The following is a 228189-nucleotide window of genomic DNA, read 5'->3' on the forward strand; positions in this document are numbered from 1 at the left end:
CACCGCAACCCGGTTCCGCCCAGCCTCCGGCATGGGCACCGCCCGGCAACCAACACCGCACCCAGCTCACACCGCAACCCGGTTCCGCCCAGCCTCCGGCATGGGCACCGCCCGGCAACCAACACCGCACCCAGCTCACACCGCAACCCGGTTCCGCCCAGCCTCCTTCGCCCGATACAGGGCCGCATCCGCGGAGCGCAGAACATCATCAAGCGTCGGACCAGCCTCAGGATGCCGCGCGACCCCGATCGACACCGACAGGCCGCTCACCCGGACCGTCCCGCCGCCGGTCGAGATCACGACGTTCAGCTCTCCCACCGCGACCCGCACCCGCTCCGCGATGCCGAGCACGTCAGCACGGCCGATGGCGGGCAGCAGCACCACGAACTCCTCACCGCCGAACCGGCCGACCGTGTCGCCCTGGCGTACCGAGCCGGAGATCGCCACCGCCACCGCGGCCAGCACGTCGTCGCCGGTCAGGTGGCCGTACGTGTCGTTGATGCGCTTGAAGTGGTCGAGGTCGATCATCAGCACCGCGAAGCCGATCGTGCCGCGCCGCTGGGCGCGGGAATGCTCGCGTACCGCGGACTCGTGCCAGCCGGCCGTGTTCAGGAGCCCGGTCTTCTCGTCGGTGACCGCGGCGACCTGCAGTTGCTGCTTCAGCAGCAGGTAGCGGTGCAGCAGCAGCAACGGCGCAATGACGAACACCACCAGCACCGGCTGCTCGACCAGCGCCAGCGCGGCGAGCCCGCCCAGGCACAGCGTCGCCAGCTCGAAGGCGTTGTCCTCCCAGGTGCCCATCAGGTCGGCCGCCGAGCGCTGGCTCGTGTAGAGGTAGATGCCGGCCGCCACGAGGCCGACGTTCACCAGCTCGAACACCGCGGCGGCCAGGCACAGCGCAAAAAGGCCGCGTGACGTCTGCAGCGGCGTCCCGTTGAGCCCGGACACCGCAAGAACGGACGAAGCGGCGAAGCAGGAGAGCATCGCCCACGCCGTGCTGGCGACGAAGCGGTGCGCGGGCCGCGTCCGGACCTGGCGCCACACCCGCACCCACAGGTGCGTGTAGAGCGCAACGGCCAGCAGGGCCACCCACGCCGGCGGGAGCAGGACAACACCGGCGAGGTACCAGACCGACGTGACGTTGATGTGCGTCTGCCCGCTCATCCACCGCCGCAGCCGTTCGATGCGCCGGGACATCTCGGCCTGCGCAACACCGAGCGCGACCAGCACGCCGAACCAGACCGGCCGCACCGGCCCGCCGAACCCGGTGACCAGCGCGGCCACGGTCGCCCCGACGGCGACCAGCTCACAACAAAGCGCGTAGGTGATCCAGCGGGCTTTCGCCCCGGCCCACATTTCCCATCGCGCGGGCCAGCCCGGCCAGGCGGAAAGCGCTTCCCGGCGCACGGCGGCCTGGGCTCTCAAGAGCCGAAGCCATCGAAGTGACGGACCGGCATCGTGACGTACCCCTTGCGCGAAGTTCGGCCGACCAGGTTGCCCAGCGTAGCCGTTCCGACGACGCGCGTCGCCGGTCCGGGGGAATTGCAGGCAACACGCGTGCGCGAAGACCCGCACAGGGTAGATCCGCCCAGCTCAGCAGGCTTTGGTGACGCTCGGGAAAGGAGTGTCGCCTTGAGAGAATCACCCCGGGAACGCCGATTCGAGACCGCAGGAACGGGAATCCCACCGCCGACGACGGCAGCACCAATTCGCCTGCAGCGAGCAGGCCGCCACAAGCTGACGAACCACCAACGCGTGCCACATCACGGCACCGCGTAGCGATCACCGGCGCGAACTCAGCGCACGAACCGTCAGCGCCGTCCCAACCGCCCGTGCAACCGCGCTACTTGCGCAACGCCCGAATGATCGCCACCAAGCCGACCACCGCCGCGATTCCCAGCAACACCGGCGCCAGCCGCTTCAAAACCGACTGCCCCGCGTAGTCGAGCAGGTCGATCGCTTCCGTCTCCGGCGCCGCCGGCACGCTCCGCAGCGGCGGCCGGTCCGTGGACGTCGTCGCGCGAGGCTCCGTGTTGATCTCCGGCGTCGTCGGGGCCGGCTTGACCGGCGGCTCCTGCTTCGCCACCGGCTCGGGCGCGGCAGTAGGCGAAGCCGGTGCCGGAGCAGCAGCAACCGGCGCCGGGGCCGGCTCCGCGGCCGGGGCCAGTTTGCCCGACAGACAGCCCGCGAACGTGTCGAGGATCTTGCCGCCCACCTCGCTGATCAGGCCGCGGCCGAACTGGGCCGGCTTGCCCGTGATCGCCAGGTCGGTCGCGACCGTGCCGTGGGTGCCGCCCTCGGCCTCCGTCAGGGTCAACGTCACCGTTGCCGCCGCCGTGCCCGCTCCGCGGGAGTCCTTGCCCGAGGCCTTGATCGTCACCTTGTGGGCCGCGTCGTCCTTCTCCAGGAACTCGCCGTTTCCCTTGTACAGCAGGGAAATCGGGCCGAGCTTGACCTTCACCGTGCCGCTGAACTTGTCCCCTTCGACCTTGGTCAGGGTGGCGCCGGGCATGCACGGGGCAACCCGCTCGGGGTCGACGACCGCCTGCCAGACCTCGCCGATCGGAGCCGGGACGGTGAATTCGTGGTCGAGCCGCACGGGCCGACCTCCTTCCTGAAGACGAGGGTGCCGCCGCCCACCCTAGCCGCACCCGGCGCCCGTGCCCCGGCGACGAGACGCCGGGGCACGGGCGGCCGCGTCAGGCTCCGGCCGCCGCCGCGATGGCCCGGCCCGTCAGGACCTGGGCCAGGTGACGGCGGTATTCGACGTCGGCGTTGCTGTCGACCGGCGGATTTGTCCCTTCCGCCGCGTGCGACGCCGCCGCGCGGATCGAGTCGGCCGAGGCCTGGACCCCGACCAGCGCCGACTCGACACCCGAAGCGCGGATCGGGGTTGAACCCATGTTCGTCAGCGCGACCCGGGCTTCCTCGATCACCCCGGCTTCGGTGCGGACGGTGACCGCGACCGCGACCATCGACCACGCCTGGGCGACCCGGTTGAACTTCTCGTAGTGCGCCCGCCACCCGGTGTGCTTGGGCACGCGGACCTCGACCAGCAGCTCGTCCGCCGCCAGCGCGGTGGTGAACAGGTCCTGGAAGAACTCCGCGGCCGGCACCGTCCGGCGCCCCGAAGGCCCGGCCAGCACCAGCGACGCCTCCAGCGCCAGCACCGGCGCAAGGAGGTCCCCGGCCGGGTCGGCGTGCGAAATGGCGCCGCCGAGCGTGCCGCGGTGGCGGATCTGCGGGTCGGCGACCGTGTCGGTCGCCTCCTTGAGCAGCGCCGCGTGCTCGGCGACCAGCGCGTCACGCTGGACGTCGTAGTGCGTGGTCATCGCGCCGATCACCAGCGTGTCACCGTCCTCGCGCACCCCACGCAGCTCCGCGACGCGCCCGAGGTCGATCAACGTCGTCGGCGTGGCGAGCCGCATCCGCAGCACCGGCAGCAGGCTCTGCCCGCCGGCCAGCACCTTGGCGTCCTCGCCCGCCGACGCCAGCGCCTGCACCGCTTCGTCCACTGTGGACGGGCGGACGTAGTCGAAGGAAGCCGGGATCACTGCGCACCTCCGGTGGCGTCGATCGAACCGAGCCCGCCGCCGGCCTCGTCGCGGCCGGGGCCGCCGGCGTCGGTGGTGCCGTGCTGCATGGCGTGCCACACCCGCATCGGGGTCAACGGCATCTCGATGTCGTTGACGCCGAAGTGCCGCACCGCGTCGATCACCGCGTTGACCACCGCCGGGGTGGACGCGATGGTCCCCGCTTCACCGACACCCTTGGCGCCGAGCGGGTTCGTCGTCGACGGCGTCTCCGTGCGGTCGGTGGTGAACGACGGCAGGTCGGCCGCCGACGGCAGCAGGTAGTCGGCGAACGTGCCGGTGGTGAGCGTGCCGCTCTCGTCGTGCTCGGTGCCTTCGAACAGCGCCTGCGCGATGCCCTGGGCGAGCCCGCCGTGCACCTGGCCTTCGACGATCAGCGGGTTGACGACCACGCCGACGTCGTCGACGCAGACGTACGACCGCAGCTTGATCCGGCCCGTCTCGGTGTCCACCTCGGCGGCGCAGAGGTGCGTGCCGTGCGGGTAGGAGAAGTTCTCCGGGTCGAACGTCGCGTCCGAGTCGAGCGACGGCTCGACCCCGTCGGGCAGGTTGTGCGCCGCGAACACCGCGAGCGCGACGTCACCCATGCTGGTGGACGTCTCGGTGCCCTTGACGGTGAACTTGCCGTTGGCGAACTCGAGGTCGTCCTCGGCGCATTCGAGCAGGTGCGCCGCGATCGGCTTGGCCTTCGCGACGACCTTCTCCGCGGCCTTGACCACCGCGATCCCGCCGACGACCAGCGACCGCGAGCCGTAGGTGTCCATGCCCTTGTGCGACGACTGGGTGTCGCCGTGGATGACCTCGACGTCCTCGAACGCGACGCCCAGCTGGTCGGCGACGATCTGGCTCCACGCCGTCTCGTGCCCCTGGCCGTGCGCGGACGCGCCGGTGATGACCTCGACCTTGCCGGTGGGCAGCATCCGGATCGCCGCGTGCTCCCAGCCGCCGGCGCCGTAGTCCAGCGAGCCGAGCACCCGCGACGGCGCGAGCCCGCACATCTCGGTGAACGTCGAGATGCCGATGCCGAGCTGCACCTTGTCGCCCGACGCGCGGCGCTTCTCCTGCTCGGCGCGCAGGCCGTCGTAGTCGAAGAGCTCCTTGGCCTTGGCCGTGGCCGCCTCGTAGTTGCCGGAGTCGTAGGTCAGCCCGGCCACCGTGGTGAACGGGAACTCCTCGTGCTTGATCCAGTTCTTCTCGCGCAGCTCCATCGGGTCCATGCCGAGCTCGACGGCGAGCTCGTCCATGATCCGCTCGATCGCGAACGTCGCCTCCGGCCGGCCGGCGCCGCGGTAGGCGTCGGTCAGCGTGGTCGTCGTGTACACGTTGGTGCACGCGAAGTGGTACGCCGGGATCTTGTAGATCGCGTTGAACATGAACGCGCCGAGGATCGGCACGCCGGTGCCGACCAGGCCGTTGTACGCGCCGAGGTTGGCCAGCAGCTCGACCTTGAGACCGGTGACCTGGCCGTCTCGCGTCGACGAGATGGTGATGTCCTGGATCTGGTCACGGCCGTGGTGGGCGGCGAGCATCGTCTCCGAGCGCGACTCGTTCCACTTGACCGGCTTGCCGAGCTTCTGCGCGACGAGCAGCGACATCATCTCTTCCGGCAGGACGCCGATCTTGCCGCCGAAACCGCCGCCGACGTCCGGGGCGATCACGCGCAGCTTGTGCTCGGGGATGCCGAGCGTCAGCGCCGACATCACGCGCAGGATGTGCGGGACCTGCGTGGCCGCCCACATGGTGATCTGCGTGCTGGTCGGGTCGACAACACAGGCCCGCGGCTCCATGAAGCCCGGGATCAGCCGCTGCTGGCGGAAGCGGCGCTTGACGACGACCTCCGCCGAGCCGATCGCGTCCTCGACGTTGCCGCCGGTGCCGGCCTCGCCGGAGTCGAACTTCCAGACCGCGCTCGTGTTGCTGCCCTGGTCTTCGTGGACCAGCGGGGCGCCCTCGGCGATCGCGGCTTCCATGTCGAGGATGACCGGCAGCTCGTCGTACTCGACGTCGATGTCTTCGAGCGCATCGTGCGCTTCGGCCGAAGACCGCGCGACGACGACCGCGACCCCCTCACCGGCGAAGTTGACCTGGTCGGAGGCGAGCACCGGGCGGCGCGGCGCCTTCATGTCCGGGGTGATCGGCCACGCGCAGGGCATGCCGATCGAGCTGTCCGGGTCGAGGTCCTTGCCGGTGAACACGGCGACGACGCCGGCCGCGCCCTTCGCCGCCGACGTGTCGATCGAGACGATCTTGGCGTGCGCGAACGGGCTGCGCAGGATCGCCATGTGCAGCATGCCGGGCAGCGTGATGTTGTCGGTCCAGCGGGTGCGGCCGGTGATGAGCCGCTCGTCTTCCTTGCGGCGCCGTGACTTTCCGACTTCCGGTTCGATCGTGGCGGTCATCAGTCACCACCCACGCCGACGTGCTTGGTCTCGGTGATCCGCTCCGCGTCGGGGCCGGCGCCGGGGCTCATGTGCTGGGCGGCGTCGCGGACCGCGCGGACGATGTTCTGGTAGCCGGTGCAGCGGCAGAGGTTGCCTTCGAGGCCCTCGCGGACGGCCTGCTCGTCGGGATCGGGGTTGTCGGCCAGCAGGTCGATCGACTGCATGATCATCCCCGGCGTGCAGAACCCGCACTGGAGCGCGTGGTTGTCGTGGAAGGCCTGCTGCACCGGGTGCAGCTTGCCGTCGCGGGCGAGGCCTTCGACGGTGGTGACTTCGCAGCCGTCGGCCTGCACGGCCAGCACGGAGCAGGACTTCACGCTGTGCCCGTCCAGGTGGACGGTGCAGGCGCCGCAGTTGCTGGTGTCGCAGCCGACGACGGTGCCGACCTTGCCGATCTGCTCTCGCAAGTAGTGCACGAGCAGCGTGCGGGGCTCGACTTCGTCGGTGTACTTCGTCCCGTCGACAGTGACGGAGATGCGCATCAGGCCTCCAAAAAAGCGGATGCCCGCCGGGGGATGCTGCAGCGGCGAGGCGGTTCGGGAACGGCCAGGCCCGACCGTGATCGGGCTCACAGACCCGAGCGTGCTACGCCACCTTCGCGCGGACAAGTCCTGATGTCACACGTTCAACTACCCGTTCCGCAGATACGCGCGAACCCACCGTGGGACGCCGCATCTGCGGAAGTCCGGATGGGTGAACTTTTGTGGGCCACCCGGAGCAGCAGGATCCAGGACGCGCTCAGCCGTGGATGCGGCCGGTTAGCTCCGCGAGACGTTTGCCGCCGCCGCCCCAGCGCAGCGCGATGATCTCCGCCGCGATGGACACCGCCGTCTCCTCCGGTGTGCGCGCACCGAGGTCGAGGCCGATCGGCGAGGACAGCCGTTCCAGCTCGCCCTCGGTGATCCCGGCCTCGCGCAACCGGGAGAACCGGTCGTCGTGCGTCTTGCGGGAGCCCATCGCGCCGACGTAACCGACGTTCAGGCGCAGCGCGACCTCCAGCAGCGGGACGTCGAACTTGGGGTCGTGGGTCAGCACCGCGATCGCCGTGCGCTGGTCGATCCGGCCCGCCGCGGCCTCCGCCTCCAGGTACCGGTGCGGCCAGTCGACGACGACGTCGTGCGCGTCCGGGAAGCGGCTGCTGGTGGCGAACACGGGCCGCGCGTCGCACACCGTGACCTGGTAGCCGAGGTAGGCGCCCATACGCGCCATCGCGGCGGCGAAGTCGATCGCGCCGAACACCAGGAGCCGCGGCGGCGGCTCGAAGGAGTTGACGAACACCGCCATCCCCTCACCGCGGCGCTGCCCGTCCGGGCCGTAGTGCAGGGTGCCGGTGCGGCCGCTGGCCAGCAGGCCGCGCGCGTCGTCGGCCACCGCGTCGTCCATCCGCGACGACCCGAGCGAGCCCGCGATCCGGTCCGGCCAGACGACCATGTGCTCGCCGACCAGGCCTTCGCGCTCGTGCTCGATGATCGTGACGACCGCGACCGGCTCACCGCCGCGCACGGACGCGACGACGTCACCGAGCTCCGGCATCGACTCGCGGTCGACGTGCTCGACGTAGATGTCGATGATCCCGCCGCAGGTCAGGCCGACCGCGAACGCGTCGTCGTCGGTGACGCCGTAGCGCTGCAGCACCGGCTTGCGCTCGGTGACGACCTCCTGCGCGAGCTCGTAGACCGCGCCTTCGACACAGCCGCCGGACACGCTGCCCGCGACGGTGCCGTCCGGGGCGACGACCATCGCCGCACCGGGGGCTCGCGGGGCGGACGAGAAGGTGGCGACCACGGTGCCCAGCCCCACGGTCTCCCCCGCCGACCAGCGGCGGAACACGTCGTCCAGTACGTCACGCATCGGAAATCTCCCCGAGCAGTCGTTCCAAGGTGGCCAGGGTGTGCCCGGCCAGGAGCCGGTCGATGTGGGGCAGCGCGGCGACGATGCCCGACTGGACCGGAGCGTACCCCGCACGGCCGGCGTGCGGATTCACCCAGAATACGGCGTGCGCGAGCCGGCGCAGGCGGGCGAGCTGCTCGCCGAGCAGGCCGGTGTCGCCGCGCTCCCAGCCGTCGGAGAACACCGTGACCACCGCGCGGCGCGCCACGCCGCGCTGACCCCAGCGGTCGAGGAACGCCCGCAGCGTCTCGCCGAGGCGGGTGCCGCCGGCGAAGTCCGGCACCGCCGAGCCCGCCGCGAGCATCGCGCGCTCCGGGTCGCGCTGGCGCAGCTGGCGCGACACCCGCGTCAGCCGCGTGCCGAGCGTGAAGACCTCGACGGACTGGGGCGCGGACCGCGTCAGGACGTGCGCGAACCGCAGCAGGGCGTCGGCGTACGGGCTCATCGAACCCGAGACGTCGATGAGCAGCACCACCTTGCGCGGGCGCGAACCGCGGCGGACGTGGGCGAGCCGGACCGGCTCACCGCCGCTGGCCAGCATCGCGCGCAGCGTGCGCGACGGGTCGAGCCGGCCACGCCGCGACGGCGTCTGCCGGGCCGCGGGCCGTCGTGGCGGCTTCGGGCGGAGGGTGGCGAGCAGCTCGCGGAGGTGTTCACGCTCGGCGGTGGTCAGCGCGGCGAGGTCCCGGTGGCGCAGCACCTCCTGCGCGCTCGCGGCGACTTTCAGCTGGTCCTGACCTTCGCCGCCCTCGGCGTCCCCACCTTCGGCGTCGACGAGCGGCGCGATCCTGGCCTGCTTCGGGACAACGGACTTCGTGCGCTGCGGAGTGGACGTCTCGATCGAAAACCACTGGCTGAAGGCCTCTTCGTAACACGGGAGGTCGTCGGGGCTCGAGCACAGCGTCAGCCGCCCGGCCCAGTACAGCTGCGTCGGCTCGGCGACGTCGATCTCGGCGACGGCCGCCAGGTACGCCTGCACGCGGTGCGCGTCGCAGGCGACACCGGCGTCACGCAGCGCGGCGGCGAACCCGGCGTAGCCGGCCACCGGGTCGGAGACCGTGGTCATGTTCTCCATTGTGCGCTTCTCGGCGTCCCGGCGAGGAGTCGAACCTCGGACCTCGGCGTTCGTAGCGCCGCGCTCTGTCCTGCTGAGCTACCGGGACGGGGCGGTCTGCGCGCAGGCCCCTCCCCGGGCAGGCGCAGACCGCGCTCTTCGCGGCGACCGACCCGAGGTAGCGAGGGGTGGGCGCGAAGAGCCTTCAGGAAGATTTCAGCGAACGGCGTGGGAGATCGCGCCGCAGCGGTTCTCTTGTCGGGTCACGATCTCCTCCTCTCGGGGTCCGGTGCCTTGCTGTGCTGAAAAGAGAATGCCGCACCGTTCCCGGCGCGGCAACGCATTAAAAAACGCCCGCCCCGGCAGTCCATTGTGGACCACCGGGGCGGGCGTTTCGCTTCGTCAGGCGGCCTTGATGCCCGGCGTGATGGGCGCGCAGCCACGCAGCCCCGCGGTCTTGTTGAGTTCCAGGACCGGCGGCAGCGTCTTGTTCGCGTAGGCCTGCAGTTCCGCGAGTTTCGCGGTGTCGACGAGATCGCGGCGGACGTGGAAACTGACCCAGTTGCGCGAGTCGACGGTCAGGTTGCCGATCGGCCCGTTCACGAAGATCGTCGCGTAGTCGCGGTCGAACCGCGGGTCCTTGTCGAACTGCAAGGTGGTGATCCACGAGCCGATGAACGTGACCAGCTCGGGCTTGGCCTGCGTGAACACGTAGTCGCGCAGGCCGGCCATGTCGGCTTTGTGCAGGTAGTCGGCGATCGGCTTGTCCCCGAGCCCGGCCAGGTCGAGCACCCGGATGCGGCTGCCCAGCGACGTCCCGCCGAGGTCGATGAGCCCGACCTGCGCGGTGGCGGGCAGCTTCAGGATGTCCGAGAACCCGTTGATGGCCCGGGCGTCGCGCTCGGCGACGATGCACATCGCGGTCTTGACGTTGGCGCGGTACTGCGTGCCCTGCTCGTACAGCCCGTTGAGCGAGCTGACGAGCCCGACCACGAGCAGGCAGGCCAGCACGATCCGGCCGCGGAGCCGGGCGGCGGCGAGCGCTTCGACGACGACCACCGCGCCGCCGAACGCGCCGAGCGTCCACACCGGGGTGGCGAACCGCAGCTGCCCCATCCAGTCGTACTCGAGCACGACGAACGCGACCACGGTGAGCCCGAAGGGCACCAGCAGCGCGATCAAGCCGGTGCGCAGCCGCGACGGGCGGACCAGCAGCATCACCAGGCACGCGACGGCGACCGCGACGACCAGCCAGCCCACGTAGGCGACGATCTGGCCGGGCGCGGCGAGGTCCTCGAGGGTGGGCGGCTCCTGCCCCTTCGCGACCGCGGTGTTGGGCACCAGCCGGCCGAACTCGAACCAGCGGAAGACCACGTAAGCGCCGTACGGCACGGCGAACCCGGCGACCGAGACGACCACGGCGCGGACGCTGCGGCCGAGCAGGTCCCGCTTGAGGAACAGCAGGACGGTGATCGGGTACGCGCCGGCGTAGATGATCCCGTCGGGCCGGGTCAGCGCGGCGAGCATGGCGATCAGACCGGTGCCGGCGGCGACCTGGAAGTCCAGGAGCTTGCCGGCTTGGACCGCACGCAGGATCACGACGGCGAGCGCGGCGACGGTCAGCGCGTAGAACGAGTTTTCCAGGCCCGAGAAGCACCAGATCACGAACGACGGGATCGCGGCGAGCACGGCGCCGGCGAGGAAGGTGATCAGGGCCGGGCGGCGGCTGAGCGTCTTCGCGCCGAAGTAGAACAGGACGAGGACACCGAGGCAGCAGGCCAGGGCCAGCGCCTTCGGGAAGAGGATCTGGTCGGAGATGCCGAACAGCGTGCCGTGGTCGAACAGGCCGACCAGCTTGCCGAGGGCGAGCAGGATCATCCAGGTCGGGTTGGAGTACCCCTCGACCGGCGAGGCGCCGGGCTGCAGCACCGGGCCGAAGCCGTCGGCGACGTTGCGCGAGTAGGCGAACGTGATGGCCGCGTCGTCGATCAGCCAGTAACCGTAAAACGAGGCGTGCACGGCGATCAGCGCGGTGCCGCCGAGGATCGCGGCCACGGCGGCGAGCTTGCCGCGCCACCCCCGCCGGGTGGCCGTCGGATCGGCCGGGTGGGCCTCGTCCGGCTCCGGCTCGGCCAGCGGCCTCGCCTCGGTCGTTTCCGCCACACTCATTCCGCCGGTCCTCCCGCGCCTTCGGTCGTCCCCGGAACCGGCCGGTCAGGCGAACAAGGCGTCGAGCTTTGCCCGGACCCGGTCGAGGTCTTCGCTGTATTTCAATACGGCACCGAGCGTCCGCGCCGCCGATGCCGCGTCCAGCTCGTCACGCTGAAGAGTCAACAGGGCTCTCGCCCAATCGAGTGACTCCGCAACTCCTGGTGGCTTCAGCAGGTCCATTTCGCGGAGACGATGCACCGCTTCAGCGACCTGCCGAGCAAGGAGTTCACCTATTTGCGGGATCCTACGGCGCAGGATCGTGACCTCCCGAACCAGGTCCGGGTGTTCCAGCCAGTGGTAGAGACAGCGGCGCTTGAGGGCGTCGTGCACTTCGCGGGTCCGGTTGGAGGTCAGCACCACCAGCGGCGGCACTTCGGCGCGGACCTCGCCGTACTCGGGGATGGTCACGGCGTGCTCGTCGAGCAGCTGCAGGAGGAAGGCTTCGAACTCGTCGTCGGCGCGGTCGATCTCGTCGACGAGCAGCACGCACGGCGCGCTGATCAGGGCCTGCAGCAGCGGCCTGGCCAGCAGGAAGCGTTCGGTGTAGAGCGAGCGCTCGGCGGTCTCGACGTCGACCACACCGTCGTTCGTCGCTTCGAGGGCGCGCAGGTGCAGCAGCTGGCGCGGGAAGTCCCACTCGTAGAGCGCCTGGCCGGCGTCGATGCCCTCGTGGCACTGGAGACGGATCAGCGGGAGGTCCAGCGCGGTGGCGAGCGCCAGGGCGAGCGACGTCTTGCCGGTGCCGGGCTCGCCTTCGCAGAACAGCGGACGGCCCATCCGCAGGGCGAGGAACCCGGCGGTCGCAAGCCCGTCGTCGGCGAGGTAACCGGTCGCGTCGAGCGCGGCGGCGAGTTCTTCAGGCGAGTCCGTCACGAAGTCGATCGTAGGCGGCCGCGGGGCTGTGCGCGGCCTTGATCCGGGGGCGCTCGCCTACGGGGCCGAGCCCGGCAGGTCGGCCCGGCGGTCGACGTCCCGGCCGCTGCCGAGATCACCGCACTCGACCAGCCGGAGGTCGCCCCGGCCGGCCAGCCAGTCCCGGGCGCCACGATCACCCTGGGCGGTTTCGGCGATCTCGGGCCACCAGCGGCGGCCCAGCAGGACGGGGTGGCCGGGCACGCCGTTGTAGGCCGCGCGGGCGACGCTGTCCGCAGTGGCGCCGTCGGCGACTCTTGCGACGATTTCGGGCCCGACCCAGGGCAGGTCGACGAGGTGGACGAGCGCGGCTTCCGGGCCGTCGGTGCCGGCGAGGGCGGCCAGGCCGGCTTTGAGGGAGGCGCCCATGCCGCTTGCCCAGTCCTCGGCTTCGACGGCCTGGGCGGGGTCGGGCAGGAGTGCGCGGACTTCCTCGGCGGCGGCGCCGACCACGATCCGGATGGGGTCGCACCCTGCGGCGGCGAGGGTTCGGAGGGCCCGGAGGACGAGGGGGTGCCCGTCGAGTTCGGCGAGGGCTTTGGGACCACCGAACCGACGGCCGGCACCGGCGGCGAGGAGAAGCCCGGCGACGGGTCGGGTCATGAGCGCACCGCCGCTGACGGAGAAACGAGCCGGGCGGCCCACGGGAATTTCGCCGCGCGCGTCCGGGGCTGCTCAGCCATGGGCGCGGCCCGGGGCGCCGACCGCCAAGTCCGCCTCGATGGCGCGGGCCGTCTCCAACAGCGGGGGCACCAGGTCCTGCCGGACCGAGTCCGCCGTGGTCCGGCTGGCGTGGGTGGACAGGTTCACCGCCGCCACCACCTGGCCCGTGCGGTCGTGGATCGGGGCGGCCACCGAGCGGAGGCCTTCCTCCAGCTCCTGGTCGACCATCGCCCAGCCCTGCTCGCTCACCTTGGCCAGTTCCGTTCGCAGGCGGTCCGGGGAGGTGACCGTGCGGTCGGTCAGGCGGTCCAGCCTGGCCACCACGAAGTACGCCTCCAGCTCCGCCTCGCTCAGCCCGGACAGCAGGACGTGCCCCATCGACGTCGCGTACGCCGGGAAGCGGGTGCCCACGTTGATGCTGACCGTCATGATGCGGGAAACCGCCACCCGCGCCACGTAGACGATGTCGGTGCCCTCCAGGACCGAGACCGAGCTCGACTCGTGGACGCCGGTGGACAGGTGCTCCAGGTGCGGCTGCGCGACCTCGGGCAGCGTCATGCTCGACAGGTACGAGTACCCCAGCTCCAGCACCCGCGCCGTCAGCGAGAAGTACTTGCCGTCCGTGCGGACGTAACCGAGGTCGGTCAGGGTCAGCAGGAACCGCCGGGCCGCCGCGCGGGTGAGGCCGGTCGCGCGGGCGACGTCGCTCAACGTCAGCTCCGCCGCTCCCGCGTGAAAGGCCTTGATCACGGCCAGCCCGCGCTCCAGCGACTGCACGTGGTGGGCGCCCCGGTGGGCCGGCTCGCTGTCCAGCTCGGCTTCGATGGGCCTCCCCGTGTCCATGCGCGGCACCCTATCCGGCGTCGGCCGGCAGGGCGCTCGGCTCGCCGAGCTCGGCCAGGGTGCGCTGGGCGATGGCGAACGCCGCGTTGGCCGCGGGCGCACCCGCGTAGACCGCCGTGTGCAGCAGCACTTCGCCGATCTCCGCCGCCGTGAGGCCGTTGCGGACCGCGGCGCGGACGTGCATCGCCAGCTCGTTGTGCGCCTGCAACGCGGTCAGCGCCGCCAGTGTGACGCAGCTGCGGGTCCGCCGGTCCAGGCCGTCGCGGGACCACACCGAACCCCAGGCGCCTTCGGTGATGTAGTCCTGGAACGGCCGGCTGAAGTCGGTGGTGCCGGCGACCGCGCGGTCCACGTGCTCGTCACCGAGCACTTCGCGCCGCACCTTCATGCCCTGCTCGTGGCGTTCGTCCGTCACATCGCCTCCAGGTGCCCGAGGATGAGCCTGGTGAACTCCTCGGGCTGTTCGTAGTTGCCCAGGTGCGCGGCGTCCGCCACGACCTCCAGCCGGGCGCCCGGGATGCCCGCCGCGATCAGGTCGGCGTGCCCTTCCGGGGGTGTCGCCGGGTCGTCGGCGCCCGCGATCACCAGGGTGGGCGCGGTGATCTTCGGCAGCACGTCGAGCAGGTCCATCCGCTCGATCGCGCCGCAGCAGGCCGCGTACCCCTCGGCCGGGACCCCGGCGATCATCGCGCGCAGGAACGCGGCGCGGTCCGGGTGCCGCTCGATGTACCCCGGGGTCAGCCACCGGCTGACCCCGGGCTTCGCCACCGCCCCGGTGCCCTCCGCGCGGACCGTCGCCGCCCGGTCCGCCCACATCTGCGGCGGGCCGAGCTTCGCGGACGTGCAGCAGAGCACCAGGCTCGCGATCCGGTCCGGCGCGTGCACGCCGAGCCACATCCCGGTCATCCCGCCGAGGGACAGGCCGACGAGGTGCGCCCGCTCGATCTCGAGGTCGTCGAGCATGGTGAGGAAGTCGGCGCCCAGGTCGTCCAGGTCGTAGGGCCCGGGTGGCACCGGCGACGCGCCGTGCCCGCGCGTGTCGTACCGGACGACGCGGAAGCCGCGCTCCAGCAGCGGCACCACCTGGGGCTCCCACATCCGGACGTCGCTGCCGAGCGACCCGCCGAACACCACCACCGGCGCGTCCTCGGGCCCTTCGACGACCCGGTGCAGCCGCACGGCACCCACGCCCTCGCCTCCGTTCGCGCTCGTCATACCCGGAAGAAGACGGTCTCGCCGGCACCTTGGAGCCGCACGTCGAAGCGGTAGCCGTCCTCGGTCGTCGCCGCGATCAGCGTGGCCCGCCGCTCCTCCGGGACGGTCGCCAGCACCGCGTCTTCGGAGTTGTCCTGGTCCTCGAAGTAGATCCGTGTGACGACCCGGTTGAGCAGGCCGCGCGCGAACACCGACACGTCGATGTGCCGGGCCTGCGTGGTGCCGCCCTCGCCGGGCACCGCGCCCGGCAGCAGGGTGAGGATCCCGTAGGTGCCGTCGGTGGTGGTCGGGCACCGGCCGAAGCCGCGGAACTCGCCGGCCGCCTCGCCGCGCGGGTCGTCCGGGTGGCGGAACCCGCCGTCCGGGTCGGCCTGCCAGGTCTCGATCATGGCGTCCGGGACCGGGTCGCCGTTGCCGTCGCGCACGATGCCGCGGATCCAGAACGCGCCGGGTGTGCCCTCGGGCACGACGTACGGGCCGTCGGGCCAGGGCAGCCCGATCGACAGGTACGGGCCGACGGTCTGCGAAGGGGTGGGAAGCAGCTTGGTCATTCGTCTTCGTCCTCTTCGTCTTCGAACACCGACGCCTCGCGCCCGCGCAGGACGATGTCGAACTGGAACCCGAGCGCCCACTCGGACTGCGTGATCTCGTGGTCGTAGCGCGAGACCATGCGCTGCCGGGCCTTCTCGTCCGGGATCGAGTTGAAGATCGGGTCCTGGGAGAAGAGCGGGTCGTCCGGGAAGTACATCTGGGTGACCAGGCGCTGGGTGAACGCCGAGCCGAACACCGAGAAGTGGATGTGCGCGGGACGCCAGGCGTTGTCGTGGTTCTTCCACGGGTACGCGCCGGGCTTGATGGTGGTGAAGGTGTAGCGGCCGTCGCTGTCGGTCAGGGCGCGCCCGAGGCCGTCGAAGTTCGGGTCGAGCGGCGAGGGCCAGCGGTCGCCGGTGTGCCGGTAGCGGCCGCCCGCGTTCGCCTGCCAGATCTCGACGAGCGAGTCGCGCACCGGGCGGCCGTCGCCGTCGAGCAGCCGCCCGGTGACGATGATCCGCTGGCCCTGCGGCTCGCCGGCGTGCCCGCGGGTGAGGTCGTTGTCGTGTTCACCGAGGCGGCCGGGCCCGAGCAGCGGGCCGGTGACCTCGGTGAGCATCTGCGGCAACAGCACCAGCGGCTGTGTGGGGTGCCGCAGCGCCGTGGAGCGGTAGCCGGTGTAGTCCAGCGGCGGGTGGGTGCCTTCGGGCTCCTCGCCGTAGCGGGGCAGCCTCAGTTCGGTCGGAGTAGCCACGTCGCCTCCTCAGCGGCCTTCGAGGACGACGGCCAGGCCCTGGCCGACGCCGATGCAGATGGCGGCGAGTCCCCAGCCCCCGCCGCGGCGGTGCAGGTCGTGCGCCAGGGTGCCGAGGATCCGCCCGCCGGACGCGCCCAGCGGGTGGCCGATGGCGATCGCGCCGCCGTGGGTGTTGACGATCTCCGGGTCGAGGTCCTTCCAGTCGCGCAGGCAAGCCAGCGACTGCGCGGCGAAGGCTTCGTTGAGCTCCACCGCCGCCAGGTCGTCCCAGCCGATGCCGGCGCGCTCCAGCGCGATCTCCGCCGCACGGACCGGGCCGATGCCGAACACGTCCGGGTCGACGCCGGCCGCGCCGCGGCCGGCGATCCGGGCGATCGGGGTCGCGTTGAGCCGGCCCGCGGCCGCCTCGTCACCGAGGAGCAGCGCCGAGGCGCCGTCGTTCAGCGGGGAGGCGTTGCCCGCGGTGACGGTGCCGTTCTCCTTGCGGAAGGCGGGCTTCAGCTTCGCCAGCTTCTCGGGGCTGGAGTCCGGCCGGATGCCCTCGTCGCGGGCCAGGTCGACACCGTCGACCGGGACGACCATGTCGTCGTAGAAGCCTTCGTCCCACGCCTTGGCGGCGTTGACGTGGCTGCGCGCGGCGAAGGCGTCCTGCTCGTCACGGCCGATGCCGTAACGCTCGGCGAGCTGTTCGGTGGACTCGCCGAGGGAGACGGTCCACTGCGACGGCATCGCCGGGTTGACCATGCGCCAGCCGAGCGCGGTGTTGTAGAGGGTCTGGTTGCCGGCGGGGAACGCCTTCTCCGGCTTCGGCATGACCAGCGGCGAGCGGGTCATCGACTCGACACCACCGGCGACGACGAGGGAGGCGTCACCGACCTGGATCGCCCGGCTGGCCTGCATCACCGCGTCGAGACCGGAGCCGCAGAGGCGGTTGACGGTGCTGCCCGGGACGCTGGTCGGCCAGCCGGCGAGCAGGGCCGCCATCCGCGCGACGTTGCGGTTGTCCTCACCGGCGCCGTTCGCGTCGCCGAGGGTGACTTCGTCCACTGTGGACGGGTCGAGGTCGTTGCGGGCCTGGAGGGCTTTGAGCACACTCGCGGCGAGGTCGTCCGGGCGGACGGCGGACAGGGCGCCGCCGTAGCGGCCGAACGGGGTGCGGATCGCGTCGAGGACGTAGACGTCGGTCATGCGTTCACCTTCCGGATCGGCGGTGCGGGGTCGCCGGGGTGGTCGGGTGGGGACGGTTCGGTGCGGTGGGGAGAGCCGCCCGCGGGGCGACGGTCACCGATTCACCTTGCCACGGCAGGCGTGGTGGGCGCGCGGGACGACGAGGAGACCGGAGTGGAGGAACACCGTCACGCCTTCTCCAGTTCTCGCAGGAGGGTCAGCTCCTGCTCGGTCGGGGCGGGCGTGACCTTCAGGTCGTCCGCGACCTTCAGTTTCCACCCCGTCGCCGCGATCGCCTGGTCGAGGTCCACGCCCGGGTGAAGCTCGGTGAGGGTGAGCTCGGCCGTCTCCGGGTCGGGGCGCATCAGGCCCAGGTCCGTCACCACCAGCGTCGGGCCCTGGCCCGGGAGGCCCAGGCGCTCACGGTCGCCCTTGCCCGTTCCGTGGCCGAACGACGTCACGAAGTCGACCTTCTCCACGAAGGCCCGGGGGCTCTGGCGCAGCACGATGAAGACCTCACCGCAGGAGGCCGCGATCTCGGGGGCGCCGCCCGCGCCGGGGAGGCGGACCTTCGGATCGTGGTAGTCCGAGCCGATCACCGTGGTGTTGATGTTGCCGAACTTGTCCAGCTGGGCGGCGCCGAGGAAACCGACGTCGATGCGGCCGGGCTGGAGCCAGTAGTTGAACACCTCCGGGACGCTGATCACGGCGTCGGCGGTGTCGGCCAGCTCGCCGTCGCCGATGGAGAGCGGGAGACGGGACGGCTTCGCGCCGAGGCAGCCGGATTCGTAGATCAGCGTGAGGTCCGGGGCGTGCGCGCGGCGGGCGAGGTTCGCCGCCTTGCTCGGGAGGCCGATGCCGACAAAACACGACATGCCGTCGCCGAGGGCGCGGGCCGCCGCGATGCTCATCATCTCGTCGGAGGTGTAGTCGGTGGTCATGCCGTAACCTCCGCGGACTCGGGGCGGGTAACCGGGGCGGGGCTCCGGCCGAGGGCCGCTGCCTCGGGGAAGGGGACAGCGGCCCCCGGCCTCTGGGGGGAGCCGGGTTCGTGGTGGAAGCGGGTCATGCCGTCACCCCGGTCAGCTCGTTCAGCCACTTCGTGAACCCTTCGCGGTCGCGGCCGATCTCGTCCCACGCCTGGTAGGACGCGTTGTCACGCTCGTAGTAGCCCGCCGCGTACGACGGTTTTGCGCCGCCCGGGACCTCGGCCACCGCGGTGACCACCCAGGCCGGGAGCACGATCGCGCCGGGGCGGGGTTCCAGCTCGTCGACGATCTCCTCCACCGTCACCAGGGAGCGCTTCGCCGCCAGCACCGCTTCCTTCTGGACGCCGGTGATGCCCCAGATCTGAACGTTGCCTTTGCGGTCGGCGCGCTGCGCGTGGACGATCGTGACGTCCGGGTTCAGCGCCGGGACCGCGGTCAGCCGCTCGCCGGTGAAGGGGCACGTGATCGGCTTGATGGTCTCGGTCTGCGCCGGGAGGTCGGTGCCGGTGTAACCGCGCAGCACCGCGAACGGCAGGCCGGACGCGCCGGCGACGTACCGGTTCGCCATGCCGGCGTGGCTGTGTTCCTCGATCTCCAGCGGCACCGGCCAGTCGTGCTGGACCGCGTCGCGGAAGCGGTGCAGCGAGCCGACACCGGGGTTGCCGCCCCACGAGAAGATCAGCTTGCGTGCGCAGCCCGCGCCGATCAGCTGGTCGTACACGATGTCCGGGGTCATCCGCACCAGCGTGAGGTCCTTGCGCCGCTGCCGGATGATCTCCTGCCCGGCCGCGACGGGGATGAGGTGCGTGAAGCCCTCGAGCGCGACGGTGTCCCCGTCGTGCACCAGCCGGGCCACGGCCTCTTCCAGCGACAGCAGCTCCGCCATCACGTGCTCCAAACTGTTCGCATCACGCACACTCGTTCTGAAACCGAACATAGCACGGTGACCGGGGCGCCGACCAGATGTCTTCCACCCAATGGATGACGCAGGCACGACGAAGGGGACTTTCCTCGCGTGCGCGGGCGAGGAAAGTCCCCTTCGGAACGAAGATCAGCCGATCCGCACCAGCCGGGAGCCGTGGGCGGGCACGGCGGAAGCGGTCCAGGAGCCCCGCGACCGCCCGAGGTCCGTCCGCGCGACGAGGTCACGCAACGGCTGCGAACCGCGAACGCCCAGGGCAGCGAAGTCCACCGTGATGTCCGCGGGAGACGAACCCAGGTTGTAGACGGCCGCGTACGTCCGGCCGTCCGGCGCGCGCTTCTTCCACACCTGGAGGTTCCCGCCGGTCACCTGCGATGCGTACGACCCGGCCTGGTCCACCCGGATCACCTCGGGGTTCGTCAGGATCGACACCGCGGTCGCGTCCAGGAAGTAGATGTCTCCCCCGACGTACAGCGGTGAGGACGCCATCGACCAGAACGTCATCACGCTCTGGCGCTCGACGTCGTCGATCCCGTCCTGGATGCCGCTGCCGGTGTTGTTGCTGATCGGCATCGAGTCCAGGTCGGGCCGGTACTGCGGGCCGAAAACACCCTGCCAGCCGGGCAGGTCCGCCCACCGCGCCTTGACCGAGCTGTCCCACGTGGACACCGTGTCGCAGTAGCACTCGACGTCCGTGTCGATCCGCACGCCGTTGGCGTAAGGAGCGAGGGACGGCCCGATGGACCGCGGCACCGGCCACGCGCTCGCCGTCAGCCACATCGGCCGCCGCGAGTGGTCGATGGCCGCAGACCACGCTTTGATGTCGGCGACGTTGTCCGCCGTCGTGCCGTCCACCTTGACGAAGTCGACACCCCAGGAAGCGAACCGCGCCACGATCGAGTCGTAGTACTTCTGCGCGCACGGGTTCCTGAAGTCGACCTTCCAGTTGCCGCCCCAGCCGTTGGACGGCGTCAGCGGCCGGTACGCGATGTCCTGGGCGTGGCACGACGTCCCGAGGATGGGCGCGTTCTTGTTGTAGACCTCCTTTTCGAGGCCCGTCACGGCGTACAGGCCGAGCTTGAGCCCGAGACCGTGCACATAGGAGGCCAACGCGGGGATCCCGGACGGGAACCGCCCCGGATCGGGCGCCGGGATCCCGTTGGTGTCGGTGTGGAACACCCACGAGAGGTCCGCGTTCCAGCCGGAATCGATGTTGACGTTGGTGTAGCCGGCCGGCTTGAGCTTCGAAGCCAGCGCCACGGCCGCGTCACGGACGTGCGATTCGTTCAGCCACGATGTGCCGTAACCCGCGCGGGTCGACGACTCGAGGCTCCAGCTGCTCCAGCCCATGAACGGCTTGACGAACGGCGTCCGGGCGTCGGCGACAGGTACCAAGAAGGCGAGAAAACCGAGCACAGCAAGGAAAACGGAAAGGAGGCGCTTCAAGAGACACTCCTCGGATGAAGGGGAAGGGGACCTACTCCTTGAGCCCGCTCGCCGCGATGCCGCTGACGATGAACCGCTGGGCGACCAGGAACATCGCGACCAGCGGCGCGATGGTGACGAGCGCGCCGGCGAACAGCGCCGGCAGGTTGACCGACTGCGCGGTCAGGAACGTCGAGAGGGCGATCTGCGCGGTCCACGACGACGGGTCCTGCCCGATCACCAGCGGCCACAGGAACGCGTTCCAGCTTTCGATGAACATCAGCGCCCCGAGCGACGCGATCATGCTCCCCGAGTTGGGCAGCACGAGCCGCCGGTAGACACCCAGGTAACCGAGGCCGTCGAGCCGCCCGGCCTCCTCGATCTCGGCGGGGAACCGCAGGTAGAAGTTGCGGAAGAGGATCACGGTGAACGCGCTGAACAGGTTCGGCGCGATGATCCCCCACTCGGTGTTGACCCCGCCCAGCGAACCCACGACGACGAACGTCGGCACGAACGTCACCGACTGCGGGATCATCAGCGTGACCAGCACGTACGTGAACACCGCGCGCCGACCGGGCACGTTGATCCGGGCCAGCGCGTACCCGGCCATCGAGCCGAACAGCGTGCCGACCGGCGCGGTCACGATCGCGACCAGGAACGAGTTCCAGAGCGAGTGCGCCATCGGCACCGACGCGTCGGCGAACAGGTCACCGAAGTTGACCCACGACAGCGGGTCCGGCAGCCACGACCAGTCCGGCGAGCTGACCTGCTGCCGCGTCATCAGCGCGTTGCGCACCATGATGTAGAACGGCAGCAGGAAGATCACCGCGAGGACCGATGCGAGGACGTACTTCGGCGCCTTCCGGGGAACCGTGAGGACGGCCATCAGTCCTTCTTCCCGAAGCCGACGAACCGGCCCTGCAGCAGGGTGATCACGACGATGAGCACGGTCAGCAGGAACGCGCCCGCCGAGCCGACGCCGTAGTTCTGGTCGCCGAGCGCGGAGTCGTAGAGGTAGACCAGCGGTGGTTTCACCGGCGCGGTCGCGGTGCCCGAAAGCCCGGTGCCGAACAGGTTGTAGAACTCGTCGAACGCTTGGAAGGCCGCGATCAGGATCAGCAGCAGCACCGCGACGGAGGTGTTCCGCAGCTGCGGCAGCGTGATGTAGCGGAAGGCCTGCCACTTGGTCGTGCCGTCCAGCTCGCCGGCCTCGTACAGCGACGGCGAGATCGCCTTCAGCCCGGCCAGGAACAGGATCATGTACAGCCCGACCTGCAGCCACAGCCGCAGCGTCACCACCGCGACCCAGTACACCGGCGGGCTCGTCTCCGACAGCCACGGCACCGGGTCGGCGCCGAACAGCCCGCCCAGGACGTTCGCAACACCGGACGGCAGGCCGTTGAACAGCGCCATCTTCCACACCAGCGCCGCGACGACGTAGGACACCGCGGCCGGGATCAGGAACACCGTCCGGAAGAACGCCTTGCCGCGGCGAATGCTGTTGATCAGCACCGCGAGGCCCAGCGAAGCGACGAAGGTGATCGGCACGATGAACACCGTGAACAGCGCGATCGTCGTCAGCGACGTCCGGAAGGCGTCGTCACCGAGCAGGAACGCGTAGTTGTCGAAGCCGATCCAGTGCCCGATGTTGATGGTGCCACGGGCGTCGTTGAAGCTGAGCAGGAAGCTCCACGCGATCGCGACGTACTTGAACAGCCCCAGCCCGAGCACCACCGGGCCGGTGAGCACGGTGAACGCGCCGATCGCGCGCCAGTCCCGGCGGCGGCGCCGCTTCGCCACCACCCGGACCGCCGGAGCCTTCTCCATCACGGCCGTCATCAGGCCAGCTGCTTGTCGACTTCGGCCTGGGCCTTCTTCGCCGCGTCGGCGAGCTCGGCGGCCGGGTCGGCCTGCCCGTTCGCGATCTTGGTCGCGGCCTGCAGGAACAGCGTCGCCGACGCCTTGTTCCAGAGCCCCGAGTACGACTTGCCGTTCTGCTGCGAGATCGTCACGGCGTCCTTCGCCGGGCCGCTGGAGAACTCGGTCGTCTGCGCGGCGACCGGTTTGCGAGCCGGGATGTGGAAGCCGTACTGGACACACCAGTCCTTCTGCAGGTCGGCGTTCTTGATCCAGAGCCAATTGATGAACTGCTTCACCGCATCCAGATGAGCAGACTTCGCGTTGGCCAGCTGGTACCAGCCGCCGACCCGCGCGACCTGCTTGCCGGTGTCGCCGAACTTCGGCCACGCGATCACGCCGAAGTCGTCACCCAGGGCCTTCTTGATGTCCGGCAGCGACCACAGGCCGCCCCACTGCATCGCGGTGGCGCCGTTGGCGAACGCGCCGGGGTCGGACCAGTCGGTCGGGTAACCCTGGAGCAGGCCGCCGGTGTCGTGCAGCTGCTTGAGCCCGCCGATCGCGGCGATCGCTTCGGGCGAGGCGAAGGCGACCTTCTTGCCGCTGCTGTCGAAGAAGTCGCCGCCGGACGACCAGAGCAGGAGCGTCGCGGCCTCGCCGACACCGTCGGTGCCGACGTAGAGGCCCTTCTGCTTGCCGCTGTTCAGCTTCCGGGTCGCGTCGAGCAGCTCGGCGAACGTCTGCGGCGGCTGCACACCCGCGGCCTGCAGCGCGGACTTGCGGTAGTACAGCATCATGACGTCGTCGATCATCTTGACGCCGTAGATCTTGCCGTCGACGGTCACGGTGTCCAGCGCGGCCGGGCTGAAGTCGGCCTTGACCGGGTCCACGACGTCGTCGAGCGGCGCGAGCAGGCCGTTCTTGACGTTCTGATACCGGAAGTCGCCCAGCTCGAACAGGTCGGGCGCCTGCGCGGTGAGCATCGCCGAGTTGAGCTTGGTCTCGTAGTCGCCGGCGATCCAGCTGACGTTGATCGCGATGTCCGGGTTGGCCTTGGTGAACTCCTGCGCGTAGCGCTGGACCGCTTGCTGTGTCCCGGATTCCCCGTACGCGTGGTACCACTGCTGCAACGTGACCTTGGCGCCCGAAGCAGCGCCCGCGTTCTTGTTCAACGGGTCCGAGGTGCAGCCCGCGAGGGCCGCTCCCCCGGCGAACAGGACGGAACCGACCAGGAAGCTTCTGCGATTCATGGGGCTCACAAGGGACTCCTTAGACGCTCTCGGCGACAAAAAGACTTTGGATGGCGACGGCGGCCGCGCCCCGCGCCCACTCTTCGAACGGCAGCGGCCGGATCACCAGGCCGCAGCGGGCGGCGCTGCCGAACGCCTGGACTGCGAAGGTCCGGCGGATCTGCTCCTCGAACAGGTCGTAGGTGGCGACGCCTTCCCCGGAGACGACGACCCGCTCCGGGCCGAACAGGTTGACCAGCGCGGCCAGGCCGAGCCCGATCGCGTGGCCGGCCGCGGCGAACACCTCGCGCAGCGGCTCGTCCCCGCCGCGAGCGCGCGTCACCGCGTCGTCCATGGTCAGCGCGGGTTCTCCCGCGATGAACCGGGCCCGGGTGAGGATCGCTTCGGTGGACGCGATCGCTTCGACGCACCCCCGGCCGCCGCAGTGGCAGGGTGGACCGCCGTCGGCGACCGGGACGTGCCCGATCTCGCCGGCGACGCCGTGCGCGCCGCGGACCAGGTCGCCGTTCACCACGAGCGCGCTGCCGATGCCCGTACCCACCGTGACCAGCGCGAACGACGATGCGCCGACACCCTCGCCGAACCACTGCTCGGCCACGGTCAGCGCTTTGACGTCGTTCTCCAGCGTCGTCGTCAGGCCGGTCGCCTCGTCGAGCAGCTCGGCGAGGGGCACGTCCCGCCAGCCGAGGAACGGCGAGTAGCGGACGACGCCGGACGCGCGGTCGACGTCGCCGGACACCGCGACGCCGAGGCAGTAGGCCCGCTCGCGGAGGTTGCTGGTGCCGTCCGGAGTAGGCCCGGCCAGGAGTTCGCCGACGAGGTCGGCGAGCGCCTGCACGACGTGGTCGACGTCGTGGCCGGTCAGCGCGTGGTGGGCGCTGGCGCGGACGTCGGCGCGCAGGTCGGTGACCACGCCGATCAGGTCGTCGCCGGTGATCTTGACCCCGACGAAGTACTCGCGGTCGGGCCGGATGGCCAGGGGGTTCGCGGGACGGCCGGCACCGGGCGCGGTCCGGCCTTCGGAGGCGAGCTCTTCGAGGTAGCCGGCTTCGATGAACGGCCGGGCGGCCTTGGTGACGGCGGCCGACGACAAGCCGGTGCGCCGGGCGACGTCGACGCGGGAGACCGGCCCTTCGGTCAGGACCGTGGTGAACACGGTCGCTGCCGCGGGACTGGTGATCGGCGCCCTTGCCGGTGCACTGCGAGGCATGGCCGGAAGGGTAGGCAGGATTAATTAACTTCGTCAAGAATTTATTTTTCTGCTGGTCATGCCTACGCTCGGGATCATGTCGCTCGTGGAACACGACCCCGCGCACCGGCTCTGGCTGCTGCGCACCCCCGAGAGCTCGTATGCCTTCCGGCTCGACTCGGACGACCGGCCGCGGCACGTCCACTGGGGCCCGCCGCTGACGCTGGCCCAGGCCACGCAGGTCGCCGCGCGCCGCAACCCGGCCGACAGCAGCTTCGACGAGCCGGGTGACGAGCGACTGGAACTGCCGGCCGAGGGCGGCGCGTTCTTCGGCGTCTCGGCGCTGGCCGTGCGCTACGAGGACGGGACGTCGGCCTTGGAGTGGCGCTACGACGGCTTCGCGATCGAGGACGACGCGCTTGTCCTTCGCCTCGCCGACCGGCACTACCCACTGGAAGTCTCACTGCACTACCGCCTCCGCGGCGACGTTGTCGAGCGGTGGACCACCCTGCGCAACATCGGGGACGCCCCGATTTCCTTGCTGCGAACCGATTCCGCGTCGTGGACGCTCCCCCGGCGCGACGGCGCGCGACTCACCCGAACTTCGGGCGCGTGGAGTGCCGAGTACGGCGTGGTGCGCGAACCGCTGCCGGTCGGCGAAACCACGCTCACCAGCCGTCGCGGCGTGTCCAGCCACCAGGTCGACCCGTGGGTGATGCTCGACGCGGGCGACGCCACGGAGACGTCCGGCGAAGTGTGGAGCACCGCGCTGGCGTGGAGCGGGAGCTGGCGGATCACCGTCGAGCGCACGCACACCGGGCGGGTCACGTGGACCGGCGGGTTCGGGCACGAGCACGTCTCGTGGCGGCTCCGGCCGGGCGAAACCTGGGAGACGCCGGTGTTCGCCGGCCTCTACACGGCCGACGGCTTCGGCGGGACCAGCCGGCGGTGGCACGCCTACGTCCGCGAGTTCGTCCAGCCGCACCCCGGCGAGCTGCGGCCGATCGTCTACAACTCCTGGGAAGCGACCGGCTGGGACGTCGACGAGCAAACCGAGACGTCCCTCGCGACAGCCGCGGCGGAGCTCGGCGCCGAGCTGTTCGTCATGGACGACGGCTGGTTCGGCGCCCGCACCGGTGACACCGCCGGGCTCGGCGACTGGACCGCCAACGAGCAGCGTTTCCCCGCCGGGCTCGGGCCGCTCGTCGACGCGGTCCACGCGCACGGCATGAAGTTCGGGCTGTGGGTCGAGCCGGAGATGGTCAACCCGGACAGCGATCTCTACCGCGCGCACCCGGACTGGGTGCTGCACATGACCAACCGGGAACGGACGACCTTGCGCAACCAGCTCGTGCTGAACTTCGCGCGGCCGGACGTCGCGGACTGGGCGCACAAGTGGCTCGACGGGCTGGTGGGCGCGCACGGCATCGACTACCTCAAGTGGGACATGAACCGCGCGTTCACCGAGGCGGGCTGGCCGTCGAACGACGATCCGGGACGCCTGTGGGTCGAGCACGTCCGCGCGGTCCACACGATCTTCGACCGGCTGCGCGCCGACCACCCGGACCTGCGGATCCAGGGTTGCGCGGGCGGTGGCGGGCGCACCGACCTGGGGATCCTCGCGCGCACCGACGAGATCTGGGCGTCGGACAACACCGACGCCGCCGACCGGATCACCATCCAGCACGGGTACGGCCAGCTCTACCCCGCCGGCACGATGTCGGCCTGGGTCACCGACAGCCCGAACCCGACCACCGGCCGGGAGGCGCCGCTGAGCTTCCGCTTCCACGTCGCGATGGCCGGCGTGCTCGGCCTGGGCGGCGACCTGCCGCGGTGGAGTGCCGCCGAGCTCGACGAGGCGAAGGCGCTCGTGGCGCTGTACAAGGAGATCCGGCCGGTGGTGCAGCACGGCGCGCTGTACCGGCTGGCGGATCCGGCCACGGCGGCGCTGACCGCGGTCCAGTACGTGCTGGACAACGAAGTGGTGGTCTTCTTCTGGCGGCGGCCCACGGAGTTCGCCCGCCCGTTCACACCGCCGCGGCTCGCCGGGCTGGAGCCGGCCGGGCGGTACCGCGACCAGGACGGCGTGGTGCACGACGGCGCGGTGCTGCTGAGCCACGGGCTCGACGTCGAGCTGCCCGGGAGCGGATACGCGAGCGCGGTGGTGCGGCTGACCAGGGTCTGAATACCTGAATACCCACGCCGACCGGCGTCACCGGGACGGGTGAGCCGCATTGACTTTTCACCGGGCAGGCGTCGAATGTGAAAGTCCTTCACTTCATCGCTCGCCAACGGAGGCAGCATGCGCAGGCGCCTGACCACTCTCCTGGCCGTGCCCGTGATCGCCGCGCTCGCTGTCGCCGCTCCGGCGTCGGCGAGCACGCGCTACCACGAATACGTCGCACTGGGCGATTCCTGGACCGCCGACGTCTTCGTCACCTTCCCGCCCACCACCGAGTTCACCCCGCTCGACTGCGCACAGTCCACTTCGGACTATCCGCACACGGTCGCCGGCGCGCTCGGCGTCGAAACCTTTCGCGACGCCAGCTGCGGCGGCGCGACGACCACCGACTTCACGCAGCCGCAGAAGCTGCCGCTGGGCGGGACGAACCCACCGCAGTTCGACCGGCTCACACCGTCGACCGACCTGGTCACCGTCGGCATCGGCGGCAACGACGTCGGGATCGCCGGCGCGGTGACCCAGTGCCTCAACCTCCTGCCGGTGAGCACGTGCAAGGCGAAGTTCACTGCGGGCGGTGTCGACCAGCTGGAAAACGCTGTCATCGCGACCGGGCCGAAGGTCGCGAACGCGCTGCAGCAGATTCACGAGCGCTCGCCGCAGGCGCGGATCCTGCTGGTGAACTACCTCGCCGGGCTGCCCGTGAGCGGGAAGGGGTGCTGGCCGGTGATCCCGGTCGCCGACGGTGACATCGCCTACCTGCAGGCGAAGTTCCTCCAGATGAACGCCATGCTCGCCCGCGTCGCCGCGGACAACGGCGCCGAACTGGTCGACACCTACTCACCCACCGTCGGGCACGACGCGTGCCAGGCGCCCACGGTGCGCTACATCGAAGGGCTCATCCCGATTTCGGTCAGCAACCCGCTGCTGCTCGCGTTCCCCTTCCACCCCAACGGTGCCGGGGCCGCCGCGCAGTCGGAGATCGTCCTCGACGCGGTCCAGCAGGGCTGAATCGCCGGTGCCGTGAACTAGGCTGTCGGGGTGCCCAAGATCGCGGTGACCCGATGGATTCCCGACGACGCGGTGAAGGTCCTGGCCGAAGCGGGCGAGGTGGCCGTGTCCGACCTCGACCGGCCGCTCACCCCGGCCGAGCTGCACGAGTTCGTGGCCGGCGCGGACGCCGTGGTCGGCATGCTGCACGACCGGCTCGACAGTGCGCTGGCCGACGCCGCCGGGCCCGGGCTGAAGGTGGTCGCGAACGTCGCCGTCGGCTACGACAACGTCGACGTCCCAGCGCTCGCCGAACGCGGCGTCGTCGTCACGAACACGCCGGGTGTGCTCACCGACGCGACCGCGGACCTCGCCTTCGGGCTGCTGCTCGCGGTCACCCGGCGGATCGGCGAGGGTGAACGGCTGCTGCGCTCGCGCACACCGTGGTCGTTCCACCTCGGTTTCCTGCTCGGCTCGGGCCTGCAGGGCAAGACGCTCGGCATCGTCGGCCCCGGCCAGATCGGCCGTGCGATGGCGAAGCGGGCCGAGGCGTTCGGGATGACGGTCGTCTACTCGGGACGGTCGAACCACGGGGACGGGTTCGTTTCGTTCGAAGAACTCCTGGAGCGCGCGGACGTCGTCTCCCTGCATTGCCCGCTGACACCCGAGACACGGCACCTCATCAACGCGGCCGCGTTGCGCGCCATGAAGCCCACGGCCTATCTGGTGAACACCACCCGCGGGCCGGTCGTCGACGAGGCCGCGCTGGCGGACGCCCTGGAAGCCGGGGAGATCGCGGGCGCCGCGCTGGACGTGTTCGAGAAGGAACCCGAGGTCGAACCGCGGCTGCTCGGCCGCGACGACGTTGTGCTCAGCCCGCACCTCGGGTCCGCCACGGTCGAGACCCGCACCGCGATGGCCGTGCTGGCGGCCCGCAACGTCGCGGCGGTGCTCGCCGGGCGTCCCCCGCTGACGGAGGTGAAGCCGTGACCCGTGTGGTCATCGCGCCCGACAAGTTCAAGGGCAGTCTCACCGCGGTCGAGGCCGCGGAAGCGATCGCTCTCGGCGTGCGTGACGCGTTGCCTGACGCCGAAATCGTCACGTGCCCCGTCGCGGACGGCGGTGAAGGAACACTCGACGTCCTCGAAGCGGCAGGCGCCCGGATCGTCCGGCTCACCGTCCGCGGCCCGCTCGAGGAGGCGGTCAAGGCGCGGTACGCGGTGCTCGACGGCACGGCCTACATCGAGTCGGCGCGCGCGTGCGGGATCGAATTTGTCGAGCCCAGCCCGGAAACCGCGCTCGGCGCGCACACCTGGGGGGTCGGGGAACTGCTCGCGGACGCCCTCATGCACGGTGCCACCCGGCTCGTGCTGACCGTCGGCGGCACGGCCAGCACCGACGGCGGCGCCGGGATGCTGAGCGCGCTCGGCGGCGGTGTGCTCGACGCGTTCGGCGCGCCGGTCGGGCTGGGCGGGGGAACGCTGTCGCGTGTCGCGTCGACCGAGCTGACGCCGGTGCGGGAGCGGCTGACCGGGGTGAGCGTCGCGGTCGCGACCGACGTCACGAACCCGCTGCTCGGCCCGGACGGCGCGGCCGCGGTGTTCGGGCCGCAGAAGGGTGCGGGACCCGCGGAGGTGACTTTGCTCGACGAGGCGCTCGGGCGCTGGGCGCACGCACTACAGGTGGGTGGCGCGCCCGACGTCTCGCAGGTGCCGGGCGCGGGTGCCGGCGGCGGGGTCGCGGCGGGCGCGATCGCCGGGCTGGGCGCCACCGTCGAATCCGGGTTCGACCTCATCGCCGGCTTGACCGGGGTCGACCAGGCGCTGGACGGCGCCGACCTCGTCATCACCGGCGAGGGTTCCCTGGACGAGCAGAGCCTCAACGGCAAGGCGCCGGCCGGGATCGCGGCACGCGCCCGGCCGCGCGGGGTGCCGCTCATGGCGCTGGCGGGCCGGATCCAGCTCGACGAAGCCGGGCTGGCGAGCCTGGGCGTGATCGCGAGCAGCGCGCTCGTCAACCACGCCGAATCACTCGACCACGCCCGCGCGAACGCGGCGGAACTGCTGCGGGTGCGCGCCGCGGTGCTGGTCAGCACCTGGCGGCCGCGCTAGCGGACGGACCTTCCGCGCCGCTGCGAAAGGCCCGTCCGCCGCGGTCAGCTCGTGTGCTGCGGCAGCACGGCGAACGCCACGCCGCCGGCGTCGTCCTCTTGGACGTCGAGCACCTTGTCGTCGAGCAACGCCGCAGCCTGCGGTTCGAGGAACACCTTGGGGCCTTCCTCGGCGCCGAGCACGCTGTCCCCCTCGGCGGGTTCGGGCGCCACCGAAAGCGCCAGCTGCGCGCTTTCGCCCTCGGCGTTCTGAACGGCCAGGCGGAGCCCGGCGTCCCCTTCGCCCTGGCTGGTCAATGCGGTGATCGCCTCGGCGGCGGCTTCGGTCACGGTCAGCATCTTCGGCCTTCCCTTCGTCGCGGTCCGATGCACTGGTGCCCCACGCTAGGGGCCGCCGTTCGGACGCGCAGTCTGAGCGGTTCAGCCCTGCCGGGCCTGGCGGATCGCGTCCGCCACGGAGCCGCCGGCGTAGTCCGCCTGCTCCCCCGGATCGGGGTCGGCGTGCCGGTGCGGCACCTCGTCAACGGGGGCCACCTCCTCGAAATCCGCGGGCGCGTCCTCGACGGTCTCGTCGAGCTCGTCCGCGGGGGTCGCGGCGAGCGGGCGCTCCGGGACCGGCTCGGGCTCGGCGTCGGGCTCCTCTTCGGCGAGGCGTTGCGCCATCGGCTCGCCCTCGCGGATCTCGCTGGGCGTGGTGCCGTGGCGGTTGGCGGCGCTCCAGTGTTCGGGCGGCTCGACACCTGCTTCGAGCGGGTCCACGCGCAGCTCGTCCTCGTCCAGCGCTTCGCTGGGAGACAGGCTTTCCGGTTCGGCCGTGTCACGGTCACTCACAGGGTTCTCCCGGCGCGTAGGAAGTGGTCATCGCCGGTGACCTACCCGAGGTGCCGGGGGCCGAAACCCCGGCGGTGTCACCGGGATCACATTTCTTCAACCGGTTTAACATATTCACAAGTTTGTGAATGCGGGGTAGCTTCGGATCATGGCCACCACCAGGTGCGCACCGGAACACCGGCTGCTCGCCACCGACCCGGACCGTCACCACGAGCTCGGCACCCACGCGGCGTGGTACGTCGTGGCCGGCGTGGTGACAACCAGCGTCCAGGCGGTTCTGTTCCTGCTGCTGCGCGACGAGCTCGGCTCCCAGGTGGCGAACCTGGTCGCGATCGCGCTGACGACGATCGGCAACACCGAGTTCCACCGCCGCGTCACCTTCGCGGGGCGGCAGAGCAACGCCGGGAAGCGGCACCTGCAGGACCTCCTCACGTTCGCCTTCTACGCCGGGTACGGCTCGGCGGTGCTCGCGATCCTCGACGCGATCGTCGAGCGGCCGACGTCGTGGGAGGAGACGGGCACGCTGCTGCTGGCCAGTCTGGTCGGCGGGTTCGTGCGGTTCGCGGTGCTGCGCTGGTGGGTGTTCGCGCACCGCGCCGAAGGGGCCACGGCCGCCCACACCGGCTAGCGTCTGCGGGCGTGGCCTCGGAAGACATCAAGCCCCACGCGGGCGGCAGTGAACCGGACTATCGCTTCACGCTGGCCAACGAGCGCACGTTCCTCGCCTGGCTCCGGACGGCACTCGGCCTGGTCGCGGGCGGCGTGGCGGTGCACCAGCTGATCCCGGCCCCGGCGACGGCGAGCGCGGTGCTGGCGGGGTTGTGCGTGGCCCTGGCGGCGGTGCTCGCGGCGACGGCTTATCCGCGGTGGCGGCGGGTGCAGATCGCGATGCGGGCCGGGGAGCCGCTGCCGCGGAGCTGGATGATCGTGGCACTGACCGGCGGGCTGCTGGCGCTGATCGTGGCGGCGGCAGTGCTGCTGGTGGTCTCGTGACGGCAGCCGCCGCCGGCTCGTGGTGCAGCGGCACCGGGCTCGCCAGCCGCACTACGACTTCCGACTGGAGCTCGACGGTGCACTGGTCAGCCGGGCGGCCCACCGTCGAACCCCTGCCCAGGCGCTCCGGCTGCACCACGACCTCCGACCGGAGCTCGACGGTGCGCTGGTCAGCCGGGCGGCCCACCGTCGAACCCCTGCCCGGGCGCTCCGGCCGCGACGGGAGCCGGGCGAGCAAACGGCGAACTCGCCGGGCTCATCACCGCAACCCCTCCGCCGGTGATTTCGTGACCGAAGGCGTCGCCACCGGGTTGGCCGATCGCGGGTCTGCTGGTGCCCTCATGACTACGCCGGGTCACAATTGGCAGCCTGCCAACCCCCGCCGCTACCACTGCCCAACGGACCGTGAGCGTCGAAACTCCCGGGGCGACCGGCTCGCACACCTCCCCCGACTGCGGGCCGTTCGCGATTATTTCGCCGCCGGGACACCCTCGTGACCGCCCCCGCCGGGGCGCAGGCCGAACGGACCGGGCTCGCCTGGTGGCGCACCGCTCTGGGGTCCGCCGCCTGCACCGCCCTCCTCCTCCACTCCGCCGCCCAGCACCACTGGGGCCTCGCACTCATCCCCGTCCTCTTCGCCGCTGCGACGTCCGTAGTCCTCGCCGGCATCGGTGTTCAGCGCGAACGGGCGCTGCGTGCACCCGAACCGAGGCCGCTCCACCCCGCCATGCCCGCCCTGGCGTCGCTCGCCGTCACCCTGACTGCCACTTCCGTGGTCGTTCTCCACTGACGGGTGAAGTCGGCACATCCTGAAACCGATTAATCGCAATGTGCCGCGGCTGGTCGCGGGAACATCACGGTCGCTCCTGCGAACGGGGTATTGGTGGTTGAAATCTGGACTGATGCGGCATGACGTGCTTACGATTACCCAGCGTCGCACGGAACGCGGATGAACCCGGGCCTCCCGGAGTATCTGCAACCGAACGGTCACGGAGAGTGGAACCCCCGGCAGCGACGGTCGAGGGTCGGCCGGGGAGACGACTCATGACAGCACCGCCGAGGACCACTGAGGAATCCGTCAGTGAGGTCCGCGATTATCGCACTCCGGAGTCATTGCCCCGGCCCAGCGGACGCCTCACCAAGGAGGATCTCGACCCCCTGGTGAAGGACGCGGGCGAGGGCAACCCGGCCGCGATCCACAACCTGCTCCAGATGATCGAGCCGGTGGTGGTCCGCTACTGCCGGGCCCGCATGGGCGGCCGCGACCTCTCCTACCTGTCGGCCGACGACGTCGCGCAGGAAGTCTGCCTCGCCGTGCTGAAGGCGCTGCCGGACTACCAGGACCGGGGCGGCTCCTTCCTCTACCTCGTCCACGCGATCGCGGCCAACAAGGTCGCCGACGCCTACCGCGCCGTCGCCCGTGACCGCTCCGAGCCCGTCCCCGAGCTTCCCGAGCGCCCGCTCGTCGGCAACGAGCCGGAGACCCGCGCGCTGAGCCTCGACCTGGGCGCCCGCCTGGGCCGGCTGCTCGCGTCGCTGCCGCGGGTGCAGCAGGAGATCCTGACCCTGCGCATCGCCGTCGGCTTCTCGGCCCAGGAGACCGCCGAAGCGCTCGGCATCTCCGCGGGCAACGTGCGCGTGACGCAGCACCGCGCGCTGACCCGCCTGCGCGGCATGATCCGCGACGACGAGTTCTAGGCCATCTCAGCCGCGGGCGGCGACACCTCTTTTACCCCCTGGAAGAGGTGTCGCCGTCCGCATCCATGGCATAGGTCCGGCGGGCGTTGTGCTCGAAGAAGGCCAGCCGCTCGGCGTCCGACAGCGAGCCCGTCAGCGCGATCGCCGCGTCCAGGACCAGCTCGTACGACGCCGCCAGCTCGCAGACCGGCCAGTCCGAGCCGAACAGCACGCGGGACGGGCCGAACACCTCCAGCACGTGGTCGACGTACCGGCGCAGGTGGCCCACCTCCCAGCCGGTCCAGTCCGCTTCCGTGACCAGCCCGGACACCTTGCACACGACGTTCTCGCGCGACGCCAGCGCGGCCAGCCCGGACGCCCACGGCTCCCACTCCCCCGACGCGATCGGGGGTTTCGCCGCGTGGTCGAGGACCAGCCGCAGCTCCGGCAGCCGCATCGCCAGCTCGGACGCGGCGGCCAGCTGGGCCGGGCGCACCAGCAGGTCGAAGGCGAGACCGGCCGACGAGACCGTGCTCAGCCCGGCCACCACGGCGGGCCGCAGCAGCCAGTCGTCGTCCGGCTCGGTCTCGACCTGGTGCCGGAGCCCGACCAACGGTCCCTGCGCCTGCAACGCGGCCAGGCGGTCGGCGAGGTCGGCCGCCTTCAGGTCCACCCAGCCGACCACCCCCGCGATCACCGGCTCCGCGGCGGCGGTCGTGAGGAACTCGGCAGTCTCCTCCTCCGACGACACCGTCTGGACCAGCACCGTCGCGTGCACGCCCGCCGCCTTCGTCACCGCACGCAGGTCGTCGACCGTGTACGGCCGCCGGATCGGGTCCATCGCCGCCCCCGCCATCCACGGGTACTCGCGCCGCGACGGGTCCCACAGGTGGTGGTGGGCGTCGATCATGAGACTCCTTCGGCGATCACGACGTCGGCACGCAGCAAGCCCTCGCCGACGAGTTCGGTCCACAGCTGCGGTGGCACGACGGCCCGTGCTCGCCGGGCGTTCACGCTCACCTGCTCCGGATCATGCGCGCCGACGACCACCGACGCCACCGCCGGATGTGCCATCGGCAGCGCCAGCGCGGCTTCCGGCAGCTCGACGCCGTGCCGTGCGCAGACCGCCGCGATCCGGGCGGCCCGCTCGACGAGCTCCGGCGGCGCCTCGGCGTAGTCGTAGACGCGGCCCGGCTCGGCCGTCGCCAGGATGCCGCCGTTGAACGCGCCGCCGACCACCACCGCGACGTCCCGCGACGCGCACAGCGGCAGCAGCTCGTCCAGCGCCGGCTGGTCGAGCAGCGTGTAGCGGCCGGCCACCAGCACCACGTCGAGGTCGGTGCGGCGGACGAACTCGCCGAGCATCGCCGCCTGGTTCATCCCGGCGCCGAACGCGCCGATCACGCCCTGCTCCCGCAGTTCGCGCAACGCCGGGAAGGCGCCGCGCAGGGCTTCCTCGAAGTGGTCGTCGGGGTCGTGGACGTAGACGATGTCGACGCGGTCGAGCCCGAGCCGCGTCAGGCTGTCCTCGAGGGACCGCAGGACGCCGTCGCGGCTGAAGTCCCAGCGCCGCTTGTACGCGGCCGGGACGGCGAACCCCTGGTCGTCCTGCTCCCCCGCGCCACCGGGGTTCGGCTCCAGCACACGCCCGACCTTCGTCGAAAGCACGTACTGGTCACGCGGGTACGAGCGCAGCGCCGCGCCGAGCCGGGTTTCGGACAGGCCGAGGCCGTAGTGGGGCGCGGTGTCGAAGTAGCGGACACCTTCGTCCCACGCGCGCCGCACGGTCGCGGCCGCCGTTTCGTCACTGATCGCGTGGTAGAGGTTGCCCAGCTGCGCGCAGCCGAGCCCGAGCGGGGACAGGGAGAGTTCCAACGCCGTCACTCCTCAACCGGCAGTTCCCAGACCAGCCCGATGCCGGTGTCGTCGCCGGAGTAGTCGTCTTCGACGGCCAGCAGCTCGGCCATCCTGGCTTGCCACGGGATGTTCGCGGGGTGGTCCCGCAACGCCGCCCGCATCACCGCGTAGTCGTCCACTTCGACGACGTGAAAGAGGTCGAGACCGTTACGCCAGATCCGCCAGGTGCGGACGCCGGCTTCGCGCAGGGCGACGTCCAGCTCGGGCGGGATGACGGCGTGGACGGACTCGTACTCGGCCTCCTTGCCGGGTTTCAGCCGGGTGTGCAGAGCCACTCTTTGAGGTGTGGGCTGGTGGGTCATGACCCCTCCTTCGCCGGGACATGGCACGCTGGGGAGCAACACCGAAACATCCGAGGTCTGTTGCAGGGAGGGCGGTCACGATGCCCGTCACCGATGTCGCGATCGACAAGATCAAGGACATGATCATCTCCGGCGAGCTGGCGCCGGGCGACCGGCTGCCGAAGGAGGCCGAGCTGGCCCAGCGGCTCGGGCTCTCGCGCAGCTCCCTGCGGGAGGCCGTGAAGGCGCTGTGCCTGATCAGGGTGCTCGACGTCCGCCAGGGTGACGGCACGTACGTCACCAGCCTCGAGCCGAACCTGCTGCTCGACGCGATGACGTTCGTGGTCGACTTCCACCGCGACGACACCGTGCTCGACTTCCTCGCCGTGCGCCGGATCCTCGAGCCCGCCGCGACCGCGCTGGCCGCGCTGCACATGAGCGACGCGGACATCGCCGAGCTGGGCGAGCTGCTCGGCGAGCTGGCCGACTCGCCGACCGTCGAAGCGCTGGTCGCGAACGACCTGCAGTTCCACCGCAAGATCGCGGACGGCTCCGGCAACCCGGTGCTCTGCTCGCTGCTCGACAGCCTCTCCGGGCCGACCGCCCGCGCCCGGATCTGGCGCGGCCTCACCCAGGAGGGCGCGGTCGCGAAGACCCGGGAACAGCACTCGGCGATCTACGAGGCGATCGCGGCCCGCGAGCCGGAGTTGGCGCGCTCCTGGGCGACCGTGCACGTCGCGGGTGTCGAGCAGTGGCTGCGCAACGCGCTCGGCACCGCGGACGACCCGACGTCCGACGCCGAGCCGGCCGCGGAAGCCTCCTGACACGCTCTTTCTCCTCGCAGTGGTCCGACGATCACAGCGTGTGTGTCAGGTTTGGGGCTTTCCACCCGCGTACCGGGCGATGATCAGCGCGACCAGGATGATGGCGCCGTAGATCGCCCCCTGCCACTCCGCCGTCACGTGCGCGTAGTTGAGCAGGCTGGACACCGACGACAGCAGCAGGACGCCGGTCAGCGCACCGACGAGCGTGCCCTTGCCGCCGTCGAGCGAGACACCGCCGATCACCGCGGCCGCGAAGACCTGCAGGATGAGGCCGGACCCCTGGTTCGCACCGAGGGCGCCGACGTAGCCCGTGTAGGCGAGGCCGCCGATCGCGGCGAGGATCCCGGCGACGACGAACACCGCCCACGCGATCCGGTCGACGCGCACCCCGGCGGCACGCGCGGCTTCGCGGTTGCCGCCGATCGCGTACAGCGCACGGCCGACGCGGTGGTAGCGCAGCACCCAGCCGGCGATCGCGAACAGCGCCGCGGCCAGCCACACCGACATCGGCAGCCCGAGGAACGTCGTGGTAGCCAGGTTCGTGAACGAGTCCGGCAGGTTGAACAGCGTTTTGCCCTTGGTCGACCCGACCTGCACCCCGCGCAGGACGGTCAGCATCGCCAACGTCACGATGAAGGCGTTCAGCTTCAGCTTCACGATCAGGAAGCCGTTGACGAACCCGACCACCGCCCCGCACAGCGGGATCACCAGCAGGCCGATCGCGGCGGGCAGTTCAACACCGAAGCCGGCCGACGCCGCCGGGATGACGACCATCGCGCCGAGCGCGGGCGCCAGGCCCATCGTCGACTCCAGCGAGAGGTCGAACTTCCCGGTGATCAGCACCAGCGACTCACCGAGCACGACCAGCGACAGCGCGGCCGACGCGGTCAGGATGCTGACGATGTTGCTCCAGCCGACAAACGTGTCGTCGACCAGGCCGCCGATGACGAACACCACGACGAGTGCGGGCAGCAGCGCGAGTTCCCGCAGCCAGACGGCCTTGCGGCGCCGGGGTGGCGCGGGCAGCTCCGTCTGCGGATCGGTCATCACGTCGGTCACGAAAGCTCGACTCCTTCGATGTCGGCCACGAGGTCACCGTCGGACCACCCGGCCTGGTGCTCGGCGACCACGGCCCCGGCGCGCAGCACCAGGACCCGGTCGCTCAGGCGCAGGTCGTCGAGCTCGTCGCTGACGATCAGCACCGCCTTGCCCTCGGCGCGCACCCGGTCGACAACCGCGAGCAGCGCCTCCTTCGACTTCACGTCCACCCCCGCGGTCGGGTTGATCAGCACCACGACCCGCGGGTCGCTGGCCAAGGCCCGCGCGAGGACGACTTTCTGCTGGTTGCCGCCGGACAGGTCGGACACCGGCTGCTCGGCGCTCGCGGCGACGATGCCGTAGTCCGCCAGGGCCTGCGACGCCTTGGTGAAGCGCGTCTTCGGCGACGCGATCCCGCCGCGGCCCATCTTGTCCAAAATGGACAGTGTGGTGTTGTCCATGATCGGGTGTTCCAGCACCAGGCCTTCGTGGTGCCGGTCGCGCGGCACGCAGCCGATCCCGGCCTTCAGCGCCGCCGGGATGTCACCCGCCCGCAGCGGCCGGCCGTCGACGCGGACCGTGCCCGCGGACGGCGTCCGCAGGCCGTAGACCGTCTCGGCGACCTGGTGCTTCCCGCTGGCGTTGCTGCCCGCGAGCCCGACGACCTCACCTTGGTGGAGCCGGAACGAGACGTCGTGGAAGCCCTCGCCAGACAGGCCGTCGACCGCGAGGATCTCCGGCGCGTCCGCGTCCAGGGCTTCCCGTGTGGCGGCGTCGCGGATGGACAGGCCGCCGGGCTCACCGGTCATCGCGTCGACCAGCTCGGCGCGGCCGACGTCGGCCACCGGCGCGGTCAGCACGTGCTTCGCGTCGCGCAGCACGGTGACCGCCTGGCAGACCTCGTAGACCTCGTGCAAGTGGTGCGAGATGAACAGGAACGTCACGCCGTTGGCCTGCATCTGGCGCATCCGCTCGAAGAGCCGCTCGATGGCCTGGCTGTCCAGCTGCGCGGTCGGCTCGTCGAGAACGATGAACCGGGCGCCGTAGGACAGCGCGCGGGCGATCTCGACGAACTGGCGGTCCTCCACCGACAGCTCCCCGGCGGGGGTGTCGACGTCGACGTGCACGTCCCACGATTCCAGCAGCTCTTCGGACTGGCGCCGCAGCTTCTTCCAGCCGATGGCGAACCCGCCGCCGGCCTGCCGGTTGAGGAACAGGTTCTCCGCCACCGTGAGCTGCGGGATCACCATCGCGTGCTGGTACACGCAGGCGACTCGCGCCTTCCAGTCGTCCTGTTTGGACAGCGGCGGGGCCGGCTCGCCGCCGAACTCGACGTGCCCGGTGTCCGTCGCGGACAGCCCGGTGAGGATGGTGACGAGCGTCGACTTGCCGGCCCCGTTGCGCCCGACGAGCGCGTGCGACTCACCCGGGTGCACGGTGAGGCTGACGTCGTGGAGCGCCACGGTGGGGCCGTAGCGCTTCCCGACTCCTACGGCGCTGACCACCGGGACGGCGGATTCGCCGGCGGGCAGCGCGGTCACAGGTTGTTCCCCCACAGGGCCTTGTCGTCCACGTTGTCCTTGGTGATGACGGGCGCGGGCAGCTGGTCCTCGAGGATGCCGGGGCTGATCTCGACGATGGTGCTGTTGTGGTCGGTCGGCCCGGCCTTGAACGTCTCGCCGGCCATGGCCTTCTTCAGCCAGTACAGGCCGTACTTCGCGTAGGCGTCGGCCGGCTGGGACACGGTGGCGTCCAGCTCACCGGCACGGATCGCGGCCAGCTCCTGCGGGATGCCGTCGTTGGACACGAGCACGATGTGCTTCGGGTCGCCGACCGGGAAGGAGAGGTTCTTGCGCTTGAGCGCCTGCTGGGTCGGGGCGAGGTAAACACCGCCCGCCTGCATGTAGACACCCTTGATGTCCGGGTTCGCGGTCAGCATGCTGTCCAGGCCGGAGGACGCCTTGTCGGCCTTCCACTCGGCCGGGATGTCCAGCACCTGGATGCCCGGGTACTTCTGCGTCATGCAGGCCTTGAAGGCCTCCGAGCGGTCGCGGCCGTTGACCGAGGCGAGGTCACCCTGGATCTGCACGACCTTGCCGGACTTGACCTTCTCGCCGATCGCGTCGCAGGCCTTGGTGCCGTAGGCCTTGTTGTCGGCCCGCACCACCATCGCGACCTTGCCGCTCTCGGGAGCGACGTCGACCGCGACTACCGGCACCCCCTTGTTCTCCGCCTGCTTGAGCCCGGCGACGATCGCCGCGGAGTCCAGCGGCGTCACGACCAGGCCCTTGACGCCCTGGTTGAGGAAGGTGCCGATGTCGGTGATCAGCTTCGCCGGGTCGCTGTCCGCGTTGACGGTCGGGAGGACGTCGACACCCTCGGACTTGGCCATCTGCGGTACGTAGTTGTTGTAGGCCTGCCAGAACGGCGAGGTCAGCAGCGGCAGCGTGGCCCCGACCTTGCCGCCGGGGCTGCCGCCGGCCGCGGGCGCCGACGCGTTGTCCTTGGTGGACCCACAGGCGGCCAGAACCAGGCCGCAGACGGCGGCCGTGGCGGCCACCTGGATCACCCTGCTCGGGAATGACACTGCGCGCACCGCATCCTCCTTGATGACAGCGGAAATCAAGTCTGTTTACTGCTGCACGGGGCCGCGCGGGCGCAGGCCGTACATACCGCCGTCCACCGCGAGCGCGGTGCCGGTGGTCGAAGCCGAAAGCGGACTGGCGAGGTAGACGATGGCGTTCGCGACCTCGTCGGCGGTGACCAAGCGGCCCATCGGCTGGCGCGCGGCGAGGGCCGCGCGTTCGGCCGCCGGGTCGTCGGCGGCGTCGAGCAGCCGGCCCACCCACGGGGTGTCCGCCGTTCCGGGGCACACGCAGTTGACGCGGATCCGGTCGGGCAGGTGGTCGGTCGCCATGGCCAGGGTCAGTGAGAGCACCGCACCCTTGGTGGCCGAGTAGAGCGCGCGGTTGGGCAGGCCGGCCCAGGCCGCGATCGAGCTGGTGTTGACGATCGCCGCGGACGGCGAGTTCTTGAGGTGCGGCAAGGCTGCCCGGGCGAGCCGGACCATGCCGACGACGTTGACGTCGAACACGCGGTGCCACTCGTCACCGTCGTTGGCCGTGACGTCGCCCTGCGCGCCGATGCCGGCGTTGTTGACGAGGATGTCGAGGCGTCCGAAGCGTTCCACGACGGTGTCGATCGCCGAGCGCACTTCGTCGTCCGAACCGACGTCACACCGGATGCCGTTGTCGCCCGGGTTCAGGTCGAGGACCGCCACCTGCGCACCGCGTTCGGCCAGCAGGGTCGCCACCGCCGCGCCGATGCCCGAGGCGCCTCCGGTGACGGCGGCCACCAGGCCCTCGAATTCACTCACTTGCGGTCTCCGTCCACTCGGGACCGTCCGGGAAGCGGAACCGGCGCAGCGTGGCGTCGTGCATGCGCGCGGAGAACCCGGGGGCGGTCGGGGCGAGGTACCGGCCGCGCTCGACGACGGCCGGGTCGGTGAAGTGCTCGTGCAGGTGGTCGACCCACTCGATGCTGCGGTCCGCGTCGGTGCCGGACACCGCGACGAAGTCGAACATCGACAGGTGCCGGACGAGCTCGCAGAGCCCGACCCCGCCGGCGTGGGGGCACACCGGCACACCGAACTTCGCCGCCAGCAACAGGATCGCCAGGTTCTCGTTGAACCCGCCGACGCGGGCGGCGTCCAGCTGCAGCACCGAAATCGCGTTCGCCTGCAGCAGCTGCTTGAACACCACGCGGTTCTGGACGTGCTCACCGGTGGCGACGCGGATGGGCGCAAGCGCTTTCGCGATGGCGGCGTGCCCGAGAACGTCGTCCGGCGAGGTCGGCTCCTCGATCCAGTACGGGTCGTACGGCGCGAGCTCGGTCATCCAGTCGACCGCGGCCTGGACGTCCCAGCGCTGGTTGGCGTCGACGGCGATCCGGATGCCGTCCCCGACGGTTTCGCGAGCGAGCTTCATGCGCCGGACGTCGTCCTCGAGGTTGCCGCCGACCTTCAGCTTGATCATGTCGAAGCCGTCCGCGACGGCCTGTTCGGCCAGCCGCACCAGCTTCGCGTCGGCGTACCCGAGCCAGCCGGGTGACGTGCTGTACGCGCGGTAGCCGTCGTTCTCCAGCTGTTTCGTGCGCTCGGCGCGGCCGGGTTCCGCGCGCCTCAGGATGTCGAGGGCTTCGGCTTCGGTGAGCGCGTCACTCAAGTAGCGGAAGTCGACCAGGCTGACGAGTTCCTCAGGCGTCATGCGCGCCGCGAACTTCCAGACCGGCAGGCTTGCGCGGCGCGCGGCGAGGTCCCAGGCAGCGTTGACCACGGCGCCGACGGCCATGTGCGCAACGCCCTTTTCCGGACCCAGCCAGCGGAACTGCGAGTCGCCGACAAGCGTGCGGGACAGGTCGCCGAGCGCGGCCGCGTCCTCCGGGACGTCCCGGCCGACGACGTGCGGCGCGAGGGCGCGGATCGCGGCGGCCTGGACGTCGTTGCCGCGGCCGATGGTGAACGCGAGGCCGTAACCGTCCGGGCCGCCGTCGGTGTGCAGCACGACGTAGGCGGCGGAGTAGTCCGGATCGGGGTTCATCGCGTCCGAGCCGTCCAGCTCGCGGGAGGTCGGGAACCGGACGTCGAGGACCTCCATGCCGATGATCTTCGCCATGGTCAGGCCTGCCTCGCGGTCTGGCGCTGCCGGCCGAGCCCGTCGATCTCCAGCTCGATGACGTCGCCGTCACGCAGGTAGGGCTTGGGGTCGGGCTGCCCGAGCGCGACGCCTTCGGGGGTGCCGGTGTTGATCAGGTCGCCGGGGCGCAGCACCATGACCTGGCTCAGGTGGTGGATGATCTCGGCCACGCTGAAGATCATGTCCTTGGTCGACGAGTCCTGCTTCTTCTCGCCGTTGATCCACAGCCGCAGGCCGAGGTCCTGCGGGTCGGGCACCTCGCCCGCCGGGACCAGCGCCGGGCCGAGCGGGTTGAAGTTCTCGCAGGACTTGCCCTTGTCCCACTGACCGGCGCTGAACTGGAACTGGCGCTCGGAGACGTCGTTCGAGACGACGTACCCCGCGACGTACTCGAGGGCTTCGTCAACGTTGTCGAGGTAGCGGGCGGTCTTGCCGATGACCACGCCGAGCTCGACCTCCCAGTCGGTGCTGACCGACTTGCGCGGGATCAGGACGTCGTCGCCCGGGCCGACCACGACGTCCGGCGCCTTCATGAAGACGACCGGCTCGGTGGGGGGCGTCGCGCCGGTCTCCTCGGCGTGGCGGCGGTAGTTCATGCCGATGCAGACGACCTTGCCGGGCTGGGCGATGGGCGAGCCGACCCGCAGGGCCGTCACGTCTTCCACCGGCAGCTCCCCGGCGGCGAGCGCGGCGGCCACGCGGGCGACGCCGTCCGCGGCGAGGAACCCGCCGTCGATGTCGGCGGTCAGGCCGCTCAGCCCGTAGGTGGTGCCGTTGTCGGCACGCACGAACGGACGCTCACTTCCCGGCTCCCCGAGGCGCACAAGCTGCACGGATATTCCCTTCACCCACACGACCAGACATCCGATGTATATCGCAGTCTCGACCCTCGATCCAGAGCTGATGCGGAATCGGTGGGAAATTGGTCGGATCAGTATCGTTCACCGCTCGTTTGAGCACGCGGTGGGCCGGGTCACAGCCGGAATAGCCCCGGTCACGGCGTCGCTGGTCGGAAGCAGGGACTGGAGGAGGCGCATGACCACCACGGCGGAAGGTACCGCGACCGGCCGGCGCGCGCAGCTGAAGTTCGTCCTCGTGCTGGGCGGTCTGTCGGCGTTCGGGCCGCTGTCGATCGACATGTACCTGCCGGCGCTGCCCCGGATGGCGGAGGACCTGCACGCGGCGGACACCACCGTCCAGCTGACGCTCAGCGCGTTCATCGCCGGCCTCGCCCTGGGCCAGCTGGTGCTCGGCCCGCTGTCGGACGCGCTCGGCCGCCGTCGCCCGCTGCTCGTCGGGCTCGTGCTGTATGTCGTGGGATCGGTGCTGTGCGCGGTGAGCCCGGATGCGTGGCTGCTGGTCGCGGCCCGCGGCGTCCAGTCCCTCGGCGCGGCGGCGGGCATCGTGATCGCGCGGGCGATGGTCCGCGACCTGTACTCCGGCACGGCGATGACGAAGTTCTTCTCAACGCTGATGCTGGTCAGCGGCCTGGCCCCGATCCTCGCGCCGCTGATCGGCGGCCAGCTGCTGAACTGGACGTCCTGGCGCGGGGTGTTCGTTGTGCTGACGGTGTTCGGCGCGCTGCTGCTGGCCGTGGTGGCTGTTGCGCTCCCCGAGCCGCTGCCCGTTTCCCGACGCTCCCCCGCACGGCTCGGCCAGGTGATGCGGACGTACGGGCGGCTGGTGGCGGATCGGAGCTTCGCGGGTTACGCGCTGGCGTCGGGGCTGTTGTTCGCGTCGATGTTCGCCTACATCTCGGGTTCGTCGTTCACGCTGCAGGGTGTTTACGGGCTGAGCCCGCAGGCGTACAGCGTGGTGTTCGGCGTGAACGGCGTCGGCATCGTCCTGGCGGGTCAGCTCAACGGCCGCTTGGTGGGCCGCATCCGCGAGCGCGCCCTGCTGGCGTCCGGCTTGCTGCTGGGCGCTTTCGGCGGAGTGCTGGTGCTGCTGGCGGCGCTGCTCCGGGCGCCGCTGCCGTTCCTGCTGGTGTCGTTGTTCCTGCTGGTGTCGAGCATCGGCCTGGTGATGCCGAACGCGAGTTCGCTGGCGCTGGCCTCGCATGCGCGGTCCGCGGGCGCGGCGTCGGCGTTGCTGGGGGTGCTGCAGTTCGTGGTGGGCGCGGTGGCGACGCCGTTGGTCGGCTTGGGTGGGCCCGGGACGGCGGTGCCGATGGCGGCGACCATGGCGGGGTTCGCTCTGCTGGCGCTGGTGGCTTTTGTGGTTCTGACGCGGGAAGTCAGGTCAGGGACGCCAGATCAGCCGTCTTGAGCTGATCGGCTGTCGCGACCGCGCCCGGCTTCACGGCTTGGCGTCGTTGTTGCGCCACCAGCGCCACACCGTGCGGATCCCGCGCCGCGTGACGCGTAACCCTTGCCCGGCGAGTCGTGCCCCGGCGATCACACCACGAAGCCAGGTGGGTCCCTCGGAAGAACCGATCTCACGAACACTCACTACGCGGCTGCCGAACCCGCGTCGAGCTTCGCGCTCCGAGTTCGCCTCGACGATCCTCGGATGCGATTCGGTCGAGAGGGTCACGTGGTAGAGCTTCCGGCCCCGCGTCGGCTGCGATCTGCCGCGCTCGTCTCGCCTCATGGACCGAATTCTATGAGCGCGGCAGCCCGAAAGGGTCAGGTCAGCGATGTCAGATCCGCCGTCTTGAGCTGCTCCGCCGTCACAGTCACCCGGCCGTCGACCAAAGCCGACAGAGCGTCGCCGTCGTCCCACATGTTCACGTTCATCGCCGCCGCCACTCGCCCTTCGCGCAGCCAGAACGCCGTGAACTCCTTCGACGCCAAGTCGCCCCGGATCACCAGCTCGTCCACCGCCGGGTCCGCCAATCCCCGATACTCGCAGCCCAAGTCGTACTGGTCGGTGAAGAAGTACGGCGAAGCGAGGAACGGCTCGTTCTCCCCCAGCAGGTTCTGCGCGACGTGCGTGCCCTGCTCCTTCGCGTTCGACCAGTGCTCAACACGGATGCGGCGGCCGTAGCGCGGGTGGAAGTGGGCCGCGATGTCGCCGACCGCGTAGACGTCCGGGGCCGCCGTGCGCAGGCCCGCGTCCACGCAGACGCCGCCGTCGTCGGACAGCTCCAGGCCTGCCGTGTGCGCCAGCTCTACCCGGGGGGCCGCGCCTACCGCGACCAGGACCACGTCCGCCGTCAGCTCGTCGCCGCCGGCCAGGCGGACGCCGCGGACGCCGCCGGGGCCGCCGGTGATCTCCGTGACCTGCTCGCCCAGCCGCCAGTGCACGCCCTTTTCCGTGTGCAGGTCGCGGAAGACCCCGCCGACGGTCTCGCCGACGACGGTCGCCAGGGGCACCGCCACCGGGTCGACCACCGTCACGTCCGCGTTGTGCGTCCGTGCGGCCGCGGCGGCTTCCGAGCCGATCCAGCCGGCGCCGACGATCACCACGCGCTCCGCCTCGGCGAACGCGGACCGCAGCTTGAGCGAGTCGTCGAGGCTGCGCAGGGTGTACAGACCGGGCAAGTCGCCGCCAGGCACCGGCAATGTCCGCGGACGCGCTCCCGTCGCGAGCACGAGCCGGTCGTAGCGGTGCTCGCCGCCCGCGTCGTCCAGCACCAGCCGGGCGCCCAGCTCGACCCGCGTCGCGGTGACGCCCGGCGTGAACCGGATGTCCTTCTCCGCGTAGAACTTCTCCTCGTGCACCCAGTCCGGCTCGTCGGCGGTGCCCAGCAGCACACCCTTGGACAACGGCGGCAGCTCGTACGGCCGGTGCGGATCCGAACCCATCAGCAGGACTTCGCCGGTGAAGCCGCGCTCGCGCAACGCGGCCGCGGCGGACGCCCCGCCCAGGCCCGCTCCGACGATGACGATCTTCCGCGGCTCCGACATCCTGACCTCCACGGTGACGACAGCTGGTGCCGCGGACGCTACTCCCGAACCCGCCGGGCCACATCCCGTCCCGTGCCTCCTACGCCGGAAATCCGCGAATCGCAAGGGAAAACCCGTGAGTAGGCAGATCGGGTGAACCGGCGTCATAGCCCTCCGCCGCCCCGCTCCCACCCTCGCACGGAGCACAACACGACGAAGGAATCGGAGGGCGGCGACCATGAGTCGGGGCGAATGGTCGGTCGGCTGCCGGGATCTGGCCGGCCGGCGCAGGGACGTGACGGTGTTCGTCAGCAACGACAAGGTGGTGCTGGTCGCGCCGCCCGGCGAGGCCGCGGTACTCGGCCCGCTGGACGTCGGACGGCTGCGCGCCGCCTTGCGTGACGCCATCGTGGCGACGGCGGACGACAACACCCAAACCTGACAACTACCGTTCCTACTTTCCAGTAGGTTAGAGTCGGCCCCGACGGAAGGGACCGGCCATGACGACCTACTTCGTGACGGGCGCGACGGGCTTCATCGGAAAACGCCTGGTCGCCCGGCTGCTGCGGCGGCCGGAGACGTCCGCCGTGTACGCGCTGGTGCGGGAGACCTCCCGTGGCCGCCTGGCCACGCTCGCGCGGGACTGGGCGGGCGCGGACAAGCTGCACCCGGTGGTCGGCGACCTGGCCGAGCCGCGGCTCGGCGTCGACCCCGCCGAGCTGGCCTCCCTAGACCACGTCGTCCACCTCGGCGCGATCTACGACCTCACCGCCGGTGAGGAGGCCAACCGGCGTGCCAACGTCGAGGGCACCCGGCACCTGCTCGCCTTCGCCTTGGCCGCGGAGGCGGGACTGGTGCACCACGTGTCCTCTATCGCCGTCGCGGGTGACCACGCCGGGCGGTTCACCGAGGCCGACTTCGACCTCGGCCAGCACTTCGGCTCGCCGTACCACGCGACGAAGTTCCAGGCCGAGAAGCTCGTGCGCGAGCAGTCCCTGCCCTTCCGCGTCTACCGCCCGTCCGCGGTCGTCGGCGACTCGCGCACCGGCGAGATGGACAAGATCGACGGCCCGTACTACTTCCTCCCCGCGATCTCACGGCTCGCGGCGCTGCCCCGGCGGATCCCGCTGGCCGCGCCCGACCTCGGCGCGACGAACCTGGTGCCGGTCGACTACGTCGTCGAGGCGATGGAGCACCTGATGCATCGGGACGCGCCGTCCGGGGCGACCTACCACCTCGCCGCCGCGCACCCGCAGTCGCTCAACTCCGTCTACAACGCCTTCGCCCGCGCCGCCGGCGGGCCGACGATCCGGGCCGTGCTGCCCGCACGGCCGTCCGGTGTGGTCCGACGGGTCGGCAGCCGGGTCGCAAAAGCGGCCGCCGCGGGCGCCGACCGGGTGCCCGGCGGCCGGGCCGCGCGGGCCGCCGTCCTCGACGAGCTCGGCATCCCGCTCGAAGTGCTGCCGCACCTGACCATGGACGTCGTCTTCGACACCGCGCGCACGACGACGGCGTTGTTCGGCAGCGGCATCAACCTCCCCGACCTGCGGGACTACGCGGCGCCGCTCTACCGGTACTGGCAGGCCCACCTCGACCCCGACCGCGCCCGCCGCACCCACGGGCTGGCCGGGCGCACGGTGCTGATCACCGGCTCGTCGTCCGGGATCGGCCGGGCCTCGGCGCTCGCCGTCGCCGGCAAGGGCGCGAAGGTGATCCTCGTGGCCCGCCGCGCCGACGAGCTCGAGGAGGTGCGCGCCGAGATCACCGCGGCCGGCGGGCTCGCCGCGGCGTACCCGTGCGACCTCACCGACGGCGACGCCGTCGACGCGCTGGTCAAGGACGTCCTCGGGGAACACGGCGCGGTCGACATGCTGGTGAACAACGCGGGCCGGTCGATCCGGCGCTCGGTTTCGCTGTCCACGGAACGGTTCCACGACTACGAGCGCACGATGGCGATCAACTACTTCGGCCCGGTGCGGCTGATCCTCGGGCTGCTGCCCTCGATGGCGGAGCGGCGGTTCGGCCACGTCGTCAACGTCACCACGATGGGCCTGCAGACCGACACCCCGCGTTTCTCGGCGTACCTGGCCTCGAAGGCCGCGCTGGAGGAGTTCGGGCTGACGGCCGGGCGCGAAACGCTGTCGGACGGGATCACCTTCACGTCGGTGCGGATGCCGCTGGTGCGGACGCCGATGATCGCGCCGACCGGCTACCGCGGCCTCCCGGCGAGCAGCCCGGAACGCGCGGCGGCGCTCGTGGTGAAGGCCCTCGAAGAGCGTCCGGAGATCCTCAGCCTGCCCGAAGGCCGCGCCGCCGAACTGGCGACGCTCGTGACGCCGCGGCTCGCCCGCTTCGCCGCGCACCTCGCGTACCGGGCCGCGCCGGAGTCCGCCCCGGAGGCGCGCGGCCTGCCCCGCCGGCCCGCGCCGGCGTCCGTCGCGGCGGCGGTTACCCGCCTGATGTGGCGTCGTCGTGCTTGATCGCCGCGAATTCCGGCAAAACCCTGGCCCGGCGGGCGACGGTACTTCTACCCTCGCGCGAGTCCCGTTCATCGGAGCGGGCGAGTGAACTGGGGAGTTCGAATGTCGGAAATCAGCACTGGGGACCGGTTCGCGGTCGCGGACCAGACCGCCGCCATCGGCACGGCTCGGGCCACGACCGGGTGAACCTCAGGCGCCCCAAGGCGGCCTTAATTGCGTTGAAATAGGTGCTGCGGCGCGAAGCGCCTCCGTTGAGGGTGGCGGCGGGGGCATGGATGGAGCACCGAAGGCCGCCTTGGGGCGCTGTGGACCGCGGGGCGCAGTGGTGCTGTTCATACCGGTGGTGACCCCGGCCGCTACCATCGCTTCCCGGGTGTGATCGGGAGCGGAAGGCGGGCGGCGTGGACGTGGCGAGTCCTGCGCGCGCCGCCGCCTCCGAAGAGCCCGTGCCCGCCAAAGCGGCCCGGCCCCTGCTGCGCTGGAGCCTGCACGCCACTTGGGTCGTGCTCCTCGCGCTGGCCACCGAACTGCGCGTCGGCCGCTTCGGGTTCCACCCGTCCGACCAGGGTTTCATCCTCGCCCAGGCGTGGCGGGTGCTGCACGGCGAAGTCCCGCACGCCGAAATCATCTCCGCGCGCCCGCTCGGGTCCGCGGTGCTGCACGTCGCCGACTACGCGCTGCCGATGCCGCTGTTCTTCGGCTCCAGCTTCCTGTCCATGGTCGAGATCATCGTGGCGACGATCGCGTTCGCCACGCTCGTCACCCGTCGCCGGGTGCTGGACTGGGGCCCGGGCATGACGGCGATGGTCGCGGCGGCGTCGCTGATCAACCTCAACGCGTTCCCGCTGATGGCCTGGCACACCGTCGACGGCATCGCGCTCACGGCGTGCGGCGCCTGGGCGCTGGACTCGGGCCTGCGCGGCGACCGTGCGCTCGCCCGCCGCGGCGGGCTGGTGCTGCTCGGCTGCGCGGTGTTCGTCAAGCAGAGCTTCGCTCTGGCCGCGGTGATCGGCGTGCTGTGGCTGCTGCTGCACCCGGCGACCCGCGAGGGCGCGCTGCGGACGGCGCGCTGGTGGCGGCGGCTCGTCCTCGACCTGCTCGCGCTCGGCGCGCCCGGGCTGGCCTACGTCGCGTGGGTCAGCCTCGGCGGCGGGTTCGCGGAGATGGTCGAGCAGCTGACCGGCGGCGTGCCCGCGTACGGCGAGCGGCTGCTCGGGCTGTGGCTCGAAGACCCGGAAGTGCTGACGCAGGCGCCGTTCCGGGAGCTGACCTTCTTCGCCGTCATCGCGGTGGTGCTCCTGGCCGTCCGGCTGCCGGGCGACCGGCTCGGCGCGGCCGGGCGGGCCGCGTCCTGGGTGCTGGTGCTCGCCGGCGCGGCCGCGGTGGTCTGGACGGTGGTCGACGGCCGGTTCACCGGCTCGTCACGCTGGGCGGACGTGCTGTGGTGGATCGTCGCGGTCAGCGTGCCGGTGTACGCGGCGGTGCGGCGGAAGGTGCCGTGGGCCGGGCTGCTGGTGCTCGCCACCGGCTTCATGACCAGCCTGTCGTGGGGCAACGACACCCCGACGCTGCTCACCGGCACCCTCGCGCTGACGGCGTTGCTGCTGCTGAGCCACGTCGTCCCGCCGCGGCCGCGGCTGGCGCGGCGCTGGGTGACCGCGACGGCGGGGCTGACGGCGGTGGTGGTCTGCGCCTGGGTCGTCGTCGTGCGGCACGACCAGGCCGCGTACCTCGACCTCGGGCACGACCAGCTGACCGGTGACCTCGGCGAGGTCAGCCCGGCGATGGCCGGCATCCGCACGAACCCGTCGACGTTCCGGTACGTCCAGCAGATCCGCGACTGCCTGAACCGCTTCCCGGCCGGGCGGACGGCGGTCCTGCCGGACAACCCGTTCGCCTACCCCGCGTTCGGCCTGCGCAACCCGTTCCCGCTGGAGTGGCCGCTGCCGCTGGAGATCGTCGGCGATGCGCCCGCCCGGATGCTCGAGACGGCGGACGCGCTGGACCGCGAAGGCGACTACCTGGTGCTGTTCCAGACGGTGCCGACCCGGCTGCTAGCGACGGGCGGCCCGGTGCCGGCGACGGTCCCGGCCGACACCCCGGTGTTCGACTACCTGGGGCTGGAGATGGCGCTCCAGGCCCGGCTCACCGGCCGCGTGGTCACCTGCGGCAGCTTCGTGGGCAAGTACATGCCCTAGTCGACACCCACGTCGTCCGGGCTGCCGGCGGCCAGCGTCGCCAAGACTTCGAGAGCCGCGCCCAGGGTTTCCGGCGGCGGGGCCGACACCGCGATCCGCACGGCGTTCGGCGCGTGTCCCGGCAGCACCGCGAACGCCGCCGCCGGCGACAGTGCGATCCCCCGGCGCGCCGCCGCCGCGACGAACATCTCCGCCCGCCACTGCTCCGGCAGCTCCCACCAGCGGTGGTACGACGCCGCGTCACCGCGCAGTCCCGGCAGCTTCTCCGCCACGACCAATGCTCGCGCGGCGGCGTCACGGCGTTTTGCGGCTTCGACTTCGGCCAGGGTGCCCGTCACGATCCACTGCGTCGCCGCTTCGACGGCGAAGCGCGACACAGTCCACGCGCCTGAGCGCACCGACGACGCCAGCCGCGCGGTCCAGTGCGGCGGCGGCACCAGGAAACCCGCCGTCAGCCCGGGCGCGACCCGCTTGGAAAGGCTGTCGACGAAGACTGTCCGCTCCGGCGCGTACGCGGCGAGCGGCCGGACGTCGTCACGCAGGAACGTGTAGATGCCGTCCTCGATCACCGGCAGGTCCAGCCGCGCGACGACGTCGGCGAGCTCTTGACGGCGCCGCGCGGGCATCGTCGTGCCGAGCGGGTTGTGCAGTGTCGGCTGGACGTACAGCGCGCGCACCGGCCCGGCCGCGGCCAAGGCCTCCGGCACCAGGCCGTCCTCGTCGGTCTCGATCGGCACCAGCTCAACGCCGAGCCGCGACGCCACCGCCTTCACCACCGGGTAGGTCAGCGACTCCACCGCGAGCCGCTCCCCGACCGGCACGAACGCGGCGATCGCGGCCGCGATGGCCTGCCGGCCGTTGCCGGTGAAGAGGATCGCCGCCGGGTCCGGCCGCCAGTCGCCGCGGGTGAGCAGCGCGGCTGCCGCGTCCCGGGCCGCCGGGGTGCCCGCCGCGCCGATCGGGTGCAGGGCCGCGGTGAGGACGTCGGCGCGCAGCAACGGTTCCAGCGCGCGGGCCAGCCGCGCGGACTCCCCGGGGAGGACGGCGAAGTTGAGTTCGAGGTCGACGCGCGCGTCACCGGGCTCGGCGAGCGCCGGCTCGGGCGGCGGTTTTGCGGCCCGCACGAACGTGCCGCGGCCGACCTCGCCGACGGCCAGGCCGCGCCGCACCAGCTCGCCGTAGACGCGGGCGGCGGTCGAGTTCGCGATGCCGCGCTGCCGGGCGAACCGGCGCTGCGGCGGAAGCCGGTCACCGGGCCGGAGGCGGCCGGCGTCGATGTCGGCGGCGAGGGCGTCCGCGACGACGCGGTAGTCGTCCATGTCCACCTTCGCTTCCCACCTGCACCGACGCCGGTGAGCCTAACTGCAGGCCTCGCCGGTGATCGGGAAAGCCCGCTAGATTGGCCGCGGAGGTGCCATGACCGACAAGACGTGGGCCGAAGTCGACGACTACCTCACCGGCGCGCTGCTCGCCCCGGATCCGGCGCTCGACGCGGCGCTGGCCGATTCGGCCGCCGCCGGGCTGCCGTCGATCGCCGTCGCGCCCAACCAGGGCAAGCTGCTGAACCTGCTGGCCCGGCTCGCCGGGGCGCGCACGATCCTGGAGATCGGCACGCTCGGCGGGTACAGCACGATCTGGCTGGCCCGCGCGCTCCCGGCCGGCGGCAAGCTGGTGACCTGCGAATACGACCCCAAGCACGCGGAGGTCGCCCGGGCGAACCTGACCCGCGCGGGCTTCGGCGAGGACGTGGTGGACATCCGGGTCGGCGCGGCGCTGGACACGCTGCCGGCGCTGACCGGGCCGTTCGACTTCGTGTTCATCGACGCGGACAAGAACAACCTCGCGAACTACGTGCGCGCAACCCTGAAGCTGTCCCGCCCGGGCACGACGATCGTCGTCGACAACGTCGTCCGCCAGGGCGGGGTCGCCGACCCGGCGAGCACCGACCCGAACGTCCTGGGGGCGCGGGAGATGTTCGAGGTGCTCGCGGGTGAGGACCGGATCGACGCGACGGCCGTCCAGACGGTGGGCACCAAGGGGCATGACGGGTTCGTGCTGGGCTTGGTGCGCTGAGGCGTCACCGCCACAGGCGGATCGCCGCCGGCGGCGCTCGGCGGCAAACCTCCGCTGCGGGCCGCCGAGCGAGCGGAACGGCTGGCTCTCGTGCGACAAACGCAGGACCGAACTCGACCCGCCCGACCCGACCCGCCCGCCGGCCGTCACCGCCGGGGGCGGACCTCCACCGGCGGCGCGAGCGGCACACCCCGCTGCTCCGCACCACCGAGCGGCCGGTACGGCTGACCCTCGTGCGCCGCGGTCATGAACGTGCGCCAGATGTCGGCCGGGACCACGTCGCCGGTGAGCTTGGCGCCCGTCGCGTCCGTCAGGCGGCGGTCGTCGTCGGAGCCGATCCAGACCGCTGTCGCCAGCTGGGGGGTGTAGCCGACCGCCCAGGCGTCCTGGTTGTCCGGGGAGTTGCCGTGCTCGGCCGCGCCGAAGCGCAGTGCTGCCGGGCGGCCGTCCGGCAGTGACGTGCCCAGCGTGCCGGTGACGTCCTCGGCGATGCGGCGGCTCGTGTCCGCGTCGTCGTCGAACGCCGGCCGCGCGGTGTCGGTGTGCTCCCAGACGACCGCGCCGCTCTCGTCGCGCACCTTCGCCACCAGGTGCGGGGTGGTGCGCGTGCCCTCGGCGGCGAACGTCGCGTACGCGCCGGCCATGTCCAGTGGCCGGAACGGGTAGCGGCCGATCGCGATGCCGGCCCCGATGAGGAAGCCGTCCTTCTCGCGCATCGTCGGGGTGCCGTCGACGGTCTCCGGGATGCCCGCCTGCCGCGCGGCCTCGCTCAGCGCGTCCGGGCCGAGCTTCTTCGCCAGCGCGACGAACGGGCCGTCGGCCTGGGCCTGCATCGCCGTGCGCAGGGTGCACTTCGGGCCGCAGACGTCCGGGTACTGGAAGTTCTCCCCGAGGAACTCCTGCTTTTCCGGCGACGGCACCGGCTGGTCGAGGCCGTACCCTCGGCGCACCGCCGCGGCGAGCGTGAACGGGTAGAACGCCGAGCCGGCCGCGTGCGGGGTGCCGGCGTAGTCGCGGACACTCTGGTCACCGCCCTGGTAGGCGCGGACGGCGCCGGTCTTCGGATCGACCGCGACGATCGCGCCGCGGAACACCTTGGGCTCGCTCTTCAGCCTGTCCTGCAACGCTTTCCTCGCGATGTCCTGCATGCCGCGGTCGAGCGTCGTCACGACCGTCATGTTGCCCTGCTGGAGCCGGCCGAGCGGGAAGCCGTCCTGTTCGAGCTCGGCCAGCACCTGCTGCTTGACGTGGAACTCGTCGTAGGTGACGCGGCCCGCGCGGGTCTCCGACGGCGCCTGGACCTCGGCGGCCGGGTAGGCCATGTTTTCGTCGCCCTTCACGTATCCGCGGCTGACGAGCTTGTCGCGCACGTACTGCCAGCGCCGCGTCGCGTGGGCGTCCCCGGAGGCGGCCGGGTCGTGCACCGACGGCGACTGGATCATCCCGGCGAGGAACGCGGCTTCGCTCCAGGTCATCGAGTCGTCGAGCTTCTTGCCGAAGTAGGCGTTCATCGCCGCGGCGGGCCCGAACGTGCCGCGGCCGAAGGAGATGATGTTGACGTAGCTCTCGAAGATCTGTTCCTTGCTCTGCTCCTGGGTGATCTTCGTGGACAGCACGAGCTCGGCGAACTTGCGCCCGATCGTGGCGTCTTCGTCGCCGGTGGACTTCTTGATGTACTGCTGGGTGATCCCGGACCCGCCGCCGACGCCGGTGAGGAACGCGCGGCCGATGCCGGTCGGGTCGAAACCCTGGTTGTCCCAGAAGGTCGGGTCCTCGGTGGCGACGATCGCGTCCCGCAGCTTTTCGGGCACCTGCGTGTAGGGCACGAACGTGCGGTCGCCGTCGGCCGGGATGACCTTGAGCAGCTCGGACCCGTCCGAGTACTGCAGGACGACGGTCTTGTCGAGCTCGGCGAGGACCTCTTGCGGGCTCCGGACGTCGAGCACGAGGTAGGCGACCCAGAACGCGATCAGCGGGACGCCGACGAGCGTGCCGGCGGTCCAGTAGCCGATCCGCCGGATCCGCCGCCACCGGCGGCGGCGCGGGGTGTCCGGTTCGGCGGGAGCCTCGTCTTTTTCCTCGGTCGCCAAGGTCACGAATGGATGACGGCCGAACGGGTGAGGAGGTTCTGTGGAGAACTAACGAGGTTGTTCGAATCCTGTCAAGACGGCCTTCAGGCCAGGAAGGCGCGCAGCAGCGACGCCGTCCCCTCGATGTGCTCCGCCATGGCCTGCCGCGCCGCGGCCGCGTCGCCGGCGAGGATCGCGTCCACGATCGCTTCGTGCTGGGCGTTGGAGTGCTCGAGGTTCGGCGGCAGCAGCGGGATCCGGTCGAGCAGCTGGTTGACGCGGGTGCGGGCGTCGGCCATCGCCGTGGTCAGGGAGCCGGACGCCGTCACCTCCGCGATCGCCAGGTGCAGGCGGGAGTCCTTGCGGCGGTAGTCGTCGAGGTCCGCGCTCGCGGCCTCGGCGAGCGTGCCGGTGAGGTGCTGCCGGTCGGCCGGGCTCAGCGAACGCGCGGCGGCCATCTCCGCGACGCCCGTCTCGAGGACGTAGCGGAGGCTCAGCGTGTCCTCGAGCGCGAAGGGTTCAACCTTGCCTTCGGGTGACCGTTCGGGCGGGCCGGGGAGGGTGTCGTTCACGAACGTGCCGCCGTAGCGGCCCCGCCGTGACTCGACGTAACCGGCGTCCGAAAGGGCACGAATGGCCTCGCGGAGCGTGACGCGGCTGACCCCGAGCCGCTCGGCGAGCTCGCGTTCCGACGGGAGCCGCTCCCCCGCGCCCACCACCCCGAGCCGGATCGCCTGCAGCAGCCGCTCGACGGTCTCCTCGAAGGCATTGCCCGCGCGGACCGGCCGGAACAGCGCTTCACCGGCATTCACCACCGAGGTCGACTCCATCCCGCGAGTTTAGGCCGCGCCGAGTGGATCACCGTCGCCGCAGCGCACCTTCGGAGTGGCCGCGGCCGGTCGCTCTCGGTGACAATGGTGTTCGCGGGTGGAAAAACCGGTGGAACCGGACGGGCACACTCGGCAACGATGGTGACACCGACACCGCACATCGACGCAGGGGGCGATCCGGTGCACTTCTTGATGGCCGAGGATCTGGTTCACGAGCGGGAGAACGAACTGCGCCACGGCGTGCGCAACCGCCCGCCGGGTCAGGCCACACCGAGCCGCAGGCCGGGCACGAGGAGACAGCAGCTCGGCTGGCGCCTGGTCGAGGTCGGCCTGCGGATGGCAGCCGACCCGGAGCAGAACTAGCACCGCTAGAAAACGCATCTTTCCTAGGGAAAGCTCGGCCCCGGCACCTCCGAGACGCATCTTTCCCAGGGAAAGTGGCGTCGTCAGCACTCGATGACGTTCACCGCCAGGCCGCCGCGTGCGGTTTCCTTGTATTTCACGCTCATGTCCGCGCCCGTCTCGCGCATCGTCTTGATCGCCTTGTCCAGCGTCACCACGTGACTGCCGTCGCCGCGCATCGCCATCCGGGCCGCGTGGATCGCCTTCGACGCGCCGACCGCGTTGCGCTCGATGCACGGGATCTGCACCAGGCCGCCGACCGGGTCGCACGTCAGGCCCAGGTGGTGCTCAACGCCGATCTCGGCCGCGTTCTCCACCTGCGCCGGTGAGCCGCCGAGGACCTCCGTCAACCCCGCCGCGGCCATCGCCGAAGCCGAGCCGACCTCACCCTGGCAGCCGACCTCGGCGCCGGAGATCGAGCCCGTCTGCTTGAGGATCGAGCCGATCGCGGCGGCGGTGAGCATGAACGTGACGATGCCGTCGTCCGTCGAGTGCCGGATGAACCGCTGGTAGTAGTGCAGCACCGCCGGGATGATGCCGGCGGCGCCGTTGGTCGGCGCGGTGACCACCCGGCCGCCCGCGGCGTTCTCCTCGTTCACCGCCAGCGCGTACAGACTGACCCAGTCCATCGCGTACAACGGGTCGTCCGCGCCGTCCTCGGCCAGGAGCTTCTCGTGCAACGCCTTCGCGCGCCGCGGCACCTTCAGGCCGCCCGGCAGGACACCTTCGTGGGTGCAGCCGTTGCGGACACACTCGGCCATGACCGCCCAGATGTCCAGGAGCCCGGCCCGGACCTCTTCGCGCGAACGCCAGGACAGCTCGTTCGCCATCATGATTTCGCTGATCGGCAGCCCGGTCGACGCGCAGTGCCCGAGCAGGTCCGCGCCGGTGCGGAACGGGTACGGCACGGGCGTCGAATCCTCGACGAACACCGCGTCGGTCTCGTACGACTCGTCGCGGACGAAGCCGCCGCCGACCGAGTAGTACGTGCGCTCGCGCAGCAGTGAACCGGAAGCGTCGAAAGCACGGAACACCATGCCGTTCGGGTGCGCCGGCAACGACTTGCGCCGGTGCATCGTGAGGTCGTTGTCCTCGTCGAACGCGATCTCGTGCGTACCGGCCAAGCGCAGCCGCCCGGACTCACGGATTTCCGCGATGCGACCGGGCACGACATCCGTGTCGATCGCTTCGGGGCGTTCGCCCGAAAGCCCGAGCAGGACGGCTTTGTCACTGCCGTGGCCGAAGCCGGTCGCGCCGAGCGAGCCGAACAGCTCGGCCTGCACTCGTGCGGTCTTGGCGAGGTCGTCGCCGAGACCGTCCACAAAGGTCCGTGCCGCCCGCATCGGCCCGACGGTGTGGGAGCTCGACGGGCCGATGCCGATGGAAAACAGGTCGAAGACGCTGATCGCCATTGATCCGCCCCCTTCCTATCGCGCCAGCAGAGAGCTGGCTTCTTGCGCGGCCGGGCCCTGGTCGGCGAGGTGCTGCAGGTTCTCGGGCAGCTCCTCTCCACGGTAACCCTTGGTCTGGGCGTACAGCCGTCCCGCGCGGTACGACGACCGCACGAGCGGTCCGGCCATGACCCCGGCGAAGCCCATCGCCTCGGCGGCCTGGGAGTGCTCGACGAACTCCTCCGGCTTCACCCAGCGGTCCACCGGGTGGTGCCGCGGCGACGGCCGCAGGTACTGCGTGATCGTCAGGATCTCGCACCCGGCGTCGACCAGATCCTGCATCGCCGGAGCGACCTCGTCCGGGGTCTCCCCCATGCCGAGGATCAGGTTGGACTTCGTGACCAGGCCGAACTCACGCGCCTTGGTGATGACCTCGAGCGAACGCGCGTACCGGAACCCGGGACGGATCCGCTTGAAGATCCGCGGCACCGTCTCCACGTTGTGCGCCAACACTTCCGGCCGCGAACCGAAGACTTCGGCCAGCTGGGCCGGATCGGCGTTGAAGTCCGGGATCAACAGCTCAACACCGGTACCCGGGTTCAGGTCGTGAATCTGACGCACGGTCTCGGCATAAAGCCAGGCGCCGCCATCCTCGAGGTCATCCCGGGCCACACCGGTCACCGTGGAGTAGCGCAGACCCATCGCCTGAACGGACTCCGCGACCTTCCGCGGCTCGGTCCGGTCCAAAGCAGCCGGTTTACCCGTGTCGATCTGGCAGAAGTCGCACCGACGCGTGCACTGGTCACCACCGATGAGGAACGTGGCTTCGCGGTCTTCCCAGCACTCGTAAATGTTGGGACAACCAGCCTCTTCACAGACCGTGTGCAAGCCTTCGCGGCGCACCAGGCCCTTGAGTTCGGTGAACTCCGGGCCCATCCGCACCCGCGTCTTGATCCACGGCGGCTTCTTCTCGATCGGCGTCTCGCTGTTGCGGACCTCGAGCCGCAGCAGCTTCCGGCCCTCGGGCAGCGCGCTCACCGGGACAGGTCCGCGTACAACGGGTGCTTCGCGGCCAGCGCCTCGACGCGGTCACGCAGCTTCGCGCGCAGGGCGTCGTCGAAGTCCGGCTTCAGCGCCTCCGCGATGACGTCGGCGACCTCGGTGAAGTCGTCCGCCTGGAACCCGCGGGTGGCCAGCGCCGGGGTGCCGATCCGCAGGCCGGAGGTGATCATCGGCGGGCGCGGGTCGAACGGGACGGCGTTGCGGTTGACCGTGATGCCGACCTCGTGCAGCCGGTCCTCGGCCTGCTGACCGTCCAGAGTGGACTGGACGAGGTCGACCAGCACCAGGTGGACGTCGGTGCCGCCGGTCAGCACGCGCACACCGGCGTCAGCACAATCCGACTGGGACAGCCGCGATGCCAGGATCCGCGAACCTTCGAGCGTGCGCTGCTGACGCTCGCGGAACTCCTCGCTAGCGGCGATCTTCAGCGCGACGGCCTTGGCCGCGATGACGTGCTCGAGCGGCCCGCCCTGCTGGCCGGGGAACACCGCCGAGTTGATCTTCTTCGCCAGCTCCTGGCGGCACAGGATCAACCCGCCGCGCGGGCCGCCGAGGGTCTTGTGCGTGGTCGTGGTGACGATGTCGGCGTGCGGCACCGGCGACGGGTGCAGCCCGGTCGCGACCAGCCCGGCGAAGTGCGCCATGTCCACCATCAGCTTCGCCTCGACCAGGTCGGCGATGCGGCGGAACTCGGCGAAGTCGAGCTGACGCGGGTACGCGGACCAGCCGGCGATGATCAGCTTCGGCTGGTGCTCGACGGCGAGGCGCTCGATCTCCTCGAGGTCGACGATCCCGGTCTCTTTGTCGACGTGGTAGGCGACGACGTTGTAGAGCTTGCCCGAGAAATTGATCTTCATCCCGTGCGTCAGGTGGCCGCCGTGCGCCAGGTCGAGGCCGAGGATGGTGTCGCCGGGCTTGAGCACGGCGAACATCGCGGCGGCGTTGGCCTGGGCGCCCGAGTGCGGCTGGACGTTGGCGTGCTCGGCCCCGAACAGCGCCTTCGCGCGGTCGATCGCGAGCTGCTCGACAACGTCGACGTGCTCGCAGCCGCCGTAGTAACGGCGACCCGGGTAACCCTCGGCGTACTTGTTGGTCAGCACCGAGCCCTGCGCCTCGAGCACCCCCACCGGGGCGAAGTTCTCGGAGGCGATCATCTCCAGGGTGGACTGCTGGCGGTTCAGTTCGTCGGCGACGGCCGCGGCGACCTCGGGGTCGACTTCGGACAGGTGCTGGTCGAACGTCGTCATCAGTTCTCCTGGGTGAGCGCGGCGTACGCGGCGGCGTCGAGCAGTTCGGGCACGTCGCCGGTCAGACGCACCTTCAGCAGCCAGCCTTCCGTGTACGGGTCCTCGTTGATGACCTCGGGGCGGTCCGATGTGGCCTCGTTCACCTCGACGACCTCGCCGGACACGGGCGCGTACAGCTCGCTGACCGACTTGGTCGACTCGACCTCGCCGAACACCTCGCCCGCGGTCACGGTCGCGCCGGCGTCGGGCAGCTGGACGAACACGATGTCACCGAGCGACTCGGCGGCGAAGGCGGTGATGCCGACGGTGGCGACGCCGTCCTCGACGTTCAGCCACTCGTGTTCCTTGGTGTACTTCAGGTTCTCGGGGATGCTCACGGTGAAAGTCCTTTACGCGCGGGAGTAGAAGGGCAGGGCGACGACCTCGACGGGCTCGATCCTGCCCCGGATGTCGACGGAGAGCTCGGTGCCGGGCTCGGCGTACGCCCGATCGACGTACGCCATGGCGATCGGGTAACCCAGCGTGGGCGACAGCGCCCCACTGGTGACCTCGCCGATCTCGACGCCGTCCGACAGAAGCTTGTAGCCGTGCCGCGGAGCACGACGACCCGCGCCCTTGAGTCCGACCCGCACGCGCGGGACGTCCTGCTTGGACCGCTCTTCCAGTGCCGCGCGGCCGACGAAGTCGCCCGGCTTCTCGAACTTGACAACCCGCCCGAGCCCGGCTTCGAACGGGCTCTGGTCGAGGGTGAGTTCGTTGCCGTACAACGGCATTCCGGCTTCCAGCCGCAGAGTGTCGCGGCAGGCGAGCCCGGCCGGGACCAGCCCGTGACCCTCGCCCGCCTCGGTGAGGATGCGCCAGACCGCCGGGGCCTCGTCGGCGTTCACGAACAGCTCGAAGCCGTCTTCGCCGGTGTAGCCGGTGCGGGCGAGCAGGACGTCGTGGCCCTTCACGACTGCCGGGACGCTGGCGTAGTACTTGAGCGCGCCCAGGTCCGCGTCGGTGACGGCGCCGAGGATCGCGGCGGCGTTCGGGCCCTGGACGGCGATCAGCGCGGTCGTCTCCGACCGGTCGTCGACCACCGCGTCGAAGCCCGCGACCCGCTCGGCCAGTGCGTCCGCGACGACCTTCGCGTTGCCCGCGTTCGCGACGACCAGGTAGTGCTCGTCGGCCAGCCGGTAGACGACGAGGTCGTCCAGCACACCGCCGGAAGCGTCGCAGATCATCGTGTAGCGCGCGCGGCCCGGCTTGACCCCGGCGAGGTTGCCGACCAGCGCGAAGTCCAGCACGTCCGCGGCCTGCTTGCCGGTGACGTGGATCTCGGCCATGTGCGAGAGGTCGAACAGCCCGGCCGCCTCGCGGACCGCCTTGTGCTCGGCCAGCTCGCTGGCGTAGCGGACCGGCATCGACCAGCCGGCGAAGTCGGTGAACAGCGCACCGAGTCCCTTGTGGACTCCGTGGAGGGAGGTCTCTTTCGACACGTCGGGATCAGCCTTCGTAAGCGTTGAGGGGCGGGCAGGAGCACACGAGGTTACGGTCACCGCGGGCGCCGTCGATGCGCCGCACCGGCGGCCAGTACTTGTTCTTCCGCGAAACACCCGCCGGGTACACCGCCAGCTCGCGGTCGTAGGGCTTGTCCCACTCCCCGACCAGCGTCTCGGCGGTGTGCGGCGCCCCGCGCAGCGGCGACTCCTCGGCGCTCCAGCGGCCGGCCGCGACCTCGTCGATCTCGGCACGGATGGCGATCATCGCGGCGATGAACCGGTCGATCTCACCCAGGTCCTCGGACTCGGTCGGCTCGACCATCAGCGTGCCGGCGACCGGGAACGACATGGTCGGCGCGTGGAAGCCGTAGTCGATGAGCCGCTTCGCGACGTCGTCGACCGTCACGCCGGTCTCCTTGGTGAGCTGCCGCAGGTCGAGGATGCACTCGTGCGCGACCAGGCCGTCCTGGCCGGTGTAGAGCACCGGGTAGTGCGGCGCCAGGCGCGAAGCGACGTAGTTCGCGGCCAGGACAGCGACCTTCGTGGCCGCGGTCAGGCCGGGCGCGCCCATCATGCGGACGTAGGCCCACGAGATCGGCAGGATCGACGCCGAGCCGTACGGCGCGCCGCTGATCGGGCCGACGCCGGTCGCCGGGCCGGCCTGGTCCAGCAGCGGGTGGTTGGGCAGGTACGGCGCCAGGTGCGCGCGCACCGCGACCGGGCCGACGCCGGGGCCGCCACCGCCGTGCGGGATGCAGAAGGTCTTGTGCAGGTTCAGGTGCGAGACGTCGCCGCCGAACTCGCCCGGCTTGGCCAGGCCGAGCAGGGCGTTGAGGTTCGCGCCGTCGACGTACACCTGGCCGCCGCCGTCGTGGACGATCTTCGCGAGCTCATCGATGGAGTGCTCGTAGACGCCGTGCGTGGACGGGTAGGTGACCATGATCGCGGCGAGCGTGTCGCGGTGGGTGTCCACCTTGGACCGCAGGTCGGCCAGGTCGACGTTGCCCTCGTCGGTGCACTTCACAACGACCACGCGCATCCCGGCGAGCACCGCGGACGCGGCGTTGGTGCCGTGCGCGGACGACGGGATCAGGCAGACGTCGCGAGCCTCGTCGCCGTTCGCGCGGTGGTACGCGCGAATCGCGAGGAGCCCGGCCAGCTCACCCTGGCTGCCCGCGTTCGGCTGCAGCGACACCTTGTCGTAGCCGGTGACCTCGGCCAGCCAGTCCGCGAGCTGCCCCACGAGCGTGTGGTAACCCTCGGCGTCTTCGGCCGGCGCGAACGGGTGGATGCCGGCGAACTCGCGCCAGCTGATCGGCTCCATCTCGGTGGTGGCGTTGAGCTTCATCGTGCAGGAGCCGAGCGGGATCATGCCGCGGTCGAGCGCGTAGTCCTGGTCGGACAGGCGGCGCAGGTAGCGCAGCATCGCCGTCTCGGAGCGGTGGCTGCCGAAGACCTCGTGGCCCATGAAGCCGCTCTCGCGGGCCAGGCCGTTGGGCAGCGCGACGCCGTCCTGGACGTCTTCTTCGATCCCGAACGCCTTCAGGACCTTCGCGGCGATCGCCGGCGTGCTGACCTCGTCGAAGGCGACCCGCACGTGGTCGGCGTCGACGTGACCGAGGTTGATCCCGGCTTCGCGGGCGGCGGCGTGGACCTCGGCGGCCTGGCCGGGGACGCGCGCGACAACCGTGTCGAAGAAGGACTCGTGCACAACCTCGACGCCGGTCTTACGGAGAGTGTCGGCGAGGCCCGCGGCCAGGCCGTGGACACGCTGGGCGATCCGCTTGAGGCCGTCCGGGCCGTGGTAGACCGCGTACATCGCGGCCAGCACGGCGGGCAGGACCTGCGCGGTGCAGATGTTGGACGTCGCCTTCTCGCGACGGATGTGCTGTTCACGGGTCTGCAGCGCCAGCCGATAGGCCGGGTTGCCGTCGGCGTCGACCGAGACGCCGACCAGCCGCCCGGGCAGCGACCGCTCGAGGCCGGAACGGACCGACATGTACCCGGCGTGCGGGCCGCCGTAACCGAGCGGGACGCCGAAGCGCTGCGTCGAACCGGCGGCGACGTCGGCGCCGAACTCGCCGGGCGCGGTGATCAGCGTCAGCGAAAGCAGGTCGGCGGCGACGGTGAACAGCGCGCCCGAGGCCTTCGCCGACTCGGAAATCGCGTGGTAGAAGCCGCGGCCGCGCAGCACGCCGGAAGCGCCCGGGTACTGGACGACCACACCGAAGAAGTCGTCCGGCAGGCCGGTGAGCAGGTCGCGGACCTCAACCTCGATGCCCAGCGCCTCGACGCGGGTCCGCACGACGGCGATCGTCTGCGGCAGGCATTCGGCGTCCAGCACAACCTTGTTCGACTTGGACTTCGACGCGCGGCGCATCAGCGTGACGGCCTCGGCGACGGCGGTCGACTCGTCCAGCAGGGACGCGTTCGCGGTGGCCAGGCCGGTCAGGTCGGCGACCATGGTCTGGAAGTTGAGGAGCGCTTCGAGGCGGCCCTGGGAGATTTCCGGCTGGTAGGGCGTGTACGCGGTGTACCAGGCCGGGTTCTCGAGGACGTTGCGGCGGATCACGCCGGGGGTGACGGTGTCGGAGTAGCCGAGCCCGATCATCTGCGTCATCGGCCGGTTGCGCGCGGCGAGGGCGCGCAGCTCCGCGGTGGCGTCCTCTTCGGACGCGGCGGGCGGAAGCCGCAGGTCACGGGTGGCGCGGATGGCGGTCGGCACGGCCGCGCCGACGAGGGCGTCCAGGCTGCCGTAACCGCACTCGGCCAGCATCTTCGCGCGTTCGGCCTCGGACGGGCCGATGTGGCGGGCGTCGAACTGCGTAGAAGTGATCGGGAGCTCCTCAGGCCGGGCGCACAAGGGTGCGCTGGGAACTCCCCCTCTGTCATGGCACCTGAGAGTTTCACCGTGTGCGACACGGCTTTCACCTTGGGTGAGGCGCGGGTGCGCCTGCTTTCCAGAGTGGCCTCGCGCGAAGCGGTAGCAGGTACCTGAGAGATTCCGGGGAGTTTGCTCCTTCGGTGCCCCACCACGTTCGTGAGGGCTCTCCCGCCTCGGCTCGACGGCCCGATCTGCAGTTGTGGCGGTTACGGTACCTGCCGCCTTCGAGGTCCGTCTACTTCACACGAGTTACGCCACATCACGCCTCGACCGGAGCCCGAACCCGGCGCACGACCTGGCCGGCCAGCGCGGGCGGCCGCCGCACCCGGCCGGACGGGAGGACCAGCCGGGTGAGCGGGCCGCCGAGCGGCACCGGCGGGTGCCCCGCGCCGAGCAGGACGTGCTCGACCACCTGCTCGGCGAACCACGCCACGGCGTCGTTCAGGCGGTCGAGGGACGGGCGGTCGCCGTCGAACACGTCGGCGTCGTCGAGCGTCACTTCGAAGTACGCGCAGCCCGGCGGGATCCCGGCCTCGACCGCCGCCTCGATGGCGCGCGCCCCCTCCTCGGGGTCGGCGAACCCGGCTTCGAGCAGCGGCTCGCGGTAGATCCGGGCCGCGCGGGCGCGCATGCGGGGGCCGTAGCGGACGACGACCGGGAGCCGTCCGGTCAGGTCGGGCACGGCCAGGCCGTGCAGCAGCATGATCGGCGGCACCGCGTGCACCAGCCGCGGCGCGGGCTCGGCCAGCTCCCGTGCGGTGATCCGGACGCGGTCGGCCATCGTGTCGGGCAGGCCGAAGTAGCGGAAGTCGACGTTGCCGAACCCGAGGCCGTCCGCGACCAGCGACGCCAGCAGCTCGCCGTAACCCCAGATCGGCGACAGCACGACGACCGGCGGCGCGGCGACGATCGGTGACGGCGCGGGCGGCCGGGTCGCCTCCTGCTCGGGCACCTGGATCACCAGCCGCGGCGGCTGGTGCCAGTCGTGCACCTCGGCGACCCGCCAGTAGAGCCCGAGCGGCCGCCAGAGGTCCCCGAGGACCTCGTGCTCGAGGATCCGGCGCACCTCGGCGTCGTCGTGGGGGAAGTCCCGCGGCGGCACGACCCCGACGTAGTGGTGGTAGGTGACGCGGACCTCGTCACCGCGGGTGGCGGAGCGGATCCGCATCTCCCAGTCGATCGGTGACGCCGCGATGGTGTTGGCCACCTGCGTGCCGGGTGAGGAGTAGACGAGCGCCGTGGCCTGCCGCAGGAACTGCCCGGCCTCGGTGATGCCGTCCCGCAGCGCCCTCGCGGCCTGCGCGACGTGCACCGGGCTGGCGAGGCTGCCGGGCAGCACCCCGGCGACCCGCAGCAGCTCGGCTTCCCCGAGCCCGGTGACCTCGGCGAGCTGCGCCCAGTGGTCGAAGACGGTCACCTTCGGCGCGTGCCGGTGCTCGATCCAGCTGCGCAGCGTCGAGGTCGGCACCCCGATGCGTCTCGCGGCCTCGTCGAGCGAGAGCCCCTTCGCCCGGATGCCGGCCCGGACCGCTTCCGCCCACTCGTCGGCGCGCCAGTGCGTCACCTCACAAAGCTAACGCAGCAGAGACCCGATCTTCGCCGGGTAACTACGCCCGGCGGAAGCTTCTGGTTCGCAGCCTCGTGGTCCCTGGGGGCTGCCGCCGCGATCGCGGCCGCGGTCATCGTCGCCCTCGCCGTGGACCGGCAGACAGGGCCCAGCAGATCCGCGCCCGACTACGAGGCCGTGGTCCGAGACACCGCGTCGATCGTTTTCCCCGGGAGCGTGGCATCGCCGGAGCAGGTGCAGGAACTCCTTCCCAGTTCCAAGCGATCCACCGATGTCGCTTGTGACAACCTCGCCGCCATGCCACGAAGCGAAGTCGTCCAGTACACCGCCGTGTCGCTCGGCGACCGGGCGAAGGCCGACATGCTGGTCGCTTCGATGGAACGGAACGTCTGCACCCGCAGGTAAGCGCGCCAGTGCGTCACCTCACAAAGCTAACGAAACCCGCTAGTTTTGCGCAGGGACAAATCGCCCACACCACGTCGACGCTGGTGACCATGACCACCACCGTGATCGCCCTCGTCCTGATCGTCGGCACGCTGACCTTCGCCGCCGGCGCCTTCCTCGCCGCCGAGATCGCCACTCGCATCCTGCGGCGGCGCGAACGGCAGATCTCCGAAGAGCGCAAGACGCTCAACGCGGCCTGGAAGTACCTGCGGGAGGTGTACGGCGTGCGGAAACCCGGGGAGAAGACGCGCCGTTAGAGCGGCGTCACGTAGGCGCCGGAGATGCCGCCGTCGACCAGGAACTGGGACGCCGTGATGAAGCTGGCGTCGTCGCTGGCCAGGAACGCCACCGCGGCCGCGATCTCCTCGGGCTCGGCGAAGCGGCCGACCGGCACGTGCACCAGCCGCCGCGCCGCGCGTTCCGGGTCCTTCGCGAACAGCTCCTTGAGCAGCGGGGTGTTCACCGGGCCCGGGCACAGCGCGTTGACGCGGATGTTCTCCCGCGCGAACTGGATGCCCAGCTCGCGGCTCATCGCGAGCACCCCGCCCTTCGACGCGGTGTAGGAGATCTGCGACGTCGCCGCGCCCATCACCGCGACGAACGACGCCGTGTTGATGATCGAACCCTTGCCCTGGCGCTGCATGTGCGGCAGGACGGCCTTGCAGCAGTGGTACACCGACGTCAGGTTGACCCGCTGGACCCGCTCCCACGCGTCGATGCCGGTGGTGAGGATCGAGTCGTCCTCCGGGGGTGAGATGCCGGCGTTGTTGAACGCGACGTCGACCGAGCCGAACTGCTCGACGGTGGTGTGGAACAGGCTCTCCACCTGCTCGGCGTCGGTGACGTCGGTCTGGACGAACGCGCCACCGATCTCGTCGGCGGCGGCCTTGCCCTCGACCGGCGTCAGGTCCGCGATGACGACCTTCGCGCCTTCGCTCGCCAGGCGGCGCGCCGAAGCGAGCCCGATGCCGCTCGCGCCGCCGGTGATCACCGCGACGCGGCCTTCGAAACGCTGGACCATTACTCCTCCGTGCTCAGAAAGACGTTCTTGGTTTCGGTGAACGCCGCCGCGGCGTCGGGGCCCAGCTCGCGGCCGAGGCCGGACTGCTTGAAGCCGCCGAACGGCGTCCAGTAGCGCACCGAAGAGTGCGAGTTGACCGACAGGTTGCCGGCTTCGACACCCCGCGCCACCCGCCACGCGCGGCCGGCGTCGCGGGTCCAGATCGAGCCGGACAGGCCGTACTCGGTCGCATTGGCCATCCGGAGCGCGTCGGCCTCCTCGGCGAACGGCACCACGGCGACAACCGGGCCGAAGACCTCGTCCGCCACGGCCGGGTGCCGCAGGTCGGGCGGGGTGAGGACGGTCGGCGGGAACCAGAAGCCGGACCCGGTGGGCGCGGTGCCGCGGAACGCGACGGGCGCGTCGTCCGGCACGTACGACGCGACCTTTTCGCGGTGCGCGGCGGAGATCAGCGGGCCCATCTCGGTCTTCTCGTCGCCGGGGTCGCCGACAACAACGCCGTGCACCGCGGGTTCGAGCAGCTCCATGAAGCGGTCGTACGCGCTCGCCTGCACCAGGATCAGCGAGCGCGCGCAGCAGTCCTGGCCCGCGTTGTCGAAGACGCCGTAGGGCGCGGTCGCCGCGGCCTTCTCCAGGTCGGCGTCGGCGAAGACGATGTTCGCGTTCTTGCCGCCCAGCTCCAGCGTCACGCGCTTCACCTGGGCCGCGCAGCCGGCCATGATCTGCTTGCCGACCTCGGTGGAGCCGGTGAAGACGACCTTGCGCACCCCCGGGTGGTCCACGAACCGTTGCCCGACAACGGATCCCTTGCCGGGCAGCACCTGGAAGACGTCTTCGGGGATGCCGGCCTCGCGGGCCAGCTCGCCGAGCCGGATCGCGGTCAGCGGCGTCAGCTCGGCGGGCTTGAGGACGACGGTGTTGCCGGCGGCGAGCGCGGGCGCGAAGCCCCAGCCCGCGATCGGCATCGGGAAGTTCCACGGCACGATCACGCCCACCACGCCCAGCGGTTCGTGGAAAGTGACGTTGACCCCGCCGGGCACCGGGATCTGCTGGCCGATCAGGCGTTCCGGCGCGGCGGAGTAGTAGTTGAGGACGTCGCGGACGTTGCCCGCCTCCCAGCGGGCGTTGCCGATGGTGTGCCCGGAGTTCTCGACCTCGAGCCGCGCGAGGTGCTCGATGTCGGCCTCGACGGCGTCGGCGAAGCGGCGCAGCAGCCGCGCGCGGTCGCCGGGGGTGACGTCGCGCCACGCCGGGAACGCCGCCTGGGCGCGGGCGATCGCCGCGTCGGTCTCCTCGGCGCTGGTCAGCGGGACGGTCCGCACGACCTCCTCGGTGGCGGGGTTCAGGACGTCGAACGTCGTCATCGCCTCTCCTTGCTCGCTTCGACGAGGGCCTGGAACAGCCGGACGTCGTCGGTGTCCTGCTCGGGGTGCCACTGGACGCCGAGCAGGAAGCCCTCACCCGGCGCTTCGGCGGCCTCGATCGAGCCGTCGGCCGACCAGCCGACCGGGTCCAGGCCGTCGCCGAGCCGGTCGATCGCCTGGTGGTGGTAACAAAGCGTCTTGGTTTCCGAGCCGAGGATCCCGGCGGCGCGGCTGCCGTCGGCCAGGGTGACGATGCCCTGGCCGAACGTCGCGGGCGCGGGCTGGTGCTCGGTGGACTCCCGGGCCTCGGGCAGGTGCTGGACCAGGGTGCCGCCGAGGGCGACGCTGATCACCTGCAGGCCGCGGCACACGCCGAGGACGGGCTTGCCCGCCTTCCGCGCCGCTTCGAACAGGCCGAACTCGAAGGCGTCGCGGTTCGGCCTGGTGTAGGTCGTGGGGTGCTGCTCCTGGCCGTAGCGCTCGGGTTCGACATCGGCGCCGCCCGTGAGCACCAGCCCGTCCACAGTGGACATGAGCCGGTCGTACGCGTCGCTGACCGGCGGAAGCAGCACCGGGATGCCGCCCGCGGCGACAACGCAGTCGACGTAGACCCGGTGCAGCAGTGCGGCTTCCGTCTCCCAGACGAGGAACTTGGCGGGCTCGAGGTAGGTGGTCAGCCCGATGACGGGCCTAGAGTCGTTCGAAGCCACGAACTCGCTCCCAGTCGGTGACGGCGGCGTTGTAGGCGTCCACCTCGATCTTCGCCGCGTTCAGGTAGTGCTCGACAACGTCCTCGCCGAACGCTTCGCGCGCCAGCTCACTGCCGGCGAGCGCCGCGGCGGCTTCGGGCAGCGTGGTCGGCACCGTGTCCCGGCCGGAGTGGTAGGCGTTGCCGGTGAAGGGTTCTTCCAGCTCCAGCTCGTTCTCGATTCCGTGCAGGCCGGCGGCGATCAGCGCGGCGACGGCGAGGTACGGGTTGACGTCCCCACCTGGCACGCGGTTCTCGACGCGGAGCGACTCGCCGTGGCCGACAACGCGCAACGCGCAGGTGCGGTTGTCGGTGCCCCACGCGATCGCGGTCGGCGCGAAGCTACCGGGGACGAACCGCTTGTAGGAGTTGATGTTGGGCGCGAGGAAGTACGTCAGCTCGTGCAGGGCGGCCAGCTGGCCCGCGAGGAAGTGCTCCATCAGCTTCGAGAAGCCGTGCTCGCTGTCCCCCGCCAGGACCGCGCGGCCTTCGGTGGAGCGCAGGCTGATGTGGATGTGGCAGGAGTTGCCCTCGCGCTCGTTGTACTTCGCCATGAAGGTGAGGCTCTTGCCCTCCTGCGCGGCGATCTCCTTGGCGCCGTTCTTGTAGACGCTGTGGTTGTCGCAGGTGCTCAGCGCGTCCGTGTAGCGGAAGGCGATCTCCTGCTGGCCGGGGTTGCACTCCCCCTTGGCGGACTCCGGGTAGAGGCCGGCGCCGGCCATGTCGTTGCGGATGCGGCGCAGCAGCGGCTCGAGCCGCGCGGTGCCGAGCATGGAGTAGTCGACGTTGTACTGGTTGGCGGGCTTGAGACCGTGGTAGCGCTTGTCCCAGGCGGCTTCGTAGGTGTCGTCGAAGACGATGAACTCGAGCTCGGTCCCGACGTAGGCGGCGAGCCCGCGCTCGGCGAGGCGCTCGAGCTGCCGGCGCAGGATCTGGCGCGGCGACACCGACACCGGCCCGCCCTGCACGCGCTCGACGTCGGCCAGCACCAGCGCGGTGCCCTCCTGCCAGGGGATCTCCCGCAGCGTCTCGAAGTCGGGACGCAGCACGAAGTCGCCGTAGCCGCTGTCCCAGGAGGAGAGCGCGTAGCCGTCGACGGTGTTCATGTCGACGTCCACGGCCAGGAGATAGTTGCACGCCTCGGTGGCGTGCCCGACGACCTCGTCCAGGAAGTACTCCGCCGAGCAGCGCTTGCCCTGGAGCCTGCCCTGCATGTCCGTGATCGCGACGAGCACGGTGTCGATCGAGCCCGCGTCCACGCGCGCCCGGAGCTCGTCGAGCGTGAGCAAACCTCGCCTGCGTGCCATCTGCCGCCCCAAAGGTTTGATGCGAATCCTTTGCCGGTCCTTCCTACCCGGTGACCCCGCGCGGGTCAACCGGAACAAAGGTATTTTCTTGAACCATTGGATCGGCGGCCGGTATGGGCCGTTTGCCCGGCTGAGAAGAGTCTGTGAATTCGGCGCGAAGGGAGGAATCCGGGGTACTCCCACGTTGTACGGGGCAGGAGAGGTGAGATCGATGACCACAGCATTCACGCAGACCACGATCGGACAGCAGCAGGCCCGGCCCCAGCTGCCGACCCTGCCCACCGGCTGGCCGATCGGCACGTACGAGTCCTACGAGCAGGCACAGCGCGCGGTCGACCACCTCGCGGGCACGGACTTCCCGGTCACCGACGTCACCATCGTGGGCGTGGAGCCGATGCTCGTCGAGCGGATCGCGGGCAAGATGTCGTGGGGCAAGGTCCTCGGCAGCGCGGCGACGTCCGGCGCGCTGTTCGGCCTGTTCCTCGGCCTGGTGCTCAGCCTGCTGAACCCCGGCGCGGGACTGGTGCCGATCGCGATCGGCCTCGTCGCCGGCCTCGGGTTCAACCTGCTGTTCGGCGCACTGGGCTACGCGGCGAACCGCAACAAGCGCGGGTTCATCTCGCAGAGCCAGCTGGTGGCGCGCCGCTACGACGTGCTGTCCCAGCCCCGCAACGCCGAGAAGGGCCGCGCCCTGCTCGCCGACCTCGCGGCGAGGAGCGCCTTCGGCCACTGACGCTGACTGACCACGAAGGCCGCCTCCGGGTTTCCGGAGGCGGCCTTCGTCATGTCCGGCGCCGGTTTGCGAGCGCCCCAATGTGGCCTTCGGTGCGTCTTGCGCACCCAAGGCGGCCTTCGGTGCGTCAGACGCAACCAAGGCCGCCTTGGGGCGCTTGCCCGGGCTGTGGACAACCCGCGCGAAGGACGCCGGAAGACGCTGGAACTGTCGGTGGTCGCCGGTAGCGTGGAAAACGGGGGCTGCTCAGGTCCGGTGAGCTCCCGGCGAGCCAGCGGTTGCTCAGGTGCCTGAGGACACCGTCGGTGCGTCCGGGATCTCCGCCGGATCCGCCAGGCTCACCGGCCGGCCCTCGCGCAGCAGCTCACCCCAGCGTCCCCGGTCGTACCGCGCCGGTGGTGTCTCCGTCAGGAACTCCCGCAGGATCTCCAGGAACCGGCGCGGGTCCGACCGGTGCGGGAAGTGGCCCGCCCCCTCGAACAGCACCAGCCGGCTGCCCGGCATCGCCCGGTGCGCGCGCAGCGCGTGGCCGCTCGGCACCACCCGGTCGTCCGTTCCCCACACCAGCAGCGTCGGGATTCCCTCGGTCAGGTAACACCGGTCCAGCATGTTGACAACCTGGCCGCGCCAGTCGACCACCGAGCGCAGGGTGCGCAGGAACGCCGAGCGGGTGCTCGGCTCGAGCAGCCGGACGTACCGGGCCAGCACGTAGTCGAGGTCCTCGGACAGCCGCAGCAGCTCCGCGAACCCGCGCAGCGCCGACAGCGCCGGCCGCGAGCCGAGCAGCGGCAGCACCAGGCCCGCGCCCGGGGCGGCGGCCAGCCGGAGCAACGGGTGCACACTCGCCCCGACCCCGCCCGAGCCGACCAGGACGAGCCGCTCGCAGCGTTCCGGGAACTGGTAGGCGAACTGCATCGCGACACCGCCGCCGAGCGAATGCCCGACCACGGTGACCCGGTCGACGTCGAGCGTCGTGAGCAGGTCGCGCATGCCGCACGCGTACGCGGCGACCGAATAGTCCGCGCGGGGTTTGGCCGAAGCGCCGTGGCCGAGGAGGTCGGGCGCGATCACCGTGTACTCGCCCGCCAGCGAGGCGAGCAGGTCGAGCCACGTCGACGAGTCGTCGCCGATGCCGTGCAGGAACAGCAGGGCCGGCCCGCGCCCGCCCATCCGGTAGGCGCGCTCGTACCCGTGGACCACCCGGGTCCGCGGAGCGAAGGTGTCCGGCACCCGCCCAGCTCACCACGCCCACGTTTCGCGGACGTTCGGATCGGGTGAACGCCAGGAGCGGCCCCGACCTCCGCTCCTGGCGTTCGTTCCCCCGTTACTTCGTCGGTGTCGGCGAGGCCGGCGTCGACGAAGGAGTCGGCGTGCTGGACGAAGGGGAAGGCGGCGGAGCCGTCACCTTCGGGATCGCGGCGCTGAACGGCACCCCCGCGTTCTCGCGACAGGAGGAGCGATAACCGTTGTAGCCGTTGTAGTTGCCCTCGTCGTCGGTGACGCCCTGCTGGATCTGCGGCCGCGGGAAGCGGTTGTCCTCGCCGATCTTCTCCTTGGTGCCCGACGACCGTTCGCAGCCGTAGCGGGTCAGGGTGATCGGCCTGCCTTCCTCGTCATAGAGGTAGACCTCGGTCAGCGGCTTGCCCTCGGCGTCGAACGCGTAGACGTTCTCGATCTCGTGGTTGCCGTAGTTCAGCTGGTCGTTGCCGTAGCGGTCGGACGTCGGGTAGTACGACGTCGAGCCCTGGTAGGAGTTCCGGTTCGAGACGAGGTCGACGGCGGCGCCGAACCCGCCCAGCGCGCCGCCGATGACGAACGCCGAGACCGGCACGGCCACCCACAGCAGCCGCCGGTCGCCGCGCACCCGCGGGCCGGCCCACACGATCGCCGCGCCCGCGACGAGCAGGAACGGCAGCAGCAGCACCGCGTCCTTCTCCCGGAGCATGAGCAGCACCCCGAACCCGATCAGCGTGATCGCGCACAGGATCCACCACGCCGGCTTCAGCGAACCGAGGTACCGCAGCACCTTTCCGGTGTCCTCCTGCTCGCGCCCCTTGGCCAGCGCGCCCCGCAGCCACACCAGCTCGGGCAGCGACAGCACCGGCTCGACACCGCCGCGCAGCAGCAGCGCCAGGCTGATCAGGAACACCGGCAGGAACACCAGCAGCCCCAGGAGCACGTCGGCGTGGATGGTCACGGCGGCGCTGAACGCCAGCAGCGCCAGCCCCAGCGCGCAGACCACCAGGCCCCACAACGCGATCCGCGGTTTCACCAGACCGGGTGACGCGGGCTTCGTCATCACCTGCGTCGCGCCCTCCGCGGCCGGCGGGTAACCACCGGACGCGCGCAGCTCGGCGGCGTAGCTCTCCGGCGAGCCGAGCCGTTCGATCAGCGCCTCGACGCGGGCGCCCTCCCCCAGCTCGGCTTCCAGCTCCGCCAGGTGCGGCCGGACGTCCTCGAGGATCTCTTCGACTTCGCTCGCGGGCAGGTCGGCGAGCGCGGTGCGGACCCGCGCCAGATACACCCGCACGGCGGTCGGCTTCTCGCTCATGCTGCCTCTCCCAAAAGCACGTTCATCGTCGATGCGAAGCTCTGCCAGGTCTTTCCCGACTCCGCCAGGCGGAGCCGGCCCGGCTCGTTCAGGCTGTAGTACTTGCGGTGCGGCCCTTCCTCGCTCGGCACCACGTACGAGGTGAGCAGGCCGGCCTTGTAGAGCCTGCGCAACGTCCCGTACACCGACGCGTCCCCCACCTCGTCCAGGCCGGCGGCCCTGAGTCTTCGCAGTACGTCGTACCCGTAACCGTCTTCCCCGCGGAGCACCGCGAGCACGGCCAGATCGAGCACCCCTTTGAGCAGCTGACTGATCTCCACTGCACCCTCCAGTCTTACGCTTGGGAAGGTACCACGCATTGCACAGTAGTGCGCACGGCGAGGGCCCGAACGGGCGTGTCGGGCTTCCTTCAGGCGGTCGGGTCCACCGGGCGCTCGAAGAAGGATTCGAGGACGACGATCGTCTGCGTGCCGGTGACACCGTCGATCGCGAACAGCCGGCGCAGCGACGCCTGGAGCTCTTCGGTCGTCGGCGTCCGCACCTTGACCAGCAACGACGCCGGCCCCGCGATGACGTGGGCTTCGACCACCTCGGGCAGCGCTTCGAGGGCGGCGCGGACCGGCTCGTCACCCATCCAGGCGTTCGCCTCGATCATGACGAACGCCGCGACACCCCGGCCGACCGCCACCGGGTCGACGTCCACGGTGGTCCGCCGGATCACGTCCTGCTCGCGCAGCTTGCGCACCCGCTCGTGGGCCGCGCCGGCCGAGAGGCCGACGGCCTTGCCGAGCGCGGCGTACGCCTGCGTCGCGTCACGCTGCAGTTCCGAGAGCAGCATGCGGTCCACGTCATCCACGGCTTGACCATATCAGGTTCGGCAATCCATGCTATTTGCAGAATCTCATTAGGGGTGATGGCATGGATCGGCTCAAGACGGACTTCCAGGTGCTCGACGAGCGCTTCGCGCGTGTCAACGGCGACGAGTGGATGCAGCGCCTGCACACCGGCTGCCGCTGGACCGAAGGGCCGGCGTACTTCCCGGCCGGGCGCTACCTGGTGTTCAGCGATATCCCGAACGACCGCACGCTGCGCTGGGACGAGACCACCGGCCAGGTGGGGGTGTTCCGTCAGCCGTCCGGGTATTCGAACGGGCACACGGTCGACCGCGCCGGCCGGCTGGTCAGCTGCGAGCAGGGCCGCCGCCGGGTGACGCGCACCGAGCACGACGGCTCGATCACCGTGCTGGCGTCGGAGTTCCAGGGGAAGCGGCTCAACAGCCCCAACGACGTTGTCGAACACTCGGACGGGTCAATCTGGTTCACCGATCCGAGTTACGGCATCGACAGCGACTACGAGGGGTATCGCGCGGAGAGCGAGATCGGCGGATGTCACGTCTACCGCGTCTCGCCTTCCGACGGCTCGGTCACGATCGTGGCGGACGACTTCTCGCGGCCGAACGGGCTCGCGTTCTCGGCCGACGAGTCACTGCTCTACATCGCCGACACGCGCCAGGAACCCAGCCACATCCGCGTGTTCGGGGTCAGCTCGACGGGAACGCTGACTGGCGGCGAGATCTTCGCGACGTCCGACAGCGGCGGTTTTGACGGAGTCCGCGTCGACAACAACGGCCACGTCTGGGCGGCGGCGCACGACGGCCTGCACTGCTTCGCCCCGGACGGCACGCGGATCGGCAAGCTCCGGGTGCCGGAGATCTGCTCGAACTTCACCTTCGGCGGCGCCCGCGGGAACGAGCTGTTCATCACGGCTTCGAGCTCGCTGTACACGCTGAGGGTGACGGTGAACGGCGCCCGCTACCCACGCTGACCAGCGGCGCCGCAAGGTACCGGTCAGCTGACTGCCGCCGTGCGGACCCGGTCCAGCACCGCTCCGCGCTGCCACGCCCGGCTGACCCGGACCAGCCAAGCCGCCTCCGCGGTGACGTCGGCGTCGGCGTCCGCCTCGGCTTCGGGAAGGTGGCCGGGCGTGCCCTCCCCCGGCTCGAAGCGCCGCCCCTCGCGGCCGGCCTCGATGGCCGCGGCCAGGGTCACCGCCTCCACCGTGGGCGCTACGTCCGGTTCGCGGACTCCCGCGCGGCGTGCTTCGGCCTCCGCGCGCGCCGGGAGGTCCGGGTCGAAGTGGGCTCGCAGCGCGAGGTGGCCGTCGCGGATTTCGATGACCCGGCGGTACAGCGCGAACTCCGCACCGGCCGCCAGTTCGCGGCCCGGGTCGAGGGCGATGCCCGGCACGGCCGCGCGCAACGCCTTCCACAGCGGCTCGATGCGGCGGTAGGCACGATAAGCGCGGACCCGCCCGATCACCGACGACACCGACGGTGACCACGCGCTGAGCGTCGCGCCGGCCGCCACAAAACAGACGGTCGTCGCCGCGAGCACCGAAGACAGCAGATCTTCGCGGGCGCCGATCCGCGCCGACTGCGCGAGCCGGCGGACGTCGTCGATGTCCCAGAACGTCCACGCGAACGCCGCGCCCACGCCGACCACCAGCAGCCACAGCCCGGCGCGCAGCGGCCCCGGCTCGGCGTGCCACGCGCTGCGGGCGAACACCGCGATCAGCAGGCCGAGGCTGATCAGGCTGTAGAGCAGGAACACGGCCTTGTCGCCCAGGGCGAACGGCAGCGTGCCGGACGAAAACACCGTCTCGTCGCCGACGCGCTCCGGTTCGGACAGCGCGAAGCACACCGCGAGCAGCACCATCGCCGCCCCGGTGAACAGCGCGTGCGGCGCGAGCCGCGCGCCTTCGCCCCGCCACACCGACTGCGTGAAGGCGACGGCGAAGCCGATCGCGCCCAGCTTCAGCTCGTCGCCGGCCAAGGTCAGGACCCACTCGGCGACCGGCCCCGGGCCGACAAAGGCCTCCATCGCCGGTGTCAGCACCACGATGCCGCCGGCGATGCAGATCCCGAACCCGGCGAGGAACCACATCGTGCGCACCGGCTGGCTGTGGCGGGCCTCGATCAGCTTGTACCCGAACCCGGCGAACCCCACCACGCACAGGAAGTACGCCAGGGTCTCGATCACGGCGCGCGGCGGCGGGACCGGCCGCCGAACAGCGAGTCGAAGCGCTGCACGCCTTCCGGGACGTCGAGCGCCGGCTCGCGCGGCTCTTCCGGCCGCACGACGCGCTGGGCGAGCAGACTCGCGACGAGCTCGGCCTCCCGCTCCTGGACCTCCGTGTAGGTGGTGCGGCCGAGCACGCGCCGGACCAGCTCCGGCGAGAGGTTCGGCATGAGCTGCCGCCCGGCCGCGGCGTCGATCGCGACACCGTCGGCGCCGATGTCGGCCCCGGTGTGGCCGCAGACCAGGTGCCCGACCTCGTGCAGCAGGATGTGCCGCCGGTGCAGGGCGGTGGTGTTGGTCGGGTAGAGGATGTAGTCGGCGCGCTCGGTGCTCATGAGCAGCCCGCACGGCGCGCCTTCGGGTGCGCTGACCGGCATGAGCTCGATCGGGCGGCCGCGTCCGGCGGCCAGGCTCGCGACGAACTCCTCGGCGTCGAACGGCTCCGGCAGGCTGACCCCTTCGGCGACTTCGCGGGCACGCCGCCACAACGCATGGCCCGGACGGCGCGCGGAAAGCCGCTGCCAGAGTTCTGCCACCTCAGCCCTCCCTCGCCGCACCACCGCAGGACGGCCCCGGCCCGGCGCCCACCTCGGTCACCGTCGGCTCGCCGGGACGCCGCCACCCCGGCACGTCCCGGACCGGCGGATCACGTCCGCCGTTCGTGCCAGCCTAGAACGCCTCCGGCCGGCCGATCACGCCCACCAAGCCGATCTTCACCGCTCTGAAACGCTCCGGCCGGACTTCGCCACTTCTCGCCACCTGGAACGGCCCCGCCGCCCGTTCACGTCCGCCACGTCGAGCCGCCTCGGGAAGTCCCGCGGTCGCTTCAGGCCAGCCTAGAGCGAACCCGGCCTGGCCGCGTCCGCCACCTCGGCCTTCCTCAGCCGTCCTTCTTGGGCCCTCCGCGACCGGCTTCCCGCCGGGCGATCGCGTCGACCATGTCGCTGATCGTGTCGAGCCCGTCGGCCGACAGGGTCACCGCGCGCAGGGCCAGGTCACGGACCCCGGCGTCGCGCAGCGCACCGAGCAGGGCCAGCTCCTCGGCGATCTTCCTGCTCTGCTCGTCGTCGAAGAAGTACGCCGGCGGCACGCCGAAGAACTGCGCGAGCGCTTCCAGGTGCCGCTTGGTCGGGTTGTCCCGGCGTCCGGTGCGCAGCTGCCACAGGTAGGTCGTCGAGAAGCTCTCGCCCGTTGCCTCACGACAGGCCTTCGCGACCTCTTCGTTGCTGAACGGCTCCCGATCGGACCTCCGGACCACGTGGAACAGCCGGTCGATCTTGTCGGACAGCGTCGACTTTCCGGGCTCCTTGATCACGATGCACTCCCTCAGCTACCAGGCACATTCATCCTAGCTGAAGCGCGAACACCATTAATCAACGCGAGTTCGCTCTCGGCCGCGGCTGGCAGCGCGGACAGGAGAACGACGACCGGTTCATGAACGGCTCCCGCCGGATCGCCGTGCCGCACCGGCCGCACGGCAGGCCTTCCTGGCCGTACGCGTCCAGGGACCGGTCGAAGTAGCCGGACTGCCCGTTGACGTTGACGTACAGCGCGTCGAACGACGTGCCGCCCGCGCCCAGCGCCGCATTCATCACGTCCGACGCCGCCGACAGCAGCTCTCGGCCCTTCGCGAGGGTGAGCTTCTCGGTCGGCCGGGACCAGTGCAGCTTCGCGCGCCACAGTGCTTCGTCCGCGTAGATGTTTCCGATGCCCGAGACGAGCGTCTGGTCGAGCAGGGCCCGCTTGACCTCGGTGCGCCGCGACCGCAGCGCCCGCACGGCCGCGTCGAGGTCGAACGCCGGGTCCATCGGGTCACGCGCGATGTGCGCGATCGTGTCGGGCAGCAGCACGTCGCCGCCGATGTCGTGGAGGTCGTCGAGCGCCAGGCCGCCGAACGTCCGCTGGTCGACGAAGCGCAGCTCCGGGCCGTCGTCTTCGAAGCGCAGCCGCACCCGCAGGTGCTTCTCGTCCGGCGCGCCCTCGGGCTGGACGAGCATCTGCCCGCTCATCCCGAGGTGGGCCAGCAGCGCCTCCTTGTCGGACAGCTCGAGCCACAGGTACTTGCCGCGGCGCCGCGCCGCCTCGACGCGGGTGCCGTTCAGCCGCTGCGTGAAGTCCTCCGCGCCCAGCGCGTGCCGGCGGATGGCGCGCGGGTGCAGGACCTCGGCCGCGCGGATGGTCCGGCCCGCGACGTGCGCCTGGAGGCCCACGCGGACGACTTCGACCTCGGGGAGTTCGGGCATACGGCCATTGTGCCTCGCGGGTACGACAGTTTATGTCGAGGCCGGTCCGACGTCAGCCTTCACCAGTGGGACGCGGGTCGCGCCGGAGGCGAAGTACTCGTCGGCGCCGACGTCGTACACGCCGGTGCGCGCCTGCAGGTCGAAGTCCGTCCCGGCGAAGGGGTACGACCCGGCGCCGGTGTTGATCGCCGGGCTGCCCGAAGCCAGCCGGAACAGCCCGTTCGCGTCCTTGACCAGCTTCGGGTCGACGTTGCGCGACGGGATGCCCGCGGCGCCTCCGAAGGTGATGTTGCCTTCGTACTTCACCGTCGACCCGCTCGGCAGTGTCACGAGGGTGCCGGACGTCCCCTTCACGACGTTGTCCGCGACCACGCAGTCCTTCGGCTTGAAGTCGCCGCCGTCCCCGTCGATCACTTCCTTGCTGCCGAGCACGGTGTTGTAGGCGACCGTGACGCGGTCCGGGCGGTCGTGCAGCTTGCTCGTCGGGCCGCTGTCGGCCTCGTCGCCGGAGCCGAACACGATGGCGCGTCCGCCGGTGTTGGCGACGTAGTTGCCGACGACCTTGTGGTCGTTGCCGTGGAACCGGATGCCCGAGCCGAACAGCAGGTTGCCTTCGACGACGCTGCGGTTGCCGTGGCGCAGCACGATGTAGCCCACGCTGTCGCGGATCGTGTTGTACCGCACCACGTTGTCGGACGACTTGACCGAGATCGCCTCGCTGTCGCCGTCGGCCTTCTCGAAGAGGTTGTACTCGAGCAGCGCGTGCGCCGGGTACGACTGGTGGTCGCTGAGACCGAGCCGGATCGACTCGCCGCCGTTCGAGCCGGCGAACTGGTGGTTGAAGAAGTAGTTGTGGTGCACGTGGACGCGCTGCGCCATGGCTTTGCTCGGCCCCAGGATCTGCAGGAAGACACCCTGGCTGGTGCGGTTCTGGAAGACGTTGCGGTCGACCTCGGTGTCGTCCCCGCTGACGGTGACCCAGTTGCCGTCACTCGTGAGCTGGAAGTCGTTGCGGGACAACCGGTTGTGCGACGCGCCGGCAGGGATGCTCAGGGACGCGCCGTTGCGGAACTTGAAGCCCCGCAGCACCACGTTCGAGACGCCGCTCGCGAAGGAGAACGTCTTCGAGCCGGTGATCGTGGCCTTGCCGACGTGCTCGGCGGTGACCGTGACCTTGCCGACGTGCTCGGCGGTGACCGTGACCGGCGCGGACGCGGTGCCGGACCGCTTGATCGAGAGTGTCGAACTCGCCGCGTAGGAGCCGTCGGCCAGGGCGATCGTGTCGCCTGCGTTCGCCTTGTCCAGCGCGGACTGCAACGCGGACAGCGAGGTCACCCGGACGGTCTGCGCGGCCGTCGCCGCCGGTCCGGGCACGACGACCAGCGCCGCGGTGATCAGGGGAACGAAGAACAGACGCATCCGCCAGCCTCTCAGTGAGATCAAATGCGGCGGATGCCACAAAACTACTGAGCGGCGAGCGGAGCCGTCAACGCGGGTTCCCGATGATCAGGACGCGACTTTCAGGCGTCCGGCTTCTCTTCGGCCTGCTTCTGGGCCTCGATCTCGGCGGACAGCGAGCGCCAAGCCGTCTCGGCGGCCTTCTGCTCGGCTTCCTTCTTCGTCGACCCGGTGCCGTTGCCCAGCGGGCGGCCGGCCACGAGGACCGTGGCCGTGAACTCCTTGCGGTGGTCCGGCCCGGTGTCCTCGACCTTGTACTCGGGCACGCCGAAACCGGCCGACGCGGTCAGCTCCTGCAGGCTCGTCTTCCAGTCGAGACCGGCGCCGCGAAGCGGAGCTTCGGCGAGCAGGCCGTCGAAGAGGTGGTGCACGAGCTTGCGCGCGATCTCGATGCCGTGCGCGAGGTAGACGGCGCCGATCACCGCTTCCAGGCCGTCGGCGAGGATGCTCGCCTTGTCCCGGCCGCCGGTGAGCTCTTCGCCCTTGCCGAGCAGCAGGTGTGCCCCGAGCCCGCCCTCGCCGAGCCCGCGGGCGACCCGGGCCAGCGCGTGCATGTTGACCACGCTGGCACGGAGCTTCGCGAGCTGACCTTCGGGCAGGTCGGGGTGGGTGGTGTAGAGGTGATCGGTGACGACCATGCCGAGCACGGCGTCACCCAGGAACTCCAGCCGCTCGTTCGGCGGCAGACCCCCGTTTTCGTACGCGTACGAACGGTGGGTCAGCGACAGCCGGAGCAGCTCGGGGTCGAGTACGACCCCGAGCGCTTCGAGCAACGGCGCCGGATCGGCCGGAGGTCCCCCGGGCGTCTTGCCCCCCATGTCGGCTACCCGATCAGGCGGGCTCGACGACCTGGCGGCCGTTGTGCTGGCCGCACGACGGGCACGCGATGTGCTGGAGCTTCGGCTGCTTGCAGGCGCGGTTGGAGCAGGGCACCAGCTGAACCGGAGCCGCCTTCCACTGGCTGCGGCGCGCGCGCGTGTTGGATCGCGACATCTTCCGCTTCGGGACGGCCACGAGTAGATCTCCTTAAGACGGTCTGCTCGCGGTGCGAGCGAACTTCCTCCGCAACGAGCTGGGTCGCTCGTCAGGCTTGCTCAGCGGGACCCGGCGCAGGCTTCTCGCCCGCATTCTCGTCGAAGCGCTCGACCAGTGCGGCCCACCGAGGGTCTATCTTCTCATGCCCGTGTCCGGGCTCGAGATCGGCCCACTTGACGCCGCAGTCGATGCAGAGCCCGGCGCAGTCCTCGGTGCACAGCGGCGCCAGCGGCAGGGCCAGGACGACGGCGTCGCGGACGATCGGCTCGAGGTCGATCTTGTCGTCGACCAGCCGGGGGATCTCGTCCTCGTCGGTGGTCTCCTCGGTGGCCGACCCCGGATAGGCGAACAGCTCCTGGACCTCGACCTCGACCTCCTCGGTCAGCGGGTCGAGACAGCGCGCGCAGGCGCCCTTCGCGGTCGCCGTGGCGGTGCCGCTGACCAGGACGCCCTCGACGACGGACTCGAGCAGCAGGTCGAGCTTGAGTTCGGAGCCGGCTTCGATGGTGATCACGTCGGGGACGCCGAGCGGCGTCTCCACCGGCACGCTGCGCCGGACGGCGCGGCTGAGGCCGGCGTGACGGCCGAGCTCACGGGTGTCGAGCACCCAGGGGCTGCGGTCGTCGAGCTGGGGGGTCTTGTTCTCGGACATCCAGACCAGGGTACGCACAGGTCGCCACCCCTTTTGAGCTGGTCCCTCGCGGAGCGGAGCGGCCCCCGCCCTCCCTTGGGGGGCGTCCCCTGTCCAGCGTATCGGGGGCGACCGACGAAAGCCGCGAAAGCCCGCCGCAGAGCCAGAGTTGTCCCCAAGACTGCCGGGCTGTGGACAACTCGGCTCTGCGGTCAGCTGGACGGAGTCGAGATCCTCGTCACACCTGGTAGTCGTACAGCGTCGGGCGGCCGCCGCTGTTCGGGAGGTTCGACGGGGAGCGCAGGTGGTTGCGGCCCGAGTCGACCGTCCGCAGCGTGGTCGCCAGCAGCTCCGAGAACTCCGCCAGCTTCCCGTCCACATACGCGTCGCAGTCCGCGCGCTGGCGGTCGGCCTCGGCGTGGGCCTCGTCGACGATGCGGGCCGACTCGGCGTGTGCGGCCTGGACGACCTCGGTCTGCGCGACCAGGCGGGCCTGCTCGGCGCGGCCGTCCTCGATGGCGCGGTCGTAGGCGTCGCGGCCGGCCTGGATCATGCGCTCGGACTCGCCGCGGGAGCGGTCGGTGAGGTTCTGGTACTCGGCCTGGCCCGCCGCGACCGTGCGGTCGGCCTGGTCGTGCGCGTCGGCGAGCATCTGCTCCGCGCGGGCGCGGGCGTCGGCCACGATGCGCTCGGCCTCGTCGGTGGCCTCGGCGATCGCCCGCTCGGCGTCGGCGTTCGCGCCGGCGACCGTCTCGCTCGCCTCCTTGCGGGCGGCGTGGATGAGGTCGTCGCGCTTGTCCAGCACGTCCTGAGCGTCGTCGACCTCGCCCGGAAACGCGTCGCGGACGTCGTCGAGGAGCTCGAGCACGTCGCCGCGGGGCACCACGCAGCTGGACGTCATCGGGACGCCGCGCGCCTCCTCGACGATGGTGACGAGCTCGTCGAGCGCCTCGAAAACCCGGTACACGGCAACTCCAATCCCCTGTCGCTGAGATCAGTCTGCCCGTTTTCCCCGCGGAACCGGTGAACGCCACCGGCACCGGGCGTGTCCCGTGGGCCACGCCCGCGCCGGCGACGTCCCCTACCGGGCGGTGCTGCCCGGATCGGTGACGAGCGTCAGGAATTCAGGTCGATCCGCTTGAAGGTGACGTAGTGGTCCGGCGTGTAGGCGAGCTCGCCCGCCTTGCCGGAGATCACGCGGTCGTTCGTGCCGACGTTGAACAGCTTGTAGTAGCCCGACGCGCAGGCCGGGAGCACGCCTTCGCGGTTCTCGTAGGTCGTGCTGCTGGTCGCGCCGCCGCGGACGTTGTCGACCACCGTGCGAGCCGCCGCCGAGAGCTGGGAGTAGCCGATCTTCGTGAGGCCGGACAGGTCGCCGCAGGCGTGCGTCGTGCCGCCGCCGATGTCGATGACCTTGAAGGTGGCGTAGTGGTCACCGGTGTAGAAGTACTCGCCGCCGCTGCCGGTCACGATGCGGCGCGTGCCGCGGTTGCTCGAGCCGGGCGTCGGCACCGTGTACTCGTGGTAGTAGCCCGACGCGCAGGCCGGGAGGATGCCTTCCCGGTTGTCGAAGACGACGCCGTCGTTCTGCGGGTACGGGAAGGGACCCCCCTTCTGGATCAGGTTGTACGTCGTCGTCGCTTCGGCCGGCAGGGCTGAGAGCGTCGTGTGGGAGAACCCGGAGAGGTTCCCGCACGCGTTCTGCGCGGCGACGGCCGGTGAAGCCGGTGATGCTGTCACCGCTTCGGCGGCGGTGACCCCCATGGACAGTGTGGCCAGGAGCGCGAACAAGACCGCGACCAGGCGTGATCGGTAGTTGGTCATTTTCGGACCGTAACCCGGTCGAATGATCGTCAGAAGGCGGGAACGTGAACTCCGGCCGTGCGCGGCGGAAGTCCCGACGAACGTAGGGGGCCGAACGACGGGAACCGGGCGTCCCGGTCTCTTGTGGATGATCAGGCGCCGAGCTTCGGGAACTTCTCCGAGAGGCGCTCGTAGACCACCGCCGGCACCAGGTGCTGGATGTCGCCGCCGAGGGCCGCGACCTCCTTCACCAGCGAGCTGGACACGAACCCGTACGCCGGGTTGTTCGCCATCAGCAGCGTCTCGACGCCGGTGAGCTCGCGGTTCATCTGCGCCATCTGCAGCTCGTAGTCGAAGTCGCTGACCGAGCGCAGGCCCTTGGCGATCGCCGCGATGCCGTTGTCGCGGCAGTAGTCGACCAGCAGGCCTTCCCACGAGTCGATCCGGACGTTCGGCAGCTTCGCGGTGATCTCGCGGAGCATCTCCAGGCGCTCCTCGATCTCGAAGAGGCCCTTCTTGCTCTTGTTCACCCCCACCGCGACGACGACCTCGTCGAACAGCAGGGCCGCCCGCTCGATGATGTCGAGGTGCCCGTTGGTGGCCGGATCGTAGGAGCCGGGACAGACCGCACGCCGCATGGCGCGGACGCTACCGTGCCCGGCCGCGCCTCGCGCGTCCCGCGCCGGGTGGTTCACACCACAGCCGCGAACTCCGCCCAGTACACCGCGGTGTCGCCGTACTTCTTCTCCCGCGACGGCTCGAAGCCGCCCGGCCAGTCCGGCGCCCCGTCGCGGGCCGCACGCTCGACCACGACCAGCGCGGACGACCCCAGCCAGCCCCCCGCCGCCAGCGAAGCGAGCACAACGCCGAGCGCGGCCGCGTCCACGGCGTACGGCGGGTCGGCCAGCACCAGGTCGAACGGCCGGGGCGCGGGCGCCGCGACGACCGCCTCGACCTGTCCGGCCCGGACCGTGCCGCCCAGGCCCAGCGCCGAGACGTTGCCGCGCAGGACGTCCACCGCGCGCCGGTCGGCTTCGACGAACAGGGCGTCCGCGGCGCCGCGGGAAAGGGCTTCGAGACCGAGCGCGCCGGAGCCGGCGTAGAGGTCGAGGACGTGGGCGCCGTCGAGCTCGCCGGCCGTCTCCAGGGCGTTGAACAGGGCTTCCCGCACACGTTCCGACGTCGGCCGGGTGCCCTTCGGCGGCACCTTCAGCCGCCGCCCGCCCGCCGTCCCGGCCACGATCCTGGTCACCCCCCGATTGTGGAGGCAGGACACGGAGCACGGATGGCCGGGACATTGGTGAACCCGCCGCGCCCAACGCGTAGAGTCGTTCTTCGCCCTCGGAGGCGATCCAGAAGCTGTCAAGGAGCCATGCGTGTCGGAACCTCGGGTCAGACGGGCCGAGATCGCCATCGAACAAGCCCACGTCGATCGCGTGTACACCCGTCTGGACGAACTGCGCGCCCAGGCCGAGGCGATGCGCACCAAGGGCTACGAGATCGGCCAGGGCGCGCAGCGCGAGGCGATCTTCGAGCAGGCGTCGATGCTGTTCGAGCGCGACATGATGGTCTACCACGCCAACCAGACGCTGCAGACGCTCGACGCCGAGTACGAGGGCCTCGTCTTCGGCCGGCTCGACCACCTCGCGGACGCCGAGCGCGTCTACGTCGGCCGGCTCGGCATCCGCGACGCGGAGTTCGACAACCTCGTGACGGACTGGCGTGCGCCGGCCGCGGCCGCGTTCTACCAGGCCACCGCCGAAGAGCCGATGGACGTCGTGCGGCGGCGGGTGATCCGCTGCTCCGGCCAGAACGTGCTGGACGTCGACGACGACGTGCTGATGGCCGAGGCCGTGCCCGAGGACATGCAGATCGTCGGCGAAGGCGCGCTCATGGCCGCGCTGGGGCGCGCGCGCGGGGAACGCATGCGCGACATCGTCGCGACCATCCAGAAGGAGCAGGACGAGGTGATCCGGGCGCCGTGGCGCGGGGTCACCGAGATCACCGGCGGGCCGGGCACCGGCAAGACCGCCGTCGCGCTGCACCGCGCCGCCTACCTCCTCTACCGCTACCGGCGTCAGCTCGGCGGCGCCGGCGTGCTGGTGATCGGGCCGTCCGGGGTGTTCACCAGCTACATCTCGCGCGTGCTCCCGTCGATGGGTGAGACGAACGTCGAACTGCGCGCGCTCGGCGAGGTCCTCGACGGCCTCGAGGCGACGCGGCAGGACGCGGCGCCGCTGGCCGCCGTGAAGGGTTCGCTGCGGATGCGGAAGGTGCTGCTGCGCGCGCTGCGCGACACCCCGCCGGGCGCGCCGGAGGAGATGCGGATCGTCTACCGCGGCGAGGTCCTCAAGCTGAACGCGCGCGACCTGGAGAAGATCCGCCGCAAGGCGCACACGCAGGGCGCGCCGCCGAACCGGTCGCGGATCCGGGCGGCCGAGATGCTGCTGGACGCGCTCGCGGCGAAGGCCGAGGAGTACGCGAAGGCCGACGGCAAGCAGCTCGACCGGGCGGAGCTGATCACCGACCTGGGCGAGCGGATCGAGTTCCACCGGTTCCTGGTGGTGTGGTGGCCGGTGCTGTACCCGGCGCAGATCCTGAAGTGGCTGGGCGAGGAGAAGCGGCTGGCCGCCTCGGCGAAGGGTGTGCTGAGCCGACAGGAGATCTCGTTGCTGGCCGCGGACTTCGCGGACCGGTCGCGGGGCTGGTCGATCGCGGACGTGGCGCTGCTCGACGAGCTGCGGGTGCTGATCGGCCCGCCGCCGAAGCGCAAGCGGCGCCAGGTGATCGAGGTGGAGCCGGAGCGCTCCGGCGGCGCCCCGACCCGGCCGGAGCACTACGACGAGTACTCGCACGTCGTCGTCGACGAGTCGCAGGACCTGTCGCCGATGCAGTGGCGGATGGTCGGGCGGCGCGGCAAGTACGCGAGCTGGACGGTTGTCGGCGACCCGGTGCAGAGCTCGTGGCCGGACCCGGCGGAGGCGGCGCAGGCGCGCGACCAGGCGTTCGGCGTGAAGACGGCCCGACGCCGTTTCACGCTGCGGACGAACTACCGGAACTCGGCGGAGATCTTCGACCTCGCGGCGAAGGTGGTGGCCGGGCACGCGGAGTCCGGCGAGCTGCCGGTGGCGGTCCGCAAGACCGGCGTGGAGCCGGACGTGCGGCCGGTCGACCCGGCAGGCCTCGCGTCGGCGACGCAGGCGGCGGTGAAGGAGCTGCTGGGCGCGGTCGAGGGCACGGTCGGCGTCATCACGGCGATGGACCGGGTGCCGGAGGTCGCGGGCTGGCTGTCCGGCCAGGGCGACGAGCGGCTGAAGGTCGTCGGCAGCCTGGATTCGAAGGGCCTGGAGTACGACGCGGTGGTGCTCGTGGAGCCGGTCGACCTCATCACGGAGTCGACGACCGGCCGGCGGGTGCTGTACGTGGCGCTGACCCGGGCGACGCAGCAGCTGACGGTGCTGGCGTCGAACCCCGACTGGATCCCGGCGGCCTGACCACCGGCGAGCGCCCCGGCCATCCGCAGGCGCCGGACACGCTGAAGGGCCCCTTCGAGGGACGGGGGCGGGGTTCCCGTGCCCTTGAAGGAGCCCTTCAGACCCCCGGTGAGTGAACGTCGTGGGACGCAGCACGTCCGAGGGCATGTCTAGTCGATCCGGGTTGTTCGGTGTCCGCACCGGGGCACCGAACAACAACGCCGAACAACTGCTCAGGGGCAGGGTGGGGTGTAGCCGAGGCCGGGGAGGCTCGCCGTCCACTCGGCTTCGGTGATGCGGGGCGCGGCCACCGCGCAGATTCTTTCGGCCGCCCGGTCAGGATCGGCTTCCCACAACCGTACTGTGCCGTCCGCGACGGTGCCGGCCAGCGTGTGGCCGTCGGGGGCGTACCGGACCGTGTAGACACGGTCGCGTTCTTCGGGCAGCACCGCGTACGGCGACGCGCTCGCGACGTCCCACAGCCGGATCGTGCGGTCGTAGCTGCCGGACGCCAGTGTGCGGCTGTCGCCGCTGAAGGACACCGACATGACGTTGTCGGCGTGGCCGGTCAGCACCGCCGAAAGCCGCGCGTGGGCCGGGTCGGCGACGTCCCACAGCCGCACCGTGCGGTCGGCGCTCGCGGTGGCGACGTGCTTGCCGTCGGGGCTGTAGGCGACCGAGAAGATCGTGTCGGTGTGCCCTTCGAGCTTCGCGAGCGGGCGCGGGGACCGGGGCGCCGAGACGTCCCACAGCCGCGCGGTGTGGTCCCAGCCGGCGGTGGCCAGTGTCCGGCCGTCGGGGCTGAAGGCGAGCGTGTGGACGTCGTCGGCGTGGCCGTCCAGGCGGGCGATCTCCACCGGGTGCAGGCGGTCGGCGAGGTCCCAGAGCCGCGCGGTGTGGCCGTCGCCCGCGGTGGCGAGCAGCCGGCCGTCCGGGCTGAACACCACCGCGTCGACGTCGTCGTGCAGCCGGTTGAACACCACCGGCGGCCCGGGGTGGGCCGGGTCGGCGATGTCCCGCAGCGTCATCGTGTGGTCCCAGCTGCCGGTGGCCAGGGTCTGCCCGTCCGGGCTGATCGCGACGCCGCAGACCGCGTTGCCGAAGCCGCCGATCGTGGCGACGCGGCGGGGTGCGGCCGGGTCGGTGAGGTCGTGCAGCCGCACGACGTCGTCGTACCCGCCGGTGGCGAGCAGCTTCCCGGCGCGGCCGAAGTCGGCGTGGCACGTCTGCGCGGTGTGCGCGGGGATGCCGGGGCCGGGCAGGTCCCAGAGCCGGGCGGTCTGGTCGTCGCTGGCCGTGGCGAGGGTGCGGCCGTCGCGGCTGAACACCGCGGAGACGACGGCGCCGGTGTGCCCGGGCAGGGCCGGCAGCTCACGCGGCTGCCGCCCGTCGGCGACGTCCCACATCCGCGCGGTGCGGTCGAAGCCGGTGGTGGCGAGGGTGCGCCCGTCCGGGGTGAACTCGACCGAGCGGACGATCGCCTTGTGCGCGCCGAGCGACGACAGCTGCGCCGGCCGAGCCGGGTCCGTGACGTCCCACAGCCGGGCGGTCTGGTCCTGGCTCGCCGTGGCGAGGGTGTGCCCGTCGGGGCTGAACGCCACGTCGTGGACCACGTCGGTGTGCCCGGTCGCGACCCCGAGCGGACGCCGCGCGGCGACGTCCCACAGCCGCGCGGTGTGGTCGGCCGACGCGGAGGCGAGCAGCTTGCCGTCGGCGCTGAAGGCGAGGTTGTTGACGTACGACGTGTGCCCGGTCAGCTCCCCCGCCGGCTGCGGGCGGGCCGCGTCGGCGGTGTTGTAGAACCGGAGCGTGCCCTCGACGTCGCCGGTCGCCAGCAGCGGGCCCACCGGGCTGAACGCGACCGCGTACGCCTTGCCTTCATGCTGCTCGACAACCACGCCGGGGCCCGGGCGGGCCGGGTCGGTGACGTCCCAGACGCGGACGGTGCCGTCGAACCCGGCGGTCGCGACGCTCCGGCCGTCGGCGGCGAAGGCGACGGAGTTGACGTTGCCGGTGTGCCCGGTGAGGACGCCCAGCGGCGCCGGGTGGTGCGGGTCGTGGACGTCCCACAGCCGGGCCGTGCCGTCCCAGCTGGCGGTGGCGAGCACCTGGCCGTCCGGGCGGAGGGAGACGGTGTTGACCCGGCCGGTGTGCCCGGTGAGCCGGGTCGAGTACGGCGCCCCGAAAACGCCGAGCACGCTGCTGCGCGCTTCGGTGCTCGGGTCGAGGCGGTACGCGGCGAGCGCGAGCTGCGCGGCCAGCGCGGGGTTGGTGGCGCGCATGGCCCGCGCCTGGCCGGCGACCTTCTGGGCGAGCGCACTGTTGCGCTGGTCGGTGGCCGTGGTCTCGGCGCGCACGGCGTAGACGGACGCGGCCACGGCGACGACCAGCAGCACCGCGAGCAGCGCGACGAGCTGCCGCAGCCGTCGTGTCCGGCGGCGGTCGCGCTCCTGTTCGGCGTGTTCGACGGCGAGGCTGGCGTCGAGGAAACGCCGTTCGCGCTGGGACAGCGCGGTGTCCTGGCGCGCGGCCCACTCCCGCGCGATGGCGAGCCGGGTGCCGCGGTAGAGCCAGCCCGGGTCCTCTTCGACGGACTCCCAGGCGTCGGTCGCTTCGGTGAGCTGCCGGTGCACACGCAGGCCTTCGCGGTCCTGGGTGAGCCACTCCCGCAGGCGCGGCCAGCCGCGGATGAGCGCCTCGTGCGCGATCTCGATGCCGGTGTCGTCGAGGGTGACCAGCCGCGCCGCGGCCAGCTCGCCGAGCACCACGGCGGTGTCCTCGTCGTCGGTGTCGAGCTCGGCACGGCTGATCCGGCGCTTCGTGTCTTCGGTGCCTTCGCCGAGCGCGGTCATCCGCAGGAAGATCTGCCGCGCCAGCCGCTGCTGACGCGCTGAGAACGTCGCGAACGTGCCTTCCGAAGTCTGCGCGACGGCTCGCTCGATACCGCCGGTGGATTCGTAACCGGCCAGGGTGAGCGTGGTGCCGCGGCGCCGCCGCCACGTCTCCAGCAGCGCGTGCGACAGCAGCGGCAGCACACCGGGCTGGCCGGTGGCGTCCGCGACCAGCCGTGAGACGAGCGCGTTCTCGACGCGGTACCCGGCGTCGACGGCGGGCCGCGAGATCGCCAGCCGGAGCTCTTCGGTGGTCATCGGGCCGACCAGGACCTGCGCGTCCTGCATGGCTTCGGCGAGTTCCGCGTGGCGCGCGCAGTGGGTGTAGAAGTCGGTGCGGATGCCGAGCACCACCTGCGTGCGGCTGCCGGGTTCGGTGGTCGCCGTGACGAGCGCGGCCAAGAACTGCGCGCGTTCCCGGTCGTCCTGGCAGAGCGTGAACACCTCTTCGAACTGGTCCACGATCAGCACGACGTCGGTGTCGTCGGCTTCGGCCAGCTGCCGGGCGGCGAGCCCGAGGTTGCGCGGGTGCGCGCCGAAGTCGTCGAGCAGCGCGCCGGGGGCGACACCGAGCGCGGCGGCGAACTTGACCGCGCACTCCTGCAGCGGCCGGGCGCCCGGGGTGAGCAGCACCACCGGGCCCTTGACCGCGGGCAGCAGGCCGGCCCGCAGCAGCGACGACTTGCCCGAGCCGGACGCGCCGAGCACGGCGAGAAAACGTTTTCCCGATAGGCGCGCGACGAGCTTTTCGATCAGCCGTTCCCGGCCGAAGAATCGGCCGGCGTCGGCCGGGGTGAATGCGCCCAGCCCGACGTACGGGGGAATTTCCCCGGATTCCGGCGGGGGTGGTGAACCGGCACCCTCCCCGCGTGACTCTTCGGCGACGGCGTGCCAGCGTTCTTCCCATTCACCGGGAACACCGCCGCAGGCCCGGACGTAGGCCAAAGTGACCGCCAGGCTGGGGAGTTTGCGCCCGCCGGCGGCCTCCGAAAGCGTGCCGGCCGAGTAGTGCGCGCGCCGGCCGAGCTCGCGGTACGTCGGATTCCCGGCACTCTCCCGCAACCGCCGGAGATCGGCGGCGAATTCGATCAGCGGATCGTCGCCGGGATCCAAGGGTCGCTCCGGACGCGGCACCCGTCCTCCTGTTTCCGCCGGTTTTCCGATCACGGTATCGGGTCCGGCGCCGGCTCACGCGCGGTCGGGGAAATCCAGCCCGCGACGGACGGATTCGCGGTCCACACGCAGTTCCACGAGCAGATCGGCCGCCGGATCCGGGGACGTCAGCTTCAGCAGCTCGCGCACCAGCTCCGCCGGGTCCCTCGGCCGCGGTGTCCCGCGGATCGCGCTGGTGACCACCGCGCGTGCGCCGGACGTCAGCGCCCCCGGGGTCAGCTTTCCGCCCCGCACCGGAACCTGCGCCGGACGCAGCCCTTCGACCTCGATGCCGAGCGCCGCGAGGGCGGCCCGGTCGAGCCGGTCGAGGGCGGCGCGGGCGTTCTCCAGGCCGACGCCGAAAGCACGGGCGCAGTCCGGGTCGTGGAGCAGGCCGAGCAGCAGGTGTTCGGTGCCGAGGCGCCGGTCGCCGCGGCGGCGGGACTCCGCCAGCGCCGCCGTCACCACCGCCGCGAACGGGCTCTTGGTGATCAGCCGGTCGAGCACCACGGCCTCACTTCCCGGACTTCCCGTATTTCGTGTGCACGGACTGCCGGGCGACGCCGAGCGCGTCCCCGATCTGCTCCCACGACCAGCCGCGTTCCCGGGCGTGCGCGACGGCGGCCGCCTCGACCTGCTCGGCGAGCCGGTGCAGGGCGCCGACCGCCCGCAGCGCGACCGCGGGGTCGGCGGCTTCGACCCGCCCGGAAAGCTCTTCCGCCTCCATGGCTTGTCAGTCTAGTCTGACAGTGAGACGTCAGTTCAAACTGACACAGGGAGGGCGTTATGGATGTCGTGGTGGTCGGGGCGGGTCCGGTGGGCCTGATGCTGGCGGCGGAGCTGCGGCTCGGCGGGGCCGGGGTGGTGGTCCTGGACCGGCGGGCCACGCCGGACGAGCGGCCGCGGGCGAACGGGCTCGCCGGCCGGATCGTCGAGCAGCTGGACCACCGGGGATTGCTGGACCCCTTCCGGGCCGAGGCCGCGTTCACCGGCCCGGTCCCCGGGTTCCCGTTCGGGCCCGTGCCCCTGAACTTCGCCGGCCTGGACACACCCGTGCGCGGCCTGATGCTGCAGCAGCCGCGGATGGAGGCCCTGCTGGCCGCCCGCGCGACCGAGGTCGGCGCCGAGATCCGGCGGGGCCACGAGCTGGTGGACCTCGGCACGGTCCGAGGCCCGGACGGCTCATATCCGCTGGCGGCGCAGTACGTCGTCGGCTGCGACGGTGCGCACAGCCGCGTCCGCGAGCTGGCCGGGATCGGGTTCCCCGGCACCACCGACAACGAGCTGATGCGGCTCGGGCACTTCCGGGCCGACCTCTCCCTCTTCACGACGACGGCGGGCGTCGAGCGCGGCTGGAACCGCCGGCCCGGCGGCCGGGTGCTGGTGACGTCGCTGACACCCGGCGTCGTGATCGCCGGCGTCCGGGAAGTGGCGCCGGAGCCGCCCGGCGAGCCGACGCTCGAGGAGTTCCGGGACGCCGTCCGGCGAGTGCTCGGCGCGGACCTGCCGCTGGGCGAACCGCTCTGGCTGTCGCGGACGGTCAGCTCGGCACGGCTCGCCGAGCGGTACCGCGCCGGGCGCGTGCTGCTGGCCGGCGACGCCGCGCACCTCTTCCCGGCCGGCGGCTCGTCACTCAACGTCGGGCTGCTCGACGCGGTCAACCTCGGCTGGAAGCTCGCCGCCGTCGTGCGGGGGGACGCTCCTTCCGCACTGCTGGACAGCTACCACGCGGAACGGCACCCGGTGGCGGCGCGGACGTTGACGCAGACCCGCGTCCAAGCCCTCCTCGACCGCCTGACCGGCGAAGACGGCGACGCGCTGCGAACGCTCTTCGGCGAACTGGCCGCCCTTCCGCCGGCGACGCGGCACCTGGCCGGGCTGCTGCGGGACGCCGACGACCTGCCGTACGTCCCGGACCTGCCGCTGACCGTCGGCGGCCGGGCCACCCGCGTGGCCGAGATCATGCGCGCGGCGCGTCCGGTGCTGTTCGACTTCGCCGACCGCGCCGACCTGCGGGAAGCCGCGGGACCGGACGTGAAGATCGTCACGGCGGCCTGCCCGGACGCCCCGGCCGACGCGCTTTTCGTGCGTCCGGACGGCGTCGTCTCGTGGCGCGGCGACGATCCCGCGGCGTTGCGGGAAGTTCTGGCGGCACCGGGGCGTTGACCCCGGTTGTGAGCTCACTGCCTGACGTGCCGCTGTCCGTGCTCGACCTGTCCCCCGTGTCCGAGGGGAACACCGTCGGCGAGACCCTGCGCCACACCCTCGACCTCGCCCGTGCCGCGGAGCGGCTGGGCTACCACCGCTACTGGCTGGCCGAGCACCACAACATGCCCGGCATCGCCAGCTCGGCGACGGCCGTGCTGATCGGCCACGTCGCCGACGCCACCGAGCGGATCCGCGTCGGCTCGGGCGGCGTCATGCTGCCCAACCACGCGCCGCTGGTGGTCGCCGAGCAGTTCGGAACCCTGGAGGCGTTCCACCCGGGGCGCATCGACCTCGGCATCGGCCGCGCCCCCGGCACCGACCAGCGGACGGCGCTCGCCCTGCGCGGGCCCGGCGGGCTGTCCGCGGAGAACTTCCCGGAGCACCTGCAGGAGCTGATCGGCTACTTCACCCATTCGGAGGCCCGCGGGGTCAACGCGGTGGTGGCCGAGGGCAACCAGCCGCCGGTGTGGCTGCTCGGCTCGAGCGGCTTCAGCGCCCAGCTCGCCGGGCGGCTCGGGCTGCCGTTCTCCTTCGCGCACCACTTCGCGGCGGAGAACACGATCCCGGCCGTGCAGCTCTACCGGGAGAACTTCCAGCCGTCCTCGGTGCTCGACGAGCCGTACGTGATGCTCGGGGCGTCCGTGGTCGCCGCCGAGACCGACGACCGCGCGCAGTTCCTCGCCGGGCCGTCCGGCCTGACGTTCCTCAGCCTCCGCCGCGGCCGCCCGATCGCGCTGCCGACACCGGAGGAAGCCGCGGAGTACCCGTACACCGAGATGGACCGCGCGTTCCTCGCCGACCGCTTCGGCTCGAGCATCATCGGCTCGCCCGAGACCGTCCACAAGGGACTCCAGCAGCTGCTCGACGACACCGGCGCGAACGAGCTGATGATCACGACGATGGTCCACGGCCACGAGGACCGGGTCCGTTCGTACGAGCTGATCGCCGGCCTCAAGTCCTGACCCGTCCCAGACGGTCGGCTCGCGTACCCAGAGGGTCGGCTCGCGTACTCAGAGGGTCGGCTCACCAGCCGACCCTCCAGGTACGCGAGCCGACCCTTCGGGTACGCGTGCCGTCCGTTCCCGCACGTCACAAATCGGACGACACGCGTACGGGGATGGACGACTCGCGTATCCCGACGGACGACTCGAGTACCTGGACGGACGACACAGCGGGGCCTACCCTGCCCGCCGTGTCGTCCACCTGGGTACGCGTGTCGTCTTTCCGGGTGCGCGCGTCGGCCGGGCGAGTGCGCGTGCCGGTGAGCGGGAATGGTCATCTCCGCGCACACCGCAAACAGCTCCCGCACCCGGGACGGGAATTTCTTTTCCTCCGTTGACAACAAGATCGGGCCCGGTTGTCAGCACCGGACAAGAAATGCGCGGTTACCAGCCCGTGACCGCGTGATCGTGCTCAAGTTCTTGTCTCCCAGCATGGCCGTGGTTAGCGTACCGACCAGTAGGAAACGGCACGGTGACCCCCGAGACCGTGAATGGCCGACAATTGTTACCCCGTTCGGACCATTTCCCCTTGCTCGACTCGGGTGTATTCGACGTGCCGTCGAAACCGCTGGGGAGGCACACGAATGGCCGAACGGACGACGACGGCGTCGTTCCCCGGGGCCGCCGCGCTGCGGCAGACCGGGCGGCTCTACGGGCTCGGGCTGGACGTCGTCCGGCTGACGTTCCGCCGCCCGTTCCAGCTGCGTGAGCTGATCCAGCAGTTCTGGTTCATCGCGAGCGTGTCGATCCTGCCGACGGCCCTGGTGTCGATCCCGTTCGGCGCGGTGATCGCGCTGCACATCGGGTCGCTGACCACGCAGATCGGCGCGCAGTCCTTCACCGGCGCGGCGAGCGTGCTGGCGATCATCCAGCAGGCCAGCCCGATCGTCACCGCGCTGCTCATCGCCGGCGCCGGCGGCAGCGCGATGTGCGCCGACCTCGGCGCGCGCACCATCCGGGAAGAGATCGACGCCATGGAGGTCCTCGGCGTCTCGCCGGTCCAGCGGCTGATCGTGCCGCGGGTGCTCGCCGCGATGGGGGTCGCGGTCTTCCTCAACGGCATGGTGAGCGTCGTCGGTGTGCTCGGCGGTTACTTCTTCAACGTCATCATGCAGAACGGCACCCCCGGCGCCTACCTGGCCAGCTTCTCCGCCCTCGCCCAGCTCCCCGACCTGTGGATCAGCGAGATCAAGGCGCTCATCTTCGGTTTTGTCGCCGGGGTCGTCGCCGCCTACCGCGGGCTCAACCCGAAGGGCGGACCGAAAGGTGTCGGTGACGCCGTGAACCAGTCCGTGGTCATCACGTTCCTGCTGCTGTTCGTGCTGAACCTGGTGCTCACCACGGTGTACCTGCAGCTCGTGCCGCCCAAGGGGAGCTGATCGTGACCACCACGGACATTCCGAGAACGGCCCGGGTACGCGAAGCCGTCGACCGCCGCTTCGGCTTCCTCGACACCCTCGGCGACCAGATCCTGTTCTTCCTCCGCGCCATCGCGTGGACGCCGCGAGCACTGCGCCGCTACATGCGCGAGGTCGTCCGCCTGCTGGCCGAGGTCAGCTTCGGCAGCGGTGCGCTGGCCGTCATCGGCGGCACGATCGGCGTGATGATCGGGATGACCGTCGCCACCGGCACGGTCGTCGGCCTGCAGGGTTACTCCGCGCTCAACCAGGTCGGGACGTCGGCGTTCGCCGGGTTCGTCTCCGCCTACTTCAACACCCGCGAGATCGCGCCGCTGGTGAGCGGCCTCGCGCTGAGCGCCACCGTCGGCTGCGGGTTCACCGCGCAGCTCGGCGCGATGCGGATCTCCGAAGAGATCGACGCACTCGAGGTCATGGGCATCCCGAGCGTCCCCTACCTGGTGACCACCCGGGTGATCGCCGGCTTCCTCGCCGTCATCCCGCTCTACGCGATCGGCCTGCTGTCGAGCTACCTCGCCTCACGCCAGATCACCGTGTGGTTCTTCGGCCAGTCCGCGGGCACCTACGACCACTACTTCCTGCTGTTCCTGCCACCCGGCGACGTCCTGTGGTCGTTCGGGAAGGTCCTCGTGTTCAGCGTCGTCGTCGTGCTCGCACACTGCTACTACGGCTTCCGCGCGAGCGGCGGCCCGGCCGGCGTCGGTGTTGCGGTGGGCCGCGCGGTGCGCACCGCGATCGTCGCGATCAGCATCATCGACTTCTTCCTGAGCCTGGCGATCTGGGGCGCGACGACCACCGTGCAGGTGGCCGGATGAGAAGGGAAACCCGCCGCAAGGCCGGGGTCCGCACCGCCGGGGTGCTGTTCCTGGTCGTGCTGGGCGTGCTCGTGACGCTCTCGATCAAGATCTACGACAAGGACTTCGTCAGCACGGTCCCGGTGACGCTCAAGGCGAGCCGGATCGGAAACCAGCTCTCGGCGGGCGGCCAGGTCAAGGCCCGCGGGGTGCTCGTCGGCGAGATCCGCGACGTCCGGGCGACCCCGCAGGGTGCCGAGATAGCGCTTGCCCTGGAGCCGGACAAGGTGGACATGCTGCCGCGCAACGTCTCCGCGCTGCTCGTGCCGAAGACGCTGTTCGGCGAGCGCTACGTCCAGCTGTCCATTCCGGACGGTGCGAAGGACTCCCACCTGGTTGCGGGCGACACGATCGAACAGGACCGGTCGGCCAACGCGATCGAACTGGAACGCGTCTTCGACAACCTGCTGCCGCTGCTCAAGGCCGTCCAGCCTCAGAAGCTCGCGACAACGCTGACCGCGGTTTCGACGGCGTTGGAGGGCCGCGGCGAGCAGATCGGCCAGACCCTCTCCACCGCGGCCGACTACCTGAAGGACTTCAACCCGCAGCTGCCGACCTTCACCAAGGACGTCCAGGACCTCGCTTCGGTTTCTCGGCTGTACGGTGACATCGCGCCCGATCTGCTGGACGCGCTCACCGACTCGGCGGTCACGCTGAACACGGTGCACGACAAGAGCAGCGACCTCGCGACGGTGTACCAGCAGGTGACGGACTCCGCGGGTGAGGTCGAGAAGTTCTTGAGCCGCAACAAGAACAACATCATCGCCCTGTCGGCCGACAGCCGCACCGCCCTCGAGGTCGCGGCCGAGTACTCCCCCAGCTTCCCGTGCACCCTCAAGGCGATGGACGCCCTGCGCGAGCCGGTCGACAAGGCGCTCGGCAAGGGCACGAACCAGCCCGGCATGCACGCCGCCATCACCGTCACCCAGGCCCGCGGCAAGTACGTGCCCGGCAAGGACGACCCGATCGCCCCGGCGAGCGGCGGCGGCCCGCGGTGTTACCCCAGCGGCGTCGCGCCGACGACCGGCACCGCCGCCGTGGCGCCGGGCGCGCCCCAGCACCCGCTGCTGGTCGGCCCGCGTGACGACCTCGGCGTCGCGAACTCGCCGCAGGAACGCGAGCTGCTCGCCACCGTGCTCGCGCCGCAGCTGGGCGTGCCCACGAAGGACGTCGCGGACTGGAGCAGCGTGCTGGTCGGCGCGCTCTACCGCGGCACGGAGGTGACGCTCAAGTGAGGAAGTTCGCCGCCCCGCTGATCAAGAGCCTGATCTTCATCCTGGTCACCACCGCCGCGACCGTGCTGCTGGCGATCTCCATCGCCAACACCGGGGTCGGCCGGACCGACCTCTACGGCGCCACGTTCACCGACGCGACCTCGCTGAACGTCGGGGACGACGTCCGGATCTCCGGAGTCCGCGTCGGGCAGGTCGAGGAGCTCGAGATCGCCGACCACAGCCTCGCCCACATCCGGTTCTCCCTCGACGAAGGCCGGCAGCTGCCCGCCGACGTCGGCGCGGTCATCAAGTACCGCAACATGGTCGGCCAGCGCTACATCGCGCTCGAACGCGGCGCCGGCGGCCGGGGCACGCTCCCGATCGGCGGCGAGATCCCGCTGAACCGCACCACGCCGGCGCTCGACCTGACCGACCTGTTCAACGGCTTCAAGCCGCTGTTCCAGGCGCTCTCCCCCACCGACGTCAACCAGCTCTCCGGCGAGATCGTGCAGGTGCTGCAGGGTGAGGGCGGCACGGTCGAGGAGCTGCTCGCGCACACCGGCTCGCTGACCTCGACGCTCGCGAGCCGCGACCAGCTCATCGGCGACGTGATCACCAACCTCAACCACGTGCTCGGCACGGTGAACAGCAAGGGAACCGCGCTGACGACGTTGATTTCGACGCTGCGGGAGCTCGTTTCCGGCCTGGCCTCGGACCGGGCCGTCATCGGTGACGCGATCGGCGGCCTCGGTGACCTGTCCACGGCCACCGCGGGCCTGCTCGGCGACGTCCGGACTCCCTTGAAGGACAGCATCACCGGACTCGACCGCGTCACGAAGAACCTGGCGGACAAGGACACCCTGCCCGGCCTCGAGCAGACGCTGAGCACGCTGCCGGAGAAGCTCAACGGGCTCGGCCGGATCAGCTCCTACGGCTCGTGGATGAACTTCTACCTGTGCAGCTCGACCCTGCAGACCACGCCCCCGCGCGGGACGCCGGTCACGGCGGAGAGGTGCGGCGCGTGAAGTCCTTCAAGGAACGCAATCCGCTCGCCCTCGGTGTCGCCGGGAGCGTTGTCCTGGCCGCGCTGCTGACCGTGACGTTCAACTACGACAACCTGCCGATCGTCGGCGGCGGCACCACCTACCACGCCGAGTTCTCCGAGGCGGCCGGGCTGCAGGCCGACGACGAGGTCCGCGTCGCCGGCATCAAGGTCGGCGAGGTCCGCGACGTCGAGCTGGCCGACGACCACGTGCTCGTCACCTTCCGCGTGAAGGACGCCTGGGTCGGCGACCGGACGTCGGTGGAGATCCGGATCAAGACGTTGCTGGGCCGCAAGTTCCTCGCGCTCAAGCCGACCGGTGACGGCGTGCAGGACCCCGACCAGGCGATCCCGCGCAACCGGACGGTCACGCCGTACGACGTCACCGAGGCGTTCAACGGCCTCGCGAACACCGCCGGCCAGATCGACACCACGCAGCTGGCCGACAGCTTCACCGCGATCAGCGACACGTTCCGGAACGCCCCGGCGCACGTCCGCACCGCGCTGGACGGGCTGTCCGCCCTGTCGAAGACGGTGTCCTCGCGCGACGACCAGCTCGCCGGCCTGCTGGCCAACGCCAAGAAGATCACCACCACACTGGCGAACTCGAACGAGGACTTCGAGCAGCTGCTCTCCGACGGCAACCTGCTGCTGGGCGAGCTCGACCGGCGCCGCCAGGCCATCCACGACCTGCTGACCGGCGCGCAGGCGCTGGCCACCCAGCTCTCCGGCCTGGTCAAGGACAACACCGACGCGCTCAAACCGGCGTTGAGCCAGCTCAACACCGTGACCGACCTGCTGACGCGGCAGAACGACAACCTGGCCAAGAGCCTGGCCGCCGCCGGCCCGTACTTCCGGCTGGCGAACAACGCCCTCGGCAACGGCCGGTGGCTCGACGTCTACCTCTGCGGCCTGCTGCCCGAAAACCGCGACCCGTGTGTGCCGCCGAAGCAGTCGGGAGCCCCGAAGTGAACTCGACCCGCAACCAGGTCCGGCTCAGCCGGTTCGTCGCCGCGGCGGTCGTGACGGCGCTCGTCGTCGTGGCCGCGCTGTGGTGGGTCTTCTCCGGCACCGGGCTCGACCGGGCGACCGTGCTCTTCTCCCGCGCGGTCGGCGTTTACAGCGGCTCCGACGTCCGGCTGCTCGGCGTCCGGATCGGCCAGGTCGAGTCGGTGACCCCGCGCGGCGAGCAGGTCGAGGTGACGCTGACCTACGACGGCTCGGCGCCGGTCGCGGCCGACACCGACGTCGTCGTCATCGCGCCCAGCGTGGTCGCCGACCGGTACGTCCAGTTCTCCAAGCCCGCGCGGGGCGGGCCGCGGCTGGCCGACAACGCCACCATCGGCGTCAACCGCAGCGCGACCCCGGTCGAGCTGGACGAGCTGTACGCCAGCCTCGACTCGCTCACCAAGGCGCTCGGGCCGGACGGCGCGAACAAGAACGGCGCGCTGTCGGACCTGCTGAAGACCGGCGCGCGCAACCTGCAGGGCAACGGGACCGCGTTCAACGACTCCGTCAAGCAGCTCTCGGAGCTGGCGCGGACGCTGGCGGGCAACTCCGGCGACCTGTTCACCACCGTGCGGGAGCTGCAGCAGTTCACCAGCATGCTGGCCGCCAACGACAACCAGGTCAGCCAGGTCAACCAGCAGCTCGCCGCGGTGTCGGGCACGCTGTCGGCCAACCGGGACGAGCTGGCCACGGCACTGCGCTCGCTCGGCGGCGCGCTCGCCGACATCCAGGGGTTCATCAAGGACAACCGCGCGCTGATCAAGTCCAATGTGGACAAACTGGCGGTGACCACGCAGACGCTCGCCGACCAGCGCGCGTCGCTGGCCGAGTACCTCGACACCGCGCCGCTGGCCGCGACCAACCTGATCCAGACGGTCGACCCCGCCACCGGCGCCCTGCAGAGCCGCACCGACCTGCTCGACTACCTGCCGCTGCCGGTGACCGGATCCGTCTACACGAACGAGGCGGGCGGGAAATGAAACCACTGAGACGCGTCACGGCGCTCGCCGCGGGCTGCTGCCTCGTGCTGACAGCCTGCTCCGGCGAGTTCAAGGGTGTCTACGACCTGCCGCTGCCCGGCGGCGCGGACGTCGGTGACCACCCGTACCACGTCACCGTCCAGTTCGCCGACGTCCTCGACCTGGTGCCGCAGGCCGCGGTGAAGGTCGGTGACGTCCCGGTCGGGCGGGTCCAGACCATCCGCCTCGGCGCGGACGGCTGGACCGCCGAGGCCGTCGTCGAGGTCAACGGCGACGTCGTGCTGCCCGCCGACGCCGTCGCGCGGCTGCGGCAGTCCAGCCTGCTCGGTGAGAAGTTCGTCGAACTCGCCGCCCCCGACGGCAATGCACCGCAGCAGACCGCGCGGCTGGCCGACAAAGCCGTGATCCCGGTGTCACGCACCAACCGCAACCCCGAGTTCGAAGAGGTCTTCGGCGCGCTTTCGCTGCTGCTCAACGGCGGCGGCATCGGGCAGCTGCAGACGATCAACCGCGAGCTGAGCAAGGTGATGACCGGGAACGAGACGCAGATCCGCTCGTTCCTGTCCGGGGTCAACACCCTCGCCACCGACCTGGACGCGCACCGCCAGGACATCACCGCGGCCCTGGAAGGGGTCAACCAGCTGGCGACCACGCTCGCCGACCGCGACGCGCAGGTGTCCGGCGCGCTCACCGACCTCACCCCCGGCCTGCGCACGCTGACCGACCAGCGCACCCAGCTCGTGGCCATGCTGCAGTCGCTCGACGACCTCTCCGGCGTCGCCACCGACGTCATCCACAAGAGCAAGGACGACCTGGTGGCCGACCTGACCGCGCTCGCGCCGATCCTGCACCGGCTCGCCGAAGCCGGGGCGTCGCTGCCGAAGGCGCTCGAGATCCTGCCGTCCTTTCCCTACACCGACGCGGTGATCCCGGCGATCAAGGGCGACTACCTCAACCTCTACCTGTCGGTCCTCCCGGCGCCCGGCATGCCGCTGCCGCCGCCCGGCGAAGGTGTCCCGTCCGGTCTGCCGACCCTGCCGCTGCCCAGCGGCGAGGTCACGACGCCGGGAGGACGCTGATGCTGACCACCAGGATCCGGGTCCAGGTCATCGCGTTCGTGGTGATCTCGCTCGTCACGGTCGCGTTCGTCGGCGCCAACTACGCCGGGATCGGCCGGCTGTTCGGCGGCGGCGGCTACACGGTGAAGCTGGAGCTCGCCGAGGGCGGCGGCATCTTCACCAACGGCGAAGTGACCTACCGCGGGGTCGCCGTCGGGCGGATCGGAGAGCTGCGGCTGACGCCGTCCGGGATGGAGGCGGACCTCGTCATCAACGACTCGGCCCCGCCGATCCCGTCGAACGCCCAGGCCGTGGTGGCGAACCGGTCCGCGGTCGGCGAGCAGTACGTCGACCTGCAGCCGCGGTCGAGCGACGGCCCCTACCTGGCCGGCGGCTCGGTCATCCCGCGCGAGAAGACGACACTGCCGATGCCGGTGCAGAACCTGCTCGGCGACCTCGACTCGCTGACGGCGTCGGTGCCGACGGGTGACCTGCGCACGGTCGTCGACGAGCTCGACGACGCGCTGCGCGGCACCGGACCGGACCTGCAGGTGCTGCTGGACACCGCGACTTCGTTCACGAAGGACGCGGCGGCCAACCTGCCGCAGACGACGAAGCTGATCGACGACGGCTCGACCGTGCTGCGGACCCAGCTCGACTCCGCCGCCGAATGGCGCTCGTTCGCCGGCAACGCCAAGCTGTTCGCCGCGCAGCTGTCGAGTTCGGACGGTGACCTGCGGCGGCTGATCGCCACCGCACCGCCGGCCGCGTCCGAGCTGGGCACCCTGCTGAAGGAGACCGACCCGGGGCTGCCGATCCTGCTGGCCAACCTGCTCACCACGGCGCAGGTGATCCAGACCCGCACCGGTTCGCTGGAGCAGCTGCTGGTCGCGACGCCGAAGACGGTCGCGGCGACGTCGACGGCCTTCAACGGCGGCGACGGAAATCTCGGCATGGCGCTGACGTTCTACGACCCGCTGCCCTGCCGCGCCGGGTACGAAAGCACGCAGTACCGGCCGAGCACGGACACCACACCGCTGCCGTTCAACACCGGCGCGTCCTGCACGCTCGAGAAGGGCGACGCGACGTCGGTGCGCGGCTCGCAGAACGCGGCGCACCCGCCGGTGCCGCCCGCCGCGGTGCCCGGCTCCGGGACCCCGCTGACCGTGTCCGCCGGCCAGCCGGATTCTCCGACCCTCGAGGAGATGCTGTGGCTGGGAAAGTGAAGTGGCCGCTGCGGGCCGCGGTCGCCGCCGTGGTCGTCACCGCGGCGTTCGCGGCTTGGGCGGGGATCGGCTGGTACCGCACCGCGCACAGCGAAACGCTGACCTACGGGACCGCCCGCGACGAAGCCTTGTCCAGCGGCCGCGAGCTGGTCGCGCTGCTGTGCACCCTCGACTACCACCAGCTCGACCAGGGGCTCGCGCAGTGGCTCGACGCGTCGACCGGGCCGCTGCACGACCGGCTGGCCCACACCGACGAGGCCACGAAGAAGACCCTCACCCAGGACGCAACGGTGTCCACGGGGAAGGTGCTGGACGCGGCGCTGAGCGAACTCGACGAGCACGCGGGCACCGCCAAGCTGCTGGCCTCGGTGGAGATCACCGCGCTGAAGACGGGCGTCGCGCCGGCGACCAAGCGCAACCGGTTCGCGGCGGGACTGACCCGGACCGAGGGCGGCTGGAAGCTCAGCGCCCTCGACGAGCTGCCGGTGGGGGCGAGATGAGCACCGACGCGCTGCCCGCGACCGAAGAAGAAGCCGAAGTGACGGCCTCCTCCGACGACGTCCCGGCCTCCTCCGACGAGGTGGCTGCCGAGGCCGAGCCGTCGAGGCGCCGGCCGCTCCTGCTGCCGTTGCTGGTCGTCATCTCGGTGCTGCTGGCGGCCGCCGGTGTGGTGTTCACGCTGGCAGCGCGCTCGGCGGCGGACAACCCGGCCGCGGCCAACCACGCGCTCACCGACGTCGGCGCGACCGCCGACGTCACCTCGGCGGTGACGCTGGCGCTCAACCGGATCTTCTCCTACTCGTACGACAAGACTGAGGTCACGGAACAGGCCGCGCGGGACGTCCTGCGTGGCGAAGCACTCACCACCTACGACCGGCTGTTCGCCCAGGTTAAGGAAAAGGCACCGGCCCAGAAACTGGTGCTCACGACGCGGGTGACGTCATCCGCGGTGCAGGAACTCCGCGAAGGGCACGCCCGGCTCCTCGTGTTCCTGGACCAAGCCGCCACCCGCGCCGACAACAATTCCAGCAGTTCCGCGGCCGCCCAGCTTTCGGTGACCGCGGAACGTGAGGGTAATGCCTGGAAGATTACCGGGCTGACCCCCCGCTGACCCGTTTTACAACGCTGCACAATTCGAAGGAGAGTTGGCATGCCTGTTTTGTCGCGCACTCGGAAGAACGGCCGTAAATGGGCACGCGCAGCCGCGGTCACGGCGGTCGCCGGCGTCGCGCTGAGCGTCGTCACCGCCGTGCCCGCGTCGGCCGACGTGATCGAGATCCCGGTGGGGTACACCGTCACCGGCAGCACCGTGATCAAGAAGACCGGCAGCGCGATGGCCCTCGGCCCCGGCAACCTCGACGGCGCCCTGATCATCGACGACCAGACCGGTTCGGTGGGCTTGCGCGCGGACCTGACGCTGCCGACGTCGCAGGCGAACATCTCGCTGGTGTCGGGGCTGTTCAGGATCAAGGCGAAGGTCAAGATCACCCCGACCGGCCCGGCCACCGGCACCATCGCCGACGGCACGCTGACCACGCACGCCCAGGCGAACATGGAGATCTACGACATCTGGGCCGGCCTGATCGTCCCGGTGATCCCGCTGCCGACCGTGCCGGGCAGCTGCAAGGCGAGCAAGCCGCTCGACCTCGACCTGAGCGCCAAGGACGTCGACATCTTCGGCCCGAAGATCACGGTGACCGGCACCTACACCATCCCGGACTTCAAGAACTGCTTCATCGCCGATCTGGCGCTGGGCGCTCTGGTGTCCGGGCCGGGCAACACGATTTCGCTGGACCTGGCGAGCAAGAACGCCGGCTGAGCCGGGGTACGAAAAGAGGGGCGCACCGGCCGGTGCGCCCCTCTTCCCCTACCTGGTCAGCAGGGTGCGGAGGGATCCGCTTTGAGCGCGACGGTGTAGCGATCGCCGGACGAGATGGCCTCGAACGGCCCGCAGAGCGCCGAGCCCGTCGGATCGCCTTCGGAGAAGTCGTTGGATCCCCAGGAGACGTACTCGCCGGTGCTCTTGAGCGCGAAGTTGAACGTCCAGCCCGCGTCGATCGCGACGACGTCCGAGAGCGCCGCTTCGGGGACTTCGGCCTGGTGGTTGTCGTCGCGGCCCCAGGCGATGACCCTGCCGTCCTTGAGCGCGAGACTGTGCTGGTGACCGGCGGAGATCGCGGTGACACCCGACTTCGCGTCCGCGGGGACATCAGCCTGACCGAAGTTGTCGCTGCCCCAGGCGATGACCGCACCGTTCTTCAGCGCCAGGCTGTGGTCACCACCGGCGGAAACGGCGGTGACGCCGGACGTCGCCGCCTGCGGCACGTCCGTGCGCAGGCCCCAGCCGAGCACGCGCCCGCCCGCCTTGAGCGCGAGGTTGTGCATGGCGCTGGTGGAGATGGCGACGACGCCGGACTTCGCGTCGGCGGGCACGTTCGCCTGGCCGTACCAGTTGTTTCCCCAGGCCAGGACGCCGCCGTCCTTGAGCGCGAGCTCGTGCCCCCAGCCGGCGGCGATCGCGCTCACGCCCGACATCGCCGCCTCGGGAACCTCCGTTTGACCGAAGTTGTTGTCCCCCCACACCAGGACCTGGCCGGCCTTGAGGCCCATCGCGTCCATGCCGCCCATGGACACGGCGCTGACCCCGTCGAAGGCCTCCGGGGGCGGACCCAGGATGTAGTTCGAGAACCCCCATTCCACGACGCCGCCGGTGACCGGTGCCTGCGCGGAAGCGGACGCGGCCGACACCACCGGCACCGCGGCCAGGGTGGCGGCGAGCAGCACGGAAGCCCGGCGGGGGGCGGTACGGAAACGGGAGGCCACGGCATCCTCTTTCGCTGAATCGATTCCCGCGGTCGCGGTGCGCGTGGTACCGATACTAACCCGGACAACCGCCGATCGGGACCCCACCGCGGATTTGTCAAAATCGCACCAAGGTCATCGCCCCGCTGCTCCGGCGTTGACAAGAACTCAACCGGCCCGAGATCGTCGGAAACCGACCACGTGACATCCTTGTTGCGCAACCGACTGGCGAGTAACCTCATTTATCACAGCCACCTCGCGAGGATTAGGGCTGCACGAGAAACACCCCGGGGGAATTCGCGAGACCACTTTGGTCCGCGGGGCGCGTGGGCAGCGCCCGCCGAGCCGTCAACTGGATGATCGAAGGAGATTGACAGTCATGACCCGACTCAGGAACTTGTCCCTCAAAGCAGTCACCACCGCCGCGGCCGTGAGCGCGCTCGGCATGGTCTTCACCGGCGTCGCGTCGGCCGACACGGCCTACAACGCGGGCGCCACCTACCGGTGCACGTTCCCCGGCATCCCGCAGCAGGACGTGGGGATCACCGCGTCGCTGACCGGGCCGGACTCGGTCCCCGCCGGCACCACCGTCACGCCGACCAACGTCGGTGGCACCGCGACGATCTCCGCCGCGGTCCACTCGCTGCTGACCGCCGTCGGCTACAACGGTCTCCGCGGCACGGCGACGGTCCCGGTGACCGCCGCGCGCGGCACGGTTTCCGGCCCGGCGAGCGGCCTGAACATCCCGGAAACGATCTACCCGACCGGCGGCCCGATCACGGTGATCATCAGCCAGGTGGCGACCTCGTCGATCCCCACCTACACGGCCCCGGCGACCGCGGGCAGCGACACGCTGTCGCTCGGCACGCCGATCACCGCGGCCCTGCAGTTCCACAAGGCGTCCAACAACACCTGGGCGAACTGGAACATGACCTGCACCCCGAAGGTGACGAGCCCGGCGCAAAACCTCGCGTTCTCGCCGAACTTCGTCATCACGTGATCGCGCTGAACTAGCAGTACCGTAGGGATGGCCGGGGCCCCGGCCATCCCTACGGCTCGTTTCCCGGCGGTACGGACAGGAGCACGGCATGGCCCCACGGCTGACCCGGCGGACGGCGACCCGCGGCGCGATCGCGCTGGTGTGCGCGGTGTCGGTCACCACCGGCGCGTTCACCGGGACCGGTTCCGCCGCGCCCGGAGCCGCCGCCGCGGACGCCGGAGCGGGCGGCCGCGCGGTCACGAAGACGGTCACGACGTCGTGCCCCTTCGCCGACCCCGCCGGGCCGCAGAAGCTCGACGTGAAGACCGCGGCCACGCTCCCAGCCTCGATGACCGTGGGCCGGCCCGCGACGATCGACGGCCTGGCCGTGTCGTTCTCGCTGCCGCGCGCCGCCGCCGAGCAGCTGCTGGGCACGGGTACCACCCTCGAAGGCGGCTTGACCTTCCAGCTGCTGCTGGAGCAGGGGAAGGTCAAGGACACCCTCGCCGTCCCGCTGACCATCCCCGCGACCCCGCTCCCGGCCGAAGGCGACCTGCCGCTGACGGCCAAGGGGAAGCTGCCGGCGTTCTCCCCCTCCGCCGCCGGTGTGCTGCGGATCCGCCTGAGCGCACCGAAACTCGCGCTCGGCCCGACGGGCGCGCCGCCGGACCGGCCCGCCGAACAGGTGGCCTGCACCGCCGACGGCCAGGACCTCGCCTTCGGCTCGATCGCGGTCCTCGCGGCCGCCAAGGCGCCGCCGGGCGGCCCGGCGCCGGAGAAGAAGACCGCACCGGGTCCGCAGTCGCCCGGCCCGCGGAAGCACTCTCTGCTGGACGAAGAGCCGCCCCCGGACGAAAACGTCACCCAGGTGCTGCCGTTGCAGCCCAACCAGGTCGACAACACGAGCAAGATCGCCAAGACCGGCGCCGCCATCCGCAGCAACCCCGCCGCGCTGGTGAACGGCGTCTGGCTGAACATCACGGATCCGAACGGCTTCCCCGTCCGGAGTGAGATCACCGGCGAGCTGTCCTTCACGCCCGTGACGGTGTCGTACCTCGGCTACGGGTTCCTGCCGATCAGCGCGACCGTCGAGTTCCTGCCCGTCGACTACAAGCGCAGCACCATGCTCCACTCGTTCGGGACGCTCGGCGACGGGTTGCTGCGCAACCACCTCGACGTGGTCTCCCGCCTGAGTGACGTCAAGGTGAACGGCGTCCCGCTCGACGCCGGCCCGGACTGCGTGTCGGCGACGCCGATGCCGATCGACATGATCGGCGAGTACGACCCGTTCGGCGGCGGCTTCATCAGCACCGACCCGGAGAACCCCGACCCGAAGTTCCGGGGCTTCACGCTGCCGCCGTTCAAGAACTGCGGCGCCGCGGAGAAGCTGAGCTCGCTGTTCACCGGCCAGAACTCCGGTCCGGGCAACCAGGCTGCCGCCCGGCTGACGATCATCCAGCTGTGCCAGGAGGCGGACCACCGCAACTGCCCGCCCGTGGTGCCGATTCCCGCGGAGGTGTTCCGCCAGAGCCGCTGAGGCGGGTCACCAGGCGTCTGCTTCCGGTCTGGCCGCCACCGGAGCGGCCACCCAAGCGCCGACGGCACCCAGCAGGCTGCGGGCGTCCGGGTTCGGCAGCAGGGCGCACGCTCGCTCGTACTCCGCGCAAGCTCCCTGCGCTGCCTTTACGGCGGTCCGAAGGGCGTGGGGCGGAAGTGCCCCGGCCCTCAGGCCCGGCACGGCGAGCAGCTCGGGCAGAGCCGAGATCCGGCCGTCGAGCAGATCGGTGAGCGTGGCGTCGAGCCGTGTCCGGTCGCCTAGCAGGGCCAAGACGTCTTCCACGCGGAGGAACAGCCTGCCCAGCGCTTCACCGCAGGTTCGGAACACCTCCGCGTCGGCTCCGCCGAGGGCCGCGCCGATCCGCAGCGGGAACTCGAACAGCGACGCGAAGACGGCTTCGGCACCCGCGCCGGTCGTGACGACGGCGGCGCGCAGCGAAGCCAGCTCGCCCAGCCAGTCCGAAAAGGACCAGGAGAGTTCCGGCGCCGCCTGGGCGATCAACCGCGACGCTTGGCCCAGCAGATAGTCGCCGGCGAGCACGGTCGTCGCCGATGCCCAGTCCACGCCCCGCATTTCGCGCGGCGTGACGGTGGGCCCGAGGAAGGCCAGCGCGCCCACGGTGGCGAGCTCGATCGCGGCGGCGACCGTCGCTTCGCCGCCGGCGGGCGGATCGCCACCGGCCGTGAGCGCCGCGAAGAACCCGATCGCCGGCCGCAGCAGCAGCTTCTCCTCCCGATCGGCGGTGAACATCCGGGCCAGGAACGGCCAGTCGCCCCGGACGATCGACAGGCAGACTTCGTCACAGGCGGCGAGGAAGGGCAGCAGCCGGACCCGGGTCGCGCGCGGCAGGTCCAGCGGTTCGGCTCCGGCGAGCGCCGAGATCCCCTCGGGCAGCACCACCGCCCGCCGCCCCTTCGCGTAGAAGGGGTGCTCGCTGCCCGCGCCGGCCGCGAGGACGCGCCAGGCGAGGTGGTAGCGGCGAGCTGCGTGCCGCGCCGTCTCGAAGTAGCCGACGAACGCCGATGCCAGCAGCCGCTCGTACTCCCGGCGCGCGACAGCCGGGTCGTCCCCGGCCGACAGGATGGCGCGGGCGGCGAGCCGTCCGGACTGGACCGCGCCACTCAAGCCCTCGCCGGTGAACGGGTTGACCAGGCCGGCCGCGTCGCCGACCCGCAGCCCATCGGGCCCGGCCGCCGAACCGGGGCTGAACCCGCAGGACAGCGGACCGGAGACCACCGGTCCGGCCGGGACGCAGTCCCGCACGCGGGGGTCGAGCTCGGCCAGCGCCTCGAACGCCTCGTCCATCAGGTCACCGGCCGGAACGGCACCGAGAGCCGACGCGCCGATCGTGCAGCCGCCCGGCACCGGGGCGAGCCAGGCGCAGCGGGGCCGCCCGCGCGGGTCGTCCGCGGGCGGGGCGAGCATCCTGAGCACGACCCGGTCGCCCAGGTCCGGGCCGCTGAACCGCCGAGCACAGCTCATCCCGCTGCCGTCGGACGACGGGGACCGTCCCGCACCGTCCGCCAGCACCACGTGCGGGGCCGTCTCCACCGCAGTCCCGTACCCGGCACCGCACCGCACGGCGTGCGCTCGCAAGGTCTCCCGGAAGACACCGTTGTCGACCACGGCGTACCCGGCGTCGGGGACGGCGTGAGAAGTGGCGGCGTCGAAGGCGATCGTCACGCCGAACACCGGCCAGTCGTCGACGGCCACCCCGACCGAGCGCAGGATCTCCCGCGCCGGGCCGCTGACCAGGACGTCGTACCGCGGCTGCGGCTCGTCGCGCCCGGTCAGCACGACGGGCATCCCGCCGCGGGCCAGGACGGCGGCGGCCACCGCACCGGCGGGCCCGGCGCCGATGACGACGGCGTGGCTCAAGAGCGGCTCGTCTCGAGCATCCCGGCCAGCGCGCGCCGCGCGGGCCCGTCCGGCGTGCGGGACAGCGCGGTCAGCGCGTGTCCGAAGTGGACGCCGGCGAGCGTGCGGGCGGCCCGCAGCCCGCCGTGCGCGGTGACCAGCTCGCGCACCCGCGTGAGGTGGCCGTCCGAGAACGCCGGCGCGAGCAGGATCCGGTGCAGTTCCCCCGAGGTGTCCGCACGCAGCGCGGCCAGGGTCGGCGCGCCGAACAGGCCGAGCAGGTGGTCGGTGCCCGCCGGTTTGTCTTCGCCCGCGGCTTCGAGGTCGAGGCAGTCGTCGAGGACCTGGAAGGCGATCCCCCACTCCACGCCGAACTCGGCGAGCGCCGCGGCGACGGCGCTGTCCACTCCGGACTCCACCGCGCCGAGCAGGCAGCACAGCCGGAACAGCACGCCGGTCTTGCGCCGCACCAGGTCCACGTAGTCCGGCAAGGACAGTCCGGTGTCGAAGCCGCGTTCGACGTCGAGAAGCTCGCCGTGCGCGAGGGCGGCGACCGTCCGGCTCACCGCCGTGGCCACCCCCTCGCCGAGGTCCGCCGCCTCGGTTCCGGCCGCCGAGAGGCAGGCCAGGCCGGCGAGCACGGCGAGTTCCGGCCCGGCGGCCCGGTGCGCGGCGGGGCCGCCCCGGCGGATCGCCGCCCGGTCGATCACGTCGTCGTGCACCAGCGAAGCGAGGTGCACCAACTCGACGACCGCGCCGAGCCGCGCCACCCGCTCGTGGTCGGCCCGGCCGAATCCGGCGCAAGCCGTGAGCAGACGCGAGCGCAACAGCTTGCCGGGCCGGTCGACGAGCCCACCGACGGTGTTGCGCAGCGGCGCGGAAAGCCCGCCGACGAGCCGGGCCAGGTGGTACCGGACCGGGTCCGCGGTCGTGGTCACCGGGACGAGAACCCGTACGTTCCGTCGACCTCGAGACCGGGGATCTCCCGCAGCGCGGCCACCACCCGCTGGTACACCGCCAGGTCGTTCATGTACTCGAGCAGCTGGGCGCGGGTGCGGCCCACCGAGAGCGCGATGACGTCGTCGAAGATCACCCACAACGCCTGTTTCTCCGGCAAGGTGACCAATTCGGGGGACAGCCCCGCGAAGACGGCGCGTACGTCGTCGACGTTCTCCTGGCTCAGCTGCACGGTGGATCCGGGATCACCGAGCAGGCCGATGACGAGTGCGCGGTACTTGTCGTAGTACCGCCGGGCTTCGGCCTTCTCCTCCGGGCCGACGGTCGCCACCTCGAGCCGGTTCACCGCGACGTCGAGGTTCTGGTAGACGAGCTGGACCACCAGATTGCCGACGACGCTCTGGCCGAAGAACTCGTCCCGAGCCTGGTCGAGGTAGCGGTTGTCATCCGCCAGCGGGAGGTCGTACAACGCCGAGGCCGCACCGAGCATCCGGCAGGCGATGGCCGGCATCGGTGTGTACGTCTTGCCGTTGCCGCCTTCACACACGACCGCGCCGGAGTCGCCGACGAGCGAAAACCGCTGCGCGTAGATCAAGTCGGTGAAGAGGTAGCCGTCGACGACCACGCGCGCGGTCGTGTCCAGCACGACGCTCGACGTGTAGCCCGAACTACGGCCGACCTTCTCGATCCGGCCGCCCTCCACCGCGGCCACGCTCGAGTCCGGTGTGAGCAGTTCGACGTCCAGTTGCGCCAGCACGGTGTCGATCTTGGCCATGAAGGTGCCACCGTGGACGCTCGCGAGGAACGCCAGGCCGATCGCCCGGTGGGTCGGGGAGATCGGCGCCATCAGGTTGCGGGCCACCGTCGAGCTGACGTCGATGCCGGGCTCCAGCTGCGCGATGGCGGCGTCGGCGGTGTTCGCGACGCCCCTGACGAGCGGGATGGCCCGCTTGAACCGGGCGACGGTGTTCGCTTCGGCGGCACCACCGTCGAGCGGCGCGGGCTGCACGATCGCGGCGCCCGGCGCGGTGGCGCCGAAGTTCGCCAGGACGTGGTTGGCCGAGAGCACGCAGATCGAGCCGTCCGTACGGTCGCGGACCAGGCAGCCGAGGGTGCCCAGGGTGCCGTCGGCGAGCGAGCCGAGGCCGCTGCCCTGCAGCGGGGGCCGGAACCGTTCCGCGATCGGCGTCGCCGCAGCCGCCGTGGTGGCACCGGAGAACCGGAACTCGCCCGTCTCGACGACGTCCACGCCGTGCCCGCCCACCGCGGCCGGCAGCAACCGGCTGCGGGAAACCAGGGCGGCGCGGCGTTTCTTGCGGACGAGGGCGATGACAACCGGCTCGCCGGTGAGCTCGCCACCCCGGGTCCGGAAGCCCTTCGCGACACCCACGACGTTCGGGTCGGTGAGGTACTGGTCGGCCAGCCGGGCCTTCGCTTCGTCGAGCGCGGCCGCCGTTCTCGCGTCCATGTGCACGGTCAGCGCACCTCGATCGTCGCGACCAGGGGATTCTGGGTCGGCGGGTAGAGCGTGAGGGTGCTGCTGAAAGAATTGCTGGCACCGTTGTCCTTGAACACCGTGACGGCGCCCTTGGCGCCGGGCTCGACCTTGATCGTCATCCTCCCGGGGTTGCGGACCGCGGGCAGCTGCGGTGACCCGGTCAGGGTGGCGGTTCCGGTCAGGACCGTCGCGGTCGCGACGGTCGGCATCGTGACGCGCGGGAAGTCGATCGTCACCGGCACGCGCCCGGAGAGGCCCCGGGCGTCGGTCACCACCACCGCGCCGGTGACGGTGGCGGTCAGCGAGCTGTACCCGGTGTCCCGAAGCAGCAGCGGGAAGGCCGGGTGGCTGATCGCCTGCAGGATGACCGGGCCCAGCGTGACGACCGTCCCGTAGCCGGCGACGGCGGGAATCCCGGAGATGAGCCGCATCCGGAACGGTGGCGGGCTCGCACCGGGCGCGGTGGCTCGCCAGGTGAGCTCCGGGAACTCGTCGGCGGCCGCGGCGCCCACCGGCACGGCCGCGCCCGCCGCGAGCACCGCCGCGCCACGCAGCGCGGCCCGTCTTCTGAACACGGGTTCCATCGTGACTCCCCCTCGGAATGGTCCTTTTCGGAGGCTAACCACAGATTCGAAGAACGGACAAGGAAATTCTTCTCTTTCATCGGATCACGACAAAAAATGAGTGGGTCCGAACGGACGATTGATCACCACTTCACCGCGATGTTACGTTGGGCCGGATCGAGCGTTTTGCCCGCCCGGTCGCCATGGGGGGAGGCCATGATGGCGCGGCTTCGCGTCCTGTTGTGCGGTGCGCTGGCCGCCGCGGCGATCGCCGGGGCAGGCGAGGTGCCGGCCGCTTCGGCATCCACATTGGACTCATCGGTGGCCGCCGTGGCCGATCCCGCTGCCACCGCACGGAAACTCGTCCGGCGGCTGGCCGGCAAGGACCCGCGAGCCGCGGTGCGGGCCGACGCCTGGGTCGCCTGGGCCGACGAGAACGACGCCGTCGTCTACGAATTCCTCGACTTCGGGCTCGCCGCCGCGGAACAACGCGCCGCGGAGACCGCTTCGACCAACGCCGACTTCTGCAGCCGGGTGCTCCTGACCTACACCGCCGCCTACGCGCCCGAGGTCAACGCCGCCGCGCAACGGGCGTTGCTCGGCACCGACTCGGACCGGGAACTGTTCGTGCGCAGCGGTTTCGCAGCCGCAGAGCAGCGTGACCGGCTCGCCAGGGAAGCGGACGGCGAACAGGAGCAGGCCATCGTCGAAGCGGACCGCCAGTACGTCCGCACGCTCGCCACGCACGACCCGGGGGCGCAGGTGCGCGCGGCCGCCGCCTGGGCGACCCGCTCGGACGCCACCGACGCGGACGTCGTCGAATTCTTCGCCTACGGCTGGGCGACCGGGGCGGAGCTGGACCTCGAAGTGCACCGCCTGCGAGACGCCGAGCAGGAGGCGCGCTGGCTGGCCACGGTTCGACGGCTGGTCGTCGACGCACAGGAAGCGGAACGGGCCGCGCTCGAAGCCTCCGGCGAGATCGAGGTCCAGCTGCGGGAAGCCGCCGCGCGGGCGTGGCAACGGGTCGGCGGGCAGACTGGTGCCCCGCGCACCGCGTGGGCGGACGCGGCGCAGGTGGCCCGCAACCAGGCCGCGAACTGGGCCGCGGTGGCCGCGGCCGCACAGGCCGCCACCGGGCCCAACTGGCAGGCCGTGCGCGACGCGGCCGATCCCACCCGGGCCGCCTGGGTGGCCGAACAGGACTGGGCGGCGGAGCAGGCCGGGTTCTGGGCCGACTTGCTCACCCAAGCCGTCGACGGCGAAACCCGGATGCGGAATCCGCAATTCGCGACGGTTCGGTAAGCGCTTTCCCTTCTCTCACGACAGGACGCGGAAAATGCCGCACGGAATCGTCACGAAGGTGCTCGCCCTGGTGCTGGCGTTCACCGTGTTCGCCACCACGGACGTCAACGCCGTCACGCCGGCCCCCGTCGCGGTGGCCGCCGAAGACCCGCCACCGGGCGACCCGCGGCCGATCCCGCACACCGAGTACCCGGGCTGGGACGGCGAAACGGGGATGGGCGAGGCGCTCGACCCCCGGCTGTGGAAGCTCGTCTCGGACATCGCCCAGCTGTCCGAGGAGCCCGAGGTCCGGGAGGCGGCGCAGGCCGCGCTGGACGCGGGGACCGAGGACGCCATCTGGGAGTTCCTCGACTACGGCGAGGTCGAAGCGCAGCAGCGTGCCGAGGCTCGCCGCAACGAGACGGCCCGGCTGAACCGCGAAGCCGTGCTGGACCTGCGGGGCACCGGCGGCCCGGTCTTCAACGCCGAGGTCGAGCGGGTGCTGGCCGGTTCGGACGCCGACCGGGCCGCCTTCCTCGACTACGGCAAGGACATCGCCACCGAGCGGGACGAACGCACCCGGCGGAACACCCAGGCCCGCGCCGACGAGCTGCGGGCGCGGGTGACGGCGCTGTCCGGCTCGGCCGGGCCGGAGGTCAAGCTCGCCGCTCAGCAGGCCCTCGCGGCCGGGGACGCGGCGATCGTGGCGTTCTTCAACGGCGGTTACGTCGCGGCCGCGCAGCGCGACGCCGCCGCGCGCGAGCAGTACTTGAAGGACCTCGAAGAGCGGAACAAGGCCGCCGAGGCGGCGAGCGACCTCGCCCAGCGCGCCGCCCGCGCGTCCCGGGCCCGGCAGAACCTCCTGGTCGCGAACGGCCGGGGCGTCCGGTCGCTGCAGCGCGCGGCGAACGCGATGGTCTCGGCGGGCACCGGGGCGCGCCAGGCCGCGCAGATCCTGGCCGCGAACACCGCGGGCGGCCACCACTCACCCGAGACGTTCAGCCTGGTCCGACAGGAGGTCCAGCGGCAGCTCGACCTGGCCGGACAAGCGGCCACGGAAGCACAGAGCGCCTCGGTGGCGGCGACGGCCGAAGCGAACATCCTGGTCGAGGTGGGCCTGCCCTACGGCGCCGACTGGGCGCAGCTGGCCCGGGGCATGTCTTCGGCCGCGCAGGCGGCCGTGTCGGCGATCCGGACGGCCCAGCACGCCCTCGACGCGACGATGGCGACCGACGCGGCCATCGGGCACCAGGACGAGGCCGTCGTCCGGGCGGAGGAAGCCCGTCAGTGGCGCCTGCACGCCGACGAACACGCCGCCCAGGCGGCGTCCCTGGCCGCGGCGGCTGCGGACCAGGCCAAGGCGGCCAAAGACGCGGCCACCCGCGCCGACCAGGCCCGGTTCGCCGCCCAGACGGCTCGCAACCAGGCCTGGGAGGACATGCAACGCACCTACGACGCGCTGTGGACCGCGCGGGAGGAGGCGGGAAAGGCCCGCACGGCCCGTCAGGAGGCCGAACGCCAGCGCGATGAGGCGGCCCGCTACCGCCAGCAGGCCGACCAGGCCGCGGCCGAAGCGAGCCGAGCGCGGGGCGAGGCGGAGGCGAAGAAGCGCGAAGCCGCCGCCTACCTGGCGCGCGCCCGTGCGCAGGAGGACATCGCCGCCGGGTGCGAGGACACGGCCCGGCGGGAAGAGCAGAACGCCAAGACCGCACGGGACGGGGCCTGGGCCGCCCAGCGGGCCGGGGACGCCGCCGAGGCCCGCGCGCAGGCGCTCGAGGCGTCCGCCGCCGCGGCGCGGGGCACCGCGCAGGAAGCGCCGGCCTGGGCCGCGGCCCAGGAGGCCCGCCGGGACGCGGGAAACGCGGCTGCGGCGGCCCGGGAAGCGCGTGACGCGGCCAACCTGGCGACCGGAGCCGCGGCGCGCGCCCGGGAGGCGGCCACCAAGGCCACCGCGGCGGCCGCCGCGTCGCGTGCCGCGGCGCAGGAGGCGGAGCAGGCCGCGGCCAACGCGGACCTGGCCGCGGACAGCGCCGAATCCGCCGCCGCGGACACCCACGTGTCCGCCACGCGGGCGAACGCCGCGGCCGCCACCGCGACGGCCGAAGAGGTCAAGGCCTCGGAAGCCGCCCGCACCGCCGCCACGCTCGCCGAGCAGGCCACGGAGCGGGCCCGGCTGGCCACGGTGGACGCCGTCCGAGCCGGGCAGAACGCGGCCGAGTCGTTCAGCGAGGCCGTTTCCGCCGCGACCCAGGCGAACCTCGCCAACCGGGCCGCGCTCGCCGCACGGGAGTCGTCGGCCGCCATCACCGCACCGGCGAACACCGCGATCGTCGTGGTGGCCCCGTTCACCGGGGCCGATCTCGACGCCGACTTCGTCGCCGAGGTCGCGGCGCAGGCCCAAGCCGTCGGCGACGAACAGGCTCGAGCCGCGCAGACCCGGGCGGACGAAGCCAAGCTGGCGGCCACCCGCGCCCAGCAGGCCGCCGACAGCGCGGCCGCCGACACCAAAGCGGCGTTCCAGGCGGCGGCCAACGCGGCCAAGTCGGCATCGGCCGCCGCCCAGTCCATGGCCGAGGCGCAGCGGTCCGCGGCGGACGCGGCGGGGTCGGCGAGCGCCGCCCGGGACGCGGCGAACACCGCCAACGGGTACGACGTGCAAGCCCACGCGAACGCCGCCGAAGCCCGCCAAGAGGCGAACAACGCGGCCTCGGACGCGGCGATCGCCGGCCTGGCCGCGGACTCCGCCGAGGGCCAGGCGACGGCAGCCCGCGCCGCGGCCACCCAGGCCGAAACCGACGCAACGGCAGCCCACAAGGCGGCCGACCAGGCCGACAGTTACGCCCGCGAAGCAGCCGCGGCGGCCGAACGCGCGCGGATCCACGCGCAGGAGACGTCGAACGCGGCCCAGCGGGCCCGCGACGCCGCCGCGGACGCCCAGCGCGCGGCGGACCAGGCGGAACGAGAACAGCGGGACCGGGACGCCGCGGCCCGGGCGCAGCAGGCGCAGGTCATCGCGGACTGCCTGCGCGACCTCAGCCCGGAGGACATCGACTACCTGACCGGCAACGAAGAAGGTTCCGCCGTCCTGAGCGAGTACCTGAGCGCTCAGGGGGCGTGCACGGGCGGCGGCGACGTCGTGTCGTTCCTGCTCGAAATCGGCGGCCAGGTCCTGCTCGAGGTGCTCGGCGTCAACGACGTGATCCGCTGTTTCGGCGATGGGGACATAGCGTCCTGCCTCTGGTCCGTCGTGAACGTGCTGTCGTTCGCGACCCTGATCGCCAAAGCGGGGCCGATCGCCAAGGCGATCGCCGCCATCGTCGCCAACTTCGGCAAGTACCTCGCGAAGTCCGAGCGCCTGGTGCTGCTGCTGCAGAAGATCACCGCGGTCCTCGCGAAACTGCACCGGGCGTGCCGGCTCGGGTTCGCTCCCCCGGCCAGAGCGTCCGCGGCTGCGATCTCGATCCTCGGATGCGAAGAGCTGATCGAAATCCTCATCGACATCGAGGACACGCACGGCAGCAAGGTCGCGGCAGGCGTCGACTACAACTACGGCAAGATGCGTTCCGAACTCGACGCCGGCGGCAAGGGTGATCACTGGCTTCCGGGCATCGACAACGACCCGCATGCCATGGCGAACTACTTCCGGCCCTTCGAGGGGCAAGGGACGTACTGGGACACGCAGAACCAGATCAACGGCCGGCCCAACGCGAACATCAGGATCTCCTACGACGAGATCCGGCAGGTCATCGTCATCGAGAACGCGTACAACGTACACGGCTACCGGATGGCCAAGTCCCAGTGGGACAAGTACCGCCGACTCGGCCGGTACGTGCTCCGCTCCATCCCGTTCGGCCCCGCCGTCCCGGCCCCCCGCACGCCCGCGGCGGCCCGATGACCGCCGGCACGCCGATCGGCCCGTCCGACCTGATGCTGGAGGCGGGCGAGGTCGTGACGCTCTACGGGGCGCTCGCCCTGCTGACGTCCGAGCACGCGGCTCAGCCGCTTCGCCGGCTGTGGTTCGGCGCGGACGAACGGCGGGAGCAGGAGCTGCAAACGCGGCTCGGTGAGTGGATCGGCGCGGAACGGGCGTACGAGACCAGCCACTCGGCGCAACCACCCAGGCTGGCCGTCCCCCTGCGCGACGCGCACCTCATCCATTGCTCGCTGGTCCTGTCCACGGAACTGATCGGTTCCGAAGAGGAGTACAAGGAGAGAGTCGGCTCCTTCCGCGAAGAGGCGATCGCGCTGGCCGGCGCGGTGACCGGCGCCGTGCTCCGCTTGCCGTCCGCGTTCCCGCCGCCGGCCACCGTCCCGGAACCGGCTGTACCGGTGCAGTTGACCGTGCCGGAAGCGCGGCTCGTCCACGCCTCCCTGGTCCACGTCCTCGGCCGGGCCGGAACACCGGCCGTCGCGTGGTTGTGGCTCGGCGTGGACGTGCCCGAAGGCCACCGTTTCGCCGAGACCTTCGAGCAGGTGATCGTGTCCGCCGAAGAGTCCGGTGCCCGCCGGGTGCCCCTCGACGCGGACGGAGTCCACCCGGCCTACTGCGCTCTGGTGCTGACCACGAGGCTCATCGCCTCGGAAGCCGCTTACCACCACGAAACCGGACGCTTCAAGGACGACGCCCGCAAGGCCGGCATCGCCATCCTGCGCGACCTGCGGACGCGCGCCGTCGGAGAACGGTGAGAACCGATGCGGAACGAACGAGGGGAAAGACGTGGGGAAAGCAGACAACCTCGGCCGGCTGGCCGTGCTCGCCGCTCTGGTCGCGGCGACGACCGTGCCGGTCGGGCCGGTCGCGCATGCCGATCCCGGGCCGGCGACGCCCGCCGGGATCACCGCCGCCGCGGAAGTGCCGCCCGTCGCAAGTGAATCCGAGAAGCTCCGCGCCGCCCGGACGCTCGGGATCGTGCCGACCGACGCCATGATGCTCCTGCGCGACAAGGAATTCGTCATCGCCCTCTGGCGTCAAGCCACCGGCTCTGAAGTGCGCGCCTCCGCTGAACTCGCCTTCGCCGGCACCGATCTCGCCTGCACCGAATGGATCAAGTCCGGGATCATCGCCGCCAACGAGCGGGACCAGCAACAACAGATGCGGGACGCCGAAGCCGCGCGGGTCGCGCGGGAGGCGAAGGAAGCCGCCCTGATCGTGCTGGGCGTCGCGCCCGAGGCCGAGCTGGTGATCCAGAACGACCGCGACTTCCTCGTCACCCTGCTCGGCCGGGTGAGCGGGCCGCGGGTGCGGGCCGCCATCGTCGCCACCCTCAACGCGTCCGCGGCCGAACAGCGGGCGCTCATCACCGACGGCCTCCGTACCGCGCACGCCGGTGACCAGCAGGACGCCATCGACGCCGACCAGCAGGCCACCGAGGCCGAGAAGCTGCGCAAGGCCGCCGAAGCGGCCCGCGGACGCGCGGTGTCCGTCGTGCGGGTGATCCCGACGCCCGACATCGTGAGCCTGCCCGACGACGACGTCCTCCGGGTCATCGCCGACGGCGCGCGGCCGGGCAGCGAAGTCGAAAAAGCCGCTGTCACGGCTTTGCGCAGCCGCGTCCGCGCGGACTGGAAGCAGTTCATCGACACCGGCGTCTACGCGGCCAACTGGCGGGACGTCACCGCCGTGCTGGCGCAGAAGGCTGAAGCCGATCGGGCGCTGGTCGACGACATCCGGCACAAGGCCGTGGTCGGCGGTATCCAGCCGCGGCTGGCGCGGGCCGCCGAGCAGGCGCTCGCCGGTGGGGTCGACGCCGTCCGCGCGTTCCTCGACCAGGGGCAGTACGACACGCTGACGCAGTCCTTCAGCCGCAACGCCCTCAACGGCAACATCGCCGGGCAATACCTGCGCGAGACCACCGGCGGTGTGGTCGTCAAGCCCGGCGCCGCGGAACCCGTTGCGGGCGAAGGGCTCGACGCGACCTGGCGGGTCGTCGCCGGGCTGGCCGGTGAGGACTGCTTCTCCCTCGAGTCGCCCAGCAAACCGAACTACTACCTGGCTCGGTACTTCGACGGCACGAAGACGCAGGTCGGCGTGCGGCCCGCGGACGGGACCGTCGACTTCGGCTGGAACGCCACCTGGTGCGTCGACAACATCCTGCCCGGCGCCGGGGTCACCCTGCGCGGCGGCGCGGACTTCCTGACGCGGCAGGCCGACGGCCGGGCCGGGGTCGGCATCGAGTTCTACTGGTGGGTCACCGAACCGCTGCCGGACTCGACCGAGATCACGGTGCACTGGCTCAACAAGTACCTGCCCGACTACGACCCCTACACCGACCTGCTGGTCTCGCCACTGGGTCCGGAGCGGGTCGACGGCGCCGTGCGGTACCGGGACTTCCAGCGCCGGACCGCGCCCGGACAGGTCGCCTTCCGCAGCTATTGGAGCCGCGGCGGCGCGGTGCACCCGCTGACCACCGGACGCGGCTCGGCGTGCGCGTCACCGGAGATCCTGGCCGCCTACCTGCGCCTGGGCGGGCACCCGGCGCTCGGCGTGCCGATCACCGACGAAGCCTGCACGTCCGACAAGGCGGGCCGGTTCGTGAACTTCGCCGGCGGCGGCTCGATCTACTCGATCGACCGCGCGGGCGCGCACGCCGTGCTCGGCGAGATCCGCGCCAAGTGGCTCTCCCTAGGCGGGGAGAAGTCCACGCTCGGTTATCCGACCTCCGACGAGGTCGCCATCCCCGGCGGCCGCCGCAGCACGTTCGAACGCGGCCGCATCGACTACGACACCGCCACCGGCGTGGCGACCGTCTACCCCGCGAGCTGAAGGAGCACGGCGATGACAGGCAGAACCCGGCTGGGGCTCGCGGCGGGCGCCGTGGCCCTCGCGCTGATCGGGACGACGGCTCCGGTGCTCGTCCCCCGGGCCGAAGCCGCGGCCACGGCCGACGCGCCCCGCAGCGCCACCCAGGACGACAAAGTCCGTGCGGCGCAGGAGATCGGCATCGTCGCGAGCCCCGACCTGCTGATCCTCACCGACCGGAACTTCGTGTTCGCGCTGTGGCAGCGGGCGACCGGCACCGAGGTGCGGGCGTCGGCGCAGCTCGCCTACGCGGGTGTCGAAGCGGAGCAGACGCAGTGGATCAAGACCGGCGTCCACGACGCGAACGCCCGTGACCAGGCCCGGATCCTGCGTGACGACGCCGTCGCGCGCGCGGCTCGCGAAGCCAAGCAGCGGGCGGCGCTGGTCAACAACATGACGCCGTCGCCGATCCTGCTGATCCAGAGTGACCGCGAGTTCGCCTTCGCCATGTGGGAGAACGCTTCCGGGCCGAAGCTGAAGCTCGCGGCGCTGGCCGCCTACCAGGGTGACGCCGCCGCGCAGCAGGACTTCATCCTCACCGGGATCTTCACCGCCCGCGCGGCCGACCAGAAGGACACGATCGACGCCGACGAGGATGCGACCGAAGCCGAGAAGGTGGCCAGAGCAGCTCGGGACGCGCGGGTCCGGGCCGCGGCGGTGGTCGCCGTCGTGCCGACCGAAGGCCAGCTCGTCGAGCCGGACGTCAACTTCGTGCTCGACCTCTGGCAGGCCGCGAAGGCGGGTACCGAGGTGCGCGCCGCGGCCGAGCGGGCGCTGCGGACGATGGACGACGTCCAGCTGCGCGCCTACGTCGGCACCGGCATCCACAGTGCGAACCTGCAGGACTGGTTCACCTGGATCCGGAAGAAGGGCGAGGCGGACCGGCGGCTGCTGTTCGAGCTGCGCACGCGCGCCGAGCAGAGCCGCGTGCACCCCGCGCTGGTCGCCGGGGCGAACACCGCGATGGCCGGCACCGACGACGACGTCGACCGCTTCCTGCGGCTCGGCCAGTACGAGGACGCGGTGCTGGTCCAGTCCGTCCGGTCGCAGAGCCCCGGCGCTGCCGGCTGGTACCTGCGTGGCCTGACCGACGCCTTCGTCGGCGCGGGGTCCGGCGCGGACACGGCGTGGCGGGTCGTGCCGGGCAAGGCCGACTCGACGTGCCATTCGTTCGAGTCGGTGGCGCACCCCGAGTACTACCTGCGCCAGCAGGGGCTGCGGGTGGTGCTCGCCGCGTCCGACGGCACCGGCCAGTTCCACGCGGACGCGACGTGGTGCTCGAAGGCCGGGCTCTCCGGCGCCGGTGTGACGCTGGAGTCGTTCAGCGCCAAGGGAAGGTTCGCCCGCCAGTACACGACGCAGGTGTGGGCGGCCGACTCCGGCGGCCTGCACCCGTACGACACGCCGACCGGCTACGCCGCCGACGTCTCCTGGCAGATCGACGCCCCTTGACCGCCCGCGGTGGCCGGGGCTCGCGCGGTCCCGGCTACCGCTGCGTCCACTGTGGATGCAAACCGCCGCTGCGCGGGACCGGGAGCAGCTCGCTCACCGGGTGCCGCAGCGGCAACGGCGCCGCGCCCGCCCGCAGCGCCAGCTCCATCTCGAAGCGGGCCGCCGGGTCACGCAGGCTGTCGCCGAAGGTGGCCTGCAGCTGGCGCATGCGGTAGCGGACCGTCTGGGGGTGGACGCCGAGGCGTTCGGCGATCTCGACCACGTTGCCCTGGCTGTCCAGCCACGCGCGCAGCGTCTCCAGCAGCCGCTCCTGCTGCTTGCCGGTCATGTCCGCCAGCGGCGCGAACAGGCGGTGCCGCAGCGTGCCGACCAGGCCGGTGTCGGAGTTGACCAGCAGCGTCGCCAGGTGCTCCTCGGCACGCAGCACCGGCCGCGGGGTCAGCACCCCGCGTTCGGCCAGCTGGAGCGCGTTCCGCGCCCAGCGCAGGGAATCCGCGACGGACGCGAGCGGCACGGACGGCCCGATCGAGAGCCGGCAGTCCGGCAGCGCCACCTGCAGCGTCGCCAGCCGGGCGGCGCTCAGCTCGCCGGGGACGACCAGCTTCGGGTCCGGGGTGTCGAGCTCGGCGAGGATGTCCGCGTCCAGGCCGGCGTGGCGGCGGGCCGGGGCGACCCCGTCGGCCGGGCAGACCGCCACCGGTGTCGCGTCGGTGGGCACCGGCCAGCCGATCAGCTGGGCCAGCTCGGCGATCGCCTTGGGGGACGCCGGCGGCGTCTCGAGGATGAGGTGCAGGAGCTTGCGGCGCCAGGTGTCGAGCGCTCCCGCCGTGCGTGCCTTCGCCTCCAGGTAACCGTCGAGCGCGACGGAGGCGAGTTCGTCCATGAACGCCAGCATCGCGTCGGCCAGCTGGGACATCACCGCCGACGAGAGCCCGCTTCTTCGCCCCACGCGCATGATCCGCCGCCACGACACGCGTGCGCCGACCCGGTAGGCCGACTGCAGCGTGTCGAGGCTGCGGCCTTCGCGCATTTCGTTCTGCCCCAGCCGGTGGTGCACCTCGTGGGACTGCTCCTTCGACACCGTCGGGTCGGCGATCTGCGCGACGAACAAGGTGATCGCGTATTCGACGCCGGCGCGGATCGACTTGCCGTAGGGCCCGTCGAGCGGGCGGGCGTAGGCCGGGATGGTCGCGCGGATCTCGTCGACGATCTCGGCGGCGAGGCTGGCCAGTTCGGGGCGCAGGATGTCCGCGAGCTTGCGCGGCAACGCCGCCGGCGGCGCGGCGTGTTCGAATCCGCGCTCCACCGACATTGCAGCTCCTTTGCTCCGCCCGGACACCCCGCCGACGCGCGGCGGAGCACCCCGCGCCTGGTGCGGGGTGACACCGGACACATCGAAAAACTAACCCCGAACGTGTCACACCTTCGAAGGGAAACCGATTTCTTGTCAGCTTCGTGACAAGTTCACCAGGCCCGGCTGCACAGCGCTGACAAGTACCCCGCCGAGTGCGCACGAATGTGCGTACGAACGGACGAACGCCCGAGTCGCCGCGCACGCCGGGCCGATTACTTGTATCGTGTGGTTGATACAAGCGAGGAGGTACGGCATGCCGTGGGACAACGTGCTCGCCGTCGGGCTGCTCCTGGGCCTGGTCGGCCTGGCCATCCTGATCGTGCTCTGGCCGGGGGACAAGCACGGGCGGCGCCTGCTCGAACGGTGGGGCGTCCCGGACCCGGACGCCGGGGAGGTGATGGTCGCCGTCCGGTACCTCAAACGCCGCCGGCTCTGGTACCCGTGGCTCTTCCTGGCCCTTCCGCCGATCCTCGGCGACACGACGGTGAGTTCGATCCTGGCCGCGTTGCTGCTCGGCGGGCTGATCGCCGAACTGCTGGCGCAGCGGGCGTCCCGCGGCCCGCGCCGGGAAGCCGTCCTCGCCCGGCGGACGCTCCTCGACGTCGTCCCGGCCTGGGCCCTGGTGCTCAGCGGGCTGGCGTCCGCGGGGGCGATCGTGCATCTGGCGCTGACCGCGCGGTGGACGCTGCTGGCGATCGCCGCAGGCACGACGGTGGTCTGCTGGGCGATCACGCTGCTGGCGGTGCGCCGCCCGCCCACCGGTGAAGCGCGCGTGGACCTGGCCCTGCGTCAGCGCAGCGCGCGCGTCGCGATCGGGCTGGGCATCGCCGGCTGCTCGGCCATCGGCTGGCCGGAGGGCACCCTCGGGTCCCTGCTGGCGGTCGTCGCCGGGCTGGCCGCATTCCTGGCCGTCACCGCGCCGCTGAAGAGGCAGCCCGCGGCCGCGTGAAGATCGTCGTCGACACGGAAACCGGGCTCGCCCCCTGGCGGCAGGTGCACGACCAGATCGTCCGCGCGATCACGACGGGCGCACTGGCCGAAGGGACGCGCCTGCCGCCGATCCGCCAGCTGGCCCGGGACCTGGGCCTGGCGTCCGGGACGGTGGCCCGCGCGTACCGCGAGCTGGAGACGGCGGGCTGGGTGGCGACGGCCCGCGCCCGGGGAACGGTGGTGACGATCCCGTCCGGCCGCCCGGATCCGGGGGCGCTGCTGCGCTCGGCGGCCGAGGAGTTCGCGACCCAGGCGCGTGACCTCGGCACGGGCCTTGACGCGGCGCTGGACGCCGTCCGCACCGCCTACCGCGCCTGAGGGGGCGGTTGACGCTTCATTCGGCGGTGCCGGGTCGCGGCGACGCCCGTGACAGTCGACCCACCGGTCAGCAACCCGACGGCGGCAATAGGAGACAGGTAGGCGAGGGCTACCACAGCCACCGCCACGATCGCCAGACCCAGAACGGCCCAACGAAGTAGCCGAATCGCGTTGTGGGTCCGGTCCTCGTCAGCGATCGTGTAGCAATAGGAACCGTATGGATTCGGAGGTTCCGGCGACGCATCCGGACGAGGGTGTCCGACTACCGTGTCTTCTACGGTCAGGTTGATGATCACGCTGACCTGGCACGGTATTCCACCGTCCGTCATCGCGTATGACGGCGGAACATATCTGATGCAGTGGGGGCAGAACCACCCTTCGGCTTCGCGCAACAAGCCCGCAGCGCAGTGCGGGCAGGTTTGGCGCCCGGCCAGATCGTTCCCTGGTAGGCCAAGAGGTGGCGCTTCGGCGCTCATTGGCAACCTCCCGGATAGCTGGCCAGTTCCGAACGGAAGCGTCAAGTCTGCACGGCTCGTAGCCACCCGAACTGTCGGAATCATCCAGCTACGACTCTTGAGCCCGTGAGGCTACGGCAGACGGTTTCACTGAGCAACCAGCGTGATTACCGCGCCTGAAGGAGGCGGCCCACCGCGGCCAGCACCGGTTCCAGCACCTCGACCTCGCGGGACGTGCCCACGCACTCGGTGATCCCCGCGCCCACGACGTCGAACGCGGCGAGCGTGTCCAGCTCCGCCACCAGCCGCGAGATCGTCCAGCCGCCGGGCTCGGGGTAGTTGAGGCCGGCGAACTCCGCCGGATCGAGCACGTCGAGATCAACGTGGACGTACAGCTTCTCCACACCCACCAGCGCGTTGACCGACGTGACCGCCAGGCCGCGGCCGACCGCCGCGCGTTCCTCCGGGTCGAACACGCGCGTCCCGGCCAGCACCACGTGGCCCGGCTCGATGGCCGGGTCCGCCGCGAACTCCGGGTCACCCTCGCCGAACAGCGAGCGCAGCACCATGCCGTGGAACGCGCCCGAGGGGGACGTCGCCGCCGTGTTCAGGTCCGGGTGGGCGTCGAACCACACGACGCCCAGCCCGGGCCCGTGCCGGAACCGGGCCACGCCGATCGGCACCAGCTCGACGCCGCAGTCACCGCCGATCGTCAGGACCGGACCGCCGGGCGCCTCCAGTGCGGCCAGCTGCGCCGCGCGGTTCGGGCCGGTCAGGACCGCGCGGTTCGCCACCCCATCGTCCACTTCGGACAGCTCGAGCGTCTGCCGGACGTGGTGCACGGGCCGGCCGAGCACGTGCCCGGCCAGCTCCGCGAGCGCCAGGCAGCCGTCCGGCAGCTCCGCCGCCCGCGGCCCCACCGCACCCTGCCGTTGTGGCACCGCGTTGATCAGCATCCGGCGATGTTAGCGGTCATTCGAGGACGAGCAAGAGATCTCCGCCTTCGACCTGCTGGACGGAGTTGATCGCCAGCCGGCCCACCTTGCCGCCCGCGGACGCGGTGATCGACGCCTCCATCTTCATCGCCTCGATCGTCGCGACCGTGGCGCCGGACTCGACCGTGTCACCCTCGCTGACCTGCAGCGTGACCACACCGGCGAACGGCGCCGCGACCTGCTTCGGGTTGCCCTTCTCCGCCTTCTCGGTCGCCGGGATGTCCGAGGCGATCGAGTGGTCGCGGATCTGGATCGGCCGGAGCTGGCCGTTGAGCGTCGACATCACCGTGCGCAGGCCGCGTTCGTCGGCCTCGCCGATCGCCTCCAGCTCGATGATCAGCCGCACACCCTGCTCGAGGTCGACCTGGTACTCCTCCCCCGGGCGCAGCCCGTAGAAGAAGTCCTTGCTCGGCAGCACCGACGTGTCGCCGTAGGCCTCGCGGTGCGCCTCGAACTCCTTGGTGGGCCCGGGGAACAGCAGCCGGTTGAGCGTCCGCCGGGGCTCCGAAGCCAGCGCGGAACGGTCCTCTTCGGACAGTTCGGCGACCGGCTTCGCCGCCGCGCGGCCCTCCAGGGCCTTGGTGCGGAACGGCTCCGGCCAGCCGCCCGGCGGGTCGCCGAGCTCGCCGCGCAGGAAGCCGATCACCGAGTCGGGGATGTCGAACTTGTTCGGCTCCGCCTCGAAGTCGGCCGGCGAGACACCCGCGCCGACCAGGTGCAGCGCGAGGTCACCGACGACCTTGGACGACGGCGTCACCTTCACCAGGTGGCCGAGGATCTTGTCGGCCGCCGCGTACATCGCCTCGATGTCCTCGAACCGGTCGCCCAGGCCCAGCGCGATGGCCTGCGTGCGCAGGTTCGACAGCTGCCCGCCCGGGATCTCGTGGTGGTAGACGCGCCCGGTGGGCGAGGCCAGCCCGGCCTCGAACGGCGCGTAGATCTTGCGCACGCTCTCCCAGTACGGCTCCAGCTCGCCGATCGCGTCCAGGCTCAGCCCGGTGGTGCGGTCGGAGTGGTCGGTGGCCGCCACGATCGACGACAGCGACGGCTGCGACGTCGTGCCTGCCATCGACGACACCGCGCCGTCGACGGCGTCCGCGCCCGCGTTGATCGCCGCGAGGTAGGTGGCCAGCTGGCCGCCCGCGGTGTCGTGGGTGTGGATGTGCACCGGCAGGTCGAACTCCTTGCGCAGCGCGGTGACCAGCTTGGTCGCCGCGGGCGCGCGCAGCAGCCCGGCCATGTCCTTGATCGCCAGGACGTGCGCCCCGGCGCCGACGATCTGCTCGGCCAGCTTGAGGTAGTAGTCGAGCGTGTAGAGCTTCTCCCCCGGGTCCGAGAGGTCCGAGGTGTAGCAGAGCGCCACCTCGGCGACCGCGGAGCCGGTCTCGCGCACCGCTTCGATGGCCGGGCGCATCTGCTCGACGTCGTTGAGCGCGTCGAAGATCCGGAAGATGTCGATGCCGGTCTTCGTGGCTTCTTCGACGAAGGCGTTGGTCACCTCGGTCGGGTACGGCGTGTAGCCGACGGTGTTGCGCCCGCGCAGCAGCATCTGGAGACAGATGTTGGGCACGGCCTCGCGCAGCGCGGCGAGGCGCTCCCACGGGTCCTCGGCGAGGAACCGCAGCGCGACGTCGTAGGTCGCGCCGCCCCAGCACTCCAGGGACAGCAGCTGCGGCAGCGTGTTCGCGACGATCGGCGCCACCGCGAGGAGGTCCTTCGACCGGACGCGGGTGGCGAGCAGCGACTGGTGCGCGTCGCGGAAGGTCGTGTCGGTGACGCCGATGTGCGGCGCCTTCCGCAGCCACTCCGCGAACCCGCCCGGACCCAGTTCGACGAGCTTCTGCTTCGAGCCCGGGGCCGGCTGGGCGTCCTTCGGGAGCTTCGGCAGCTTCAGCGTGGCGTCCGGCGTCTTCGGGCGCTCGCCGTGCGGCTTGTTGACCGTCTGGTCGGCGAGGTAGGTCAGCAGGCGGGTGCCGCGGTCGGCGGAGTGCCGCGCGGTGAGCAGGTGCGGACGCTCCTCGATGAACGACGTCGTGACGCGCCCGGCGCGGAAGTCCGGGTCGTCGAGCACGGCCTGCAGGAACGGGATGTTCGTCGCGACACCGCGGATCCGGAACTCGGCGACGGCGCGGCGCGCGCGGCCGACGGCGGTCTTGAAGTCGCGGCCGCGGCAGGTGAGCTTCACCAGCAGCGAGTCGAAGTGGGCGCTGATCTCGGTGCCGGAGAAGGCGGTGCCGCCGTCGAGCCGGATGCCCGAGCCGCCCGGCGAGCGGTAGGCGGAGATCATGCCGGTGTCCGGGCGGAAGCCGTTGGCCGGGTCTTCGGTGGTGATGCGGCACTGGAGAGCGGCACCGCGCAGGTAGATCTTGTCCTGGCTCAGGCCGAGGTCGTCGAGGGTCTCGCCGGAGGCGATCCGCAGCTGCGACTGCACGAGGTCGACGTCGGTGACCTCTTCGGTGACCGTGTGCTCGACCTGGATGCGCGGGTTCATCTCGATGAAGACGTGGTTGCCCTGCTTGTCGAGCAGGAACTCGACGGTGCCGGCGTTGCGGTAGCCGATCTGCTTCGCGAACTTCACGGCGTCCGCGCAGATCCGGTCGCGCAGCTCCGGGTCGAGGTTCGGCGCCGGGGCCAGCTCGACGACCTTCTGGTGGCGCCGCTGCACCGAGCAGTCGCGCTCGTAGAGGTGGATGATGTTGCCCTCGCCGTCGGCGAGGATCTGCACCTCGATGTGCCGCGGCTCGACGACGGCCTTCTCCAGGAAGACGGTCGGGTCACCGAAGGCGGACTCGGCCTCGCGCGCGGCGGCCTCGATGGACTCGCGCAGCTGGGCCGGCTCCATGACGCGGCGCATCCCGCGCCCGCCACCCCCGGCGACGGCCTTGACGAACACCGGGAAGCCCAGGTCCTCGGCGGCCGCGACCAGCGCGTCGATGTCGCTGGAGGGCTCGGACGAGCCCAGCACCGGCACCCCGGCCTCGCGCGCGGCCTTGACCGCGCGGGCCTTGTTGCCGGTGAGCTCGAGGATGTCGGCGCTCGGGCCGACGAAGGTGATGCCCGCTTCTTCACACGCCCGCGCGAGGTCGGGGTTCTCGGAGAGGAACCCGTAACCGGGGTAGACGGCGTCGGCCCCGGCCTTCTTCGCCGCGGTGACGATCTCGTCGACCGAGAGGTAGGCGCGCACGGGGTGACCGGGTTCGCCGATCTCGTACGCCTCGTCGGCCTTCAGCCGGTGCAGCGAGTTGCGGTCCTCGTGCGGAAACACGGCGACGGTCCCCGCGCCCAGTTCGTAGCCGGCGCGGAACGCTCGGATCGCGATCTCCCCGCGGTTGGCCACCAGCACCTTGCGGAACATGCCCGGTCCTTCCCGTATGGATCGGTGAGTCAACGCACGTTACCCGGTGCTTCCCGCTCTGCGGGAGTTCAGTACCAGGTGATGGACATCATGCGCCGCGACAGATTGACCGGAGACCGGCCTGGGCAGCTTTTCAGGATCCCGGCGGCGCGTAAAGCAGCCGGTTGGCGGTGCCGTCCGGGACCCCCTTGAGCGCGTCCGGGGTGGCCGCGCCGACAAGGGCTTCGTCCACCTGAACCGGGGTTGCCTGGGGGTGCCGGGCCAGGTAGAGCGCCGCCGCCCCGGCCGCGAAGGCCGCGGCCATCGACGTGCCGGACTCCGGGCCCGCGCCGGTGCCGCCGGCGATCGGGGCCGGGACGTCGACACCCGGGGCGTACAGGTCGACGTCCTGGCCGAAGTTCGACGCCTTGTCCGGGTGGTCCTGGGTGTCGCTCGCCCCGACGGTCAGCGCCTCGGGCACCCGGCCCGGGGAGAACCCGCTCGCGTCGGCCGTCTCGCTCCCGGCGGGCACGGCGATCGGGACCACCGCCGCCAGCCGCTTCACCGCCGCGTCGAGCTGGTCGTTCGGCACTCCGCCGATGCCGAGGACGGCGACCGCGGGCTGCTGGGCGTTCTGCGCGACCCAGTCGACCCCGGCGATGATCTGGTCGGTGGCGCCGCCGCCGTCCTTGTCGAGCACCCGCACCGGCACGATCTGCGCGCCCTTCGCGACGCCGTAGCCCTTGCCCGCGGCGATCCCGGCGAGGCGGGTGCCGTGGCCGTTGGTGTCGGACGTGTCCGAGCCGCCGTTCAGGAAGTCCCGCCCCGGCGCGACGCGGCCCTCGAAGTCGGGGTGCTTCGCGTCGACCCCGCTGTCGATCACGTAGATCGTGACGCCCGAGGCGTCATCGCCGTAGTGGTAGGCGTGGTCGAGGCCGGTGCGCTGGTCGATCCGGTCCAGCCCCCAGCTGGGCGGGTCCTGCTGCACCCCACCGGCGGCGGCCGCCGGCGCCTGCCCGGCCAGCACGACCACCACTGCCACCGCTGCTCCACGCATCTTCATGATCGTCGTGGTACCCCGGCCATGACCGGGTGACAACTCAGGGCTGTCGCTCGATCGGCTGATTCCGGTGCACCAGCGCCAGGACGACGGTGGTGAGCGCGAGCACCCCGACGCCCACCGCGGCGATCCACTGGCCCGTCATGTAGAGCTCGGAATGGTCCAGCACGGCGGTGAAGGTCGGGGCGAGCACCCCGGCCAGCCCGGCGGTTCCGGCGGCGAGCACGGCCCACCCGACGCGGTGCGGGTCCAGGCTCACGGCCAGGCCCGGCAGCACCACGGCGAGCAGGGCGCCGAGCACGAAGTACGCGGCCGCGCGGCCGGCGTCACTCCCGTGGTAGGTGGCCAGCTCGGCGAGCTCGAGGATCAGCCCGGCAGCGGTGACCACCCCGGCGGCGACGGCGGCCCAGGCCGACCACCCGCGCACCTGGCCGAACACCATCCCGACCGAGGGATCCCGCCGGAGCGCCGCACTCGCGCAGAACGCTGCGACCACCACGGCGAGGTGGGCGATCAGCGCGCAGGTGAACCCGGAGTTCAGCTCGGGGTCCGCGTTGTCCTGCGACAGGGTGGTGAGGTCCCCGGCGAACCGGAGCGCCCCGAACGACGCGGCCGTGCCGGCGCCGAGCAGCAGCGCGGGCCCGAGCCAGGTCTTCGCCCGGGGCAGCAGGGCGAGGACACCGCCGAGCAGCGCGCTCGCCGCGACGATCCCGACGTAGATCTCCATGCCGGGCCGGTATTCGGCGAGGGTGTAACTGCCGTGGCGGTAGTACATGGTGAGCCCGGCCAGGGCGAGCAGCCCGCCGCCGATGCCGAGCAGCGCAGCCCACCGGCGGCTCACTTCGACCGAGAGGGTGGTCTCGGCGGCGGGCTCGGGGTCCGGCTGGGCCGCGACGGGCTCCGGCTCGGGCTCGGCTGCGACCGGTTCGGCGGGTTTCGCGGCCACCACAGACCCGGGTTCTCCGTCAACCGGCTCCAGTTTCGGCGCGGGCCCTTCGGCAGCCCGTTCCGGCTCCCCCACCGGCCTGGGCGCCGCGTCGGGCTCAGGCCCTGCGGCGATCGGTTCGGGTGCCGGCTGCGCCTCGGACCTGGTTGCGGCCGCCACCGGCCCGGGCTCGGGCTCCTCCGGCTCCGGAGGAGGTTCGGGAGCGGGCGCCGGTTCCGCGGCAACCACCATCGGCTCGGGCTCCGGTTCGGGGACCGGCACCGCCTCGATCTCCACCTCGACCACGACGTCACCGGTCGGCCCGCTCACCACGACCTTCCCGCGCCGCGTCCCCGACTCCCCCGCGGTGACCGACAGCTCCGCCCCACCAGCCGTCTCGGCCGCCCGGATCCACGCGTGGGACGGGTCGAACCGCACCTCCCGCGCCACCGGCGGCCCCGTCGGCCGCAGCGAAGCCGAAGCCACCGACCCCGGCGCCGCCGACAGCCGCACCGAGGAAACATCCATCCGCACCACCGCGAACCCCAGCGCGTCCGACGCCGCCGCCGCGACGTGCTGGATGTCCGTGGCCGCCATCGTCTTCAGGGCCTGGAACGCTCCCATCGCCACCGGCAGGTTGTCGCTCGCGAGCCGCCTGCGCAGCTCGGCCACCGCGCCCAGGCGGGTGAACTGGTTCTCCGCCGCGATCGCCGCCGCGAGGTCCGCCGGGATCGGGGACGGCTTGATGCGGCGGCGCCGGCTCTTCGCCAGGTACAGCTCGCCCTGCATCTCGATGTCGCGGCTCGGCGTCTGCTTCGGGTTGCGCTCGCGGACGCGGTCGAACAGGTACTCGTACAGCTCGCCGAGCGCGATCCAGCCGTCCTCGTCGCGGTCGGCTTCGCCCGTGCGCAGGCCCTCCACCAGCGCCGAGGTGAACACCGACGGCTGGGCGGGCTGCCCCTCGGCCAGCCGCGCGCCCTCGAAGGCGTATTCGATCGAGTTGGACGCCGTGATGACCGCCCGGCCGCGGCCGCCGCGGAAGTTGTCGAGGACGTTCGCGTCCCCCGAGGCCCGCACCGCCACGCCCTGCCCGAACGCCCCGCCGTAACAACAGTCCAGCAGCAGCACGACACTGCGCGAGCGGCTCTGCCGGATGCACTGCTGCACGAAGTGCGCGGGCACGGCCGTCGACCCGAGCCGGTCCGGGCGGGTGTTGCGTGCGGCGAAGTACAGGCTGCCCGAGTCGTCTTTCAAGCCGTGGCAGGAAAAGTGCAGCAGCAGCACGTCGTCGGGCCGGCCCTCGGCGCAGAGGTCTTCGATCTCCGCCTGCACGACGTGCGCGGTCTCGTTGCGCACCACGCGGACGTCGAAGTCGCTGATGTTCCGGTCGGCGAGCACCCCGGCCAGGGCGTCGGCGTCCGCCGCGGGCGAGCCCAGCTGCTGCAGCCCCGCGTTGTCGTACTCGCCGTTGGCGACGATCAGCGCGCGCCTCACCCCGGCCATACCAGGAAGGGAACGCTCCCGGGCCCGTTACGGCAAGCGGCCGAACGGGCACACCTACTCGGTGTCACCGCCGTAAATCGTTTCCTGCCCTTTCAGGCAGACGATCGCGTCGAAAGCCGCGGCGACGTCCACCGGCGAAGCCAGGTGCGCGTGCCGGATGCTCGCCGCCTGCACGTCCCCTCGTCGCAGGTCCACCAGGCACGGCGCGCGGCCGGCGAGCACCGCCTCGATCCCGCCGTCCGCGGGCGCTTCGAGGGCCTGCTCGTACATCCGGAACCCGAGCCGGCCGGCCTCGTCGGGAACGAGCCCGGTGGTCGTCCCCGTGACGGCGGTGAGCGCCAGCGCGAAGTACTTCTCACCCAGCTCCGCGGCCAGGTGCGTGCCCGCCGACGGCGCCGTCATGCCGGGCATCGGCGAGAACGGCACGCGCTGGAGGTGTCCGTTGTGGAGCATCAGGACGATCTTCTCGCCGGGGTGCTGCCGGCGCAGCAGGCGCACGGTCGCCGCCATGTAGGTGTCCCGCGACGAGCTCTGCGGCTCGGGCGCGCGGCCCGCCATCAGCGCGTCCAGCTCACGCAGGTAGAGGTCGACCCGCAGCGCGCCCTCGGCGTGGTGCGCGGCGACCTCGCCGTAGACCGGCGCAAGAGCCGCGATATGTCCACACAGGACGGTCAACGCCGTGGTCGCCGCATCCCGCGCTTCAGTGCTCATTCCCTTGTACCGCCCGGGCGCGACCGCGCTGCTCACGGACGCGTACGGCTCGCACGCCGCCAGCGCCGTGTCCACGAGCGACACATTGGCCGGGTCGACGCGCAGTACGTGTTCACGCACCGCCCGCAGCGAAGGCACCGGCGAGCCCGCCGAGCTCGGCAGGTCGAGGCCCGCGAACCGGACGCCTCGCCCCCGCAGCCACGTCAGCATCCCGTGCACCTCGGCGGAGTCGCCGAGGCCGAAGGTGAAGCCGTCCCGTGCGACGTCCGCGACGTCGCCGGGTTCACCCCGAAGCCAGGTGTCGACCAGGTGCCCTTCGGGAAACCCGCCCTCGAACCCCAGCACGGTGAACCCGCGCTCGGAGACGAGGTGCCGGAGGAGGCGGTCACGCAGGGCGCCGAACTCGCGGATGTGATGGTTGTTCTCGCCGATCGCGACGACCTCGGCGTCGCCGATCAGGTCGGCGATCGAACTTACGGCGACGGACTCGGGTTCTGGCATACTGGGCACACTAACGCAACAGGAGTAGCAGTTGGCAACCGAGATTTCCGGCACGCGACGGCCGGGCGGCCGCACCGAGCGGACCCGCCTCGCCGCGCTGAACGCCACCCTCGAGCTGCTCGGCGAACGCGGGTACGCGGAGCTGACCGTCGAGGCCGTCGCCGAACGCTCGGGTGTGCACAAGACGACGCTGTACCGCCGGTGGGAGTCCGCCGAAGGCCTGGTCGCGGCGGCTCTGCTGCTGGGCACCGAGCAGGAGTGGACCGCTCCGGACACCGGTTCGCTCGAAGGTGACCTGCGCGGGATCAACCTGGAGCTGGTGCACTACTTCACCTCGCCGGGCGAGCGTGAGCTCCCGACGGCGTCGATCTCGGCGGCGTTCCTCTCCACCCGCGCGGCCGACGCCCTGCGGGAGTTCTACGTCGACCGCCACGCCCGCTCGGCGGTGGTCGTCGACCGGGCCGCCGAGCGGGGCGAGGTCCCAGCGGGCACCGACGCGGTCGAGGTGGTGCGGGTCGCGTGCGGGCCGATCTTCTACCGCCTGTTCGTCTCCCGGGAAGGAGTGACCCCGAAGGACGCCGGGGTGGCCGCGGCGGCAGCAGCGGCCGCCGCGAAAGCGGGCGTGTTCACGGCAACGAACGACGGAACCGCACCACTTCCAGGGTGACGCCGTCGAGCGTTTCGGTCGCGGTGGTGCCGTCGGGCTGCCAGCCCTGCCGGGCGTAGAAGGCCTTCGCCCGTTCGTTCGTGGCGAGCACCCACAGGACCGCGCCGTCACCGGACAGCTCTTCGACAACGCGGTCGTGCAGCGCCCGGCCGAGGCCGCGCCCCCAGAGGTGCGGCACCACGTACAGCGCGTACAGCTGCCCCGGCCCGGAGGCGGCGAACCCGGCGACAACCCCGTTGTCCTCGACGACCAGCACCGCGGCGCCGTCACCGATGCGCCGGGCCCACTCCGCCGCGCGTTCCGAAGCCGAAAGACCGGCGAGGAAGCCCTCCGGCAGCAGGCCCGCGTACGCCGCCCGCCACGACGCCACGTGGACCTCGCCGATCGCCGGGGCGTCGGCGAGGGTGGCCCGGCGGATCAGCTCTTCTCCAGGTACTCCGCGCGGTCGACGTCGACCACGTCGGCGACCATCTGCGCCAGGCCGTGGTACTTCTTCAGGTCCGGGTCCTTTTCGACGATCTCCTGCGCGCTCTCGCGCGACGCGGCGATCACGTCCTCGTCCCGCAGCAGCGACAGCAGCTTGAGCGTGGACCGCTTGCCGGACTGCGCGGCGCCGAGGATGTCACCTTCGCGGCGCAGCTCCAGGTCCAGCTGCGACAGTTCGAAACCGTCGGTGGTCGACTCGACCGCCGCCAGCCGTTCGCGGGTCGTCGTGCCGTCGAGCGCCTCGGTGACGAGCAGGCACACCCCCGGCACGCTGCCCCGGCCGACGCGCCCGCGCAGCTGGTGCAGCTGGCTGACCCCGAACCGGTCGGCGTCCATGATCACCATCGCGGTCGCGTTCGGCACGTTGACACCGACCTCGATCACCGTGGTGGCCACGAGGACGTCGAGCCTCGCCGCCGAGAAGGCCCGCATCACCGCGTCCTTGTCGTCGGGCGGCATCCGGCCGTGCAGCACTCCGACGCGCAACCCGTGCAGCGCCCCGTTTTCCAGGTCCGGCGCGACGTCGAGCACCGCGAGCGGCGGACGTTTGTCACTCTTGTCCGACGGCGGCTCGTCACCGATCCGCGGGCACACGACGTAGGCCTGGTGGCCCTTGCCGACCTCTTCCCGGACGCGCTGCCAGATCCGGTCGAACCAGGCCGGCTTCTCCGCGACCGGCACCACGGTGGTCTTGATCGGCGAACGCCCGACCGGCATCTCGCGCAGCGCGGACACCTCAAGGTCGCCGTACACGGTCATCGCGACGGTGCGCGGGATCGGCGTCGCGGTCATCACCAGCACGTGCGGGCTGGTGTCGCCGGCGCCGCGGGTGCGCAGCGCGTCCCGCTGCTCGACGCCGAACCGGTGCTGCTCGTCGACGACGGCGAGGCCGAGGTCGGCGAACTCGACGTGGTCCTGGATCAGCGCGTGCGTGCCGACGACGATGCCCGCTTCCCCGCTGACGATCTCCAGCAGCGACTTCTTGCGCTCCTTCGCCCCCATCGACCCGGTGAGCAGCGTGACGCGGGTGGCGTTCTCCGCGGCGCCCAGCTCACCCGCCTGGCCGAGGTCGCCGAGCATCTCCCGCAGCGACCGCGCGTGCTGCGCGGCGAGGACCTCGGTCGGCGCGAGCATCGCGGTCTGCCGCCCGTTGTCGACGACCTGCAGCATCGCCCGCAGCGCGACGACGGTCTTGCCGGAGCCGACCTCACCCTGCAGCAGCCGGTTCATCGGGTGCTCCGACCCCAGGTCCTCGGCGATCTCGTCGCCGATCCCCCGCTGGCCCGCGGTCAGGTCGAAGGGCAGCCGCTTGTCGAACGCCTCGAGCAGGCCGCCGCCGACGTGCGGGTTCGGCTTCGCCGGGCGCGAGACGGCCGAATGGCGCCGCTGCGCGAAGATCAGCTGGACGGCCATGGCTTCGTCCCACTTGAGCCGCTTCTTCGAGGCTTCCAGGTGCGCCCAGTTCTCCGGGCGGTGGATGCCGCGCAACGCGTTGTCGAGGTCCGCCAGGCGGTGCAGCCGCCGCAGCTCGGCCGGCATCGGGTCGTCGTCGACCTCGAGGACGTCGAGCACCTGGCGCACGCACTTGGCGATCGACCACGTCGGCATGCCCTGCGCCGCCGGGTAAACCGGGATGATCGCGGCGAGGAAGTCGTCCATCGCCTCGGCTTCGCGGTCGGCCTCGAACAGCTCGTACTCGGGGTTGGTCAGCTGCAGGGTGTCGCGGAACGCCGAGACCTTGCCGGCGAACAGGCCGGACTTGCCCGGCACCAGGTCCTTCTCGCGCCAGGCCTGGTTGAAGAAGGCACAGGTGAGCCGGCGCTTCCCGTCGGTGATCACCATGTCGAGGATGGTCCCGTTGCGGGACTTCATCCGGCGCTTGCTCACCTTCTCGACGCGCGCCAGCACGGTGGCGTGCTCGCCGAGCTCGAGGCCCGCGATGTCGGTGAGCTCGCCGCGCTCGGCGTACCGGCGCGGGTAGTGGCGCAGCAGGTCGCTGACCGTCTCGATGTCCAACGCCGTGGCGAGCGCCTTCGCCGTCTTGGCGCCCAGCAGCAACGGCAGCTTGTCGCGCAGTCCGGCCATCGGCTATTCGACTCCCATCAGCAGCACGGCTTCCGCCTGGCCGCCGGCGTAACTGGTCAGCTCCACTTCGGGGTGCTCCACCCGCAGCTGCTCGGCGAGCTCCTCGGCGACCCCGGGCGGCGCGGCGTCCCCGCTCAGCACCGTCACCAGCTCACCGCCGAGCGCCAGCATCCGGTTCAGCACCTTCATCGCGGCCGCGACCAGGTTCGTCTCCGACGCGGGCGCGGGCTCGATCAGCACCACCTCGTCGTCGACCAGGCCGACGACGTCGCCGGACTGGGCCCGGCCCACCCAGGTTAGCGACTCCTCCTGCGCGATCCGCAGTTCGCCACGCCTGGTCGCGGCGGCCGCTTCGGCCATCGCGACGACGTCGTCGTTGGTGCGGCGCCCGGCGTCGTGCACCGCGAGGGCGGCCAGCACCTGCACCGGCGACACGCACGGGATGACCACGACGTCGCGGTCCCCGGCCATCGTGTGCCCGGCCGCGGCGTCGGCCGCCGCGGTGAGCGCGACGCTGCCCGGCAGCACCGTGACGTGCCGCCCGGCGGCTTCGTTGAGCAGGCCGATCACGTCCTCGACGCTCGGCGTCTCGCCGTCCGCGACGGCCAGCACCGGGATGCTCTCGGCCCGCAGCAGCTCGGCCAGCTCACCGCCGTGCACGACGGCGACGACGGTGCGGTCGATCGGCGTCGTGGCCAGCCCGATCGGCGTCGGTGTCAGCAGCGGCTCGACCCGGATCCGGCGCGGGCGGCCCAGCGCGAGCCCGGCCTCGATGGCGGCGCCGATGTCGGCGCAGTGGACGTGCACGGCGTGGCTGCCCGAGCCGTCACCGGCCACGGTGACGCTGTCGCCGAGGCCGCTCAGCTCCTTGCGCAACGTCGGCAAGCTCGTTTCGTCGACGCCGTCGAGGAGGTACATGACCTCCCAGGCGTAGGCCAGCTCCTCGGGGGTCGCGTGGACCTCCAGGGCGTGCTCCGGCTGGGTCCGGGTGCCGGTGAGCACGCCGACCAGCGCGTCGAGCACCGCGACGAGCCCGCGGGCGCCGGCGTCGACCACTCCGGCCTTGGCGAGCGCGGGCAGCTGCAGAGGCGTCTTCTCGAGGGCGTGCGCAGCCTCTTTCGCGGCCTCCTGGGCGACGTCGGCCAGGGAGCGGGTGTCACCGCGCACGGCCAGGGCGACGGCGTGCAGGACGGTGAGGATGGTCCCGGCGACCGGACGGCTGACGGCGCCGGTGGCGACCTCGTCGGCGTGCTCGAGCGCCTTGGCCAGCCACTCGCCGTCCAGGTCGCCTTCGGCGCGGTCGGCCAGCCCGCGCACGACCTGGGAAAGGATGACGCCGGAGTTGCCCTTGGCCGAAGCGACGGCGCCGCGCGCGAGGATCTTCAGCGCGTCGGCGGCGGTTTCCGGCTCGGCGTTCTTGAGTTCGGCGGCCGCGCCGGTCATGGTGAAGAGCATGTTCGAGCCGGTGTCGGAGTCCGCGACGGGGTACACGTTGATCTCGTTGATGGCCGGACGCAGGCTCGCGAGACTGTGCACGCAGCCCGTCGCCCAGGCCGACACCGTCGCCGTGTCCAGCACCCGCACCCGTAACCTCCTACCCGGTCCCGGGGCGAGCGTATCGACCCGGTGCGAAACCTCGCCGAGCCACTGGTTACTATGGTCGAGTTGCCCAGTGCATCTGGGCTCATTTCTATGACCCAGATCTAAAGGAGTTCGACGTGGCTGCCGTGTGCGACGTCTGTGGCAAGGGACCCGGCTTCGGCAAGTCGGTCTCGCACTCCCACCGCCGTACCAACCGCCGGTGGAACCCGAACATCCAGACCGTCCACGCCAAGGTGGGTGTGTCCCAGCGCAAGCGCTTGAACGTGTGCACCTCGTGCATCAAGGCGGGCAAGGTCGTTCGCGGCTGAGGCGAGAAGTTTCGGAAATGGCGGGTGCTCTCCGGAGCACCCGCCATTTTTGTGCGCTACTTCAGGAAGTCGGTCAGGAGCGGTTTCAGCGTCTCCGGGTACTGGAGGACCCCGTGGTCCTGGCCTTCCAGCGTCTCGTGCCGGGCTCCCGGCACCGCCTCGGCCGCCACGCGGGCTCCTGCCTGGAGCTCCTCCGGGCTCGCGCCGCCGCCGATCACCAACGCCGGGATCGAGATCTTCGCCAGGTGGTCTTCGCGGACCCGCGCACCCGGGCCGCAGATCGTCAGGTCGTACGGCAGCGTGTGCGCCAGCGCCGTGAACCAGCCCCACACCGGGGCCTGCTTCATCCCTTCGACCATCTCCGCCGGCGTGCCCGCGACCCTCAGGAACGTCGCCACCGCCGCGTCGCGATCCCCTGCCGCGAGCTGCGCCTTCACCTCGTCCAGGACGTCGGCCCGAGCGTGCTCCGGAGTCGCGTACGGCGGCTCGTACGCCACGACCTTCTCGATCGGCAGCCCGGCAGCGGCCGCTTCCAGCGCCAGCACCGCCCCCGACGAGTGCCCGAACACCGACGCCGAGCCGCCGGCGTGCTCGATCAGCGCCGCAATGTCCTCGATCTCCCGCTCGAACGCGTACTCAGCAGCGTCCCCGCTGTCCCCGCGGCCACGCCGGTCGTAGGCGATCGTCGTGAAGTCCGCGGAGAGCACCTCGCCCAGGCCCGCGACGGTGGTCCGGTCGTTGAACGCGCCGCCGACCAGGATCACCGGCGCGCCGGAGCCGCGCCGGTCGAAAGTGATGGTGGTGCCGTCCGCCGATGTGACGTTCATGATGCCTCCGGAAAGGGTTCGTTTCCCCCTGGTCGGAGCCGTCACCCCGATCCGGACACCGAACTTACGGAAGTTTCCAGTCGACCGGGGCCGCGCCCTGGTCGGCGAGCAGCTGGTTGGCGCGGCTGAACGGCCGCGAGCCGAAGAAGCCGTTGTGCGCCGAGAGCGGGCTCGGGTGCGCCGACTCGATGCACGGGACGTCACCCAGCATCGGGCGGAGGTTGCGGGCGTTGCGGCCCCACAGGATCGCCACCATCGGCTCGGACCGGGCCGCGAGGGCCTTGATCGCCTGCTCGGTGACGTCTTCCCAGCCCTTGCCCTGGTGCGAGTTCGACTTGCCCGGCTGCACCGTCAGCGCCCTGTTCAGCAGCAGGACGCCCTGGTCGGCCCACGGTGTCAGGTCGCCGTTCGACGGCAGCGGGTGGCCGAGGTCGTCGGCGTACTCCTTGTAGATGTTGACCAGGCTCTTCGGGATCGGCCGGACGTCCGGCACCACCGAGAAGCTCAGGCCGACCGCGTGCCCCGGCGTCGGGTACGGGTCCTGGCCGACGATCAGCACCCGGACGTCGTGGAACGGCTGCTTGAACGCCCGCAGCACGTGCTCACCCGCCGGCAGGTAGGTCCGGCCGGCGGCGATCTCCGCGCGGAGGAACTCCCCCATCGCGGCGACCTGCGGCGCCACCGGTTCGAGGGCCTCGGCCCAGCCTGCCTCGACGATGTCCTGCAGCGGTCGTGCGGTCACGGGCGGCGAGCTTACCGGCCGTGGCCGTCGTCACTCGCGCGGGTCGAGCCGCCGCAGCTCGGTGCGGAAGCGCTGGCCCCGCTGGACGTACGATTCGACCACGAGAGCGATGTTTTCCGCGCTGAACGACTTGTTCTCCCGCGTCTTCCCCGGCACGCCCAGCGCGATCTCGCCGGTCTTCACGTGTGAGCCGTACGACAGCACCGCGCCCGCGCCGACCATCCCGCCGTCTTCGATGACCGAGCCGTTCAGCACCACCGAGCCGGACGCGATCAGGCAGCCGGTGCCGATCGTCGCGCCCTCGATGTGCACCGAGTGCCCGACCGCCGACGACGGGCCGAGGATCGTCGGGTGCATTTCCGTGCAGTGCACGACGCAGCCGTCCTGGATGTTGGACCGCTCGCCGAGCTCGATGTAACCGTGGTCACCACGCAGGACGGTCTGCGGCCAGACCGACGCAAAGGCGCCGATCCGGACGTCGCCGATCACCGTCGCGTCGGGGTGGACGTAGGCGTCGGGGTGGATCGTCGGCTCGAGCGAACCGAGTGCGTAGATCGGCATGCCGCCTCCGGGTGACTGCGGTTTCACGTGCGGTGCGATTGGATCACGGCATCACCGCGACACCGAAGACCAGTACCGGGAGCACGGGCCTCGTGCTCCTCCTCATCGTGCTGACCTGGCTGCTCAGCCTGCCCGTCGTGTCCCCGGCACTGGCGAACGGCCTGGCCGCGACCCCGCCGATGGGCTGGAACAGCTGGAACCAGGTCCGCTGCTACGACCTGACTGAGGACGTCGTCAAGAAGGCGGCCGACGCACTCGCCGACACCGGCCTGCGGGACGCCGGCTACCGCTACGTCGTGGTCGACGACTGTTGGCAGGCCCCGAAGCGCGCCGCCGACGGCTCGCTGGCGGCCGATCCGACGCGGTTCCCGCACGGCATCGCCGACCTCGCCGACTACGTGCACTCCCGCGGCCTGCTGTTCGGCATCTACTCCGTCCCTGGCAGCCGGACCTGCGCAATGGCCAACGACGCCTACCCCGCGTCCGGTATCGGTTCCCTGGGCCACGAACGCCAGGACGCCGAGACGTTCGACCGCTGGGGTGTCGACTACCTCAAGTACGACTGGTGCAACGCCGACACCGTCGACGGCCTCGACCGGAAGGCGGCGTTCGAGAAGATGCGCGACGAGCTCGCCGCGCTCCCCCGCCCGATCGTCTACGCGATCTCGGAATACGGCGTCTCGAGCCCGTGGACCTGGGCGCGGCCGGTGGCGAACCTGTGGCGGACGACGAACGACCTGGTCGCGACCTGGGACTCGGTGCTCACGACGATCGACCAGCAGGCCGCCGTCGCCACCCACAGCGGCGGCCCGGGCGGCTGGAACGACCCCGACATGCTGCAGGTCGGCAACGGCACACTCACCGAGGACGAGGCCCGCGCGCACTTCAGCGTCTGGGCGGTGCTGAACGCGCCGCTGTTCGCCGGCACCGACCCGGCGAAGCTGAGCGACGCCGACCTCGCGACGCTCGGAAACACCGAAGCGATCGCCGTCGACCAGGACTTCGCGGGCGGCCAGGGCCGGCAGCTGACGGCCGGCCCCGGTTACCAGGTGTGGGGGAAACCCTTGACCGGCGGCGGTTTTGCGGTGGTGCTGCTCAACACCGGCAGCAGCACCACCACCGTGTCCGCGGACCTCCCGGGCGACTGGAGCGTCCGGGATCTCTGGGCTCACCGGGACGTCGGGACCGAGGTGTCCGCGTCCTTGCGCCCGCACGCCGCGGCGCTGCTGAAGCTCACGCCCCGCTGAGGTCCTTGGCGTAGCACCGGCTCTCGGGTTCGTTCTTGTAGACGCCGAACTTCGGGATCTCGACGTAACCCGAAGACGTGTAGAGCGCGATCGCCTCCGGCTGCAGGGTGCCGGTCTCCAGCACCGCGCGCTTGCGGCCGGACAGCGCGGCCGTGCGTTCCAGCTCGAACAGGATCATCCGCGCGAAGCCGCGGCCGCGGGCGGAATCGGCGACGTACATGCGCTTGAACTCGGCGTCGCCGTCCTGGAAGTCCGGGGCGGGGCCGTCGTGCGCTCGCCACGCTCCACAGGCGACGGCCTCGTCGCCCTGGTAGCCGACGAGGAACAGGCCCGCGGGCGGGTCGAACTGCTCGGGGTTCATCGGAGTGGCGTCTTCGCTGCCGTAGCGCTCGACGTACACCTGCTGCACCGCGGCCATGAGCTTGGCCGCGTCGGGGTGGTCGTAGGGGACCGGAACGATTCTCACGTCATCGACCCTAGATCAGCGCCAGTGCGACCAACCGCCTTCTCGCGCAAAAGGCTTGCCGTCCACGGTGATCCCCGAGTCGGGCATGGTCGCCACCCCGATGGTGCGCCAGCCCTCCGGCAGCTCCGCGAACGGCGGGAAGGTGGCAACCAGCGCGTGGTCCTCACCGCCGGTGAGGACCCAGTCGAGCGGGTCCGAGCCGAGCGCGGCGCCGACCTCCTTGAGCCGGGCGGGGATGTCGAGGTCGGCGGTGCGGACGTCGATGCCGACCCCGGAGGCCTCGCCGATGTGCGCGAGGTCGGCCAGCAGGCCGTCGGAGACGTCGATCATCGCGGTGGCCCCGGCGAGCGCGGCACGTGGACCGGCTTCGTACGGCGGTTCCGGGCTGCGCTGGGCGTTGACCACGCCGACCGGGGACCGGAAGCCGCGGCCGAGCACGGCCAGACCGGCGGCGGCCCAGCCGAGCCGCCCGCAGACCGCGACGACGTCACCGGGCCGGGCGCCCGCGCGTGTCACCGGCTCGCGGTCACCGAGGTCGCCGAGCGCGGTGACACTGATCACGAGCTGGTCGGCGCGCACCATGTCCCCGCCGGAGACGCCGATGCCGGCGCGTTCGGCCTCGGCCCACATGCCGTCGGCCAGCGCGGTGACGACCTCACGCGGGGTGTCGGGCGGGCAGGCGATGCCGACCAGGACCGACGTCGGGGTGGCGCCCATGGCGGCGATGTCGGCCAGGTTGACCGCGACGGCCTTGCGCCCGACGTGCTCGGGCGCCGACCAGTCGAGGCGGAAGTGCACCCCCTGCACGAGGACGTCGGTGCTGGCGACCACCCGCCCGTCGGGGGCCGCGACGACGGCGGCGTCGTCACCCGGGCCGAGCAGCGTGCCCGGCGGCTGGCGCCGTCCTTCGGTGACGGCGCGGATGAGCGCGAACTCGCCGGTCTCGGCGACCGTTGCGTCGTTCGGTGACACCGGTCACCTCTGCTTTCTCTACCGGGACAAAGATCGATCACCGATAGTCGGATGCCCTATGTTTTTGCGTGAGCTGGCGATACGTTCCTACCTTGAGCAGACCGATCCCGACGAAAGGGCGCGCCGTGGTCCACGCATACATCCTCATCCAGACCGAGGTCGGCAAGGCCGCCGCGGTGGCTGCCGAGATCTCCAGCATCCCGGGAGTGACCAGCTCGGAGGATGTCACCGGACCGTACGACGTGATCGTCCGCGCGGCCGCCGACAGCGTCGACCAGCTGGGCCAGCTCGTGGTCGCGAAGGTGCAGAACGTGGAAGGCATCACGCGGACGCTGACCTGCCCGGTCGTGCATCTCTGACCAGAGTCATTCCTGGGGGGACGACCCCCCAGACCCCCCGAAACGACCTCGGTGGTGTAGTAGTCCGGTGCCTGACTCCGACACCGGCGCGCCACCCAGGGTGGTGCTCGTCACCGCAACCGCGCTCGCCGTCGCCCTGGCGGTCGCCGTCGCCGTGTTCGCCCTGACCAAGGGTTCCGAAACTCCTTCGGCGGGTCCGCTGCCGCTCGTGCCGGTGCCGGCGCCAACGGCCGGCTCCCCGGCCTGCAAGACGCTGCTCGGCGCGGTTCCCACGGAGCTGACGTCGAACGGCAAGCAGCTCCCCGTCCGCGCCCTGGCCGAACCGGCCCCGCCCGCCACGGTGGCGTGGGGTGACGTGGACCCGCTCGTGCTGCGGTGCGGGTTGGACCGTCCCCCGGAGCTGACCCCGACGGCGGCGCTGCGGCTGGTGAACGGCGTGCAGTGGCTGCAGGTCCCCGGCGAAGGCGCGTCGACGTGGTACGTGGTGGACCGCGAGGTCTATTCGGCGCTGACGGTGCCGGACAGCGCCGGGACGGGCCCGCTGCAGCAGATCTCGGACACCGTCGCGGCGAAGCTGCCGGCGCGACCGCTGCGGTTTTCCTAGCCGGGTTTTCCTAGCCGGGTTTTCCTAGCGGAGGCCGGTTCCGCGGGCGATCGCCGTTTCGATGAGCGTGGTCAGCAGCGTCGGGTAGTCCACGCCGGTGACTTCCCACATCTTCGGGTAGGCCGACTTCGTCGTGAAGCCGGGCATCGTGTTGACCTCGTTGATGGTCAGCTCGCCGTCGGCGCCCACGAAGAAGTCGACGCGGGCCAGGCCCTGGCAGTCCAGCGCGCGGAAGGCTTCGACGGCCATCGCGCGCAGCTTCTCGGTGAGCGCGTCGTCGAGCTTGGCCGGGATGTCGAGCTCGGCGTCATCGCCGAGGTACTTCGTTTCGAAGTCGTACCAGGCGTTTTCGTCCTCGGAAAGCACCCGGATCTCGGCCGGCAGCGACGCCTCGACGTGGCCGTCCGGGAACTCGAGGACACCGCACTCGACCTCGCGGCCGACGACGGCCGCCTCCACCAGGACCTTGGGGTCGGTGGCGCGGGCCAGTTCGATGGCCGCGTCGAGGTCGTCCCACTCCGTCACGCGACTGATGCCGACCGACGATCCGGCGCGCGACGGCTTGACGAACACCGGCAGGCCCAGCTTGGTCTTGTCGTGGTCGTCCAAAGTGGACCGATCCCGGCGGAGCGCGGCGTAGGTGCCGACCGGAAGCCCTTCGGCGGCAAGGAGTTTCTTCGCGGTTTCCTTGTCCATGGCGGCCGCGCTGGCGAGGACGCCGGGGCCGACGTACGGGATGCCGGCGAGCTCGAGGAGGCCCTGGATGGTGCCGTCCTCGCCGAAGGCGCCGTGCAGCACCGGGAAGACGACGTCCACCTGGGACAGCAGCTCGCTCTCCCGCCCGGCCTCGACGGCCACGAGGCCCTGGCTGGAGGGGTCGCCGGCCAGGACGAGCCCCTTGCCGTCGTCCACGGAAGGCAGTTCACGGCCGCGGATGGCGAGTTGCGCGGAGTCGCCGGTGCCGAGCACCCAGCGGCCTTCGCGGGTGATCCCGACCGGCACCGCGTCGAACCGCTCGGGGTCGAGGTTGCCCAGGACGGAGCCCGCGGACAGGCACGAGATGGTGTGCTCGCTACTGCGCCCGCCGAACACGACCGCCACCCGGATCTTCTCGCTCATGGTGAGCCACCGTACCCGGTGACCTCGGCGAACAGCCCAGCCCCGTGCGGCGAGCGACGCCCCGCCCGCGCCGAACGCAACCCGCGAACCCCGCGGCACGTCCAGTACATCGAGGCCCGTCCCCGCTCCGGCGCAGCGCCCGCCCTCCCAGGGGGTCCAGCCCCGCGTCCAGCGTATCGGGGCCGCCCGGCAAAACGCCGGAAAAGGCCTCGGCCCGGGCCGCTCGTCCACATCACGACCGGCCTGTGGACAAACCCCGCCTCACCGCACCAGCCAGCAGCCCCGTCACCGCACACCCCCAGCGCCCCAAGGCCACCTTGGTTGCGTCCCACGCACCCAAGGCGGCCTTCGGTGCGCAAGACGCAACGAAGGCCACATTGGGGCGCTCCGGACTCGCCTCAGCGCAGCAGTGACACCAACGTCGGCAGAGCCGCCACCAGCGCCTCCCGCGAGCACCCCGCGTACCCGATCGCCACCCCGTGCGCCGTCGGCGTCCCGGCGAAGTGCCGCGACAGCCCGTCCAGCCGGATCCCGCGCCGCTCCGCCGAAGCGATCACCGAGACCTCCACCGAAGCCGACGGGAACGGCACCACCAGGTGCGCCCCGGCGTCGTCACCCCGGACCGGGACCCCGGCCGAAGCCAGCGCGCCCGCCAGCAACGTCCGCCGCTCGGCCATCTCACGACGCAGTTTGCGCAGGTGACGGCCCAGATCTCCGTTGCGCGCGAACTCGTACAGCACCCGCTGCCCGGCCGGCGACGGGCGGGTGCCGGTCAGGTCGCGGTAGGCCAGCACCGCCGACGTGATCGCCTCCGGCGCCACCATCCAGCCCGCGCCCAGCGTCGGTGTGAGGATCTTCGACGTCGTCCCCAGGTGCGCGACGACGTCCGGCGCCAGCGCGGCCAGCATCGGCAGCGGCGCGACGTCGAACCGCAGCTCGCCGTCGTAATCGTCCTCGATCACCAGCATCGACGAAGCCCGCGCCAGCTCGACCAGCGAAACCCGCCGCGCCGCGCTCAGCCGGCTGCCCATCGGGTACTGGTGCGCCGGCGAGCAGTACACCGCCCGCGCGCCGGCCGGGATCGCCTCCGGGCGCAGCCCCTCCTCGTCCACCGGCACCCCCACGACCCGCATCCCCGCCCCGAGGAACGCCTGCACCGCGCGCTGGTACCCGGGCTCTTCGACGGCGACGACGTCCCCGCGGGTCAGCACCGCGGCCGCCAGCTCGACAACGGCGGCGGTCGTCCCGCCGGTGGCCAGCACCGAACCGGCGGCGAGACCGCGGTGGCGCAGCAGGTGCTCCGACACCGCCGCCCGGTACTCCGGCAGCCCGGCGCGGTGGGCGCGGATCAGCGGGTCCGGGTCGGCCGCGGCCCGCCACGCCCGGCGCCAGGCCGCGCGGTCCAGCCCCGCGGCCCACGGTGTGCCCGGCCCGAGGTCCAGCAGCGACGGCGCTTCGGTTTCGGGCGCCGGGACGGCCGGCGCCGGGACCTCCGAAGCCGAAAACGAAGGCGGCGTCGTCACGTACGTCCCCGAGCCGTGCCGCCCGGCGATCCAGCCCTCGGCGTGGAGCTGCTCGTAGGCCGCCGACGTCACCGTGCGGCTCACGCTGAGCCGGCCGGCCAGCGCACGGGTCGACGGGAGCCGGTCACCGCCGCGCAGGTGCCCGGACGCCGCCGCCTCGCGCAGGGCGTCGGCCAGCTGGACGGCGAGCGGCGTGACGGACGAACGGTCGAGGCTGACCGGGAGCGCGGTGTCGGCGTGGGACACGGGACCTCCTCAAGTGGACTTCCCAAGTGTACGAGAAGTGGATGTTTTCCGAGTCCACTGAGCCGGGAGACGCTGGTCGCATGCTTTCCACCACGCCCCGCACGACGCTCGGCCGCAAGAAGAACCGCGCCGTGACCGACCGCTCGGTCCTGCACGCCGTCCTGGACGCCGGGCTCATCTGCCACCTCGGTGTGGTCCGCGACGGGTTCCCGCTGGTCCTCCCGACCGGCTACGGCCGCGACGGCGACACGCTCTACCTGCACGGTTCGACCGGCGCGGCCAGCCTCCGCACGGCGGCCCAGGACCTCGACGTCTGCGTCACGGTGACCCTCCTCGACGGCATCGTCTACGCGCGTTCGGTGAACAACCACTCGATGAACTACCGCAGCGCCGTCATCCTCGGCCAGGCGAAGCTGGTCGTCGACGCCGAAGCGAAGATGCACGGCCTGAAGGTGCTCACCGACCACCTCGCGCCGGGCTCGTGGGAGCACGCCCGCGAGGTCAGCACGAAGGAGTTCGCCGCGGTCAGCGTGCTCGCCCTCGACCTCGCCGAGGCGTCGGTGAAGATGCGTGCTGAGGGCCCCGACGACGAGCCGGACGACGTCGGCGCGGACGCCGCCTGGGCGGGCGTCCTGCCGGTGCGGACGGTCTTCGGCGCGCCCGAGCCGTCCACCGACCTCTCCCCCGGCTGGACGGTCCCGCCGCACGTCACCGGCCGGGAGTAGGACGCTGTCGATCCGCGGGGTCGCCGTTCGTGTAGCGGGCGAATGATCCCCCGAAGCGGAAGGACACCCCGATGCGTTCGATCGGCGTCACCATGAACGTCACCCTCGACGGCGTTGTGCAGGGCCTCGGCCGGCCCGACGAGGACACCCGCGGCGGCTTCCCGCACGGCGGCTGGGGCAACCGCCACCAGGACGAAGTCATGGCCGAGGAGATGAGCCGCGGCATGAGCGAGCCCGGTGACATGCTGTTCGGCCGCCGCACCTGGGAGGACTTCACCAAGGTGTGGGCGGGGCGCGAGGACGGCAACCCGTTCACCACGCACATGAACGCCGCCACCAAGTACGTCGCCTCGACCACCCTCGAGGACGCCGGCGCGTGGCAGAACTCCGTGCTGCTGCGCGGTGACGCGGCGCGAACCGTCGCCGAGCTGAAGGCCCGGCCCGGCAACAACCTGTCGATCATCGGCAGCGCCGCGCTCGTGCGCGCCCTGCACACCGCCGGGCTGGTCGACCGCTACACACTGCTGATCCACCCGCTGACCCTCGGCGCCGGCGCGCGCCTCTTCGACGGCCCGGCGCCGCTCACCGAGTTCACGCTCACCCGCAGCGTCCCGACGACGAAGGGCGTCATCATCGCCTACTACGACCGGGTCGCTAGCGAGCCGGCGGAAGCCTGACCGTGAACGTCGTGCGACCCGGCGCCGACTCGACGGCGACCGTGCCGCCGTGCGCCGTCACCAAGGACTGGACCACCGACAGGCCGAGCCCGGTGCCGCCGTTGCCGCGGGTGCGGGAGTCGTCGACGCGGAAGAACCGGTCGAAGATCCGCTCCTGGTCGGCCGGCGCGATGCCGGGCCCGGCATCGGCGACCCGGACGACGGCTTCGGCACCCTCGACCGCCACCGAGACGTGCACCGCGGTGCCCGGTGGCGTGTGCACGGCGGCGTTGGCCAGCAGGTTGTCGAGCACCTGCCGCAGCCGCACCGGGTCGGCGTCCACCGGCGCCGCGGCCAGCGAAGTGGTCAAGGGATGGTCGGGCCGGCCGGCGGCGAACGCGTCCGCCGCGTCGCCGGCCAGCTCCGCCAGGTCGGTGCGCTCCGGGCGCAACGGCGTCTCGGCGGCCCGCGCGTCGAGCCGGGCCAGCAGCAGGAGGTCGTCGACGAGCACGGTCATCCGCGCCGTCTCCTCCCGGATCTTCGCCAGGTGTGCTTCCCGCTCCTCGGGCTCGTTCGCCGCGGCGTAGCGGAAGAGGTCGGCGTACCCGCGGATCGACGTCAGCGGGGTCCGCAGCTCGTGGGACGCGTCGGCGACGAACCGGCGCAGGCGTTCGTTCGCCTCGGTCTTCGCGGACAGGGACGTGTCGATGTGGGCCAGCATCACGTTGAACGCCGTCCGCAGCTCCTCGACCTCCGCGCCGCCGCCGGCCCCCGCCGCGCGCACCGGCAGGTCGGGGTTCGCGGTGAGGTCGTGCGACGCGATGTCGTGCGCGGTGCCCGCCATGTCGGCCAGCGGACGCAGGCCGCGGCGCAGCACCAGCCGGCCGACGACCACCAGCACCGCCAGCGCCAACGCGAAGGCGCCGACCTCGACCCAGATCAGCTGCCGGACGGTCCCGTTCAGGTCCCCCTGCGGTGCGGCGCTCAGCAGCACCGAATCGGTGTCGACCGGGCAGGCGCGCACCCGGTACGGCCCGTCGTCGTGCAGGTAGATGTTGCGCGTGACGTCGCCGTTCACCGCCTCTTCGGCGATCTTCGCCAGCTGCTTGGCGTCCCCCGGCAGCTTCCCGCCGGATTCGGGCGTCGCGACGCCGTCACGCACGTGGTAGAGCGCCGAGTACCAGGAGTACACCGACTGCGGCGAGCCGTGTGTCTCGCGCAGCAACGGCACCTGCGTGTTCTGGCTCTTGGACAACTGCTCGTCGAGCCGCCGGTCGAGGTAGCCGTGCATGATCCCGACCGTCGTGACGCCGACGGCCGCGAACACCACCAGCGCGAGCGCGCCGAGGCCGAGGGTGATCCGCGTGCCGAGCCGGGTGCGCTGCCAGGCCCCGTACCACTTGCGGAAGGTGCGCCTCACCGGTTGACCTGGCGCACGACGTAACCGACCCCGCGGACGGTGTGGATCAACGGCTCACCGGCGCCCGCGTCGACCTTGCGGCGCAGGTGCGAGATGACCAGTTCGACCACATTGGACCGGCCGCCGAAGTCGTACTCCCAGACGTGGTCGAGGATCTGCGCCTTGGTCAGCACGGACGGCGAGCGGCGCATGAGGTAGCGCAGCAGCTCGTACTCGGTCGGGGTCAGCTCGGCGGGCGGCCCTTCGCCGCGGCGGACCTCGCGGGTGTCCTCGTCCAGGGTCAGGTCCCCGACGCGCAGCACCGCCCCGCGCGCCGCGGCCTGGTGCGCGACGCCGGTGCTGCGCCGCAGCACCGCCCGCAACCGCGCCATCAGCTCCTCGACGGAAAACGGTTTCACCAGGTAGTCGTCACCCCCGCGGGTGAGCCCGGCGATCCGGTCGGCGGTCGCGTCCTTGGCCGTGAGGAACACCACGGGCACCGCGCTGCCGTTCTCCCGGAGGCGGTCGAGCACGGTGAAGCCGTCGAGATCGGGCAGCATCAGGTCGAGCACGACGATGTCCGGTGCGAACTCCTCGGCCCGGCTCAGCGCGGCCTTCCCGGACCCGGCCGTGACCGCCTGCCAGCCCTCGTACCGGGCGACGGTGGCGACGAGGTCGGCGATGTGCGGCTCGTCGTCGACGACGAGCAGGCGCACGGGTTCGGAGGGCTGCACCACCCCATCTTCTCCCGGCGCGCGAGCGGACGGCGACCGGTGGCACGGGCCGACAGGAATCCGACAGCCGGTACCCAGACTCGCCACAGGCTGCGTGGCGAGGCTGGCCTTCGTGAACCGAACCGAAGGGGGATCCGTGTGACGAGCATGACGCAGACCGCCGAGGCCACGCGCCCGGCGATCCGCCCCCGGATCGCCGCGAAATCCGGCCTCTTCCTCCTCCTGGGCGCCAACGTGGGCGCCGTGACCGTCCTGTTCGCACAGGCCGGGCTCTCGCCCAACGTGCTGATCAGCATCGGCCGGCTCGCCGGGCTGTACGGCGCGCTCGCGATGGCGTTCCAGCTGCTGCTGGTGGCCCGGCTGCCCTGGCTGGACCGGCGGATCGGCATGGACCGGCTCACGACCTGGCACCGCTGGACCGGCTTCACGATCCTGTGGACGCTGCTCGCGCACCTGGTGTTCATCGTCTTCGGGTACGCCGAGGTCGAGAACCACGGTGTGGTCGACGAGCTGGTGGACATGGCGAACCAGCTGGAGGGCATCCTGCGTGCGCTGGTGGCGTTCGCGGTGATCCTGATCGTCGGGGCGGCGTCGGCGAAGTTCGCGCGCAAGCGGCTCGCGTACGAGACGTGGCACTTCATCCACCTCTACACCTACGCGGCGATCGTGCTGGCGTTCACGCACCAGATCGCGCTCGGCACGTCGTTCGCCGGCTCGCCGATGGCGAAGGGCTACTGGTGGTCGCTCTGGCTCGGGGCCGGTTCCGCGGTGCTCGCCGGGCGCGTGCTGCTGCCGCTGTGGCGGAACCTGCGCCACCGGTTGCGGGTCACCGCGGTGGTTTCGGAGTCCCCGGACGTGGTTTCGGTCTACATGAGCGGCAAGCACCTCGACCGGATGCCGGTCCGCGCCGGTCAGTTCTTCCTGTGGCGGTTCCTCACCAAGGACCGCTGGTACCAGGCCAACCCCTTCTCGCTGTCCGCCGCGCCCGACGGCCGCACCCTGCGGCTGACGGCGAAGGCGCTCGGCGACGCCAGCGCGTCGCTGCGCAGCCTCCGCGTCGGGACGCGGGTGTTCGCCGAAGGCCCGTACGGCGCGTTCACCACGATCCACCAGCGGCGGCCCGACGCGCTGCTCGTGGCGGGCGGGGTCGGCATCACGCCGATCCGCGCGCTGCTGGAGGACATCCAAGGCCACGTCGTGGTGCTCTACCGGGTGCGCACGCAGGCCGACGCGGTGCTGCTGCCGGAGCTGAACGACCTGGCCAAGGCGCGCGGCGCGATGGTGAGTGTCCTCACCGGACCCGACCAGGCGGTCGGCCCGCGCGGCACGATGCTCGGCCCGGCGAACCTGCACATGATGGTGCCGGACGTGCACGAGCGGGACGTGTTCGTCTGCGGCCCGCCGGGGATGACGTCGGCCGTGCTGCGCAGCCTGCGGGAGCTGCGGGTGCCGAAGGCTCAGGTCCACGCCGAACGCTTCAGCCTCGCGGCCTAGGGAGAGGTGTTGTGAAGAGAACCATCTTCGTCGTCGCGCTGTCGATCGCGGGTTTCATCGCGGTCTGGCGGTTCGAGCCCGGGCCGCCGGTGCAGAACACCGCCATCGCCCAGGCGCCCCCGGCCGTGACCGCACCGTCCACTTCGGCTCCGCCACCCTCCACTTCGGCCGGTGGGCCGACCGGCGGCACCTCGGACTCCCCCACGCCGTCCGCACCGCCGTCATCCGCACCGCCGTCGTCCACTCCGGACAGTGCAAACGCGACGGTGACCACGCAGGGCACGCCGGAGTGGAGCACCTACGGGACCGTGCAGGTCCAGGTGACCTTCACCGGTTCCCGGATGGCCGCGATCACCCTGCTGCAGGCGCCGGACGGCGGGCGCGCGCTGACCGCGTTGCCGAAGCTGCAGGAAGCGGCCATCAAGGCGCAGAGCGCCGACATCGACACGGTGACCGGTGCGACCGAGACGAGCGAGTCGTACAAGACGTCGCTGCAGGCGGCCATCAACGCGCGGGGCAAGCGATGACCACCCGCGTGGAACAGGTGATGGGCCTGCCGATCTCCCTCGACCTGCGGGACGAGGGGGACTTCGCCGAGGTCGTCGACGAGGTCTTCGCCTGGTTCCGCGACGTCGACGCCAAGTTCAGCCCGTTCAAGGAGGACAGCGAAGTCAGCCGCTACGACCGCGGCGAGCTGCCGGCCGAGGAGCTGAGCGACGACCTCCTGGAGGTGCTGGAGCTCTGCGCGTACTACGAGCAGCTCTCCGGCGGCGCCTTCCGCGCGCGGCTGCCCGGGCGCGGCCTCGACCCGTGCGCGGTGGTGAAGGGCTGGGCGGTGCAGCGCGCCGCGGACCTGCTCAAGGCCGAAGGCGCAACGACGTTCTGCCTCAACGCCGGCGGCGACGTCGTCACCGCCGGTGAGCCGGAGCCCGGCCGCCCGTGGCGGGTCGGGGTGCGCCACCCCGAGCAGCCCCTCGCGGTGTGCGCGGTGCTGGAGTCGCGCAACGGCGCCATCGCGACGTCGGCGGCCTACGAGCGCGGCTCGCACATCTTCGACGGCCGCTCCGGCGCGCCGGCGACCGGGCTGATGAGCGTCACTGTCGTGGCCGGCGACCTGGTCACCGCGGACGCGCTGGCCACCGCGGCGTTCGCGATGGGCGCGGAGGGCATCACCTGGGCGGCCGACCGGCCGGACTGCGAGATCCTCATCGTCGACGACAGCCGGCGGGTGCACCGGACGGCGGGCCTGGACCTGGCGTCCTGACGGCGTCCGCCAAAACCGGTCGCCTCGGCGCGGGTGCTCGGCCAGACTCGGGGCATGCCTTCTGCCGTGCTGCACGTGTCCGTCGACTGCGCCGACCCCTACACCCTTTGCCAGTTCTGGAGCCAGGTCACCGGGAAACCGATCCCCGACGAAGACCAGCCCGGTGACGACGAAGTCGGCATCGAGCTGGAGGGCGGGATCGACCTGCTGTTCCTGAAGGTGCCGGAGCCGAAGACGGTCAAGAACCGGCTCCACCTGTGCCTGCAGCCGGACGACCCGCGTGACGAAGAGGTCGGGCGGCTGATCGGGCTGGGCGCCACGCTCGTCCACGACCGGCGCAACCCGGACGGCACCGGCTGGGCCGTGCTCGCCGACCCCGAGGGTAACGAGTTCTGCGTGCTCCGCAGCGCGGCCGAGCGCGCGGCGACGTCGTGACGGACTCGTTCGCGATCAACAAGGCCAACTGGGACGAGCGCGCGCCGCTGCACGCGGCGTCGCCGGACTACAACTTCGCCGACTTCGTCGCGGATCCGGCGTACCTCAGCGGCGTGCTGCGGTTCGACCGGCCGCGCCTGGGCGACGTCACCGGGCTGCGCGCGGTGCACCTGCAGTGCCACATCGGCACGGACACCGTTTCGCTGTCGCGGCTCGGCGCTTCCGTGACGGGCCTCGACTTCTCGGGAGCGTCGCTGGCGGAAGCACGCCGGCTCGCTTCGGCGGCGGGCGCCCGGATCGACTTCCACGAGGCGAACGTCTACGACGCCGTCGAGGTGCTGGGCGCCGGCCGGTTCGACCTGGTCTACACCGGGATCGGCGCGCTGTGCTGGCTGCCGTCGATCGCGCGGTGGGCCTCGGTCGTCGCCGGGCTGCTGCGGCCGGGCGGGCGGCTGTTCATCCGGGAAAGCCATCCGATGCTGGGCACGCTGGACGACGCCGACCCGGCGGTGCCGCGCTACCCGTACTTCGAGCACGCCGAGCCGATGGTGTTCGACGAGCCGGTCACCTACGTCGAGGTCGACGGCGCGCTGAGCAACTCGGTGAACCACGAGTGGGCGCATTCGCTGGGCGAGATCATCACGGCGCTGCTGGACAACGGCTTGACGCTGACCGGCTTCACCGAACACGACAGCGTCCCGTGGAACGCGCTGCCCGGGCAGATGGTGCACGACGAGGCCGAGGACGAGTGGCGGCTGAAGGACGCGCCCTCGCGGCTGGCCGCGAGCTACACGCTCCAGGCGGTCAAGGGCGGCTGAATAGGGTGGGCGCATGCCCTTGATCGCGGTCGCCACGCTGGGCGGCACCATTTCGATGGCCTCGGTGGCCGGCGAAGGCGGCGCCGTCCCCCGTCTCGGCGCGGACGAGCTGCTCGGCGGCCTCGGCGACCTACCGATGGACGTGCTGGCCGAAACCCTGGCCGGGATCGGCAGCGCGTCGATGGACTTCGCGACGCTGCTGCGGTGCGTCGACTGGGGGTTGCGGCAGGAAGCCGACGGGTTCGTCGTGGTGCAGGGCACGGACACCCTCGAGGAGACGGCGTACTTCCTGGACCTGTGCTGGCCGTCGGAGGTCCCGGTGGTGGTCACCGGCGCGATGCGGAACGCGGGCCTGCTCAGCCCGGACGGTCCGGCCAATCTGCGCAACGCGCTGACCGTCGCGGCCGACCCGCGCAGCCGTGGCCGCGGTGCACTGGTGACGTTGAACGACGACGTGCACGCGGCCCGCTGGGTGCGGAAAGCGCATTCGAGCCGCCTGGACGCGTTTTCCTCGGCGCCGGCGGGCCCGCTCGGCATGCTCGTCGAGCAGGCGGTGCACTACTTCCACCCGTCACCGCCGCGGTTGCCTTTTCTGTCGGGGGACGACTTCAGCGGCTTGGTTCCCGTGGTGGAGGCAGGTCTGGACGACTCCGGTGCGGTGCTGGAACACGCGGCCGCGCAGGCGGGAGTGCGCGGCGTGGTGCTGGCCGCGACGGGCGCCGGGCACGTGTCGGCGGGGACGGCCGACGTGGTCGAGCGGCTGCTGCCGTCGGTGCCGGTGGTGGTCGCTTCGCGGACGGGCGCGGGCCCGACCCTGCGGTCGACGTACGGCTTCCGCGGTTCGGAGTCGAGCCTGATCGCGATGGGCGCGACGATGGCGGGCTGGCTGGACGCGCGCAAGTCGCGGATCCTGCTCCGCACCTTGCTGGCGGGCGGCGCGGACCGGCAGGCGATCGAGCGCGAGTTCCGCTCGCGCGGCGACCTCGACTGAGCTGGACTGAGCTGGTCCCGGACAACAGCGGAACCGCGAGGGCTCAGTCCCGGACCGGGCCGCCGAGCGGGTCGAGGTGGTAGGGGCGCATTTCGCGGGCCGCGTCGCGGTAGACGTGAACCGAGACCGCCGGGTCCGGGCCGTCGTTGCGGACCTCGTGCACGTAGCCCGGCCCGAACACCCGGGACTGCCCCGCCGCGAGCGCGTGCAGCTCGGTGATCGCGCGGCCGTCCGGGGCGCGGCGGGCGACCGCTTCCGTCAGGTGGCCGCTGACCACGGTGAACGCGCCGCTGGCGAACGCGTGGTCGTGCAGGTCGGTGTGCTGGCCGGGCAGCCAGCTCATCAGCCACACCTCCTGCTGCTCGTCCTTCGACACCAGCGTCGCGAAACGCTCGTCGGGGTCGTAGCGCAGGAGGTGCTTCCAGCGGTCACGGTCGGCGGCGACCTCCAGCGCGACGCGCACGGGGTGGCGCAGCGCGGGGTTCTCGGGACGCAGCAGGGTGTTGTCGGGAACGGCGAACATGAAGATCCTCACGGAAGCAGAAAAAGGGGTGTCGAGCTGGGCCGGGCAGTGGATCAGCGACAACAGCGACACGCGCACACGACGGCGCAGAGGTCGTGGCGACCCCGCAGCTCAGTCATCTCGTGCGCGAACATACGACCAGAGTCGCAGCCACCCCGGAACCGGTCAAGACCTCTCAGCAACCGGGAAGAAGGTCACATCCTTCAGGACCACTCGTGCTTCTGCGACCGTCCGAGCAGCTCCGCGCCGGCCCGCCGCGGGTCGACACCTTCGTGGCACACGCGGTGCATCGCGTCGGTGATCGGCATGTCGACACCGAGGCTGAGCGCCAGCGCCCGGATCGACGAGCACGACATCACCCCCTCGGCGACCTGCCCACCGGCGGCCGCCTGCGCCTGCTCGAGGGTCTCGCCGCGGCCGAGGCGCTCGCCGAACGTCCGGTTGCGCGAAAGCGGCGACGAACACGTCGCCACCAGGTCGCCGACCCCGGCGAGCCCGGCGAACGTCAGCGGGTCGGCGCCGAGTTTTGCGCCGAGCCGGGCCATCTCGGCCAGGCCGCGCGTGATCAGCGTCGCCATCGTGTTGGTGCCGAGGCCGAGGCCCGCGGCCATCCCGGTGCTGAGCGCGATGACGTTCTTGCAGGCGCCGCCGAGCTCACACCCGACCACGTCGGTGTTCGTGTACGGCCGGAAGTAGGAGTTGGCGCACGCGCGCTGGATCGCGACCGCGCGCTCGTGGTCGGCGCAGGCGAGCACCGAGGCCGACGGCTGGCCGGCGGCGATCTCCTTGGCCAGGTTCGGCCCGGTGACCACCACGACGTCGGCGGCGTCGATCCCGACGATCTCGCCGATCACCTCGCTCATCCGCTTGAGCGTGCCCAGTTCGACACCCTTGGCGAGGCTGACGAGGATCGCGTCCGGCGGCAGCAGGGGGCGCCACGCCGAGAGGTTCGCCCGCAGACTCTGGCTGGGCACCCCGAGCACGACGGCCTGGGCGCCTTCGAGGGCCTTCGCCGGATCGCTGGTGGCGGTGATGTTCGCCGGCAGCTCGGCGTCCGGCAGGTACGCGCTGTTGACGTGCCGCTCGCGGATGTCCTCGGCGACCTGCTCGCGGCGCGCCCACATCGTGACGTCGCGCCCGGCGTCGCCGAGCACCTTCGCAAAGGCGGTGCCCCAGGAACCGGCGCCGAGCACGGTGACCCGCTGGACGTCGGCGCGCATCAGACGGGGTCCCCCGGCTTCGCCGACGGCGGTTCTTCGTGCCGGATCTCGCCGAGCAGCCGGGTCACCTCGTCCATCATGACCTTGGTGACCTCACGCAGCTTCGACGCGCTGCGCGCGCTGCCTTCGCGGTAGGCCGAGAGGTCGATCGGGTCGCCGACCCTGTGGGTGATCGTCTTGCGCGGGAACGGCGTGAACTTCTTGGTGTAGCCGTTGAAGAGCTCGCTGGTGCCCCAGCGGGCGATGGGGATCACCGGGACGTCGTTCTGCAGCGCGAGCCGGGCGGCGCCGGTGAAGGACTCCTTGGGCCAGCCGGCCGGGTCCTTGGTGATGGTGCCCTCGGGGTAGATGACGACGATCTTGCCCTCCTGCAGGGCCTGGTGCGCCGCCTTGAGGCTGTCCCCGGCGGCGGCCGAGCCGCGCGAAACCGGGATCTGCCCGGAGCCGACGAAGATCTTCCCGAAGACCGGCGTCCGGGTGAGGCTCTCCTTGCCGAGGAAGCGGGGCACCCGCTTGGCCCGGTGCACGAACACGGCGTCGACAACGGGGTCGAGGTGCGAGACGTGGTTCAGGACGAGCAGCGCGGGCCCTTCCCGCGGAACTTTCTCGTCCCCGACGTAGACCCGCCGCGCGATCGCGGTGAGCGGGTAGAACACAGCGGCGGCCAACCCCACCCAGAAGCCGCCCTTCTCACGCCGGGCCACGATCTCCTCCTCCACGTCACACGTCCGCCCCAGATCCTGCCGCCCCAGATCCTGCCGCGCCGGGGTCGGCACGGTCCAGGGAGGGTGGGTTCAGCGCCTTCGCCCAGGCCGGGGACCAGCGGAGTCGGCCGCGGCTCCGCCGCCACACGATGCCCACTCGCCCCCGCCCCGCCCCGGCTCGGTCGCCTCCGGAATGCAGTGAACGACTCTTTCATGGCGTCGGACGCCTTGAACGAGTCGTTCACTGCGTTCAAGCGAGCCGTCGGAGGTTGCGCCGGCCGGTCGCCCGAGGTCGCCAGGGCGCGTTGATCGCCTGAACCGCGACTTGCCCGGCGCCACCACAGAGCCCACCCGTCCCAGGGGGCCGCCCCGTCACCAGCGTATCGGCCCCCACCCGCAGAACCCCGCCGCCGACGCCCCCGCACCCCGAGTTGTCCACAACACCCGTCGCCTGTGGACAACCACCCCCACGGGCCGACACCCCGCGGGCGTTTCCGGTAAAGATGGACACGTGGACGTGGACCTGGTCGTGCCGATGAAACACCCCCGCGACGGCAAGTCGCGGCTGCGGGGCGCCGTCGAGGCGGACCGGCATCCCGGGCTGGTCCTGGCGCTCGCCGCCGACACGCTCGCCGCCGTGACGTCGGCCGGGCGGGTGCGGCGGGTGCTGCTCGTCGCCGCCGATCCCGCCGCCGTCGCCGAGCTGGCCGAGCTCGGGGTCGAAGTCGTCGCGGAGCCCGCAGCGGAGAAGAACCTCAACGCCGCCTTCCGCCACGGCGAGGCCCTGCTGCGCGCCGACGACCCGGCCGCCGTTGTCGGCGCCCTCCAGGCCGACCTGCCCGCCCTCCGCGCCGGCGACCTCTCGGCCGCGATCGCCGAAGCGGCCGGCGGGCGAGCCTTCGTCGCCGACCGCCAGGGCACCGGCACCACCCTCCTGCTCTCCGCGCCCGGCGCGCCCCTCGACCCGCGCTTCGGCCCGGGCTCGGCGCAGAAGCACGCGGCTTCCGGGGCCGTCCCGCTCGGCCAGCCGCTGCCAAGTCTGCGCAGCGACGTCGATACCCCGGAAGACCTCGCCCACGTGCGGGTCCTGGGTGTCGGGAAACACACCGCGGAGCTGTTCACCTGACCTTCACCGCGGCCGGAGCAAATCCGCCGGGCTTAGTGAAGAATGGGGGCCGTGAGCACAGACGACGGCAGCACGCCCGCACCGCGGAGGCGACGGAACCCGGCAAGCGGATCTTCGGACACGGCGAAGAAGACCACCGCGGCCAAACCCGCGGCGGCGAAGAAGGTCCCGTCGAAGTCCACCGCTCGCGACACCGCCGCCCGTGCCACCGCCGGGAAGGCCAGGGTCCGCAAGAGCACGCCCGCCGCGTCGACGCCCCGGCGCCGCAGCGCCGCGCAGGGAAACGCGCGTGGCGCCGAGGAGTTCCGCGCCGTCCCGTCGGCGCCGCCCGCGGTCACCGCCGCGCCGACCGCGGTCGAGTCGCTGCCGGACGACCGGTACTTCAACCGTGAGCTCTCGTGGCAGGACTTCAACGCCCGCGTGCTCGCGCTGGCCGAGGACGAGTCGCAGCCGCTGCTCGAACGGACGAAGTTCCTCGCCATCTTCGCGTCCAATCTGGACGAGTTCTACATGGTCCGCGTCGCCGGCCTGAAGCGCCGCGACGAGACCGGCCTGCTGGTGCGCAGCGCGGACGGGCTCACCCCGCGCGAGCAGCTCGACTACATCGCCAAGCGCAACCAGGACCTGGTCGAGCAGCAGACCGGCGCGTTCGAGAAGGGCCTGCGCCCGCTGCTGGCCGAGCACGACATCCGGATCGTCGGCTGGGCCGACCTCACCGGCGCCGACCAGCTGCGCCTGTCCAGCTACTTCTCCGAGCAGATCTTCCCGGTGCTGACGCCGCTGGCCGTCGACCCGGCACACCCGTTCCCGTACATCTCCGGCCTTTCGCTCAACCTGGCCGTCACCGTCCGGGACCCGGAAGGCGGCACCGAGCGCTTCGCCAGGGTCAAGGTGCCCAGCAACGTGCCGCGCCTGATGCGCGTCGAGACCGAGCGGACCAGCCGCACGGCGACCTTCCTGCCGCTGGAAGAGCTCATCGCCGCGCACCTGGGCGAGCTGTTCACCGGGATGGACGTCACCGAGCACCACGTCTTCCGCGTCACCCGCAACGCCGACTTCGAGGTCGACGAGGACCGCGACGAGGACCTGCTCCAGGCCCTCGAGCGCGAACTGGCGCAGCGCCGCTTCGGCCCGCCGGTGCGCCTCGAGGTCGCGCAGGACATGAGCGAGCACATGCTCGAGCTGCTGCTGCGCGAGCTGGACGTCGACCCGGCCGACGTCGTCGAGGTGCCCGGCCTGCTCGACCTGACCTGCCTGCACCAGCTGTCCAGTGTGGATCGCAAGGAGCTGAAGGACCGGCCGTTCGTGCCGGCGACGCACCCCGCGTTCGGCGAGCGCGAGACCCCGAAGAGCGTCTTCGCGACGCTGCGCGAGGGTGACGTGCTGGTGCACCACCCGTACGACTCGTTCTCCACCAGCGTGCAGCGGTTCATCGAGCAGGCGGCGGCCGACTCGAAGGTCCTCGCGATCAAGCAGACGCTGTACCGGACCTCGGGTGACTCCCCGATCGTCGACGCGCTGATCGACGCGGCGGAGGCGGGCAAGCAGGTCGTCGCGCTGGTGGAGATCAAGGCGCGGTTCGACGAGCAGGCGAACATCACCTGGGCGCGCACGCTGGAGCGCGCGGGCGTGCACGTGGTGTACGGCCTGGTCGGGCTGAAGACGCACTGCAAGGTGTCGATGATCGTGCGCCAGGAGGGCTCGACCATCCGCCGCTACTGCCACATCGGCACCGGCAACTACAACCCGAAGACGGCGCGGCTCTACGAGGACATCGGCCTGTTCACCGCCGACCCGAGCATCGGCGCGGACGTCACCGACCTGTTCAACGTGCTCACCGGCTACTCCCGGCAGGACACCTACCGCACGATCCTCACCTCGCCGCACGGCATCCGCCGGGGCATCGTCCGCGCGATCGGCGAGGAGATCGAGCTGGCGCGGGCCGGCCAGAACGCCGGCATCCGGATCAAGTGCAACTCGCTGGTCGACGAGCAGATCATCGACGCGCTCTACCACGCGTCGCAGGCCGGGGTGCCGGTCGAGATCGTGGTGCGCGGGATCTGCACGCTGAAGCCCGGCATCGAAGGGCTGTCCGAGAACATCCACGTCCGGTCGATCCTCGGCCGGTTCCTGGAGCACTCGCGGGTCTTCCACTTCCGCGCCGGCGGCACGCACTGGATCGGCAGCGCGGACATGATGCACCGCAACCTCGACCGGCGGATCGAGGCGCTGGTGCGGGTCAAGGACCCGAAGCTGACCCGGCAGCTCGACGACATCTTCGACTCGGCGCTCGACCCCGCGACGCGGTGCTGGGTGCTGACCGCGAGCGGCGAGTGGGCGCCGTTCCCGGCCGACGGCTCGCGGGTGCGCGACCACCAGCTCGAGCTGGCGAAGCTGCACGGGGCCGCCGGATGACCCAGGAGGTACGGGCGGCCGGCGCGGTGCTGTGGCGCGTCGCCGGGAGGGGGACGGAAGTCGCCCTGGTGCACCGCCCGCGGTACGACGACTGGTCGTTGCCGAAGGGAAAGCTCGACCCCGGCGAGACGATCGCCGAGGCCGCCGTCCGGGAGGTGCGGGAGGAGACCGGGTTCGACGCGGTCCTGGGCCGCTACCTGGCCCGGACGGCATACCGGGTGCCGGCGAAGAACGGCTCCGGGACGGTGCCGAAGACGGTCGACTACTTCGCCGCCGAAGCGGTGTCCGGCGAGTTCGCCGCCAACGACGAGGTGGACGAGCTGCGCTGGCTCGACGCCTCCGCGGCGGAAAAGGCGCTGACCCGGCCGGAGGACGTGCGGGTGCTGCGCGCGTTCTGCGAGCTGCCGGTCGGCCTGACGACCGTGGTGCTGGTGCGGCACGCGAAGGCCGGCAAGCGCGACGAATGGACCGGCGACGACGATCTCCGGCCGTTGTCGGAAGCCGGCCTGCGGCAGGCCGCGGCGTTGCGGCGCGTGGTCACGCTGTTCGGGCCGGACCGGGTGCTGTCGGCGCCGCGGCTGCGCTGCGTGCAGACGGTGCACGGCATCGCCGACGACGTCGGGGCCGAGGTCCGGCACGAGCCGTTGCTGTCGGAAGAGGGTTACTGGCCCGATCCCGTGCTGGGTGTCGCACGGCTGCTGGCCGTGGCCGGCGACGGCGGGACGCCGGTGGTGTGCAGCCAGGGCGGGGTGATCCCGGACCTGGTGAGCGTGCTGGCGGACCGTGACGGCGTCGAGCTCGCGGCCGCTCGCGGCGGGGTGGTGCCGAGCAAGAAGGGCTCGTTCTGGGTCCTGTCGTTCCGGCCCCCGACCGTCGAGGACGGCCCGGTGCTGGTCTCGGCGGACTACCACCCGAGCGCCCTGCCGACCCCCTCCCCCAGCCGCTCCTGACCCCGAGCGCCCCAAGGCGGCCTTCGGTGCGTCTGACGCACCCAAGGCGGCCTTCGGTGCGTCAGACGCAACCAAGGCCACATTGGGGCGCTTCGTCCCGCGCCGCGCGACAGCGCCGTGACAGTGGACCTTGGTGTACTGGTCCCGGGTCCCGCTGGGCTGCGCCGGGCTAGGGGTACGGCGCATCCCGGGCGGGGGGTCGTTCCACGGGCACCGTTGCCAGCAGGGCCTGGATCTCCGTGCTGCGGGGGTCCCCGAGGCGCTGGCTGACGGTCAGCGCCTCGGCCCAGTGCGCACCCGCCTCCCCTGTCCGGCCGGTGCGGTGGTTCAGCCGGCCCAGCGTGATGCGGACGTCGATGGTGCCGTAGTCCGCGTTCAGCTCTTTCAGCTCGGCGAGCGCTTCGAGGCCGGCCTTCTCCGCTTCGTCGTGCCTGCCGGCCCCTTCGAGGGCCTCGGCGACGTTCCCCAGCGCGAGCGCCGCGTGGTAGCGGTCGCCCAGTTCGGCGAAGGCCTCGTGTGCGGCTTGGGCGGCTTCGGCCGCGTGGTCGTAGTCGTGCAGGCCGATGCGGCTGGCGCTGACGTTGAGGAGGGCGTGCGGGACGAACGTGCGCTGCCCCTGGTCGCGGGCGACGTGGACGGCCTGGAGCGCGTGGCGTTCGGCTTCGGCGTATTCGGCGCGGACGTAATAGGCGCCGGCGAGGTTGGAGAGGATCGCCACCGTCAGCGCGGTGTTTTCGCCCGTCTCGGAAGCGGCGCGGGCTTCCTCCAGCGCTTCGAGCGCCTTGTCGGGCTGCAGCGTCCGCAGGTACGCGGAGCCGAGGTTGTTGGCGCTGTACTGCAGGCCGGTGCGGTCGCCGGCCTCGCGCGTCGCGGTGACGGCGGTGCGCGCGGTGGTGATCCAGTCGTCGCGGTCGTGGCGTTCGGCGAAGAAGCCGCGCAGGAGCCAGGCGAGCTTCCAGGCGTGGGCGGGCCAGCCGTGGCCGGCGGCGACGCCGACGAGCGCGGTGAGGGCCGGGCGTTCGGTGGCGTACCAGGCGATCGTCTGCTCGTGCTGGGTGAACCGGACGGCGGGCACCGGCGCCGGGTCGAGCGTGATGTCGTCGGTGAGCAGGTCCGGGCGGACGAGCTTGTTGGCCTCGGCGACGGTCGCGAGGTACCAGTCGAGCAGCCGCCGGAGCGCCGCCTCGCGCTCCGTCTCGGTCGTTTCCGTTTCGACGAGCTCGGCGGCGTAGACCCGCAGGAGGTCGTGGAACTGGTAGCGGTCGGTGCCGGGCTGGTTGAGCAGGTGGGCGGCGGCGAGCTGGTCGGCGAGCTCCCGCGCCTCCTGCAGGCCGGCCCCGGCGAGCGCGGCGGCCGCGGACAGGCTGAAGCCGTGCCCGGGGTGCAGGCCGAGCAGCCGGAAGAAGCGGGCGGCGGCCGGGCGCAACGCCTTGTAGGACCAGGAGAACGCGGCCCGCAGGTCGGTGCCGGCGTCCTGCGGGTCGCGCAGGGTGTCGAGCCGCAGCCGCTGGTCGCGGAGCTCCTCGACGATCCCGGCCAGGGAAACGCCCGAGAACCGGGACGCGCGTTCGCCGGCCAGCGCCAGTGCCAGCGGCAGGCGGCCGCAGAGCTCCACGAGCTCGGCGACGGCGCCGGGCTCGGCGGCGAGGCGCTGCGGCCCGACACTGCCGGCGAGCAGGGCGGCGGCGTCACGGTCGTCGAAGGAGCGCAACGCGATCCGCCGGGCGCCGTCGCGGGCGACCAGGCCGCGCAGCTGGTTGCGGCTGGTCACGACGACGAGGTTGCCGGTGCCGGGCAGGAGCGGGCGGACCTGGTCGGCGTCGCGGGCGTTGTCGAGCAGCATCAGGGTGCGGCTGCCGGCCAGCCTGCTGCGCAGGAGCGCGGAGCGTTCCTCCACAGTGGAAGGCAGCGTCTCGGGCGGGACGCCGAGGGCGCGCAGGAAGCCGGCCAGCGCGGTGTCCGGCGTCACCGGGGTGTCCGCGGAGTGTCCGCGCAGGTCGAGGAACAGCTGGCCGCCGGCGAAGCGGTCGCGGACGCGGTGGGACCAGTGCACGGCCAGCGACGTCTTCCCGACCCCGGCGGTCCCCTCGATGACGACGATGCCGGACGCGCCCCCGGGCGGAAGCCGGTCGAGCTCGGCGAGTTCCGGTTCGCGGCCGGTGAAGCCGGCGACGTCGAAGGGCAGCTGCCGCGGCACGGTGGCCCCGACGGCGAGCCCGGTGTCGGCGGCGAGCAGCTCCGCGTGCAGGCGGCGCAGGCTTTCCCCCGGTTCGACCCCCAGCTCGTCGGCCAGCAGCGCGCGCAACCCGGCGTACCGGGCCAGTGCTTCCGCGCGGCGTCCGGACCGGGCGAGGGCCCGCACCAGCCGTTCCCACAACGATTCCCGCAGCGGGTGCTGGGCGACGAGATCGGTCAGTTCGGCGATGATCCGCGCGTCGGGGACGAGCCCGGCGTCGAGGTCGATGCGCTGTTCCACGGCGAAGAGGTAGCGCTCGGTCAGCAGCGGACCCCATTCCGCGGTCAGGGCGGGTGATCCGACCCCCTCGAGCGGCGTGCCGCCCCAGCCGGCGAGCGCGGAGGTGAGCAGGTCGCGGCGCTGCGCGGGTTCCGTCGCCGCGGCCGCCTGGTCCAGGGTGCGGAGGAAACGCAGGGCGTCCACCCGGGACGGGTCCACGACCAGCCGGTACCCGTCCGGTTCGGTGACGACGGTGTCTTCCCCGCACAGCCGGCGCAGGCGCATGACGTAGGTCTGCAGGCTCCCCCGGATGTGCGCGGGCGGCGCTTCCCCCCAGACACCACGCGCGAGGGCGTCGATCGTCACCAGGCGGCCCGCGGACAGCGCGAGGGTGGCGAGCAGCGCCCGCTGCCGCGAACTGGTCAGCACGACCGGCGACCCGTCGACGAGCGCCTGGAACGGACCGAGAAGCCGGATGTCGATGGTGGTCGCCCCCAGGTTCGCTCCGCGCACCGCCGGACCCGCCGGACGCGGGCCCCGAGGAGGCAGCGTGGCATCACTCGGCCGGGCGCTCAAGCAACTTTGCGAAATTGCCCGGAACCGGTCCCGGGGCCGAGGTTCGGCCGAGCGGGTGATCGGTGATGGGTGAGTTTCGCGGTGAGTGACCACCGGCTGTGTGTCCCAGACGGACAACTGGGCACCGGGCCCCGGTGCGTGGCGGGATCGCTTGCGGTGCGGTTCCTCGGGATCGACGGAAAACCGCCCACAGTTCAACCTGGCTGAGTGGCGCACGCGACAAGGCCCCGCGCACATCGGCGCGGGGCCCTGCCACGAATAACTCGCCTACCGGCGCATCACTTCTTCTTCGCGGCCGCCGAAGTCCGCCTCGCCGGTGCCTTCGCCGCGGTGGTCTTCCGCGCCGTGGTCGTCTTCGCCGCGGTGGTCTTCGCGGCCGTCGTCCTGGCCGCAGGCTTCGCGGCAGTCGTCTTCGCCGCCGCAGTCTTCGCGGCCGTCGTCCGTGCCGCGGCGGGCTTCGCAGCCGCAACCCTCGGAGCTGCCTTGGCCCGCGTCGCAGCCGCCTTCGGGGCCGCCTTGGCCGCCGTCGCGCGAGTGGCCGCCGGCTTTGCCGCCGTCGCGCGGGTCCGCGTCGCCGTGGCCCGGGCGGCGGCCGGCTTGGCCGCAGCCGCGCGAGGCGTGGTGGCCCGCGTCGTGGCCGCACGGGTGCCGGCCGCGGCCCGCTTGACCGGAGCCGCCTTGGCCAGCTTCTTCGCGCCGGAAACGACGTCCTTGAAGGTGGTCCCGGCCCGGAACGCGGGCACGTTCGTCTTCTTGACCCGCACGGCCTCACCGGTGCGCGGGTTCCGGGCCGTCCGCGCGGCGCGGGCGCGCTTCTCGAACACCCCGAAGCCGGTGATGGTGACCTTTTCGCCCTTGTTGACCGTCCGGATGATGATGTCCACCAGACCGTCGACCGCCTCGGAAGCGGCCTTCTTGTCGCCCAGGCGCTCGGTCAGCGCCTCGATCAGCTGAGCCTTGTTGGCCATTCGAGTCCTCCAAGAAGGAACTGCCCGTCCGCGGCCGCGTCGGCCGACCAGCACCACGGTATTACCAAGGCAGCCCAAATTCCAACCGGTCCGGAGGAATCTTTCCCTTGCCCCGGGGCGGGTTCCGCCTCACGGAGGAGCCCCTGGAGCGCCGTTCACCGTCATGCGGAAGGCACCAAAAAAGGGCGGGATCCCTTGCTGTGCAAGAGATCCCGCCCCGAAGGAGAACTATCCGGCGGCGACCGGCGTGGTCGTCGGCTTCCACGACGGGCGGCCGGACTCGAAGCCGTCGATCTCACCGGCATGGCGCAACGTGAGAGCGATGTCGTCGAGGCCTTCGAGCAGTCGCCAGCGGACGTAGTCGTCGATCTGGAAGGGCGCGGTGAAGTCCTTGGCCCGCACGGTCTTGGTCTCGAGGTCCACCGTGACCTCGGTGCCGGGCTCGTTTTCGAGCAGCTTCCAGAGCAGCTCGACGTCGTGCTGCTCGCACTGCGCGGCGACCAGGCCGCCCTTGCCGGAGTTGCCGCGGAAGATGTCGGCGAACCGGGCGGAGATGACGGCCTTGAAGCCGTAGTCCTTCAGCGCCCAGACGGCGTGCTCGCGGGAGGACCCGGTGCCGAAGTCCGGGCCCGCGACCAGCACGCTCCCGCTCTTGAACGGCTCGGTGTTGAGGATGAAGTCCTCGTCGCCGCGCCAGGCGGCGAACAGGCCGTCCTCGAAGCCGGTCCGGGTGACCCGCTTGAGGTAGACCGCCGGGATGATCTGGTCGGTGTCCACGTTGGACCGGCGCAGGGGGACGCCGATGCCGGTGTGCTGGGTGAACGGTTCCATGGTGGGAGCTCCTCTCGGGGTCAGCGGGTGGCGGTGAGCAGGTCTTCCGGGGACGAGAGCGTGCCCCGGACGGCCGTGGCGGCGGCCACCAGCGGCGACACCAGGTGCGTCCGGCCGCCCTTGCCCTGCCGGCCCTCGAAGTTGCGGTTCGACGTCGACGCGCTGCGCTCGCCCGGCTTCAGCTGGTCCGGGTTCATGCCCAGGCACATCGAGCAGCCGGCCTGGCGCCACTCGGCACCCGCGTCGGTGAAGACCGTGTCCAGGCCCTCTTCCTCGGCGGCCTTCCGGACCCGCATCGAGCCGGGGACCACCAGCATCCGGACCGAGTCCGCCACCTTGCGCCCGCGCAGCACCTCGGCCGCGGCCCGCAGGTCCTCGATCCGGCCGTTGGTGCAGGAGCCGAGGAAGACGGTGTCGACCGAGATCTCCCGCAGCGGCGTGCCGGGCTTCAGATCCATGTAGGACAGGGCCTTCTCGGCGGCGATGCGGTCGTTCTCGTCCGGGATCCGCTCCGGGTCGGGCACCTCGGCGCTCAGCGGGAGGCCCTGGCCGGGGTTGGTGCCCCAGGTCACGAACGGCGTCAGCGCGGCCGCGTCCAGGTGCACCTCGGCGTCGAACTCCGCACCTTCGTCGGTGCGCAGCTGCCGCCAGTCTTCGACCGCCGCGTCCCAGTCGGCGCCCTGCGGCGCGTGCGGACGGCCCTTCAGGTACTCGAACGTCGTCTCGTCCGGGGCGATCATCCCGGCGCGGGCGCCGGCCTCGATCGACATGTTGCAGACGGTCATCCGGGCCTCCATCGACAGGGCCTCGATGGCCTCGCCGCGGTACTCCAGGATGTAACCCTGCCCGCCGCCGGTGCCGATCTGGGCGATCACCGCGAGGATGATGTCCTTCGCCGTGACGCCGGGGCGCAGCGCGCCGTCGACGGTGACCGCCATCGTCTTGAATGGACGGAGCGGCAGCGTCTGGGTGGCCATCACGTGCTCCACCTCGGACGTGCCGATGCCGAAGGCGATGGCGCCGAACGCGCCGTGCGTCGAGGTGTGGCTGTCGCCGCAGACCACGGTCATCCCGGGCTGGGTCAGGCCGAGCTGCGGGCCGATGACGTGCACGATGCCCTGCTCGGCGTCACCCATCGGGTGCAGCCGGACACCGAACTCCTTGCAGTTGCGGCGAAGGGTGTCGACCTGGGTGCGCGAGACCGGATCGGCGATGGGGAGCTCGATGTCCACGGTCGGGACGTTGTGGTCCTCGGTCGCGATGGTGAGGTCGGGGCGCCGCAGCTGCCGCCCGGCCAGCCGGAGGCCGTCGAAGGCCTGCGGGCTGGTCACTTCGTGCAGCAGGTGGAGGTCGATGTAGAGCAGGTCCGGTTCGGCGCCTTCGCCTCGGCGCACGAGGTGGCTTTCCCACACCTTCTCCGCCAGCGTGCGGGCCTTGCCGGTCGGGCTGGTCATCTCCGGCTCCTTCCACGGTTCGTCGTGCGAACTCGGGCGCGCAACCTGCGGAACCGGATGCGAGCCGCGAAGGGAGGGCGCAGCTCGAGTTCAGGGTTTTCCCAGATGCTGGACTTCCCAAAGTGCGGGACGCTAGTATCGGGTCGTGGGACAGCATAGCGGTATCGGAGTACTGGACAAAGCAGTGGCCGTCCTGCAGGCGGTCGCGGACGACCCCTGCGGCCTCGCGGAACTGTGCACGCGGACCGGTCTGCCGCGCGCCACCGCGCACCGGCTCGCGGTGGGCCTCGAGGTGCACCGGTTGCTGCGCCGCGGTCCGGACGGGCGCTGGCGTCCCGGTACCGCGCTGGCCGAACTGGCCGGCGGTTCGACGGACCCGCTGCTCGACGCGGCGGGTGTGGTGCTGCCAAAGCTGCGTGACGTCACGGGGGAAAGCGTTCAGCTGTACCGGCGCGACGGCGTGCAGCGCGTGTGCGTCGCGACGGCGGAGCCGCCGAGCGGGCTGCGCGACACGGTGCCGGTGGGCTCACGGCTGCCGATGACCGCCGGCTCGGGGGCGAAGGTGCTCGCGGCGTGGGCGGATCCGCACACGCAGCGCACGATCCTGGCGGACGCGGTCTTCGGCGAGCGGACGCTCCTCGAGGTGCGCCGGCGGGGCTGGGCGCAGAGCGTGGCCGAGCGCGAGCCGGGCGTGGCGAGCATTTCGGCGCCGGTGCGCGACTCGGCCGGCACGGTCGTGGCCGCGGTGTCGGTGTCGGGCCCGATCGAGCGCATCGGCCGCAAGCCGGGCGCGCGCTGGGCAGCCGACCTCCTCGCGGCGGCGGACGCCCTGCAAGAACGTCTGTGAGATTTGGTGCACCGGGGCAACTCCTGTCCCAGGAGTCCCAGGAGTCACACGACTTTCAGGCTTGGCCGGTCTCGAAGCGCGCCACCTTGCCGTCGCGAACGGTGAACTGCCACCGCGTCCGCATCGCGCCCCAGGTGGAGTTGGCGTAGTTCGCCACGAACTTCCGCCCCTCGTCCTCGGCGGTCTCCACGTCGAGGTGGCCCTGGCTGGAGAAGATCTCCCGGTCCGTCCACTCTTCGAGGTCACGATCCGTGCCGTCGTCGGACATCGTCGCGTCCGGGGTCAGCGTGGCCCGGAACGCTGCGCGGTCACCCGAATTCAGCGCGTCGACGAACGCCTGCACCGCCGGGTCGGTGATCTGGTCGGTCATGGCGTCATTCCAGCAGGCCGGGCCCCGGTGTGCACCTTTTCGGGCGAACCTGCCGGAAATGGCGTATTCGGTGACGGCAGTCACGTCTCTTTCCTGTCGGCACCACAAAAGGGGGAGACATGGACACCGAACTGAACCGCCGGGCGCTGGCGATGTTACGGGCGGTCGGCGCCGGGCGCGCCGAGCTGACCTGCAGCTGCGAACCGGACCTGCGGGTGGACGGCCTGCCGTGCTGCGACCAGGCGACGGCGCACGACCTGGCGCGGGCGGGCCTGATCCGGTCGGCCCGGGTCGTGGCCGTCGGGCAGTGGGCCCGGGCGGAGCTGACGGACGACGGCCGGGAGGCACTGGGCGGTACGCTCGCCGCGGCCTGATGCAACCGTTCGGCGGCCTCGCGCGTGTGTCCGCTGAGGAGCACCGCGAGGGGGACCCATGAAGATCGTGCCAGGGCTGCTCGGCCTCGGCCTGCTGCTGACCGCGTGTTCGGGCCCGGGTCCGGGCACGCCGCCGGCGCCGACCGTGACGGTGACCGCGCCCACCACGGCCCCGGTGCCGCCGAGCGCCGAGCCGGCCGCGCTGAGCTGGATGGACGGCTTCTGCTCCGCGATCCACGGTTACCGCGACCGCACCAACAAGGAGGCCGAACCGGCGAAGCCGCAGCCGGGTTCGGTCGCCGAGGCGCAGAAGGCCCTCAGCGCGGAACTGGGCGGCATCGCGGCCCGCACCGGCGAGGTCGTCGACAAGCTGGCGGCCCTGCCACCGGCACCGGTGCCCCTCGCCGAGAAGGTCCGGAAGGCATTCGCCACGAAGTACACAACGGCCCGCGACCGCGCCGCGAACGCGAAGTCCGTCCTCGACCGCGCAAAGCCGGGCGACCAGGCGTCCCAGGACCCCGCGGTCAAGGCACTGAGCCAGGCCCAGCAGGACGTCGACGGTGCGTACGACCCGGTGGCACCCCTGACGGAGTCCCCGGAACTGATGCTCGCGGCGGCGAACGCGCCGGGGTGCAAGGCTTAGTGCCCCGGACTCCGCCGGATCAGCGGACGCTTAAGCCGGCCCGTTCAGCGCGTGGACGCGGTAGGCGGGATCCGGCGGCCCGAACTCGAGGCCGTTCTCGTCCAGGGCGTTGGAAACCGTCACCGCCCCCTCCCCCGCGAAGGTGAACTTCGGCGCGACCATGCCCGACGCCAGGTCGGGGCCGGCCCATTCGAGCAGTTCGACCGAGCGCAGTTCCTGCCCCTGCAGCTCGGCCAGTTCAGCACGGGCGTCGCTCCGCCAAGCCAGGTGGAACGGGGGATCCTGGCCGTCGGACCAAGCCGGCCTGCCGACCGGATCCACCGTGTTCCAGGTGATCGAGAGGTCGTCGAACTTCCGGTGGCACACCTCGACCTGCTCGCCTTCGAAGTCGAACAGCACCGGGCCGTCGGCGAACCACGTGTTGTCGTCGAGGTCCCAAAGCAGCCACGCGCGGTCGAGCCGCCGGCCCGCCAACGCGGCCAGCCGTCCGCCGTGGGCCGCGAGCGCGTCGCAGCCGGCGAGCCACCGCGGCTCGTAACCCTCGATCCCGAAGAACGTCACTCCGCCATCATCGCTTGAGCGGCGCCTGCAACGGCAACGCCCGTGACGAGTCACCCACCTGCACCGTGAACCCACCCCTCACCGGCCGCCAGGCATGACTGCCCGTGTCCCACACCGAGAAGTCCCGTGCGTCCAGGTGGATCGTCACGCGCTGGGCCTGCCCCGGCGCCAGTTCCACCCGCGAGAACCCCTTCAGCTGCCGCGGCGGCTCACCCGCGGCCGCAGGGAAGCCCAGGTACAGCTGGGCCACCTCGGCGCCGGCGCGCTTGCCCGTGTTCCGGACCGTGAACGTCGCTGTTGCGCCATCACCGGTGTTGCGCACCGACAGGCCCGAGAATGCGAACGTCGTGTACGAGAGGCCGTGGCCGAACGGGAACAGCGGGGTGCGGCCCTGCGCGTCGAACCAGCGGTAGCCGACCTGCAGCCCCTCCGAGTACGTGGCCACGCCGTTGCTGCCGGGGAACTGCGCCGGCGTGTTCGCCGGGGTGTCCGCGTCCGCCGCGGGGAACGTGATCGGCAGCTTCGCCGACGGGTTGACGTCGCCGAAGAGCACCCCCGCCACCGCGGCGCCGTCCTGCTGGCCCGGGTACCACGCCTGCAGGATCGACGGCACGCGCGAAGCCCACGGCATGAGCACCGGCCCGCCGCTCTTCACCACGACCACCGTGTGCGGGTTCGCCTCGGCGACCGCCCCCACGAGCGCGTCCTGGTTGCCTTCCAGGGCGAGGCTCGGCCGGTCCTTGCCCTCGGCCTCGTTGTCCCCGACCATCACGACGCTGACGTCGGCGGTGCGGGCCAGCGCCGCCGCGCGGGCCGGGTCGCTGCCGTCGTCCAGCGTCACCAGAGCCCCCGGAACACGCTGGCGGAGGCCCGGCAGCGGGTCCACTGTGGACGTCGGGATGACGGCGGAGCTGCCTCCGCCGCCGGTCTTGGCCCGGGTGGCGAACGGCCCGATCAGGGCGATCGACTTCACCGCACGGTCGTCGAGCGGCAGCTGGGCGTGTTCGTTGCGCAGCAGTACCATGCCACGTTCGGCGAACTGCTTCGCCGCGGCGTCGTGCTCGGCGGTCGGCAGCGGGGTGAGCACCGGCGGGTGGTCGAACTGCCCGAACGCGAACATCGTGCGGAAGCGCGGCAGCAGCAGCTCGTCGACCCGCTGTTCGGTCACCTGCCCGGCGAGCACGGCCTGCTTCATCTTGTCGCCGTACCAGGTGCCGTCGATCATCTCGAGGTTCATGCCCGCGTTCGCCGACCCGACGGTGCTGTGCGCGGCGCCCCAGTCGGACTGGATGAACCCCTTGAACCCCCACTCGTCCCGCAGCTTGCCCTGCAGCAGCGCCTTGTTCTCGCACACGAAGACACTGTTGATCTGAGGGAAGGCGCACATCACCGAACCGGCACGGCCTTCGGTGACGGACTGCTCGAAGTGCGGCAGGTAGATCTCGTTGAGGGTGCGCTCGTCGATGTGCTCGTCGATGGTGAAGCGCTGGGTCTCCTGGTTGTTCGCCGCGTAGTGCTTGACCTCGGCGATGGTGCCGTTCTCCTGGATGCCGCGGATGTCGGCGGCCGCCAGCGCCCCGGCGAGCACCGGGTCCTCCCCCATGCCCTCGAACGTCCGGCCGTTGCGCGGGACGCGGGCGATGTTGATGTCGGGCGCTTCGGACACGTTGTGCGCGAGCGCACGGGTTTCGCTGCCGATCAGCCGGCCGTAACGACGCGCGACGCCGGTGTCGAACGTCGACGCCAGCGCCATCGTGGCCGGCAGCGCGGTGGCCGGTTTCTGCGGTTTGTCGTCGGCCGGGCCCATCCCGGCCGGGCCGTTGGCGATCCGGAAACCGGGCACGCCGAGCCGGGGGACGGGCGGCACGAATCGCTGGTGCTCGGCGTCGGGCTGCAGGTGCAGCTGGGAGATCTTCTCGTCCAGGGTCATCGCGGCGACCAGTTCCGCGGCACGGCGATCCGGGGACTGGCGGGTGTCGCGCCACGGCTGTGCGGCCACCATCCCGTTCAGCGGGACCGTCAGGGAAATCCCCAGTACGGAGGCAAGAACCAGGCGGCCGTAACGCATCGAGTCTCCCTCGCCACTGAACGGGACCAACGGCGGACAAGCTAACTCATACGTGACAGGAAAACATAGACACGATGGTCGTTCACGTACTTGAATTCTCGGTCGACTCAACCGTTTGACCGGCTCACGCGTGGAGGGGGCACGAACCTGAGGGGGACACGATGCTCAAGAAAACACTGATCGGACTAATGGCCGCGAGCGCGGCGACACTGACCCTGGGCGCGCCGGCGAGCGCGGCCGGCGAAGTCGCCTGGGGACTGACCTCGCAGGTCGAGCCGGGCGGCCAGGTCAGCGCGGAAACCCGCGCGGCGGTCGGGAGCGGCTGCAGCCCGGCTTCGCCGGTCACGTCGAAGGGATTCGCCGCGCCGCTGCAGTGGACGGAAGGCGGCAACTGGGGCCGGGCCGGTGGCCACACCACGGCGATCAGGACACCGGGCAAGTACACGGCGACGTTCAAGTGTTCGGACGGCCGCGTCGCCACCGGCACGTTCACCATCCTCGGCACCCCGCCGCCGAGCACGTCGGCGAAGCCGAAGCCGACCACCACGAAGCCGAAGCCGCCGGCGACTTCGAAGCCCGCGAAGCCCACGAAGCCGCAGGTCGCGGTCAAGCCGGCGGGGGCGCCGCAGACCGGGGACGGCTCATTGAGCTGACTCTCCACAATGGACACCCCGGGGCGGTGGTATCCCCAGGCCACCGCTCCGGGGCCCGGCTCGGCCGGCCGAACGCCGCCGAAATGCCGGCCCGCGGTCCCGCTCAGCGGGCCGCGGCCAGCCGCAGCGCGCGGTAGACGAACTGCTGGTCCCCCAGCCGGTGCCGCAGATCGCGCTCCAGCCCGGCGATCGGGTACAGGTTCTGCGGCGCCCGCGAGTCCTTGTACGGCACGGACGCGAACCGCCCCAGCACCGACTGCGTGACGTTCGCCAGGTCCGTCACCTCTTCGCGCGCGAGGTGCGGCGCCGCCTCGACCCGCACCACTCCCGACCACGGCGGGCCGCCGGTCGAGGGCAGGCGCAGGTACCACGAGTGCCGGACCCAGGTCGTGCCCATCAGGAAGACCGGGGTGCGCTGGTGCGGGCCGAGCTCACCGACCATCGTGTTGAGCTCACCCGGCAGGTACGTCGTCTGGTGGCTCTTGATGAACCCGACGGCCCGCGGCAGGTGCGTGCGGCCGCTCAGCGGGCCGTCCACCACGAGCAGGTCGTGCCCGACGTGCCCGGCGATCGCCCGGCGCGCTTCCTCGGCCGTGTCCAGCTCGACCTGGGCCAGCTGCTCCTGCAGCGCGGACGACAGCACGACCGCGAGCGGCTTGTCGTCCTTGGCCGTCGCGCGGAACGGCTCGTAGACCCCTGCCGACGTCGGGATGCCCTCGGCCTCCGGCGCGACGGTGAACAGCCCGCGCCGGACGTTGGCGCCGATGACGTGGGCCCGGCCCGCGCAGCAGCACACCACCCCGGCCGCGTAGGACGCGCAGACCCCGATGGACGCGGAGTTCGCGCCGGCCGGGTCGTCGATCCAGACCCGGGCGTCGATGCGGCGGACGCCGTCGACGAACAGCACCGCGTCCGGCGGTGACGGCACCGGCGACGGGTCGATCGGCGCCCACTCGGCCACCGGGACCTCGACGTCGAGCTCGACCTCGGCCTGCGACCGGGCGAGCTCTTCGGCCTCCATCGAGCTGCCGTAACCCGGGTCCCAGGCGTCGATGTTGAAGCTCATCCCCGCCACCGCGGTCATGTGCCCTCCCTGGTGATGTGCGATCCGGTGCCGTCGCGGGTGACCTGGAACCGCACCGGCACACGCTCGGCCAGCGCCGGCACGTGCGTGATCACGCCGACCATCCGGGAGCCGCTCGCGGACAGGTTCTCCAATGTGGACGCCACGACGTCGAGGGTGGCCTCGTCCAGCGTCCCGAAGCCTTCGTCGAGGAAGATCGACTCCAGCTTGGTCGCGCCGTCCGCGGCCATCGCGCCGAGCTGGGACGACAGCGCGAGAGCCAGTGAGAGCGACGCCTGGAACGTCTCGCCGCCGGACAGTGTCTTCACCGGCCGGCGGGCGTCGGCCTCGTTGTGGTCCACCACCAGGAAGTCACCCTTGTCGTGGGTCAGCTCGAACTGGCCGCCGGACAGCTCCAGCAGCGACGCGGACGCCTCGGCGACGAGCGTGTCGAGCGCCCCGGCGATCAGCCAGCGCGGGAACTTGTCCGAGCGCAGGAGATCCGCGAGCAGCCGCGCGACCTGCGACTCCGACTCGGCGGCCGCGATGTCGCCGTGCAGGCCCGCGACCCGGGCCACCCGCCGCCGCATGTCGTCGTGATCGGCTTCGGCGCGTGCCCGGGCGGTCGCGACGGCGACCGGCACCCGCTCGCGCACCGGCCCTTCCGGCGGCTCGACCCCGAGCGCGGTGACGTCGTCGACAACGGCGCGTTCCGCCACCCGCAACGCTTCGGCGGCCGCACTCTCGGCGGTCTTCGCGACGGTCAGCCGCTCCTGGTGTTTCTTCGCCTGCCCCGACGCCCAGTCCGTCAAAACGGTCCACGCGTCCAGCAGGCTCTCACCGTCGATCGGCGGGGCGCCGAGGCCGACCAGCGGATCACGCGCCCGTGACAGCTTTTGCCGTTCGGCGTCGACCTGCTTCGTGATGCCTGCCTGGCCCTCGACGGCTTGTTTTGCGGTGGCCCGAGCCGTCCGCAGCTCCACATCCGCCGCCTTGGCGGCCAGTTCGAGTTCGGCGACGCGCGCGAGCTGCTCGGTGACCACGTCGGCGGACGGCGCTTCGGCGAGCGTCGTGACCAGCTCACCGTGCCGGCGCCGGGCGGTGGTCAGTTCGGTGACCGCCGACTGCTCGGCCAGCCCCGCGTCGACCGCGCGAGTGCGCCGCTGCTCGGCGTTCCGCTCGGCGGCGGCGAGATCGTCCGCCGCCACGACGGCTTCCTTGCCCGCGGCTTCGGCGGCCGCTTCGAGGGCGGCCAGCACGGTCCGCCGTTCTTCGAGCGACGAAGCCGCCCACGCGGTGAGCCGTTGCCAGCCCGCCGGGACGTCGTCGGCGTCGATCGCCGGCGCGCCCAGCTCGACGAGCGGGTCACGCGCCGCCCGCAGTGCTTCCCGTGCTGCCGCGGCCGACCGCTCCACGACGTCGGCGTCCTGCTGTGCCGCCGCGCGTTCGGTGCGGGCCGCGGCCAGTTCCGCGTCCGCGGCCCGGGCGGCCTCGGCAACCCGGGTGCGTCCCTCGATCGTCGCGGACAGCCACTCGCCCCGCTCGCGCACGGCGGCAACGAGGTCCGCGAAGTCCCGCTCGGAGAAAGAAGCCTCGATCGGCCGCAGCAGCACCGCCGACTCGGGCGGGCCGTCGACCTCGGCGAGCGCCACCCGCAGTTCTTCCGCCTGCGCGGCCGCGGACTCGGCGGAGTCGGCGTCGCGGTCCACGGCCCGCTCCAGCTTGCGCACGCCCGCCTCGGCCGTCGTGCGCTCGCGTTCGGCCCGCTCGACGCGGTCACGGGCCTCGGCCAGGTGGGTGTGCCCTTCGGAGTCCGGCAACGCCGAAACTTCCTGCTCGCACACCGGGCACGCGTGCCCGACGGTGAGCCCGGCACGCAGGGCCAGCGCCTGCCCGGCGCGTTCGGCTTCGGCCAGCGCCGCCTTCGCCGCGGTGAGTTCGGCGTCGGACCGGGCGAAAGCGGCTCGGGCCGTCTCGAGTTCCGTCCGGCGCGCGGCCTGCTCGGGTGCGGCCTTCCGTTGCGCCTCGCACACCGTGTAGAGGGTGCGGGCGTCGGACCGGGCGGAGGCGAGCGGCGCTACGTCCGGCTGCGCGGCCAGCGCCGCGCGCGCTTCGGCGTCGGCGGCTTCGGCCGCGGTCAACCGGGCGGCCGCGGCCGACGTCCGTTTTGCCACCCGCGCCGAATCCGCCGACAGGTCACCGAGATCCGCCGGCGGCCGCAGCCCGGCCAGCCGGTCACGTTCCTGGCGGGCGCGCTGGGCTTCGGCGGCCGCGTCCTCGGCGGCCCGCGCGGTCGTGTCCCGGATCTTCCGGGCGGTCTCGACGACGGACACCGCTTCGGTCACCGCAGTGGCGGCCGACTCTTTGGCCTGCGACGCCGCTTTTGCCGCTTCTTCCAGGCGAGGAAGCGCCGACTCGGTGTCGGCGAGTTCGGTGCGGGCGGCGCGGATCCGCTCCAGCCCACCCCGGTCCGGCGCGGCGGCCAGCGCGGCGCGGGCCGCTTCGTCCGCCGTTTCGGCCTTCTCCAGCCCGGCTCGTGCGGCGGTGGCCGCGTCCGCCGCGGCCCGGCGCCGGGTTTCCAGGTCTTCCACACCGTCCGGACGTTCCAGCGCGTCGAGGACACTCAGTTCTGTCGTGACCGTGGTGACGAGCTGCCGGGCTTCGTCGTACGTGCGGGTCGCGTCGTTCAAGCCCGGCAGCGCCGCGTTCACCCGCGTTTCCAGTTCCGCGAGGGCCGTCATCCGGGTGGCGAGCTCCGCGACGGCTTCCTCGGTCGCGTCGGCGTAGCTGCCGAGCTGCTCTTCCAGGACGGCGGCGCGCTGCTTCTGCTGCTCGGCGGTCACCCCGGCGCGGCGGCCGATCCGCTCGTAGACCTCGAGGCCCAGCAGCTTGATCAGGATCTTCTGCCGGTCGGCGGCCTTGGCGTGCAGGAACTCCGCGAAGTCGCCCTGCGGCAGCGCCACGCAGGTGCAGAAGTGCTTGAACGTCAACCCGAGCAGGCGTTCGACCGCCGGGGTGACTTCGGAGTCCGCGGCGACCGGGTCGGCGTCGTCCTCCGGGCCGCCGAGCGCGGCCGGGTCGGCGAGCCGTTCCAGGCGGACGTTCTTGACGCTGACCGTGGGTTTCTTCCCGCCGCTGCGCCGGACTTCCCGGACGACGTGGTAGCGCGTGCCGCCGGCGTCGAAGACCAGCCGCACGGTGGCGCGGTTCGCCGTCGGGGCGAGCGCGGGCGCAACGAGACCTTCGTGGTCCCAGCGGGCCACCGAGCCGTAGAGGGCGAAGGTGAGGGCGTCGATCACGGTGCTCTTGCCCGCGCCGGTCGGGCCGACGAGCGCGAAGTAGTCCGTGTCCTCGAAGCTGACTTCGGTCTTGTCGCGGAACGACGCGAAGCCGGTCATCTCCAGCAGCACTGGCCGCATGTCACACCCCGCTCGTCTCGTCGTCGTGCAGCCGCGCGAAGAGCGCCTGCACCCGCTTGTCCTCGACGGTCCGCTCTTCGCAGTAGGACGCGAACAGCTCCCCCGGGGAACGATCCGCGACCGCCCGCTCGCCGCCCGAAGTGGTCACCGGCGCGGCGAACTCCGGGTCGATGCGGATCTCCAGGGCGTTCGGCAGGGCTTCCTGGATCTCCTCGCGCAACCCGGCCCGCGTCGCTTCGCGCACGTAGACGCGGAGGTAGTCCTCACCGAACTCCTCGGCGCGGCCGGTCAGTTCCGCCACCGTGCCGTGGACCGTCCGCAGCCGCCGGCCCGCGGTCAGCGGGATCTCCGTGATCTTCGCCGGCGTGGTGGGACTCACCTCCACGGAGAGGACGACACTCTTGTTGTCCTGCTCGCCGAAGTCGACGGCGAACGGCGAACCGCTGTAGTGCACCGGGCAGGGCGCGGGCAGCGACTGGCGCCGGTGCAGGTGGCCGAGCGCGACGTAGTGCGGGTCGGCGCCGAACGCCGTCGCCGGCACGTGGTACTCGAAGATGGACTGCGCCGCGCGTTCCCCGCCGCCCATCGTCCCGCCGGTCACCGTCAGGTGCGCCATGACGAGGTGCACCGCGCCGTCGGTGAAGCCGGACTTGAGGTGGTCCAGGATGTCGCGCACCCGCTGGTCGTACTGGCCCACGTGGTCCATCGGGGTCCCGGCGAGCAGCTCGGCCGCGCGGACCGCGTACCGCTGGGAAAGGAACGGCAGCACCGCGACATCGACGTGTTCACCGGTCGAGCGGGCGTCGAACGAGACAACACCGCCGTCGGCGGCCGGGCGCGGGTTGCCGGTGAGGTGGATGCCCGCCTTCCGCAGCAGCGGCCGGTAGGCCTCGAACGTCGCGGCGTGGTCGTGGTTCCCGGCGATCGCGATGACCTCGGCCCCGGTCTCGCGCAGCGCCATCAGCGCCTGCACCACGAGTTCCTGCGCGGCGGCCGACGGCGCCGACGTCTCGTAGAGGTCACCCGCGACGAGGATCGCGTCGAACGCCTCCTTCCGCGCGATCCGGACGATTTCCCCCAGCACGGCACGCTGCTCGTCGAGCCGGTTGCGGCCCTTGAGCGTCTTGCCGATGTGCCAGTCGGAGGTGTGCAGGAACTTCACGCGGCGTCCTTCCGTTCGGATAACGGGCGAGGGGCGGGCTCAGAACGGCGGCGGGTCGTCACCGAAGGGATCGCTGCTGCCGCCGGGCAGGCCGGCAAAGGGATCCGCCTTCGGCGTGGCCGTGGTCGTCGGCACCTTCCCGGCCTCGGAAAGCCGGGTGGCCCAGGCCGGGAACGGGAAGCCGACGGCGATCGGCACCGGGATCTCCGGCTGGCTCACGAACATCGTGCCCGGCGTCGCGAGCGTCGCGCGGACCCGCTGGCTGGCCGGGAGGAAGCCGTACTCGGGGCGCGAAGCCTCCGCCGCGTCGAGCCGGCCGACGATCCGCACCGAGCTGTTGCTGACGATCCGGCGCTCCACCTCACTGGCGGTCTGCTGCGCGCCGATGAGGATGACGCCGAGGGAGCGGCCACGCTCGGCGATGTCCAGCAGCACCTCCTTGATGGGGCTGCTGCCTTCCCGCGGCGCGTACTTGTTCAGCTCGTCCAGCATGGTGAACAGCAGCCCGCCCGCGCCGGCCGCCTCCTTGCGTGCGGTCTCCGCGGCGAGCGTGACACCGACGACGAACCGCTGCGCGCGCTCGACGAGGTTGTGGATGTCCACCACGGTCACCTGCTGGTTTTCCGTGGACAGCTTGCGGGCGGCGTGGTCGGTGAGGTCACCGCGGATCAGGCCGTTCAGCGCGCGCTGGCTCGACCGGAGGCGGCGGATGAAGGCGTTGACCGTGCCCGCACCGGTGACCGCGCCCGCCCAGCTGGCCCGGGTTTCCTCGTCGGTGACGCGCTCGCAGATGACGTCGATGAGTTCGGCGTAGGTGCGGCACAGCACACCGTCGACGTTGGCCGCGCCGTCCTTCCCGGCCGGGGTGGTGTCCAGCCGCAACCGGTTCGCGACCTGGTGGATGACCATCGTGTACTGGTTGCGCTCGTCCTCGGCGTCTGCGAAGACGTAGGGCAGCAGGTCGTTCGCGCAGAACTCCGCGATGGTCCACCAGAAGGCGCCGACCCCCGAGGTCCGCCCGGTGACGTAAGGCTTCCCCGTGGTGTCCGACGGCGTCGGCGGCGCGTAGAACCCGACCGAGGCGAAGGGCTCCGCGGGCAGGCCCAGCTTGGCGTACTCCCCCTGCAGCTTGGCGTCGAGGTGGATGTTGGGGGTGTCGAGGAACAGCAGGTCCTCGCCCTTGACCGAGAAGACGAGGGCCTTGGCGTTGTGGGCGTTCGACAGGGCGCCGCCGCGGAAGATCGAGTGCAGCAGGAACAACGCGAACGACGTCTTGGTGGCGACGCCGGAGACGCCGCTGATGCTCACGTGCGCACCCCGCGTCCCGTCGAGGAAGTCCAGGTTGAGGTACACGGGTTCGCCGTCCCGGCCCAGCCCGACCGCCACCTGGCGGGTCATGTTGTCGAAGTACAGCGCCTGCGCGCGATCCTCCCCCACCGCACGGGAGACCACGGCCCCCGGCCGCGGCGGCACGTAGCACTCGGGCTCGACGCGGGTGGTCGCGATCTCGGCGATCTCCTGCACCTGCGCGGGCAGGACGCCGTCCGAGATCAGGAAGACGTCGCTGCCGAAGCTGGCCCCTTCGTGCCGCGCGCTCACCTGCGTCACGACGCCGTAGGACGTGACTTCGCCCAGGCCAGGGAGTTCCCGCCGGGTCACGACGACGTCGTCGAGCTGCAGATAGGCTTCCGGATCGATGGCCACGTGGAACTGCAGCGGCGTCGAGTCCTCGGTGCCCGCCACCCGTCCGACGACGGTCGTGAGCGTCTCCTGGTCCACGGTTCTCCCTGTCCGGACGGCTCTTCCTCCGGCCGCAGACTAGCTCGCCGGGCCGACAGTCCCGCGCCCAACACGGCGTTGCGGGGGCTGGGGGCCGAACACGTCACCGCAGGCCACGACTGCGCCGAACGAGTGAGTTCACCCTTCGGGGAAGATCTTTTCGATGCCCCAGGCATTCCGCGCGGGGCTGGTCCGGTTGTGCCGCAACGCCCCCGCGGGTCCCGCCGGAGAGGTCGCCGCCGGCGGGCCCGGTGTTACCGCGCCCGCTTCCGCCTGGCCCCACTGCGAAGCGGCGTCCGGACACCCTCCGGAGGGGCCGCGATCCCCGATCGCTGCGCGGGATCGGGCCCCGGGTGGGCTCCGACACACGCCGGGAGGGCCCGCTCCGGCGTGTCGGGCGAAAAAGTCTTCAAAGGGGCATCGGGTCCTATATGGACGACCACTGTGGACGGCACTGTGACAGGGTTTTGCCTGCTCAGAGCCATGGTCGAAGTCCGGGTCCGGTAGGTAAAGGCATCCGGTGGGGGCCGCCGAGAGGGCGGAACCCGCCCCCGTACAAGGAAATATTTCGACCCCCGGTTGGATTTTGTGCGGTATTGGTAATACCGTGTGCAGTGTCGGCCGAGATGGGCCGTGTACGAGTAGTTCCACTATGGAGGACTGGAATGACGAACAAGGCCCAGCTGATCGAGGCGCTGTCGGAGCGTCTGGGCGACAAGAAGGTGGCTTCGCAGGCCGTTGACGGTCTGGTGGACATCATCATCCGGACGGTCAACAAGGGCGAAAAGGTCAACATCACCGGCTTCGGTGTGTTCGAGAAGCGCGCCCGCGCCGCTCGCACCGCGCGCAACCCGCGCACCGGTGAGGCCGTCCGCGTGAAGAAGACCAACGTGCCCGCCTTCCGCGCCGGCACCACCTTCAAGGACGTCATCTCCGGCTCGAAGAAGCTGCCCAAGGCCACCCCGGTCAAGCGCGCCACCGCGGCTGCCACGACCACGCGTGCGTCGGTCGCCAAGGCTTCCGCCCCGGCGAAGACCACGAGCACGCGGGCCACCACGCCCCGCGCGGCTGCGGCCAAGCCGGCCACCGCCCGCGCGACGGCCACCCGGACCCGCGCCACCGCGGCGAAGCCGGCCGCCAAGGCCACCGCCACCAAGGCGGCCCCGAAGACCGCGGCCAAGGCTCCCGCCAAGGCCACCGCGGCCAAGACCACCACCACGCGGGCCAAGGCCGCCGCCAAGCCGGCCGCGACCAAGACCGCCGCCGCGAAGAAGCCGGCCGCTGCCAAGGCCCCGGCCAAGCGCACGTCGGCTGCCAAGAAGAAGTAGCTCCACCTCGAACGCCGGAAGGGCCCCGCACACCACGTGCGGGGCCCTTCCGGCGTTTAAGGGTCTCACCGGTGAACACCGTTTCCTCACCACGGTTCGCCGGCCGGTCGCAAAACCGGAACCGGTCCCGCGACCGGACCACCGGGCCGCGTGGACCGCTTTCCGGGAGCCCGCCACCCGACGGGGTGAATACGGCCCCGCGCAGAACTCCGCGATTCACGGCCCGTGGTTGCGTCAGCGCCCGGCGGGGTAGCCGAGGACGAGGAAGCCGCACCACGCGCGGCACGGCACCGGGCAAGGAGCAACGATGACCGAGCACCAGAACCGGCCGGAGGATCCCGACGCGGAACTCGCCCGGACCCGGCAGAACATCAAGGACGCCAAAGAGGCGGCCAAGGAAGCCGATCTCGCCGACCCGCCCGAAGGCGACACCGCCGAGGCGACGGCCGCGGATCAGCCCGCTCACCAGGGCGAGCAGGGCACCACACCGTCGTAAGCCGGTCACGAGCCGGGAGGTCCCGCGCGGCGGCGGGCTTCCCGGCTCACCGGTTCCCGCGGGGATTCCGGCGCCATTTCCGGTCCGGCGCGAGGTGTGTTCAACACGAAGTCGTGGAGAATTGCCGTGCCGATCCCGGAGTGGATACACTCCACCGAAGAACGACGACCATTGTGCAACTTGTCACACGTCGTGTTCTCGGACGCACATCCAGCTGAGGAGCATTCCCGTGGCCCAGAAAGTCCTTGTCGAGATCCTGGACGACATCGATGGCAGCACCGCCGCCCAGACCGTCCAGTTCGGTCTCGACGGTGTCACCTACGAAATCGACCTGTCGGACGAAAACGCCACCGCACTGCGCGACGAGCTCGCCCGGTTCATCGGCGCCGGCCGCCGCATCGGCGGCCGCAAGGTCCGGGTCGCGACCGGCCAGTCGACCACGACCAGCACCACCGACCGCGAGCGCAACCAGCAGATCCGCGCTTGGGCCAACTCCAACGGCTACGAGGTCTCCGAGCGGGGACGCCTGTCCTCCGAGGTGATCGCGGCCTACGAGCAGGCCCAGGTCGAGGAAGCCGAAGCGCCCACGCCGGCCCCGCGCAAGCGCGCGCCGCGCAAGAAGGTCGCCGCCGCCAAGAAGTAGCGGTGGTGGCCGCGCGGATCACTGGGGAGAGATCACGGCAGCCGGCCCGTTGGCGGCAAGGGTCCGACACCCTCGCCGCCGACGGAGGCTCGCTCCCCGCTCGTACCGGCCCGGCTACCACTTTTCCGTCGAGCCGGCCGCAGGTTTTCCACCGGCCTCACGAATTGCCGGGGACGGACTCACGGATCCGAAAAGGGCCTCTCAGGCCGCGTCCCACCGGCGTCCGGCGAGCAGGTTCGTCACCCACCGGAACGCCGTTGCGCAGAGCACGGCCTCGGTCCCTCGCAGGTGCGCGACAACGTCGTCGTCACGCCAGAGCATCAACGCGACCGCGTCACCCACGGTCGGCGTCAGCCCGACGACCCAGCGCCGCCCGCCCAGGTCGAGGGTGCGCTCGGCGGTGATCCACCGCCCACGCGAGCCGGCCACCGTCCACGCCGACATCCGGGCGAGCTCGGCGACCGAGGCCACCTGCGGCTCCGCGGTCCGGTCGTTCATCGCCCCACTCTCGCACAGGTCGAACAGCAGGAAGACGCACCAGGCCGGCGTTCAGTGGACGGCCTGCAGCAGCTCGGCCACCTCCCCCGCCGACGGCAGGCGCGGCGCGTTCTTGGTGACAGCGTCGGCGACCGCGTCCGCGGCGATCCCGGCGATGTCGTCGCGGGCGACCCCGAGCTCGCGCAACGGGCGCTTGATCTCGATCGCCCCCGAGATCTCCCGGACCGCCTCGATCGCCGCCACTGCCCAGTCGTCCGCGGGCGAGACGTGCAGCGCGCGGGCCGTCACCTCGTAAGCCGCCGCGGCGGCCGGGGCGCTGAAGGCCATGACCTCCTCCAGCACGGCGGCGAGCGCGACGCCGTGCGGAGTGCCCGTGTGCGCGGTCAGCGCGTGCCCGATGCCGTGGACCAGTCCGAGCCCCGACAGCGTCAGCGCGTGGCCGGCCAGGTGTGCGCCGAGCATCAGCCCGGCGCGTGCCTCCAGGTCGCCGCCGTCCCGGTAGGCCACCGGAAGCCAGCGCCCGACCAGGCCGATCGCCTGGGTGGCGTAGGCCGCCGAGAACGGCGTCGAACCGCGTGAAGCGAGCGACTCGATGCCGTGCACGAGCGCGTCCAGGCCGGTGGCCGCGGTGACCTTCGCCGGCAGGCCGAGGGTGAGCTCCGGGTCCAGCACGGCGATCCGCGGCTTCACCGACGGGTGTCCGATGTAGACCTTCCGGCGCGCGCAGACGTCTTCGGTGACACCGAAACCGTTGGTTTCCGCGCCGGTGCCCGCGGTGGTGGGCACGGCGATCAGCGGCAGGCCGGCCCCGGCGTCCCACAGCCGGTCCGCGTCCGCCGCGGCGGCGTCCGGGTTCCCCGCGAGCAGCGAAATGCCCTTCGCCGCGTCCAGTGCCGAGCCGCCGCCGAGAGCGAGCACGGCGGCGTCACCGAACGCGCGCAGGCGGGCGGCGCCGCGGTCGAGCTCCGCCGTCGACGGGTTCGGGCCGACGTCCTCGTGGACGGCGTGCTCGACCTCGGCCGCCGCCAGGATCTTCTCGATCCGCTCGACGATCCCGGTGGCGCGCAGGCCGCGGTCGGTGACCACGAAGACCCGGCGATGCCCCAGGGTTTCGACGAAGCCCGGCAGTTCGGTCACGACGCCGGGGCCGTACTCGGTGCGGCCGGTCGGCTCGACGGACAGGCGCATGCTGGTCTCCTTCACGCGGCCGGAACCGATCTTCATGCTAACTCTCCGGAAGGTCGAGCCAAGTGGTCTTCAGGGCGGTGTAGGCGTCGAGGGCGTGCAGCGACTTGTCGCGACCCGCGCCGGTCGCCTTGAAGCCGCCGAACGGGGTGATCACGTCGCTGGCGTCGAAGGTGTTGATCCACACCGTGCCGGCGCGCAGCCGCTTGGCGACCCGGTGCGCCGTGGTGACGTCCCGGGTCCAGACGGACGCCACCAGGCCGAAGTCGGTGTCATTGGCGAGGCGGACACCTTCGCCGGGTGAACCGTCGTAGGTCTGCACGGCCAGCACCGGGCCGAAGACCTCCTCGCGGGCGAGCGTCGAGCCGGGCCGGACGTCGTCCACGATGGTCGGTTCCAGCGTCAGGCCGTCGTGTCCGCCGCCGTGCACGATCTTGCCGCCCTCGGAACGGGCGGTGCCGAGGTGACCGAGGACGCGGTCGAGCTGGACGTCGTCGACGAGCGGGCCGAGCACCGTCGCCGGGTCGAGCGGGTCGCCGGTCCGGAACGTCTCCTCGGTGATCTTGACGATCTCGGTGAGCAGCTCGTCCTTGAGCGCGGCGGGCACGACCAGCCGCGAGCCGGCGTTGCAGGTCTGGCCGGCGTTGTAGAAGATGCCCCACGCCACCGCGCAAGCCGCGGCGGACAGGTCCGCGTCGGGCAGCACCAGCTGCGGTGACTTGCCGCCGGCCTCGACCGCGACCTGCTTGCCGTTGGACTCCCCGGCGTAGACCTGGAACAGCCGCGCGACCTCGGCCGAGCCGGTGAAGGCGATCTTGTCCACCCCGGGGTGCCGGCCGAGCGCCTGCCCGGCACCTTCGCCGCGCCCGGGGACGACGTTGAGGACACCGTCCGGCAGCCCGGCCTCGCTCGCCAGCCGGGCCAGCAGCAGGGTCGCCAGCGATGTCTGTTCGGCGGGCTTGAGCACCACCGAGTTGCCGGTGGCCAGGGCCGGGCCGAGTTTCCAGGACGCGATCAGCAGCGCGTAGTTCCACGGCACGACCGCGCCGACCACCCCGAGCGGCTCCCGCGTGATCCACGCCAGCGCGTTCCCCGGTGCAGGGGCGACTTCGTCGTAGGTCTTGTCGATCGTCTCGGCGTACCAGGCGATCGTCTCGGCCGCCTTGGCGACGTCGACACGCTGCGACTCGCTGATCGGCTTGCCCATTTCGAGGGTGTCGAGCAGGGCCAGCTCGGCGGTGTTCGCCGTGATGGCGTCGGCCCAGCGGAGCAGGATCCGCTTACGCTCGCGCGGTGGCAGGTCGCGCCACCGGCCGTCTTCGAAGGATTCGCGGGCCGCACGCACGGCCCGGTCGACGTCTTCGACGCTGCCGGCCGGGATGTGGGCCAGCACCCGGCCGTCACGGGGTGAGACGCTCGGGAACGTTGTGTCCGAAGTGGACTCGATGAACCGGCCACCGATGAACGGCCGCGTCTCGGGTGAAAGCCTTTCCGCGGCCGCCACCCAGTCCTGGTGGGTCAGATCCGCCACCGCCGCACCGCCTCCTCGTCCAGTTCGATCCCCAGTCCGGGCCGCCGCGGGACTTCCAGCTCTCCGGCGGTGTTGATCATCACCGGCTCGCTCAGCATGAAGTCGCGGCGTTCCGGAGTCCACCCCGGCGGGTCCCAGGGGAACTCGAAGAACGGCCCGCCGCCGACGCCGGCCGACACGTGCAGGTTGGCCAGCACACCGATGCCGTTGGTCCAGCTGTGCGGGGTGAACGCCCGGTGCTTCAGCTGCGCGAGCTCGGCCAGGGTGCGGGCCCGGTGCATGCCGACGGCCAGCACGACGTCCATCTGGTAGACGTCCAGCACGTCGTTTTCGAGATAACGCAGCAGCTCCGGCACCGAGTGGTGCATCTCCCCCGCCGCGATCCGCACCCCCGGGTTCTCCGCCCGGAGCGTCTTGAATCCCTCGACGTCGGCGTACGGCAACGGCTCTTCGACCCAGAAGACGTCCAGCTCGGCGAGCCGCCGCACCAGTTTCCGGGTCGTCGCCAGGTCGGACGCGGGAGCCGTGTCGCCGGCCATCCGCCAGGACTGGTTGAGGTCGACCATGATCTCGAAGTCCGGGCCGAGCGCGTCACGCACCGCGGCCACCGTGGCGACGCCGGCGTCGACGCGGTCGCGGTCGATCCGGATCTTCATCGCGCGGAATCCGGCTTCCCGCGCCCGCAGCGCGGTCTCGACCCGCTCCTCCGGCGGCTTCAGCTCGGCCGAGGAGGCGTACGCGGGCACCGACCGGGCCGAGTTCCCGAACAACGTCGCCACCGGCAGCCCGGCGACCTGGCCGATGATGTCCCAGAGCGCGACTTCGAGCGGCCAGTAGGCGCCACCGTGGAAGTTGGCGGTTTCGATGGCCTTGACGTGCCGGACGATGTCGAGCGGGTCTTCACCGAGGAACAGGTGCTCGACGGCTTCGAAGCCGGCCATGGTGTCGCCGGACCCGATGCCGGTGACCCCTTCGTCGGTGTGGACGCGCACGATCGTGGCGTCGAAGTGCCGGCGCGGGTCCGGGTCCCAGGCCGCGTTGAGCGGCGGGTCGAGCTTCAGCCGCAGCCGGTCGAGGGTGACGGCGGTGATCTTCACCGGGCCACCGCCGCAGTGGACACAAAAGTCATGGGTGCTCCAGGTCGAGGGGTGCGGCCTGGTTCGACGGTAAGAGCACCCGGAATCGGCGGGCAAGCAATCGCAACACCGGTTGCGCCGGCGCCAACTCCCCGTCTTGCTATTTTCCGGTGGTGAACAGCTCGGCCGGCGGCGCCCGGCACCCGGGCCACGGCCTCCGCCGCGACCTGGACCTGCTGGAGGCGCTCGCGTCCCCCGAGGCCCAGCGCGCCGGTGAGCTGGGCGTCGTCCGGCTCGCCCAGCTCACCGGCCGCGAGAAGAGCCAGGTTTCGCGGGCCCTCAAGGCGCTCGCGGACGAGGGTGTGGTCGAGCGCGACCCGGACACGCTCGGCTACCGGCTGGGCTGGCGGCTGTTCTCCTTGGTCGCCCGCACGGTCGAGGACCGCCTGGCCCGCGCGGCCGAGCCGGTGATGCGCGAGCTGTCGGCCGACCTCGAGGAGACCAGCCATCTCTGTGTGCTGCGCGACCAAGAGGTCTTGACGCTGCTGTCGGTGTCCGGTCATTCGTTCCGCGTCCACGGCTGGGAAGGCCGCGGTGTCCCGGCGCACTGCACGTCGGCCGGCCGCGTGCTGCTGCTCGACGCCACACCCGACGAGCTGTACGTGCGGTTCCCGGCGTCCACGGACCTGCCCGAGCTGTGGGCGAAGATCCAGCAGTCCCGCCGCGACGGTTACGCCCGCGTCCACGAGGAGTTCGAAGCGGGACTGGCCGGCGTCTCGGCCCCGATCCGCGACTTCCGCGGCCGGGTGGTGGCGGCGCTGAACATCTCGGCACCGGCGTCAAGACTCGGTTCACGCCTGGACTCGGCGGGCCGCACCACGGCCGAGGCAGCGGCCCGCGTGTCGGCCCACCTCGGCTGGGACGCCCGCCCGAAACCACCACCGGCCGTCCGCCTCACCTGATCAGCGCCGAGCTGAGCTTCGAGGACCGGAGCTGTCCGCATTTGCTGTCACAGTGGGACCCGTCAACCGGCCACGACCCACGGAGAACCCACGATGAGCCGACACGTCCAGGTCACGTTCGACGCCCACGACCCGCGAGCGCTTTCGTCGTTCTGGCGCGACGTGCTGGACTACGTCCACCCGGCACCTCCCGGCGTGGAAGTGCCCGAAGGCGCCGACCCGCTCGCCGCCTGGGACGAGTTCCTCGCGCGCATCGGCGTGCCGGAAGACCAGCGCAACACCCGATCCGCCATCGAAGACCCGGACGGCCGGGGTCCGCGCCTGTTCTTCCAGCAGGTGCCGGAGGACAAGACCGCGAAGAACCGCGTCCACCTCGACGTGCGCGCCGCCCCCGGCCTGCAGGGCGAGGAGCGGATGGCGGCCCTCGAAGCCGAGTGCACCCGGCTGGTGGCCCTCGGCGCGGCACGCGTGCGCCGCTTCGAGCCCGAACCCCCGCTCAGCGGCGGATTCATCGTGATGACCGACCCCGAGGGCAACGAGTTCTGCCTGGACTGACCACGACCGGCCGCGAGCCGAGCCTGCGAATGGCCAAGCCGACCTCGGGTGCCATCACGACGCGGGCAGCAACCGAGGTCACCATCCGGACGGTGTGCGGAGGTCTACAGCTGCCCTGCGGCGACCTCGTGAATGATCCCCAGGCCGTCCTCGTCGTCCCACTCCTCGCCGATCTCGACAAAGCCGTACTGCGACGCCAGCTGGTGGGAAGCCAGGTTGTCGGGGCTGATGGTGACCCGGACGGTGCGCACTCGTGGCTCGTCGGCGGCTCGGCGCAGCAGGGCTTCCAGCGCCGCACGGGCGTAGCCGCGGCGCCGGTGCACCGGTTCGACGGCGTAGCCGATCTCCACCATCCCCGACGGGTCGGGAGGGCCGTGGTAACCGGCCCGGCCCACGGCCAGCTGCCGCAGTTCGTCCCAGATGACGCCGGTGACCCAGGCCGCGCTGGCCGGGTCTTCTTCCACTTGCCTGCTGCGCATCTGCCACACCCCGCGCCAGTCCGGGCCGGCGAAGTAAGCGGAGACGGGGACCGGACTGACCGCGTTCGCCGCCGCCAGGTCGCCACGTGCGAGAGCGTCGAATGCCGGACCGGTCAGGTGCACGATCCGTACTTCCGGCCTCATGCGATCGATCATGAGGCAACCCTTGCACACTGACCGGGCGGACGTCGGACGTTCCCGGCATCCGCAATTCGGCTCTTTAAGAATGGGCGGCAGGACCGGGTCCGGCCAAGAAGGTCGTGGCGTGGGCGGCGGCGAACACCACGCGGGGCCGCGCCCCCACTCCGTCTTCACCGGCGTCGCGCCCTCATAGCCCGCCTGGCTCCTCCCGGTCCGCACGTGTCCGAGCCGAGGTCAGCAAGCTCAGACTTCCCGCTCCACCGGGATACACGGACGCTGGTTCACCAAGGTTCACCACATTTCCGAAGTATTTCACACACCTTCCGAACCCTGGACAACGTGAAGCAGACGAGCGACGATTGCCGCCACGACAAAGCGATCACCCATTCCCCGAAGGACCAAACCTCGCTGCTGCAGTTAGCGCTAACATGCATTGCGCCGCTCCCACTGATGTCGGGTCAGTGGGCGCCCGTCCCCGCTACTTCCCCAGGCAGTACGGCACATCCGCGGCGGCACCCCCTGCCCTTTTGCCGTTGCCCCGAACAACGGAGTCACTCATGCCCGGAAACACGGGAAGGCACCGCATCTCCCGGCGAACCAAGATCGCGACCGGCGTCCTGGCACTCGCCGTGGCGGCCGGTGCGCTCGCGGTTTCGACCACGTTCGGCGAACCCGGCGAGGCCAGCGCCGACGAAGCCGACCCCGCCCTCTACATCGACATCCTCAAGGTCGCGCCGAACAACGCCGAGCCCGCGAACTCCCGCGGCGCGTCCACCGGCACCTTCACCGTGGACTGCGGCCGCAACGAGAACGGGCACTTCAACCCCGACAACTTCATCGCCCAGCCCGGCATCCGCAACGGCGCCCAGCACCTGCACGACTACGTCGGCAACCTCTCCTCCAACGCGGACTCGAACAACAAGAGCCTCGACGCCGCCGGCACGACGTGCAAGAACGGCGACAAGTCCGCCTACTTCTGGCCGGTGGTGCGCATCGACACCGGCGACGAAGAGAAGAACCCGCCGGCCCAGTCCCCCGACGGCGACCGCGACCAAGCGGCCCAGGCCGCCACCACCCCGGTGATCACCTGCCCGGACGTCGCCAGCAAGCTGCCCGACGTCCCCGACTCCGCGATGGCCGAGATCAACCGCAACCTCGACCTGCTCGACACCCAGATCGACGAAGCCAACCAACGACTGGTCAGCACCCAGGGCCAGGGCGGCCCGAACTTCGTCCAGAACGCCATCCTCGGCCCGCTCAAGGACAAACGCGTCGCCACCATCGACCGCATGGCCATCGCCATCGGCCGCACCGCCGCCAAACCCCAGGGCCTCGACGCGCTCGCCCCCTGCACGCTCAAAGAGCAGGCCGGCACGGGTGGAAACAGTGCGAGCAACGGTGGCGGGGCCCCCGGTGGCGCGGTGGCTCAGCAGATCACCTGCCCGGACGTCGCGAGCAAGCTCCCCGCCGTCCCGGCCTCGGCCAAGGCCGAAGTGGACCGCAACCTGCAGCTCCTGAACACCCAGATCCAGGAAGCGAACAACCGGCTCGCCACCAGCCAAGGCCAGGGCGGCCCGAACTTCGTCCAGAACGCCATCCTCGGCCCGCTCAAGGACAAACGCGTCGCCACCATCGACCGCATGGCCATCGCCATCGGCCGCACCGCCGCCAAACCCCAGGGCCTCGACGCCCTCGCCCCGTGCACGCTCGGGCAGCAACCCGGTACCGGCGGCGGGGAGACCAAGCCCTTGCCGGGCGCGGACGAGAACAACGAACTGCCGGACAACGACGGCGAGATCCAGCGCCCGGCGAAGGCCGGCATCACCTTCCGCGGCAGCCCGGCCGGCCAGGTCACCGCGATGCCGAAGTTCCTGCGCGTGCTCACCGGCGACGCGAAGCCGTCGGTCAACGGCACGAAGAACACCCGGGCGGCGTGGACCTGCACCGGCTTCGAGAACCGGCTGACCGACAAGTACCCGATCTGCCCCGACGGCAGCAAGGTCGAACGGATCCACACCTTCCCCAGCTGCTGGGACGGCAAGAACACCGACAGCGCCAATCACCGCACGCACATCGTCTTCCCGGACAAGGCCGGCCGGTGCGCGCCGGGCTTCACGGCGGTGCCGCAGCTGCGGATCACCCTCGTCTACGACATCCCGCACGACATCCAGGTCAAGAAGCAGTACAAAGTGGACTCCTTCCCCGACGAGAACCACAACCCGCTGTCCGACCACGACGACTTCGCCAACGTCATGTCCCAACGCCTCATGAACCAGGTCGTCAACTGCATCAACCGCAACAAGACCTGCACCGCCTGAGCCGGGCAGCGGGCGCCCGCCGTGACATCCATCCCCCACGGCGGGCGCTCTCCGCTGCCATCGCTCAGCGGTCCTGGTCGGCGCGTTTCCCCCACGAGGCCGTGGCCGAGCACTGCGGATCGACCAGCCGGAGGAAACAGGTCTCCAGGTCGTCCTGTTCCACGGCGAGCCGGGTGGGTGGGCAGCCCGCGGTGACGAGCCGGGTCGCGATCTCGTCGGGGTGCCGGAGCGCGTGGTCGCCGGTGAGGGTGAGTCCGCCGTCGTCGTCCTCGTCCGCGGGATGGCCTGCCGCGCGCAACGCGGTCACGGCTCGGGCGCGGTCTCGTACCGCGATGCGCAGCCGTGGACGGGCCTGCGCGGTCAGGTCGGCGGTGCTGCCTTCCCAGCTGAGCCGTCCCCGGTCCAGCACGCCGACCCGGTCGGCCAGGCGGGCGACTTCGGTGAGGATGTGGCTGGACAGCAGGATCGTCACCCCGTCTCGGTGGGCGAGGTCGTGCAGCAGGCTGCGGATCTCGGCGACGCCGGCGGGGTCGAGACCGTTGGCGGGTTCGTCGAGGATCAGCAGCTCGGGCCGGTGCAGCAGCGCTTTGGCCAGGCCGAGGCGTTGCTTGTTGCCCAGGGAAAGCGTTTGCGCGCGGTGCCGGGCGTGGGGTTGCAGGCCGAGCCGGGCGATGACGTCGGTCACGGCCTTCTCGTCGCGCAGGCCGCGTAACCGGGCCACCACCTGGAGGTTTTCGGTGACGGTGAGTTCCGGGTACGCGGAGGGGGTTTCGACGAGGTAGCCGACCTGGGCCCAGACGGCGTTGCGGCCGGGCTCGACCTGTTCCCCGAACAGCCGCACCTGGCCACGGGTGGGGCGCAGCAGGCCGAGCAGCATCCGGATGGTGGTCGTCTTGCCCGCCCCGTTGAGGCCGAGCAGTGCGTAGATTTCCCCGGGTGTGACACGCAGTGTCAGCTCGTCCACGGCCAGGACGTCGCGGTACCGCTTGGTCAGGTCGACAGCGTCGATCGTCATGGGAAGCCTCGTTTCGCGCGCGGAAATATGGCGCCGACCAGGCTTCCCGGCACACCGGGGGTCACTCTACTCCTGCCGGACCCCGAACTGTCCTCAATGGACTTCGGTGGCTTCTTGTTCAGCGAGCACGTCCGGGAAACCGAATGTCGTGACCAGCGCGGGATCGTGAAATTTGATCACGCGGGAGACGCCGGTGGCGGTCGGGGCCAGCACCACGGCGCCGTCGGCCCGGAGCGTGCCGTGCGCGTCCCGGTGGTACACGACGGCCGCCGGCTGGCCGTTGGCGGTGGTGGCGATCATCCGCCAGTCGCCCCGCTTCCCCAGCACGTACGCAGCCAGCACGTGGACGCACATCGCCCGGCCGGCCTGCCAGTCGCGGAACGGTGTCGCCTCCAGCGTGGCGTCGGCGCGCAGCACCTGTTCCAGCAAAGCAGCGTCGGAGCGCTCGAACGCCGCGATGTAGCCGTCGAGCAGCGCCCGCGCCCGCTGGTCGGCCGGTTCGAGCAGGCGCTCGGGCGCCGGCTCCAGTTCGTCCAGCCGGGCACGAGCGCGCTGAAGACCGCTCTTCACCGCCGCGGTGGTGGTGTCGAGGATCTCCGCGGTCTCGGCCGCGGAGAACGCCAGCACTTCGCGCAGGAGGAGGATCGCCCGTTGCCGGGCGGGCAGGTGCTGCAAGCTCGCGATGAGCGCCAGCCGCAACGATTCGCGCGCGATCACCACCGCCGCCGGATCATCGGCGGGCGGAGTGATCCACGTGTCCGGCAACGGTTCCAGCCACGAGACCTCCCCCGGCACGACCGGAGCCGGCACGCGGCCGGGTTCGTCGCTCGAGCCGGCCAGACCCGACGGCAGCAGCCGGATCCGGCGCGGCTCCAACGCCCTCAGGCAGACGTTGGTGGCGATCTTGTAGAGCCAGGACCGGATCGACGACCGGCCCTCGAACCCGGAGTAGGACCGCCACGCCCGCAAGTAGGTCTCTTGCACCAGGTCCTCGGCGTCGTGCGCCGAACCGGCCAGGCGGTAGCAGTGCGCCAGCAGCTCACGGCGGAACCGCTCCGTCTCGGCCTCGAACCGATCTTGCTCCTGCGCCGCCCGCGCCGGCGGGCGATCAGACCTCATCGAGCCTCCGGATCATGCCGCGGAAGGTCAGGGGAACCCGTGGTGACAAGGATACGAAGGCTTTGTCAGGGCAGCAGGGCCAGTTTGCCGACGGTAGCCCTGGTTTCCAGTTCCGCGAGCGCTTTCGGGCCGTCGGCCAAGTCGTACGTAGTGGGCCGGCCGGGAGCCACCACACCGGCGTCGACCAGCGCGGACAGCTCCCCCATGACCTCGCCGAAGATCTGTGGCGCGGCCTGGATCACCACACCGATGTTGAATCCGATGACGTGGACCTGGTGCTTGTACACCAGCTCCCAGTTGGTGATCGGCGCTTCGCCGCCCGCGACGCCGTAGACGACGACCCGGCCGGTGACCCGCTTGGCCGCGGCCAGACCGGCCTCGAAGGTGGCGCCGCCGGCCGACTCCAGCACCACGTCGGCGCCGGCGCCTTCGGTCAGCCTCAGGACCTCGGTGGCGAGGTCGCCGCCGAGGGAGTCCAGGACGTGATCGGCGCCCAAGGCCAGTACGGTCTCGTGCTTGCCCGGCGAGGCGGTGGCGATGACCGTCGCACCGTAGTGCTTGGCCAACGTGACCGCGGCTTGGCCGGTCGCCCCCGCCGCGGCCTGGACCAGCACGGTCTGCCCGGCGGTGAGACCGCCCAGCGGCTTGAGCGCGGCCAGCGCGGTGGGCCAGTTCACGACCAGGCCCAGCGCCTCCTGCTCCGTCCAGCCGGCCGGCAGCGGCATCGCCGACGCCGCGGAAACCAGCATGTACTCGGCGAAAGCACCGTTTCCGACGCCGACGACGCGGGCACCCGGCTGCGGGCCGACAGCCGCCTCGCCCACGGCCACGACTTCACCTGCTGCTTCGAAACCGGCCAGGTACGGTGGCCGCGGGCCGTCCAGGAACGTGCCGTGGGCCTTCGAGATGTCGGCGAAGTTGACCCCGGCGGCGGCGACGCGGATCAGGACCTCGCCCCGACCGGGGACGGGCACCGGCGCGTCCGTGAGCAGACGCATGTCCTGCGGTCCGTCGAGGGAGGTCTGCTGCAACGCGCGCATGGTCGCGGGAGTGTCCATCGGCGATCGGCCTTTCGTTCTCGGCGTACCTGGCAAGAGGCGCGGCCCGTCGCGCAGGCCGCGCCTCTGTGCCAGGTAGATCCCGGCCACCGCCGAAAGGAATCGGCCACCCCCGAACCGGACGTGGAGCGCGGGAGGGGTGACCTCGGGCTGCCCCTACGAGCCGAGCAGCGGCAGCGCGGAAAAGGTGTGGTTCTGCCAGATCAGCCGGGAGGTCTCTTCCGGGTAGGCGGTGACCGCCGGTGGGGTGTCGAGGAGCTGAGTGAGGCGTTGCCGGTGGTCGTAGGCGGGCCAGCCGGGGTCGCCGTGGGTGGCGAACGCGGTCCATGCGGCGCGCATGAAGGTGGACAGTGCCGCTGCCTCGGGTGAGGGGCCTTCGCCGAGCAGCATGGCGGGCCGGCCGCGGTCCAGGTTGCCGAAGACGAGCGGCACGTCGAGGCCATGGCACGCGCCGAGGGCGGCGCCCATGCCCGGGGCGGGCCAGGTCAGTTCGTAGAAATGGGCACGGCCGCCGCCGGCGATCTGTGCCTCGGCGAGGTGGAGCGACGGCATCCGGAACAGCCAGTCCGAGTTGACCAGTTCGTGGAACTCGTCGGGGCCGGCGTCCGGGAATGCCTCGCGGTAGCGGCGTGCACCGTCCGGCCGGGAGCGAGAACATCCAGTGCGGTCGCCGCCTGCTCCGGGGTCACCTCGCCGAGGACGCCGGTGATCAGGTTGAACAGCCGTTGCTCGTCCCGGGTGTGGCCGACGATCAGCTCGATGTCCCGGCCGGCACCGTCGGCCAAGGCCTGCCACGGAGTGCCGGGCAGGACGTCGCCGTCGACCACGGGGGCGAACGGGATCCCCCGGTGCCCAGCCTGTCCCCAGCGCTGGGCCCACTGGCTGATCTTGGCGGTGACGTCGTCACCGGCGGCGGCCAGAACGGCCGGCTCCACCGCGGACAGGTCGGCCACGGTGGGTCGCAGCCCCAGTTCGGCAGCAAGGGCGGCGGCGATGTCAGCGGCGAGCTCCGTCGAGAACACCGTGCCCGGCACGCTCTGGGCGACGGCCCGGCGGAAGAGCCCGGCCGCACGGGGCATCACCATCAGCGCGGCGACCGACCCGGCACCCCCCGACTCGCCGAAGACCGTGACCCGGTCAGGGTCGCCGCCGAAAGCCCTGATGTTGTCGCGCACCCATTCCAACGCGGCCACCTGGTCGAGCAGGCCCCGGTTGGCGGGTGCCCCTTCGAGCTGCGCGAAGCCCTCGACACCCACGCGGTAGTTGAACGTCACCACCACGACGCCGCCGTCGCGCGCGAGGCGGCCGCCGTCGTACTCGGGGAGGCTGGACATGCCGAACGCGAAGGCGCCGCCTTGGATCCACACCATGACCGGCAGCCCCGCGCCGGGGACGGGCTCGGGCGAGAAGACGTTGATCGTCAGCCAGTCGTCGCTCGGCGCGTCCCGCATCAGCGCGTCCATGCCGAACGCACCGGCCTGTGGTGGCGGCGGGCCGAACGACACGGCCTCCCGCACCTCGCACCAGCCCCGTACCGGAAGTGGTGCGGCGAAACGCAGCGCGCCGACGGGCGGCTCGGCGAACGGGATGCCGCGGAAGACCGCGACGCCGGCTTCCCGGCTGCCTCGCAGGGGCCCGGCCGCCGCGCGGACTTCGGGCCGGGATGCGGTTGCAGTCATCACAACTTCCTTTCCGGGCAGGCCGAGTGCGATCACCGGGACTGTTCCGAGATCGGTGGTTCCGGCCGTGTCGGCGGCAACGCGCTACCAGTACGGAATTGGTGTCCAGGCACTTCCCGTTCACCGCGGTGGAACTCGACCGCCGCGCCGATCCTGTCGGGCGTCCCGCTTTCCCGGTGGTGACTCTGCCCGGCGAGTAACCTCGGCGTTCGAATCCCGGACGAATCCGCACGGCGGGGTCGCGGTGACCGGCCGGGAAACTTCGGCGTCAGGGGGTGTGCCGTGCCGTCGTCACGGCAACCGGTCGGCGGGTTCACGGCGCTGCCCGATCCCGGGCAGGCCGAGAAGCTCGATGACCTGGTCGAGCGACTGCGATCGTTGAAGGTCTGGGCCGGTGACCCGTCGTACCAGTGGATAACCAGCCGGGTGAACTCCGCGTGGACCGCGGCCGGGCGGCTGTCCGGTGAGCTGACCGGCAAGACCACCGTGGCGGACTGTTTCCGGCCGGGCCGGCGGCGGGTGAACGTCGACCTGGTCGTCGCGATCGTGCAGACCCTGCACCCGGACGCCGGCTATGTGACGCAGTGGCGGCAGGCGCTCCGCGTCCTCACCGGTGAGAGCCGGGCGGCCGCGCAGGTCAGGGTCCAGGACGCCCTCCCACCGGACCTTCCCGGCTTCACCGGCCGGGCCACCGAGCTGGGCCGGCTGCGGGCGGCGTTGCAGCACGGTGCCGTCACGGGCGAGCCTGTGGTGATCTCCGCGATCGCCGGCGCCGGCAAGACCCAGCTCGCCGTGCACGCCGGACACCTGCTGACCCGGGACGAGTTCGTCAACCGGGTGCTGTTCGTCAACCTGCGCGGGTTTCACCCCGACCCGGCTCAACCGCCGGCCGAGCCGGCCGCCGTGCTGGACGGCCTCCTGCGCTTGCTGGGCATGTCCGGCCAGCAGATCCCGTACGACCTGTCGGCCCGCAGCGCGGCCTACCGGGCCCGGTTGGCCGGCACCCGGACCCTGGTCGTGCTGGACAACGCCGCCGACGCCGACCAGGTCCACCCGCTGCTGCCCCGGACGCCGGGCTGCCCGGTGGTAATCACCAGCCGACGCGACCTGGCCGACCTGAATGCCACCACACGCCTGGCGATCGACGTTTTCACGCCCGACGAATCCGCGGCTTTCCTGAGCCGGACCACAACCGGGGTCCCCACCGGTGGCGACCCCCGGGCGCTTGATCGGATCGCCCGCCGCTGCGGTCACCTGCCCCTCGCGCTCGGACTGGTCACCGGACACATCCGGGACACACCTGGGTGGACCCTCACCGACCACGCCGACCGGCTCGACGAACGCCACCACCAGCGGCGCCTGGACACCGGCGTGGAACTGGCGTTCGACCTGTCCTACCAACACCTTCCCGCGGCCGGGCAGCGGTTGCTGCGGCTGGCGGCGCTGCATCCGGGCCAGGATCTTGACGATCACGCGGCTGCGGCCGTTGCCGACAGCGACCTGCCCACCGCCCAGGCCCTCCTGAGCCACTTGTGCCGAGACCACCTGCTGCACGAAGACGAGCCCGGCCGGTACACCATGCACGACCTGGTCCGCGCCTACGCCACCGGCCGGGCCGGCGACGAGGACCCGCCACCCGAGCGCCGTGCCGCCCTCACCCGGCTGTTCGACTACTACCTGGCCACCGCCGCCATCGCCGTGCACGCCCTGTATCCGGCCGAGCCGCACCGTCGGCCCCGGACGCCCTCACCTGGCACGCCCTGCCCGGACCTGACCGCCCCGGGTACCGCCCTCGCCTGGCTGGACACGGAACGCCCCATCCTGGTCGCCGTCGCCGCGCACACCGCCGGCCAAGTCTGGCCCACCCACACCATCCGGCTGTCGGCCGCCCTGTCCCCCTACCTCGCCAGTCGGTCCGTCACTGACGCCTCGGCAGTCCACGGCCACGCCCTGCAGGCCGCCCGTCACACCCGCGACCCGGCCGGACAGGCCCAGGCACTCGCCGGACTCGGCTTCACACAAGGACTGCTGAGCCGGTACGAGTCGGCCGCCGAGCATCTGCAGGAGGCCCTGCTCCTGTTCCGGCAGACCGGCGACCGGACCGGCCAGGCCCGCACCCTGGCCAGCCTCGGCGCCGTCGAAGAGCGGCTGGGCCAGTACCAGTCGGCCACCGAGCACCTCCAGGAGGCCCTGGCTCTCTGCGGGAAGACTGACGACCACACCGGCAAAGCCTTCGCACTCAACTGCCTCGGCGTGGTCGAGGCGTGTCTGGGTCGGTACCGGGCGGCCGCCGCCCACCACGAGCAGGCTCTGACACTCTGCCGGCAGGGCAGCGACCACAACGGTGAAGCCGGCGCGCTGCGCGGCCTCGGCACCGTCGAGGTGCGGCTGGGCCGGCACCGGCAAGCCGCCGACCACCTCCAGCAGGCCCTGGCCCGGTACCGGCAACTCGGTGCCCGCGTCGGCGAAGCCAGGACGTTGGACAGCCTCGGCACCCTCCACACCCGCCTCGGACAGCCCGCCCAGGCCACCGAACACCACCGGCAGGCCCTGGCCATCTTCCGCGCGACCGGCGACCGCGACGGGGAAGCCTGGGCGCTCAACGGCCTCGGCGAAGCAGCGCACGCCGACGGCCGGCACGCCGACGCCGCCACCCACCACACCACCGCGCAGGTCATCACCACCGACACCGGCGACGGCGACCAGGAGGCCCGCGCCCACGCCGGCCTCGGCGACGCCCTCCGCGCCCTCGGTGACCTCACCCAGGCCCGGCACCACTACCAGCACGCCCTGGCCCAATACATCGATCTTGGCACGCCTGAAGCCGAGCAGGTCCGCACCTGCCTTGCCTCCATCAACAACAACAGCTCCGCACAGCACTCCCGGACGCCGAAAGTTGCCTCCACGGAAGGACCTTTCCGTGAAGGCAACTAGTCCCGGAACGGACCTGCTCGTGTCGGATGGCGAACTTGCGTCCCTGGCGATATCCAGGGAATGGTCGACGTGCGACCGAAAGCATCTTCGCCAGTAGCCGCTCCGGATGGCGGAGCGACACGCAGAACGCCGAAAGGGCCCCGCACGTGGTGTGCGGGGCCCTTCCGGTGCGTTCGAGGTGGAGCTACTTCTTCTTGGCAGCCGAAGTGCGCTTGGCCGGAGCCTTGGCAGCGGCGGGCTTCTTCGCGGCGGCGGTCTTGGTCGCGGCCGGCTTGGCGGCGGCCTTCGCCCGCGTGGTGGTGGCCTTGGCCGCGGTCGCCTTGGCAGGAGCCTTCGCCGCCGCAGTCTTCGGGGCCGCCTTCGTCGCGGTTGCCCGGGTGGCAGTGGCCTTCGCGGCCGGCTTCGCCGCCGTAGCGCGGGTCCGCGTCGCCGTCGCGCGAGCGGTGGCCGGCTTGGCCGCAGCCGCACGCGGCGTGGTGGCCCGCGTGCTCGTGGTCTTCGCCGGAGCCGACGCCTTGGCGGTGGCCGCCCGCGTGGTGGTCGCAGCCGCGGTGGCGCGCTTGACCGGAGCGACCTTCGGCAGCTTCTTCGCGCCGCCGATGACGTCCTTGAACGTGGTTCCGGCGCGGAAGGCAGGAACGTTGGTCTTCTTCACCTTCACGGCCTCGCCGGTGCGCGGGTTGCGCGCGGTGCGAGCGGCGCGGGCACGCTTCTCGAACACGCCGAAGCCGGTGATGTTGACCTTTTCGCCCTTGTTGACCGTCCGGATGATGATGTCCACCAGACCGTCGACGGCCTGCGCAGCCACCTTCTTGTCGTCGCCCAGACGCTCCGACAGCGCCTCGATCAGCTGGGCCTTGTTCGTCATTCCAGTCCTCCATAGTGGAACTTCAGTCAGGCCCATCGCGGCCGACGTCACACAGAGTATTACCAGGAAGGCCCAAAATCCAAACAAGGTGACCGCGAACTCTGTTGTGTCGCACGAGAAACCGAACTCCACAAGCCAAGTCTCACGCATACGCGACCACACATGAAGACTCCTGACCTGCGCAAACAACCAGAGCGTCCATATAGGACACCACATTCATCGATCACTTGTTCGACTGAAATTCGTGCGAAGTCCAAGGGGCGCAACGAGTGGTCACGCCGGCCAGAACTGGATGAGCCAACGTTCAACAGCCCTCGCGAAGGTTGCTTCGTCCAGCCGTCCGGCCTCTTCACGATCACCACTGTGCACGCGTGCGTGGTAGCTGCCTGGGCGAGGCAACGGAAGAACCATCGGCGTCATCGCCGCCATGATCGAAAGCAGCCGGACACCACTGTCGAGCTCGCAGGCGAGGTCGAGCACCGAATCCCAGGCCCCTCCGTCCGCCGGCGGCTCTTCATCCCAGAGTTCCAAGCGCACAGCGGGATGGTGATCGGTGGCCGCGCTGTGCAGCAGCAACCCGCCGGGTCCACCGACGGCCACCCACGGTCCGCGGGGTACCGGCAATACCCCTGCCGGGCGCAGCATGCCTGACTCCTGAACCAGGAATTGACCGTATTCGACGACGATGCTGTCGTCGATCGCTTCGAGCAGCTGGGGCATATCTCCCCTTTCCCGGCGAGTCATTCTTTTGCACAGAAAGGATCGCGCGCACAGCGTAGTCGTAATTGCTGCGGGCCGCGTTCTCGTGCGTCGCGGCGAAGGGGGCGGCCGGCCGCCCTACGGCCGCCAGGCAAGGCTCGCACCCGCGGCGCCTGGACTGAGGACACGCTCAACAGCCATCGCCGAGCTGGACGCCGCGGACGAGAAGCCGGTACCGACCTCAGCCGGCTCGACGCGCAACCCTGCCTCGCCACATGAGCTCCCCAAGACGACGGGAGCCGCGGATAAGGATCTCCGACGCCAAGACGCCCACCACACCAAAAAGTCCGCCTGACCTGAGTCAGACGGACTTGAGTGGCAGCTGCTGGTACCCCCGATGGGATTCGAACCCACGCTACCGGCGTGAGAGGCCGGCGTCCTAGGCCGCTAGACGACGGGGGCTTAGGATCTTTCCCTGGTTTCCCAGGGGCTATTCTGTTTTTTCTTGCGGGAGAGAACTTACCAGAGGCGATTACTCGCCCTGCAGGGGGGTCACTCTCCGCAGCTGGGGTACCAGGACTCGAACCTAGACTAACTGGACCAGAACCAGTCGTGCTGCCAATTACACCATACCCCAGTGAGGTACCTCGCCGACCAGGCCGGTTCAGCACCGCACGAGAAGAAATACTAGAGCACGCCGTTCCGGACGGTGAACGCGGGGGTGCCACTGCCGCGCTGGACGGGGACGCCGATCATCGCGTACTCGGAAACCAGCAGCTCAGGCAACTCGGCGAGGCCGGCGACCGTGTGGACACCCTCGGGGGCGCGCTCGCCGATGGTGTCGCGGTCGAGCCAGACCGCGCCGAGGCCGGCGTCGCGGGCGCCGATCGCGTCGGTGTCGAGCTTGTCCCCCACGTGGACGGCCTGGGCGGGAGAGCAGCCCAGGCCGAGGCACACCGTGTGGAACATCACCGGATCGGGTTTCGCCACCCCGAGCTCGCCGGCGATGGCGACGTGATCGAAGTACGGGGCGAGGCCGAGGTCGGCGATCTTCTTTCTCTGGTGCACCCCCGAGGCGTTCGTCACCGCGGCGAGGAGCAGGCCCGCGGCGCGCAGCCAGTCCAGGCACTCGATGACGTCGTCGAACAGCTGCCACGAACTGTCGAGCAGTTCGCGGCGGCGGCGTTCGAACGACCGCACCTGCTCGGCGTCGGCGAGGATGCCGAGCTCGCCGAGGAAACAGTCGGTGCGGCGCTGGTGCATGGTCGCGTAGTCGATTTCGCCGGCGACGACCAGCGCGACGTGCTCTTCGGTGATCAGGTCCCACAGCGGCCACAGGTCACCCCGGCCGGTGAGGATGTGGAGGCTGCGGCGGATCGCGGCGGTGCAGTCGATCAGCGTGTCGTCGATGTCCAGGCACACCAGCCGGAGCTCCGGCGGCGCCCAGGGCTCGGGCGCCGCCTCGGCGGGGACGGTTCGCGACGGGGTCCGGGGTGCCAGGGCGAAATCCACCCAGTGAGGCTAGGGCAACCGCCGCGTTCGCGACGCTGCCAAAGAGGTGATTGCCGGTGACCCGTTCCGGCGCACCGGCTCTACTCCCAGTTGGCGAACCGTCTTCTTTCGGTTATCCAGCGAACCTTGTTCAGCCGTCGGCCGGCGCCAAGGCGCGGCAGGCAGGCCACCTGCGGTCCGTAGCGCCGTCCTAACCAGAACAAGGTTCGACCAATGCGCGGCGAAGACGTCCCAGTGAGACATCACGCCCGAGCAGCTCCATCGACTCATACAACGGCGGCGAAACGGTCCGGCCGGTGATCGCGACCCGGACCGGCGCAAAAGCCTTGCGGGGCTTGAGACCCAGACCGTCCACAAGCGCGTCTTTGAGGGCCTGCTCGATGGCCGCGGTCTCCCACGACGGCAGCGCCTCGAGCGCGGACAGCGCCGCGGTCAGCACCGGCTGCGCGGCCTCGCCGAGGTTCTTCGCCGCGGCGTCCTCCTCCGGCGCGAACTCGTCTTCCGCGACAAAAAGGAAACGCACCATCGCGGCCGCGTCCGAAAGCACCGTGACGCGTTCCTGCACCAGCGGCGCGATCGCGGTCAGCCGGGCCTGCTGTTCCTCGCTCGGCGATTCCGAAAGGACACCCGCGGTGACCAAATAGGGCGTGACGCGCTTCACGAACTCCGCCGCGGGCAAGGCCCGCACGTGGGTCCCGTTGATCGCCTCGGCCTTCTTGACGTCGAAGCGCGCCGGGTTGGCACTGACCTTCGTGACGTCGAAGGCGGCAACCATTTCCTCCACGCTGAACACATCGCGGTCGTCCGCGATGGACCAGCCGAGCAGGGCGAGGTAGTTCAGCAGGCCTTCGCGGGTGAAACCGCGGTCGCGGTAGTTGAAGAGATTCGAAGAAGGGTCGCGTTTGGACAGTTTCTTGTTGCCCTCGCCCATGACGTACGGCAGATGGCCGAACTGCGGCGTGAACTCCGCGACGCCGACGCGCTCCAGCGCGGCGTAGAGCGCGATCTGCCGGGGCGTCGACGGCAGCAGGTCCTCGCCCCGCAGCACGTGCGTGATCTTCATCAGCGCGTCGTCGACCGGGTTGGTCAGTGTGTACAGCGGCTCGCCGTTGGCGCGCACCAGCACCGGGTCCGGGATGGTGTTGGCCGGGAAGGTGATGTCGCCGCGCACCAGGTCGGTCCAGCCGAGGTCGCTGTCCGGCATGCGCAGCCGCAGCACCGGCGCGCGGCCTTCGGCGCGGTAGGCGGCACGCTGCTCGTCGGTGAGGTCGCGGTCGAAGTTGTCGTACCCGAGCTTGGGGTCCAGGCCGGCCGCCTTGCGCCGCGCCTCGACCTCCTCGTTCGTCGAGAACGCCTCGTACAGCTCGCCCGCTTCGAGGAGCTTCGCGGCGACGTCGGCGTAGATCGCGCGGCGCTCGCTCTGGCGGTACGGCCCGTAGGGACCGCCGACCTCGGGGCCTTCGTCCCAGTCGATGCCGAGCCAGCGCAGCCCGTCGAGCAGCTGCTCGTAGGACTCCTGCGAGTCGCGCGCGGCGTCGGTGTCTTCGATCCGGAACACCAGTTGCCCCTGGTTGTGCCGGGCGAAGGCCCAGTTGAACAGCGCCGTGCGGATCAACCCGACGTGCGGGGTGCCGGTCGGCGAAGGACAGAAGCGCGCGCGAACCACCGATGTCTCACTCATAGCCCGATCAGCGTATCCGTCGCCACATCGCTTGACGCACGGACCGGCCGGGTGCATCCTCAACTTATTCAACAAGCGATGAATAGATGGGGAGATGGTGGAGATGACCGAGCGCACGGGCTGCGTCGTCATCGGTGGCGGGCCGGCCGGGATGGTCACGGGGCTCCTGCTGGCGCGAGCCGGCGTCGAGGTGACGGTGCTGGAGAAGCACGCCGACTTCCTGCGCGACTTCCGCGGCGACACCGTCCACCCGTCGACGCTCACGCTGCTCGACGAGCTGGGCCTCGGCGAGAAGTTCCACGCGCTGCCGCACAGCGAGCTGACCTCGGCGGGGTTCCCCCAGGAAAACGGCGAGATGATGAAGCTCGCCGACTTCACCCGGCTGAAGGTCGCCCACCCGTACATCGCGATGGTGCCGCAGTGGGACTTCCTCGACCTGCTCGCCGAAAGCGCCCGCAAGGAGCCGACGTTCGTTCAGCGGATGGAGACCGAGTGCACCGGCCTGGTCCGCGAGCACGGCCGGGTCGCCGGCGTCACCTACCGCACGAGCGCCGGGGAGACCGGGGAAATCCGTGCCGACCTGGTGATCGCCGCCGACGGCCGGTGGTCGGTGGCCCGCCGCGAGGCCGGTCTCGTGCCGCGCGAGTACGACTGCCCGTTCGACGTCTGGTGGTTCCGGCTCTCGCGGCAGGAAGGCGACCTGGGCACCATGCTCCTGCCGAAGATGCGGGACCGCCGCTTCGCCGTGCCGCTCCCCCGCCCCGACTTCTTCCAGGTCGCCTACCTCGGCCCGAAGGGTGACGACCTGCGCAAGCAGGGCATCGAGGCGTTCCGCCACAACGTCACGCAGATCTGCCCGGAGTTCACCGACCGGGTGCACGAGCTCGAGTCGATGGACGACGTCAAGTTCCTCGACGTGCGCCTCAACCTGCTGCGCAAGTGGCACGTCGACGGGCTGCTGTGCATCGGTGACGCGGCGCACGCGATGTCGCCGATCGGCGGGGTGGGCATCAACCTGGCGGTGCAGGACGCGGTCGCGGCGGCGACGCTGCTGGCCGAGCCGCTGCGCCGGGGGCGCCCCACCGGGGCCGACCTGGCGAAGGTCCGGTCCCGGCGGCTCGCGCCGACGCTGCTGGTGCAGGGGCTGCAGCGGCTGCTGCACCGCGGCGTGATGCGCGCGGTGATGGCGGGCAAGCGCAACGGCCCGCCGGCGCCGATGATCAAGCTGTGGGCCCGGTTCCCGGTGCTGTCGTACCTCCCGGCCCGGCTCCTCGGCCTCGGGCTGCGGCCGGAGCACGCTCCGGCGTTCGCCCGGCGGCCGATGGAGCCGGCGACCAGGGGTTAGACGTTTTCGACCGGGTTGGTCAGGGTGCCGATGCCGTCGATGGTGATCGAGACACTCTGGCCGCCCTCGATCGGGCCGACGCCCTCGGGAGTGCCGGTCAGGATGACGTCACCGGGCAGCAGCGTCATCACGCCGGAGACGAACTCGACCAGCTCGGGGATCTTGTGGACCAGGTCGGACGTGCGGCCGTCCTGCTTGAGCTCACCGTCGACCTCGGAGCGCAGCGCCAGGTCGGACGCGTCGAGCGACGTCTCGATCCACGGCCCGAGCGGGCAGAACGTGTCGAAGCCCTTGGCGCGGCCCCACTGGCCGTCGGACTTCTGCAGGTCGCGGGCGCTGACGTCGTTGGCGACGGTGTAGCCGAGGATCGCACTCGCGGCGCGGGCGGCGGGCACGTTCTTCACCGGCTGCCCGATGACGATGGCCAGCTCACCCTCGAAGTCGACGCGGCCGACGCCGGACGGGCGGCGGATCGCCGCGTTCGGGCCGATGACCGTGGTCGACGGCTTGAGGAACAGCATCGGGGCGCTGGGCACCTCGTTGCCGAACTCGGCCGCGTGCTTGGCGTAGTTCCGGCCGACGGCGATCACCTTCGACGGCAGGATCGGCGCGAGCAGCCGGACGTCGGCCAGCGGCCACCGCTTGCCGGTGAAGTTGGGCTGGCCGAACGGGTGCTCGGCGATTTCCAGGACCTGGGCGTCGTCACCGTCCCCTTCGACCGAAGCGAACGCGACACCACCGGGATGAGCAATACGGGCTAGGCGCACCCTGTCAGTCTACGTGCGCCCGGCCCGTGACTCAGGCCACGGTCGTGCTCTTGTGCACGAGCGCGTCGCAGAGGGCCAGCCAGCTGGCCTCGACGATGTTCCCGTGCACCCCGACCGTGGTCCACTCGCGCTCGCCGTCGGTGCTCTCGACCAGCACGCGCGTCACCGCGTCGGTGCCCGGGTGGCCCTGGAGGATGCGCACCTTGTAGTCGGCGAGCTCCACACTGTCCAACCAGGACAGGTGCGGCGACAGCGCCTTCCGCAGCGCGGCGTCGAGCGCGTGCACCGGCCCGATGCCCTCGGCGGTGGCGATGACCCGCTCACCGCCGACGTGCACCTTGACCGTCGCCTCGGACACGACCTCGGCGTCGGCGCGGTGGTCCAGCACGACCCGGTAGGACTCGAGCTCGAACGGCGCCTCGGCGGGGACGTCGGCCTCCTTGCGCAGCAGGAGTTCCAGCGAGGCGTCGGCGGCCTCGAAGGACCAGCCCTCGGCTTCGAGGCGCTTGACCTTCGTGATGGCGCTCGTCAGCGCTTCGGGCCGGCCGGCAAGGTCGACCCCGAGCTCACGTCCCTTGAGCTCGAGGCTGGCCCTGCCGGCCATCTCGGTGACCAGTACCCGCATGTCATTGCCGACGGAAGACGGATCGATGTGGTTGTACAACAACGGATCCACCTTGATCGCGCTCGCGTGCAGTCCCGCCTTGTGGGCGAAAGCCGACGCCCCTACGTAAGCCTGGTGGGTGTAGGGGGCGAGGTTGGCGATTTCGGCAAGGGCATGGGAGACCCGGGTGAGCTCGGCGGCGCCTCCGGTCGGGAGGACCTCCATGCCGAGCTTGGTCACCAGGTTTCCCGTCACGGCGAAGAGGTCGGCGTTGCCGGCCCGCTCCCCGTAACCGTTGGCGGTGCACTGGACGTGCGTCGCGCCGGCCTGCACCGCGGCGACGGAGTTCGCCACAGCGCAGGAAGTGTCGTCCTGACAGTGGATCCCGAGCCGGAATCCGGTCTTTTCCTTGATCTCCTTGACGGTCTCCGCGAGGCCCAGCGGCAGCTGCCCACCGTTGGTGTCGCAGAGCACGAGCACGTCGGCGCCCGCGTTCCCGGCGGCGTCGAGGACCTTGAGCGAGGTTTCGGGAGAGTAGGCGTAGCCGTCGAAGAAGTGCTCGGCGTCGAGGAAAACGCGGCGCCCCTCCCGCACGAGGAACTCCACGGTGTCGCGCACCATCGCGCAGGCTTCGTCGACGTCGACCCGCAGCGCACGTTCGATGTGGCGCAGGTCGGACTTCGCGACGAGGGTGATGACCGGCGCTTCGCTGTCGAGAAGGGCCCGGACCTGCGGATCGACGTCCGCGGTGGTGCCGGCCTTGCGGGTCGCGCCGAAAGCCACGAGCGCCGCGTGGCTGAGCTTCAGCTCGCCTTTCGCGGCGCGGGCGAAGAACTCCGTGTCCTTGGGCAGCGCGCCCGGCCAGCCGCCCTCGATGAACCCGACACCCAGCTCGTCCAGCAGCCGCGCGACGGCCAGCTTGTCCTGGACGGAGTAGGAGATGCCCTCGCGCTGCGCACCGTCGCGCAGGGTCGTGTCGTAGAGGTGGAAGGCGTCGCCGAGGGGGGTATCGGCGGGCTCCTTGCGGGTCACGGTCTGTCTCCTCGATGCGGTGGCGGCTGTTTCAGGCAACAAAAAAACCTCCCGCAGGGTGCGAGAGGTTGCGCGCCGGGAGCTCTTGTGGAGCTATCGTCCGGCGCGCTCGGCGATAATGATCGCGAAGTTGGTCACGGTCGCATCATGCCACAGGGTTTCGGCGGAAGTCCACAACCTGGGTCAAGCTCCCACCATCCGGGAAAGCCCCGATGCGCGGACATCCCCGCCGCTCCTGGGCAGGACTCCGGCAAAGTCGGTCGGCGGGCGCCCCGGGCGGTGACGACTTGCGGGCGAGGTGGACTCAGCTTGCCCTGATGGGGACCGTCATCGCATGGAGCGAGGGAAAGCGTCCTTCGGTTCGCGCGGAGCGGTGACCGAGGCGGAGGGCAGGGCCTCTGCCACACGACCTTGCCGCGACCCCGCCACTCCCTGGGGGACGGCCCCGCATCCAGTTTATCGGCGCCCGCCGACACAACCGTCCGGAAGACCGTTCGACGGCCGGGTTGCCCACATCACGGCACCGCTGTGGACAACCCTCGCCCCGGCCCGCTCCAAGGCGCGAAGAAGCCCGCACCGAATCGCGCTACAGAGCCCCAGGCGGTAAGCGGCCGCAGCCGGTGACGAGAAGTCCCAATGTGGCGTTCGGTGCATCCAACGCACTCAATGTGGCGTTCGGTGCATCTGACGCACCCAACGCCACATTGGGCCGCAAGAAGGCCCCGGTGCACGAAAAAGCCCCGCACCACCCGGGTGCGGGGCTCCTCCGTCAAGCAGAAAGCGGTCTCAGCCCGCCGTACGCACGTTGGACGACACGAGCGCCGCCAGCCGGTCGCCGATCGCCGTCGTCGCGCCCGGCGAAGCCTGGTCCCGCGTAGCCAGATCAAACGCGACCGAAGCCTCGATGCGCCGCGCGGCTTCCTTCTGGCCCAGGTGGTCCAGCAGGAGCGCCACCGACAGCACCGCGGCCGTCGGGTCGGCCAGGCCCTGGCCCGCGATGTCCGGCGCCGAACCGTGGACCGGCTCGAACATGCTCGGGTTGCGGCGGGTCATGTCCAGGTTGCCGCTCGCCGCGAGGCCGATGCCGCCGGTCACCGCGGCCGCGAGGTCGGTGATGATGTCGCCGAACAGGTTGTCCGTCACGATCACGTCGAACCGGGACGGGTCGGTCACCAGGTGGATCGTCGCCGCGTCCACATGGGAATACGCGACCGTCACCTCCGGGTGCTCCAGCGAGACCTCTTCGACGATCCGGGACCACAGCGACCCGGCGAACGAAAGCACGTTGGTCTTGTGCACGAGCGTCAGGTGCTTGCGCGGCCGCGCCTCGGCGCGGTTGAACGCGTCCGCCACCACCCGCCGGACGCCGTACGCCGTGTTGACGCTGACCTCCGTCGCGATCTCGTGCTCGGTGTCCTTGCGGATCAGGCCACCGGTGCCCGCGTACGGGCCTTCGGTGCCTTCACGCACGACCACCATGTCGACGTCGCCGGCGTCGGCCAGCGGTCCCCGGACACCCGGGTACAGCCGCGCCGGGCGCAGGTTGACGTGGTGGTCCATTTCGAACCGCAGGCGCAGCAACAGACCCCGCTCGAGGATGCCGCTCGGCACCGACGGGTCGCCGACCGCGCCCAGCAGCATCGCGTCGTGCTGGCGGAGTTCGCCGAGCACCGACTCCGGGAGCAGCTCACCGGTCGCGTGCCACCGCGCGGCGCCGAGGTCGTAGTTCGTGATCTCCGCCGTCGGTACTACCTCGCCGAGCACCTTCAGCGCCTCGGAGACCACCTCGGGCCCGATCCCGTCTCCTGGGATCACCGCGAGCCGCATCCACACACCTCCGTCGACGAGGCCACCGGATGCACCGATGGCCCACCGCAACAAAACGCCAGCAGCCGGAAGGTTACCGGCCGTAGACAAACCGCCGTAGCCGCACCACCCTTATGCCGCATCCTCCCGCAGGGTGAGACACCCGTTCGGGTGAACAGCAGCGGGGCGCCCCCGGCGGAAAACCACCGAGGACGCCCCTGCTCCTGCACAAATCGATCTTGCCGCGGACTAGCGGTGACCAGCCCCGATCGGCTGACGGGCGGTGGCCGCCGCCGCGTCCACCTTGACCACGTTCGCCCGGTTCCCCGCCGCGTTGTGGTGCTCGATGGCCAGCAGCCCGAGTGCCTTGTCGGCCGCGGCCGAGGCCGCGTTCCGGGTCACGACCAGCGCCGTGCCCGGCTTGGCGACGTAGCCCAGCGCGGCGTCGCCGCCACCCTGCACCGAATAGCCCGGCGCGAGCGCGTCGAACGAAAGCGGCGTGCCGACGTAGTCGATCAGCCCGTTCGTCGTGCCCGGCGCGACGTAGTAGCCGCTGACGCCCACGGTGTAGGAGATCCGGTGGCTGTCGGCCTCGGCGTCGATGCCCAGCGCGGCCAGGGAAACCGGCAGCGTCAGCACGTTCGTGTCGAACACGTTCGTGTCGACGTCGCCGAGCTGCCCGTTGACCGCCTGGACGTCGACGGTCGGGAAGCCCGGGGTCAGCGCGACCGTGACGGCCAGCAGGACGTCGGTGGACGTCGCCTTGGTCACGTAGGTCTCGAAGTCCGGCGTCCCGTCCCCGGTGGTGTCGATGTCGACGAACGGCGAGGTGTTGCTGCCGATGTTCGCCCAGTCGCCCCAGGTGGACAGACCGAACGCGAGGATCGCGTTCTCCGGCTCACCCTGCGCCTTCGCCAGCGGCGCGGTGGAAGCCGCGCCGATGTAGCGGAGGTCGCCTCCCTTGGCCGTTTTGTTCACCGTGCAGTCGGTGACGACGTCCGCGTCGCACTCGGGCAGCTGCGGGGACTCCGCCTGCAGCTCGAGCACGCTGACCAGCGAGCGGTAGCGCTGCGCGCCGCTGCCCTGGTCGACACCCTTGCCGGTCAGGTTCAGCACGGCCTGGGTGGCGTCCGGCGTGAACTTGACCGACGCCGGCGTCGAAATCGTCGACACCGGCTTGGGCGCGGCGTAGACCGAAACCCGCAGCGGCACCTTGGCCCCGCTCTTCGGGGTGAAGGCGACGCGGCCGGAGGCGTCCGCGACGAACTGCCGGGCCAGACCGGCCTGGGTGGCCTGCATGGTCGGGTCCATGACCTTGCGCAGCGCCTTCGGGTCGGTGATCTTGAGCGTCACCTTCACCTTGGCGGTGCCGCGCGGCGACAGCTTCACCGACGGCGTGTCCACTGTGTACTGGACACCCGGCAGCGCGTTGACCGCCTGGTAGGCCACGCTGTACTCGGCGGCCGTGACCCCCTTGTTGACCAGCTTGATCGTCTTCGACAGCGTCACCGGCCCGGCGGCCTCGACGGTGCCGAAGCTGACGCTCACCGCGCCCGGGTCGTCGACGACGTAGGCGAGCACCTGGTTGTCCAGCGCCGCTTTCGCGTCGATCCGGCCGCTGCCGACGCGCTGCGGCGCGTAGGTGTGGCCCGCGCCGTCGGAGACGTCGTGGCCGGCGGTGTCGATCACCGACGCCTTGACCTCCTCGACCGACCAGTCCGGGTGGGACTGGCGGATCAGCGCCGTGATGCCCGCGGTGTGCGGGGCCGCCATCGACGTGCCGGACAGCACGGTCCGGCCGTTGCCGCTGCCGCGGAACGCCGAGGTGATCGTGTCACCGGGGGCGGCGACGTCCGGCTTGAGGGCCGGGCCGCGGGTGCCGCGCGAGGTGAACGAGCTCGGGGTGTCCACGATCGTCTTGTCGTAGGTCTGGATCGACGCACGACCGGCGCCGTAGAGCCGGACCTGCAGCGTCCCCGCGGTCAGCGACGCCCGCAGCGGCGCCGTCGCGGACCCGGTGAACTGGAACATCGGGATCGCCGCGTTGCCCGCGATGCCCGCGCTGAAGTGTTCCAAAGTGGACGAAAGGAGCGCACCCTTCGCCCCGGCCGCCTGCGCGTTGTTCGCGCGGGCCGCCGAACCGCAGGCGCGGGTCGAGTCGTTGTCGTCCCACTCCAGCCAGACGAACTTGCCGGCCGCCTTCGCCTTGTCCGCGGCGGAGTACGGCGCGCAGCCCGCGTTGTTCGCCGCGGACAGCGCCACCACCGGCGCGGTCAGGTTCAGTGTGTCGTAACCGGTGTAGTTCTGGCTGTACTGCCCGGTCTTCTGGCCCGCGGCGCTCGCGGGGGCCTTGACCTCGGCGGCGTCACGCAGGATGCCCGCGTCCCGCGTGCTGGCCACGGTGAGCGCTTCCGGGGTGTTGCCCGGCGAACCGGCGATGTCGTTGATGTCGCCGCCGTTGCCCGCGGAGATCACCGGCAGCACGTTGTTCGCGGCGAGCTTGCGCACGAACAGCGAGTCCGGGTCGTCCGGCGCGCCGAAGTCGGAGCCGAGCGAGAGGTTGACGATGTCGAGGTGGTCGGTGAAGTCGCCGTCGCCGTCCGGGTCGAGCGCCCAGTCCAGCGCCTGCGAGGTGACGTTCGTCGAGCCCGCGCAGCCGAACACCTTGATGGCGTAGAGGAGCGACTTCGGCGCCGTGCCCGGGCCGATCTGCATCGCGTCGACCTTCTTGGCGTCCAGCTTCTTGTAGTCGCCCTTGAAGGTCTTGCCATCGGCGGTGACGCCGAAGCCGCCGATGGTGCCGGCGACGTGCGTGCCGTGCTCACCGCAGGCGAGCGGGTTCGGGTCCGGCGCCGGAGTGGTCTTGCCCGGGGTCGCGGCGTCGTAGTCGTCACCGACGAGGTCGGTGCCGCCGACGACCTTGGCGCTCGGGAAGAGCGGGGTCGGCTTGCTGCGGTCGACGCTCTTGTAGGCCGCCTGCGTGCCGGGGCCGCCGAAGTCGGCGTGGGTGTAGTCGATGCCGTCGTCGATCACGCCGACGCGGACGTTGTCGCCGAACTTGCCGGTCTGCTGCCACGCGGCGAGCGTGTTAGTCAGCTGCTCGGCGCTGGCGTTGGTGCGGGTCTTCGGCACGACCGTCCGCACCGAAACGACGTCGGTGCGCTTCGCGACCTCACGCAGCTTCGCGGCGTCCGCCGTGACGACCACACCGGGGACGGCGTTGGCGGTCTGGGTGACGACCTGCGGCTTGGCGTCGGCCGAGCGCAGCTGCCCGAGCACGGAGTTCACCGCCGCCGTCGTGTCGTCCTTGGCGGCGCGAGCGGCCCGCTTCGCCTGCTCCTTGCCCTGCGGCTGCGCGGCGGTGAACGCGTCGACGGCGGGCTTCTTGGCCAGCTCGACGAACGCGGTGACCCGGCCCTGCGCGGCGGCCAGGCGCGGTGCGACCTTGCCCTGCAGCTTCGCGTCGTCGATCTTCGCCGGCGCGACGCCGTCGGCGAGCGGCGCATCTGCCGCGCTCGCCACCGGCGCCCCCAGCGCGGCGGCCAGCACGACGGCGAAGAACGCTGTCGTGGCGCGCGCGGGTAAGCGGGATCTGCTCATGGGTCGTCCCCTTACTCGAGGTCTGGACCCGAACCTGCCTGCCGCTCCTGGCACCCCCGACGGTGAAGCGCGGCACCGCGCCGTGCCCTCGCACGGCGCGTGGTTCGACCTCGCGGAGAGAACCTAATGCCCCAAAACACCTACTTACGTAGGCAAAGGACTCCGTTATGTGAATGTGATTGCGCACGAAGGCCCCCTCACCGGAGTGGTGAGAGGGCCTTCGAAAGTGCCGTGTCAGTTGAAGTCGACGGCGCGGATCGTGTGCGCGCCCACCGAAGCGCCGATCGGCTCCAGCAGGTGCGCGTCGATGTGGCGGTCGACGCGCAGCAGCATGACGGCGTCGGAGCCGTCGGTGGTCTGGCTGATCTGCGCGGCCTCGATGTTGATGCCGGCCTCGCCGAGCAGCGTGCCGACCCGGCCCATCACACCCGGGCGGTCCGGGTACTCGACCAGCAGCACGGTGCCCTCGGCGCGCAGGTCGAACCCGCGGCCGTTGACCTCGACCAGCTTCTCGACCTCGTCCAGGCCGGTGACCGAACCGGACACGGTCAGCGCCGTGCCGTCGGCGTGCACCGCGCGGACGGTGACCAGGCTGCGGAACTTGGGGCTCTCCGGCTCGGTGGTCAGCTGCACCTGGACGCCGAGCTTCTCGGCGAGCTGCGGCGCGTTGACGAAGGTGACCTGGTCCTCGACCACGCCGGTGAACACCCCGCGCAGCGCGGCGAGCTGCAGCACGCCGGTGTCCTCGCTGGAGATCTCGCCCTTGACCACGACGTCGACCGTGCTCGGCGCCTTCGGGTTCAGCGCGGTGAGCAGCATGCCCAGCTTCTGGGTCAGCGACAGGTACGGGCGGACGTGCTCGCCGACCGCGCCACCGCCGGAGACGTTCACCGCGTCCGGCACGAAGTCGCCGCGCAGCGCCAGCAGCACCGACTTCGCGACGTCGGTGCCCGCGCGGTCCTGCGCCTCGGCGGTGGAGGCGCCCAGGTGCGGCGTGACAACGACGTTCTCCAGCTCGAACAGCGGGCTGGACGTGGTCGGCTCGGTGACGAAGACGTCGACACCGGCGCCGCCGACGTGGCCCGAGCGCAGCGCGTCGGCCAGGTCCTGCTCGACGATCAGCCCACCGCGCGCGGCGTTCACGATGATGACGCCCGGCTTGGTCTTCTTCAGCGCCTCGGCGTCGATGAGGCCCTTGGTCTCCGGCGTCTTCGGCAGGTGGATGGAGATCGCGTCGGCGCGGCTCAGCAGCTCGTCGAGGGTGACGAGCTCGATGCCCAGCTGCGCGGCGCGCGCGGCCGAGACGTAGGGGTCGTACGCGATGAGCTTGGTGTCGAACGCGGCGAGGCGCTGCGCGAACAGCTGGCCGATCTTGCCGAGGCCGACCACACCGACGGTCTTGCCCTGCAGCTCGACCCCGGAGAACGAGCTGCGCTTCCACTCGCCGCCGCGCAGGCTCTGGTCGGCGGCCGGGATGCGGCGCGCGACCGAGAGCAGCAGCGCCACGGCGTGCTCGGCGGCGGAGACGATGTTCGACGTCGGGGCGTTGACCACGAGGACACCGCGCTCGGTGGCGGCGGGGACCTCGACGTTGTCGAGGCCGACCCCGGCCCGGGCGACGACCTTGAGCTGGGTCGTGGCGCCGAAGACCTCGGCGTCGACCTTGGTGGCGGACCGGACCAGGAGCGCGTCGGCGCTCTTCACCGCCTCCAGCAGCGCGGATCGGTCCGTGCCGTCGACGTGCCGGACCTCCACCTCGTCACCGAACACACTCAGCACGGAGGGGGCGAGCTTTTCCGCGATGAGGACGACGGGCTTGCTGGGCTTGCTCACGATGCGACTCCCACTATCTGGTCACTTCCAGGACGCTGTGTGTCGGCAGACGGTCTCAGCACGTCGTTGTGCCCCGGTCGTGGCGGAGTTTAACGCGGCGGGCCGCGTCCTGGCTTCCCGTGGTGTTAACTCACTCGTAATCCCTCGAAAACAAGAGCCAGGAGGCGCTGCCGGCCCTGACCGCCGGGCAGGTGCGGACCCGCCCAGGATGCGCCGTGCAGCAACAGAAGCAGCTCGTGCGTGGTGACGTCGGGGCGCAGCTCGCCCGCCAGCTGCGCACGTTCCACTAGATGGGAAGCCGCCTCGCGCATTTCGTGGCACGACGCGTACAGCCGCGACGTCTCGTCGTTCAGCGCGTCGGCGGTCAGGTCTTCCAGGCCACGGTAGGTGCCGGTGGTGTCACCGAGGTCACCCAGCCAGGTCTGCAGGGCGGTCAGCGGCTCGGGGTGGGTGAGGAGCTCGCGCGCCCGCTCGGCGTGGGTGTCGAACCGGGCGCGCAGGAGCGTCTCGAGCAGCGCCTCCCGGGTCGGGAAGTGCCGGTAGAGCGTGCCGATGCCGACCCCGGCGCGGCGGGCGATGTCCTCCAGCGACGTCTCGACGCCGTGCTCGGCGAAGGCGCGCCGGGCCTCTTCGAGCAGGCGTTCGTAGTTGCGGCGGGCGTCCGCGCGCATCGGCTTGGCTTCGGTCATCGCCCTTCCGACCTTACCGGGTAGCGAATCGGAGGCATCCTCCGTATATTAACCGGAGGCAGCCTCAGATTACCGGAGGGAACAGAGGATGACCCTGATCGAAGACACGCGGACCCGGCTCGGCACGATCGGCGCCTGGCTGCCGAGCGGCATGCTGAACCCACCGCCGGACGTCGAAACCGCGGCCATCCGCCGGCTCGCCGAGCTCGGCTACGGCTCGGTCTGGAGCGGCGAAGGAGCGGGCGCACGCGACCTGTTCGCCCACTTCGGCGACCTCCTGACCGCGGTGCCGGACGTCGTGCTCGGCACCGGCATCGCCAACGTCTGGTCCCGGCCCGGCGAAACCGCCGAGCAGAAGGGCGCCGCCCTCGCCCACGCCCACCCCGGGCGGTTCGTGCTCGGTGTCGGCATCGGGCACGCTTTCCAGGCGACGAAGCAGGGCGAGGCGTACCGGCCGCTCGACCGGATGCGCGCCTACCTGTCCGAATGGACACCGCCGCGGCCGGGAACCCGGTGGTGTTTCCGCGGGTGCTCGCCGCGGTCGGGCCGAAGATGCTGGAGCTGTCCCGCGACCACGCCGACGGCGCGCACCCGTTCTCCCAGCCGGTCAGCCATACGCCGTACGCCCGCGAGATCCTCGGGCCGGACAAGCTGCTGATCCCGCAGCAGACCGTGCTGCTCGGCGGCCGCGAGGACGCCCGCGAGTTCGTCCGGCGCCACGTGGCCATGCTGCTCGAACACGACGTCAAGGCCTACCACGCGGGCTGGAAACGGCTCGGCTACACCGATGCCGACATCACCGGTCCGGCCGACCGGTTCGTCGACGACCTGGTCATCTGGGGTGACGCGCAGACCATCGCGAAACGGCTGGACGAGGTGCTCGACGCGGGCGCGGACCACGTCCTGCTGACGCCGTCCGCGCCGACCTTCGAGTCCACTGTGGACCTCCTGGCCGAGCTGGCGCCGGCGGTGCTCCGGTGAGCGTCGGGATCTGGCAGTTCTTCGACGGCGACCCGATCGGCGCCGTCCGCGAAACCGCCGCCGAGGTGGAGGAACTCGGCTTCGACGCGATCTGGTTCGGCGAATACGCCGGCCGGGACGCGTTCACGCAGGCGGCGCTGCTCCTGGCGGCGACGTCCCGCCTGACGATCGCCACCGGGGTCGCCCGGTTCGACCAGCGGTCCCCGCTCGCGGCGGAAGGCGCCGTCCGAGCCCTGGGCGAGGCCTATCCCGGCCGGTTCATCGCGGGACTGGGCGGGCACCGGCCGGGCGCGCGGCCGCTGACGGCGTTGCGCGAGTACCTGGACGGGATGGACGCGGCCGAGCTGCCGGGGCTGCCGCAGCCGGCGCCGCGGCCCCGCCGGGTGCTCGCGGCGCTGGGCCCGAAGCTGCTGGACCTGGCGGCCGAACGCGCCGACGGCGCCCACCCGTACTTCGTGCCACCGGAGCACACCGCGATGGCGCGGGAGCGGCTCGGGCCGGGCAAGTACCTCGCCGTCGAACAGGCGGTGCTCCTGGACGCGGCCCCCGAGGTGGCCCGCGAGCACGTCGACGGGTACGTGCGGCTCGCGCGGCACCACCAGGAGAACCTGCGCCGCCTCGGCTTCACCGACGCCGACCTCGCCGACGGCGGCAGCAACCGCCTGGTCGACGCCATCGTCGCCACCGGCGAGCAGGCGGCGGCCGACCGGATCCGGGCGCACCTCGACGCCGGCGCCGACCACGTCTGCGTCCAGGTCCTGGCCCGCACGGAAAAGTCCTACCGCAGGCTGGCCGACCTGGTCCGTTGACCCGATCTTCCGATCCCGGGAGAGCCGGGATCCGGGGTAGGGTGGCGGGGCGCGGTGCGGGCCGCGCCCCGTCCGCGGAAAGGGCCGAGCCCACCCCTGCAGCACCGCACCACCAGCTCCGCACCTTCTTTCCTGCCCGGTGCCGGCGGACCACGGGCGACGAGGGAAGGAGGCACCATGGGCACGCTGCCCGCCAAACCCAGCCTGGACCAGCTGCGCAAACGCGCGAAGGACCTCGCACGCGCCGAAGGCGTCAAACTCTCCGAAGCGCAGTTCCGGATCGCCCGGGACCACGGTTTCCCGAGCTGGCCGAAACTGCAGGCGTACGTCCGCCGCCTCACCGAGCACGGCGAAGCGCTGCAGCACCCCTACCACCAGGACGTCCACTACTACGCCGAGCGTGCGCTCGGCCTGCTCGCCTCGGCCGAGGACGAGACGTCCGGCGCGCGCGAGCCGTTCGAACGCTGGGAGCAGCCCCTCACCCGGGACGGCGCCCTCGTGGTCGTCGCCCGCGAGCACGGTTTTGTTTCCTGGCGCGCACTCCGCGAGCACATCAAGTCGCTTGTGGACAGTGGAGAGCCGTTCGCGCGGGCGTACCGCGCGGTCGAAGCCCGGGATCCCGAGGCGCTGGAAGCGCTCCTGACGGAGTTCCCGGGGCTCGTCACCGCCCGCGGCACCAACGGCAACGACCTGCTCGGCATGGCCGGCGCGACCTGCGACGAGCGGCTCAGCCGGATCCTGCTCGACCACGGCGCCGACCCGGCCCGCGGCAACGTCCACGGCTGGACCCCGCTGCACCAGGCCGCGTACAAGAAGCTGCCGCTCCTGCTCGACCAGCTGCTCGACGCCGGCGCGCCGGTCGACGTCTTCGCACGGGGTGACGGCGGCACTCCCCTGGTCGTCGCGCTGTTCTGGGGTCACCGGGAAGCCGCGGACAAGCTGGCCACGCACAGCCGGGCGCCGCACAACCTCCGCGTCGCGGCCGGCCTCGGCGACGCGGACCTGCTCGACGAGCTTCTGAAACCGGACGGCACGCTCAGCCCGGCGGCCGGTCGCCACCGCGGGTTCTACCGCCCGCACAGCGGGTTCCCGGCCTGGCACCCGCAGGACGACCCGGCCGAAGTCAAGGACGAAGCCCTGGCCTGGGCCGCGCGCAACAACCGTCCCGACGCCCTGCGCACGCTGGTCGCGCGGGGCGCGCACGTCGACGCCGACGTCTACCGCGGCACGGCCCTGGCCTGGGCGGCGGCCACCGGCCGGATCGCCGCGATCCGGACGCTCCTCGACCTCGGCGCCGACGTGAACCACGTCGGCACGTTCGGCGGCCCGAACCACGGCCAAGGCATCACGGCCCTGCACATGGCCGCGCAGTCCGGGCACCTCGACGCGGTTCGTCTCCTGGTGGAGCACGGCGCCGACCTCGACGCACGGGACGGCATCTGGGGCAGCACCCCGGAGCGCTGGGCGGAGGTGTGCGAGCAGCCGGCCGCGCGGGACCTGCTGGCAACCCTGTAGACAACCGGAGTCTGTAGTCCGTATCTTCGGAGACGGACTACAGACTCCGTTTTGCCCACTGGGAGGACCCATGACCACACCTCGCGACGTGTTCACCGCACTGTCCGACGGCATCAGCGAAGGACGGTTCGACGAGCTTTCCGCGCTCTACGCCGAAGACACCGTCGTCGAACACCCCCAGGCCGTGCCGCGGCCGACGCGCCTCACCGGCCGCGCAGCGGTCCACGAGCGGTTCACCGGCACCCTCGCCGGCGCGCTGCGGCTCAAGCGCAAGAACGTGGTCGTGCACCAGACCACGGACCCCGAGGTGATCGTCGCCGAATACGACTACGACGCCGAGTCGGTCGAAACCGGCAAGACCGACGTGACGGCCAACATCCAGGTGCTGCGGATCCGCGACGGCCTGATCGTCCATTCCCGCGACTACCACGACTACCTGCGGCTGGCCGCGCTCCGCGACGGCCTCGAACTGCTGCCGAAGGCCTACGAGCAGGCGCCGCCGCGCGAACTCTCCCCGGTCACCCCGGAAAGCACGGGCAGTGTGTTCGAGCGGCTCGTCCACGGCGTCGCGGGCGGGCGGTGGGACGAGCTGCCGGGGCTGTACGCCGAGGAAACGCATGTCACGCACCCGTTTCTGCCGGGCTCAGGCGTCGTGCGGACGCGCGACGAGCTGCGCGAACACTTCGAAGCGGGCAAGAAGCTGAACCCCGGGTTCACGGTGGCGGACCTGGTCACCCACCGGAGCACCGATCCCGAGGTGCTGATCGGCGAGTTCGCCTACCAGGGCGAGCACGCGGGCCGTCCGGTGCGGATCGCGAACATCTTCGTCATGCGGATCCGCGACGGCCTGGTCGTCGAATCCCGCGACTACGGCGACCACCTCGGCATCGCCGGGGACCTCGGCAAGATTCCCGAGCTGGCGGCGCGGCTTTAGGCCTCTTCGAGGTCCGCGGGCAGGTCGAACTCGCCGTCGCGGACGCCCTTCACGAACGCATCCCACTCCGCCGGCGTGAAGACCAGGATCACGCCGTCCGGCTTCGCCGACTGCCGCATCGCGGTGTAGGTGACACCGTCGGTGTGATCGATGAAGGCGTACTCGACGCAGTCGTCGAGGGTGACCCCCTCCGGCTCCGCCCGGATCCACTCGGCCTTCGTGAAGTCGAGGTGGTGCCGGATGTGCGCCTTGTCGTCGACCGGCTGCTCACTCATGTCACAAGCGTAGCGAAACGACCACCGAACGCACTGAAGGGGACGCCCGTAACGAGCGTCCCCTTCAGCGTCTTGCGAGGTAAGACTCAAGCGGTCTCGGTGATCGGCCGGTCCACCCACGACATCAGGTCGCGCAGCTTCTTGCCAGTCGCCTCGATCGGGTGCTGGTTGCCCTGCTCCTCGAGCTTGGTGAAGTTCGGCCGGCCGGCCTCGTCCTCGGCGACCCATTCGCGGGCGAACGTGCCGTCCTGGATCTCGCCGAGGATCTTCTTCATCTCCTCCTTGACCGCCGGCGAGATGACGCGCGGGCCGCGGGTCAGGTCGCCGTACTCGGCGGTGTCGGAGATCGAGTAGCGCTGGCGCGCGATGCCGCCCTCGTACATGAGGTCGACGATCAGCTTCAGCTCGTGCAGCACCTCGAAGTAGGCGATCTCCGGGGCGTAGCCGGCCTCGGTGAGCACCTCGAAGCCGGTCTGCACCAGCGCGGACGCGCCACCGCAGAGCACGGCCTGCTCGCCGAAGAGGTCGGTCTCGGTCTCCTCGGTGAAGGTCGTCTTGATGACACCCGCACGCGCGCCACCGATGGCCGCGGCGTAGGACAGCGCGAGCGCCTGGGCGTTGCCCGAAGCGTCCTGCTCGACGGCGATGAGCGCCGGGACGCCCTTGCCGTCGACGAACTGGCGGCGCACGAGGTGACCCGGGCCCTTCGGGGCGACCATCGCGACGTCGACGTTCGCCGGCGGCTTGATCAGGTCGTAGCGGATGTTGAAGCCGTGCCCGAAGAAGATCGCGTCGCCGTCCTTGAGGTTCGGCGCGATGTCCTGCTCGTAGATGAAGCGCTGCTTCGTGTCCGGCGCCAGGATCATGATCAGGTCGGCCTCGGCCGACGCCTCGGCCGGGGTGAGCACACGCAGGCCCTGCTCCTCGGCCTTCGCCCGCGACTTGGACCCCTCGGGCAGGCCGATGCGGACGTCGACGCCGGAGTCGCGCAGGCTCAGCGAGTGGGCGTGGCCCTGGCTGCCGTAGCCGATGACAGCGACCTTGCGCCCCTGGATGATCGAGAGGTCGGCGTCGTCGTCGTAGAAGATTTCCACTGCCATGGGGGTTACTGCTTCCTTTCCTGACTTACTTCTTTAACGCGGTGATGTGGCGGTGATGGAACGGGCGCCCCGCCCCACCGCGACCATGCCTGACTGCACCAGCTCGCGGATGCCATACGGCTCCAGCATCCGCAGCAGCGCACCGATCTTGTCGGACGTCCCGGTGGCCTCGACGGTGAGCGCCTCCGGGGAGACGTCCACCACCTTGGCCCGGAAGAGCTGGACGGTTTCGAGGACCTGGCTGCGCACGGTGTTGTCGGCGCGGACCTTGACCAGCAGCAGTTCACGCTGCACGGCGGTCGACTGTTCCAGCTCGACGATCTTGATCACGTTGACCAGCTTGTTGAGCTGTTTGGTCACCTGCTCGAGCGGTAGCTCTTCGACGGCGACCACGATCGTCATGCGGGACACCTCGGGGTTTTCCGTGGGCCCGACGGCGAGGGACTCGATGTTGAAACCGCGGCGGGAGAACAGGCCCGAAACGCGCGCGAGCACACCCGGCTTGTTCTCGACCAGGACACTCAGCGTGTGGACGCTCATCTCAGCGCTCACCTTCCCCAGCGGCTTCCGCGGCGGCCTCGGTCGTCTCCACCGAAACCTCGTCGTCGTCGAACAGCGGCCGGATGCCCCGGACCGCCATGATCTCGTCGTTGCCGGTGCCCGCGGCGACCATCGGCCACACCTGGGCATCCTTCCCCACGACGAAGTCGATCACGACGGGGCGGTCGTTGATCTCCATCGCGCGGCGGATCGTCGCGTCGACGTCTTCCTTCGTCTCGCAGCGCAGCCCGGCGCACCCCAGCGCCTCGGCCAGCAGCACGAAGTCCGGGATGCGGTGCTTGTGCGTGCCGAGGTCGGTGTTGGAGTACCGCTCCGAGTAGAAGAGGTTCTGCCACTGCCGGACCATGCCCAGGTTGCCGTTGTTGATCACGGCGACCTTGATCGGCGCGCCCTCGATGGCGCAGGTGGCCAGCTCCTGGTTGGTCATCTGGAAGCAGCCGTCGCCGTCGATCGCCCACACCGGGGTGTCCGGGACGCCGAACTGCGCGCCCATCGCCGCGGGCACCGCGTACCCCATGGTGCCGAGGCCGCCGGAGTTGATCCAGGTGCGCGGGTTCTCGTACTTGACGAACTGCGCGGCCCACATCTGGTGCTGGCCGACGCCGGCGGCGTACACCGCGTCCGGGCCGACGAGCTGGCCGATCCGCTCGATGACGTACTGCGGCGACAGCGAACCGTCGTCCGGCCACTCGTAACCGGCCGGGTAGTTCGTGCGCCAGTCGTCGGCCTGGGTCCACCAGTCGGTGAGGTCGGGCTTGCCGCCGTGGTCGAACTCCGTCTGCACGGCGGTGATCAGCTCGCCGATGATCTCCTTGCAGTCGCCCACGATCGGGACGTCCGCCTTGCGGTTCTTGGAGATCTCGGCCGGGTCGATGTCGGCGTGCACGATCGCGGCGTCCGGCGCGAACGAGGACAGCTGGCCGGTGACGCGGTCGTCGAACCGGGCCCCGAGCGCGATCAGCAGGTCGGCGCGCTGCATCGCGGCGACGGCGGCGACCGAGCCGTGCATGCCCGGCATGCCCAGGTGCTGCGGGTGCGAGTCGGGGAACGCGCCGCGTGCCATCAGCGTGGTGACGACCGGGATGTTCGTCAGCTCGGCGAGCTGCTTCAGCTGCTCGTGCGCCTCCGCCTTGATGACACCGCCACCGACGTACAGCACCGGGCGGCGCGACTTCGCGACGAGCTTCGCGGCTTCGCGGACCTGCTTGCCGTGCGGGCGCAGCGTGGGGCGGTAGCCCGGCAGCCGCATCTCGGTCGGCCAGGAGAAGGAGGTCATCTCCTGCAGCACGTCCTTGGGGATGTCCACCAGCACCGGGCCGGGTCGGCCCGTCGACGCCAGGTGGAACGCCTCGGCGATGGTCCGCGGGATGTCCGCGGGGTCCGTGACGAGGAAGTTGTGCTTGGTGATCGGCATGGTGATGCCGCAGATGTCGGCTTCCTGGAACGCGTCGGTGCCGATCAGCGCCCGGGACTGCTGGCCGGTGATGGCCACGACCGGGACGGAGTCCATGTTCGCGTCGGCGAGCGGCGTGACCAGGTTCGTCGCGCCCGGGCCGGAGGTGGCCATGCAGACGCCGACCTTGCCGGTGGCCTGCGCGTAACCGGTGGCCGCGTGGCCCGCGCCCTGCTCGTGGCGGACCAGGATGTGGCGGACCTTCGTCGAGTCCAGCAGCGGGTCGTAGGCCGGCAGGATGGTGCCGCCCGGAATGCCGAAGACCACCTCGGCGCCGACCGCCTCGAGCGAACGCACGAGCGACTGGGCGCCGGTGACGCGCACCGGGGTTCCCGCCGGTGGCGCCGGCTTCGGACGTGCTCCGGGCGCGCCGGGTGTGGGGCCCGGCTTCGTCGGATTTGTGGCACTGGTCATCGGGTCTGCCTCGTGGGTCTCGGTGTCACTCGTTCGGGTCGGTTTTGTGCGGTGGGGCCAGGAATCTCTTGCCTCGGGCAACAAAAAACCCTCGCCGACCGTAAGGTCGCACGAGGGTCGCGCGTCGACGCAGCGGAAAGACTTCCCTAAGCGTCGACGCGCTTGGGAAGTACGAGGCCGGTCAGCGGTGTCACGCTGGTGACGCTAGTCCGCAGGTCTCCCAAGTGTCAACTCTGCGGGATGGTGTGTCCGCATGCTGGGCAGCCCGGCGGCGCACACGACCCGGGTCCGGGCCGGTCCGCGGCGCGGTGCACCATTTCCGCGTGGCCGAAAAAGAGCAGGACGAAGGCCGGAAGGCCGTCTTCCGGATCCCCCGCACGTCGTACCTGGCGATCGCCCTCCTGACGATCT

Annotated in this window: 204 protein-coding genes, 3 tRNA genes, 1 pseudogene and 1 riboswitch (1 of these 209 cut by a window edge); of the genes and pseudogenes, 75 read left to right on the forward strand and 133 right to left on the reverse strand. The window is 71.3% G+C overall.

What is annotated here, in order from left to right; genetic code table 11:
- Nucleotides 1-135: 135 nt before the first annotated feature.
- The 24 genes from ACIA5G_RS27895 to ACIA5G_RS28010 all read right to left on the reverse strand — a co-directional run bounded on the left by ACIA5G_RS27895 (nucleotide 136) and on the right by ACIA5G_RS28010 (nucleotide 24930).
- Complete coding sequence (locus tag ACIA5G_RS27895; RefSeq protein WP_395929247.1) at nucleotides 136-1356, reverse strand: diguanylate cyclase; 1221 nt, start codon at nucleotides 1354-1356, stop codon at nucleotides 136-138.
- Between the two features lie 487 nt (nucleotides 1357-1843).
- Nucleotides 1844-2599, reverse strand: coding sequence for an SRPBCC family protein (locus ACIA5G_RS27900; protein WP_395928295.1), 756 nt, complete (start codon nucleotides 2597-2599; stop codon nucleotides 1844-1846).
- A gap of 100 nt (nucleotides 2600-2699) precedes the next feature.
- On the reverse strand, nucleotides 2700-3554 hold the full coding sequence (locus tag ACIA5G_RS27905) for an FAD binding domain-containing protein (protein WP_395928298.1): 855 nt from the start codon (nucleotides 3552-3554) through the stop codon (nucleotides 2700-2702).
- Nucleotides 3551-5992 (reverse strand): xanthine dehydrogenase family protein molybdopterin-binding subunit, encoded by a 2442-nt coding sequence (locus ACIA5G_RS27910; RefSeq protein WP_395928300.1) that lies wholly within the window; start codon nucleotides 5990-5992, stop codon nucleotides 3551-3553. Before ACIA5G_RS27910 ends, ACIA5G_RS27905 begins: the two co-directional genes overlap by 4 nt.
- Nucleotides 5992-6516, reverse strand: coding sequence for a (2Fe-2S)-binding protein (locus tag ACIA5G_RS27915; protein ID WP_395928302.1), 525 nt, complete (start codon nucleotides 6514-6516; stop codon nucleotides 5992-5994). The genes ACIA5G_RS27910 and ACIA5G_RS27915 overlap by 1 nt, the downstream gene beginning before the upstream one ends.
- 256 nt (nucleotides 6517-6772) lie before the next feature.
- Entirely contained in the window at nucleotides 6773-7885 is a 1113-nt protein-coding gene (locus ACIA5G_RS27920) for an XdhC family protein (RefSeq protein WP_395928304.1), read from the reverse strand.
- A complete protein-coding gene (locus ACIA5G_RS27925; protein ID WP_395928306.1) occupies nucleotides 7878-8990 on the reverse strand; it encodes a VWA domain-containing protein in 1113 nt (370 codons plus the stop codon). The genes ACIA5G_RS27920 and ACIA5G_RS27925 overlap by 8 nt, the downstream gene beginning before the upstream one ends.
- Before the next feature lie 23 nt (nucleotides 8991-9013).
- A tRNA-Arg gene (locus ACIA5G_RS27930) sits at nucleotides 9014-9087 on the reverse strand.
- Nucleotides 9088-9380: 293 nt separating this feature from the next.
- Nucleotides 9381-11147, reverse strand: coding sequence for a hypothetical protein (locus ACIA5G_RS27935; protein ID WP_395928308.1), 1767 nt, complete (start codon nucleotides 11145-11147; stop codon nucleotides 9381-9383).
- Nucleotides 11148-11192: 45 nt separating this feature from the next.
- Nucleotides 11193-12062: an AAA family ATPase gene (locus ACIA5G_RS27940; protein ID WP_395928310.1), complete on the reverse strand. Its 870-nt coding sequence runs from the start codon at nucleotides 12060-12062 to the stop codon at nucleotides 11193-11195.
- A gap of 57 nt (nucleotides 12063-12119) precedes the next feature.
- Nucleotides 12120-12704: an NTP transferase domain-containing protein gene (locus tag ACIA5G_RS27945; RefSeq protein WP_395928312.1), complete on the reverse strand. Its 585-nt coding sequence runs from the start codon at nucleotides 12702-12704 to the stop codon at nucleotides 12120-12122.
- 72 nt (nucleotides 12705-12776) lie between these two features.
- The gene (locus ACIA5G_RS27950; RefSeq protein ID WP_395928314.1) at nucleotides 12777-13607 is read right to left on the reverse strand and encodes an IclR family transcriptional regulator C-terminal domain-containing protein; all 831 of its coding nucleotides are present in this window, start codon (nucleotides 13605-13607) and stop codon (nucleotides 12777-12779) included.
- Between the two features lie 10 nt (nucleotides 13608-13617).
- Nucleotides 13618-14022, reverse strand: coding sequence for a 4-carboxymuconolactone decarboxylase (pcaC, locus tag ACIA5G_RS27955; protein ID WP_395928316.1), 405 nt, complete (start codon nucleotides 14020-14022; stop codon nucleotides 13618-13620).
- Entirely contained in the window at nucleotides 14019-14795 is a 777-nt protein-coding gene (gene pcaD / locus ACIA5G_RS27960; protein ID WP_395928318.1) for a 3-oxoadipate enol-lactonase, read from the reverse strand. The genes pcaC and pcaD overlap by 4 nt, the downstream gene beginning before the upstream one ends.
- A gap of 23 nt (nucleotides 14796-14818) precedes the next feature.
- Nucleotides 14819-15373, reverse strand: a complete 555-nt coding sequence (gene pcaG / locus ACIA5G_RS27965; RefSeq protein WP_395928320.1) for a protocatechuate 3,4-dioxygenase subunit alpha — start codon at nucleotides 15371-15373, stop codon at nucleotides 14819-14821.
- Nucleotides 15370-16107 carry a protocatechuate 3,4-dioxygenase subunit beta gene (gene pcaH / locus ACIA5G_RS27970; protein WP_395928322.1) on the reverse strand — a complete coding sequence of 246 codons (738 nt, stop codon included), beginning with the start codon at nucleotides 16105-16107 and terminating at the stop codon, nucleotides 15370-15372. The genes pcaG and pcaH overlap by 4 nt, the downstream gene beginning before the upstream one ends.
- Nucleotides 16108-16116: 9 nt before the next feature.
- Nucleotides 16117-17298 carry a thiolase family protein gene (locus ACIA5G_RS27975; protein ID WP_395928324.1) on the reverse strand — a complete coding sequence of 394 codons (1182 nt, stop codon included), beginning with the start codon at nucleotides 17296-17298 and terminating at the stop codon, nucleotides 16117-16119.
- 167 nt (nucleotides 17299-17465) lie between these two features.
- The gene (locus tag ACIA5G_RS27980; RefSeq protein ID WP_395928326.1) at nucleotides 17466-18218 is read right to left on the reverse strand and encodes a CoA-transferase subunit beta; all 753 of its coding nucleotides are present in this window, start codon (nucleotides 18216-18218) and stop codon (nucleotides 17466-17468) included.
- A 124-nt stretch (nucleotides 18219-18342) separates the two neighbouring features.
- Nucleotides 18343-19152, reverse strand: a complete 810-nt coding sequence (locus tag ACIA5G_RS27985; RefSeq protein ID WP_395928328.1) for a CoA transferase subunit A — start codon at nucleotides 19150-19152, stop codon at nucleotides 18343-18345.
- 165 nt (nucleotides 19153-19317) lie between these two features.
- A complete protein-coding gene (locus ACIA5G_RS27990; protein ID WP_395928330.1) occupies nucleotides 19318-20634 on the reverse strand; it encodes a glycoside hydrolase family 27 protein in 1317 nt (438 codons plus the stop codon).
- A gap of 31 nt (nucleotides 20635-20665) precedes the next feature.
- The gene (locus tag ACIA5G_RS27995; protein WP_395928332.1) at nucleotides 20666-21499 is read right to left on the reverse strand and encodes a carbohydrate ABC transporter permease; all 834 of its coding nucleotides are present in this window, start codon (nucleotides 21497-21499) and stop codon (nucleotides 20666-20668) included.
- Nucleotides 21499-22452 carry a carbohydrate ABC transporter permease gene (locus ACIA5G_RS28000; RefSeq protein WP_395928334.1) on the reverse strand — a complete coding sequence of 318 codons (954 nt, stop codon included), beginning with the start codon at nucleotides 22450-22452 and terminating at the stop codon, nucleotides 21499-21501. The genes ACIA5G_RS27995 and ACIA5G_RS28000 overlap by 1 nt, the downstream gene beginning before the upstream one ends.
- Nucleotides 22452-23720 (reverse strand): ABC transporter substrate-binding protein, encoded by a 1269-nt coding sequence (locus ACIA5G_RS28005; protein WP_395928336.1) that lies wholly within the window; start codon nucleotides 23718-23720, stop codon nucleotides 22452-22454. The genes ACIA5G_RS28000 and ACIA5G_RS28005 overlap by 1 nt, the downstream gene beginning before the upstream one ends.
- Nucleotides 23721-23739: 19 nt before the next feature.
- Entirely contained in the window at nucleotides 23740-24930 is a 1191-nt protein-coding gene (locus ACIA5G_RS28010) for an ROK family protein (RefSeq protein ID WP_395928338.1), read from the reverse strand.
- Between the two features lie 76 nt (nucleotides 24931-25006).
- Here ACIA5G_RS28010 and ACIA5G_RS28015 point away from each other — a divergent pair, with 76 nt between their 5' ends.
- From ACIA5G_RS28015 to ACIA5G_RS28030, 4 genes are all read left to right on the forward strand, one after another.
- Nucleotides 25007-27094, forward strand: a complete 2088-nt coding sequence (locus tag ACIA5G_RS28015; protein WP_395928340.1) for an alpha-galactosidase — start codon at nucleotides 25007-25009, stop codon at nucleotides 27092-27094.
- 117 nt (nucleotides 27095-27211) lie between these two features.
- On the forward strand, nucleotides 27212-28099 hold the full coding sequence (locus tag ACIA5G_RS28020) for an SGNH/GDSL hydrolase family protein (RefSeq protein ID WP_395928342.1): 888 nt from the start codon (nucleotides 27212-27214) through the stop codon (nucleotides 28097-28099).
- A gap of 30 nt (nucleotides 28100-28129) precedes the next feature.
- Nucleotides 28130-29068 carry a 2-hydroxyacid dehydrogenase gene (locus ACIA5G_RS28025; protein WP_395928344.1) on the forward strand — a complete coding sequence of 313 codons (939 nt, stop codon included), beginning with the start codon at nucleotides 28130-28132 and terminating at the stop codon, nucleotides 29066-29068.
- A complete protein-coding gene (locus ACIA5G_RS28030) occupies nucleotides 29065-30189 on the forward strand; it encodes a glycerate kinase (protein ID WP_395928346.1) in 1125 nt (374 codons plus the stop codon). The genes ACIA5G_RS28025 and ACIA5G_RS28030 overlap by 4 nt, the downstream gene beginning before the upstream one ends.
- Nucleotides 30190-30233: 44 nt before the next feature.
- Here the strand turns inward: ACIA5G_RS28030 and ACIA5G_RS28035 are convergent, their stop codons facing one another.
- Nucleotides 30234-30527 carry an iron-sulfur cluster biosynthesis family protein gene (locus tag ACIA5G_RS28035; protein WP_395928348.1) on the reverse strand — a complete coding sequence of 98 codons (294 nt, stop codon included), beginning with the start codon at nucleotides 30525-30527 and terminating at the stop codon, nucleotides 30234-30236.
- 81 nt (nucleotides 30528-30608) lie between these two features.
- Entirely contained in the window at nucleotides 30609-31019 is a 411-nt protein-coding gene (locus ACIA5G_RS28040) for a hypothetical protein (protein ID WP_395928350.1), read from the reverse strand.
- A 148-nt stretch (nucleotides 31020-31167) separates the two neighbouring features.
- Between ACIA5G_RS28040 and ACIA5G_RS28045 the strand changes: the two genes are divergently transcribed.
- The 4 genes from ACIA5G_RS28045 (at nucleotide 31168) to shbA (ending at nucleotide 33710) form a co-directional block, all read left to right on the forward strand.
- The gene (locus ACIA5G_RS28045) at nucleotides 31168-31647 is read left to right on the forward strand and encodes a GtrA family protein (RefSeq protein WP_395928352.1); all 480 of its coding nucleotides are present in this window, start codon (nucleotides 31168-31170) and stop codon (nucleotides 31645-31647) included.
- A gap of 11 nt (nucleotides 31648-31658) precedes the next feature.
- Entirely contained in the window at nucleotides 31659-32012 is a 354-nt protein-coding gene (locus ACIA5G_RS28050) for a YidH family protein (RefSeq protein ID WP_395928354.1), read from the forward strand.
- Nucleotides 32013-32505: 493 nt separating this feature from the next.
- Nucleotides 32506-32802, forward strand: coding sequence for a DUF202 domain-containing protein (locus ACIA5G_RS28055; protein ID WP_395928356.1), 297 nt, complete (start codon nucleotides 32506-32508; stop codon nucleotides 32800-32802).
- Between the two features lie 323 nt (nucleotides 32803-33125).
- On the forward strand, nucleotides 33126-33710 hold the full coding sequence (gene shbA / locus ACIA5G_RS28060) for an RNA polymerase sigma factor ShbA (protein ID WP_395928358.1): 585 nt from the start codon (nucleotides 33126-33128) through the stop codon (nucleotides 33708-33710).
- Between the two features lie 31 nt (nucleotides 33711-33741).
- Here the strand turns inward: shbA and ACIA5G_RS28065 are convergent, their stop codons facing one another.
- From ACIA5G_RS28065 to ACIA5G_RS28075, 3 genes are read right to left on the reverse strand one after another with little or no spacing between them, the layout of a single operon-like run.
- Nucleotides 33742-34599 (reverse strand): amidohydrolase family protein, encoded by an 858-nt coding sequence (locus ACIA5G_RS28065; protein WP_395928361.1) that lies wholly within the window; start codon nucleotides 34597-34599, stop codon nucleotides 33742-33744.
- A complete protein-coding gene (locus ACIA5G_RS28070) occupies nucleotides 34596-35564 on the reverse strand; it encodes an aldo/keto reductase (protein ID WP_395928364.1) in 969 nt (322 codons plus the stop codon). Before ACIA5G_RS28070 ends, ACIA5G_RS28065 begins: the two co-directional genes overlap by 4 nt.
- A gap of 5 nt (nucleotides 35565-35569) precedes the next feature.
- Nucleotides 35570-35908 carry an L-rhamnose mutarotase gene (locus ACIA5G_RS28075; protein ID WP_395928366.1) on the reverse strand — a complete coding sequence of 113 codons (339 nt, stop codon included), beginning with the start codon at nucleotides 35906-35908 and terminating at the stop codon, nucleotides 35570-35572.
- Between the two features lie 80 nt (nucleotides 35909-35988).
- On the opposite strand from ACIA5G_RS28075, the gene ACIA5G_RS28080 reads away from it, so the two are divergent.
- Nucleotides 35989-36711, forward strand: a complete 723-nt coding sequence (locus ACIA5G_RS28080) for a FadR/GntR family transcriptional regulator (protein ID WP_395928368.1) — start codon at nucleotides 35989-35991, stop codon at nucleotides 36709-36711.
- A 45-nt stretch (nucleotides 36712-36756) separates the two neighbouring features.
- On the opposite strand, the gene ACIA5G_RS28085 is transcribed toward ACIA5G_RS28080, so the two are convergent.
- The 6 genes from ACIA5G_RS28085 to ACIA5G_RS28110 all read right to left on the reverse strand — a co-directional run bounded on the left by ACIA5G_RS28085 (nucleotide 36757) and on the right by ACIA5G_RS28110 (nucleotide 43276).
- Nucleotides 36757-37770: an ABC transporter permease gene (locus ACIA5G_RS28085; RefSeq protein ID WP_395928371.1), complete on the reverse strand. Its 1014-nt coding sequence runs from the start codon at nucleotides 37768-37770 to the stop codon at nucleotides 36757-36759.
- Complete coding sequence (locus tag ACIA5G_RS28090; RefSeq protein ID WP_395928373.1) at nucleotides 37767-39290, reverse strand: sugar ABC transporter ATP-binding protein; 1524 nt, start codon at nucleotides 39288-39290, stop codon at nucleotides 37767-37769. Before ACIA5G_RS28090 ends, ACIA5G_RS28085 begins: the two co-directional genes overlap by 4 nt.
- Nucleotides 39287-40318, reverse strand: coding sequence for a sugar ABC transporter substrate-binding protein (locus tag ACIA5G_RS28095; RefSeq protein WP_395929249.1), 1032 nt, complete (start codon nucleotides 40316-40318; stop codon nucleotides 39287-39289). The genes ACIA5G_RS28090 and ACIA5G_RS28095 overlap by 4 nt, the downstream gene beginning before the upstream one ends.
- A gap of 63 nt (nucleotides 40319-40381) precedes the next feature.
- Nucleotides 40382-41125, reverse strand: a complete 744-nt coding sequence (locus ACIA5G_RS28100) for an SDR family NAD(P)-dependent oxidoreductase (RefSeq protein ID WP_395928376.1) — start codon at nucleotides 41123-41125, stop codon at nucleotides 40382-40384.
- Nucleotides 41118-42422, reverse strand: coding sequence for an enolase C-terminal domain-like protein (locus tag ACIA5G_RS28105; RefSeq protein WP_395928378.1), 1305 nt, complete (start codon nucleotides 42420-42422; stop codon nucleotides 41118-41120). Before ACIA5G_RS28105 ends, ACIA5G_RS28100 begins: the two co-directional genes overlap by 8 nt.
- Nucleotides 42423-42424: 2 nt before the next feature.
- Complete coding sequence (locus tag ACIA5G_RS28110; protein WP_395928380.1) at nucleotides 42425-43276, reverse strand: fumarylacetoacetate hydrolase family protein; 852 nt, start codon at nucleotides 43274-43276, stop codon at nucleotides 42425-42427.
- 202 nt (nucleotides 43277-43478) lie between these two features.
- Between ACIA5G_RS28110 and ACIA5G_RS28115 the strand changes: the two genes are divergently transcribed.
- Nucleotides 43479-44711 (forward strand): multidrug effflux MFS transporter, encoded by a 1233-nt coding sequence (locus ACIA5G_RS28115; protein ID WP_395928382.1) that lies wholly within the window; start codon nucleotides 43479-43481, stop codon nucleotides 44709-44711.
- Between the two features lie 30 nt (nucleotides 44712-44741).
- Here ACIA5G_RS28115 and ACIA5G_RS28120 read toward each other — a convergent pair whose 3' ends face one another.
- Together ACIA5G_RS28120 and ACIA5G_RS28125 are read right to left on the reverse strand one after the other, a co-directional pair.
- The gene (locus ACIA5G_RS28120) at nucleotides 44742-44978 is read right to left on the reverse strand and encodes a hypothetical protein (protein WP_395928384.1); all 237 of its coding nucleotides are present in this window, start codon (nucleotides 44976-44978) and stop codon (nucleotides 44742-44744) included.
- Between the two features lie 92 nt (nucleotides 44979-45070).
- A complete protein-coding gene (locus ACIA5G_RS28125; RefSeq protein ID WP_395928386.1) occupies nucleotides 45071-46294 on the reverse strand; it encodes an NAD(P)/FAD-dependent oxidoreductase in 1224 nt (407 codons plus the stop codon).
- A gap of 217 nt (nucleotides 46295-46511) precedes the next feature.
- Between ACIA5G_RS28125 and ACIA5G_RS28130 the strand changes: the two genes are divergently transcribed.
- The 3 genes from ACIA5G_RS28130 (at nucleotide 46512) to ACIA5G_RS28140 (ending at nucleotide 50951) form a co-directional block, all read left to right on the forward strand.
- Complete coding sequence (locus tag ACIA5G_RS28130; RefSeq protein WP_395928388.1) at nucleotides 46512-46715, forward strand: hypothetical protein; 204 nt, start codon at nucleotides 46512-46514, stop codon at nucleotides 46713-46715.
- A gap of 58 nt (nucleotides 46716-46773) precedes the next feature.
- The gene (locus ACIA5G_RS28135; protein WP_395928390.1) at nucleotides 46774-48753 is read left to right on the forward strand and encodes an SDR family oxidoreductase; all 1980 of its coding nucleotides are present in this window, start codon (nucleotides 46774-46776) and stop codon (nucleotides 48751-48753) included.
- A 401-nt stretch (nucleotides 48754-49154) separates the two neighbouring features.
- Complete coding sequence (locus ACIA5G_RS28140; RefSeq protein ID WP_395928392.1) at nucleotides 49155-50951, forward strand: hypothetical protein; 1797 nt, start codon at nucleotides 49155-49157, stop codon at nucleotides 50949-50951.
- Here the strand turns inward: ACIA5G_RS28140 and ACIA5G_RS28145 are convergent.
- The gene (locus ACIA5G_RS28145) at nucleotides 50948-52270 is read right to left on the reverse strand and encodes a PLP-dependent aminotransferase family protein (protein WP_395928394.1); all 1323 of its coding nucleotides are present in this window, start codon (nucleotides 52268-52270) and stop codon (nucleotides 50948-50950) included. The genes ACIA5G_RS28140 and ACIA5G_RS28145 overlap by 4 nt on opposite strands.
- 97 nt (nucleotides 52271-52367) lie before the next feature.
- Here ACIA5G_RS28145 and ACIA5G_RS28150 point away from each other — a divergent pair, with 97 nt between their 5' ends.
- Nucleotides 52368-53024 carry an O-methyltransferase gene (locus tag ACIA5G_RS28150; RefSeq protein ID WP_395928396.1) on the forward strand — a complete coding sequence of 219 codons (657 nt, stop codon included), beginning with the start codon at nucleotides 52368-52370 and terminating at the stop codon, nucleotides 53022-53024.
- Between the two features lie 146 nt (nucleotides 53025-53170).
- On the opposite strand, the gene ACIA5G_RS28155 is transcribed toward ACIA5G_RS28150, so the two are convergent.
- Both ACIA5G_RS28155 and ACIA5G_RS28160 read right to left on the reverse strand, forming a co-directional pair.
- Nucleotides 53171-55120: a transglycosylase domain-containing protein gene (locus ACIA5G_RS28155; RefSeq protein ID WP_395928398.1), complete on the reverse strand. Its 1950-nt coding sequence runs from the start codon at nucleotides 55118-55120 to the stop codon at nucleotides 53171-53173.
- A gap of 77 nt (nucleotides 55121-55197) precedes the next feature.
- On the reverse strand, nucleotides 55198-55923 hold the full coding sequence (locus tag ACIA5G_RS28160) for a FadR/GntR family transcriptional regulator (RefSeq protein WP_395928400.1): 726 nt from the start codon (nucleotides 55921-55923) through the stop codon (nucleotides 55198-55200).
- A gap of 138 nt (nucleotides 55924-56061) precedes the next feature.
- Here ACIA5G_RS28160 and ACIA5G_RS28165 point away from each other — a divergent pair, with 138 nt between their 5' ends.
- Entirely contained in the window at nucleotides 56062-56286 is a 225-nt protein-coding gene (locus tag ACIA5G_RS28165; protein WP_395928403.1) for a hypothetical protein, read from the forward strand.
- A gap of 83 nt (nucleotides 56287-56369) precedes the next feature.
- On the opposite strand, the gene ACIA5G_RS28170 is transcribed toward ACIA5G_RS28165, so the two are convergent.
- The 7 genes from ACIA5G_RS28170 to ACIA5G_RS28200 form a co-directional block, all read right to left on the reverse strand.
- Entirely contained in the window at nucleotides 56370-57737 is a 1368-nt protein-coding gene (locus ACIA5G_RS28170) for an L-serine ammonia-lyase (protein ID WP_395928405.1), read from the reverse strand.
- A 15-nt stretch (nucleotides 57738-57752) separates the two neighbouring features.
- Nucleotides 57753-58754, reverse strand: a complete 1002-nt coding sequence (gene lipA, locus ACIA5G_RS28175) for a lipoyl synthase (RefSeq protein ID WP_395928407.1) — start codon at nucleotides 58752-58754, stop codon at nucleotides 57753-57755.
- Nucleotides 58751-60025, reverse strand: a complete 1275-nt coding sequence (glyA, locus tag ACIA5G_RS28180) for a serine hydroxymethyltransferase (RefSeq protein WP_395928409.1) — start codon at nucleotides 60023-60025, stop codon at nucleotides 58751-58753. The genes lipA and glyA overlap by 4 nt, the downstream gene beginning before the upstream one ends.
- A complete protein-coding gene (gene gcvH / locus ACIA5G_RS28185; RefSeq protein WP_395928411.1) occupies nucleotides 60025-60402 on the reverse strand; it encodes a glycine cleavage system protein GcvH in 378 nt (125 codons plus the stop codon). The genes glyA and gcvH overlap by 1 nt, the downstream gene beginning before the upstream one ends.
- A 12-nt stretch (nucleotides 60403-60414) precedes the next feature.
- Complete coding sequence (gene gcvT, locus ACIA5G_RS28190) at nucleotides 60415-61506, reverse strand: glycine cleavage system aminomethyltransferase GcvT (protein WP_395928413.1); 1092 nt, start codon at nucleotides 61504-61506, stop codon at nucleotides 60415-60417.
- Between the two features lie 7 nt (nucleotides 61507-61513).
- Nucleotides 61514-64345, reverse strand: coding sequence for an aminomethyl-transferring glycine dehydrogenase (gene gcvP / locus ACIA5G_RS28195; RefSeq protein ID WP_395929251.1), 2832 nt, complete (start codon nucleotides 64343-64345; stop codon nucleotides 61514-61516).
- 39 nt (nucleotides 64346-64384) lie between these two features.
- Nucleotides 64385-64483, reverse strand: a riboswitch (glycine riboswitch).
- Nucleotides 64484-64652: 169 nt separating this feature from the next.
- The gene (locus ACIA5G_RS28200) at nucleotides 64653-65957 is read right to left on the reverse strand and encodes a helix-turn-helix domain-containing protein (protein WP_395928415.1); all 1305 of its coding nucleotides are present in this window, start codon (nucleotides 65955-65957) and stop codon (nucleotides 64653-64655) included.
- 497 nt (nucleotides 65958-66454) lie between these two features.
- Between ACIA5G_RS28200 and ACIA5G_RS28205 the strand changes: the two genes are divergently transcribed.
- Nucleotides 66455-66661 (forward strand): hypothetical protein, encoded by a 207-nt coding sequence (locus ACIA5G_RS28205; protein ID WP_395928417.1) that lies wholly within the window; start codon nucleotides 66455-66457, stop codon nucleotides 66659-66661.
- On the opposite strand, the gene ACIA5G_RS28210 is transcribed toward ACIA5G_RS28205, so the two are convergent.
- The 4 genes from ACIA5G_RS28210 to ACIA5G_RS28225 are packed head-to-tail and all read right to left on the reverse strand — an operon-like array spanning nucleotide 66658 to nucleotide 70844.
- Complete coding sequence (locus ACIA5G_RS28210) at nucleotides 66658-67425, reverse strand: 3-oxoacyl-ACP reductase (RefSeq protein WP_395928419.1); 768 nt, start codon at nucleotides 67423-67425, stop codon at nucleotides 66658-66660. The genes ACIA5G_RS28205 and ACIA5G_RS28210 overlap by 4 nt on opposite strands.
- On the reverse strand, nucleotides 67425-68789 hold the full coding sequence (locus tag ACIA5G_RS28215) for an aldehyde dehydrogenase family protein (RefSeq protein WP_395928421.1): 1365 nt from the start codon (nucleotides 68787-68789) through the stop codon (nucleotides 67425-67427). Before ACIA5G_RS28215 ends, ACIA5G_RS28210 begins: the two co-directional genes overlap by 1 nt.
- Nucleotides 68786-69499: a gamma-glutamyl-gamma-aminobutyrate hydrolase family protein gene (locus ACIA5G_RS28220; RefSeq protein WP_395928423.1), complete on the reverse strand. Its 714-nt coding sequence runs from the start codon at nucleotides 69497-69499 to the stop codon at nucleotides 68786-68788. Before ACIA5G_RS28220 ends, ACIA5G_RS28215 begins: the two co-directional genes overlap by 4 nt.
- On the reverse strand, nucleotides 69480-70844 hold the full coding sequence (locus tag ACIA5G_RS28225) for a glutamine synthetase family protein (RefSeq protein ID WP_395928425.1): 1365 nt from the start codon (nucleotides 70842-70844) through the stop codon (nucleotides 69480-69482). Before ACIA5G_RS28225 ends, ACIA5G_RS28220 begins: the two co-directional genes overlap by 20 nt.
- A gap of 211 nt (nucleotides 70845-71055) precedes the next feature.
- Between ACIA5G_RS28225 and ACIA5G_RS28230 the strand changes: the two genes are divergently transcribed.
- Entirely contained in the window at nucleotides 71056-71577 is a 522-nt protein-coding gene (locus tag ACIA5G_RS28230; RefSeq protein ID WP_395928427.1) for a general stress protein, read from the forward strand.
- 282 nt (nucleotides 71578-71859) lie between these two features.
- Here ACIA5G_RS28230 and ACIA5G_RS28235 read toward each other — a convergent pair whose 3' ends face one another.
- The 4 genes from ACIA5G_RS28235 to ACIA5G_RS28250 all read right to left on the reverse strand — a co-directional run bounded on the left by ACIA5G_RS28235 (nucleotide 71860) and on the right by ACIA5G_RS28250 (nucleotide 74984).
- Nucleotides 71860-72747 carry an alpha/beta fold hydrolase gene (locus ACIA5G_RS28235; protein WP_395929254.1) on the reverse strand — a complete coding sequence of 296 codons (888 nt, stop codon included), beginning with the start codon at nucleotides 72745-72747 and terminating at the stop codon, nucleotides 71860-71862.
- Nucleotides 72748-72901: 154 nt separating this feature from the next.
- Nucleotides 72902-74128 (reverse strand): DUF1700 domain-containing protein, encoded by a 1227-nt coding sequence (locus ACIA5G_RS28240; protein ID WP_395928429.1) that lies wholly within the window; start codon nucleotides 74126-74128, stop codon nucleotides 72902-72904.
- Nucleotides 74125-74448: a PadR family transcriptional regulator gene (locus ACIA5G_RS28245; protein ID WP_395928431.1), complete on the reverse strand. Its 324-nt coding sequence runs from the start codon at nucleotides 74446-74448 to the stop codon at nucleotides 74125-74127. Before ACIA5G_RS28245 ends, ACIA5G_RS28240 begins: the two co-directional genes overlap by 4 nt.
- A gap of 89 nt (nucleotides 74449-74537) precedes the next feature.
- On the reverse strand, nucleotides 74538-74984 hold the full coding sequence (locus ACIA5G_RS28250; protein WP_395928433.1) for an Lrp/AsnC family transcriptional regulator: 447 nt from the start codon (nucleotides 74982-74984) through the stop codon (nucleotides 74538-74540).
- 62 nt (nucleotides 74985-75046) lie between these two features.
- Between ACIA5G_RS28250 and ACIA5G_RS28255 the strand changes: the two genes are divergently transcribed.
- Nucleotides 75047-75952, forward strand: coding sequence for an SMP-30/gluconolactonase/LRE family protein (locus ACIA5G_RS28255; protein ID WP_395928435.1), 906 nt, complete (start codon nucleotides 75047-75049; stop codon nucleotides 75950-75952).
- Between the two features lie 23 nt (nucleotides 75953-75975).
- Here ACIA5G_RS28255 and ACIA5G_RS28260 read toward each other — a convergent pair whose 3' ends face one another.
- The 12 genes from ACIA5G_RS28260 to rsmD form a co-directional block, all read right to left on the reverse strand.
- A complete protein-coding gene (locus ACIA5G_RS28260; protein ID WP_395928437.1) occupies nucleotides 75976-77166 on the reverse strand; it encodes an MAB_1171c family putative transporter in 1191 nt (396 codons plus the stop codon).
- Nucleotides 77163-77693 carry a hypothetical protein gene (locus tag ACIA5G_RS28265; protein ID WP_395929257.1) on the reverse strand — a complete coding sequence of 177 codons (531 nt, stop codon included), beginning with the start codon at nucleotides 77691-77693 and terminating at the stop codon, nucleotides 77163-77165. Before ACIA5G_RS28265 ends, ACIA5G_RS28260 begins: the two co-directional genes overlap by 4 nt.
- A gap of 392 nt (nucleotides 77694-78085) precedes the next feature.
- The gene (locus tag ACIA5G_RS28270) at nucleotides 78086-78520 is read right to left on the reverse strand and encodes a helix-turn-helix domain-containing protein (protein ID WP_395928439.1); all 435 of its coding nucleotides are present in this window, start codon (nucleotides 78518-78520) and stop codon (nucleotides 78086-78088) included.
- Between the two features lie 58 nt (nucleotides 78521-78578).
- Nucleotides 78579-79448 carry a bifunctional DNA-formamidopyrimidine glycosylase/DNA-(apurinic or apyrimidinic site) lyase gene (gene mutM, locus ACIA5G_RS28275; protein WP_395928441.1) on the reverse strand — a complete coding sequence of 290 codons (870 nt, stop codon included), beginning with the start codon at nucleotides 79446-79448 and terminating at the stop codon, nucleotides 78579-78581.
- 30 nt (nucleotides 79449-79478) lie between these two features.
- Nucleotides 79479-80867 (reverse strand): polysaccharide lyase 6 family protein, encoded by a 1389-nt coding sequence (locus tag ACIA5G_RS28280; protein ID WP_395928443.1) that lies wholly within the window; start codon nucleotides 80865-80867, stop codon nucleotides 79479-79481.
- Between the two features lie 101 nt (nucleotides 80868-80968).
- Nucleotides 80969-81724, reverse strand: a complete 756-nt coding sequence (gene rnc, locus ACIA5G_RS28285) for a ribonuclease III (RefSeq protein WP_395928445.1) — start codon at nucleotides 81722-81724, stop codon at nucleotides 80969-80971.
- A 13-nt stretch (nucleotides 81725-81737) separates the two neighbouring features.
- Complete coding sequence (gene rpmF, locus ACIA5G_RS28290; protein ID WP_247062158.1) at nucleotides 81738-81920, reverse strand: 50S ribosomal protein L32; 183 nt, start codon at nucleotides 81918-81920, stop codon at nucleotides 81738-81740.
- A gap of 70 nt (nucleotides 81921-81990) precedes the next feature.
- Nucleotides 81991-82593 (reverse strand): YceD family protein, encoded by a 603-nt coding sequence (locus tag ACIA5G_RS28295; protein WP_395928448.1) that lies wholly within the window; start codon nucleotides 82591-82593, stop codon nucleotides 81991-81993.
- A gap of 217 nt (nucleotides 82594-82810) precedes the next feature.
- Nucleotides 82811-83539, reverse strand: a complete 729-nt coding sequence (locus tag ACIA5G_RS28300) for a DivIVA domain-containing protein (RefSeq protein ID WP_395928450.1) — start codon at nucleotides 83537-83539, stop codon at nucleotides 82811-82813.
- A 149-nt stretch (nucleotides 83540-83688) separates the two neighbouring features.
- A complete protein-coding gene (locus ACIA5G_RS28305) occupies nucleotides 83689-84396 on the reverse strand; it encodes a ribonuclease domain-containing protein (protein ID WP_395928452.1) in 708 nt (235 codons plus the stop codon).
- 131 nt (nucleotides 84397-84527) lie between these two features.
- Nucleotides 84528-85013 carry a pantetheine-phosphate adenylyltransferase gene (gene coaD, locus ACIA5G_RS28310; protein ID WP_395928454.1) on the reverse strand — a complete coding sequence of 162 codons (486 nt, stop codon included), beginning with the start codon at nucleotides 85011-85013 and terminating at the stop codon, nucleotides 84528-84530.
- A 53-nt stretch (nucleotides 85014-85066) separates the two neighbouring features.
- On the reverse strand, nucleotides 85067-85627 hold the full coding sequence (rsmD, locus tag ACIA5G_RS28315) for a 16S rRNA (guanine(966)-N(2))-methyltransferase RsmD (RefSeq protein ID WP_395928457.1): 561 nt from the start codon (nucleotides 85625-85627) through the stop codon (nucleotides 85067-85069).
- Between the two features lie 124 nt (nucleotides 85628-85751).
- Here rsmD and ACIA5G_RS28320 point away from each other — a divergent pair, with 124 nt between their 5' ends.
- The gene (locus ACIA5G_RS28320; RefSeq protein ID WP_395928459.1) at nucleotides 85752-87869 is read left to right on the forward strand and encodes a HelD family protein; all 2118 of its coding nucleotides are present in this window, start codon (nucleotides 85752-85754) and stop codon (nucleotides 87867-87869) included.
- A 212-nt stretch (nucleotides 87870-88081) separates the two neighbouring features.
- Here ACIA5G_RS28320 and ACIA5G_RS28325 read toward each other — a convergent pair whose 3' ends face one another.
- The 3 genes from ACIA5G_RS28325 to ACIA5G_RS28335 all read right to left on the reverse strand — a co-directional run bounded on the left by ACIA5G_RS28325 (nucleotide 88082) and on the right by ACIA5G_RS28335 (nucleotide 92618).
- Nucleotides 88082-91852, reverse strand: a complete 3771-nt coding sequence (locus tag ACIA5G_RS28325) for a hypothetical protein (RefSeq protein WP_395929259.1) — start codon at nucleotides 91850-91852, stop codon at nucleotides 88082-88084.
- Nucleotides 91853-91927: 75 nt separating this feature from the next.
- A complete protein-coding gene (locus tag ACIA5G_RS28330; RefSeq protein WP_395928461.1) occupies nucleotides 91928-92401 on the reverse strand; it encodes a Clp protease N-terminal domain-containing protein in 474 nt (157 codons plus the stop codon).
- A gap of 4 nt (nucleotides 92402-92405) precedes the next feature.
- The gene (locus ACIA5G_RS28335; protein ID WP_395928463.1) at nucleotides 92406-92618 is read right to left on the reverse strand and encodes a hypothetical protein; all 213 of its coding nucleotides are present in this window, start codon (nucleotides 92616-92618) and stop codon (nucleotides 92406-92408) included.
- Between the two features lie 59 nt (nucleotides 92619-92677).
- On the opposite strand from ACIA5G_RS28335, the gene ACIA5G_RS28340 reads away from it, so the two are divergent.
- The 13 genes from ACIA5G_RS28340 (at nucleotide 92678) to ACIA5G_RS28400 (ending at nucleotide 105719) form a co-directional block, all read left to right on the forward strand.
- Nucleotides 92678-94057, forward strand: a complete 1380-nt coding sequence (locus tag ACIA5G_RS28340) for an FAD-dependent monooxygenase (protein ID WP_395928465.1) — start codon at nucleotides 92678-92680, stop codon at nucleotides 94055-94057.
- 8 nt (nucleotides 94058-94065) lie between these two features.
- Nucleotides 94066-95061, forward strand: coding sequence for an LLM class flavin-dependent oxidoreductase (locus ACIA5G_RS28345; RefSeq protein WP_395928467.1), 996 nt, complete (start codon nucleotides 94066-94068; stop codon nucleotides 95059-95061).
- A 623-nt stretch (nucleotides 95062-95684) separates the two neighbouring features.
- Nucleotides 95685-96479 (forward strand): MlaE family ABC transporter permease, encoded by a 795-nt coding sequence (locus tag ACIA5G_RS28350; RefSeq protein ID WP_395928469.1) that lies wholly within the window; start codon nucleotides 95685-95687, stop codon nucleotides 96477-96479.
- Between the two features lie 2 nt (nucleotides 96480-96481).
- Nucleotides 96482-97333 (forward strand): MlaE family ABC transporter permease, encoded by an 852-nt coding sequence (locus ACIA5G_RS28355; RefSeq protein WP_395928472.1) that lies wholly within the window; start codon nucleotides 96482-96484, stop codon nucleotides 97331-97333.
- A complete protein-coding gene (locus tag ACIA5G_RS28360) occupies nucleotides 97330-98607 on the forward strand; it encodes an MCE family protein (protein ID WP_395928474.1) in 1278 nt (425 codons plus the stop codon). Before ACIA5G_RS28355 ends, ACIA5G_RS28360 begins: the two co-directional genes overlap by 4 nt.
- Entirely contained in the window at nucleotides 98604-99611 is a 1008-nt protein-coding gene (locus tag ACIA5G_RS28365; RefSeq protein ID WP_395928476.1) for an MCE family protein, read from the forward strand. Before ACIA5G_RS28360 ends, ACIA5G_RS28365 begins: the two co-directional genes overlap by 4 nt.
- Nucleotides 99608-100600 (forward strand): MCE family protein, encoded by a 993-nt coding sequence (locus tag ACIA5G_RS28370; protein ID WP_395928478.1) that lies wholly within the window; start codon nucleotides 99608-99610, stop codon nucleotides 100598-100600. The genes ACIA5G_RS28365 and ACIA5G_RS28370 overlap by 4 nt, the downstream gene beginning before the upstream one ends.
- Nucleotides 100597-101616, forward strand: a complete 1020-nt coding sequence (locus tag ACIA5G_RS28375; RefSeq protein ID WP_395928480.1) for an MCE family protein — start codon at nucleotides 100597-100599, stop codon at nucleotides 101614-101616. The genes ACIA5G_RS28370 and ACIA5G_RS28375 overlap by 4 nt, the downstream gene beginning before the upstream one ends.
- On the forward strand, nucleotides 101613-102695 hold the full coding sequence (locus ACIA5G_RS28380; protein ID WP_395928482.1) for an MCE family protein: 1083 nt from the start codon (nucleotides 101613-101615) through the stop codon (nucleotides 102693-102695). The genes ACIA5G_RS28375 and ACIA5G_RS28380 overlap by 4 nt, the downstream gene beginning before the upstream one ends.
- Nucleotides 102695-103900 (forward strand): MCE family protein, encoded by a 1206-nt coding sequence (locus ACIA5G_RS28385; RefSeq protein ID WP_395928485.1) that lies wholly within the window; start codon nucleotides 102695-102697, stop codon nucleotides 103898-103900. Before ACIA5G_RS28380 ends, ACIA5G_RS28385 begins: the two co-directional genes overlap by 1 nt.
- Nucleotides 103885-104400 carry a hypothetical protein gene (locus tag ACIA5G_RS28390; protein ID WP_395928487.1) on the forward strand — a complete coding sequence of 172 codons (516 nt, stop codon included), beginning with the start codon at nucleotides 103885-103887 and terminating at the stop codon, nucleotides 104398-104400. The genes ACIA5G_RS28385 and ACIA5G_RS28390 overlap by 16 nt, the downstream gene beginning before the upstream one ends.
- On the forward strand, nucleotides 104397-105011 hold the full coding sequence (locus tag ACIA5G_RS28395) for a hypothetical protein (RefSeq protein ID WP_395928489.1): 615 nt from the start codon (nucleotides 104397-104399) through the stop codon (nucleotides 105009-105011). Before ACIA5G_RS28390 ends, ACIA5G_RS28395 begins: the two co-directional genes overlap by 4 nt.
- A 39-nt stretch (nucleotides 105012-105050) precedes the next feature.
- The gene (locus ACIA5G_RS28400) at nucleotides 105051-105719 is read left to right on the forward strand and encodes a hypothetical protein (RefSeq protein ID WP_395928491.1); all 669 of its coding nucleotides are present in this window, start codon (nucleotides 105051-105053) and stop codon (nucleotides 105717-105719) included.
- 56 nt (nucleotides 105720-105775) lie between these two features.
- On the opposite strand, the gene ACIA5G_RS28405 is transcribed toward ACIA5G_RS28400, so the two are convergent.
- Entirely contained in the window at nucleotides 105776-106723 is a 948-nt protein-coding gene (locus ACIA5G_RS28405; RefSeq protein WP_395928492.1) for an RCC1 domain-containing protein, read from the reverse strand.
- Nucleotides 106724-107081: 358 nt separating this feature from the next.
- Here ACIA5G_RS28405 and ACIA5G_RS28410 point away from each other — a divergent pair, with 358 nt between their 5' ends.
- Both ACIA5G_RS28410 and ACIA5G_RS28415 read left to right on the forward strand, forming a co-directional pair.
- Nucleotides 107082-107702, forward strand: coding sequence for a DUF6801 domain-containing protein (locus ACIA5G_RS28410; RefSeq protein ID WP_395928494.1), 621 nt, complete (start codon nucleotides 107082-107084; stop codon nucleotides 107700-107702).
- A gap of 88 nt (nucleotides 107703-107790) precedes the next feature.
- A complete protein-coding gene (locus ACIA5G_RS28415) occupies nucleotides 107791-109218 on the forward strand; it encodes a DUF6801 domain-containing protein (protein WP_395928496.1) in 1428 nt (475 codons plus the stop codon).
- A gap of 6 nt (nucleotides 109219-109224) precedes the next feature.
- On the opposite strand, the gene ACIA5G_RS28420 is transcribed toward ACIA5G_RS28415, so the two are convergent.
- Genes ACIA5G_RS28420 through ACIA5G_RS28435 form a run of 4 tightly spaced genes read right to left on the reverse strand, consistent with a single transcriptional unit; the run spans nucleotide 109225 to nucleotide 114135 of the window.
- Nucleotides 109225-111117, reverse strand: a complete 1893-nt coding sequence (locus ACIA5G_RS28420; RefSeq protein ID WP_395928498.1) for a hypothetical protein — start codon at nucleotides 111115-111117, stop codon at nucleotides 109225-109227.
- Complete coding sequence (locus ACIA5G_RS28425) at nucleotides 111114-112034, reverse strand: polyprenyl synthetase family protein (protein ID WP_395928500.1); 921 nt, start codon at nucleotides 112032-112034, stop codon at nucleotides 111114-111116. Before ACIA5G_RS28425 ends, ACIA5G_RS28420 begins: the two co-directional genes overlap by 4 nt.
- Complete coding sequence (locus ACIA5G_RS28430; protein WP_395928502.1) at nucleotides 112031-113521, reverse strand: hypothetical protein; 1491 nt, start codon at nucleotides 113519-113521, stop codon at nucleotides 112031-112033. The genes ACIA5G_RS28425 and ACIA5G_RS28430 overlap by 4 nt, the downstream gene beginning before the upstream one ends.
- A gap of 8 nt (nucleotides 113522-113529) precedes the next feature.
- Nucleotides 113530-114135 carry a hypothetical protein gene (locus ACIA5G_RS28435; RefSeq protein ID WP_395928504.1) on the reverse strand — a complete coding sequence of 202 codons (606 nt, stop codon included), beginning with the start codon at nucleotides 114133-114135 and terminating at the stop codon, nucleotides 113530-113532.
- Between the two features lie 198 nt (nucleotides 114136-114333).
- Here ACIA5G_RS28435 and ACIA5G_RS28440 point away from each other — a divergent pair, with 198 nt between their 5' ends.
- Genes ACIA5G_RS28440 through ACIA5G_RS28460 form a run of 5 tightly spaced genes read left to right on the forward strand, consistent with a single transcriptional unit; the run spans nucleotide 114334 to nucleotide 123646 of the window.
- Nucleotides 114334-115416, forward strand: a complete 1083-nt coding sequence (locus ACIA5G_RS28440; RefSeq protein ID WP_395928506.1) for a hypothetical protein — start codon at nucleotides 114334-114336, stop codon at nucleotides 115414-115416.
- A 34-nt stretch (nucleotides 115417-115450) separates the two neighbouring features.
- Complete coding sequence (locus ACIA5G_RS28445) at nucleotides 115451-119290, forward strand: hypothetical protein (protein WP_395928508.1); 3840 nt, start codon at nucleotides 115451-115453, stop codon at nucleotides 119288-119290.
- On the forward strand, nucleotides 119287-120081 hold the full coding sequence (locus ACIA5G_RS28450; RefSeq protein WP_395928510.1) for a hypothetical protein: 795 nt from the start codon (nucleotides 119287-119289) through the stop codon (nucleotides 120079-120081). The genes ACIA5G_RS28445 and ACIA5G_RS28450 overlap by 4 nt, the downstream gene beginning before the upstream one ends.
- A 31-nt stretch (nucleotides 120082-120112) precedes the next feature.
- On the forward strand, nucleotides 120113-122158 hold the full coding sequence (locus ACIA5G_RS28455; protein ID WP_395928512.1) for an AbfB domain-containing protein: 2046 nt from the start codon (nucleotides 120113-120115) through the stop codon (nucleotides 122156-122158).
- Between the two features lie 12 nt (nucleotides 122159-122170).
- Nucleotides 122171-123646, forward strand: coding sequence for an AbfB domain-containing protein (locus ACIA5G_RS28460; RefSeq protein ID WP_395928514.1), 1476 nt, complete (start codon nucleotides 122171-122173; stop codon nucleotides 123644-123646).
- Between the two features lie 34 nt (nucleotides 123647-123680).
- Here the strand turns inward: ACIA5G_RS28460 and ACIA5G_RS28465 are convergent, their stop codons facing one another.
- Nucleotides 123681-124958, reverse strand: a complete 1278-nt coding sequence (locus tag ACIA5G_RS28465; protein ID WP_395928516.1) for a PucR family transcriptional regulator — start codon at nucleotides 124956-124958, stop codon at nucleotides 123681-123683.
- Between the two features lie 295 nt (nucleotides 124959-125253).
- On the opposite strand from ACIA5G_RS28465, the gene ACIA5G_RS28470 reads away from it, so the two are divergent.
- The gene (locus ACIA5G_RS28470) at nucleotides 125254-125949 is read left to right on the forward strand and encodes a hypothetical protein (protein ID WP_395928518.1); all 696 of its coding nucleotides are present in this window, start codon (nucleotides 125254-125256) and stop codon (nucleotides 125947-125949) included.
- Nucleotides 125946-126308, forward strand: a complete 363-nt coding sequence (locus tag ACIA5G_RS28475; protein WP_395928520.1) for a GntR family transcriptional regulator — start codon at nucleotides 125946-125948, stop codon at nucleotides 126306-126308. The genes ACIA5G_RS28470 and ACIA5G_RS28475 overlap by 4 nt, the downstream gene beginning before the upstream one ends.
- A gap of 622 nt (nucleotides 126309-126930) precedes the next feature.
- Here ACIA5G_RS28475 and ACIA5G_RS28480 read toward each other — a convergent pair.
- From ACIA5G_RS28480 to ACIA5G_RS28500, 5 genes are all read right to left on the reverse strand, one after another.
- The gene (locus ACIA5G_RS28480; RefSeq protein WP_395928522.1) at nucleotides 126931-127719 is read right to left on the reverse strand and encodes an arginase family protein; all 789 of its coding nucleotides are present in this window, start codon (nucleotides 127717-127719) and stop codon (nucleotides 126931-126933) included.
- 16 nt (nucleotides 127720-127735) lie between these two features.
- Entirely contained in the window at nucleotides 127736-131113 is a 3378-nt protein-coding gene (locus tag ACIA5G_RS28485; protein WP_395928524.1) for a pyruvate carboxylase, read from the reverse strand.
- 133 nt (nucleotides 131114-131246) lie between these two features.
- The gene (locus ACIA5G_RS28490; protein ID WP_395929261.1) at nucleotides 131247-132149 is read right to left on the reverse strand and encodes a S8 family peptidase; all 903 of its coding nucleotides are present in this window, start codon (nucleotides 132147-132149) and stop codon (nucleotides 131247-131249) included.
- A gap of 43 nt (nucleotides 132150-132192) precedes the next feature.
- Nucleotides 132193-134580 (reverse strand): caspase family protein, encoded by a 2388-nt coding sequence (locus ACIA5G_RS28495; RefSeq protein ID WP_395928526.1) that lies wholly within the window; start codon nucleotides 134578-134580, stop codon nucleotides 132193-132195.
- Nucleotides 134581-134634: 54 nt separating this feature from the next.
- A complete protein-coding gene (locus tag ACIA5G_RS28500) occupies nucleotides 134635-135792 on the reverse strand; it encodes an erythromycin esterase family protein (protein WP_395928528.1) in 1158 nt (385 codons plus the stop codon).
- A 31-nt stretch (nucleotides 135793-135823) separates the two neighbouring features.
- On the opposite strand from ACIA5G_RS28500, the gene ACIA5G_RS28505 reads away from it, so the two are divergent.
- Nucleotides 135824-136459: a TetR/AcrR family transcriptional regulator gene (locus tag ACIA5G_RS28505; RefSeq protein WP_395928530.1), complete on the forward strand. Its 636-nt coding sequence runs from the start codon at nucleotides 135824-135826 to the stop codon at nucleotides 136457-136459.
- Here the strand turns inward: ACIA5G_RS28505 and ACIA5G_RS28510 are convergent.
- Genes ACIA5G_RS28510 through ACIA5G_RS28520 form a run of 3 tightly spaced genes read right to left on the reverse strand, consistent with a single transcriptional unit; the run spans nucleotide 136419 to nucleotide 140614 of the window.
- Entirely contained in the window at nucleotides 136419-136829 is a 411-nt protein-coding gene (locus ACIA5G_RS28510) for a GNAT family N-acetyltransferase (RefSeq protein ID WP_395928532.1), read from the reverse strand. The two genes, ACIA5G_RS28505 and ACIA5G_RS28510, sit on opposite strands and share 41 nt — an antisense overlap.
- A gap of 47 nt (nucleotides 136830-136876) precedes the next feature.
- Nucleotides 136877-139030 (reverse strand): ATP-dependent DNA helicase RecG, encoded by a 2154-nt coding sequence (gene recG, locus ACIA5G_RS28515; protein ID WP_395928534.1) that lies wholly within the window; start codon nucleotides 139028-139030, stop codon nucleotides 136877-136879.
- 3 nt (nucleotides 139031-139033) lie between these two features.
- Entirely contained in the window at nucleotides 139034-140614 is a 1581-nt protein-coding gene (locus tag ACIA5G_RS28520) for a DAK2 domain-containing protein (RefSeq protein WP_395928536.1), read from the reverse strand.
- A 134-nt stretch (nucleotides 140615-140748) separates the two neighbouring features.
- Here ACIA5G_RS28520 and rpmB point away from each other — a divergent pair, with 134 nt between their 5' ends.
- A complete protein-coding gene (rpmB, locus tag ACIA5G_RS28525; RefSeq protein WP_003091970.1) occupies nucleotides 140749-140940 on the forward strand; it encodes a 50S ribosomal protein L28 in 192 nt (63 codons plus the stop codon).
- Nucleotides 140941-140996: 56 nt separating this feature from the next.
- On the opposite strand, the gene ACIA5G_RS28530 is transcribed toward rpmB, so the two are convergent.
- The 3 genes from ACIA5G_RS28530 to ACIA5G_RS28540 all read right to left on the reverse strand — a co-directional run bounded on the left by ACIA5G_RS28530 (nucleotide 140997) and on the right by ACIA5G_RS28540 (nucleotide 143070).
- Nucleotides 140997-141767: an alpha/beta fold hydrolase gene (locus ACIA5G_RS28530; protein WP_395928538.1), complete on the reverse strand. Its 771-nt coding sequence runs from the start codon at nucleotides 141765-141767 to the stop codon at nucleotides 140997-140999.
- A 64-nt stretch (nucleotides 141768-141831) separates the two neighbouring features.
- The gene (locus ACIA5G_RS28535; protein WP_395928540.1) at nucleotides 141832-142509 is read right to left on the reverse strand and encodes a uracil-DNA glycosylase; all 678 of its coding nucleotides are present in this window, start codon (nucleotides 142507-142509) and stop codon (nucleotides 141832-141834) included.
- A 30-nt stretch (nucleotides 142510-142539) separates the two neighbouring features.
- The gene (locus ACIA5G_RS28540; protein WP_395928542.1) at nucleotides 142540-143070 is read right to left on the reverse strand and encodes a gamma carbonic anhydrase family protein; all 531 of its coding nucleotides are present in this window, start codon (nucleotides 143068-143070) and stop codon (nucleotides 142540-142542) included.
- Between the two features lie 92 nt (nucleotides 143071-143162).
- Here ACIA5G_RS28540 and ACIA5G_RS28545 point away from each other — a divergent pair, with 92 nt between their 5' ends.
- Nucleotides 143163-144317 carry a glycoside hydrolase family 27 protein gene (locus ACIA5G_RS28545; RefSeq protein ID WP_395928545.1) on the forward strand — a complete coding sequence of 385 codons (1155 nt, stop codon included), beginning with the start codon at nucleotides 143163-143165 and terminating at the stop codon, nucleotides 144315-144317.
- Here ACIA5G_RS28545 and ACIA5G_RS28550 read toward each other — a convergent pair.
- Both ACIA5G_RS28550 and ACIA5G_RS28555 read right to left on the reverse strand, forming a co-directional pair.
- A complete protein-coding gene (locus ACIA5G_RS28550) occupies nucleotides 144304-144783 on the reverse strand; it encodes a GNAT family N-acetyltransferase (protein ID WP_395928547.1) in 480 nt (159 codons plus the stop codon). The two genes, ACIA5G_RS28545 and ACIA5G_RS28550, sit on opposite strands and share 14 nt — an antisense overlap.
- Before the next feature lie 15 nt (nucleotides 144784-144798).
- Entirely contained in the window at nucleotides 144799-145755 is a 957-nt protein-coding gene (locus ACIA5G_RS28555; protein WP_395928549.1) for a thiamine-phosphate kinase, read from the reverse strand.
- 125 nt (nucleotides 145756-145880) lie between these two features.
- On the opposite strand from ACIA5G_RS28555, the gene ACIA5G_RS28560 reads away from it, so the two are divergent.
- Both ACIA5G_RS28560 and ACIA5G_RS28565 read left to right on the forward strand, forming a co-directional pair.
- Nucleotides 145881-146114, forward strand: a complete 234-nt coding sequence (locus tag ACIA5G_RS28560) for an Lrp/AsnC family transcriptional regulator (RefSeq protein ID WP_125306405.1) — start codon at nucleotides 145881-145883, stop codon at nucleotides 146112-146114.
- Nucleotides 146115-146181: 67 nt separating this feature from the next.
- Nucleotides 146182-146718, forward strand: a complete 537-nt coding sequence (locus tag ACIA5G_RS28565; protein WP_395928552.1) for a DUF3515 domain-containing protein — start codon at nucleotides 146182-146184, stop codon at nucleotides 146716-146718.
- 24 nt (nucleotides 146719-146742) lie between these two features.
- Here ACIA5G_RS28565 and ACIA5G_RS28570 read toward each other — a convergent pair whose 3' ends face one another.
- Together ACIA5G_RS28570 and ACIA5G_RS28575 are read right to left on the reverse strand one after the other, a co-directional pair.
- The gene (locus ACIA5G_RS28570; RefSeq protein WP_395928554.1) at nucleotides 146743-147837 is read right to left on the reverse strand and encodes a D-alanine--D-alanine ligase family protein; all 1095 of its coding nucleotides are present in this window, start codon (nucleotides 147835-147837) and stop codon (nucleotides 146743-146745) included.
- A gap of 398 nt (nucleotides 147838-148235) precedes the next feature.
- Nucleotides 148236-149606, reverse strand: a complete 1371-nt coding sequence (locus tag ACIA5G_RS28575) for a PLP-dependent aminotransferase family protein (RefSeq protein ID WP_395928556.1) — start codon at nucleotides 149604-149606, stop codon at nucleotides 148236-148238.
- 80 nt (nucleotides 149607-149686) lie between these two features.
- Here ACIA5G_RS28575 and ACIA5G_RS28580 point away from each other — a divergent pair, with 80 nt between their 5' ends.
- Both ACIA5G_RS28580 and ACIA5G_RS28585 read left to right on the forward strand, forming a co-directional pair.
- Nucleotides 149687-150331, forward strand: a complete 645-nt coding sequence (locus tag ACIA5G_RS28580) for a pyridoxamine 5'-phosphate oxidase family protein (RefSeq protein WP_395928558.1) — start codon at nucleotides 149687-149689, stop codon at nucleotides 150329-150331.
- A 71-nt stretch (nucleotides 150332-150402) separates the two neighbouring features.
- Nucleotides 150403-151008: a dihydrofolate reductase family protein gene (locus ACIA5G_RS28585; RefSeq protein WP_395928560.1), complete on the forward strand. Its 606-nt coding sequence runs from the start codon at nucleotides 150403-150405 to the stop codon at nucleotides 151006-151008.
- Here ACIA5G_RS28585 and ACIA5G_RS28590 read toward each other — a convergent pair.
- Together ACIA5G_RS28590 and ACIA5G_RS28595 are read right to left on the reverse strand one after the other, a co-directional pair.
- On the reverse strand, nucleotides 150986-152407 hold the full coding sequence (locus ACIA5G_RS28590; protein ID WP_395928562.1) for a sensor histidine kinase: 1422 nt from the start codon (nucleotides 152405-152407) through the stop codon (nucleotides 150986-150988). The genes ACIA5G_RS28585 and ACIA5G_RS28590 overlap by 23 nt on opposite strands.
- Entirely contained in the window at nucleotides 152404-153120 is a 717-nt protein-coding gene (locus ACIA5G_RS28595) for a response regulator transcription factor (RefSeq protein ID WP_395928564.1), read from the reverse strand. The genes ACIA5G_RS28590 and ACIA5G_RS28595 overlap by 4 nt, the downstream gene beginning before the upstream one ends.
- Nucleotides 153121-153267: 147 nt before the next feature.
- On the opposite strand from ACIA5G_RS28595, the gene ACIA5G_RS28600 reads away from it, so the two are divergent.
- Genes ACIA5G_RS28600 through ACIA5G_RS28625 form a run of 6 tightly spaced genes read left to right on the forward strand, consistent with a single transcriptional unit; the run spans nucleotide 153268 to nucleotide 158122 of the window.
- Entirely contained in the window at nucleotides 153268-154614 is a 1347-nt protein-coding gene (locus tag ACIA5G_RS28600; protein WP_395929264.1) for a ferric reductase-like transmembrane domain-containing protein, read from the forward strand.
- Nucleotides 154615-154625: 11 nt separating this feature from the next.
- Entirely contained in the window at nucleotides 154626-155141 is a 516-nt protein-coding gene (locus ACIA5G_RS28605) for an FMN-binding protein (RefSeq protein WP_395928566.1), read from the forward strand.
- Entirely contained in the window at nucleotides 155138-155878 is a 741-nt protein-coding gene (locus ACIA5G_RS28610; protein ID WP_395928568.1) for an FAD:protein FMN transferase, read from the forward strand. The genes ACIA5G_RS28605 and ACIA5G_RS28610 overlap by 4 nt, the downstream gene beginning before the upstream one ends.
- Nucleotides 155879-155932: 54 nt before the next feature.
- Nucleotides 155933-156313, forward strand: a complete 381-nt coding sequence (locus tag ACIA5G_RS28615; protein ID WP_395928570.1) for a VOC family protein — start codon at nucleotides 155933-155935, stop codon at nucleotides 156311-156313.
- Nucleotides 156310-157131, forward strand: a complete 822-nt coding sequence (locus tag ACIA5G_RS28620; protein WP_395928572.1) for a class I SAM-dependent methyltransferase — start codon at nucleotides 156310-156312, stop codon at nucleotides 157129-157131. The genes ACIA5G_RS28615 and ACIA5G_RS28620 overlap by 4 nt, the downstream gene beginning before the upstream one ends.
- 13 nt (nucleotides 157132-157144) lie before the next feature.
- On the forward strand, nucleotides 157145-158122 hold the full coding sequence (locus tag ACIA5G_RS28625; protein WP_395928574.1) for an asparaginase: 978 nt from the start codon (nucleotides 157145-157147) through the stop codon (nucleotides 158120-158122).
- Between the two features lie 43 nt (nucleotides 158123-158165).
- On the opposite strand, the gene ACIA5G_RS28630 is transcribed toward ACIA5G_RS28625, so the two are convergent.
- From ACIA5G_RS28630 to ACIA5G_RS28640, 3 genes are all read right to left on the reverse strand, one after another.
- On the reverse strand, nucleotides 158166-158645 hold the full coding sequence (locus ACIA5G_RS28630; protein WP_395929266.1) for a cysteine dioxygenase: 480 nt from the start codon (nucleotides 158643-158645) through the stop codon (nucleotides 158166-158168).
- A 203-nt stretch (nucleotides 158646-158848) separates the two neighbouring features.
- On the reverse strand, nucleotides 158849-159865 hold the full coding sequence (locus ACIA5G_RS28635; RefSeq protein ID WP_395928576.1) for an NAD(P)H-dependent glycerol-3-phosphate dehydrogenase: 1017 nt from the start codon (nucleotides 159863-159865) through the stop codon (nucleotides 158849-158851).
- A complete protein-coding gene (locus tag ACIA5G_RS28640; protein WP_395928578.1) occupies nucleotides 159865-160569 on the reverse strand; it encodes a lysophospholipid acyltransferase family protein in 705 nt (234 codons plus the stop codon). The genes ACIA5G_RS28635 and ACIA5G_RS28640 overlap by 1 nt, the downstream gene beginning before the upstream one ends.
- Nucleotides 160570-161080: 511 nt before the next feature.
- On the opposite strand from ACIA5G_RS28640, the gene cofC reads away from it, so the two are divergent.
- Genes cofC through ACIA5G_RS28655 form a run of 3 tightly spaced genes read left to right on the forward strand, consistent with a single transcriptional unit; the run spans nucleotide 161081 to nucleotide 165060 of the window.
- On the forward strand, nucleotides 161081-161695 hold the full coding sequence (gene cofC / locus ACIA5G_RS28645; protein WP_395928580.1) for a 2-phospho-L-lactate guanylyltransferase: 615 nt from the start codon (nucleotides 161081-161083) through the stop codon (nucleotides 161693-161695).
- Nucleotides 161696-161737: 42 nt separating this feature from the next.
- The gene (locus ACIA5G_RS28650) at nucleotides 161738-164110 is read left to right on the forward strand and encodes an RNA degradosome polyphosphate kinase (RefSeq protein ID WP_395928582.1); all 2373 of its coding nucleotides are present in this window, start codon (nucleotides 161738-161740) and stop codon (nucleotides 164108-164110) included.
- Nucleotides 164107-165060 carry an NUDIX domain-containing protein gene (locus tag ACIA5G_RS28655; RefSeq protein ID WP_395928584.1) on the forward strand — a complete coding sequence of 318 codons (954 nt, stop codon included), beginning with the start codon at nucleotides 164107-164109 and terminating at the stop codon, nucleotides 165058-165060. Before ACIA5G_RS28650 ends, ACIA5G_RS28655 begins: the two co-directional genes overlap by 4 nt.
- A 169-nt stretch (nucleotides 165061-165229) precedes the next feature.
- Here the strand turns inward: ACIA5G_RS28655 and ACIA5G_RS28660 are convergent, their stop codons facing one another.
- The 4 genes from ACIA5G_RS28660 to leuC form a co-directional block, all read right to left on the reverse strand.
- Nucleotides 165230-168028 carry a BTAD domain-containing putative transcriptional regulator gene (locus tag ACIA5G_RS28660; protein ID WP_395928586.1) on the reverse strand — a complete coding sequence of 933 codons (2799 nt, stop codon included), beginning with the start codon at nucleotides 168026-168028 and terminating at the stop codon, nucleotides 165230-165232.
- 341 nt (nucleotides 168029-168369) lie between these two features.
- Nucleotides 168370-169059 (reverse strand): HU family DNA-binding protein, encoded by a 690-nt coding sequence (locus ACIA5G_RS28665; protein WP_395928588.1) that lies wholly within the window; start codon nucleotides 169057-169059, stop codon nucleotides 168370-168372.
- A gap of 228 nt (nucleotides 169060-169287) precedes the next feature.
- Complete coding sequence (gene leuD / locus ACIA5G_RS28670) at nucleotides 169288-169890, reverse strand: 3-isopropylmalate dehydratase small subunit (protein WP_395928590.1); 603 nt, start codon at nucleotides 169888-169890, stop codon at nucleotides 169288-169290.
- Nucleotides 169891-169910: 20 nt separating this feature from the next.
- Nucleotides 169911-171344 (reverse strand): 3-isopropylmalate dehydratase large subunit, encoded by a 1434-nt coding sequence (gene leuC / locus ACIA5G_RS28675; protein WP_395928593.1) that lies wholly within the window; start codon nucleotides 171342-171344, stop codon nucleotides 169911-169913.
- Between the two features lie 145 nt (nucleotides 171345-171489).
- Here leuC and ACIA5G_RS28680 point away from each other — a divergent pair, with 145 nt between their 5' ends.
- Nucleotides 171490-172191, forward strand: coding sequence for an IclR family transcriptional regulator (locus tag ACIA5G_RS28680; protein ID WP_051183801.1), 702 nt, complete (start codon nucleotides 171490-171492; stop codon nucleotides 172189-172191).
- A 55-nt stretch (nucleotides 172192-172246) separates the two neighbouring features.
- On the opposite strand, the gene ACIA5G_RS28685 is transcribed toward ACIA5G_RS28680, so the two are convergent.
- Complete coding sequence (locus ACIA5G_RS28685; protein ID WP_395928597.1) at nucleotides 172247-172561, reverse strand: nuclear transport factor 2 family protein; 315 nt, start codon at nucleotides 172559-172561, stop codon at nucleotides 172247-172249.
- Nucleotides 172562-172680: 119 nt separating this feature from the next.
- Here ACIA5G_RS28685 and ACIA5G_RS28690 point away from each other — a divergent pair, with 119 nt between their 5' ends.
- On the forward strand, nucleotides 172681-172935 hold the full coding sequence (locus ACIA5G_RS28690; protein ID WP_395928599.1) for a hypothetical protein: 255 nt from the start codon (nucleotides 172681-172683) through the stop codon (nucleotides 172933-172935).
- A gap of 58 nt (nucleotides 172936-172993) precedes the next feature.
- On the forward strand, nucleotides 172994-173578 hold the full coding sequence (locus tag ACIA5G_RS28695; RefSeq protein ID WP_395928601.1) for a hypothetical protein: 585 nt from the start codon (nucleotides 172994-172996) through the stop codon (nucleotides 173576-173578).
- 30 nt (nucleotides 173579-173608) lie between these two features.
- Here ACIA5G_RS28695 and ACIA5G_RS28700 read toward each other — a convergent pair whose 3' ends face one another.
- Both ACIA5G_RS28700 and ACIA5G_RS28705 read right to left on the reverse strand, forming a co-directional pair.
- On the reverse strand, nucleotides 173609-174139 hold the full coding sequence (locus ACIA5G_RS28700; RefSeq protein ID WP_395928603.1) for a hypothetical protein: 531 nt from the start codon (nucleotides 174137-174139) through the stop codon (nucleotides 173609-173611).
- Between the two features lie 7 nt (nucleotides 174140-174146).
- Nucleotides 174147-176207, reverse strand: coding sequence for a glycoside hydrolase family 3 C-terminal domain-containing protein (locus ACIA5G_RS28705; protein ID WP_395928605.1), 2061 nt, complete (start codon nucleotides 176205-176207; stop codon nucleotides 174147-174149).
- A gap of 161 nt (nucleotides 176208-176368) precedes the next feature.
- Between ACIA5G_RS28705 and ACIA5G_RS28710 the strand changes: the two genes are divergently transcribed.
- Nucleotides 176369-176860: a hypothetical protein gene (locus ACIA5G_RS28710; RefSeq protein ID WP_395928607.1), complete on the forward strand. Its 492-nt coding sequence runs from the start codon at nucleotides 176369-176371 to the stop codon at nucleotides 176858-176860.
- Nucleotides 176861-176963: 103 nt separating this feature from the next.
- Here the strand turns inward: ACIA5G_RS28710 and ACIA5G_RS28715 are convergent, their stop codons facing one another.
- From ACIA5G_RS28715 to ACIA5G_RS28730, 4 genes are read right to left on the reverse strand one after another with little or no spacing between them, the layout of a single operon-like run.
- A complete protein-coding gene (locus ACIA5G_RS28715) occupies nucleotides 176964-177944 on the reverse strand; it encodes a hypothetical protein (protein WP_395928609.1) in 981 nt (326 codons plus the stop codon).
- Nucleotides 177941-181342, reverse strand: a complete 3402-nt coding sequence (locus ACIA5G_RS28720) for an AAA family ATPase (RefSeq protein ID WP_395928611.1) — start codon at nucleotides 181340-181342, stop codon at nucleotides 177941-177943. The genes ACIA5G_RS28715 and ACIA5G_RS28720 overlap by 4 nt, the downstream gene beginning before the upstream one ends.
- 1 nt (nucleotide 181343) lies before the next feature.
- Nucleotides 181344-182504 (reverse strand): exonuclease SbcCD subunit D, encoded by a 1161-nt coding sequence (locus ACIA5G_RS28725; protein WP_395928613.1) that lies wholly within the window; start codon nucleotides 182502-182504, stop codon nucleotides 181344-181346.
- Between the two features lie 39 nt (nucleotides 182505-182543).
- On the reverse strand, nucleotides 182544-184283 hold the full coding sequence (locus ACIA5G_RS28730; protein WP_395928615.1) for an ATP-binding protein: 1740 nt from the start codon (nucleotides 184281-184283) through the stop codon (nucleotides 182544-182546).
- Nucleotides 184284-184948: 665 nt separating this feature from the next.
- On the opposite strand from ACIA5G_RS28730, the gene ACIA5G_RS28735 reads away from it, so the two are divergent.
- From ACIA5G_RS28735 to ACIA5G_RS28745, 3 genes are all read left to right on the forward strand, one after another.
- The gene (locus ACIA5G_RS28735) at nucleotides 184949-185611 is read left to right on the forward strand and encodes an HU family DNA-binding protein (RefSeq protein ID WP_395928617.1); all 663 of its coding nucleotides are present in this window, start codon (nucleotides 184949-184951) and stop codon (nucleotides 185609-185611) included.
- Between the two features lie 307 nt (nucleotides 185612-185918).
- Nucleotides 185919-186107 carry a hypothetical protein gene (locus tag ACIA5G_RS28740; protein ID WP_395928619.1) on the forward strand — a complete coding sequence of 63 codons (189 nt, stop codon included), beginning with the start codon at nucleotides 185919-185921 and terminating at the stop codon, nucleotides 186105-186107.
- Nucleotides 186108-186336: 229 nt separating this feature from the next.
- Nucleotides 186337-186750 carry an Lsr2 family protein gene (locus ACIA5G_RS28745; protein WP_395928621.1) on the forward strand — a complete coding sequence of 138 codons (414 nt, stop codon included), beginning with the start codon at nucleotides 186337-186339 and terminating at the stop codon, nucleotides 186748-186750.
- Between the two features lie 201 nt (nucleotides 186751-186951).
- Here the strand turns inward: ACIA5G_RS28745 and ACIA5G_RS28750 are convergent, their stop codons facing one another.
- Genes ACIA5G_RS28750 through ACIA5G_RS28765 form a run of 4 tightly spaced genes read right to left on the reverse strand, consistent with a single transcriptional unit; the run spans nucleotide 186952 to nucleotide 191061 of the window.
- Nucleotides 186952-187248 carry a hypothetical protein gene (locus ACIA5G_RS28750; RefSeq protein WP_395928623.1) on the reverse strand — a complete coding sequence of 99 codons (297 nt, stop codon included), beginning with the start codon at nucleotides 187246-187248 and terminating at the stop codon, nucleotides 186952-186954.
- A gap of 51 nt (nucleotides 187249-187299) precedes the next feature.
- Entirely contained in the window at nucleotides 187300-188472 is a 1173-nt protein-coding gene (locus tag ACIA5G_RS28755; protein ID WP_395928625.1) for an iron-containing alcohol dehydrogenase family protein, read from the reverse strand.
- Nucleotide 188473: 1 nt separating this feature from the next.
- Nucleotides 188474-189964 (reverse strand): aldehyde dehydrogenase, encoded by a 1491-nt coding sequence (locus tag ACIA5G_RS28760; protein ID WP_395928627.1) that lies wholly within the window; start codon nucleotides 189962-189964, stop codon nucleotides 188474-188476.
- Nucleotides 189952-191061 carry a mandelate racemase/muconate lactonizing enzyme family protein gene (locus tag ACIA5G_RS28765; protein WP_395928629.1) on the reverse strand — a complete coding sequence of 370 codons (1110 nt, stop codon included), beginning with the start codon at nucleotides 191059-191061 and terminating at the stop codon, nucleotides 189952-189954. Before ACIA5G_RS28765 ends, ACIA5G_RS28760 begins: the two co-directional genes overlap by 13 nt.
- 152 nt (nucleotides 191062-191213) lie before the next feature.
- Between ACIA5G_RS28765 and ACIA5G_RS28770 the strand changes: the two genes are divergently transcribed.
- Nucleotides 191214-192002: an IclR family transcriptional regulator gene (locus ACIA5G_RS28770; protein ID WP_395928632.1), complete on the forward strand. Its 789-nt coding sequence runs from the start codon at nucleotides 191214-191216 to the stop codon at nucleotides 192000-192002.
- Nucleotides 192003-192095: 93 nt separating this feature from the next.
- A complete protein-coding gene (locus ACIA5G_RS28775; RefSeq protein WP_395928634.1) occupies nucleotides 192096-192557 on the forward strand; it encodes a VOC family protein in 462 nt (153 codons plus the stop codon).
- Between the two features lie 104 nt (nucleotides 192558-192661).
- Here ACIA5G_RS28775 and ACIA5G_RS28780 read toward each other — a convergent pair whose 3' ends face one another.
- Nucleotides 192662-193180: a GNAT family N-acetyltransferase gene (locus ACIA5G_RS28780; RefSeq protein ID WP_395928636.1), complete on the reverse strand. Its 519-nt coding sequence runs from the start codon at nucleotides 193178-193180 to the stop codon at nucleotides 192662-192664.
- 554 nt (nucleotides 193181-193734) lie between these two features.
- Between ACIA5G_RS28780 and ACIA5G_RS28785 the strand changes: the two genes are divergently transcribed.
- On the forward strand, nucleotides 193735-195495 hold the full coding sequence (locus ACIA5G_RS28785) for a DUF1996 domain-containing protein (RefSeq protein WP_395928638.1): 1761 nt from the start codon (nucleotides 193735-193737) through the stop codon (nucleotides 195493-195495).
- A gap of 64 nt (nucleotides 195496-195559) precedes the next feature.
- On the opposite strand, the gene ACIA5G_RS28790 is transcribed toward ACIA5G_RS28785, so the two are convergent.
- From ACIA5G_RS28790 to ACIA5G_RS28810, 5 genes are all read right to left on the reverse strand, one after another.
- Entirely contained in the window at nucleotides 195560-196510 is a 951-nt protein-coding gene (locus tag ACIA5G_RS28790; RefSeq protein ID WP_395928640.1) for an ABC transporter ATP-binding protein, read from the reverse strand.
- A gap of 93 nt (nucleotides 196511-196603) precedes the next feature.
- Nucleotides 196604-197629, reverse strand: a complete 1026-nt coding sequence (locus ACIA5G_RS28795; protein WP_395928642.1) for an RNA polymerase subunit sigma-70 — start codon at nucleotides 197627-197629, stop codon at nucleotides 196604-196606.
- Nucleotides 197630-197694: 65 nt separating this feature from the next.
- Nucleotides 197695-198687, reverse strand: a complete 993-nt coding sequence (locus tag ACIA5G_RS28800; RefSeq protein ID WP_395928644.1) for a zinc-binding dehydrogenase — start codon at nucleotides 198685-198687, stop codon at nucleotides 197695-197697.
- Nucleotides 198688-198843: 156 nt separating this feature from the next.
- Entirely contained in the window at nucleotides 198844-199239 is a 396-nt protein-coding gene (locus ACIA5G_RS28805; protein WP_395928646.1) for a hypothetical protein, read from the reverse strand.
- Entirely contained in the window at nucleotides 199173-200366 is a 1194-nt protein-coding gene (locus tag ACIA5G_RS28810; protein WP_395928648.1) for a carboxylesterase/lipase family protein, read from the reverse strand. The genes ACIA5G_RS28805 and ACIA5G_RS28810 overlap by 67 nt, the downstream gene beginning before the upstream one ends.
- A 282-nt stretch (nucleotides 200367-200648) precedes the next feature.
- Between ACIA5G_RS28810 and ACIA5G_RS28815 the strand changes: the two genes are divergently transcribed.
- Nucleotides 200649-203300, forward strand: coding sequence for a tetratricopeptide repeat protein (locus ACIA5G_RS28815; RefSeq protein WP_395928650.1), 2652 nt, complete (start codon nucleotides 200649-200651; stop codon nucleotides 203298-203300).
- A 184-nt stretch (nucleotides 203301-203484) separates the two neighbouring features.
- Here ACIA5G_RS28815 and ACIA5G_RS28820 read toward each other — a convergent pair whose 3' ends face one another.
- The 6 genes from ACIA5G_RS28820 to gltX form a co-directional block, all read right to left on the reverse strand.
- Entirely contained in the window at nucleotides 203485-204168 is a 684-nt protein-coding gene (locus ACIA5G_RS28820; RefSeq protein ID WP_395929268.1) for an HU family DNA-binding protein, read from the reverse strand.
- A gap of 273 nt (nucleotides 204169-204441) precedes the next feature.
- Nucleotides 204442-204888 carry a hypothetical protein gene (locus tag ACIA5G_RS28825; protein WP_395928652.1) on the reverse strand — a complete coding sequence of 149 codons (447 nt, stop codon included), beginning with the start codon at nucleotides 204886-204888 and terminating at the stop codon, nucleotides 204442-204444.
- Between the two features lie 365 nt (nucleotides 204889-205253).
- Nucleotides 205254-205329 (reverse strand) — tRNA-Glu (locus ACIA5G_RS28830).
- A gap of 103 nt (nucleotides 205330-205432) precedes the next feature.
- Nucleotides 205433-205504 (reverse strand) — tRNA-Gln (locus ACIA5G_RS28835).
- 50 nt (nucleotides 205505-205554) lie between these two features.
- Entirely contained in the window at nucleotides 205555-206289 is a 735-nt protein-coding gene (locus ACIA5G_RS28840; RefSeq protein WP_395929270.1) for an HAD family hydrolase, read from the reverse strand.
- Between the two features lie 280 nt (nucleotides 206290-206569).
- Nucleotides 206570-208060: a glutamate--tRNA ligase gene (gene gltX, locus ACIA5G_RS28845; RefSeq protein ID WP_395928654.1), complete on the reverse strand. Its 1491-nt coding sequence runs from the start codon at nucleotides 208058-208060 to the stop codon at nucleotides 206570-206572.
- 94 nt (nucleotides 208061-208154) lie between these two features.
- Here gltX and ACIA5G_RS28850 point away from each other — a divergent pair, with 94 nt between their 5' ends.
- On the forward strand, nucleotides 208155-209405 hold the full coding sequence (locus ACIA5G_RS28850; protein ID WP_395928656.1) for an FAD-dependent oxidoreductase: 1251 nt from the start codon (nucleotides 208155-208157) through the stop codon (nucleotides 209403-209405).
- Here ACIA5G_RS28850 and ACIA5G_RS28855 read toward each other — a convergent pair.
- The 6 genes from ACIA5G_RS28855 to ACIA5G_RS28880 form a co-directional block, all read right to left on the reverse strand.
- Nucleotides 209402-210172 carry a fumarylacetoacetate hydrolase family protein gene (locus ACIA5G_RS28855; protein ID WP_395928658.1) on the reverse strand — a complete coding sequence of 257 codons (771 nt, stop codon included), beginning with the start codon at nucleotides 210170-210172 and terminating at the stop codon, nucleotides 209402-209404. The genes ACIA5G_RS28850 and ACIA5G_RS28855 overlap by 4 nt on opposite strands.
- A 31-nt stretch (nucleotides 210173-210203) precedes the next feature.
- Nucleotides 210204-211808, reverse strand: coding sequence for a citramalate synthase (gene cimA, locus ACIA5G_RS28860; protein ID WP_395928660.1), 1605 nt, complete (start codon nucleotides 211806-211808; stop codon nucleotides 210204-210206).
- Between the two features lie 786 nt (nucleotides 211809-212594).
- Nucleotides 212595-213635: a 3-isopropylmalate dehydrogenase gene (locus ACIA5G_RS28865; RefSeq protein ID WP_395928662.1), complete on the reverse strand. Its 1041-nt coding sequence runs from the start codon at nucleotides 213633-213635 to the stop codon at nucleotides 212595-212597.
- Nucleotides 213636-213863: 228 nt separating this feature from the next.
- Nucleotides 213864-217214 carry a S8 family peptidase gene (locus ACIA5G_RS28870; protein WP_395928664.1) on the reverse strand — a complete coding sequence of 1117 codons (3351 nt, stop codon included), beginning with the start codon at nucleotides 217212-217214 and terminating at the stop codon, nucleotides 213864-213866.
- A gap of 234 nt (nucleotides 217215-217448) precedes the next feature.
- Nucleotides 217449-219047 carry a phosphoglycerate dehydrogenase gene (gene serA, locus ACIA5G_RS28875; RefSeq protein WP_395928666.1) on the reverse strand — a complete coding sequence of 533 codons (1599 nt, stop codon included), beginning with the start codon at nucleotides 219045-219047 and terminating at the stop codon, nucleotides 217449-217451.
- A gap of 125 nt (nucleotides 219048-219172) precedes the next feature.
- Nucleotides 219173-219736, reverse strand: coding sequence for a TetR/AcrR family transcriptional regulator (locus ACIA5G_RS28880; RefSeq protein ID WP_395928668.1), 564 nt, complete (start codon nucleotides 219734-219736; stop codon nucleotides 219173-219175).
- A gap of 151 nt (nucleotides 219737-219887) precedes the next feature.
- On the opposite strand from ACIA5G_RS28880, the pseudogene ACIA5G_RS28885 reads away from it, so the two are divergent.
- The 5 genes and pseudogenes from ACIA5G_RS28885 to ACIA5G_RS28905 form a co-directional block, all read left to right on the forward strand.
- Nucleotides 219888-220163 (forward strand): annotated as a pseudogene (locus ACIA5G_RS28885) (LLM class flavin-dependent oxidoreductase); the annotation flags it as partial.
- 59 nt (nucleotides 220164-220222) lie between these two features.
- On the forward strand, nucleotides 220223-220717 hold the full coding sequence (locus ACIA5G_RS28890) for a hypothetical protein (RefSeq protein WP_395929288.1): 495 nt from the start codon (nucleotides 220223-220225) through the stop codon (nucleotides 220715-220717).
- Nucleotides 220714-221526, forward strand: a complete 813-nt coding sequence (locus tag ACIA5G_RS28895) for a TIGR03620 family F420-dependent LLM class oxidoreductase (RefSeq protein WP_395928670.1) — start codon at nucleotides 220714-220716, stop codon at nucleotides 221524-221526. Before ACIA5G_RS28890 ends, ACIA5G_RS28895 begins: the two co-directional genes overlap by 4 nt.
- Before the next feature lie 177 nt (nucleotides 221527-221703).
- Nucleotides 221704-223041, forward strand: a complete 1338-nt coding sequence (locus ACIA5G_RS28900) for an ankyrin repeat domain-containing protein (protein WP_395928672.1) — start codon at nucleotides 221704-221706, stop codon at nucleotides 223039-223041.
- A 70-nt stretch (nucleotides 223042-223111) separates the two neighbouring features.
- A complete protein-coding gene (locus ACIA5G_RS28905; RefSeq protein WP_395928674.1) occupies nucleotides 223112-223975 on the forward strand; it encodes a nuclear transport factor 2 family protein in 864 nt (287 codons plus the stop codon).
- Here the strand turns inward: ACIA5G_RS28905 and ACIA5G_RS28910 are convergent.
- From ACIA5G_RS28910 to ACIA5G_RS28925, 4 genes are all read right to left on the reverse strand, one after another.
- Entirely contained in the window at nucleotides 223972-224250 is a 279-nt protein-coding gene (locus ACIA5G_RS28910; protein ID WP_395928676.1) for a DUF397 domain-containing protein, read from the reverse strand. The genes ACIA5G_RS28905 and ACIA5G_RS28910 overlap by 4 nt on opposite strands.
- 86 nt (nucleotides 224251-224336) lie before the next feature.
- Entirely contained in the window at nucleotides 224337-225350 is a 1014-nt protein-coding gene (ilvC, locus tag ACIA5G_RS28915; protein ID WP_013223583.1) for a ketol-acid reductoisomerase, read from the reverse strand.
- 33 nt (nucleotides 225351-225383) lie between these two features.
- Entirely contained in the window at nucleotides 225384-225890 is a 507-nt protein-coding gene (gene ilvN / locus ACIA5G_RS28920; protein WP_003080760.1) for an acetolactate synthase small subunit, read from the reverse strand.
- A gap of 1 nt (nucleotide 225891) precedes the next feature.
- Nucleotides 225892-227688: an acetolactate synthase large subunit gene (locus ACIA5G_RS28925; protein WP_395928679.1), complete on the reverse strand. Its 1797-nt coding sequence runs from the start codon at nucleotides 227686-227688 to the stop codon at nucleotides 225892-225894.
- A gap of 413 nt (nucleotides 227689-228101) precedes the next feature.
- On the opposite strand from ACIA5G_RS28925, the gene ACIA5G_RS28930 reads away from it, so the two are divergent.
- Nucleotides 228102-228189, forward strand: the 5' end (the start) of a protein-coding gene (locus ACIA5G_RS28930; protein ID WP_395928681.1) for a PH domain-containing protein. The gene runs 362 nt beyond the window's last position; the window shows 88 of its 450 coding nt (coding positions 1-88); it begins with the start codon at nucleotides 228102-228104; the stop codon falls past the right edge of the window.

It is taken from the genome of Amycolatopsis sp. NPDC051758 (assembly GCF_044453095.1).
In the GTDB taxonomy this organism is placed as follows: Bacteria; Actinomycetota; Actinomycetes; order Mycobacteriales; family Pseudonocardiaceae; genus Amycolatopsis.

What these genes read in the sequence shown, in the direction of transcription:
- ACIA5G_RS28395 (WP_395928489.1), top strand. Translation starts at nt 104,397, where the DNA reads ATGAGCACCGACGCGCTGCCCGCGACCGAAGAAGAAGCCGAAGTGACG.
- ACIA5G_RS28435 (WP_395928504.1), bottom strand. Translation starts at nt 114,135, where the DNA reads ATGGAACCCGTGTTCAGAAGACGGGCCGCGCTGCGTGGCGCGGCGGTG.
- ACIA5G_RS27895 (WP_395929247.1), bottom strand. Translation starts at nt 1,356, where the DNA reads ATGTGGGCCGGGGCGAAAGCCCGCTGGATCACCTACGCGCTTTGTTGT.
- ACIA5G_RS28215 (WP_395928421.1), bottom strand. Translation starts at nt 68,789, where the DNA reads ATGACGACGTTCGACGTCCTGAACCCCGCCACCGAGGAGGTCGTGCGG.
- ACIA5G_RS28825 (WP_395928652.1), bottom strand. Translation starts at nt 204,888, where the DNA reads ATGCCCCAGCTGCTCGAAGCGATCGACGACAGCATCGTCGTCGAATAC.
- ACIA5G_RS28410 (WP_395928494.1), top strand. Translation starts at nt 107,082, where the DNA reads ATGACCCGACTCAGGAACTTGTCCCTCAAAGCAGTCACCACCGCCGCG.
- ACIA5G_RS28910 (WP_395928676.1), bottom strand. Translation starts at nt 224,250, where the DNA reads ATGAGTGAGCAGCCGGTCGACGACAAGGCGCACATCCGGCACCACCTC.
- rnc (WP_395928445.1), bottom strand. Translation starts at nt 81,724, where the DNA reads ATGGGGGGCAAGACGCCCGGGGGACCTCCGGCCGATCCGGCGCCGTTG.
- ACIA5G_RS28065 (WP_395928361.1), bottom strand. Translation starts at nt 34,599, where the DNA reads ATGATCGACGCCCACCACCACCTGTGGGACCCGTCGCGGCGCGAGTAC.
- ACIA5G_RS28170 (WP_395928405.1), bottom strand. Translation starts at nt 57,737, where the DNA reads ATGGCGATCAGCGTCTTCGACCTGTTTTCCATCGGCATCGGCCCGTCG.
- ACIA5G_RS28255 (WP_395928435.1), top strand. Translation starts at nt 75,047, where the DNA reads ATGGATCGGCTCAAGACGGACTTCCAGGTGCTCGACGAGCGCTTCGCG.
- ACIA5G_RS28465 (WP_395928516.1), bottom strand. Translation starts at nt 124,958, where the DNA reads ATGTCGGTGGAGCGCGGATTCGAACACGCCGCGCCGCCGGCGGCGTTG.
- ACIA5G_RS28135 (WP_395928390.1), top strand. Translation starts at nt 46,774, where the DNA reads ATGACGACCTACTTCGTGACGGGCGCGACGGGCTTCATCGGAAAACGC.
- pcaG (WP_395928320.1), bottom strand. Translation starts at nt 15,373, where the DNA reads ATGACCAAGCTGCTTCCCACCCCTTCGCAGACCGTCGGCCCGTACCTG.
- recG (WP_395928534.1), bottom strand. Translation starts at nt 139,030, where the DNA reads ATGGCCGGACTGCGCGACAAGCTGCCGTTGCTGCTGGGCGCCAAGACG.
- ACIA5G_RS28715 (WP_395928609.1), bottom strand. Translation starts at nt 177,944, where the DNA reads ATGACCGCGGTGGCGGGGATGAGCTTCAACATCGACGCCTGGGACCCG.
- ACIA5G_RS28075 (WP_395928366.1), bottom strand. Translation starts at nt 35,908, where the DNA reads ATGACCCACCAGCCCACACCTCAAAGAGTGGCTCTGCACACCCGGCTG.
- ACIA5G_RS28015 (WP_395928340.1), top strand. Translation starts at nt 25,007, where the DNA reads ATGTCGCTCGTGGAACACGACCCCGCGCACCGGCTCTGGCTGCTGCGC.
- ACIA5G_RS28755 (WP_395928625.1), bottom strand. Translation starts at nt 188,472, where the DNA reads ATGAAGATCGGTTCCGGCCGCGTGAAGGAGACCAGCATGCGCCTGTCC.
- ACIA5G_RS28000 (WP_395928334.1), bottom strand. Translation starts at nt 22,452, where the DNA reads ATGACGGCCGTGATGGAGAAGGCTCCGGCGGTCCGGGTGGTGGCGAAG.
- ACIA5G_RS28850 (WP_395928656.1), top strand. Translation starts at nt 208,155, where the DNA reads ATGGTGGAGATGACCGAGCGCACGGGCTGCGTCGTCATCGGTGGCGGG.
- ACIA5G_RS28145 (WP_395928394.1), bottom strand. Translation starts at nt 52,270, where the DNA reads ATGGACGACTACCGCGTCGTCGCGGACGCCCTCGCCGCCGACATCGAC.
- ACIA5G_RS28655 (WP_395928584.1), top strand. Translation starts at nt 164,107, where the DNA reads ATGACCCAGGAGGTACGGGCGGCCGGCGCGGTGCTGTGGCGCGTCGCC.
- ACIA5G_RS28570 (WP_395928554.1), bottom strand. Translation starts at nt 147,837, where the DNA reads ATGAGCGAGAAGATCCGGGTGGCGGTCGTGTTCGGCGGGCGCAGTAGC.
- ACIA5G_RS28740 (WP_395928619.1), top strand. Translation starts at nt 185,919, where the DNA reads ATGACCGAGCACCAGAACCGGCCGGAGGATCCCGACGCGGAACTCGCC.
- ACIA5G_RS28360 (WP_395928474.1), top strand. Translation starts at nt 97,330, where the DNA reads ATGAGAAGGGAAACCCGCCGCAAGGCCGGGGTCCGCACCGCCGGGGTG.
- ACIA5G_RS28750 (WP_395928623.1), bottom strand. Translation starts at nt 187,248, where the DNA reads ATGAACGACCGGACCGCGGAGCCGCAGGTGGCCTCGGTCGCCGAGCTC.
- ACIA5G_RS28820 (WP_395929268.1), bottom strand. Translation starts at nt 204,168, where the DNA reads ATGACGAACAAGGCCCAGCTGATCGAGGCGCTGTCGGAGCGTCTGGGC.
- ACIA5G_RS28125 (WP_395928386.1), bottom strand. Translation starts at nt 46,294, where the DNA reads ATGTCGGAGCCGCGGAAGATCGTCATCGTCGGAGCGGGCCTGGGCGGG.
- ACIA5G_RS28350 (WP_395928469.1), top strand. Translation starts at nt 95,685, where the DNA reads ATGGCCGAACGGACGACGACGGCGTCGTTCCCCGGGGCCGCCGCGCTG.
- ACIA5G_RS28705 (WP_395928605.1), bottom strand. Translation starts at nt 176,207, where the DNA reads ATGCGTTACGGCCGCCTGGTTCTTGCCTCCGTACTGGGGATTTCCCTG.
- ACIA5G_RS27915 (WP_395928302.1), bottom strand. Translation starts at nt 6,516, where the DNA reads ATGCGCATCTCCGTCACTGTCGACGGGACGAAGTACACCGACGAAGTC.
- ACIA5G_RS28665 (WP_395928588.1), bottom strand. Translation starts at nt 169,059, where the DNA reads ATGGCCAACAAGGCTCAGCTGATCGAGGCGCTGACCGAGCGCCTGGGC.
- coaD (WP_395928454.1), bottom strand. Translation starts at nt 85,013, where the DNA reads ATGCGGCGTGCGGTCTGTCCCGGCTCCTACGATCCGGCCACCAACGGG.
- ACIA5G_RS27980 (WP_395928326.1), bottom strand. Translation starts at nt 18,218, where the DNA reads ATGACCACCGACTACACCTCCGACGAGATGATGAGCATCGCGGCGGCC.
- ACIA5G_RS28600 (WP_395929264.1), top strand. Translation starts at nt 153,268, where the DNA reads ATGACGCAGACCGCCGAGGCCACGCGCCCGGCGATCCGCCCCCGGATC.
- ACIA5G_RS28480 (WP_395928522.1), bottom strand. Translation starts at nt 127,719, where the DNA reads ATGCTGATCAACGCGGTGCCACAACGGCAGGGTGCGGTGGGGCCGCGG.
- ACIA5G_RS27910 (WP_395928300.1), bottom strand. Translation starts at nt 5,992, where the DNA reads ATGACCGCCACGATCGAACCGGAAGTCGGAAAGTCACGGCGCCGCAAG.
- ACIA5G_RS28230 (WP_395928427.1), top strand. Translation starts at nt 71,056, where the DNA reads ATGACCACAGCATTCACGCAGACCACGATCGGACAGCAGCAGGCCCGG.
- ACIA5G_RS28460 (WP_395928514.1), top strand. Translation starts at nt 122,171, where the DNA reads ATGACAGGCAGAACCCGGCTGGGGCTCGCGGCGGGCGCCGTGGCCCTC.
- ACIA5G_RS28280 (WP_395928443.1), bottom strand. Translation starts at nt 80,867, where the DNA reads ATGCGTCTGTTCTTCGTTCCCCTGATCACCGCGGCGCTGGTCGTCGTG.
- ACIA5G_RS28445 (WP_395928508.1), top strand. Translation starts at nt 115,451, where the DNA reads ATGCCGCACGGAATCGTCACGAAGGTGCTCGCCCTGGTGCTGGCGTTC.
- ACIA5G_RS28160 (WP_395928400.1), bottom strand. Translation starts at nt 55,923, where the DNA reads ATGGAGTCGACCTCGGTGGTGAATGCCGGTGAAGCGCTGTTCCGGCCG.
- ACIA5G_RS28905 (WP_395928674.1), top strand. Translation starts at nt 223,112, where the DNA reads ATGACCACACCTCGCGACGTGTTCACCGCACTGTCCGACGGCATCAGC.
- ACIA5G_RS28530 (WP_395928538.1), bottom strand. Translation starts at nt 141,767, where the DNA reads ATGAACGTCACATCGGCGGACGGCACCACCATCACTTTCGACCGGCGC.
- glyA (WP_395928409.1), bottom strand. Translation starts at nt 60,025, where the DNA reads ATGACGACGTTCGACCAGCACCTGTCCGAAGTCGACCCCGAGGTCGCC.
- ACIA5G_RS28165 (WP_395928403.1), top strand. Translation starts at nt 56,062, where the DNA reads ATGGTGACACCGACACCGCACATCGACGCAGGGGGCGATCCGGTGCAC.
- ilvN (WP_003080760.1), bottom strand. Translation starts at nt 225,890, where the DNA reads ATGAGCGTCCACACGCTGAGTGTCCTGGTCGAGAACAAGCCGGGTGTG.
- ACIA5G_RS28780 (WP_395928636.1), bottom strand. Translation starts at nt 193,180, where the DNA reads ATGAGGCCGGAAGTACGGATCGTGCACCTGACCGGTCCGGCATTCGAC.
- ACIA5G_RS28450 (WP_395928510.1), top strand. Translation starts at nt 119,287, where the DNA reads ATGACCGCCGGCACGCCGATCGGCCCGTCCGACCTGATGCTGGAGGCG.
- ACIA5G_RS28785 (WP_395928638.1), top strand. Translation starts at nt 193,735, where the DNA reads ATGCCCGGAAACACGGGAAGGCACCGCATCTCCCGGCGAACCAAGATC.
- ACIA5G_RS28430 (WP_395928502.1), bottom strand. Translation starts at nt 113,521, where the DNA reads ATGGACGCGAGAACGGCGGCCGCGCTCGACGAAGCGAAGGCCCGGCTG.
- ACIA5G_RS28335 (WP_395928463.1), bottom strand. Translation starts at nt 92,618, where the DNA reads ATGGAGGCGGAAGAGCTTTCCGGGCGGGTCGAAGCCGCCGACCCCGCG.
- ACIA5G_RS28235 (WP_395929254.1), bottom strand. Translation starts at nt 72,747, where the DNA reads ATGGGCGGGCGCGGGCCGGCCCTGCTGTTCCTGCACGGCATCGGCGAC.
- mutM (WP_395928441.1), bottom strand. Translation starts at nt 79,448, where the DNA reads ATGCCCGAACTCCCCGAGGTCGAAGTCGTCCGCGTGGGCCTCCAGGCG.
- ACIA5G_RS28130 (WP_395928388.1), top strand. Translation starts at nt 46,512, where the DNA reads ATGAGTCGGGGCGAATGGTCGGTCGGCTGCCGGGATCTGGCCGGCCGG.
- ACIA5G_RS28150 (WP_395928396.1), top strand. Translation starts at nt 52,368, where the DNA reads ATGACCGACAAGACGTGGGCCGAAGTCGACGACTACCTCACCGGCGCG.
- ACIA5G_RS28735 (WP_395928617.1), top strand. Translation starts at nt 184,949, where the DNA reads ATGACGAACAAGGCCCAGCTGATCGAGGCGCTGTCGGAGCGTCTGGGC.
- ACIA5G_RS28540 (WP_395928542.1), bottom strand. Translation starts at nt 143,070, where the DNA reads ATGCCGATCTACGCACTCGGTTCGCTCGAGCCGACGATCCACCCCGAC.
- ACIA5G_RS28610 (WP_395928568.1), top strand. Translation starts at nt 155,138, where the DNA reads ATGACCACCCGCGTGGAACAGGTGATGGGCCTGCCGATCTCCCTCGAC.
- ACIA5G_RS28045 (WP_395928352.1), top strand. Translation starts at nt 31,168, where the DNA reads ATGGCCACCACCAGGTGCGCACCGGAACACCGGCTGCTCGCCACCGAC.
- ACIA5G_RS28400 (WP_395928491.1), top strand. Translation starts at nt 105,051, where the DNA reads ATGCCTGTTTTGTCGCGCACTCGGAAGAACGGCCGTAAATGGGCACGC.
- leuD (WP_395928590.1), bottom strand. Translation starts at nt 169,890, where the DNA reads ATGGAACCGTTCACCCAGCACACCGGCATCGGCGTCCCCCTGCGCCGG.
- ACIA5G_RS27975 (WP_395928324.1), bottom strand. Translation starts at nt 17,298, where the DNA reads ATGACCGACGTCTACGTCCTCGACGCGATCCGCACCCCGTTCGGCCGC.
- ACIA5G_RS28080 (WP_395928368.1), top strand. Translation starts at nt 35,989, where the DNA reads ATGCCCGTCACCGATGTCGCGATCGACAAGATCAAGGACATGATCATC.
- ACIA5G_RS28795 (WP_395928642.1), bottom strand. Translation starts at nt 197,629, where the DNA reads ATGAGGTCTGATCGCCCGCCGGCGCGGGCGGCGCAGGAGCAAGATCGG.
- ACIA5G_RS28615 (WP_395928570.1), top strand. Translation starts at nt 155,933, where the DNA reads ATGCCTTCTGCCGTGCTGCACGTGTCCGTCGACTGCGCCGACCCCTAC.
- ACIA5G_RS28415 (WP_395928496.1), top strand. Translation starts at nt 107,791, where the DNA reads ATGGCCCCACGGCTGACCCGGCGGACGGCGACCCGCGGCGCGATCGCG.
- ACIA5G_RS27945 (WP_395928312.1), bottom strand. Translation starts at nt 12,704, where the DNA reads ATGACCCGACCCGTCGCCGGGCTTCTCCTCGCCGCCGGTGCCGGCCGT.
- ACIA5G_RS28035 (WP_395928348.1), bottom strand. Translation starts at nt 30,527, where the DNA reads ATGCTGACCGTGACCGAAGCCGCCGCCGAGGCGATCACCGCATTGACC.
- gltX (WP_395928654.1), bottom strand. Translation starts at nt 208,060, where the DNA reads ATGAGTGAGACATCGGTGGTTCGCGCGCGCTTCTGTCCTTCGCCGACC.
- ilvC (WP_013223583.1), bottom strand. Translation starts at nt 225,350, where the DNA reads ATGGCAGTGGAAATCTTCTACGACGACGACGCCGACCTCTCGATCATC.
- ACIA5G_RS28625 (WP_395928574.1), top strand. Translation starts at nt 157,145, where the DNA reads ATGCCCTTGATCGCGGTCGCCACGCTGGGCGGCACCATTTCGATGGCC.
- ACIA5G_RS28500 (WP_395928528.1), bottom strand. Translation starts at nt 135,792, where the DNA reads ATGCCAGAACCCGAGTCCGTCGCCGTAAGTTCGATCGCCGACCTGATC.
- ACIA5G_RS28710 (WP_395928607.1), top strand. Translation starts at nt 176,369, where the DNA reads ATGCTCAAGAAAACACTGATCGGACTAATGGCCGCGAGCGCGGCGACA.
- ACIA5G_RS27950 (WP_395928314.1), bottom strand. Translation starts at nt 13,607, where the DNA reads ATGGACACGGGGAGGCCCATCGAAGCCGAGCTGGACAGCGAGCCGGCC.
- ACIA5G_RS28685 (WP_395928597.1), bottom strand. Translation starts at nt 172,561, where the DNA reads ATGACCGACCAGATCACCGACCCGGCGGTGCAGGCGTTCGTCGACGCG.
- ACIA5G_RS28585 (WP_395928560.1), top strand. Translation starts at nt 150,403, where the DNA reads ATGCGTTCGATCGGCGTCACCATGAACGTCACCCTCGACGGCGTTGTG.
- ACIA5G_RS28240 (WP_395928429.1), bottom strand. Translation starts at nt 74,128, where the DNA reads ATGAGCGAGAAGCCGACCGCCGTGCGGGTGTATCTGGCGCGGGTCCGC.
- ACIA5G_RS28115 (WP_395928382.1), top strand. Translation starts at nt 43,479, where the DNA reads ATGACCACCACGGCGGAAGGTACCGCGACCGGCCGGCGCGCGCAGCTG.
- ACIA5G_RS28790 (WP_395928640.1), bottom strand. Translation starts at nt 196,510, where the DNA reads ATGACGATCGACGCTGTCGACCTGACCAAGCGGTACCGCGACGTCCTG.
- ACIA5G_RS28890 (WP_395929288.1), top strand. Translation starts at nt 220,223, where the DNA reads ATGGACACCGCCGCGGCCGGGAACCCGGTGGTGTTTCCGCGGGTGCTC.
- ACIA5G_RS28295 (WP_395928448.1), bottom strand. Translation starts at nt 82,593, where the DNA reads ATGTCCGAGAACAAGACCCCCCAGCTCGACGACCGCAGCCCCTGGGTG.
- ACIA5G_RS27925 (WP_395928306.1), bottom strand. Translation starts at nt 8,990, where the DNA reads ATGACCACGGTCTCCGACCCGGTGGCCGGCTACGCCGGGTTCGCCGCC.
- ACIA5G_RS28580 (WP_395928558.1), top strand. Translation starts at nt 149,687, where the DNA reads ATGCTTTCCACCACGCCCCGCACGACGCTCGGCCGCAAGAAGAACCGC.
- ACIA5G_RS27985 (WP_395928328.1), bottom strand. Translation starts at nt 19,152, where the DNA reads ATGGCGGAGCTGCTGTCGCTGGAAGAGGCCGTGGCCCGGCTGGTGCAC.
- ACIA5G_RS27935 (WP_395928308.1), bottom strand. Translation starts at nt 11,147, where the DNA reads ATGAGTGTGGCGGAAACGACCGAGGCGAGGCCGCTGGCCGAGCCGGAG.
- leuC (WP_395928593.1), bottom strand. Translation starts at nt 171,344, where the DNA reads ATGACCAGCCCGACCGGCAAGGCCCGCACGCTGGCGGAGAAGGTGTGG.
- ACIA5G_RS28900 (WP_395928672.1), top strand. Translation starts at nt 221,704, where the DNA reads ATGGGCACGCTGCCCGCCAAACCCAGCCTGGACCAGCTGCGCAAACGC.
- ACIA5G_RS28340 (WP_395928465.1), top strand. Translation starts at nt 92,678, where the DNA reads ATGGATGTCGTGGTGGTCGGGGCGGGTCCGGTGGGCCTGATGCTGGCG.
- ACIA5G_RS28385 (WP_395928485.1), top strand. Translation starts at nt 102,695, where the DNA reads ATGCTGACCACCAGGATCCGGGTCCAGGTCATCGCGTTCGTGGTGATC.
- ACIA5G_RS28305 (WP_395928452.1), bottom strand. Translation starts at nt 84,396, where the DNA reads ATGACCAACTACCGATCACGCCTGGTCGCGGTCTTGTTCGCGCTCCTG.
- ACIA5G_RS28105 (WP_395928378.1), bottom strand. Translation starts at nt 42,422, where the DNA reads ATGGCGAAGATCATCGGCATGGAGGTCCTCGACGTCCGGTTCCCGACC.
- ACIA5G_RS28005 (WP_395928336.1), bottom strand. Translation starts at nt 23,720, where the DNA reads ATGAATCGCAGAAGCTTCCTGGTCGGTTCCGTCCTGTTCGCCGGGGGA.
- ACIA5G_RS28870 (WP_395928664.1), bottom strand. Translation starts at nt 217,214, where the DNA reads ATGAGCAGATCCCGCTTACCCGCGCGCGCCACGACAGCGTTCTTCGCC.
- ACIA5G_RS28650 (WP_395928582.1), top strand. Translation starts at nt 161,738, where the DNA reads ATGGGGGCCGTGAGCACAGACGACGGCAGCACGCCCGCACCGCGGAGG.
- ACIA5G_RS28010 (WP_395928338.1), bottom strand. Translation starts at nt 24,930, where the DNA reads ATGCCTCGCAGTGCACCGGCAAGGGCGCCGATCACCAGTCCCGCGGCA.
- ACIA5G_RS28690 (WP_395928599.1), top strand. Translation starts at nt 172,681, where the DNA reads ATGGACACCGAACTGAACCGCCGGGCGCTGGCGATGTTACGGGCGGTC.
- ACIA5G_RS28440 (WP_395928506.1), top strand. Translation starts at nt 114,334, where the DNA reads ATGGCGCGGCTTCGCGTCCTGTTGTGCGGTGCGCTGGCCGCCGCGGCG.
- ACIA5G_RS28020 (WP_395928342.1), top strand. Translation starts at nt 27,212, where the DNA reads ATGCGCAGGCGCCTGACCACTCTCCTGGCCGTGCCCGTGATCGCCGCG.
- ACIA5G_RS28495 (WP_395928526.1), bottom strand. Translation starts at nt 134,580, where the DNA reads ATGGCCGGGGTGAGGCGCGCGCTGATCGTCGCCAACGGCGAGTACGAC.
- ACIA5G_RS28630 (WP_395929266.1), bottom strand. Translation starts at nt 158,645, where the DNA reads ATGTTCGCCGTTCCCGACAACACCCTGCTGCGTCCCGAGAACCCCGCG.
- ACIA5G_RS28205 (WP_395928417.1), top strand. Translation starts at nt 66,455, where the DNA reads ATGACCACCACCGTGATCGCCCTCGTCCTGATCGTCGGCACGCTGACC.
- ACIA5G_RS28810 (WP_395928648.1), bottom strand. Translation starts at nt 200,366, where the DNA reads ATGACTGCAACCGCATCCCGGCCCGAAGTCCGCGCGGCGGCCGGGCCC.
- ACIA5G_RS28470 (WP_395928518.1), top strand. Translation starts at nt 125,254, where the DNA reads ATGCCGTGGGACAACGTGCTCGCCGTCGGGCTGCTCCTGGGCCTGGTC.
- ACIA5G_RS28805 (WP_395928646.1), bottom strand. Translation starts at nt 199,239, where the DNA reads ATGCCGTCGCTCCACCTCGCCGAGGCACAGATCGCCGGCGGCGGCCGT.
- ACIA5G_RS28775 (WP_395928634.1), top strand. Translation starts at nt 192,096, where the DNA reads ATGAGCCGACACGTCCAGGTCACGTTCGACGCCCACGACCCGCGAGCG.
- ACIA5G_RS27995 (WP_395928332.1), bottom strand. Translation starts at nt 21,499, where the DNA reads ATGGCCGTCCTCACGGTTCCCCGGAAGGCGCCGAAGTACGTCCTCGCA.
- ACIA5G_RS28800 (WP_395928644.1), bottom strand. Translation starts at nt 198,687, where the DNA reads ATGGACACTCCCGCGACCATGCGCGCGTTGCAGCAGACCTCCCTCGAC.
- ACIA5G_RS28490 (WP_395929261.1), bottom strand. Translation starts at nt 132,149, where the DNA reads ATGCGTGGAGCAGCGGTGGCAGTGGTGGTCGTGCTGGCCGGGCAGGCG.
- ACIA5G_RS28695 (WP_395928601.1), top strand. Translation starts at nt 172,994, where the DNA reads ATGAAGATCGTGCCAGGGCTGCTCGGCCTCGGCCTGCTGCTGACCGCG.
- ACIA5G_RS28485 (WP_395928524.1), bottom strand. Translation starts at nt 131,113, where the DNA reads ATGTTCCGCAAGGTGCTGGTGGCCAACCGCGGGGAGATCGCGATCCGA.
- ACIA5G_RS28635 (WP_395928576.1), bottom strand. Translation starts at nt 159,865, where the DNA reads ATGCGCGCCGACGTCCAGCGGGTCACCGTGCTCGGCGCCGGTTCCTGG.
- ACIA5G_RS28865 (WP_395928662.1), bottom strand. Translation starts at nt 213,635, where the DNA reads ATGCGGCTCGCGGTGATCCCAGGAGACGGGATCGGGCCCGAGGTGGTC.
- ACIA5G_RS28720 (WP_395928611.1), bottom strand. Translation starts at nt 181,342, where the DNA reads ATGCGGCCAGTGCTGCTGGAGATGACCGGCTTCGCGTCGTTCCGCGAC.
- ACIA5G_RS28225 (WP_395928425.1), bottom strand. Translation starts at nt 70,844, where the DNA reads ATGGCACGCAGGCGAGGTTTGCTCACGCTCGACGAGCTCCGGGCGCGC.
- ACIA5G_RS27920 (WP_395928304.1), bottom strand. Translation starts at nt 7,885, where the DNA reads ATGCGTGACGTACTGGACGACGTGTTCCGCCGCTGGTCGGCGGGGGAG.
- ACIA5G_RS28210 (WP_395928419.1), bottom strand. Translation starts at nt 67,425, where the DNA reads ATGGTCCAGCGTTTCGAAGGCCGCGTCGCGGTGATCACCGGCGGCGCG.
- ACIA5G_RS28880 (WP_395928668.1), bottom strand. Translation starts at nt 219,736, where the DNA reads ATGACCGAAGCCAAGCCGATGCGCGCGGACGCCCGCCGCAACTACGAA.
- ACIA5G_RS28380 (WP_395928482.1), top strand. Translation starts at nt 101,613, where the DNA reads ATGAAACCACTGAGACGCGTCACGGCGCTCGCCGCGGGCTGCTGCCTC.